Source organism: Thalassotalea eurytherma (genome assembly GCF_030161415.1).
GTDB lineage: Bacteria > Pseudomonadota > Gammaproteobacteria > Enterobacterales > Alteromonadaceae > Thalassotalea_G > Thalassotalea_G eurytherma.
Genome location: NZ_BSSU01000008.1, coordinates 1 through 217950 on the forward strand (window position 1 = coordinate 1; position 217950 = coordinate 217950).

Consider the following 217950-nt stretch of genomic DNA (forward strand, 5'->3'; position numbering starts at 1 on the left):
ATTCAGGCGCGGGATGGAGCAGCCTGGTAGCTCGTCGGGCTCATAACCCGAAGGTCGTCGGTTCACTCTTTACAAACAAGGGCTCCCACAACCAACTTTCTCTGATTACTACATCACGCTTCCCAACGACCTAAGTAATTAGCTAGCCAAACTACCTACCCTACAAGCTAATTGTAATTCCCATAGAATTATTCATGGTTATATATTAGGCACAAAAAAAGGCCGATTAATCAGCCTTTTTCATTAAATAAGTAATTTCTAGAATGCGTAAGTCACATTAAAGTATTGGGCCACACCTGTCGTATCTACAGGTTTACCGTCGAGTATCGTACCATCTTTCCATTGCGTCATGTCATCATAAAACTTGAGGCCATAACCTACCTTGAAGTTATGGTTAGGCATGTTGTACCAAACACCTAAGTAAGTTTGTAAAGAAGAATCTGTACGGTATTCCTGTTCAAAAGCTGTACCTTTGTCTAAATCGCTACCAAATTCATAATCAAAATAGCCTTGGAAGCTCAAAAATGATTTATTTTCAAAATGATAGAATGGTTTATACCAGTTTACATGAAACGCGTAGCCATCCCATTCACCCTCATTAGAGGCGCCATAGTTTTCTCTTATAAAGCGTTTATATAAATTAACACCTGTTTTTCCTAACCAAGGTACGTCGACATCAGCGCCAACACCCAACCAAAATACCTTTAAACCACCGGCAGTTGAAGTTTCTGGCAACGGGTTACCATCTTTATCAAACGTCGCACAACCACTAGCACATTCATTATCTGCATAATACAAATCAGTCGCGATATACCATTCATTTACTGGTCCGACTGATAAATCTTTATCAAATAAATAGTCTAATGAAAATCGTGCTTCAATATCGGCAAAAATATTCGCACCATTATGAACATCACTATTGTCGTTATTGAAAATATCTTTGAAATCTACATAGCCATATAAGTCTAATGCGCCTGAACGACCGCCAAACTCTACTTCAAAATACTGGTCATCGAAACTAAATGGACCACCACGCTGATCTTGACCATGATACAAATTTAAATTCATCCACTGATAATCATTTTCATGCTTATCTTCTGGTACTTCTACCGCCATCGTATTTAACGATACTGCACATACTGATATAGCAAATAATTTTTTTAACATAACATTTACCCGATATTGTTTTTACAAGTCATTTACTGGCAACACGAGTAGATTATCAGGTTTACTCTCACAAGGTTGTAGCTAGTACATAGCGTTACATAGTTTTACTCGGCTTCAACAAAACCATTAAATAAAGTAACATGTAACGACCAATTTCACTGATCAGTTCGGTGAAAATATTGACAACAACATGAGTTTAAGGAAGTGTCGAAATGATAAAGTCGGGAAGATACCAACACTTTAAAGGTAACTTTTATCAAGTGCTACATGTCGCAAAGCACAGTGAAACAGAAGAGTTGCATGTCGTGTATCAACCAGAATATGGCGATCGTGAAATTTGGATAAGACCATTAAGTATGTTTGATGAAGAAATTACCCGAGACGGCAAAACAATGAAACGCTTCGCCTTCGTTAACTAACATCGGTAAGTGGCATAAGCATTCAATAACGACTCGCGCATCGTTGGGTGTTAGTCGCTATCATCAACAAGTAAAACCACTTTACCAACTGTTTGGTTTTTCTCGAGTAGTTGATGGGCTTGGTTCACTTCTGCCCACGAAAACGACTGATAAATATAGGGGACTAACGAACTACCTCGCGCGTAGAGCATTTCGCCAAATTGATTTAGGAACTGTTCAATTAGCTGGTTTTTATAGTCATCACTGCGATTCCGCAATGTCGAGGCATGAATAGAGACACGTTTAAACAACATTTTTGCGATATCGACAGGCTCTGTAAAGCGACCACCTAATATCGCTAAAACCACAATTTGAGCATCTTGATTCGCAATATTTATGTTTTTAGCTAAATATGGCCCTGCAACCACGTCGACAATAACATCAAATCCATAGCCATTAGCTTTACATTCAGCTTCAAAATCTGTTTCTTTATAATTAATAGCGACATCTGCACCTAGAGATAAACAGGCCTGACACTTTTCTGCTGATGAGGTAGTAACAGCAACAAAACAGCCAAGTGATTTTGCTAAGGTTATCGCTGCAGTGCCAACACCGCTTGCACCAGCATGAATAAGTACGTTTTTATTGGCTGTTAAATGACCGTAGGAAAACAATGCTTGATAGGCTGTTACAAAAGTTTCAATAAAGCCCGCTCCCTGCGTTATGTCGAAGTGTTTAGGAAGTTTAATGAGTTGTTTGGCGTGAACATTAACGTACTCGGCATACCCTCCACCAGGCAACAAGGCCATTACGTTGTCGCCAACACTTAACTCAGTTACCTGACTGCCGATGGCATCAACAGTACCACAAACCTCTAATCCAAGTATTGAAGTGAGGCCTTTGGGAGGTGGGTATTTACCCGCTTTTTGAAGCAGGTCAGCACGATTAATACCTATGCCAGCTACCTTAACTAGGCATTCATGGTTCGTATATGCTGGTGCAGCCGTTTCTGAAATAGTGAGTTGCTGATTATCGGTAACTTTAAGGAAGCGCACGTTAACCTATCGAAAAATGATTGAAGTCCTGCCATTCTACCTCTTTCACCTCAACATTTTCTACTTCAGCGTACTCAGAACCTTTCATCAACCACTGGGTTAATTGTTCTACATCATTTTTATCACCACAAGCTAGCACTTCAACTGAGCCATCAGACATATTTTTCACATAGCCACTAAGTGATAAATCTATCGCTTGTTCTTGGGTTGATGCTCTAAAATAAACACCTTGTACTTTCCCTGTGACTTTGGCCTTACAGCATACTCTCATGCAATTTGCTCCTTTTAGCTATCAATCATTGCGCCGCTACCACGCAATACATTAAAATTAACCTATCGTAACTTCACTAAGTATAGGCTGATGTCAGCAAAAATTTATTTAAATAATGGTAGAGAAAAATCATTAAAACGCAAACACCCGTGGGTGTTCTCAAAAGCAGTCAGCAAAATTAAAGGTAAACCGTTATCTGGTGAAACAGTTGATATTCTTGACGCCAAGGGAAATTGGCTTGCCAGTGGCGCCTATTCACCTGAGTCACAAATTCGTGTCCGTGTTTGGAGTTTTAATCAAGAAGAAATGATAGATAGAAATTTTTTCTTACAAAAACTTCAAAATGCTCGGCTTCGTCGCGATTACTTTATTAAGCAAGGTCAACTAACAGGATATCGACTAATTGCTGGTGAATCAGATAGTATGCCCGGCGTTACCATTGATATTTACGACAACATTATCGTTTGTCAGCTGCTTAGCGCTGGAGCAGATCATCAGCGCCATATCATCGTCGACTGTTTAAAAGAGCTTTACCCAGATTTTTATATCTATGAGAGAAGCGATGTAGATGTTCGTAAAAAAGAAGGTTTAGCGCCTTTAGTTGGCTGGTTAACAGATCCTGCGCCTTCACCAGAAGTTACTATCAATGAACATGGCATCAAGATCTTAGTTAATGTTGAAACCGGTCATAAAACGGGCTTCTACCTAGATCAACGCATGGCTAGATTAACCGCTGGTAGCTACGCAAAGGATAAAACAGTCCTGAACTGTTTCTCGTATACGGGTACTTTCGCTGTACATTGTGCGGCAAACGGCGCTAAATCAGTAACCAACGTAGATGTATCAGATACAGCGCTGACCTTGGCTCAACGAAACCTAGAAGTTAATGGGTTAGAAAATGCACCAGTAGAACATGTCAAACAAGATGTATTTAAACTGCTCCGAGAATATAAAAAGGAAGGTAAAACCTTTGATATGATCATCTTAGATCCGCCTAAGTTTGTCGATTCAAAAGCGGCATTAACTCGTGCATGTCGTGGGTATAAAGACATTAATATGATCGCCATGCAGTTATTGAATCCTGGTGGCATTTTAATGACGTTTTCGTGTTCAGGCTTGCTAGATGCTAACTTATTTCAAAAAGTAGTAGCTGATGCGGCATTAGATGCAAACAAGCAAGCGCATATTGTAGAGCGCACGCAACAAGCGCACGACCACCCTATTTCTTCAAACTACCCTGAAGGATTTTACCTCAAAGGTTTAGTCTGCCAAGTCTCTTAAGCAAACGTACGATAACCTAAACTAAAAATAGAAAAGCCACTGCCTATCTCTCGATAGAAAGTGGCTTTTTAACGTTTAGTAGTTAGTTAAGCGAGTTTTTCTGCAAAAAATGCGATGGTACGGTGCCAAGCAAGTTCAGCATTTTCTTTATCATAACGACCAGTAGAATCATTATGAAAACCATGCTTAGCATCTTTGTACATATACATTTTGTAATCGACATTATTGTTTTTTAAATCTTCTTCATACTCTGGCCATGATTTATTCACGCGTGCATCAAGCTCGCCAAGTTGAACCATCAATGGCGCCTTTATATTCTTTCTTAATTCTTTAGCTGCTGGCGTACCGTAAAAAGGCACCCCTGCTGACAACAAGTCAGATTCAACTGCAGCTAAATAATTGACCATATAACCACCAAAACAAAAACCAACCGCACCAAGTTTGCCATTACTCAATGGATGTTTTTTTAGAAAATGAGCGGCAGCTAAAAAATCGTATTGTATTTTACCGCGATCTAAGCCGCGCTGAAGCGTACGTCCTTCATCATCGTTACCCGGATAACCTCCAACAGGAAATAGTGCATCAGGAGCAAAGGCAACAAAGCCAGCTTTTGCGAGTCTTCTTGCGACGTCTTTCACATAGGGGTTAAGCCCTCTATTTTCATGAATCACAAGCACAACGGGAAAATTCGCTTTCTTAATAGTCGGCGTTACAAGGTATCCGCGCCCTTTACCATGACCATCAGGCGACTCAAACTCTTCATATGAGGCAATAATATCTGAGTCGTTAAACGATACTTGCTCAGCTAAAGCGTAATTAGGCAATAAGGCAGACGTTAACACTGCCATTGAATAACCTACGGCCACCAAGGTGCCAAGTTTTTTCATAAAGGTACGTCTATCCATCCCACCATGGGCATATTCGTCATACCAATCAAACGCTTCTTGTGGAATTTGGTTCGCTTTGTTATCCATTATTTTCCCTCTAGCTATTATTGTTATGGCCTGCTGTTCTAGTGAATCACTGTTCACACTAGCGTTAACAAAGCAGGTTGTCAAAGTGATGCTAGAAGCTTACGAAATCAATAAAATAAAAGCTCACCTAAGAGACAAAAAATTGGGAATAGAGCAAAATGTTCAATAAGCTGTTAGGTTAACAAACGACTTAGCGAGCTTGATAACGAGCAAGAAACAAGTCGACAGTTTGTTCTATCAAATAACGTTCTTGTTGAGCAGAGGGAATGTCAAAACCATAGAGTTTTGGATAAAATATATGTGACTTAAGCTGGTAAACAAATTGTTGTACCGCCAGTGTAAAATCATCTATGACAAGCTGTTTATCTTGGCATGCAGCACTAAGAAAATCTTCTAAATAGACATGACAACCTACTTTACTGCCACTTAATTGCTTTGCTAAATCCGGCTGTTGAAGCATTTGAACAAACGCAATTTTTGCGCCTATCAAGAATTTATCAGACGTGAGTAACTGTACTTCTTTTTCTGCAATCCGCATCAACTGTAATTTAATGGATTGGCTAGGATTATATGCAACAGCCTCTGTACCTTCTAATGAGCACTTCATACGTTCAATTATTGCATAAAATAACACCTCTTTTGTTTCAAAGTGGTTATACACAGTACGTTTGGAAACATTAGCGGCTTTAGCAATGTTGTCCATGCTGGTGTGCTCAGCACCATGGACATAAAACAATTGTTCTGCTGCATTTAAAATATCAAGTTGTTTTTGCTCAGATAACTTCATAGAGACCTCGAAAAATTCAGCTTTATTATAAAGTATTCAAGAAAAAGTGCACTAGTGAGTTTACTTTTTATGACCAAACTGAGAAACTACACCGTGTAGTTTACATTTAGAAGCCAACAATATGAAAGCCATACTTTGGATTTGCATAATATTTATCTCATTATTGATAGGAGCATGCACCCTGAATAATAACCTCGCGAGTCAAGGCAACCAAACATCAACCCAAAGCAGCATATACAAACAGGGGAAGTTTCATAATCATGAACCAATCTCGCTGGTTGGCTTTTCTAAACTTGGTGGAATGCTCGTTCGATACTTCACCGACAAAAGCGACGAAGCAACACCTAAACAGGTGATTCCAGTTGAAAAACTATCTCGCCAGTCTCTTGAAGCGTTATCAGACAGCCAACTCCATGTAATCAAATTAGGTCACTCATCGGTTCTATTGAAAGTTTATGGTGAGTATTGGTTACTTGATCCGGTCTTTTCAAATCGTGCTTCACCCTTCTCATTTTTGGGTCCTAAGCGTTTTCATCAAACACCAATTACCATTGACGAACTGCCTACGATTGACCGTGTGCTGATCTCACATAATCATTATGATCATTTAGATAAAAGCAGTGTTGAAAAACTTGCCGACAAAACAATAGAGTTTTTGGTGCCACTTGGTGTTGGAGAAGACTTAAAACGTTGGGGAGTGAGTCACGAAAAGATTACAGAGTTTGATTGGTGGCAGGAACAAAGCATTAAAAATGGCTTAGTTGCTTTTACCCCGACTCAACATTTTTCAGGTAGAGCATTAAGTGATGGCAATAACACGTTGTGGGGTTCTTGGGTGATTAAGTCGCATGGAGACCGCTTGTACTTTGGTGGCGATTCAGGGTACTTCTCTGGTTTTAAAGCCATTGGGGAAAAGTATGGCCCATTTGATTTAACGATGATCGAGACAGGCGCTTATGATAAAGATTGGCCAGATGTTCACATGACACCAGAAGAGAGCGTGCAAGCGCACCTAGATGTTAAAGGGAAAGTGATGATGCCTATTCATAATGGTACATTTGATTTGGCTTTCCATGCCTGGTACGAACCTTTAGAGCGTGTTTATGAGGCTTCAATGACTCAACATGTGCCGTTATTTACGCCAATTGTCGGCCAAGTAAATCAACTAACACAGAGCATGCCGTCAACACGTTGGTGGAGAGATATTGTAGAGATTTCAGGTGATAAACTTGCCTATAATGTTGAGTAATACCAAACCATAAGCACAACAAAGCTGATAAAGTCATCGTTTGGCTTATCAGTTTCAATGTTTTGTTCGCAGTGTCTAAATGCCTAAAACCAAAAAAGGACGGTTATTAGGGGCTGTTGATCTTTTAGTTTGTAACTCTGTTGCCTTGAAAAAGATGAGATTCGCGGCGCTTAAAGTAATGTTTGGTTGTTCCAAATACACTTTAAGCAACAAAGAATATCGCTTTTCAAGTCAACCCAAAGGGCTTTAGCTAAAATGAAAGATTAACAGCTCCTAGTCCATCTCTGTGATTTCAATACCGATGAGATAACAATCAGCACCTTCTTCCGTAATGCGCACAACTTTACCTTTAGCATCGAATGCATGAACCCCATTGGAAGACGCATCTACGCCAACTTTCACTTGGGTTCCCATTTCCATTGGTGTTGGTAATTCTAAGGCCATACCTGTCGCACTTAAGTCACGACATGTGGCTAATACAACTTGGTTAACTTCGTCATCAACCACTGTGACATTAACCATGCTATTTACCATCATTCGATAAAAGCCACGCTTATCATCAAAATTGATCATTGCTACTCCATAAAATATGATTCAAATTTGTCCATTCTTTTATAGCGAGTTGCTAATTAACTGTCAATCAATCATATCATTACAAAATCATAACAAGGTTAGTTTATCGACTTTAGATGGTTAAGAATTCGCTTAACTGAAATGGGATAAGCTGTACGTAAATTTTGAGCAAATAGTGAAACTCTAAGCTCTTCAATCATCCAACGGGTTTCCAGTAACGCTTTAGGTTTAGGAATATCCTTGCGTTGTTTTGCATCTAATTGCTGATACGCAGATTCCGCCTTTTCTACGTCTAACATCTTTAATCTGTCTTGATTAGGATCAATTGGTAGCTTTTCTAACCTGCGGTTAATGGCATTTAAATAACGAATCATATCACCTAAACGCTTAATACCCGATGCAGTGACAAACCCTGTAAAAACAAGTTTGTCTAGTTGGTTTTTTACATCACCATGGGCTTGGATCATGTTTAGTCCAACATTGCCTTTTAGCTTTTTGCGAATATCGTGACTTAACGCCAATACGTTCTCTACTTTTATTGCTGCCTGTAACACAGTGTCTGCTATTTCTGCGCGCACGTAATCTTTGGCTTTAGTAAATTCAGCTTTATTCTCAGGGAGATTAGGTAAATCGAGTAACAAACTTTGGCTAGCCGCTAAAATACAATCATCAAGCAACTGGGCTATTGAACCAAACGGGTTAAAATACAAGCCAAGTTTTGCCTTATTCGGCAGCTTTTCTTGCAAATACTTAACAGGAGACGGCGTATTAAGTAACACCAGTCGACTGATACCTTTGATCATCTCTTGTTCGGCAAGAGACTCTTGTTCCATAAGCTCAATCGATACCGATGTTTTATGATCGACAAGCACGGGAAATGCTTTTATCGACATATTCGATATTTTTTTCTCATAGGATTTAGGTAACGATGTGAAATCCCATGTCGTGATGTCTTTGCGCTCAATGCCTTTATCAGCAACTTTCTTAATTGACGCTTTTACTTTACCTTGCAATTTGGCCTGTAAATGAGAAAGATCTCTCCCTTGCTCTACGAGTTTGCCTTTTTCATTCAATACTTTGAAGTTCATCACTAAGTGTGGCGGCAATTCTATATGGTCGAAACAATCTTCAGGTAAACGAATGCCGCTCATGCGCAATAAATGTTTCGCGACACTGGCTTTTAGTGACAATTCCCCCGGTGCAATTGCATCAAAACATGCTTGGGCATAATTAGGTGCCGGAACAAAGTTTTTGCGCAGTGTTTTGGGTAATGCCTTGATCATCGCTGTGATCAACTCTAAACGAAGTGCCGGTATTAACCAGTCAAACCCTTCCGGCTCAACTTGGTTCAAGATGCCAATAGGAATATTTACGCTAATACCGTCGTCAACATCACCAGGACTGAAGTGATATGACAAGGCTAACGTTAGATTGTGTTGACGCCAAGTATTTGGGTATTGGTCTTTGGTAACGGCACTTTCATCTTCATTTAATAAAAATGCTTTAGTGAAATGTAAAAGTTTTGGCTGATCTTTAGCTGCTTTTTTCCACCAAGATAAGAAACTACGTTGGCAAATGACGTGCTCAGGTAAACGCTCATCAAAAAACTCGGCGAGTTGAAACTCCTCAACTAAAAAGTTTTTTCGCCTAGCTTTCTGTTCAAGCGTTTCAATATCAGCAACCAGCTGCTTGTTATGTTTTACAAATTCAGCATTTATCGTTGAATCTCCATTAACAAGCGCTTCATTGATAAAAATTTCGCGGCAAGTTTCCGGCTCTATTTGGTTAAAAACAACTTTGCGTTTAGGGACAATAATAAGGCCATATAAACTCACTTGTTCATAAGCCATTACGCATCCGCGTTTTTTCTCCCAGTGCGGTTCGCTATAACTTTTCTTCAATAAATGCTTAGCTAATGGTTCAATCCATAATGGATCAATCTTACTGACCATGCGAGCGAACAACCGACTGGTTTCAACAAGCTCTGCAGCCATAATCCACTTGGGCGGCTTTTTCGCTACAGCAGAGCCAGGGAAAATGAAAAACTTTGATCCCCTCGCCCCTTTAAACTCTTTATATTCATCGACTTGACCAATATGACTTAATAAACCTGATAGTATCGCTTGATGGATAAGCGCTAATTTACCTTCATCTTCAATATCAACGAAGGTATATGGTTGATGAATTTCTTTTAAGCTAATTTTAAGCTGAGCAACAATGTCCTGCCATTCGCGTATACGGATATACGATAAAAATTCTTTTTGGCACAGTTTGCGAAATTGATTATTCGATAACGCCTTTTGTTGTTCGCCGATATAACGCCATAAATTTAATAAACTGACAAAATCAGACTGTTTATCTTTAAATCGACTATGTTTTTCATCTGCCGCTTGTTGCTTCTCGTGCGGTCTTTCTCGCGGATCTTGAATGCTAAGCGCACTAACAACAGTAATAACATCACCACTACAACCTAATTCTGTTGAGGTCAGTACCATTTTGGCTAATCTAGGATCAATTGGGAATTTTGATAATAATCGCCCTACCTGAGTGAGATTTGTTTGCTGTTTTTCACTAGAGATCGCAGCCAGCTCTTCAAGTAATCGAATACCGTCATTGATATTTCGGTTATCTGGCGCTTGAACAAATGGAAAATCGCTAATATCACCTAAATCGAGCGCTAGCATCTGTAAGATTACCGTCGCTAAATTTGTTCTTAGGATTTCAGGATCTGTAAACTCCGGGCGTGATAGGTAGTCTTCTTCACTGTACAGACGAATACAAACACCTTCAGATACCCGCCCACAACGACCAGCACGTTGATTTGCACTCGCTTGGGAGATAGGCTCAATAGGTAAACGTTGAACCTTAGTGCGGTAACTATAACGCGATATTCGTGCAGTTCCTGGGTCAATAACATATTTGATACCAGGTACAGTTAAACTGGTTTCCGCAACGTTTGTTGCAAGGACAATATTTCGACCGGTATGTGGTGCAAAAATCCGATTTTGCTCTTGAACCGTTAATCTTGAGTACAACGGTAATACGTGTGTATCACGTAGATTTTCTTTAACCAACGCTGCCGCGGTATCACGGATTTCACGCTCACCATTGAGAAAGACTAAAATATCGCCCTGCCCAAGGTCTGATAATTCGTCAACAGCATTGATAATGCCAGAGATAACATCGCCATCTTCATTGTCAGATAGCGCACGATAATGAATATCTACCGGGAAAGTGCGCCCTGATACTTCAATGATTGGTGCATTATTAAAATGCTTAGAAAAGCGCTCAGGGTCAATCGTCGCCGAAGTAATGATAACTTTTAAATCAGGCCGTTTTGGTAGAATTTGACGTAAATAACCGAGAATAAAATCAATGTTTAAACTACGCTCATGGGCCTCATCAATGATGATGGTGTCATACTGTCGTAATAAACGATCCTTTTGCATTTCCGCCAGCAAAATACCATCAGTCATTAATTTAACATAGGAGTTTTCACTGACTTGATCGTTAAACCTAACTTTATAACCGACTTTATCGCCCACTGTCGTGCCGAGCTCTTCCGCTATTCTGTTGGCAACCGTGCGGGCAGCAATTCTGCGTGGTTGCGTATGACCTATCAGCCCTTCAACACCACGGCCTAACGCTAAACAAATTTTTGGAATTTGCGTTGTTTTACCTGAACCTGTTTCACCCGCAATGATGACTACTTGATTTTCATCAATAGCTTTTGAAATTCGATCAACACTTTGTGATACCGGCAGACCTTCCGGATAATTAACTTTAGGTAGTTGGTTTAATTTATTTTGCTTATTTATTATCGAGCGTTGAATATCGTCAGCGATTTTAGACAGTGTTTTAATTTGCTTATCTGTATTCTTTATTTTTTTAACACCGTTTAAACGGCTTCTCAATAAGCCATAATCGGATTTTTTAACGGTCTTTAATGCTTGAAAAAGTTCTTGAGTAATTTCTACGGGCGATAACATGAAAAAGATAGGTACGGAAAACTAAGTGCTTGAATGTTAGCACTTCACCTAAATTTTTGCAGTAAAAAAGGGCTATAAAGCCCTTAAAAGTATAATAGGTTTGACTTTGCTGTTTAGGCGCCAACTTTAAAACTCGTTCGCATATGCAAATCAATAGCACGTAGTACGTCGTTTCTGGAAATAGTACCTTGTAAATTACCGTCTTCATCTACAACGGGATACACTTTAGGTTTGTTGCCTAGCATGTTTTGACCAAGCTCAACGATACTGTCGTAGGTTTTTACAGCGAGTACATCCGATCGCATAATATCGCTGACATTAGCAATATGAGAATTATGATAAATAGATTTAAGCATTTTTTCTAACACATCACTTTCTGATAGAAAGCCAACCAATCGATAATTATCATCAACAACCGGTCCACCAATTTGCTTAGTTTTTAAAAACCTCAATGAAGCTTCTTCTACACTCATATCAGGTGTAAATGTAACAGGATATTGATTGATATAGTCTCGAACTTGAACTGATTCCATATTCTATCTCTTCTTATGATTAAAATTTCCTCTCTACACTTTTACTGTAGACACAAACTATTCATATTTCACGATATTTTTTATAAATTTCGACAATTAATTTTTTAGGCCTCAACGAGCATGTAAAAAAAGTTACACGCTCGTTGTGTGGTTTCTATTTTTTGTCTTTAAAAATGGCAACATACGGCTTTTGCCCTGCCACTCTGCTTGCTCGGTACATGCCTGCAGAGTTAAATGGCATGCTAATATTGCCTTTAGCATCAATAGCAATGACACCGCCATTACCACCGGCTTCGACAAGTACGTCGTTAACCACCTTATTAGCCGCTTGTTCAAGTGGTATTTGCTGATACTGCATGCGTGCACAGATATCAGCAGCAACATGATAGCGAATAAAATATTCGCCGTGGCCCGTAGCAGAGACTGCACAACTGTCGTTATTTGCATAAGTACCAGCACCAATAATTGGTGCATCGCCAACACGGCCCCAACGTTTTGCCGTCATGCCTCCTGTTGACGTACCTGCTGTAAGATTACCTTGTTTATCAAGTGCAACCGCACCAACCGTGCCGTACTTATAATGATTAGGCAGTGATTCGTGCGCGGCTTGAAAGTCTTTTAATTCTTGTTCTTTCTCAGCTAGTTTCTTTTTAGCACGCTTCAGCGCTTTATAACGTTGCTTAGTGTTGAAGTAACTATTATCAACTAACGTTAAACCTTGTTGCTCAGCAAACAACTCAGCACCGTCACCACTTAACATGACATGAACAGACTCATCCATCACCTTTTGGGCTAACGCAATCGGGCTTTTTACGGTTTTTACGCCAGAAACTGCGCCAGCATTTAGCGTTTTACCATCCATGATTGACGCATCAAGCTCATGGTGACCTTCAAAGGTGTAAACAGCGCCCTTACCGGCGTTAAACAGTGGCGATTCTTCAAGGATCTGAATCGCAGCGATCACGGCTTCTTGGCTGGTTTTACCTTGCTCAAGTAATTGATAACCCGTATTGACAGCCTCTAGTAATGTCGCTTCATATTTCTTTTGTTTCGCCGGCGTCATATTCTTTTTTAAAATAGTGCCAGCACCACCATGGATTGCTATTGCAAAGTCTTGTTGTGCGTAACTTAACGGGCTAACAGTCAGACCTAAAACAACGGCTGCTAGTAAAGATGTTTTTAGCATACTCATTCCTGATTAATCTTGTGCGAAACAAAATGCATTAAATTTATGACCTTCTGGGCTTCTAAAATAGGCCGCATAAAAATTATCGAAACGAAAGCCTGATGGTCCTTCACAGCTCGCACCTAACGATAAAGCTTTTTGATAAAAGGCGTCGACTTGGGCTGGGGTTTCAACGGCAATTGCAATCATACTGCCATTGCCGACAGACATCGGTTGACCATCATGAGGTTTGATCAAACAAACGCCAGGCGCTTCTGGTGAAGGAGCCCAAGCGATAAAATCATCTTCCTCCATGAATCGGTTTGCGCCAATCACGGCAAATAACTCATCATAAAATGGTGCGCTCTTTGTTAAGTCGTCTGTGCCTAATGTTACGTAACCTATCATAGTGATTTCCCCTTTATTAGAATTGTGACAATACCGCTTTATCAAAACTTGTTTGTGTTAGTGTCATTCGGTATTGCTCTGCTTTATCTTTAATTATTTGATGGTTGCTCTCAAGTTCATTCATCGTCAATGTATTGTTATCTAACTGATACACTTGTGCCAAGCTACGGTAATAGAAGTCCATAATCTGGAGTGCAGTAACGTCTCCTTCCATTGCTTTGGGTTTAATTTTAGCGACTTTTCTATAAATCGCATTTTGTAATTGTTTCAGCTGCCAAACATAGTAGATTTCTTTAAAATAAGGATGTTGTCGGCAACGACTCAAAATAAAGGCTGAGATAGCTAAACCAATCGCTACGCCAATGAGGTTAAACGTAAAGTTGCTCTCACCTTCTGTCGCAGAGCCAAATTGGCTAATCAGCAGTTGCCCAATCGCCAGTGATAAAATGGCAAAACCTAGCACGAAACTAACAATTACGACATTTAAATGCTTGCGATAAATGTCTTTATTTATATCGGTGAGTGTCATGTAAAACCTATAATACTAATTGAGAATGTCTAACGACTTGTGCTTTCACGCCTTGTTGCCATGTTTCCATAGAACTTACGATTGAAAGCTGTTTTTTCGCTCGCGTAATTCCTGTGTATAGGAGTTCACGAGTTAATAATTTATGTTGATTGGCATCGGGTAGTGCCATTAACACATGGTTAAATTCACTGCCTTGTGTTTTGTGGATGGTCATCGCGTAAACCACTTCGAAGCTAGGTAGCCTTGAAGGGATCACCGACTTGTATCCTTGGCTTTGTTCAAATAACACCACTAACTGGCCATTTTGTTGCCAAACTAATCCGATATCACCATTGTATAAACCCATTTTATGATGATTTTCTGTGATCATAATCGGCATACCATGATACATAGGTTGCTTCTTAAAGGCTTGACTACCATCAATAAATTGCGCATTGATAAAGTATTCAATAATACGTTGATTTAAGCGTTCTACGCCAAAATCGCCTTTGCGCATCGCGACAAGTATTCTAAACATAGCCAGTTGTTTAAACGCGACCTCAATATCACTTTCAGTTAACAAAGGTCTATAGTACTTTTCAGCCATCGAAGTTAACCAGTTATCTGTAGATGAACGCATTAAAGACACTTGATTAGACGGATCATTCTCTAAACGTTGCCATGCAGCTTTAGCATCGCCTTCAATGACACGCTTAGCGACAACGCCAATACCACCTTGGCCATCAAATCTGCGGCTGTGTTGAAGTATGGTTAAATGATCTGACGTATTCGTCTGATCTTTAGCGCATAAACCAGAGAGGTTTTGATCGAGTACGTGGGTTAAAAATTTAGTATTTTGCTGCGTGTACCCTTGATGTGGTCTAGGCGCAATATCTGCTAACACACTGCCACTGGCAACGGATGGTAGTTGATCGGCGTCACCTAACAAAATGACTTTGGCATGAGCTGGTAATGCTCTAAAAATTCGTGTCATCAAGGCAAGATCAATCATTGACGCTTCATCGACAAGCAACACATCAACAGGTAATAGGTTATCTTGATTGTGCTTGAAGTTAACATCGTTATTTCGAACGCCGAGTAATCGGTGTATCGTTTGTGCATCTGTTGGTATGTCAGACAAAACATCTAAGTCGATGTTACCTTTAAAACCATCAATCGCGTCGACAATAGATTCTGATAGACGTTGTGCCGCCTTACCAGTTGGTGCGCTTAACGCAATGTTTAAACGCTCTGCACTTGACTGTTTTTGATGCAGCATAATCAGCGCAGCCAGTAATTTAGTTACCGTGTAGGTTTTACCTGTACCCGGACCACCAGCGATCACGACAAAATTTTTATTTAACGCATTTGCAACCGCAATTTTTTGCCAATCAATCGTTTCAGTGTCGGTATGATTTTCTTGAAAGAGTTGTCCGATAACCTGTTTTATTAAATTTTGGTCTTCTCCCTGAACAATTGCACGTTTATCACTAAGCGCCTGACTTAATTGTTGCTCAAACAAGTAATAACGTCTTAGGTACAAATGTTGATTGTGAAGCACCATTAAAGATTCCCCTGAAGATAACTCTGGAAATCTAGCTAATGTTTCGTCAATTACATGAGGCTGTGGTATCAAATAACCTTGATGACTAATAGATTGTTCATGTTCATCAAATGCCTGCCCAAGGTAAGTGTTTGCGACTTCATTTATCGGTAAACAGGTATGCCCGTTCTGTAAATGCTGATGACATGCAATAGCTAAATGAAACACTAAAGCGTTATGAGTACCTAAGACCTGACAAACATGCTCAGCAAAATAATAATCAATCGGTTGCAAGTTAGCTAATCGCTCGTTAGCTTGGCTAAAGCTCTGGTATCGCGCTATATCTTGCGTATCGTCAGTTGGAAAATCAAAACTTAAGGGTTCCATTGTTTAACCTCCAACCGTTAACTGTTTAGCAATGTCACTCACTTTGCCAGCAAATACATCATCTAGCGCTTGAAGTTCAGTCGCTTCAATCTTTCGAGTATAAACACCTGTGCCCTGCGCACTTGGACTTGGAACTGCACTTGCACCTGTACTCGCAGTCATACCGCGTAAGTAAAGATAATACACACCACCAAAATGCTCAGCAATGTCATAGTCTGGTAATTGGTTAGACAAATAACGATGCAGTGCCAAACTATAAATTAAATACTGTAAATCATAATGGTGTGTTTCAACATGCTCAGCAATATTGGCGAGCTGATAGTCTTGATAATTATCGCCCAAATGGCTCGACTTATAATCACAGACGTAATACTTACCTTCGTGCTCAAACACTAAGTCGATAAAGCCGTGCATCATGCCTTTTAGCTGTTTGACATAGGGCAAGTACACTTGTTTATTATAGGGCGTTGCGCGATGCGGATTTTGTTTTCGATGGTCAGTTAATATCTGGATCAAACCTGACAATTTAGCTTGCTCCATTGGAAAATAAAACTCACATTCGCGTAATGTTTGTTCATGAGCCAATGCGCCTAAACTAAAATGCTCAGCATTCTGGTGATTAAGTGGTGTACTGACGATATCATCCAGCCACTCAGCCAATTCGCCATGCTGTGTTTCTTGCATGATGTCTTGGAAGCGCTTCTGGTTTTTAGCAAGACTTTCAAGCCACTGTGGCGCGTCAAAGCGATTATATTCAAGCATTTCATGCAATAAATTACCGGCTTGGGCACCTTTAGTTAAGGTAAAACGAATATTCGGCTCTTGGGAAGTGACTTGTTCGTCGATATCAACTTCGTCACGGTCAGGCGCCGAAATGCCTTGATGTCGCATGTTTCGGCTTAACGCGGTGAAAGAGCTTAACCACCAATCACGCTCTATTTTACCGTTAAATTTAGCGACTTGAGCTTCCTGCGTTATGTTACCTTCATTTATCGGTTGATAGTCATCAACGTAATCCAAACCAAACTCAGTAGCATGGTAACCAATAGTAGGTTCCTCATTGGCTAATGCTGCTAGTTTCGAAGATAACGCGTCGTCAGCTGACATGTTCAAGGTTAAACCTAGTGGAGAAGTCGCGGCACTGTCAAAATTAGCCGTAAGTAAATAACAACGTTGCTCGGCGCGCGTAATAGCAACATAAAGTAACCGAACTGCTTCTGCATGGGCTTCAACTAACATGGCTGCTCGTTGGCTTTCATCGCCACCTAAACTGGTTTCTTTACCACCATGTTCGTCGTGGTACTCAATTAAACTGACTTGTCGAGACCCTACACGTAACGGATTTTTATAACGTGTCGCAAACGGGACAAAGACAACGGGATACTCGAGCCCTTTTGAGCCATGTTGCGTAACAATTTTAATTAAATTAGCGTCTGACTCTAATCGTAACTCAGCTTCACCCACAGCTGTATTGCTGATAAGTTGTTGCTCAAACCAAAACAACAGCTCTTGAGGTAGCCTTTGCGCGCTACTTGCTTCTTGAAGCACTTCAAAGAGATGCAAAACATTAGTCAGCGTTCTGTCTCGGTTATCATCAGTAAGTGTAAAATGATCATGCAATAAGGTCAGTGCCATTGGCATAAAGCCTTGGCTTAGCCACAAATCACGCAATGTTTCAAACGCCTGTTTCTGGCTTTGCCAACCAAGCTCGTCATGTTGCAATGCTAAAAAGGCTTGCGGACCATACCCTAAAAACATGGTAGTTAACGCATTGCTATACAAACTTTCATTTTCAAGCTCTATTATGCCCTTCAATAAAGTTAGTAATTGTTGTGCTTCTATAGATTGAAATAAATTATCACGGTTACTTAAGAAAACAGAAGGCAAGCCAATCGCTAACAGCGCTTGTTTAACTTGATTAGCTTCGAGCGAATCTCTAACAAGTACAGCAAAGTCCTTCGCACTTAATTGTGATTGTTCATCAAGTAAACGGCGCATTTCATTGGCACACCAATTTGCCATTTGCCCTCGTACACTTTGTTTAACTTTATCATCACTGACAAAGTCGACGATTTGTAGCGGTTTAAAGGCTTGTTGACAGTGCAATTCGGCTTTGGCTTTAACAGACGGTTTTACCGGCAAATAGTCGATATTAAAGTTGAAAACATCAACGGGCGTGCTGTCGATATCGTTGCCATAAAATAGTCGGTTATAGGCTTGAATCATACCTTTACTAGAGCGCCAGTTTGTATCCATCACCCATTGATACTGACATTGCTCACGAGCATTCAAATAGGCAAAGACATCACCTCCACGAAAACCATATATCGCTTGTTTAGGATCACCAATCATAAACACACAAGCTTGGTCTCGTTGGCGGTAAATTTCATTTACTATCGTGTACTGAGCACTATCGGTGTCTTGAAATTCATCAATAAGAGCAACCGGATAGTCGTGATAAAGCTGGCTAGCTAATGATTCATCGTCTTTCACACAGCTTGCAAGTTTTTCGACCAAGTCATCAAAACCTAAGATGTTTTGCTGTGCTTTCTCTGCGGTCATTAACGCCTTAATAGTCGCAATCCCTTGTTCAACAATAAGATAAGCGTTGGCTTTATCAATGTGTTGGCCAAGTTTCGCTTGCTGCGTTTTAATCTCATTAACATGAGAAAATGCCTCAACCAATTCAGCTTTAACTTTTGAACGAGCGTATCTTCGACCATCGGCAAAAGATCCAGGCATAGTAGTATAAGCCTGTTCAAAATCTGGCAATATAGACGCTAGCCAGGCATTCAGCGCTTCTAACTCTTGAACGCGTGTTTGTCGATCTTTTCCTTTCTTACTGTCAATCAAATGTTCAGTTAACAATGCATGATGTTGTTCAAGATCGTCTATTGCTTGTCTAACTAATGCGACAAACTTGGCTTTGACTGCATCAACGCTAATACGCTTAATCGGCATGTTTTGTAAGATGGCTTTAGCGAAATTATCAACGAACTTTTCAGGTGTCGACCAAAACTGAGCGAGTGCTAAAAATGCCTTTTCATCAGCTTTGGCAAGCTGTCGATACCAATCTTGTGCGCCTTGTAATAAAGGCGTTTGCATATCAGGACTTAACGCTGCATCTAATGAAATTTTTGCATTGAAGGCATATTGATTTAACACGCGCTGACAAAAACCATGAATGGTGAATATCGCGGCTTCATCAATAAATAAAAGCGCCCTCTGTAGTACTAATTTAGCTTCTTGCGGTGCAATATTTACCGATAAACTTTGGAAAAACTCGTCATCTACTATCAAGACATCCCAATTTTGCAGGGCATCTCTTAGCGTGTCATCAATACGACCTTTAAGCTCTTGCGTCGCATCTTTCGTGAATGTCATCACAAGAATTTGTTCAACAGTCAGCTTTCTTTCGAGCAATAATCGCAAATATAAACGGGTGATATTATAGGTTTTACCTGTACCGGCACTGGCTTCAATTAAATGTAAGCCGTGCAGAGGTACCGATGTAGCGTCAAGTAAACGAGCTTCCATTAGCGCTTACTCCTTGCTTTCTTTTGTTTTGTCACCAAGCTTAAGTGACTTGCTACAGTAGCGAGACCTTCGGGTAAAGATTCGATATCAGGCGGTGTTGGCCAAAAGTACTGCATATATTCATCATCACTAAACGATTTAAACAAAGTACTATCATGCCAAAAATCTTCAAATGCGTGTTGATCAAACGACTTAGACTTTTTAACAAGCTCAGCAAGGGGCAAATTGATTAACAATGGTTGTTGTTGCCCCATGACATAAAGCGCCGTTAATTCGCATAATATTTCATAACCATTAGCTTGTTGCTGGCAATCATATTGTTCAATGCTTTGTGTTTTAGTATTAAAGTAAATTCCCCGCGTTTGGTTAACCTTTACGTGCTGGGCTTGTTGATGTTCACTCACATTGCCAGATTGCAACATACATTGAGTTAACAGCAAGCGCAGCATATCTTTAGGTTTAGGCTCACTTGCGCGGTACACAAGCGCCTGATCTTCAAGCAGTTGTGCCTGACCAGTCAGCGTAACTTTGAGCTTTGCGTCGCTATTTATTGATACTTCACTGATAAACTCGATATCAAGCCGTTTACTTTGGGATAGTCCCTGTTCTTGCAGCGCCTGATAAAATGCGTCGACATCTTGCTGCCAACGTTCTACGTCAATGCTAGTCGACGGCAAGTCAGGTAAACGATTACTCAATCTTTGTTTGGTATAGAGCTGTTCAGCAACGCCTTGATCTTCGCCATTACTCTCAACATAGTGTTCAAGTAACGCCTGGCGATATTGGTATGCATCAAGACGACTGACTTCAAAAGGCTCGATATCTTCAGGTAGCTGTTGTTTGCTCCCTAGGTACAAATTAAGGTGATGTCTAGCAAAGTATTTAGCTGGGTGCTCAAAGAAACTAATCAGCTCGTCGAGATCAATTTTGATCTCGGTTAGTTCAATGGGTAATTTAGCAAGTTGATTTGGATTCTCTGCTTGATCATTCGGTTGCTGTGTTGATTGACCTAAAGCAAACCATTTTGTATCAAAACTGGCCATGCTTCCGATATAGTTCTCAGGGGCAAACGGTTGCATCGGTAACTGTCTAATATCTTTAGCCTCATCAAACAGCTGCCAGCCATACCCTTGACTTAAATAGTCCATTAACTCTTTGAGCACTAATGATGGTTGTTTTTCAGCATTATTTTTTAAACTATTGCCTTGATAACTTAAATAAAGATTTTGACGTGCCGACACAATTGCTTCTAAAAATAGGTAGCGATCATCACCTCGCCTTGATCTATCACCGATTTTAAAAGGCGTTTGGGCCATTAAATCGTAGCTGAGCGGTTGTCGTTGGCGCGGAAATTCGCCGTCGTTTAAGCCAAGCACGGCAATAATTTTAAACGGTATACTGCGCATAGGCACCATAGAGCAAAAGGTGACTTGGCCAATCATAAACTGACGACCGGGATCTGGCACACTGAAGTGATTTAACAAGAAGCTTTGGACAACCGCTAATGAAACGGTGTCACTAAATTGAGCATCTTGGGTGTATTGTGCTAATAAATTAATCGCATCTTTTAGGATCAGTAATTTGCTCTGCTCCTGCTCTTGGAAAAAATCATCAACAAATTGATGTAGATAAGTTGACCAGCCTTCGGCATATTTGGGCTTTGCAAGCGCTTGGCTATGGGATTTCATAAGCGACATAACATGCATCAACTTGCCCAATAATACTGCGTCTTGCCCTTCTACTTGGCTTAACAACAATTGATCTTTAAAAACTACGTCTTCGTCTTGATACGCAAAGCCTCGAATGAGCCTAGATAACGCTTGATGCCAAGTAAAATGATCGTTTGTTTGTTGTATACCTAAGATATCGGCTTTGTGATTTTCATCAAGGCCCCAATGTACGCAAGCCCTTTCCAGCCAATTGCTCACTTTATCTATATCGTCGTCATCTAAACCAAATTTTAATTTAACTTGTTCAACGCGTAAAAATGCCAGAATTTGGCTCACGTGAAAACGGCTGTCAGGCAACCTCAGTAATTCAATAAAGGCGGCAACAATAGGTTCTGCATTTTTCGATACCCGATCAGCAATAGAGCATGGAAGTGGCGGTATATCATCTGCTAGCTCTTGCCAGCCTCGACTGAAAACCGCATTGACATACGGTGCATAGTGCTCAACTTCAGGACACATCACGAGCACGTCTTTAGGGGTTAAACTGGGATCATCATTAAATTGATGTAAAAGCCAATCATGAAGCCCTTGAATTTCTCGCATTGCACTATGCGCACGCGTAATCGTAATTGAGTTATCTATAGCAGGGCGTGGCGTTTGTCGAGCATCATCGAGCGTAAGAATATCGCGCTGTACTTGCCTAAGTACCGTTAAATTTTCCGCTTCAATAGCGACCCTTGTATCATCATATGCGTCAATATTTATCGTTGAGTAGTTTTGCAACAAACTTAAAAACTCTTTGCCTTGTTCACCTAAGTTTGCCAGCAATGGATTAGTAACAAGTTGTGCTATTTCATCTTGCGCCAACCAGTTATCCATCTGCTTAAATACTTGTTTCTCACTTTGAATATCACCCCAATAGTCTGCACAAGGGTTTAAATGGAAAAAATGTACTTGAGTATGTTTGCTTAAGGCATTAATAAAATCTAACCACAAAGGTGCCATCGCATTAATGCCAAAAAAAGCGATACGTTTGGGAAGCTTATCGAGATTGTTAGGTAGGTTATCAATCGCCAGTTTTATAAACTTTTGCGGATCATAGCTTTCGTCAATCGTTAAAAGTTGCCAAAGTTTAGCCTGCCAACGCATCAACGATTTTGCCGATGATGTTGTTTGCTCATCAAAAATATTTTGGTCGTTATTATTCCACGCCGATACCCATTGTGGTCGGTAGATTAAATATTGCTCATATAGGTCAGCCAACTGACACGCTAATTGATAACACCTTTGTTGTTGCAATGAAGTCGATTTTTCACCGCGCCAAAACTGAGTGACTTGCTCAAAATCAGGGTCTTGGGTGATGCTGTCACTACTTAACAACGCCAAAATCCGCCAACTCAGCACCTCTCTAGAGAAAAGCGTTTCATCAGGCACGTTTTCTTCACCAGCTACTGTTCTAGCTAACTTCCAAAGGAACTGAGCAGGTAACGCGTAACTAAAATTAAAGCTAATTTTGCGCGATTGCGCTAACGTCATACTTAACCAATGCTGCATACCAGCATTTTGTACAACTAAGGTTTCTTTTTCAAAAATGGGAAGCGGATCGATGTGCTGAATTTTGAGGTAAAGCGCTAACAAATGCTCCATTTTGTTAGCAGGATATAAATAGATCACACAAATACCTTATAGCTTAAATTATCAATAAATTTAATCACACCCGCACTAAGATGACTAGGTATTTTTAGCTATACTGGGTTCGCTTTTTGAAGATAGGTAAAGGCTTGATTAAGATTCAATCAATAAAGTTAAAATAGCGTTGAAAGTTGTCACCAACATATGGCAATGGTGATTTAGACTGATGGTAGGCTTGCCAAATTGCAATACACCAATAGACAAACAGAACGATAGTCGCTAGCCAGCCAACTAAAGGAATAAAGCTAGCAATTGCAAAACATAAGATTAAACCAAGCGATTGGCGCAAGTGAAAACGCAAAAGTGGGCATCGATTTTTGCCATAACAAAACAGGCTGATTAACCACCCAACTATCGTAAAATAACTTAACACAGCCAATAATTTAGCGGTATCTTGGGCAATATCGTCTGTTGATGATTCATAATGTGTCATACTACACTCCTTGATAATGACATAGGTAAAGTATAGCAAGGCACGTTTAGAACGCTAAATTCAGTTTAGTGATAGATAGCCATTCACTTATAAGATTTTCATGACTCAATCGATTAAAATTCATTCAAATGCGACACGTCATAGCCTTTTTATCACGGTGCTAGGCTGTGTTATGTTATTGATTTGCTTGCTCCTGAGTAATTATTTGTGGTCAGAAGCGAAGCTTGTTCTTATTTTTTTAACCTTAGTCTCTGTTGTCGTTTTGGTGACAGGTATCACGAAACATATTGAACCTAAATGTAGCTTTGAGATTTCGCCTCAAGCCGTTGTCTATCAACATAGATGTGGCCAATGGCAACTTGCTTGGTCAGATATAAGATATATAGCACCAGTGACGACTTCACGAGGTATTGAACAGCAGACATTGCCTTATGTTGGGATTAGGTTAGAGGAATTGGACAAATTTGCAGAAGCGATCACTCCTCGACTTGCCAATAAACTCATTCATGAACAAAGACCGTTGCTTATTCTCGCAGTGCAGCATGGCCTATTAAGCGTTGAACAGATAACGTTACGTTTTCAGCCTTATAAATCGGCATATGGTTTGATTAAGGGGCCAATTGCAGAATTTCTTTACCAAAGTGCTAACTTACAACAGGCTTTCGGTTTTCATTTGATGATTCCATCGACGGCATTAGACAGAAGTATCGAAGAGTTCTCCGTGCTGTTGAAGCAATGTAAAGAAAGCGCGCAGGGCTACGTCGATGAAGACGCTTAATCTATTGACGAAATGGCGCCTGGCTTAGCGCATCTTTTAACGGAATATCAGGATAAGCGAGAGCTCTAATCGCATGAATAAACTTTAATGTTTTAAAGGCGTCAAACCAGTCATTTACTTGATTTTTTAACTGCTTATCGTTGCCTTGGTATTGCTTAAGTTGCTTTTCTAAAAAGGCACTAAAACCAATATCATTAAACGCCTGCAGGCAAATTTCACTTAGTCTATGTTGCCAGTCACTAAGTACTATTAATGTGTTTTTACTCGGCTGCTGCGCAATATTTTTTAATAGCTCATCTAACTGCGTTAATGCATATTTTAATTCACTAAAGCATTGGTAGTGGTAATAACTATATGGCCTGTTTTGCTGGTTTAACGCGATGATGTCTTTTACCGCAGGGCCAGTTCCAAAGGGTACACGCGTTGATAGCCTTGGCGTTAAGACAATGTGTTCGTCTTCCAAAAACGCTACATCACCGACTTTTGCTAATTTATTTAAGGTATAAAAATCTTCGCCTGCAGACTTTTTAACAAAGCCTCTAACGTCGACATAAGCAGACGTGCTAATCGCCAAAATACTACCGATGGTAAAGAAATTAAAACGTGATCCAGCATAGCGTAAACCATCTACGTAATAACGTAATGCTGATTCATATTGCTGTGTAGCCGCTAAGGTTGTTTGTTCAAGTGCTGTCGGCACTTTTGCTTGATTGAATTGATGAACAAAGTTAAAACAAACAGCAGATAAGGCATTATTTTTCTGATATGCCGTAGTTAACGCGTTAAAGTAGTTATCTGATAGGTAGGCATCTGCATCACTTGAACCAAACACGCTACCGTTAAATATTTCGTGTTCGGCTAATGCTATCACTAGATCACAGCCAATTTTACGTGCAAGACCTACACCCTGATCACTTGGAATTGGCGAAGTAAAACCGTCAACAACAAAAATAAACGATTGGCTGTTTGGCAACTTGATGACATATACATCGTCTTGCTCGGTGAATAGCTCACCTAACTTTAACAACGCTGAAAATAATGTTTGTTGCGGTAATTTATCGACATCATGTTCAGGTTGATTAATGACGATAACAAAGGCGGCTTGTTGTTCGACTAATGCACTTTGGCTGATGCGGGAAACAAATTCAGCATTTTCTTGGTATGCGGGAATAACAAGCGCGTTTTTTAGAGTAACGTTTTCAAATACTTTACTGACCTTGGCAATAGTATGAACAATAGGCTCGGCATATTGCGCAAGGTACTTTTTTCTTTTCTTTAGTTGCTGTTTAGACGGCATTTAGACGCTTAGTGCAACGCGGCACGATGCGGCAAGCTTGCACAAAGTTCAGCTTCAAAATCAAGAATTTCTTCTAAACGCGCGTCTACTTCAGCTTTATCAAAATACTCATAAGCAAGCTCAACAAAGAGGTTCTTGTGTTTTTCTTCTGACTTAGCAATTGCCACGTAGAAATCTTTTTCTTTTCCTGCGGGAAGCGCTTCGGCGACGAGTGCAAAACGCTCATGTCCACGCGCTTCAATAACACCCGCGACCAATAATCTATCTAAGAAAAACACGTCTTGACCATGACGAAATAACGTACGAATTTTTTTGATGTACATATCTTTTTCGTCATTGGCAAGCATAATATCTTCAGCCTGCATAAGCTTTAGCACTTGTTTGAAGTGAATAAGCTCTTCAATGGCTAAGTCAGCCATAGCGCGTACTAATTTTTTACGATCAGGGTAATGTGACAACATAGAAACAGCCATACCTGAGGCTTTTTTCTCAGCTGCAGCATGGTCTTGAAGGAAACGAGGGAAATCGGCAAGCACCGCTTCAGTCCATGAAAACGGTGTTTGGTACTTCAATTCAAACATAGTGATTAGATCTTTATTACAAACAATTGCGCGCTATTTTACCTAGCTTAATATTGAGGATAAAGCGCTAATCGACTTAATTTAACTTTTAGTAGGTAAAACTATCGTTTCCCCTGCCATCAGCCCTGAAATGATTTCAATGTCACCCAACTCATCCGTTTGACCTAGGCGAACAAAACGTCGACTGAGCGAGTTGTCGGTTTGAACCGTCACAATCGTTAATTGGCCAACACGTTGGATGTAGTTCTCAGGTATTTTAACGATATTTTCTTTATGCGTTGACACAAGCACCTTGGCAAACATACCGGGCATCAACTCAACGCTTGAATCAACGCTGGCTTTAACTAAGAAACTTCGGGCGCCAATATTGGCCGCAGGCACTATCTCAGTAATTTGTGCGCTGGTATTAAGATTGATACTTGGGATAGCCACTTGAAGCTTATCACCAAGCTTAAGACCGATCACCAGTTGCTCACGGATGTATGCCTCTACTTGCAGGCTATTGGGGTTGTAAATGCTGAGCAATGGCGTGCCTGGTTGTGCAGTATTACCAGGTTCAGCCAAGCGCTCAATAACAACGCCAAAAATAGGCGCGCTAAGTTGTGCGAAAGACAAATTAGTTTGTGCTTGATTTAAAGATTCCTGAGCAGCTGATTCATCGGCAGACAAGGCATCAAAATTTGCTTGAGATTTATCTAACTCTTGTGTTGAGAGCAAACTTTTTTCATGCAATTCTACTGCACGTGCAAGCAGCTTTTTCGCTTCAGATAGTCTTGCCGTTACCGCGTTCTTTTGTTGTTTAAGCTGTGCTACACGGGCTTTAAGCTCTGATTGCTCTAGGCTAACTAATAATTGACCTTGCTCTACTCGATCGCCAGCCCTGACGTGGATTTGAGAAATCCGAGCAAGAATCCGAGCTGAAATTACGGTGTCTTGTAGCGGGCTAATAGTCGCTGCGATTTGCTCTGTGCGTGTTACAATTGAAGGTTCCACCAGTAATGGCTGCGCACCAGTTACTTGTGTATGTTTTCGCGAAGATGCTGGCATTTTGTCATTAAAAGCGCCTGCCAACCACGCGATGCTCACCGCTAAAATAATCATAGCGACGAACGGTTTTAAATAGGTAGATGATAAAAACTTATTCATGATAGTTTCCTAGCGGTGTTGTTCGTCTGCAATGGTTGGTTCGGCAATTTGTGGTTGCGTGTTTTCATCATTAAAAACTAAGTGATATACAATCGGAACGACAATTAATGTAAACAGTGTTGATGCGATGATGCCGAAGATAATCGCAATGGCTAAACCACTAAAAACAGGATCTAAGGTAATAACAATATTACCTAGGAGCGTTGTGCCCGCCGTTAGTAATACAGGGCGCATTCTTACAGCGCCAGCTTTTAATACCGACGCTTTAATTGATAACCCAGCCAAGCGAGCCTGACTGATAAACTCAACTAATATCAGTGAATTTCGCACGACGATGCCAGAAAGCGCGATCATGCCGATCATGGCAGTCGCGGTAAATAATACAGGCTCTGGCGCGCCAGCAATCTCTCGCACACCTAACTGATTTAACAACCAAAACCCTGGCATAATGCCGATAATCGTTAACGGAATTGAAGACATAATAATTAGCGATAGTGCGACTGATTTTGTTTGTATGCGCAAGACAAAATAAATACCAACTAACGCAAACATAAAAGCTAAACCCATATCTCTAAATACGCTGATGGTAATGCTCCACTCTCCTTCTCCAGAAAAGACAACATCTATATTATCTGGCACCGACCAATAATCATTACCGCCAGAAGTAAAGAAGGTTCTGCTTTGCCAATGTTCGGATGTTGATGCTAAGTCATCACTCGGTTTGTAATTTTTAACTCTATCGGCACTAAGGTCTGCGACAATTTCTGGTGGAGTCCTACCCGAGATTTCAGCATTAACATAAACAACAGGCTTTAAGTTTTTATGGAAAATAGCGCCCTGCTGAGTAACTGGAATAAACTCGCCTATTTCAGCCATCGAGACAATGGCTTGCGGGCTATCCTCAAAACCTAATTCAGATTGGCTTTCAACAATGCCAGCTCTGCCTTTTAACAAGAATCTTTCAAGATCACTAAGCTGACTGCGTTGCGAGGCATCCATTTTCAAGACAATTGGAATTTCTTTCGCGTCATCTGCTTGCTGATATACACCAATAGGCATACCGGCAGTAGCGACAGCTATTGTTTGATTAACGTCTTGTGTTGAAACACCAGATAGCGCAGCTTTCGATTTATCAACAACAAAACGGTAACTTTGCGTATCGCTGATAATATTGGTATCCACTTCAACAACATGAGGCTCCCTTGCCAAACGTTTCGCTACATTTATCGCAGCTTTTTGAATATCGTTGTATGGCGTGTACTGATCACCATAAACCTCAGCAACAAAGGTACTTAAGACTGGGGGACCTGGTGGTACCTCTACCACTTTAATATGCAGGTTTTCATCTTGTAGTGATGCTAATAACGCGCGTAACCTTAGCAACACATCGTGAGAATAATGAACACGTTTGGTTTTATTCACTAATAAGAGTCTAAGCTCTGCCTGATATGGCTGATTACGCATGTAATATTGTCTCACCATACCGTTAAAGTCGATTGGCGAACTAATACCAACGTAACTTGCAACGGCTTTCACTTCTGGTACCGTTTTAACTATATCGCTCACTTGCTTCGACATTGCATGCGTTTGCTCTAGTGAAGCGCTTTCAGGCATTTCAATTAGAATTTGCAGTTCGTTTTTGTTATCAAATGGCAGTAGTTTTAATGGCACCAATCTGAGCGTTGGTAGTAACGCGGCAACAATAAATAAGCCAAGCACTAACCACAGCAGACGTTTACCTTTTGCTCTATTATCAATAAACGGAGACATAAACCGGTAATAAGCCGTTTCAAATTTACTTTGGCTATTATCAGGAGTATCTAGCGTTTGCTTGGTAAGAAATTTTTGTGCAAGCCAAGGCGTAATTAAAAACGCCACTAACGTTGAAAGAATAACACTAACAGGCACGTTAAACGCCATTGGAGCCATGTATGGTCCCATCATGCCTGTTATAAAAGCCAGCGGAATAAACGCTAAAATAATGGTTAACGTCGATAGAAGTAATGGCGTTTTGATCTCGACAATCGCCGCAATAATATTTTCTTTTAACGGGCGCTCAGGGTGCTTTTTCATGAAGCGTGAAATATTGTCGACGCCGGTAATCGGATCGTCAACCAATAGGCCTAACGATAGTATTAAGGCAAACAGCGTCACACGGTTAATTGTATAACCAAATGCATAATCTAATGTTAGTGTAAATCCGTAACAAACGGGAACCGCTAAACCAACAACAAGCGCTGCGCGCCAGCCAAGAAAGACGCCAATAAAAATAACAACGGTAACAACGGCAAAAATGAGGGAGGTCGTTAAATTATTAACTTTCTCGTTAGCTGTTTGGCCATAATCTCGCAACGTTTCAATATGAACATGTGATGGTAATAATGTCGATTTAAGCTCTGCCACTAATTCGTGAACTTGATTTGCGACATTAACTGCATTGGTACCTGGCTGTTTGGCAACAGAAATTGTCACTAACGGGAAATCTGACTGGTCTTGTGCAAATGCTCGATGGCTTTGCGTAAAGTCAATCGTACTGTAATGATTAACTTCATGTGGACCATCACGTACATCGGCAACATCTTGAAGCTGCACGATAGCACCATTAATAACCTTAATCGGAGAGCGCTTAATCTCTTGAAGACTCCGGTAAACATCGCCGCTTTCAACAATGACTGATTCGTTACCTAAACTTACGATGCCATGATCACGCAATTCATTCGATACCGTAATCGCATCGATAACTTCTTGAACAGACATTTGTCTTGCTGCAAGTTTTTCAGGAAAGAGGGAAATTTCTATATGTCGACTGCGACCACCAACTACATTTACAACACTTGTGTCATCGATAGATTGCAGCTGAGTCGACATTTCTTGCGCTAAACGTTTAAGTTGAAAATCATCCGTTAATTCCGGGCTATCACTCCACAAACCAAGCATAACGATAGCAATATCATCAACCTCATTTGGGCTAACCATCCAGTTTGTAACCACTGATGGAATTTTATCTAAATTTGAATGGAGCTTATTGTAGGTATTAAATAATGATGTTTGCCTTGATTGTCCGACATAAAAGCGCAGAGTGACAATCGTTTGGTTGTTTGATGTTGCTGAATAGACATGTTCAACCCCCTTGATTTGCGACAGTAATTTCTCAAGTGGTGTGGTCACTAAACGTTCTACTTGCCTTGCATCAAGTCCTTGTGCCTGAACAACAACATCGATCATCGGAACAACGATTTGTGGCTCTTCTTCTCGTGGCGTTACGTTTAATGCAACGAAACCAAGTAATAAAGAGGTCACTAGTAAATATAAAGGTAACTTACCTGTTAACACCTTTTGCAATAATGCGTTGATAAAGTTATGGCCAGCCATTATTTACTCTCTACATTCTGCTGACAGTAATTTTCATAAAGAACATTCATCACATTGATCAACTTAGGATCTGACAGTGAATAGTAAATCGTTTGAGAATCTCTTCTTGTATTTACTAAACTAGCCTCCCTTAACTTTGCCAAGTGCTGAGATAGCGCAGACTGTGAGAGGTCTACTCGTTCATTTATTTCTGATACTGATAACTCATCTGCCGAGATAGCGCATAAGATCATTAAACGGTTAACATTAGCCAATTGCTTCAAGATGCTTGCGACATGCTGGGCATTCTCAACGAGTTGGCTTGAATCAAATTTCATCATTGTCTCACTTGATTAATTTTTATAAATTATATTATACTTACCTAAATTAGCAAACACTAATATTTAAATTATTATTAATTTGATGTTATTTGGAAACCATAGACATGACTATTAATGAAGGCTTACGCCTAATTGCCGGCAGTTTTCTTTTATTGTCGCTAGCATTAGCGCACTTTGTATCACCCAACTGGTTATTTTTTACTGCATTTATTGCGCTGAACCTATTACAAAGTGCTTTTACTAAATGGTGTCCTATGATGGTCATCTTAAAAAAACTTGGCTTTAAACAAGGTTAATCATGATGTTAAAAACAGTAGCAGAACTTGTAAAAACTGCACGCAAACAACTACGAGTTGTTGATGCAGTAACGGCAAAACAAGAGCTTGAGAGTAACCAGGGGTTACTTATTGACGTGAGGGAAACCACTGAACACCAAAATTCGCCAGTTAATGGGGCGATTCATATTGCAAGAGGTGTACTTGAGCCAACGATGTTAGCTAAGTTTAATGATGAAAATTTACCAATCTATCTACACTGTGCTTCAGGAGCACGAGCGACTTTTGCAGCCCAACAACTCACCAGCTTAGGTTATCAAAATGTCACGGTAATTAGCTGTAAAAGTGATGACGTTAAGCAAGTATTTGGTTAACGTTCATACTGATTAGCTTATCAGACATCTTCCGTTGATGAAGATGTTTTTTGATGGGCGATTTGGTGTAGATTTTCGTGAATTTTAAAGAGTACGATTAATAATTCACACCAAATTCTCCCACCTATTGCGCCGGCTAATATGATACCTACCCCGGCGAAAAAGCCTTCACCAGAATCACCAAACATTGCTGATAAGCCCGATATCGCAGATCCAAACAATATCAACCAATACACTGCGGTAATGATTTTAGGCGTCAACATTGAATCAAAAAACAAAATAGATTTCATACTTTTCCTTTTTAAAAACTACTGCCAATTTCAAATTTATATACACCAACATCTGTTGTGCTAGCGTTGTCTATATCAAACCATACTTGACTATAACTCGCGCGTAAATAGTATTTATTATCAATGTTATAGCGCGCTCCAAAGGTAGCACTATAGCTAAACTGATTTTCGCTATAGGTATCACTAAAACCTTCGCAAATATACCCCCACCAAGGGTCCCACCAGCAAATATTAATCGGTGGACCAGACACAATATTTGAATCTATATAGCTAAAACCGCCACCACCTTGAACATAAAACGAAAAGTCTTCAGGGCTGAAATAATAAGTACCATGAATTTGTGCATGGGTAATATCCGCTTTATGATTTATTTGTTCGACCACTTCACCGTCATCATCAACTAATGATGATTGATAGTCTTGTGAGCCAAACAGCCAATCAAATTCAATTGCGAATTGATTAGTAAAGTTGTAAGCAAAATTAAAACCGTAGCTGTAATCACTATCAAAATCGACACTAGAACCACGCTGACCATCTATAACAAAACTGTCGTTGTAACCAATCACGAAACCAACTTCTACAGTCTCAGTTTTATCTTTTGCCTGCACGACAGTGGTAAACATAGTGCTTGCTAAACAGCTCATTAGCATTAATTTAAGCATCTTAGTCATCTAAATACTCCTTTATGTTTATGCTTTACAAAGTATAAGACGAAAAAAAAGCTAACGCCTGTGACATTAGCTTTTTTCTATATAATACAGGTTAATACCCGTTAAAATTTTAGCGTTTAACAGCTTCTTTTACTTGCGTTTCAACAACTGCATGGATACGACGGTTTGTTGTATCCGCTGCTGATGTATCACTCGTATCAAGTAAACGCTCTTCACCGTAACCTATAGCAGTTAAACGATCTGCATCAATACTGAAGTTCGTGATAAGCTTTTTACGCACTGCATCAGCACGTTTTTGTGATAGCGCTTTGTTGTATGCTGCACTACCCTTGCTTGAAGTATGACCTTCGATCACTAAATTCACATGTGGATATGTGCTCATAAATTTCGCGGCGCGTGCAAGTTCACCATAGTATTCATCTTTAACAACAGACTTGTTGTTATCAAAATTAATCACTAATTCTAACGTTGCAGTTTTTTCAGTAAAAATAGTACAACCTTCACTGTCTACTTTATCTGACATTGGTGTATTTGCACATAAATCATCAGTATCAACAACCCCGTCTTTGTCTGTATCTTTCACTGCTGGCTTTGGAGCAACTGCAGCAGCCGTTGTAACTGCAGCTGTTTCTTTTACTGGCGCTGCAGCTTTAGCAGGCGATTTACTTTTACCACCAAAGAAATAAATCACACCAAGTTGCGCGGTTAAATCTTTCAAATTAGCGTCAAACTGGTAATGACCTGCACCTTCAAGGTACATGGCAAAACGATCATTGAAGTAATGGCGGTAACCACCACCAAGGTTCAATGATAATTCTTCATTTTCTAAGTCAATCAAACTGAAACCACCAAGACCATAAAAGTTTTGAGCACTTGGGAAATAAAGCATATCAAAAGATGTCATTGAACCATCGTCTGCGCTAAAAGCACTTGATTTAGTGTCAACACTCATTAGGTCAGTATAAGCAAGACGACCTTCCCACTTGGGTGAAAAACGGTAGCCCGCTTCTAAGCCAGCACCGCTCGCATCAGAAATAGTAGAGTTAACATCTGGCGTCGCTTTTCTATCATTATCTGCATCTAAATATAAAGCATGGATACCACCATACATGCGCCCTTCTAGGTCTTCTCCTTTCGGTGTATTAGCTGCCATAACACCTGTTGATAGGGCACCTGTTACCAAAAGTGCTAATACACTTTTTACTAATATTTGTTGTTTCATTGATAAATTCCCTGTGTATAGTTTTATTTAAACTAATAAAAATATAAATTAGTTGCAGATTTTATATAAAAATCATTACAGTAATGTTTATTTTAATAAAGTTTTGATAAAAGTTCGCCTATTTTATAACAAATATTTTACACTTTAATAGTTGTTAACTTTTTATTAACATATAGCTGTCATTTAATAAGGCTCTTTAAGGAAAATAATGAATACAATAAAAATAAGTGGGATTTCGCTCGCTGTAGCAATCGCATTAAACTTAACAGGATGTAACAGCACGGCACAAACGCTAGAATCTCAAGCGCCAACAGTGGTAGAGAATGTAGCCAATCATAAGTTGACTTTCGTTAGAAACGTTGAAGGTATCAACGAATACACCATGGACAATGGTTTAAAAGTATTGCTATTTAAAGATGATGCCCAACCTAAAACACTTGTTAATATCACCTACCGTGTCGGTTCAGTACATGAAAACTACGGTGAAACAGGCATGGCTCACTTATTAGAGCATATGTTATTTAAGGGCTCAGATAACTATCAAGAAATTGATAAAGAGTTTACCAAACGTGGCATGGCAACGAATGCTACCACGTGGCTTGATAGAACTAACTATTTTGAGGTTTTTGAATCAAATGAAGAAAACCTAGACTGGTCTATTGGTATGGAAGCTGATCGAATGCTTCACGCTACTTTCACAGAAGACGAGTTAAAAAGTGAAATGACTGTCGTTAGAAATGAAATGGAACGCGGTGAAAACAACCCGGTTCGTATTTTGATGTCACGTATGTCTTCAATGGCCCATTTATGGCACAACTACGGTAACTCAACAATAGGTGCACGCTCTGACGTTGAGAATTTTCCGTTTTCAAAATTACGTGCTTTTTATAAAAAGCATTACCGTCCTGACAACGCTGTATTAACCATCGCAGGCCGTTTTGATGAAGAAAAAACAATTGAAATGGTTAATAAGCATTTTGGCAAAATTTCTCAACCTCAAACACCAGTAGAAGCATTATATACTCAAGAACCAACCCAAGACGGTGAACGTGTTGTTAACCTTCGTCGTACCGGCGATTTACCATATATTGGCTTAATGTATCATGCACCATCAGGTTTACATCAAGATGCTGCAGCTTTAGAAGTATTAATGGAAATATTATCTGATGACAAACGTGGTCGTTTGCAAAAGCAGTTAGTTGAAACAGGTATTTCAAGTAGCGCATTTGCTTTTTCATTCATGCTTAAAGATAGTTCTCAAATGATTTTCTTGGCACAAGGTGAAAAAGGTAAAGATACAACTGAGTTAGAAAAATCACTATTAAATATTGCTGAAAACATTGAAACAACCCCTATTACCGCTGATGAATTAAAAGCGGCGAAAGCTAAGTTTGCTAAACAAGCAGAACAAGCAATGCGTAACGTTACAGGTATTGGCATGAACTTATCTGAGTATATTGCTAAAGGTGATTACCGACATGCCTTTTTCTTCAGAGATCAAGTTGCAGAAGTAACACTAGAAGACGTGCAACGCGTTGCTCAAACCTACCTTATTTCAAGTAACCGTACGCTGGGTCGTTTTATACCAACAGACAAACCACAGCGCGCTGAAATTCCTGAAGCACCTGATATGGACGAGTTACTTAAAGATTACAAAGGAAAAGAACGTATCGTTGCTGGTGAGAACTACGACAACAATGTACCTAATATCAAGGCACGTTTAGTTGAAAGTACTTGGCCACAAGGTACGAAGTTCATGTTCTACCCGAAACAACTTCGTGGTAATGAAGTACTTATCAATATGACCTTCCCTACCGGTACACCGGAAACATTAAAAGGCAAAGCAGCAGAAATTGAAGTGCTATCGACCATGTTATCGTTAGGCACAACGAGTATGGATAAAGCAGAGATTGCTGGTAAACTCGACGAGTTAAAATCATCAGTACGTTTTTCTGCATCAGCTAGCGGTATTGGCGTAAACATCAAAACCGATACAGCCAATATGAATGCAACCTTAGACCTTGTTAAAGACATGCTATCTAACGCTACATTCTCACAAAGTGAATTAGATATTTTAAAACCTACATTAATTGCAGGTTATGAATCTGAGCGCACCGATCCTTCAGCGATTGCCAACAATAGCTTTAGAGAAACATTAAATAGTTACCCTGAAGGTCACCCTCGCGCGCACCGTGGCATTGATCAAAGCATTGCAGAAATACAAGCATTGCAAGGTGACAGCATTAAGTCAGTATTTGAAAAGCACATGAATATTGCTAACGGCTATATTGCTGTTGTCGGTAATGTTGACCAAGCAGCTATTGAAAGCAAATTGCAAGACACCGTTGGTCACTTAGTTAATGACACGCCATATCAATACATGCCAACGGCATACAAAAATGTCCATGGCTTAACGGTGAGCCATAACACGCCTGATAAAGCGAATGCTCAACTTTATGTCATTAACGCAACCAACCTAACAACTGCTGATGATGACTACCTTGCAACTAAAATCGCAGCAGAAATTTTTGGTGGTGGCCCATTCACATCACGTTTAGGTAAACGAATTCGTGTACAAGAGGGCTATAGCTATTCTGTTGGTGGTAACATTAGTATTAGTGACCGCGATGAATCGGGTATGGTTTGGGGTTATGCGATTTCAGCGCCAGAGAACATGGATAATGTTATTGCAGCATACAAAGAAGAGTTAGCAAAAGTTGTTGCTGATGGCTTTACTGAAGAAGAGTTTGAAACGGCTAAGTCGTCGTTTATTAATTCTCGTAAACGCCGTTGGGCAAATGATAGCGCTATTTTGAATGTGTTAATTGCCAACAAACAAATTGACCGTGATATCGAGTACTACCCTATGCTAGACGAAAAATTAGCAACGCTGACGTTAGATGACGTAAAAGCCGCGTTTATTAAGCATATGGCAACCAATGAAATCAATATCTTCAAAGCAGGTGATTTTGAGAAACCAGCTGAAGAGTAAGATAAAATAGACCATTAAAAAAGGGGCAATGTCATCGACATTGCCCCTTTTAATTTACGTTATACAAACTAAAATCTATAAACTTTTTACAATGTTGCGTACAAGATCTGGACCTTCGTAAATAAAGCCTGTGTAAAGTTGCACAAGTGAAGCGCCTGCAGCGATCTTTGCTTTAGCATCTTCTACACTATGAATGCCGCCGACACCAATAATTGGCATTTTACCATCAAGTGCTTTAGCTAGCTGTTTGATAACTTCGGTACTTTTATCGGTTACCGGTTTACCACTCAAACCGCCCATTTCATTACCATGCTCTAGGTGTTCAACTTTGTCTCGAGCCAATGTTGTATTGGTCGCAATCACACCATCAATATCATTATTAATTAGGCACTGAGCAATAGAGTTAACTTCATCTTCAGTTAAATCAGGAGCAATCTTCACTGCTACAGGCACATACTTACCGTATTGTTCGGCAAGCTTTGCTTGCTCAGCTTTAATTTCAGCTAACAATTCATTTAAGGCATCACCATATTGCAAAGAGCGTAAACCCGGTGTATTCGGTGATGAAATATTAATCGCGATGTAACTAGCTACATCATATACCTTGCGCATACAAAAAACGTAATCGTCTTTTGCATTCTCTTCTGGCGTTACCTTGTTTTTACCGATGTTGATACCAACAACACCATCAAAATTTGCTTTACGCACCTGCTCAACTAAATAATCGACGCCTTTATTATTAAAACCCATGCGGTTAATAATTGCGTTTGCTTGAGGCAATCTAAAAATACGCAGTTTCTCGTTACCAGGTTGAGGCTTTGGCGTTACAGTGCCAACTTCAACAAAACCGAATCCCATACCGGTAAACGCATTAATACACTCACCATTTTTATCCAAACCAGCCGCAAGACCTACTGGATTTGGAAACTTAATCCCCATCACTTCGACTTCTTTATTTGGCACACGCGATTTGTATAACCAACTAAGTGGCGCTTGGCCCATGTGCTTTAAAGAGCCGATAGTAAAATCATGAATTTTTTCAGGATCAAATTGAAACAGAACTTTGCGTATTAATGGATACAAGGTGCAACTCCAGCAGTAAAAATTTAATTTTTAAAAGGATAAAAAAATCCCCGCGTTTAATGGCGGGGATAATAACATTTATTTGCTTGGATCACAGTGCAAACTTAGTAACATTAATTCCCTTAATGCAACAGAGAATTTAGCAAATTCGTGTGTTCGACTTGTTCTAAAGTCAGACAGAATGTGCTGCCAGCGCTCCAATGGTTGACAAGATTGTTCAAACCATAAATCTAACATTGTGTCAGTAGATTGTTCTAACTTGTAATTTTTCAAGACAACTGATGTTAATGAACGTTGTTGCCAATCAAGCTCTTCCCTAAATGATGCACGTGCTAATGCCTGCCAATGGTTCGTTACCGGTTGGCGAGTGATTTGGTCTAAGAACCAATGTAATGACAATCTGTCACCTAAACGGAAGTAAAGTTTCGCAACTTTATCTACTTCACAAGCTTCTGCCTCTGAAATCTCAGCAATATCCATTACTGAGAAGATCGTACTTAGCTGAGAAATGCGTTTCGCTAATTCCTTCGGTGCTCCTGCATTTGATAAATCAGTAGCAACTTTCGTTAAGCCAGCAAGTTCATCACTTGCTAAGTACTTATCTAAGTTTGCAGTCATTACTTCAAACGTGGGCTTAAAGAAGGCAATAGTTTCATCAATCGACAATGACTTATTGCGATGACGCAAGAACCAACGAGTTGCACGACGAACATTACGACGTAACTGGAATAACATTTCTGTTTGGACAGCGGTCGTGATTTGGTTATCAAGTGAAGAAATTGACGCCCATGTTTCTGGCATTTCAAAAATTTCAGAAGCAATCGAGTAACAAATAGCAACTTCAGCGACCGTTGCGCCTGTTTCTTCATTCATACGATGAACAAAGTTAAAGCCCATGTCATTACCAATATTATTCGCTAACTTAGTAGCAATAATTTCTGCTCTAAGTTTATGGTCTTGCATTTGCTCTGCATACTTTTCTTGCAGCAATTTAGGGAATGCTTCAATCAACAGGCTTTGATAGTAAGGATTTTCGGTTACTTCTTCACAAACAAGATCTTCTTTTAACACCATCTTGTTATAAGCAAGTAGAACCGATAGTTCTGGACGTGTTAAGCCTTTATTTTGTGCTAAACGTTCAGCTAGCTCATCATCATTAGGAATAAACTCTAATGCGCGATCTAATTTACCTGTGCGCTCTAATTCGTGAATAAAGCGTGTTTGCTCTTTTAATTGGCTTGCTCCGCGTAATTCAGTAATCGAAATTGAATGTGTTTGGCGGTAACAGTCGTTAAGTACAATTTCAGATACTTCATCAGTCATATCGTAAAGTAGTTTATTACGTTGCTTAACCGTAAGGTCACCACTTTGTACTAGACCATTTAGTAAGATCTTAATGTTAACTTCGTTATCTGAACAGTCTACACCACCAACGTTATCTACAGAGTCAGTGTTCATACGACCGCCATTCGCCGTGTATTCAATACGACCTAATTGCGTTAAACCTAAGTTACCACCCTCACCAACAATCTTAGCGCGTAGCTCACTACCGTCTACACGTAATGAATCATTTGCTCTATCGCCTACTTCTAAATGGCTTTCAGAAGAGCCTTTAACATAGGTACCAATACCACCGTTCCAAATAAGGTCTACTTTAGCTTTCAATAGCGCGTTAATTAAATCATTTGGCGCCATTGATTGCTTTTGTGTACCAATCAATTTCTTAATTTGTGGCGTTAACTTAATTGATTTAGCTGCACGTGAGAAGATGCCGCCGCCTTCTGAAATAAGGTCTTTATTGTAATCTTCCCAAGAACATCCCGGCAGATTGAATAAACGTTCACGCTCTTTCCAAGTAGACGCTGCATCAGGTTCTGGATCAATAAAAATATGTAGGTGGTTAAATGCCGCTTGTAATCGGATATGCTTAGACAACAACATACCATTACCAAATACGTCACCCGCCATGTCGCCTATACCGATAACCGTAAAATCGGTTGTTTGACAATCAATATCTAATTCGCGGAAATGACGTTTAACTGATTCCCAAGCGCCTTTTGCTGTAATACCCATGCCTTTGTGGTCATAACCAACACTGCCACCAGAAGCAAACGCATCACCCATCCAGAAGTTGTACTCTTCTGAAATACCATTAGCAATATCAGAGAACGTAGCCGTTCCTTTATCGGCCGCAACAACAAGATATGGATCATCTTCGTCATGGCGAACAACATTCGTAGGCGGAATTAACTCACCACCAACAATGTTGTCGGTAATATCTAATAAACCACGGATAAAGGTACGGTAACAGTCTTTACCAGCTTCAAAAATTTCTTGGCGAGTTCCTGAAGTTGGTAGTTGTTTACAAACAAAACCACCTTTTGCACCAACAGGTACGATCACAGTGTTTTTAACTTGCTGAGCTTTTACAAGACCAAGTACTTCGGTACGGAAATCTTCTCGACGATCTGACCAACGTAAACCACCACGAGCAACTTTACCGCCACGCAGGTGAACACCTTCAACTTGCGGAGAATAAACAAATATTTCAAATGCAGGAATTGGTTGCGGCATTTCTGTGATAAGTTTTGGCACAATTTTAAAAGAAATGTATGACTTAAAGTCAGTACCATCGCCAGACTGGAAGTAGTTAGTACGAATAGTCGCGTTAATCATTTCGACAAAGCGGCGAATAATACGGTCATCATCTAGGTTAGCAACATTATCTAACGATGATTCAATATCAGCTTCAACTTTGGCAATGGTTTTTTCCGATTGCTTGCCTTTAGGATCAAAACGTAAATTGAAGAGTTTAATGAGCAGCTCAGCAAGGTTTGGATAACGTGAGAATGTGTCCTCAATATAACTTTGGCTAAATGTACCACCTATTTGACGTTCATATTTTGCATAAGCGCGCAAAATTGATACTTCACGGCCTTCTAATCCAGCGCCTAAGATTAATCGGTTAAAGCCGTCATCTTCTAAAACACCGCGCCAAACTTTCGCAAACGCATCTTGGAATAATGTTTGAACCTTAGCTAAATCAAATTTGCTATCGCCGGTAAGTAACATCGAGAAATCTAAAATCCAATACATTTCGCCGTCATTTGAACGAACTGCATAAGGACTTTCACCAATGACACGCAAACCAAAGTTTTCTAACATAGGTAATACGTCTGACAAATGCAGCGGCTCACCGGTATGGAAAAGTTTCAATTTAACAAAGCGGCTACCCGCTTTTTCTTCTTGTGGTTGATAGAACAACATCTCCAACTGATTATCAGCCGTTAATGCTTCTAGTTTAGTAATATCAACAATCGCGGAACCAGGCAGTACCTCATCTTTATATGATTGAGGGAAGCTTGCATATTTATTTGCTAAACGCTTCGCTTTTGATTCACCTTGGTTTGAAGTAAGTGAATCAACAAGTTTGTCATCCCAACTTCTTGCGGCTTGGTTTAGGTTCTTTTCAATTTCTTTCACATTAATATCTGCTTTTGTTGAGTCAACACGAACAATGTAGTGAGTACGCGCTTGCACTGATTCAGAGAAATAAGTATTAAATTCAACTTCTTTATCACTACCGAAGGCTTCTTGTAATAGTTTTTGCGTTTCAATACGCAATTTCGTGTTGTAACGTTCGCGTGGCACATACACCATACAAGAATAGAAACGATCGAAGGCATCACGACGAACAAACAAGCCAGAATAGTCTCGCTCTTGCATGCGTAAAATACCTAACACATTATTAAGCAATTCAGGTGTTGTTGATTGAAGAATTTCGTCACGCGGGTACGTTTCAAGGATATTAATTAACGTTTTGAACGAGTGTGAGCCTTTAGCAAAGCCAGACGCTTCACAAACACTGCTTACTTTTGCAGAAATTAGCGGCAGATCTAACGCACTATTGGTGTAATAAGCTGAACCAAATAAACCGACAAAACGCTCTTCACCGACAACTTTACCGTTTTTATCAAAACGCTTAATACCAATGTAGTCTAAATGGGCAGGACGATGCACACGAGAGCGGGAATTTGTTTTCGTTAAGATTAAGGCGTTTTCGCCCAGCGCGATTTCACGTGCTGTTTCACTTAACGTTGATAATAAACGTTTATCAGTGCCTTTAGAGTTTTTCATTAAACCTAGGCTAGATTTTACATTGGCTGTTAGTGCAAGATCACCTTTAAGGGTTTCTACATCATATGAGCGGTAACCCATTAGTGTGAAATTGTTATTTGAAATCCACTTTAAAAACTTTAACGCTTCATCTTTGTTACTTTTATCACCAGGAACGTTAGAGCCACCAAATTCATCAATCACTTGGTTTAAACGCTTCAGCATTGGTTGCCAATCGTTAACCGTTAGCGAAATGTCACTAACAACAGATTCTAACTCAACAGTTAATTCAGCAAGCTGTTTGGGTTCAGAAATGCGATCAATCTCAATGAAGAAAACGGTTTCAGTTAATGAATCCTTAAGTTTACGTTCACTTGAGTTAGCAATTTTAGTTAAGTTGTTGTCTTTGTCACGAATAACCTGCATTGGGCAGTTAAGCATTAAGTGCGGGCTTAAGCCTTTGCGATTTAAAGCTATACGAACAGAGTCAACTAAAAATGGCATATCGTCTACAATCACTTCAATAACGGTATGGCTTGATTTCCAGCCATGTTTCGATACTTCAGGGTTGAAAACTTTAATCAACGCATTGCCATGCTGAAACTCGTTTAACGAGTTCCACAAACTTAAAGTGGCACCATACATGTCACTTTCGTTTCGATGAGTTAAATCTGATGTTGATATATTGCCGTAAAGAATTTCTGCAAATTTTTCGACTAGTGGAGCTGTTTCTTTTGAAACTTTTTGTTGTATTAATTGTGATACGTTCTTCAGTATTACTGATGGTAAACCGTCTACTAACGCCATGCCGTTTTCCTTTTGTGGATAAAACGAATATTTATTATGGAATTGTCTAATAGCATAGACTATTGCTAGGATTTTATTAGCTATTTTAAGGTATTGCGAGTGTTTTTTTATAGATTAGACCACTAAAAAATAGCCGTTTGAAGGGATTTTGTTTTTCTATTTATAAGTTTTGAATAGAAAATGGCCTTTCGGCCATTTTCTTGATTAATTATGCAGTTATTTTTTTTCTCGCCATAGTATTGAAGCAAGGGCTGGTAGCACGACAATTGCTGCTAACATGTTAACTAAAAACATAAATGTCATTAATATCCCCATATCTACTTGGAACTTAAGATCTGAGAAGAACCACGTTGAAACGCCAATGGCCAAGGTAACACCGGTAATAAGTACCGCACTACCACGTTCTGTTAATGCTGCTAAATAGGCATTATAAACTGTATCGCCGTTGCGCAGTCGCGTTGCCATCGTTGACAGAATGTAAATACCGTAATCGACACCAATACCAACACCTAACGCAATAACAGGTAGTGTTGAAACGGTTAAGCCAATATCGAGTTTAGTCATTAACCATTGCGCTAAGGTAGAAACAACATAAAGTGGTAATACAACTGAAATTGTTGCTCTAACGCTTCTAAAGCTAATCAAACACAAGACGATAACCGCTGCATAAACATATATCATCATCGGTAACTGTGCGGCTTCAACTGCTTCGTTAGTTGCTGCCATAACACCAACAGGGCCAGATGCTAGTTTAAACTGCAGTTGTTCATTGTTTAATTCACTTGCATAAAGTTTAACCTTATCAACAACACGGTTAATGGTTTCTGCTTTATGATCTTCTAGGAATAAAATAACTGGCATGACACTACAGTTACGATCCAATAAGCCACTTGATGTAGGAACACGTGAAATAGATTGCACTAAAGACTGCTGATTACGTGACAAACTACGCCACTTAGGGTTACCTTCGTTGTAACCTGCATTTACGATTTTAGCGACACTTGCCAAACTAATAGCAGAATCTACACCCGGTACGTTTTCCATTTTCCATTGAAACTCATCCATCACAGCTAATGTTTCGTGTGACGTACAAGCATTAGGGTACGCTTCAACAATCACTGAGATATAGTCGACGGTAATCGCATACTTATCCGTTATTAAGAAAGTATCTTGGTTATAGCGTGAATCTTCATGAAGTGCTGGTGCACCTGCATGTAACTCCCCTATTTTCATTTGCTGAGAATAATAAGCACCTGCAACAAATAACATTGCAGTTATCGATAGTATAACCTTGGCTGCCTTCGGCGTTGCAAAAACAGCTAGCTTTTTCCACACTTCTATATTTTTATTCTTTTCTAATTGCTCTTCACTATCTTTTGATAAAGACATGTAAGAGATAAGAACCGGTAATAAGATCAGGTTAGTTAAAATAATCATCGCAACACCAAGCGATGCAGTAATGGCTAATTCGCGAATAACGCCAATATCAATTGATAGTAAGGTTAAAAAACCAACCGTATCAGATAGCAATGCAACCATGCCGGGTACAAGTAGTGTTCTAAAACTAAATTGTGCTGATTCTTTTGCACTGTAGCCTTGATTAACCAGCTTTTTGACTGAGTTGATCATTTGTACGGCATGACTAACACCGATAGCAAAGACTAAGAAAGGTACAAGGATAGACATTGGGTCTAGACCAAAACCTATAACCGTTAACATACCCATTTGCCAAACTACCGTCACTAACGAACAGAAAATCGGTAACAAGGTTAGTTTGAAAGATTTAGAGAAAAAGAACACCATTAAGGCAGTTATAGCAATAGCGATACCGAAGAACGCGACAACACCTTTAGCGCCCAATGCAACATCACCGACCATTTTCGCAAAACCAATAATATGAATACTGATATTGCCTTTTTCATATTGGCTACGAATTTGATCTTCTAATTGATTCGCCAAAGAAATGGTATCAAGTTTTTTACCGGTACTTGGATCAATATCCATTAATGATGATTGCACCATTGCACAGGTGTAATCATCTGAAATTGTACGACCAACAATACCTGCTTTTTCAATATTGCTTTTAACAATAGCTAAACCACGTTCATCTGGCTTAAAATCTGCTGGTATCACTGGGCCACCAGCAAAACCATCTTCAACAACTTCGACAAATCGAGTGCTGGGTGAATATAGGGACTTTACTTGAATACGATCAACACCAGGGATGAAGAATAATTGATCATGAACACCTTTAAGCGAAGTGAAAAATTCTTCGTTGAAAATATCACCATCTTTATTACAGACACTGATAAGAATATTATTAGCACCACCAAAGTTTTCTTGGTGCTTCAAATAAGTTTTCATGTAGCTGTGGTTTAACGGTATGTTTTTTATAAAGGAAGCATCTAGGCGAATTTGACTCGCTTGATATGCAAGAAATATTGTTGTGGCTAAAAAGAGAAATAATACCGTTAAGCGGTGTCTGAAGATGCCAACTTCTATTCGATTAATAACTGATTCTGAATTCATAAGACTACTTAAAGATTGTAATTGTTTTTATGCCAACGTCTGAAACAACAATTAGCTTGCCATGAAAAACGGTACCTGCAATTAACGCCTTACCGTCAGCTTGCGGATGATGTGTAAATGTTTGACCATCGTCTTCACTACTAAGTAAAACACCTGAATTACCCAATATATAGAGTAAGTTGGTGTCAGTTAACACGATGGAATTTAGTAATGCCTGTGTTTCAGTGTCAACAGCTTGCCAAGGTGCACCATTACGTAAACTTCTAAATGCGTTACCTCGCAAACCAACAACTAATAGGTTGCCTTTACGAGTGCGCTCTAGATCGAAAAACGAACCTTGATAAATTTCATCAAAGGGCTGCCACGATTTACCAAAATCATTGCTCTTCGCAATCAAACCAATTTCACCCACCATATATAGGGTGCGACCGTCCATCGTAATACGGTTGAAGTGGGGTAAGATGCTACTTCTTTCGTCTAAATAAGCTTCTTCATCTTCTTGCTTTAGCTCATTTAAATAATCTATATCTTCTTGGAAAAGAAATTCTTCGTGAAATTCTTTAATCCATGTGTTGCCGCCATCTTGGGTGCGATAAAACATGCCATATGCACCGATAGCTAAACCATTTAACTCATCTTTAAAGACAACATCTAGTAACGGCTTTTCAAGATGAGGAAAAAATTGCTGAATTGACCAAGTAGCACCACCATCAGTGGTTTGTAGAATACTCGCGTCGTGCCCTACTGCCCAACCTTTTTGGCTGTTAATAAAATAAACAGCGGTAAGTGTTGATGTTACCGGTACATTCGCTTGTTGCCAATTTTCACCGTCTGTTGATAACAATACATGGCCATATTCGCCAACTGCAACGAGTCGGTCTGCGCCTGCCGTGGTGATATCTAGTAAAAGTGATTTATTTGCAAGAGGTGCTTGCCATGATGGAGAAGGAGTTTGGTCGGCAACAGCAACAAAACTCAAAAAACTAAATACGAAAGCCCAAAATTGCTTCATCGATAATACTCTCAAATTTAAACAAAAAACGGCTGGGTTAGCAGCCGTTTTTACTTAGCGCGATTCACTTAATGGTTTAGCAGTTAAACCCCTAATAGGCAGATGAATACACGCTACTTTCTACGACCGTTCTTAACGACGACCTTCACGACGTAATGCCGCTGGTGTAAATGATTTTTCTTCTAACTTAGAAGAGAAGTCATACATTTTTGCTTGGTTGTCTAAACCAATAGCAATGTAACGTCTAGACTGAAGGTCATGGAACACTTCAAGCGTAGACCATTGTGCCGGTAATTCATAATAGTTTAAGCCATGTGCTACACCAACGCGGTATAACTGATCACGGTTATCATAAATATCGGTTACCGCAATTTGCCAACTATCTTCATCAATAAAGAAAACACGTTTTTTATAGATGTGGCGCGTATCTTCTTTTAAGTTAGCTTCAACAACCCACACACGGTGTTTCTCGTAACGCACGTGCTCAGGATTAATGTGACCTGGCTTAACAATGTCTTTATAACTTAATTCATTGCTGTGTAAACGATAGTCATTGTAAGGAATCAGTAACTCTTGTTTACCTTTCAATGTCCACGTATAACGATCTGGAGCACCATTATACATATCGAAATCATCAGTTGTTCTTAAACCATCTGACGCTGTACCCGGTGCATCATAAGCAACGTTTGGTGCACGACGAACACGACGTTGACCTGTGTTGTATGTCCATGCTTGACGAGGCGTTTTGATTTGGTCCATGGTTTCATGAACAAGTAATGCAGTACCTGCTAAACGCGCAGGCTCAGATACTTTTTGCTTGAACTTAAACAAGATGTTTGATTCTTGCAATTGCTCTGGCTGAGCGCCTTTTACGTTATAAGGTAAAATTAGTTGCTCATCAAAACCAATGTAAGTGAAGTCACCGCCTGCAGTTGGTGCAGCTTGACCACCTTGACGAATAACGCTTTCACCACGATAACGTAAAATATGGTTCCAAATCGCTTCTAAACCTGTTGCTGGAACCGGAAACGGCACACCAACTGCTGCTTGAGTAATACCATTACCACCTTCAATTAACTCAGCACGTGCTGCGTTAGCAACTGATGCATCATAAACATGTTGTGGAAACGACGCACTGCGACGCGTTTGGTAAACATTCATTTTGTAGGTGTCAGGGTAAGTTTCAAATAACTTGATTTGACCCGGTGTTAATAAATCACGGTATTGTGAAAGGTTTTGTGCGGTTACCGTAAATTCAACTTTATCACCTGCAAATGGGTCAATATGATGTTGACCTGGTGTGTAACCCGCTGGTGCAGACGTGATACCACCTGTCCACTCAGGAATTGAACCATCAGCATTAGCTCCTTTCTCAGCACCCATTGGTGTTAAGCTAGTGCCAAGTTTCGCTGCTTCATCAGCAGAAATCTTTGCCATTGCACCAGTTGTCGCTAAAGCACATGATACAGCTAATGACAATAATGTAATTTTTTTCATGTTAAATGCCTTAAATTGAATACTTAATGTTGAAAGATACGTAATCACGATCTTCTAACTTGTTCGTCGTACCTACACCATCAAAGAATGAGTTGTACGTGATATCAGCAGCCCAACGACTTTGGTAATCAAATGATAAACCTAAAGAAACAGACTTACGCTTTTCAATGAACAAGAACAATGGATCTGGTGTAATACCATCAACATCATGCGAGAAAACAACGCGAGGAGACATGTTCACGCCGGCAAATACGTTAGTGTAGTCTAACTTACCAACTAAACGGTAACCCCAAGCAAACTCAGTAGGGAATGGGTTAGTTTCAACACCATCTTGTAGGGCTAACTCTAGACCTTCTTTACCTTCAATGCCGCCATTACGAGCAGTACCAGGACCATTTAAACGTAATACGTCTTCATCTGGCATATCGTTAATGTTGATACCACCAACTTCAAGTAAACCCGTTACTTGGCTAGCACCAAACATTGGACCAAATAGGTGAGTGAACGTCATTTGTGCTTGAACAGTGTCAGATAAGATATAACCAGGAGCGCGTTCGCCTTGGCCAAATACTGGCATTTGTGAAACGCCATCTAAATCTGGACGTAAACCTGCATTTGCTAATTGTTGAGGCATCGCAGCAAATAGAAGCTCTACATCATCAATTTGAAGAGGCTCATCTTGACGGAAAGTAATTTCACCAGCTACCGCTGTTGTGCCAGCAGTTGTGTTGAAACTCATTGCATATAACTGAATGTCTTCTACATAATCAAGCTCAACTTTTGAGAATGAATTTAACATGTAGTAGTTGTCTTCAGTGATTTGACCGCCGGCAATCATACCTAAGTCAGCGCCAATAGCTTCAGCTGAAAAATCAGCTGTCACACCAGAAAATACTGGACGACGACTGTGATAATTCATGTAGTAAAGGCTTAGCTCTGTATCGTTTAATTCAGGTAAGAACCATGATAAACGTAGACCATATTGACCACCATCATCAGGTTCAACTTCCGCAACGCTACCTGGTGCTTTTAACGTTAGTTTTGTCGGATAAGCTAAATACATTTGTGATGCAGTTGCTGTGTCAATAGCGCCAGCACGCATCAGGTCACCCATACCATTAAGACTTGCCATTAAGAAGTCTAAATCCATATCTGGGTTACCAGAGAAACCTAATTGAACATTATTGTAGTGACCACCGTCGCCAGCAAAATCGTTGGTAGAGAAGTAACTGCCTGGCGCAGGAAGAACCGTTTTCTCCCAACGGTATTGGTAGAACGCTTCAACGTTGAAGTTTTCAGTAACACCTAATGACGCCCACACGGCACCAAACGGAATGAATGCTTCTTTTAATTCAGCACCTGGTGCACGTAAACGCGCGATATCAACTGGGTTTAGTTCACTAATACCATGAGAGATCAATGCGCTCTCACCCCAGCTAATTACTTGGTCACCAATTCGCACTGATAACGGCATATCACCTACGTAGAAATCACCGTAAACGAAAGCATCTAATAAACGGATATCTTTACATACCTGCTCTTTCGCTTCTTCGTCTCGACATACTTCATTGTTTTGTTGAGAAGTAGGGTTAACCCAAGGGCGCTCACTATCCATCATTTCAAAATCGTAGAAATACATACCACGAGCAAAGAAACCAAAATCACCGTAACGGATTTCTAATTCGTGTGTGCCTTTGAAAACAGAAGAAAAAGCTTCACCGGCATCGTAATTTAAATTGCCGTTGTCGCCATTATTTGAATAACCACCAGCACCGTTCCAGATGTCAGCGTTAATCGGTGTAGGGTTAGTTGCAGCATTATACTGACTAAAATCAAAACCATTGTGCAAGTTGTTAGACTTACCAATGTTGTCATTCCAGTTTCTATTTTCAACACGCCAACTCTGGCCATAACTAAATGTTGAATCGAAACTAATATCGAAATCCCCTACTTGGAAATTTGCCGCTAAAGCATTATTCGCTGATAAAGCTAACATAGCTGCTGCTATGCCAACCGCTACCGGCTTTTTATAAAACTTTGCGTGAGGGCTATGTTTCATTAATTCTCTCCCCAAATGCGAAACAATTTTTATTTTTTTATTTCCACGAGGTTGTGGATGAAACAATAATTACATCATTTGAACTAACTAGCAAGCCTTAAAAACAACTCTAAAGCCCACTATTTACAAAGACTTTAGCAAGAGATCGAACCAGAAAAGGAAGGCTGTTTAAAACACTTGTTTAAAACGAAGTTTAGTAAATTTTTAGGATTAGCCTGTGATAACCACTATTCGTGCGTTAACACTTTGTCGAAAAGGAATTACAAACCTTTACAATAAGGCGTAAAGATGGTCTGACCACTGTTTAAAGCAAAAGCTCTAACTAACGGATTTTTGTTAAAGAAAGAAATTTACCTTGTTCAGTTTTTAAGCAAAAAAAACCTCTAATGCCTAAGGTATCTATATACTTCCGTAAATGCATCGCAGGAAACTCAACTCGTAGGCCAGTGGTTGTGGTAACGACAAGACTTTGCACCTTACCCTGATAGTAAGGCAAAAAGTCTTGTGTCGTCATGTTCAAAGAAAAGTAAAACGTTTGGCTCATCGTTAACCTAAAGCAGCGTTGATTTTCTCAGTTAAGTCTTTTGATAAATTGTCTAAGTTGCTTAACTTTACGAGTTGCGATTGCATCATCGCTTTACGTTTTTCTTCATATTGTTTGAATGCCAGTAATGGCGTAATTAATCGCGCAGCAACTTGTGGGTTGATGGTATTAAGTGCGATTAATTGAGTTGTTAAAAATTCATATCCTCTGCCCGTAGCGCAATGAAAATGCTTAGGGTTATTCATTGAAAAGCTGCCAATCAATGAACGAGCCCTATTGGGGTTATTTAAACTAAAATCATCACGTTTAGTTAGCGCTTCTAAGTTGGCAAAGATGTCATCACCTTGCTGCATGCCTTGCAAAGAAAACCATTTATCCATGACTAACGTGGTATCTAACCATTTATCTTCAAAATCTTTCATCAGCGCATCGGTATTTTCGAGACTTTGATTGATGGCTGCCGTCAATGCAGCAAGGTTTTCAGTCATGTTTTGGCCGTTATCATAATGATTCTGTACTAACTGCTCATTATTTGTATCAAGCACAAGGTAACTTAAACAAGCACTTGCAAGCGCTCTCGTTTGTGGAGTGCGTGTATTGGTTTGCTGACACGCTTGATAACACCTTGATAAAACGTTTGATAAACCATTGGCTAAGAATAATTTTAACGTTTTTAACGCATGAATAATTTTCTCAGGATCTATTATTTGCTGGTTATCAGCAATTTCACCAAAACTTGGTAGTGTGAGTTGTTCGGCTTTAAGCGCATCGTCTAAGTCGTTACTCGTTAACATCACTTCAAAGGCAGCAATTAACTCGTTTGGTAATATGTAGTCAGGCGTATCAATTAAACGCTCGATATAGCGCATAAACAGTTTTTGGCCAGCATCCCATTGACAAAAGGTGTTTTGAGCGTTCTGCATGACGGTAATGAGCTCTTCATCACTTTGATCAAAGTTAACTTTTACAGGCGCGCTAAAGTCACCCAAGAATGCGGTAACTGGCTTTTCATCAAACATCGAAAAATGCCAAGTTTGCTTCGCTTCGGTTAACTCAAGTAAATGTTCTTGAGAAACGCCACCTGCTAGCAGCTCAACTTTTATCGGAATATGCAAGGCATGCTTTTCCTGTTGCTGTGCCGTTGGCATATTTTTCTGTTCAACCGTTAGCGCATATTCACCTGTTGTCGGATCAAAGCTTTCATTTACTAACAATAAAGGGGTGCCTGATTGTGAATACCAACGCTTAAATATAGAAAGATCTTTGTTTGAAGCATCGGCCATTGCGTTTACAAAGTCATCACAGGTAACCGCCATTCCGTCAAAACGTTCAAAATATAAATCAATACCTTTTCTGAAGTTTTCTTTACCTAATAATGTATACATCATTCGAATAACTTCAGAGCCTTTTTCATAAACCGTCAAGGTGTAGAAATTATTCATTTCCATCACTTTTTCAGGTCGAATCGGATGCGCCATTGGGCTAGCGTCTTCGGCAAATTGATGGGCACGTAGCACACGTACATTTTGAATTCTTGTAACAGCAGCACTATGCATATCTGCGCTAAATTGCTGATCACGAAAAACCGTCAACCCTTCTTTTAAACTCAGTTGGAACCAATCACGACAGGTAACTCGGTTTCCGGTCCAGTTATGGAAATACTCGTGAGCAATGACGGCTTCAATATTGAAATAGTCCGTATCAGTGGCGGTTGCTTCATCGGCTAGCACATATTTTGAATTGAAAACATTAAGACCTTTATTTTCCATCGCCCCCATGTTGAAGAAATCAACGGCTACTATCATATAGATATCTAAGTCGTATGCTAAACCAAAAACCTCTTCATCCCACTTCATCGATTTTTTCAACGACGTCATCGCATGATGTGCTTTTGATAAGTTGCCTTTATCTACAAAGATTTCTAACGCGACATTTCGTCCTTCTAACGTTGTAAAACTATCCGTTAATAAATCAAAATCACCGGCAACTAACGCAAACAAATAACACGGCTTAGGAAACGGGTCCTGCCAAGTTACAAAATGTTGACCGTTTTCCAGATCACCACTGTCAATTTTATTACCATTTGATAAAAGCTGAGGAAAACTCTCTTTAGCGGCGATAACTTTGGTCGTAAATGTTGCCATGACATCTGGGCGATCTAAATAATAGGTAATGCGCCTAAAACCTTCCGCTTCACATTGGGTACAAAAAGCATCACCCGACTTAAATAGACCTTCTAGCGCAGTATTGTTTAATGGGTCTATCTGGGTTTCAATAACCACAGTGTTATGCTGCTGAGTTAACGCAAAAACTAGTTCCGTATCTGACAACTGATAATCGTCTTTTGTTAACGTTGTGCCATTGACCTTGATACTCAATAACGATAAATGCTCACCATTAAGTGTAATGTTTGATTGGTCGCTAACCTTCTCAATCGCCATTTCATTAACAACGCGGGTTTTCGTGTCATCAAGATTAAAACAAAGATTAACTGTATCAATGTGAAAATCTGGCGTTTGGTAGTCAGCTAAATAGCGAGTTGTTGATTGAGTCATAGCAATAGTCCAAAAACTAAATGTAATAGATGTATATAAAGAAAAGCCTGCGATGAACAGGCTTTTGAATAATTATGTTATTAAATAATTTTATACTGGTTTAACTAATTTTTTAATCTTAAACCCAATAAAGCCATAAATCACAGCCAAAATAGGGTTAATAATATTAAAGAAACAGTAGAATAAGTAATCTAGCGGGTTAACCATTAGTACGCTGTACATATAGGCACCACAGGTATTCCAAGGGATAAGTGGTGACGTAATGGTACCTGAATCTTCTAAGGTACGGCTTAATACAACGGGATGTAAACCGCGGCGCTCATATTCTTCTTTATACATGCGACCAGGCATTACAATGGCCATGTATTGATCGGCTGTTATAAGGTTAGTACTGATACAGGTAGCGACCGTTGAAGCGATCAAGCTGCCCGTAGACTTAGCTGTTTTAAGAATCGCATTAACAAAGACCTTTAACATGCCTAAGTGCTCTAGAACGGCGCCAAAACTTAACGCACACATAATTAACCATGTTGTATTAAGCATGCTAGACATGCCACCACCACTCAACAAGTCATTTAATTCGCTATTACCGGTTTCAATCGCAACACCATCAAAAAATGCTGTCCAAACAACGCGAAGGTTTGCTTCTGACTGGCTAAAGCCCTCACCTGCTAATCGAGCAATAAGTTCCGGCTGAAAAATTACCGCCCAAATTGCACCGATAATTGCACCAATAGATACCGCGATAAACGCTGGAGCTTTGCGAATAGCTAAAACGAGTAACACAACTAATGGAATTAAGTTAAAAATACTTAAGTTAAATTGTGAAGCGAGCTGCTCATTTAAAGAGTCAATCGCTTGTGTTGATGCTGTCGTTGATTCACTAAAACCTAAGATAGTAAAAATTACTAGTGCAGTTGCAATAGATGGCACTGTTGTCCAAAGCATGTAACGAATGTGAGCAAATAACTCACTGCCGGCAATCGCTGGTGCTAAGTTGGTTGTTTCTGACAATGGTGACACTTTGTCACCAAAGTATGCGCCTGAGATAACGGCACCAGCTGTTATTGCTGGTGATAAATCAAGGCCTTGAGAAATACCTAACAAGGCAACACCTATGGTCGCTGCCGTTGTCCAAGAGCTACCAATACTCATCGCTACAATGCCACATATAATACATGAGGCAGCATAGAACCAAGATGGGTCTAGTATTTTAAGACCATAATAAATCATGGTTGGTACAGTACCTGAGAGTAACCATGTACCGATTAACGCACCTACAGACAGTAAAATTAAAATTGCGCCTAATGATAATGAAATACCATTAACAATCGCCTTTTCTATCTCTGCCCATGAAAAACCATTTTTGATACCAATGATAACGGCGATGCCCATTGCAACAAGTAGTGCAATTTGGTTAGGACCATATGATGAGTTATCACCAAACAATGTCACGGCTGCGGCAAGCATAATAACTAATGCAATCACTGGGATCGCTGAATCAAACATGCTTGGCGTGCGAGGAGTTGAATCTACTGACATGTGAAATTTAAAACCTGTAATTATTGTAATAATTTTATTTCGAACTACGTAAAATGCCTTGTGTTGCCTAGAAGTGCAAGCGACATTTTCAATCCATTAACATAGTGAAAAAATAAATATTCTATAAAGCTGCATAGATCATATCATTAAACTGTCACTAGGCTGAAACAAAAAAGCCGCCCTAATGGACGGCTTGATGGTATTTTGTACAACCTAGTTTTTAGCGAGTCTATTAAGTTCGATATAATCGAAGGTAATTTTTGCGGTCTCATCTAAAAACACGTCTAACTCTTCTAATTCTTCGGGTAAATCATCGATAGTTGTTATCGCTTCTTTACCTAACTTAGCTAAACGCTCATTAGCTCTCGTTAGTTGTTTTGTCTTGCGCTCTTCACGCTTTTGTTTGCGTTCTTCAAGGTTAAGAGAGATAGATTTATCATCTTTTTCTGCCTTATATTTCGCAATATCTTTTAGCAGGTATTCAAACTCAACATTTTCCTTAATACGTTGCTGATGCAAGCTATCTAAATAGCTGACATCTACAGGTGACGTAGTTACTTGGCGATAGTTGGCTTTAGGTACTTGATCCCATACTAATGCATTCTCTTCTTTACTTTCGCCCCACTCTTCTGGGTCTACTGCCGAAGGAAATGCTATATCAGGCGCTACACCTTTATGCTGAGTGCTACCACCATTGATGCGGTAAAACTTTGCAATGGTATATTGAATTGAACCTAATGGCTTTTCATACAAGTCATACACTCGACCTAAACCGCGATGCTGCTGAACAGTACCTTTACCAAAGGTATTTTCACCAACGATAATGCCACGATTATAATCTTGAATCGCCGCAGAGAAAATTTCTGACGCTGAAGCACTGTAACGGTCGACCATAACAGTTAGTGGGCCATCATAATAGCTAATGCCGTCGCGATCGCTATTTACCGCTATGCGATCTGCGCCGTCTCTTACTTGAACAACAGGGCCTTTATCGATAAATAAACCGGTTAATAATGTTGCTTCAGTTAACGAGCCACCACCGTTACCGCGTAAATCAACAATAATACCTTCTACGTTCTCAGCCTTAAGACTTTCAATCTCTTTCTTAACGTCTTTAGATAAGTTGTTATAGAAGCTTGGGATTTCAATCACGCCTAATTTGCGCGCTTGCCCTTCAATAGATTCATCTATATAAACTTCAGATTTAGCAGCACGCTCTTCTAGCTTAATTTTGTCTCGTATAATTGAAACATTTTTAATGCTATCGAGGCTATCTGATTCGCCCGGTAAAACCTCTAGACGTACTTTTGTACCTTTTGGTCCTTTGATCAAATCGACCACGTCATCAAGACGCCAGCCAATGACATCAACAAACTCTTCGTCATCTTGAGATACACCAACAATACGATCTTTTGGCTTAAGTTGACTCGATTTATCAGCTGGGCCACCTGGCACAATACTTTGAATTACAGTGTAATCATCTTCGGCGCGAAGCACAGCACCAATACCTTCTAATGAAAGATTCATTTCCATTTGGAAACGTTCTGCATTGCGAGGAGATAAATAAGAGGTATGCGGCTCAACTACACGAGCAAAACTGTTCATCACAATTTGGTATACGTCTTCGCTTTCACTTTGCTTTAAACGCTTTATCGTGCTTTTGTAACGCTTACCTAATATTTCTTGGATTTTTTCCCACTCTTTCTCAGCCAATGTTAAGTTAAGGGCATCGTATTTAACTTTTTGACGCCATAACTCATTAAGCTCTTCAACTGATTTAGCATATTCTGCGTCTTCACGGTCAAAGTGATAACGCTCTTCTTTAGTGAAATCGAATGGTTTATCTAGCAACGTAAGCGCATATTCGTAACGTTCAACTCGACGCTGTAAATTTAGGTTATATATGTCATATGCAACTTGCAATTGGCCACGTGCAATAACTGCGTCAAAGTCATCTTTAAACGCACTAAACTGATCAATATCAGAGGCTAAAAATACATTTTTATTGAAGTCGAGTTGCTTAATATATCGGTCAAATATTTGATGAGATAAATCGTTATCAATCTTAAATTTTTTGTAATGACCACGCATAAATTGCGCTGTTATGCGCTTTGTCGAGACCGCGTGTTGACTCTCAGGAGCTAAAACAGGGAGTTCTTCTGGTATTTGAACATCTTTACCAAAACTAACTAATGATACTGCTGACAGAGAAACTGCGATTGCGATGCGACATAATTTATGCATGCTTCGTACTCCAAACTTTTATGAAAAAATATTTTCTACTTGTGTTTTGATTACCATGCCTGATTGAAGCTGAACGTGAACATCGTCGCCATCAACTTCTGTAATAATGGCACTCATAGGCGCGTTACCAAATTTAACTTTAACTGTAGCACCCTCTTTTAAAGTAGACGAGTCAACTGGCGTTAAGTTCACCGGTTCTTGAGGTTTTTTTGCAGGACGTTTGGCAGATTTTACATTTTTGTACTTTTGCTTTTTCTCATCACCGCCTTTATTTTTAGGGGCTTGAGAGCTTTTAGCAAACTTCTTCTGACCTTCAGCTTTATCTTTCGCTTTTTTGTTACCAAACTTTTCTTGGCTTTCTTTTAGCGATTTTGCAGCGTAATCAGCTTGTTCTTGATCGATTTCAGCAACTTGACTACCCGTTAAGTCAACGCGGTGGCTTCCTTGTTTGATAGATTTCAAGTAACGCCAGCTGCTTGTATAGTGTCTCAACGCTTGACGTAAACGTGTTTTACTGACCGCTTCATCGTCAGCTAACTTTTCAGCAAGATCTTGAAAAATGCCTACTTTTAGTGGTTTAGCTGGGCCTTCAGCCGAAAAACACTCTGGGAATTTTTCCACTAATAAAGCAATGATTTCTTTACTGCTATTTTTTTTGGTTTCCATAAATACTACTTACAAAAAATTAATTTAAATCTTCAAGATACTTCGAACGGTTTTCTAATACGTTTCTACACCATTCATAAATATCATCTGTTTCTAGTTCTGGCAAGGCTTGATCGCCTATCCAATGATGCCAAATAAGCTCTAACAATCCGACGAGCTCATCTGGCGAAATATCTTCTTCGGCAAGATCATACAATGTATGATAGAACTCATTGAGCTTTTCTGCGACAAGTTCTTCTTCTCCGTCCCAATCACCAACAACGGCTTCTGAAACGAGAAAGTCATGAATAACTACAAACTCTTTCATTAGCTCGCCATTTGCTTTTCAATGACTTTGACAATGGCTTCCAAACCTTTTTGGTCTGCGTCGTCAAAGCGATTGTATTCAACACTATCAATATCAAGTACAGCGATAACATCACCGTTATAATGTACTGGGATAACTATTTCAGCATTTGATTGTGCATCACATGCTATATGACCTTCGAACGCATGTACATCAGCAATACGTTGGGTCGTGTCCGTTGATGCGGCTGTACCACAAACGCCTTTACCAAGTTCAATTCTAATACAAGCTACCTTTCCTTGAAATGGGCCAAGTATAAGTTGTTCATCTTCTAACCGATAAAAGCCAGCCCAATTCACACCATCTAAGCGTTCAAACAAGAGCGCACTTACATTTGCCATATTGGCAATAAAATCTGACTCATCGCCAATAATTGCTTGCACTTGACCAATCAGTTCTTGATAAAAGCTTTCTTTCGTCATCAATGTTCACATCTGGTTTAAAAAAGGCGCCTAACATACCTTGAAAAGCGCCAATTTAAAAGTTTTTATCGTATTAATCGTGTATTTATTAGTGATCGATTGCAAAGCGCACAATCACTTCAGCAGTTAAGTCTAAACTCCCCGGCTGAGAGCGATGGAAAGCTCTTGATTCTGCAACAGCCATGCGAGGACGCGCTTGATAATGAGACATTTCTTCAACACTTAATACCTTGCCTAATTTAGCGCCAGTTTGTTGCGCTAATAAGTCCGCCTTAGATTTTGCGTTATCTACCGCACTTTGAAGTAACTTATTGTAAGTGTCTTCATTATTATCGACATAGCTCTGCACGGGATCTATTCTTGTCGCGCCAATTTTCACACTACTATCGAGCAGTTTGTCGTAAATGGCGAGTTCAGTTAAAACGACTTCAACCGTTCGACTAACGATAAACTCAACTTCCGTTTCTTTTTCTTTTGAGGAATGCAGCGTGGTTTCTACCAATGCCGATTTTTGAGGCGCATAAACACTCTTTATACGTTCCTCAGGTTTTAAATAGCGAACCGTTACCGTTAATTGGCTAGAGGTAACATTATCGTTTTTAACGCCAAGAGATTTTGCTAATGACGTTAATTGAGATGTCTGGCTATCGACGTATTGTTTCAGTTTAGCTGCACTATGGCCTCTTTGTTGAAAACCAAAACGTACCATAAAAGTATCTGGCACCATGGCCGCACTCGCCTTACCCACGACTTTTATTCCTGCCGGCGCAATATTTTGAGATAAGCTAGGCAAAGCATAGGTAACTGCAGTTAACCCTAACGATAAAGCGACAATAAATGATTTCATAACGTAATCTTATTTGTTAATTGAAGATAAAAATGCCTGTTTCTGTTCTGGCGAAGCTTGCTCCCACCAATAAGTAAGCATAGATAAAGCTCTTGGATCTGCACTATTTTGTTTTTTAGATGATGCGTTAGCTGGGGCTGGCCTAGTTTGAGGTGCAACATTGGTGACAGGTGCTGGAGCTTGCACGCGAACAGGCTCGGCGACAGGCATAGCTTTTGGACTTGGCGCAGTTACCGAAGCGGCCGTTAGCAAATTAACTTTTGCTACTACAACTTCCGCTTGGCTATCCGTTAATATCACGCTTGGCTTTTTAGCAAACTCCTTTCCTGCACTTTCACCATCTAACGCTGGAGTTTTCAATTTATAGTTTTGATTGTCTTGCGCGGTAAATGAAAATAGAAAAGGCTTTGAACGTATCGTAGCGAAATTTTCATCATCGTCTTCGAAAAACTCTTGATACTTAAGCAGTAGTTTTTGCTCTCCGGGGCTAATATCAAACTCAGATGATTTAGCTAAAAAACTGCCTGAGTGCTCAACACCATTTATTTCAAGTACTTTTAATGTTTCGGCAACCATAAGTTTGCCTGCAATCGCTGGGCTAGCAATTAATATAGAGCTCAATATCAGGTGTTTTAGTTTTTTCATGTGAATATCCAATGCCTTGAAAAGTATTAACATCTTATGTAAACAAACGATAAATGAAAAGTTTAATCGTGCGCTTGTGCTTGATAAGCTAGTTGACACAACATCATAACCACTGCCAGATAAAGGTTTTAAAATGAGTAAATGTCGATGCCCATGGCTAGATGAAAGTAAACCCGACTATGTGAAATATCATGATGAAGAATGGGGTGTGCCGGTATATGACGATCAGAAAATGTTTGAATGTTTAGTGTTGGAATCAGCTCAAGCAGGGCTGAGCTGGTATACAATACTGAAAAAGCGCGAAGGTTATAGAGCGGCGTTTGCTGACTTTAACATAAAGAAAGTAGCTACTTTTACTGATAAAGACGTTGAAGAACTCATCCAAAACCCTGCGATCGTTCGTAATAGGAAGAAAATAGAGGCGACGATTAACAACGCAAAACGTTTTATTGAAGTTCAACAAGAGTTTGGCAGTTTTTGTCGCTACATTTGGGGATTTGTTAACAGCAAAATTATCGTCAATGAAATGACTCAATTAGAAGATTATGTTGCGACATCGCCAATAAGTGATGCGCTAGCAAAGGATATGAAGAAGCGTGGATTTAAATTTTTAGGCTCTACTACGCTTTATTCGCATCTTCAAGCAACAGGGTTAATCAATGACCACAGTACAAACTGTTACAGACGTGATGAAATAATTTGTCAATATAGTGATAACATAAATATTAACAAACAAAATTAATTAATAGTTGAATTAAACTTTTTATGTCATAAAATGTCATAGTATTGGGTGATATGATTAAGTAGGCACTTGAAAAATAGCTTATAAGCCCAAAATTATTAGGTAATAACATTCTCAGAGGAATATATATGCAATCAATCAATACGGCGAGTCAAACCTCGTCTATCGAGATTAACAAAGTACTGAAAAATACGTACATGCTACTAGGTATGACATTAGCCTGGAGTGCTATATGTGCTGGTATTTCAATGGCTATGAACCTGCCTCATATGGCAGCGCTAGTGATGACTCTTGTTGCTTTCGTTTTATTGTTTGTTGTTCATAAGCAAGCGGATAAAGCAAGCGGCCTTATTTGGATTTTCGCTTTCACCGGTTTAATGGGTGCTTCTTTAGGACCAATGCTTAACGCTTATGCTGGTTTACCTAATGGTGGTTCATTAATCATGCAAGCGTTAGGCGGCACAGCATTAATCTTTTTTGCATTGTCAGCTTATGCGTTAACAAGTAAGAAAGACTTCTCATTCATGGGCGGCTTCTTAATGGTTGGTTTAATTGTTGTATTGGTAGCAGGTATTGCAAATATCTTCTTCCAAGTTCCTGCAATTTCTCTAGCATTAAATGCAGCAATCATCATGATTATGTCTGGTTTAATCTTGTTTGATACAAGCCGCATTATTCATGGTGGTGAGCGTAACTACATTCGCGCGACAGTATCTTTATACTTAAATATTTACAACATCTTTGTCAGCCTTCTACAATTATTAGGTGTATTTGGCGGCGACGACTAATTACAACAGTTAATTCATGCTGTTATAATAAAAGCCTCGATAATCGAGGCTTTTTTGTTTTTACGGGGAAAATAATTGAAAACTGTTGCTGTGATGATCACATCATCACCCTTATCTAACCTTACGGCGACGAGTATTGCCCTCGTTAAACAAATGTTGATGGACGATAACATCAAGCTAATTGGTGTATTCTTCTATCAAGACGGTGTGTTGAATGCTAGTGCCAGTTTATCGATTCCTGCCGACGAATATCAATCTGTAAAGCAATGGCAATCAATACATTGTGATTATCACCTACCCCTGCATCTTTGTATCACCGCCGCTGAAAAGCGAGGTTTGAGTGATGACTGGCAAGATACAAGCAATATATTGCCTGAATTTACTGTTTCAGGTTTAGGTGAATTTGTGAGTTTGTATAACTCTGCTGATCAATTGATTCAGCTTTAGGGGGAACGATGAACAAATCGATAGCGATTATCAATTCTAAAGCTCCTCTTAATGGCGCACATGCGAAAGAGTCTTTAGATCTTGCGTTAATACTTGGCTCATTTGAACAGGCTCCTAGCCTCTTTTTTATAGGCGATGGCGTTTGGCAACTGACTGAACAAAACATTGCAATGACAGGCGCAAAAGATTTCTTAAAAACGATGCAAGCTTTAAGCTTTTACGACATTGAAAACATTTATGTCTGTGAACATTCGTTGTATCAACGTAACTTACCAAACAACTTTGCCCTTGATGATGTCACCGTGTTAAATCGCACAGCACTACAAAATCAGTTAGCTAAGTTCACTAGCGTATTAAAATTTTAAAGGACGACTTTGCTATGCTTCACCTTATTCGCCAGTCGCCATATCAACAAGATATTAGTAGCGAGCTCTCAACGTTAATTTCAAATGACGATGATGTGCTACTGATAGATGACGGTGTTTACTTTTGCCAAAGCTTACACTTTGCCATTATCCAAGAAAAAGCCAAAAACATTCTTATCGTAGACGAACATCTTCAGGCACGAGGCATAACGTTTGAAAAAGCCGACAGTTTGCTACCGTTTGCTCAAATAGCAGAAATACTTGTGCAGTCTGAAAAAACATTAACATGGCAATTATGATTGAATTTAAACAACAACAAATCGAAACAGATAAGCAAGGTTATTTGCTAGATCATACGCTTTGGTCGCCAGAGCTTGGGGAAATAATCGCAGAACATGATGGTGTAAACCTAACACCGGCTCATTGGGAAGTGATTAATTTTGTTCGTGAGTTTTATTTAACGTATAACACATCGCCCGCTATTAGAGCGTTAACTAAAGCAATGAAAGCAGAATTTGGTGAAGAAAAGGCAAGTTCGCGCTACCTTTATCGGCTATTTAAAGAAGGACCGGCAAAGCAGGCTACAAAATATGCAGGCTTACCTAAGCCTGCACGATGTATCTAATTACACTTTAATATTAATATTATTGCCACTGGTTGCGGTAGGTGCAGGTAAACTCTCTAAACTGCTCGCCGCAGCTTCAATCAACTGAACGGCCATTTGACCTTCTAATTCCTGCTGATTTTGTGCTTTCTTAGCAACAGCAAGCTCTAAGGCGTCGCCTGATGCTGATTGCACAGCACTTGATGAGTGTATCGTTATTGACATATATACCCCTTGAAAAAATACGTCTGCCTTTGTGTTATCGACGGCCAACCTAATAACTTTAGCAAAAAAATAGGGGTTATGTATTTAAACATAACCCCTACCTTATATTTCTTGTTAGCTATTAATTGAATTATTTAATAGGCAACGTTGGTACGTGAACACCAGCCATTTCATGCATAACACGCACAACCTGACAGCTGTAACCAAACTCATTATCATACCAAACATATAGTACTGCGCGATCTTCATCAACGATTGTTGCTTGAGAATCAACAACACCCGCAAAACGAGAACCAACTAAATCTGTAGAAACGATTTCTGTTGAAGCAGTGTAGTCAACTTGATCTTGTAGTTTTGAGTTTAACGAAATCTCACGTAAGTAATTATTTAAATCTTCAGCAGATGTCGCTTTCTTCAAGTTAAGGTTCATAATTGCCATTGAAACATTTGGCGTAGGTACACGAATCGCATTACCCGTTAATAAACCTTTTAGCTCAGGTAGTGCTTTAGCTACAGCTTTCGCAGCACCCGTTGAAGTAATTACCATGTTCAATGGTGCGCTGCGACCACGACGAGGCGCTTTATGGTAGTTATCAATTAGGTTTTGATCGTTTGTATATGAGTGAACTGTTTCAACGTGACCATTCTTAATACCGAACTCATCATTTACTGCTTTTAGTACTGGTGTTATCGCGTTAGTTGTACAGCTAGCTGCTGAAACAATTTTGTCTTCCGCTAAAATCATATCTTCGTTAACACCATAAACGATGTTTTTGATATCACCTTTTGCTGGTGCTGTTAAAAGTACTTTAGCAACACCTGTTGATTGTAAATGTTGACCTAAACCTTCTTCGTCAGACCAAATACCTGTGTTATCAACAACAAGTGCGTTGTTAATACCGTATTCTGTGTAATCAATTTCTGATGGTGATTTAGCATAAATCACTTTAATGAAAGCACCATTTGCTTTGATGACTTTGTTTTCTTCGTCAATTGAAATACTGCCGTTGAATGCGCCATGTACCGAGTCACGACGTAATAAGCTTGCGCGTTTTGCTAGGTCACTGTCTTTACCAGGGCGAATAACAATGGCACGTAAACGTAGTTTTGAGTTAGGACCTTCACGTTCAATCAATAAACGTGCTAATAAACGCCCGATACGGCCGAAACCATATAACACAACATCTTGAGAGTTGTTATCACCAGCACTTTGAATATCAGCTAGTTCTTTTTCTAGGTATTGTTCAATTGACAAGCCATTTGCATCGCCTTTAAACAAGTAGTTGTAAGCAAGCTTACCAACATCAATGCGCGCAGGCGCTAAAGACATTTTGTTTAATGCTTCTACAAATGGGAAACTTTCACGTAAACGCAACTTGCTTTCTTCGTGCAAAGCAACTGATTTGTGCGCTTTAATAATATCGATAGGCGTAGCAGTAACTAACGGACGACCATAAACTGAAATCTCAATGCCCTTGTTGCGGTATAGCTGACCAATAATTGGCTGCATGTTCTCAGCAAATGTTTGACGCTCTTGCCAACTAGCTTGATATTCTTTTTCCGTTTGGAATGTCATTTTTTAAACCTTTATATTTAAGTCAATTGAACAGTAAGCTATTATCAATGTTATTGTTATTATTGGTTTGAAAATAGTCTCAACCTCGTTGCGGCGCATATTGTAATTCAACATGAAATATTTCTCTACCGATTACATAAATTTTTCATCATTTAAGTGAAGGCAAATGAGATCCGTTTTACCCATTATTTGTTCAATGATTTTTCTTACTGGATGTGAGCAAAGTGTTTCCATATCTACGATGTGTGAGGCTGACCCGCAAATCTGCGTAGACATCCACGATGACAACTGGTGTAGAAAGGAGAGAAAGTCTCTTCTGCTCCATAATTACAACGTTAAACAAACTAATCAAGATATTGATAAATATAAAGAGTTAATAGCGTTTGAAGAATATATAGGCTGTATGTCATTAGCCTCTCAAATTGAACACATTAAATTAAAAGAAAAGAAAACTAACCGAGTTAATAGCCTGCTAAATGCGGAAAAACGATTTACACAGCTTGCTGAAAACACCAAACAATCGAATAACGCCCATTTATTATATTTTCATTGGTCGCGTTTCTTAGACAAAGATGCAATGGCAAAATTCACTGCTAAAGAAGGTAGTGCTGAATTGGAAACTGCCGAGCTCCAACAGTTTTTGGCGAGTTATTATATAAAACGAGATCCCGATAAAACACTTGGCATATTGTTTCATTCTTTAGAGTTAACACCTGCCGGTGCCGAATTGAATCATGAAGTATTCGAATCAATTGCAAATATCTTCAACGATAAAGATGAATATAAACAAACCTATATTTGGTTAAAAGTATTGCAACTCCACAAACCCGATGATCAGCACTTAAGTGAAAATTTAATTAACTTATTTATTGAAAAACATGGTTTAAACATTGCCTTTCTTGACACCGTTGCAGAGGCAACGCTTACGAATATTCAAGAAGGTCGATTCAAAGCACCACAATATTAGACAAATTATCAGGTTATTTCTCTTATTTAAAACAAATAAAAAACGCACCGTTAGGTGCGTTTTTTATATTTTTATGGCTTAAACTGTAAGCTTACCGAATTAACACAATAGCGCTTGCCGGTAGGCTCTGGCCCATCATCAAAAACATGCCCGAGATGACTATCACAATTTTGGCATTTAATTTCAGTGCGTTGCATGTGCAGCGAATTATCTTGATGATAACTCACCTGCCCTTTCCTACTTTCCCAAAAGCTCGGCCAACCACAACCAGCATTAAACTTAACAGTAGAGTCAAACAAAGGTTGCTCGCAATACGCGCAATGGTATACACCATCAAGCCAATGATCATTGTACTTACCGGTAAATGGGTGTTCAGTAGCCGCTAACCGACAAACACGGTATGCATCTTCTGATAATTGATTTCGATGATTACGATTTACCATTGTCACACATTATAATTGAATAAGTTTACGATCTTCACTTGACCATTCGACATGGAATTTTTTACCTGCCGGCGCATCTACACGCTCAAAGGTATGGGCGCCAAAAAAGTCACGCTGACCTTGTAAAAGGTTAGCAGGTAATACACCGCAACGCACAGAGTCATAATATGAAAGCGAAGAAGAGATTGCGCCAATTGGTACACCTAGTAATGTGGCATCGGCAATGGCTTGGCGCCAATTCAATTGATGTTTATTTAATTGTTCAACAAAAAACTCATCAACTAATAGGTTCTCAAGTTCACTATCACGATCAAAGGCATCAGTAATAGATTGCAAGAATATTGCACGGATAATGCAGCCAGCTCGCCAAATTTTAGCAATGTTGGCAAAATTTAATGTCCATTTATACTCTTTAGCTGCAAGGCTCATTAGCTGAAAACCTTGGGCATAAGCACAGATTTTTGAACAGTAAATCGCATCATGTAATCGATCTACATAGGCTTGTTTTTCTTGTTCTGATAATTCTGGCAATGTTGGGCCTGCCAAGCGTGTACTTGCTTTAACGCGTAAGGCTTTAAATGATGATATCGAGCGAGCAAATACTGCTTGAGCAATGGTCGGTGCTGGACACCCCACTTCAAGTGCACTGATTGCTGTCCACAAACCAGTACCCTTTTGGCCTGCTTTATCTAAAATCAAATCAACAAGCGGCGTATCATCATTGTTTGGTTTATGGCGTAAAACTTCGACAGAAATTTCCATTAGGTAGCTGTCTAATGGACCAGCATTCCATTTCTCAAAAATATCAGCTACTTGCTCAGGGCTATAGCCAAGTCCTGCACGAAGCACATGATACGCTTCACAAATAATTTGCATATCGGCATATTCAATACCATTGTGAACCATCTTCACAAAGTGGCCTGCACCTGCTGGGCCAATATACGCTGCACACGGATCGCCATTTTCAACAATCTCACCTGGTTTAGTACGCTCTAAAGGTTTACCTGTTGCAGGGTCGACTTTAGCAGCAATCGCTTCCCAGATTGGTTTAATACGTGTCCAAGCATAAGGAGACCCACTTGGCATTAATGCCGGGCCGAAACGCGCGCCAGTTTCACCACCAGAAACAGCCGATGAGAATAAAATAAAGTTGTTTTTATATTTTTTCTCACGCTCAACGGTATCAACCCAAAGACTATTACCGGTATCAATAACGATATCGTCTGGTTGAATACCTGCACCGATTAAGCTTTCACAAACATGATCGACAGGCGCACCAGCCGGAACAGACAATACAATGGTATGAGGTGCTTTAAGACGAGAGAAAAGTTCAGTATAAGAACTACAGCCTACCACACGTGGCGAACCAGATTTATTCTCCAATGCGTCTTGTGCAATTGCATCTTCTACTTTGTCAGTACTAAGATCAAAAGCAGCAACCGTGTAACCGTTGTCAGCTAGGTTTAGCACTAGGTTTTTACCCATAACGCCTAAACCGATAAACCCAATATCACACGTCATATTTTCTGTTGTCATGTAAGTGTCCGAATTAATGTAAACGATAGGAATTTCTTCCTATAAAAAATTGCAGGCATTTTATCACGCACAGCCTAAATTAATACACTAAAATCAACATTTACCGAGCTATATTCAATTACATTTGTGTAAACATTCGTAATACACATAAACAAAATGTAATAAAAACACGTTTAGATAGCTTTTTATGTTGAAATAATATAAATTTGATGTAATTTTACTACAAAAGATAATTTTGCAAATAAATAGCAATTAGGAATGAACATGACAGTAAAGATTGGTATCAACGGTTTTGGACGCATTGGTCGATTTGTATTTAGAGAAGCTTTTTCACGTGACAATGTTGAAGTAGTTGGCGTTAATGATTTAATTGACGTTGAATACATGGCCTATATGCTGAAGTATGACTCTACACATGGTCGTTTTAACGGTGATGTTGACGTTGTCGATGGCAATTTAGTTGTAAATGGCCAAACGATTCGCGTAACAAGCGAACGTGATCCTGCAAACCTAAAGTGGAATGAAGTTGACGCTCAAGTAGTTGTTGAATCAACGGGTCTATTCCTTACGGATGAAACAGCACGTAAACACATTGAAGCTGGAGCTAAGAAAGTCGTGTTATCTGCTCCATCGAAAGACGATACGCCAATGTTTGTTATGGGTGTAAATGAATCAACATACGATGGCCAAGACATTGTATCTAACGCATCTTGTACAACAAACTGTCTTGCACCTGTTGCTAAAGTATTAAACGATCGTTGGGGCATTAAAGACGGCTTAATGACGACAGTACACGCAACAACTGCAACGCAAAAAACGGTAGATGCTCCTTCAGCTAAAGATTGGCGTGGTGGTCGTGGTGCTTCTCAAAACATCATTCCTTCATCGACAGGTGCAGCAAAAGCTGTTGGTAAAGTTATTCCAGCATTAAACGGTAAGCTAACGGGTATGGCATTTCGTGTTCCTACACCAAATGTATCTGTCGTTGACCTAACAATTAACCTATCTAGCCCAGCTAGCTATGAAGAAATTTGCCAAGCAATGAAAGAAGAGGCAAACGGCCCATTAAAAGGTATTTTAGGTTACACAGAAGATGCTGTTGTCTCTAACGACTTTATCGGCGAACGTTGTACATCAGTATTTGATGCAACAGCTGGCATCGCATTGACCGATACATTTGTTAAAGTTGTCACTTGGTACGACAATGAGATTGGCTACTCGAATAAGGTATTAGACTTAGTAAATCACATTACTAAATAAGTTTACTATCCATAAAAAAAACCACCTTTAAGGTGGTTTTTTTTATGCGCATTTTTTATATCTATTCAATCGCTATTAACAATAAATCGCCTGTAAACGGTTTAAGTAAGGTAAATCACCTTTTCCTAACTGACCTAATGTTAACCAATCAAAAAATTGTGCGGTTAAATTTACTTGCCCACCCGATGTCATTTGAGATTGCATCAAGCTAACTTGCACTTCAAGACGACGAGCTTGAAATTCACTTGGCGATTCAACACCAGCAAGTATCTCTATCGTAAGTGTTGCTTCATTGCGATCTGCAATCGTTTGACTATGGGTACTTTCCTGCAACTTACGTTGCCATTTCCCTGGCAAAGAATCAAAGCCTTCGATGTCAGTTACTTCAATACCCTGCTCAATGTATTGAGCAATAATCGCAAATAAGCTGGTCCACTGACGTTGTTGCTTACCTTTACGCAAGTTAGCGGCTTTATCATTAATCTTTTTAACATGATCAGCGATAGATTTGCTCAGCGTTTTTGTTTGTGGGCTTCGAGCAGGTAAGCTTTGTTTAACTTCAGTTAACTGCAACGCAATGGTCTTTAATTCGCTTTCTTGCTCACTTGCATTTGCCTGCTCAACTAATGCCTCAATTCGTTGTTGAGCGTCACCCATTAACTGTTTATTTTGATCTTGCTGCGTTTGTTTAACGGCATCACGCTTTGCAAAAATTTCATCATTAACCTTTCTGAAAGCTTGCCAAAGTTTATTTTCTTGATTCTTACCTGCAAAGCCGATGTCCTTCCAGCTTTTTTGTAAAGTTTTAACTTGGTTTGCCGCCGCAAAAGCATCCTCTAAAGCCAATAACTCTTTAGCATGATTAATTAATTCATTCTTGGCAGACGCTTGTTTATGTTGAAAATGATTAATGGCATCATTAATCGGTTTACAGGCGCCTCTATAGTCATCAAGCAACACCTGATAACGTTTTCTGTCTACGTCACCAGCCGTTTGCCAACGCTTTTTCAGCTGAGCATATTGCTTATCAAGTGCTGCCATATCCATTTCGTCGTTAATTGAGGCTGAAAGCTCTTTTAGTTGATTTATCACTTCTACTCGTTGAGCATAATGATTATCACGTTGCTTTTCTTGCTCTTCAAAAAAGGTACGACAAGGTGCAAATGCTTGCTCACAGGCCTCGTTAAATGCATCATTTAACGCTTGTTCCTGTGTTTCTTCAGCATGACCTAAGCTATTCCATGTTTTGCGGTAACTTTTAACCAAATTAGCCTGGTGCGACAAATCGTTATGCGGGTTACGCGCGATCGCCTTAACCTCTTCAAGCAATTCTTGTTTTCTCGGGGTGGCGACATAATGCTCCCAATCCGACAAGTCGGCGATTTTTTCACTTACTTGTTCATAATCTCGGCTTACTTTGGCTTTCTGTTGTTCTGTTAATTGCTCGTATAGCCCCTTGGCATGTTTATAAACACCAAACGATGCATTGTACTTACCTATCCTGATTAGGCGTTTAACATCAGATAACTTTTTAAACACTTGGTTTAATAATTGCGTTTGCTCTTTTTCAAACGGCGCTAATGCACTGCGCCATTGTTCTTTTATTTCTTGGTGAGCTTGCTTAAGGGATTCAGGTAAAACGCCCGCACTGCGCTTTTCCATTGCGCGCCAATCTGCTGACCATTGCCTATATATTTCTGCACGATCATTGAATTCATTCATCGACGTTGGCACAGCTAGCTGTGCTATACGCGCTACAAGATGCGTTGCATCACTTACTGATTGGGCGATAACAGGAATTTGATCAAGCTTTTTTCGTTCTGCGGATAACTGACGAGCGTAGGTTTGCTTTAGCTTTTCGTCGAGTATTGCGTCATCAATAAGTTTCTGAAGTTCATTACATTGCTTGTTAATCGCTTCTTCATCAAGCACATTCGATTCGAAAATCGCATTAGCAATGCTTTGATCAATGATTTTTATGTGACCTTCTATTGCACCTTGTTGTTCCAGCTTTTGTTCTTCTAGTTGTTTTGCAATTAACGCTTGCTGGTGGGCTTCCGCTTTAACAGCAAATGCTTTATCGAGCTGCTCTACAATGACTTGATGTTTGTCACTAAACGTTTGTTGATCATTTTCTGACAAACATGAAAAATCACTGACAATACGTTGCCATTGGCTATCGAGTTGTTCCCGCTTACTAAGCACTTTTGCATAATCAGCCTGCTCTTTTAACGCTAGCAACATAGACAGCGTTAATTGCGCATCTTTTTTAACTTGTTCTGGTTTTTCTTTTGCTAATTTGATCGCTGATATTTTATCATTGATAACCGATAATACGTTGTCATAAGTAGACTTCTTAGCGCACTTTTCAAGTAAGCTAACATCTGCAACTGGCTCAATGATCTGCAACTGCAGTTCTGCACTGTTAGCATTAATAAACGCTGTATATAAAAAGCTTGGTTTATTGAGTCTATCAAACAAAGCTGTTTGCACAGCTGAATCTTGCTCTAGCTGATACCAACTTTCAACAAGTGAGGTTTTCTTAGTTAAGCCTAAAAACGCAAGCTTTTGTTGAGACGATAATTCAGGCTGCTGTGTTAAAAAGTTTTTTTCAATATTTTGTAGTGCTAGCTGCTTAATTGCATCACGATCACTGTACACCAACTGCCAATAAAGCGTTGCTGAGTTGAGTTTTTTTAATGCAGTGATCCGCACAGCATCACTACTATCATTGAACGCAATATCTTTTAAAATCTTGATATCGTCACTATTGGTTTGATCGAGTTCTTGTTTTACGGCACTAAGACGTGTTGCTTCGTCTTTGCTTTGCCACTTTGCCTTAAAAAACTTTGAGAAAATCATAAATCTGAAAACCTAGCTATATTATTTTTATCAGAAAACTGCGCTTTGAGTTCTCGCTTAGTTTTTTCAACAATATTGCCATCAGGCCCTATTGATAGCATTTCGTCACTGTTAAGTTTTTTTGCTTGATAGGCCATAACAATTTGCATTGCAGAGTCACGCTGCGCTTGATCTACCGCAGTGCCTTCAGGCCACTTACCTGTTTCTGCACAGTGCTTGAGCCTTAAATACATGTCTTCAGATAGGTTTTCTACAAGATCAATTACATTCATAGTTCTTTACTGGTTCTTTTAAAAATAATAAGACGAATTCGTGTGATGATATAGCCGAAGAATCCAACAACACAGATGATCATAGATAACAGGTATTGCCAAGAAGCTTGCATATCATCATACCAAAAGATACCTAAGAAGCCTGCACAAAACAGTAACATCGCAATAAAAGACTGGTTCAAGAGTGTTTGGGCACGTTGAATACGGTTAACTTTTCGAATGTGTGTTAGTCGGTCACCGCTAGCGTTAGCTATTTCGAGACCACAATGAGAACACTCTGCCGCTTTATCGGAGATTTTTTTACTACATGCTGGGCAATTAATAACAGCCATTGTTTACCCTCAAATAAAATTTTAAGTATTCTACACAAAAAAAACGCCCTAGAGGGCGTTTTTTAGAAAATAAAATTAAATGTTAACTTATAATTTATCTTTCCATAAATCAGCGTTTTTAATGCCAAGTTTTTCTGGATCAAAGGTATATTTTTCAACGCCTTCTTTTTGCTGACGTTCATAATCTTTAAGTGCTGTAACCGCAGGTTTAGCAACAAAGAAGATAATTAAAATACCGATGATATTTAACCATGCCATCATTCCAACACCAACATCACCTAAGCCCCATGCGATATCAGCAGCTTTTACCGTACCGTAGAACGTTGCAGACATAATTATCACTTTTAACAAGAAAGTTAAAATAGGGAAATTGAATGTACGCTTAATATACGCCACATTATTTTCTGCGATGAAGTAGTAAGCCAATATCGTAGTAAATGCAAAGAAGAATAACGCTAAAGCAATGAATGGTTTACCTACGCCAGTTAACACGCTATCTACAGCAATTTGAGTAAACGCTGGGCTATTTGCAGCGACATCGGCAGCAAGGTTCTTCACAATAAATGACTCACCAGCCGCGTGAACGTTATATGAATCTGTGATCAGAATAATAAACGCCGTTGCAGAACAAACAAATAAGGTATCAATGTAAACAGAGAATGCTTGCACCAAACCTTGTTGCGCAGGGTGATCTACTTCAGCAGCAGCTGCTGCATGAGGACCTGTACCTTGACCTGCTTCATTTGAATAAACACCTCGTTTAACACCCCAACCAATAGCAGCACCAACACCAGCCATAGGCGAGAATGCATCATTGATGATCATCATGAAAACGCCTGGTAATTTATCAATATGAAGTGCAATAACAACGAATGCGATAATGATATAAGCTAGCGCCATAAATGGTACAACAACTTGAGTAAAGTTAGCGATACGCTTAACACCACCAAAGATAATAAAACCAAGTAACAAGACTATAAACGATGCGGTATAAATTTTTGCTGAGCTAATTTGGCCAATACCAGTATCAATCATGGTACCCGCACCAAACGCCATTTCAACAGCGTTACCAATTGAGTTAGATTGCACTGTTGGTAATAACACACCACATGCTATAACTGTCGCGATAGCAAAAATCCATGCATACCATTTTTGACCTAATGCCTTTTCAATATAGTATGCTGGACCACCACGGTATAAGCCGTCGTGCTCTTCTTTATAGATTTGAGCGTTAGTTGATTCAATATATGCCGTTGCAGCGCCAAAGAATGCTACAACCCACATCCAAAATACAGCACCAGGGCCACCAAAACCTATGGCAGCAGCAACACCAGCGATATTACCAGTACCAACACGTCCAGATAACGAAACCGCTAACGCTTGGAATGATGAAATACCTTGTGCCGAGCTTTTACCAGATAAAAGCAGGCGCCACATTTCTTTAAAATGACGCAATTGAACAAAGCGGGTGATGATCGAGAAAAATATGCCTGCACCTAAGCACAAATAAATGAGCGCAGGACTCCATATGATGTCATTTAATGACTGAACTAGTTCTAACACAGATACTCCTAAGAATGTTTCTTTTTGTTTTTATTATCGTAAATCGTCTACAACATGAAAAATGGCCGTCAACACGTCACGACCAAATATACTGCTTCGCGTGTCTGACCAACCAACGTGCTGATCAGGTAATAAAATATTGTCTTTGAAAGGCATTTCGATGGTGTAAGCTAAACACTTAAATGTTTCACCCACCCAGTTTGAACCAACGGTTAAATTGGCTTGGCCTGCTTCATCTTTGTCATAGCCCTTTTCATCTTGGAATTCAGGCGTAATCGAAAGTAAAATATCTTTGAATTTATCTTCAAGTGCTTTGTGCTTAGCATCGTATGAAGGAATACCTTCACAGCCAGCAACAAAGTTATACGGTAAGGCTTCATCACCATGAATATCAAGGTGCATATCGACACCTGTTTCTTTCATTTTTTCTACCACAAGGAAAACTTCTGGGCTGTTTTCCATTGAAGGCGTTTGCCATTCACGATTAAGGTTGACACCTTTAGCGTTTGTTCTTAAATGACCACGAACACTGCCATCAGGGTTCATATTAGGTACACAGTAAAATACTGCTTTATCTAATACTTTGCGCGCTACACCATCATCTTCATCAAGTAAACGATCAATAAAGCCTTCCATAAACCATTCGGCCATTGTTTCACCAGGATGCTGACGCGCAGTTAACCACACCGTTTTTTTACCTTCACCCTCTTCACCAATTTTTAAAACTGACATGTCACGACCATCAAGTGTTTGACCTAACACTTGTAGCTGACAATCTGGAGAAAGTTGTGCGTTGTGAATTAAATCTTGGTGACGTTCGTAACTGTATGGCGCAAAGTAGGCAAAATAAACACTGTCAAACTCAGGTTCAAATTCAACGGTTAGCTTTTCACCATCAAAACTTGTTGGCACTCGAAACCAATATTCGCGATCATATGATGCTACTGCTTGATAATTATGCCAGCCTTCAACATACGCAGACTTGCCTGCGTTTAAAAAATGCATGGTTAAAGGACTGCGCTCAGTATTATGAACTTTGAAATGAAACCATTGATAAAATTCAGACTGATTATCGTTTTTGATCTCTAATTGAATATTATTAGGTTGTTCGGCATTTCGGACACGAATATTGCCGCTATCGAAATTCGCTGTAATTTGCGTAAAATTATTCTTATAAATTAATCTCGCGACTTAGTGTACACAAAGAATAATAAGATAAGAAGATGTTATTGCTGAGATTACGTTAGAGTGTCCGTAAATAAAGACCAAGCTCAGTACTGTAACCTAAAGACTTGGCAATTACGGCGTTATTTTCATCAATCACGTAGTAGCTAGGATACCCGTCTATTTTGAATTGTGATTTGATTTCGTTGTTTCCCAAGGCAACTGGAAAGGTAAGTTGCTTATCCATAACAAACGTATGAACTTCCTCAACATTTTCGTAATCTAACGCAATAGCAACAACGTCAACATCTTCCCTCTTTAGAAAAAGGTTTTCTAAATTGCCAATACTTGCATGGCAAATTTGGCACCATGGCGCGAAGAAGTATAAAACTTTTGTTTTATTGGTTGCAGTGATAGGAATTGTTTTTTCGTCTAAGCTAGGCAGCACCTGTTCATTGCTGGCTACTTTGGTGTCGTCAGGCAACATAGAAGATGCCTTGAAAATACTTAACACATTAAAAACGGCGACAAAAAATAAGATTTGAATAACTAAACTACGCAACAAAGCCTGACTTCCTAAAAGTTAAAGGTTCACTGATTAGACCTATCACGACATCAATAACTTTCATGTCGCGCAATAAAAAAGGCCAACGCATAATGCCCTGACCTTTTTATTTTAATCTGAAACGTTGGTGTATCGCTTAACCAATATGCGTTTCGTTTCGCATATAAGGCTGTAATACCGTTGGTATTTCAATACGCCCATCAGCAAGCTGATAGTTTTCGAGAATCGCTACCAAGGTGCGACCAACAGCTAAACCAGAACCATTAAGTGTGTGCACTAATTCAGGCTTATTTGTCTCGCTATTTCTGAAACGCGCTTGCATACGACGTGCCTGGAAATCCCCCATGTTTGAACATGAAGAAATTTCGCGGTAAGTGTCTTGTGCAGGTAACCATACTTCAATATCGAAGGTTTTTGTTGCACTAAAGCCGATATCACCGCTACATAACACAACAGTGCGGTATGGTAATTCAAGCTTCTCTAAAATCACTTCAGCATGACGGGTCAATTCATCAAGAGCATTAAATGAGTCTTCAGGCTTAACGACTTGAACCATTTCTACTTTGTCGAATTGATGTTGACGAATTAAACCACGAATATCACGACCAGAAGAGCCTGCTTCAGAGCGGAAACATGGCGTATGAGCAGTCATTTTTATCGGTAATTGTTCTTCAGCAACAATATCATCACGGACAAGGTTCGTTAATGGAACTTCAGCTGTTGGGATCAATGAGAACTGACGATTCGCCAAGTCTGTATGAAATAAGTCTTCACCAAACTTAGGCAACTGACCTGTGCCATAAAGAGAGTTGTGATTGACAAGGTATGGAACATACATTTCCTCGTAACCGTGCTCTTCACTATGGGTGTCTAACATAAACTGTGCTAGTGCACGATGTAATCGTGCAATTTGGCCGCGCATAACGACAAAACGCGTACCTGCGAGTTTAGCACCGGCTTCAAAGTCTAGGCCTTTGCTTAACGCGGTAGCTAAATCAACATGATCTTTAACGTCAAAGTCGAATGATTTAGGCGTACCCCAGCGGCGTACTTCAACATTATCATCTTCACTTTCACCAGCAGGAACATCGTCTGCAAGTAAGTTAGGAATCGCTGATACGAGTTCATCAATTTTAGCCAACACTTGGTTTTGCTCTTCTTTAGCGCTATCTAAAGCACTACCAAGTTCGCTAACTTGTGCCAATAATGGTGCGATATCTTCACCGCGCGCTTTTGCTTGGCCAATTGATTTGGAACGTGTGTTACGCTCACTTTGTAATTCTTGTGTTTTAACCTGAATTGCTTTTCGTTGCTCTTCAAGTTGATTAAATTTTTCTACATCTAGCGTAAAACCGCGCTGAGCAAGGTTTTTGGCAATGTCGTCAATGTTGGTTCTTAGCTGTTTTGAGTCAAGCATGTTTTATCACTTGTCGGTTATTTGTTAATGAGTGTCACAATAAACATTCCTAATGCGGCCGCCATTATACACAAACTGACATTAAGAACTATATTTGTCATCGCTTTTAATAAAAAGCCTTGTTGAAACAATAATATTGTATCAACACTAAAGGTTGAAAATGTTGTAAAGGCGCCGAGAAAACCGATACCGATTAAACTTCGGTAGACACCTGCTTCGATATGGCCTTGTTCAATTAAAGAATATAACAAGCCAAGTAAAAAGGAGCCTAAAAGGTTTACCAGTAATGTCGCATAAGGAAACCCTTTACCTAACAAACTTGCCGTTTGCTGGTAAACAAAAAATCGCAAACTTGCGCCAATACCGCCCCCTAAGGCAACGGTTAAATAAAGCAAATAACTATTTATACCGTTTGTCATTAGCGTCCTTGTTTAATGCGTCTAAGTATTCTCTTTTCTGTTTTAATTGCTTCTCTAAACCTCGTTCGCTTGGGTAATAAAAGCGTGTTTGAGCAAGAGGTTGTGGAAAATAGTTCTCGCCGGCTGCAAATGCGTTATCTTCATTATGAGCATAGCGATACTCTTCACCGTGCCCTAATGCTTTAGTCACTGAAGATGTCGCATTTCTTAAATGAAAAGGGACATCTATATCGGCGGTTTCTGCGGCCAATTGTCTAGCCTGTTTAAAGGCCGTATATACTGCGTTACTTTTAGGTGCCAATGCCATATAAACGGTTGCTTGTGCTATCGCTCTTTCACCCTCTGCTGGACCAACTCGATGATAGGTATCCCAGGCATTAATCGCAAGTTGCATTGCTCTAGGATCTGCATTGCCAATATCTTCAGATGCAATAGCTAATAACCGTCTAGCAACATATAAGGCATCACCACCTGCATTAATTATTCTAGCAAACCAATATAAAGCGGCGTCAGGATCTGAACCGCGAACAGATTTATGAAAGGCACTTATCACATCATAAAACGCGTCACCACCTTTATCATAGAGTGCAATTTTATCGCCGGCTACTTGCGTGATATGGCTTAGACTAACAGTTTTCTTGCCATTTTCTTCAGGCGTCAGTTCAACGGCATTTTCTAACAAATTCAATACACGTCTGGCGTCGCCTGTTGCTAACGCGATAAGTTGCTCTTTAGCTTGTTCATCGATAGAGATATCAAGCTTATCTCTTTTGGTTAAGTAACTTACTGCGTTTGCAATAATGTTCGCTAAGTCTGCACTTTCTAATTTTTTTAAGGTATATACACGTGTTCTGGATAAAATCGCTTTATTAAGCTCAAACGCTGGATTCTCTGTGGTTGCACCGATAAAAACGATGGTGCCATCTTCGATATGCGGTAAAAACGCATCTTGTTGTGACTTGTTGAATCGATGAACTTCATCAACGAATAGCAGCGTCCGTTTGTTCTTGTGAATCGCATTATCTTTCGCTTCATCGATTGCAAGGCGTATCTCCTTGATACCAGATGTTACTGCTGACAGTCGAATAATTTCGGCATTTGCGTGACGTGCGATAAGCTCTGCAAGCGTAGTCTTTCCAGTGCCAGGTGGCCCCCAAAATATAACGCTGTGGCATTGCCCTGCTTCAATCGCCACACGCAGTGGTTTACCTTCACCTAAGATATGTGATTGACCAATGTATTGGGATAATTCCTGAGGTCTTAATATAGCGGCAAGTGGTTGAAATTCACTTGGTATATCCATATCAAAGTCAAATGAGCTATTGGCGTTGATCATCGATATGGGTGCCATCTGGGATAACAAATTCATATTGCGCCTCGTTAAACGAGGCCTTGCTATCCATTGTCAGTGTAATTTCGCTAATTTGGCCCGTTGCATCAAAAATCAACAATTGCTTGAGTTCATCTTTATCGAACTTTAATTGCAAGGCTTTAACATGGCTTTGTTCATTTAAAGATTCGATGACGAATGACGATTCAACCTGTAATACGCGGTAACCTTGCCATAAAGTATCGTCGTTACTGCTTAACAATAAAATGGGTGTATTAGCTAATGCCTGTTCAAAATGATAAAGGCTAACTTGTTCGATAAACGGATCATAAAACCAAAGCGTTTCACCATTAGCAATAATTAAGGTTTCATCTGGGCTCGTTGTATGCCAATGGACCTTATTTGGCTTTGTTACCGACAAGCGCCCTTCACCTTCAGCAATCACTTGCTGCTCGGCGTCAATTACCTGTTGAACAAAGCTCGCCGAAAAGCCATCAATCTTTGATAACTTTTCCTGCAGTGCCGATTTGGCTTGTTGGGACATTGCCTCATTAGGCTCAGAGACAAGGGCATTAGTTGGAGCCTGGGCACAAACATGTGCTGAAAATACAGTCCATGCAGTAACAAGTGATAAAACAACTTTTTTCATATAACTCTCTAATATCGCAGCATTTATGCTTTTACAGGTGGTGGTGCTAGCACTTCTCTTGCACCGTTATGACCTGGTGCACTTACGACACCTTGCAATTCCATTTGTTCAATAATTCGTGCTGCGCGATTGTAACCAATTCTAAATTTACGTTGAACACCTGAAATAGATGCACGGCGGCTTTCGGTAACAAAGGCTAAGGCTTCATCATATAATGTATCTAGCTCTTCTTCTGCGCTACCTTCTGCTTGCTCACCTGGCAATAATACTTCTTGGTCGCTTTCACCCGACAGTATTTCTTCTAAGTAGTTTGGTTCTCCACGTTGTTTCCAGTCACTGACAACCGCATGGACTTCATGGTCGTCAACAAAAGCACCGTGAACACGTGTTGGCACGCCGGTACCCGGTGGTAAGTACAACATATCACCCTGCCCCAACAATTGTTCTGCGCCTTGCTGATCAAGGATTGTTCTAGAGTCAATTCGTGAAGAAACTTGGAAGGCCATTCTCGTTGGGATATTGGCTTTAATCAAACCAGTTATCACATCTACTGAAGGGCGTTGTGTTGCTAATACAAGGTGTATACCTGCGGCACGCGCTTTTTGAGCAATACGTGCAATTAGCTCTTCTACTTTTTTACCAACGATCATCATCATGTCAGCAAATTCGTCAACGACAACAACAATACTTGGCAGCTTCTCTAATTCTGGTGCCGACTCATCCATTGAATCACCGGGTTTCCACAATGGGTCGGTTAACGGTGTACCTTCTGCTTTTGCATTGGCAACTTTTTGGTTAAAGCCTTTTAGATTTCGAACGCCCATCGCCGACATTAATTTGTAACGACGTTCCATCTCACCTACACACCAACGTAATGCATTAGCCGCTTCTTTCATATCGGTAACAACTTCAGCTAATAGGTGTGGAATGCCTTCATATACCGAAAGTTCTAACATTTTTGGATCTATCATGATCAAGCGCACGTCTTCAGGTGTTGCCTTATAAAGTAAGCTTAAAATCATGGTGTTAACACCTACCGATTTACCAGAGCCTGTTGTACCGGCTACCAGTAAATGTGGCATTTTGGCTAAATCTACCACAACGGGATCACCAGCAATATCTTTACCCAACACCATGGTTAGTGGTGAAGGGTTCTCAACAAATTTGGTACAAGCAATAACTTCGCTCAACCGAACAATTTCGCGGTGTTTATTCGGAAGTTCAAGGCCAATAACAGACTTACCGGGAATAACTTCAACAACACGAACACTTATTGCAGATAGTGCGCGAGCTAGGTCTTTTGATAAGTTTGATATTTTACTTACTTTAACACCCGGCGCTAAATCAAGCTCAAATCGTGTAATAACAGGGCCAGGAAAAACAGAAACAACAGTAGCTTGAATATTAAAATCAAGGAGCTTTGCTTCAACTAAACGGCTGACATGATCAAGATCATCTTGGCTTATTGGGTTTTCAGCTTTATCGGGGCGATCAAGTAACTCAATAGATGGCATTCCTTGATATTTTTCAATAGGTTGAGCCCCTTCAATAGTGGCTATTTCAGTATTATCTTCCAGCTTTTCAGGCACTTCAATCACAGGTGTTTTTTCAAACGCTGCAGCTATTTCTTCGTCACTGACATGCTCTTGAACCGTTGCCATAACAGGGCCTTCAATAAGTTCATCTATCTCGACAAACTCATCCTTAACAGAGCTAAGTACAGGCTCTTTCCTATTGATTGCTTCAAAAGCTTCTTTAATGTCAACCTGTGGCTCTGTCGGGTCGTCTTGCTTTTCAATCTCTGGAAAATCTTCGAAGCTAACATCTGCAGTTGTATCTAGCGCTTCACTTTTTGCGACACTATCATCAACATTTGGCGCAAATTTTTCTTTTAAAATTGCCGGAATCTGCACTAGGTACATTGCAGCTTGAATCGTATATTTGCCAATAGCATCGATAATATTGAGCCACGAATAGCCAGTTAACAGCACAAAACCAACAGCAATAAAAAGTAAAAAGAATAAAGTTGTGCCAACAAAGGATAAATATGGCAACAAGCTAGAGCTAACAACATCACCTATAATACCGCCAGCAGAAAAGTAGTAAACATCATCAAAATTCATACTTGCAATAGCAGTAACGCCAATAAACAGCATGATAAAGCCTACGATTTTTAAGCCAAGCGTTAGATAGTCTAATTCCATTAATCGATGATAGCGTTGAAAGAGTAGCCAACCTGTTATAGCAATGACAAATGGTAATGAATAAGCAACCAAGCCAAAGGTGTTCAGCAACACATCCGAAAGATAAGCGCCGACTGCGCCCCCCATATTTCTAATTGGTGATTGATACCCCGTTTGCGACCAACCAGGATCAGCAGGATTAAAGCTAAATAACACGAGCGTTAAGTATAGTGCAAAAATGCAAGAAACAAGCATACCGGCTTCAAGTAATCGCTGAACGCCAGTAAGTTTTGGAGATTGTTGTGGAGATAGTTCTGACAAAGGCTTAACCATTGCTATTATTATTCATTATGCTGTATAAATTACCATGAAAATCCTGATGAGCAAATGATTTAACGCAATATAGGCAATTGATTGCTTGATTTTACCTCTTCCATCACTACGTATGTTCTACTTTCACTTACCGCAGGTAACCTGAGTAATGTATCTCCAAGTAATTTTCGATAAGCAGCCATGTCAGCTACACGGGTTTTTAACAAGAAATCAAAATTACCTGATACCAGGTGACATTCCTGAATGACATCAATATTATGAACAGCCTTTGAAAACTCATCAAACACGTCAGGGCTAGTCTTTGTTAACGTTATTTCAACAATAACCAATAAGGCGGCCTCTAAAAGCTCGGGGTTAAGCATTGCCGTGTATCCGGTGATATACCCTTCATTTTCCAAGCGTTTAACGCGCTCAAGACACGGTGTTGGGCTTAATCCAACACGTTTGGATAATTCGACATTAGAAAGTCGTCCATTTTTTTGTAACTCAACTAAAATGTTTTTATCAATACGATCAATTTTCTTATTTTGCTTAAGCTCAGGCATATACAAAAATCTAACAAATAGGGATTAGGCAGAATTATATGCTTTATAAACAAAATATTCGAGAGAATATTCTATTTAAATACCACTATACTAGTCACAAATATTAACTACGAGATTTAACAAATGATTATTGGTGTTCCTAAAGAAATCAAAAACCACGAGTACCGCGTAGGTATGGTTCCAGCAAGTGTACGTGAAGTAATTAATCACGGGCATAGTGTCTTCGTTGAACAAAATGCTGGTACAGGCATTGGTTTTACCGATCAAGATTACATTGATGCAGGCGCAACAATCTTAAATACAGCCGAAGAAGTTTTTGCTCAATCTGAAATGATTGTCAAAGTTAAAGAGCCACAGGCTGTTGAGCGTGCAATGCTTCGTGAAGGTCAAATCTTATTCACTTATTTACACCTAGCACCTGATTTAGCGCAAACACAAGACTTAGTTAAAAGTAATGCTATTTGTATCGCGTACGAAACGGTTACTGATAGTCATGGTGGTTTACCATTATTAGCGCCTATGTCTGAAGTTGCAGGCCGCATGTCAATTCAAGCAGGTGCTCAAGCATTAGAAAAATCTAACGCTGGTCGCGGTATGCTATTGGGCGGCGTTCCAGGTGTTGAACCAGCAAAAGTTGTCGTCATTGGTGGTGGTATGGTTGGTAACAATGCTGCACAAATGGCTGTGGGTATGGGTGCGAATGTTGTAATTCTTGATCGTAATATTAACGTATTACGTAAGCTAGACGCACAGTTTGGTAACAAAGTACAAGCGATTTACTCAACTGCAGACGCGTTAGAAAAACATGTTTTAGAAGCTGACCTAGTGATTGGCGGAGTATTAATTCCAGGTGCAGCGGCACCGAAATTAGTTACCAAAGAACATATTGCTAACATGAAGCCAGGTTCTGCGATTGTTGACGTTGCAATTGACCAAGGTGGTTGTATTGAAACTTCAACACCAACAACCCACGCTGAACCAACGTACATTGTAGATGACGTTGTTCATTACTGTGTTGCAAACATGCCAGGCGCAGTGCCTCGCACATCAACGTTTGCATTAAACAATGCAACATTGCCTTATATTATTCAGTTAGCAAATAAAGGCTATCAACAAGCATTACTTGACGATAAGCACCTGTTAAACGGTCTTAACGTAATTAATGGTCAAGTCACTGTGAAAGAAGTTGCGGAAAACCTTGGTTTTGAATACACAGATCCTGCAGTAGCGTTACTTAACTAATCAAGTTTAGTCGAAAACTGTACAGAAAAACGTGCACTTTGTAAGGTGCACGTTTTTTTTTCCTTAAAAAGTTATTTTACCCACTTGAACAAATCACTTACGATCCCAATAGTTAACTTAGTTTAGAATTTTTCCTTTGGAGTATCACATGAGTGAAGCAAGACATTGCCCGCTATTAATTTTAGGTTCAGGCCCTGCTGGTTATACTGCAGCGGTTTATGCCGCTCGCGCTAACTTAAACCCTGTAATGATCACAGGTATGCAGCAAGGCGGTCAATTAACCACGACAACTGAAGTGGAAAACTGGCCTGGCGATGCAAACGATTTAACGGGTCCAGATTTAATGGTTCGCATGCAGCAACATGCTGAAAAATTTGATACCGAAATCATTTTTGACCACATTGAAGAAGTAGATCTTGAATCGCGCCCGTTCAAATTAAAAGGCAGCGAAGAATATACCTGTGATGCACTCATTATTTGTACTGGTGCTTCAGCACAATATTTAGGTTTACCTTCAGAAGAAGCATTCATGGGTAAAGGTGTTTCTGCATGTGCTACGTGTGACGGTTTCTTCTACCGTAACCAAAAGGTTGCTGTTGTTGGTGGTGGTAATACGGCGGTTGAAGAAGCACTGTACTTATCAAACATTGCTTCAGAAGTTCACCTTGTTCACCGTCGTGATACGTTCCGCTCTGAAAAGATTTTAACACAACGTTTAATGGATAAAGTTGAAAACGGTAATATCGTACTTCACCTTGATCGCACATTAGATGAAGTATTAGGTGACGACATGGGTGTTACCGGGGTTAGATTGAAAGACACTAATTCTGACGCAACAGAAGAAATTGATGTATCAGGCACCTTTATCGCCATTGGTCATAAACCAAATACCGATATCTTTAAAGGTCAATTGGACATGAAAGATGGTTACCTAACAATTAACAGCGGCACTAACGGCAATGCAACACAAACAAGTGTTGAAGGTGTATTTGCTGCAGGTGATGTTGCTGACCATATTTACCGTCAAGCAATTACTTCTGCTGGTGCAGGCTGTATGGCTGCACTAGACGCTGAGCGTTACTTAGACGCTAAGGCGTAAAGAGTACATGAGCCAGACGCTTCATTTTTTAAATGACAGCAGTCTGGCTTTTCCTGATCTTTCTCATGCCCTGAGTGAACCAAACGGTTTACTTGCCTTAGGTGGCGATTTAAGTGTCCCACGACTTCAATCTGCCTATCAACACGGTATTTTCCCTTGGTATAGCGATAGTGAACCCATTATGTGGTGGTCACCTGATCCTCGCGCGATTATTCCAACTAGCAACGTTCGTATTAATAAAACATTACGTAAATTTTTGCGCAAGTCTCCCTACACTGTCACGATCAATCAAGCGTTTAAAGACGTTATAAATTTATGTGCAGACGCGCCATTTAGGCAAGAAGATACATGGATCGTTAATGATATGATTCAAGCATATATTGCGCTTAATAAATCAGGAATCGCCCATAGTATTGAGGTTTGGCAAGATAACCTGTTAGTTGGCGGATTATATGGTGTTGCAATCAATGGCTTTTTCTCAGGTGAATCTATGTTTTACCGCGCCTCTAATGCCTCCAAACTCGCGTTAATCGCACTTGCTGAATTATTAAAAGAGTCAGGCATTAAGTTTATCGATTGCCAAATAACTAACCCATTTTTAGAAGATATGGGAGCGATTGAGATCTCAAGAGCAGAATTCTTAACATTCAAAGACAGCGCACTAAAAATACAGCTACCAGATAACTTTTGGCGCCCTCGTCAGCTATACTTACCTTATGACTAGTTCAAACCTTACCTTTGGTGTTACTCGTGACTTTCCCTGTAGCTATCTAACTGATCAGCATGAGAAGTTATTGATTGCTGTTGATGACAGGCTTCATACTCCCAAAAATTATGGTTGGCTAATGGCAAACGGTTTCCGTCGCAGTGGTGATCAGATATATCGTCCCAATTGCCCTACCTGCACTGCTTGTCAGTCAGTAAGAGTGATTGCAGATGAATTTTCACCATCGAAAAGCCAGAAGCGTTTACTGAAAAAAAATAAAGAATTTGCCATTGAGGTGAGTAATGATTTTTCATCAAACTATTACCCTTTATTTGAAACTTACATCAACACACTTCACACCGATGGCTCAATGTATCCGGCATCAATTGAGCAATTCCATTCATTTTTAAAATGTAACTTATCGCCGCAGTTATTTCTTGAGATTTGGCATCAGGGCGAATTGGTGAGCGTTGCAATTACTGATGTATTGCCAGACTCACTTTCAGCAGTGTATACCTTCTACCAACCAAGTTATCGAAAACAGTCAATGGGTATGTTTTCAATCTTACAACAAATTGAATTATGTAAGACATTAGCTAAGCCTTATTTATACCTCGGATATCAAATTGACGACTGCCAAAAGATGAATTACAAAACCAAATTTAATCCATATCAGCGGTTTATCAATAATAACTGGCAAACCGTTAAATAATTAGCCACTTTGACTTTACTTTAGTCAACTTATTCGGCATGATCTGCGCAGCTTTTTATTTAATGCAAACTTTTAGAGGTCACGCGCCCAATGGCGAAAGAAGAAAATATTGAAATGCAAGGTACGGTATTAGACACCTTACCAAATACTATGTTCCGTGTTGAATTAGAAAATGGACACGTTGTTACTGCTCATATCTCAGGTAAAATGCGTAAAAACTACATCCGTATTTTAACTGGCGATAAAGTAACGGTTGAATTAACACCTTATGATTTATCAAAAGGTCGCATTATTTTCCGTGCTCGCTAAATAATTCTTTAAATAAAAAAGCTCGCTATAAGCGAGCTTTTTTATTGCCTGGAAATAACAAAACCAATATTTAAGAAGGCCACAAGCTAAGTGCTTGCAGCCATTAAATGATTAATTTTCAACGAGCTCTTTTTTCGGCTCAACTTTAATCACTAATTCACTCTTAGCAACGTTCACCTTAACAACGCCACCTTGCGTTAAATCACCAAACAGCAATTCATTGGCTAATGGCTTCTTGAGTTTTTCTGAAATAAGCCTTGCCATTGGTCGAGCTCCCATCGCTTTGTCATAACCATGTTGCGCTAACCACTGTTTAGCATCTCTGGTTAATTCAAGTGATACCCCCTTCTGATCTAACTGGGCTTGCAACTCAACAATAAACTTATCGATAACCTGAGAAATCACTTCAGGCGATAAATGATTGAACCAAACAATATTATCTAAGCGGTTTCTAAATTCTGGTGAAAATACTTTATTAATTTCATCCATTGCATCGTAACTATGATCTTGCTGCTTAAAGCCAATACTTTGTTTCGTTGTTTCTGTAACACCAGCATTGGTTGTTAACACTAAAATCACATTCCTAAAGTCAGCCTTACGACCGTTATTATCAGTTAACGTGCCATGGTCCATAACTTGAAGCAAAATATTAAAAACGTCACTGTGGGCTTTCTCTATTTCATCTAGCAAGACAACTGAATGTGGGTGTTTAATCACTGAATCAGTCAATAGTCCACCTTGTTCATATCCAACATAACCAGGAGGCGCACCAATTAAACGACTTACCGCGTGTTTTTCCATGTACTCAGACATATCAAAACGCAAGAATTCAACACCTAACAAGGTTGCAAGCTGCTTGGTGACTTCAGTTTTACCGACACCTGTAGGGCCAGCAAATAAGAACGAGCCAACAGGCTTTTCTTCATTTCCTAAGCCAGAACGAGATAAACGAATAACAGAGGTTAAATCATCAATCGCATGATCTTGACCAAACACCAACATCTTTAGATTTCTATCGATTGACTTCAGATTGTCTTTCTCAGTTGATGAGACACTTTTCTCAGGAATACGCGCCATTTTTGCAACAATCGTTTCAATATCGTTGTCTTTAATCACTTTTTTACGTTTGCTCGCAACAACAAGTTGCTGTTTGGCTCCTGCTTCATCAATGATGTCTATCGCCTTATCAGGTAAAAAGCGCTCATTAATATACTTATCGGCAAGAGAAGCTGCTGCTTTCAACGCTTTATTTGTATAGCGAATACCATGATGGCTTTCATACTTCTCTTTCAAGCCTTGAAGAATTTTTGTCGTATCTTCAACACTAGGCTCGGTAACATCAATTTTTTGGAAACGACGTGCTAACGCTCGATCTTTTTCAAAAATACTTTGATATTCTTGATAAGTCGTAGAGCCGATACAGCGTAATTTACCTGACGACAGCATAGGCTTAAGTAAGTTAGATGCGTCCATCATACCGCCAGATGCTGCACCTGCACCGATAATCGTATGAATTTCGTCTATGAATAAAATGGCATTATCGTCGTGCTCTAAGTCTTTTAATAACGCTTTAAAACGCTTTTCAAAATCACCTCGATATTTGGTACCGGCTAAAAGCGCTCCCATATCAAGAGAGTAAATTGTCGCACCGGTTAAAAATTCTGGCGCATCGTCGGAAATCACAAGATTTGCCAACCCTTCCGCAATCGCAGTTTTACCCACACCGGCTTCACCAACATACAAAGGGTTATTTTTACGACGTCGACTCAACACTTGAAGCGTGCGTTCTAATTCATTTTCGCGACCAATAAGCGGGTCAATGTTACCCTTAGTGGCTTCTTCATTGAGGTTTACTGAGAAATTCTCAACAGTTCTAGGCTCTTCCTCGCCCTGCACTGCCGGCTCTTCATGATTTGGTGATTCATGTTGACCATGCTTTGCAATCCCATGCGAAATGAAATTAACAATATCTAAACGCGAGATCTCTAACTTTTTAAGGAAATATACAGCTTGTGACTCTTGTTCGCTAAAAATAGCAATCAGTACATTTGAGCCGTTTACCTCAGATTTACCTGAAGATTGCACATGAAAAACTGCACGTTGTAAAACGCGTTGAAAACCAAGTGTAGGTTGGGTTTCACGCTCATCCTCTTCATCGGGAATAACGGGTGTCGTTTCACTGATAAACGTTTTGAGTTCCGTTTTAAGCGCAGGCATGTCCGCGCCGCAAGCACTCAATGTCTCTATTGCTGACGGATTATCGAGTAAAGCAAGTAATAGGTGCTCTACCGTCATATATTCATGACGATGCTCTTTTGCATCTCTAAACGCTAAATTTAATGATATTTCTAAATCTTTATTTAACATAAGTTACTCCAATAAACCTTATGAATTTATGCCTTTTCCATACCACATTTAAGTGGGTGTTGATTTTCAAGGGCATAATTGCACACTTGGCTAACTTTGGTTTCAGCGACTTCGGCAGTAAATGTTCCGCAACTTGCCTTACCTTTATAATGCACATTTAACATGATGTCAGTGGCTTGCTCTAAATTCATGTTAAAAAACTTCTTTAATACTTCGACCACAAAATCCATTGGCGTGTAGTCATCATTGCACAAAATCACGTTATACATTGACGGTGGTTGAAGCTTATTTTTTACTTGCTCTTCAAGAGCTTCGCCATGTTGGGGTGATGAATTCCAAATGCTCATACTTATATAATAGTCTTAAAATTAGTGTTTGTGCCATCTAGAATGCAAAGATATTCGCAAAAAATTAATAAGTTTTTAACAAAAAGTCTTGACTAATTTTTAATATTATCTACGATTTCTAATATGGCTAAAATTTAGCCATAGGCTGTGTATTGGATGCCGATATACACAGCATAACTAATTACCGAAGGATTTAGAAGGAAGTTGAAGTATGGCTCACGGTACAGTTAAATGGTTTAACAACGCAAAAGGGTTTGGTTTCATTCGTCCTGATGATGGGGGCGAGGATATTTTTGCTCATTACTCGACAATTGAAATGGATGGTTACCGTACCCTCAAAGCTGGTCAAGACGTTAATTACGAGTTAAATGAAGGTCCTAAGGGGCATCATGCGGCGAGTATCAAACCACTTGAGACGCCAAGTGAAGAATAATCACTTTACGACATAAAAAAAACACAGCATAGACTGTGTTTTTTTTATGTCTGAATTATCATCAAGTTACATATGTTCGATAATACAATCGCCAAACTCACTACATGTTACTAATGTCGCATTGGCCATTAAACGTTCAAAGTCATAGGTCACTGTTTTAGCACCAATAGCACCCGACATACCTTTAAGTAATAAATCGGCTGCCTCAATCCAACCCATATGCCTTAGCATCATTTCAGCAGATAGAATAACAGAACCAGGATTTACTTTGTTTTGACCTGCATATTTTGGTGCTGTTCCATGGGTAGCTTCAAAAATAGCAACGCCGTCGCCAATGTTCGCGCCTGGCGCAATGCCAATACCACCAACCTGTGCTGCTAAAGCGTCAGACAAATAATCACCATTTAAGTTTAACGTAGCAATAACGCTATATTCTTCAGGTCTTAAAAGTACTTGTTGTAACATCGCATCAGCAATAACGTCTTTAATGACGATTTCTTTGCCTGTATTAGGGTTAGTAATAACCACCCATGGACCACCGTCAAGCAACTCTCCACCAAACTCTTCTCTAGCAAGTTCGTAGCCCCAATCCTTAAATGCACCTTCGGTAAACTTCATAATATTACCTTTATGCACTAATGTGACGGATTCGCGGTTATTGTCGATTGCATATTGAATCGCTTGTCGAACCAAACGCTGGGTACCTTCTTTTGATACCGGCTTAATACCAATACCACAATCTTCTTCAAAACGAATTTTACTGGCACCCATTTCATTTTTTAGGAAATCGATTACCCGTTTTGCTTGCTCAGTTCCTGCTTGATACTCAATACCTGCATAAATATCTTCTGAGTTTTCTCGAAAGATCACCATATCGACAGATTCTGGATGCTTTACCGGGCTTGGTACACCGGTAAACCACTGAACTGGACGTTGGCAAACATACAAATCAAGTACTTGCCGTAATGCGACATTAAGTGAACGAATACCGCCGCCTACTGGCGTAGTTAACGGCCCCTTAATACCTACTTTATATTCGCGAAATAATGCTAATGTTTCTTCAGGTAACCATGTTTCAGAGTCATAGAGTGCTGTAGCTTTTTCACCTGCATACACCTCCATCCACTGAATTTCTCTTTCACTTTGATAAGCTTTCGCTACCGCTGCGTTTACCGCTTTAATCATAGGTGGAGTGACATCTACACCAATGCCGTCGCCTTCGATATAAGGAATGATAGGGTTATTTGGAACAATTAAACGGCCATCTTCTAATTGAATTGGTTGGCCTTTTGCTGGAATCGTTACTTGAGAAGTCATAACAACTCTCCCATTGATTGACTAGTTGAATGTGCAGGATGTTTCATACACCTGTATGAATAACCTAAACGATTAAGAGTAAATACACTAATCATTAACAAATAATAGTGAATATAAGTTGAGTGAATGAGGTAAATTTTGAAAATTAGTATATGTAACTAACTCAATGAGTTGCATCACTTCCCTTAAAAGCAGTAGTTTTAATAACTTCTATTTATAATAAAAATTAAATTTCCTACTAAACTTAAGAGGTTGTCACATTCTTTGGAGGTATTATGGCTTCAGTATGGACTAATCACGCGGGAAACATAGCGGAACTAGTTAATAGTAACAAGGATACACAAGCACATTTGTATTTAGAGCAAATGATGTTATTCCCCGTTGACGTACAAGATCAAATTATTGATAAAATAAGTCGGCTTGAGCATTGTACAAACGAAGCCGTTGCAGAAATCATTCAGCAACACTCGACAATGCCCCTTCGCTAAACCATTATTACGTTTCAATCAAGCCATTTAGAACTAATGCATTCCCTTCGCTGATAGGCATGCATTGGTGAGCCTTTATTGGTGAGTGTTTAATGTGTCAGTTGTATTTTTCTTAATTCGTCTATTTCGTCGCGCACAGAAGCAGCTTGTTCGAATTCTAGGTTTTTAGCATGCTCAAACATAGCTTGCTCTAGTTTCTTAACCTTCGCGTCTATCTCGCTAACGCTCATCGTGTCATAACTTGCTTTTGGTGACGCAACTTTCGCTGCGCGTTTTTGAAGTTCTTCATTTGATGTTCCGAGATCCATAACATCGCTGATTTTTCTGATGACACCTTTTGGCGTAATGCCGTTTTGTTCATTGAAAGCATGCTGCTTCTCTCTGCGACGCTCCGTTTCATCAATCGCTTTTCGCATAGAGCGAGTTATTGAATTAGCGTACAGAATCGCCCTACCTTCTATATTACGCGCTGCACGTCCAATAGTTTGAATTAACGAACGTTCAGATCGTAAGAAGCCTTCTTTATCAGCATCTAATATTGCGACTAGCGACACTTCTGGCATATCTAAACCTTCTCGTAGCAAGTTGATGCCAACTAACACATCAAACTTACCTAATCGCAGATCTCGAATGATTTCCATACGTTCAACGGTATCGACATCTGAATGTAAATAACGCGACTTAATACCATGTTCGTCAAGATATTCGGTAAAATCCTCTGCCATTCGCTTAGTTAAGGTCGTAGCCAAAACACGTTCATGTTTAGCGACTCTAATACGAATTTCAGATAACAAATCGTCAACTTGAGTATCGACAGGACGCACCTCAATAACGGGATCGAGCAACCCTGTAGGCCTAACGACTTGCTCTGCAACTTCACCATTAGATTTATCTAATTCGTATTGACTAGGTGTGGCAGACACATAAATTGTTTGCGGCGCTAGTGCTTCAAATTCGTCAAACTTTAACGGACGGTTATCTAGTGCTGATGGTAGCCTAAAGCCATATTGTACGAGGTTTTCTTTCCGTGAACGGTCGCCTTTATACATGGCCCCAATTTGTGGCACCGTTACATGAGACTCATCGATAACCAACAAGCCGTCTGGTGGTAAGTAATCAAACAAGGTTGGTGGTGGCTCACCTTGAGTGCGGCCAGATAAATATCGAGAATAGTTTTCAATTCCTGAGCAATAGCCAAGCTCTTTCATCATTTCAATATCGAATTGTGTACGCTGTACGATACGTTGCTCTTCAATTAACAGGTTATTGTCTTTTAATTGCTGTGCTCTATCTTTCAATTCAACTTTGATATTTTCAATGGCCGCAAGGATTTTATCACGTGGAGTTGCATAGTGAGTTTTGGGGTAAACTGTAACTCGTGCTAATGTTCTTTCCATTTCGCCGGTAAGCGGATCAAATTCTCTAATGTTCTCGATTTCTTCATCAAAAAGCTCGACACGCAAGGCTAAACGATCTGATTCTGCAGGAAAGATATCAATAACATCACCTCTTACACGGTATGTCGCTCTTGAAAACGCAACATCATTTCGCGTGTACTGCAGTTCAGCTAGACGCCTTAAAATATCACGTTGATTAATGATGTCCCCCTGGCGCAAATGCAACATCATTTTCAAGTAAGAGTCAGGATCACCTAAACCATAAATCGCAGAAACAGACGCAACGATAACCACATCACGTCGCTCTAATAACGCTTTGGTTGCCGATAACCGCATTTGCTCGATATGCTCATTTACAGAAGAGTCCTTTTCTATAAAGGTATCGGTTGTCGGTACATAGGCTTCCGGTTGGTAATAATCATAATAAGAAACAAAATACTCAACAGCATTATTAGGAAAGAATTCTTTCATCTCACCATATAATTGCGCCGCTAGTGTTTTATTAGGCGCTAAAATCATTGTTGGACGGTCTAAAGATTGGATAACATTAGCAACAGTAAACGTTTTACCCGACCCCGTAACCCCGAGTAAGGTTTGATGAGCAAGCCCAGACTCAATGCCTTCAAGTAATTGCTTTATCGCTGCAGGCTGATCGCCTGCAGGTTTGTATTCTGATTCAATTGTTAACTTTTTCATGCCAGATTAACCGAAGGAGATTTTTTAAATTGCTTTGTAAAAGAAGTGTACGAAACAAATGCCATTAAAAGATTACCTAATAAGCCGCCTACAAAGAAGCCAATTAAGCCATACAATTCGCTACCTGCATATGCCAATGGCACGTAAAAGACAAACAACCTTAATAAGCTAAGTACCAATGCTGTCATTGGTTTATGAAGAGCGTTAAATGATGAATTGGTTAATATGATGACACCTTGGAGTCCATAACCTAGGGGTAAGATCCATATGTAGAGTTTTATTAAATCTGCCACTTCTTTTTCAGTTGAGAATACATCTGCAATAAAAGAGGCTGAAATAGCCAATACGATATAAATGCCTAGCTGCCAAATTAACGAAAACTTGATTGCCGTTTTGTAACCTTCTTCAACACGCGCCATATTGCCTGCGCCTAAGTTTTGACTAATAAAAGGTGGTAAAGTCATCGACATCGCCAACACTACAAGGCAGGCTATAGACTCAATTCTTGAGCCTACACCAAAAGCGGCAACGGCTGATTCGCCATAACTAGCCACAATAGCGGTTAATACGGCGGCGGCAATAGGCGTCAACATATTAGCCCCTGCAGCTGGTAAACCTATCCGTAATACTTCCCTGCTACTTTGTATAAATAGTGAAAGACTGACAATCTTTTTATGGATTAAATCTCGTTTAACGGCTAGCAAATACAATACTAAGAACAAACCAAATACCCAAGAGATTAACGTGGCAATTGCTGCTCCTTTTATTCCCATTGCGGGAATTGGGCCGAAACCAAATATCAGCATAGGATCGAGTATGGCATTAATTAACCCTGCACTGCCCATGATGATACTCGGTGTTTTGGTATCACCTGAGGCTCGCAAGATAGCATTACCTATCATAGGGCCAATTAAACAAATACAACCTAAAAACCAGTAATCCATATAATCGTGAATGAGTGGCAATAAGTTTGGTTCAGCGCCAAGTAAAATAAATATATCGTCAGTGTAGTAAAAACCTAGAAGTGCAATAAAGGCAACTAGAATTCCGGTTAATAAGATAGATGAGGTTGCAACATTCTTTGCTGAAACCTCATCATTGCTGCCTAGGTATTTGGCAATAACTGCTGACGTACCAATGCCTAAGCCAATAGTTAAGCTGATAATCGTAAAGGTAATAGGAAATGTAAAACTGATCGCAGCAAGGGGCTGAGTACCTAATAAACCAACAAAAAACGTATCAATAAGGTTAAACGTCATTAACAAAATCATGCCGTAAGTCATAGGAATGGTCATGCGTTTTAGCGTTAACCCTACCGGACTTTTGAGCAAGTCTATTTGATTCTTATTTTTAGTTGTGGACATTCAGCTTCTGCGATTATTTTTAAAGGACAGACTATTGTAATAAAACCAATAAAAACCTGCTACGTATATTCAATAAATTAAGCTGTAAATTTTGTTTTCGTTTAAAGAAATCCACATTTATCCTACTTTTTTATAGATTATCCTAATAATTAACAAGGGATTAACCTATCAAACAGACTAAACACTAAAGAACTGATAAATAAGGACATTTCAAAACTGCTAGAAAAACATACAATTAGGCAAAAGCCAGTAAAACCAAGGGGGTTACAACTAATTACACTTTCACTCACAAACTTATCCACTGTTTCAGAGTATATAGTAAAAACCATGCCTATACGAGAGTGAGTGAGTGACAGGGTGCTATTTCATTGGCAGTAATGAACACCATTAACCATACACACCCTGTATATAGGTATGTATGTATACATTGTAATAGCAGCATATATTTCATCTACAATAAGTGTTAGTAAATTATCACATATCCTGTGGATAATTTCCTGAAACTCAATATTTTTATGTGTTTCAGCCAATGTAGGAAAAACAACCAAAGATGAATTGCACCGAGTCCATCGGCGGTAATCATTCATCCGTGAATTTTTGCTCAGTGTAAATTGTACCTTTTGAGTGCGACTTGTTCCAACAAGTCGTAATAGATCGGAGTTTAACTCATTGGTTTAGCAGGACGGGGAAAGATGTTAGCTGCAAGCATAGAGTTGTCGCCGCATCCATGCGGCTATGAAGAGCCGATTAGTGCCATAAGCGGTCATTTGTAAAATCCGCATAAATAGCGGGTTCAAGTGACCAAAATCAACGTAGAGAAAAACTTTATCAATATTTGTGGCTGGTATAGACCTGAGCCATACTAGCGCTAGCTTTCCTCTAAGTTGATGTGTATTTCCACCTAATTATTAAAATTTCTTGGGGCATTAATTGGTACATTATTTTGCGTCAATACCCATTTAGCGATGTCATCTTTACGCATAAATTTAACAGCTTTGTGTTGCTTAGCGTAAGTAATGAAATCATCTAACGCTTTGACACGAGCTGGTGAACCAGCTAATCTATCATGTGCACTAATTGACATCATACGACGACGTTTTTTTCCTTCTTGATAAAGTACGTCAAATTCATCTTTCAGCTCTTGTAAATAAGCTTTTCCTGTCATTGCAGTACTACCTGTGTAGCGCACAATATCATTGTTTCTAAACGTATAAGGCACCACAACAATTGAGCTATCACCTACTGGGGTATAAGATGGCTCATCTCTTGATAAATCATCAATGTGGTAAATAAAGCCAAGCTCTTTCAAAATGGCTAATGTGTTTGGTGAATGACGCATCCAAAACGCGTTAAATCCCACAGGACGTTGTCCTGTCACTTTTTCTATTATATCGGCGCTTTTAATGTAAGAAGCACGCTCTTCCTCAGGTGTCATCGAATATTGTGGCGTCCACGTTTGTCCATGACCTGAAGCTTCATGTCCTCTGCGAACAACTTCTTTAGCAAGCTCAGGATTAAGTTCAACGGCACGACCCACCATGTGTGACGTCACCTTTATATTGTGTTTATCCCATAAGTTTAATAGCCGTGGGATCCCCTCATTCATACCATATTGATACCATGAAGGTGCAATAGTATCTGGGAACCCCGCTTCTTGTACCGGGAATGGTCCCGGATCTTGCTTATCTTGGGCCGTCGCTTCAAATTGCATAGAAATTGAAATAACTAATTGTGCATCATCAGGCCAAAAAGATTCTTTTTCATTTGATGTGACAGCACTGGCCGTAAAAGCGGTTATTGCTAATAGAAAGCCTAGCCAAATTTTTTTTAAGAATTTCATATAAGTCTCAATAATATAGTTAGATTCGTTTATACCCATCAATCAAAGCGACACTACCTATGTTCAATGTTGATAACCACCCCGCTATCTTTTGGATTTGTTAACATACTGTACGATAATATTTTAACTGCATCGATGAATAACATTTCACCACCTTTTCTTTTACTAATAGGTAGCGTTATTTGGGATATTCAGGAAATAATTACTCTAGCGCTCCGAGTTGCTTCATCAAAGTTAGGTTATCTTCTAAATGCCAATTGCTGATAATTTTTCCATCTTTAATGGTATAAATGTCTACAGCAGTGAAACTGATTTTTTGTCCTTTGCCTTTCTTATCACCCAAAGTCCCGGTGAAGTGCCCAGTTATTAATAACTGCCCAATAACCTTGTTGCCTACAATGTAGACTTGTTGAACGTCTACGGATAAGTCAGGTAAGGCTAAACGGAACTGTTTGGATGCAGCTAATACGCCTCTCAAGCCTTGCGCACGGCTTTCTGGAAGGTTCAAATCAGTAAAATCATTAGCCAATGCCGTTTTCGCATACTCTTCTTTGCCCGTATCCCAAAAACTATAGTATAGGGCTGCAACATCAAGCATCTCTTTAGTTTCTTGATTCCAGTTGTCGGAATAAAATTTATCAATATCTACAGTAACATCCATAGCGTTTCCTAATGCCGAATAAAATAAGGCTGTTAAGAGTAAAATAAGTTGATTGATATTTTTCATAAAAACTCCTCGTATAGTGTATTTATCACTTGTTAGAAACGGTAATTTTTCCAATGGTATTACCTTGTTCGATAAGGGTATGAGCTTTCCGTATGTTTTCAGCATTAATCGTCGAAAATTGTTTTTGAATCGTCGATTTGATTAGCCCTTGCTCAACTAGTGCAGATAACTCGTTTAATAACTGCCCTTGTTTAGCAATATCTGCTGTTTGATACATTGAACGGGTAAACATAAACTCCCAGATAAAACCTGCACTTTTACTTTTTAACGGCTCCATATCTAGCGGCTGATCGCTTTCAACAATGCTACAAATCAAACCTTGCGGCGCAACTAGCCGAGTCATGGCCTGCCAGTGACCTTGGGTATCATTTAAACAAAGAATGTAGTTAATGCTATTTTCATCGAGTTGCTCAACTAAACCTTCACGATGATTAACAATCTTGTCCGCCCCTAATGTTTGACACCATGTAATGGTTTCAGGTCTTGAAGCGGTTGCGATAACAGTTAAGTTGGTCAGTTTTTTCGCCAGTTGAATAGCAATGGAACCAACCCCACCTGCGCCGCCAATTATCAACAGATTCCCTGTTGATTGTGAGCTAATACCTAATCGTTCAAATAAAGCTTCCCACGCCGTAATACTAGTAAGTGGCAATGCGGCAGCTTCAGAGAAGGTCAAATTTTTAGGTTTAATACCGACAATTCTTGAGTCAACCGCTTGATATTCAGCGTTACTGCCTAAGCGGGTAATATCACCTGCGTAGAACACCTCATCACCGACAGAAAAATCGGTCACTTGCTCGCCAATCGCTTCCACCGTGCCAGCAGCATCCCAACCTAAGACCCTAGGTGATGTTTCAAGCTTTTCTTTTGGCGCACGTACTTTAGTATCAACCGGATTCACCGAAACAGCGTTAACTTTCACCAATAAATCGTAACCAGCAACCGACGGTTTAGCGATTTCTACATCTTGCAGTGCTTGCTCATTTTCTATAGGTAAATACCGATATAGACCAATGGCTTTCATAGTAATCTCCTTAAATTTGCTCACCATAAACGGGATAATCGGTATAACCTCGTTCATCACCACCAAATAAGGTGGTTGGATCTGAAATGTCATTTAGCGGTAGGTTATTTTCTAAGCGATAAGGTAAATCAGGATTTGCTAGAAATTTACGCCCAAAGGCAACGTAATCAACTAAATTGTTATTAATTAACTCATCTGCTTTATCTAATGTGTAGTTACCCGCAACAACAATGGCGCCAGAGAAGTTTTCACGTAATTGCTGACGAAACGCTTCAGTTACAACAGGCGCGTCGTCCCAGTCTGCTTCGGCAAGGTGAATATAGGCAATACCCAATTCATCAAAGTGTTTTGCTAACACCAAAATGGCATCGATGGCTTCTGGGTCATTCATGCCTCTTTGAGTAATAAATGGCGCTAATCTTATTGCGGTGCGCTCTGCGCCAATTTCATCACTAATGGCTTTAATAATTTCTAAGGCAAAGCGAATGCGATTTTCTAAACTACCGCCATATTCATCGTTGCGTTTGTTAGATGTTGCGCGTAAAAATTGGTCAATTAAATAACCATTTCCTGCATGTACTTCTACACCGTCAAATCCTGCTTCAATCGCATTTACAGCCGCTTGACGATAGTCTTCAACAATACCTTTGATTTCTTGCGTAGATAATGCTCGTGGAACAGGACAATCAAGCATACGGCCAACGCCATCATCACCCACTACCCACACTTGTGCATCTGGAGCCAAGGCGCTCGGTGCAACAGGTAGTCCATCAGGATGAAACACAGGGTGTGACATTCGACCAACATGCCAAAGCTGGGAAAAAATAATGCCGTCATTATCATGAACAGCATTGGTGACTTTTTTCCAACCATCAATTTGCGCTTGTGTATAAATGCCCGGTGTAAAGGAGTAGCCTTTGCCCTGTGCTGAAATTTGAGTCGCTTCTGAAACAATAAAGCCTGCACTTGCCCGTTGCGCGTAGTAAGTCGCCATTAACTCAGTAGGGATATCACCCGGTTGCGCGGTACGAGAACGCGTCATAGGTGCCATCACGACTTTATTGTTGGTATTTAGATTGCCAAGTTTGCCTGTGTTAAATAATCCGTTTTTCATATGCTTAACCTCATTAATGAATGTCGTTTTTCGAAAATAAAATTTCGATTTTTAGGCCATCTGGGCCTGTGATAAATACTTGATGTTCGTTTGCTTCGGGTATCTCTCGTTCAACAAAAGGCACGTTATACGTTAACAAACGACCTTTAAGTCCTTGGTAGTCACTTGAACTAAACGCTAAATGATCAACCGTTGGCAAGCTCGGTGTTGAACTGTGCTTTTCATCATGTCCTAAATAAAAAGATTGCTCAGGGTTAATGTCATTTCTTCCCGCAATGTGGATACAAGGCACATTGAGTTCGTCATACAACCAAACACCAGCAAAACCAAATGGTGGGCGTTGACCCTCTTTCAAACCAAGTGTTTGTATTAAAAACTGCGACATCTCATCTAAATCAGATACCAGCAGTAATGCGTGATTTAATTGCATATCTACCTCCTTAAAGCGATGACATCAGTTTAACTGTTTTGACTAAATTGATAATTACTCGTAGAGTTAAATCACTATTCAGAAAAACTAAAGAATCATGACAAAAATAGATGATATGACGTTGTTCGTTCACGTAGTAAAAGCGGGAGGACTAGCGGCAGCAGGACGAAAATTAGGGCTTTCACCCGCAAGTATGACGGCACGCATTAACCAAATTGAAAAGCGTTACGGCACAAGGTTGCTGACTCGAAATACACGAAGCATCTCGTTAACCTATGCTGGAGAGCGTTTTTATAGCGGTTGTTTACGTGTCGTTGAAGAAGTAGAAAATACTGAAAACATGATACAAGAGTCGCAAGAAACATTGCAAGGAAGCCTAAGAATTTCGGCTACATCTGATTTTGGCCGACAATATGTCGCACCAGCACTTGCCGAATTTACCAGTAACCATCCTGATGTTTCTCCTCATTTGATGTTATCTGACGGCTTAATCAACATCGTCGATGAAGGGGTAGATATTGCCTTTAGATTCGGCAATTTACCAGACAGTAATCTTATCAGTAAACCTTTAGCTCAAAATCGACGTGTGTTATGCGCATCTCCCAACTATATAAAGCACAACGGATTACCGCGACATCCAGAAGAGCTAGCCAAGCACCGTTGTCTGATCCTAGAGCGCTCAGGCCAACCATTAAACGATTGGTATTTTGAAATAGATAACAAACGACAGCTAATCAAAGTAGCGCCGCACTTATCATGTTCAGACGGTGAAGTAATCAGACGTTGGGCAGTTCAAGGTTATGGTATTGCTTTTAAGTCATTAATTGACATAAGAAAAGATTTATCTAACAACAAGCTAGAATTACTATTAGATGAATATGTACGTGGATTTAGTCATAGTGATACCGAAGTTGTCGGCGTACAAGCCATTTATGCCAGCAGGCAATATCTGCCAATGCAGGTAAAAGCATTTTTAACTTTTTTCGAACATTGGCTAAATAAAGAAATTAGCAACCCATAAAACTGAGAACACTCAAATGGGTTCAGGCCTCGTATTTCACATGGTGATATTACAATTTTAAACGGCCGTTATTCGCTCTTTAGAGACATTCGCACTATTTTGATAATAATTCAACTAAATAACTACTTCGCTTATGAGAGTTGCTGTGGGCTTCTATGATAACCCTCAAATCATCCAAACTACCAACGATATGAATTTCAGCCTCGGCTCTGGTAATTGCAGTATACAGCCACGCTCTGTCAACGATTTTGCCTTTTTTAATGCGATTATGATTCTAGGGAGTTGCGAACCTTGAGCGTTGTGTAGCGTTATCGCATAACCCAATTCCATGCAATCGAGCACAGATTGCGTGACTTCAAGTTTATCCCCCGTATCCAGTGTGACTTCACCATAACTTTCACCGGATGACTTAACGCTGGTTAGAGTACCCAGAGAGCCGTTTTGAATGCCTTTGTCATAGTGATTTTGCGTAAATAGAATTGCATCATTTAATCTGAGGTTTTGAAAGAATCTCTCATCGTGCATTTCGAACTCAAGTCTATTTCCATTAGGGTTGACGGCTTCTTGAGTTAGTTTATTAATGTCGGCAACAAGCGCTTTGGTCGGTGCCATAACACGACTGTTTTCAGGTGATTGCTGATACAAGTCACAGCAGACTTGAGCAATGTCGCTCTTTGTCGTTTCGTGGAAGTGAATAGCGCCCGTACTAAGCTTCTCAGGCACGATGCCTTGATTAATGAGCTTGGAGTATTCAGGAATACCTGTTGAGCCTTCCTGACGCTTCACGATATCTAGCATGGTGTTAGCAATGGCTTTAGACAGAACAATATCTGCAAGTACCTTACCGCAACCGATGGGTGGCAGTTGGTCGGGATCGCCAGTAAAGATTATGCGAACCGATGGATGAATATGGTTGACCAAGCGATACATGGTTGGCAAATCAATCATACTGGATTCATCTATTATCAGAAGATGTTTTTGTTGGTCTGAGGTTGGCTCTATAGGTTCTTCACGCAGTAACTTAGCGATAGTTGAGGTGATAAAACCAATTGACTCATGCAAGCGCATAGCGGCTCTACCACTCAACGCTACCGCATGTATTTCAAATCCCATTTGATGATAGGCTCGAAGTGCGGTTCTAAGCACCGTTGTTTTACCTGTGCCAGCTCCGCCAGTGATACAACTCACTGTGTTGTCTAAACAGGTTGTTACTGCTTCAACCTGTTTCTTGGTCAACTCGTATGGCAATTCATCAACCGCTGACATATATGCAAAATTTGCATATTCGTCATAAAGATTGTTTTGGCTAGCTAATGCTTTAAGTCGTTTGGCAACGACATTTTCCATCAGCAACTGTGCCGTTGGATGGTAGGTGCCAGTGTAAGGGTTTAAAATGTATTGTGCTTTGTCGTGACCAGCTTTAAAGGCTTCCGCAACCAACTCTTTATCCTGAAGTAATTTGGTTAGATGTGGTCGCAAACTTGCTTGTGTTGTGTAGGTGTGACCTTTTTCGATTTCTTTTCGAATAGCGGTTTCAAGTGCAGCACTAAGTCTCTTGCTATTACAATCTGTGATCTCAAGTTTGAGGTCGCAAATTGCGACCACAAGATCTACTTGTTCAAACGACATCCCAAAACCAATCAGCACATACGGGTTTTGCTTAATAGCCTCAATGGATTCTTCGCCATGATGCTTCAATAAACGCTGCTGTATACTTGCTGGTATTTTGTGATCGGTCATCCAGTTGCAGTAGGCCAGATTCTTATATTTGGCGTAACCTTCAAATAACGAATTGATAGAATCTTCACTCAGGACGCTTCTAAGCCGTTCTCTTGATTCTGGAGTGTCTTTTCTAACCGTTGAATGGAAATTCTTACCTAGCAGCTCCCAACGTGCTCTTGCTTTGCTTTCACCAATGCCTTTGAAGTCACTTTCTCTGGCAATAAAGCGAATAAGCTGCTCACCCGTTTCTGGCAGGCTGCATTCGATGTGCTCTGGTGATTCATAGGTATGCTGCTGCATCACGAAATCACCCGTTTCCATTTCTTCTATTGAACGATGGCCTTTAACCGACCAGTGCTGGCCGAGGGCTGGTTGAACGGGGATGGCATCTGGATCAGCTTTGATAGTGACGTAATACTTGCCACTGTTGGTTTTGTATGAGTTTTTTGCCAGTGGCACGCCACTGAATATCACCATATTGGTGGAGCTGTAAGGGATGTTTGTGACACGCATTTGGTCTTGATGCAATTGTCCAATTGGAGCTTGAGCATTCATCGTGGCATGAACCCCATTTCTGACAAGGTTTCATTCAGTTCGCCAAACCGCTCTAGTTTACCTTCCAGCTCTTTAACTTTGGCTTTTAATTCAATGTTTTCAGCTTCTAATGCAGACACTCGCTTAGAGTCGAGCAGCTTACGATTCACAGTGTTGTCGTATTCCTTTGGCTTGTCGGCATCTTTCTTTGCTGATTCGGTCAGTGGCGGCAGAACACCTTTATCACGCAGCTTGTCTTCTAACGCCTTGAGCGCCTTTCTAAGCGCAGGATTCTGGCTAAGGGCAGACTTGCCGCAGCCAACACCTTTTGCTACCTCGATGCGGTTGAGCTTGCCTTTAAAGACTATTTGTTTAAAGTCATCATCAGACTGAGTGGCTTGCCACACTTCAAATGCTTCGAGGTTCTGCTGCGCTCTTTGCTGACCGTTTGCCATTATTCATCTACCTCGCCTAACAACTTGCGTAGACCAGTTGCAAAGCCTCTAGGGAAGATTTCTATGTTGTATTCCATGTCTTTTACTTGACCTGCTTGAGTGGTTTGCCAGTCATGTTTTTCCATACATTCGTCCGAGATAGCGTAGGTTAACGCTTTCTTCTCAGATTCAGTCAAGATGCCAGATAGTGAAGGCAAGACTTCAACGCTAGGCTCTGCGCTTGCATCGAACTGGCGAACAGGGCGTTTATCAATGGTGATGTTCGCATGTTGTTTAAGTAGGTTAACCTCTTTGCGATAGCGGTTGCGCTCTGCAATGATTTGACCAAATAACGCTCGTACCGCAGGGTCAGGGATGCGCTCTAGCAGCTTATTATCCTGTGGGACAGACTTAGAGCGAGAGGTTGGCGATAATGGCTTTTTGGTGGTTGTTTTGCACTTTGCCGCCCACGCTTCAATCAAGGTGCGGTAGTGTTTGTTTTTAGTAGCTCGTAACGCTTCGTAACCTGGGCCACCTTCTGCTGCTGATACTCGCCCCATTTGTGTAATAGAAAAATCACGTTGCCCCGATTCCACATAGGTTTTCAGGATATCGTTGAGCTTATCTAAATTCTTTTGGGTTCTTGGTACTTTGCCGTCTTTTAAGTCAGCCAGTATCACATCGATATTAATATCCATTAGCCCTCCAATAGCGCAGGTTGAGTAAGGTTTTCTAGGTGCAGTGCCTTATCAGTGAGCGCACTCATACCTGCACTGAACAGTTTGTTTTCTTCAAGGTATTCTCCTGCCTCAATGTAATTAGCGACTTTGCGATAGCCTTCCAATTTATCATTAGGGTCAGCGATTTTTGCCATTTGACGCAGCATGGCATTGGCAGCGATAAGTTGTTGTTTATCGTCCATTTCCATAAAGATTGGCTCAAAGCCTTTTTTCATTAGAACGCGACTGAGCTGGCGTGAGCGCTTTTCTATTGCAGGTGTTTTGCGTAGTTCGTCCTGCAAGTCAGGGTAGAATTCAGCATCGTCACACAATAAGGACAAATGAAGTAATTCCGATTCAGTTTCCACGAACTTTAAGGCGTAACTGACATCTTGCTCAGCACCCACAGCTATCAGTTTATCTGTGGTGTCATCATCAGTACGTGACTCTTCAACACGAATGATTTTTTGAATCAGCTCAAAGCAGGCTATCCAGTCTTTGGTGTACTCATCCGCTTCAACTTGCTGTTTCTCATATCGTCTCTGTAAGGCTTGCAGTGCACTATGTTTAGTAAAGTGCTTTCCTTGTTCTTCATAGAAAAATTGCTCGTCTTTAAGGGCTTCTAGCTCACCTTCAATTTCAACCGACAGGTTAGCCGCTTGATGTGCTTTGTAGCTAAGTTGGTTGAAGTGCGCATTGAGCGCAGGCAGGTAACGAGCTTCGGTAATAAACCAGCGGCAACGAATACAGTTTTCAGGACCATGCGGTACGCTGCCATAAATACGGCTTGCTGCTGCTTTTGCATATTTAATCAACTCACCGCCGTTCCAACACCCACCAAGCGTGCTAATTTCATCCGATTTCACGGTATTACCACCCACTAAACAAATACCTGTAGCCCGCTCCTCCCAACCTATTGGGTTTCGATTCACCAAAGCTGCCTGAATACTGTCTTCTTTGTGATACACCATCTTGCAATGGATTTGTTCCATTGAGGCATCTTTGAGGAAGTTACGCACCGACTGTTTAGATTTATCTTTCAGTTGAATTTCGGCTTCATCCATCTTTTCAGCCATCACTGATGAGGTGATTTTGTTATAGTAGATGGTCATCAATAGGCGAGTATGGCCTGCTAATAGCTTTGATATAACAGGTAGTGGTAATTGCGTATCCATTGTGTACGCAGTGATTAATGATACACGCAAGCTGTGTAATGGAAACAAAGTGGATGTTCTGTCAGATTTTGCTGTGGTTTCTGGATAATCATTCACCAGCTTCAGTCGCTCTCTGTTATCCAAAGAGACACCTTTTTCTGCAAGTTGTTCTTCGAGATATAGCAAAAGTTCGTACCACATCCTCCCTAATAGCGGGGCAGAAATGGGTTTATCACGATCTTCCTCCTTAGCTGAAGGGTTACGAAATAAAAATGAAATTTCCCCCATAGATTTAAGCTGCTCTTTCGATTTCTTGTGACCTATATGCTTTACATTCAAATTAGCGCAGTTTGTCGGTATCTTGATTGGGTTATATTTTTCCTGCCAGTTGCGCAGTTTTTCCAACCAGTAAAGTACCTCGTTATTTTCCCAAGGAATGATGTAGCCACGGTCAAGTTCGTCTTTATTCAGGTCAGCAGTTTTGTTGGTGTTGATGTAAAGCCCCGTTGATGTCTGCCCTGTCATGGTGTCTTGAATCCTGCGAAATACGCCTTTTCCGAACGGGCGTTTTGCGCTACCAAGTGCGAAATCATGTTGATTGTTTAGCATCCATCGACCATTCTCATAACGCCACGTATCCGCTTCGCCACTGTCTAACATACGTACCTGATAGGTACGCAATGGCAAATGGAGTTTCATGAAAATCACCATAGCTCTAACAGGCGACCAGATTTGGTAACTAATGGCTTTCTTGTTAAGTCGTATAACTTCTTTGGTGCGCCACACACAGTCAGGGTCGGATTTATCAACCAGCGCTTCCTCAACATCGAACCAGTCAGCATCTGCCTGACTTGCGTATTGCTGCGCCCATTTCCAGTGTTTAAAGTGGCGATATTGGTATGCTGGCAGCAAGGTTTCGCCAGTAGCAAGGTTTTGCTCAATGGCCGTTAATTCTGCTTTATCTGGCAATGGTTGCAAGATGCGTCGTAAATCCTCAATATAGCGATATGGCAAGGGTTGGCGAACCGTTTCGCTGTGTGTCACAGGGAATTTCAATTTGGTAAGGGGATTTTGAAACATTGGCATAGAGGTTCCATCATCTCCCTCTTGGGACAATATGTTTTCAAGGACAAAGTCCAGAAATTCAATAGTTATTGTAACAGCCCTGTATATTTCAGGTGGTGAAACACGTCCTTCAAGAATTTTTTCAAACTCTTCGCTAGAGCATATATGACCAGACTCCCCTTTAAAAAAAAGTGTAACGTCACTTGCATATGGAGCATGGGTATACAGATACTTTTCAATAAACTGTTTTATAGCCCATAAGAAAGGAGAAGGTGAAGATTTTTTACAGCGTTCTTTAACGAAGCAAGAAGCTAGATATCGCCATACTTCCCAATCAGCTCCAAACTTACTTGTAATCCAACTAAATTCAACATCTTGTGAGCTACCATCGTTTGAACCTCTTTGTTTTTTCATTATTATTTACCTCTCAATTTAGGGTATCTACCAGTGAAGTATCCTTGCGGGTCGATGTCATCAAAACCATGCTCAGCTAGCTCTTTCCAATCAAGTGCTTTGATTTTCGATTCAGGGTTTGCCAGTTGTAATGTTGCTTGAGTGAGTTCGTCAGATATTTCCTGTTGCCCTTTTCCAGTGTAGGCAATTTGAGATTCTAAGGATTTGTGGTGCATACAGCGGCGTATCACCAACGGATTCAGTCCTGCACGCTCTAATCGTCTGCCATAGCTATGACGATGACCGTGAGGGTCTAGTCCTTCAGCTTTGTTTGGTTCTAAGCCAATGCGCTTTAGTCCTGCCGCATAGCTTTGATGAAAAGCGTTGAGCGTGTAAGGGTTTCCAAGGGCGCTGTGCTGGAATGAAATGAACGAATACGGGTGATGGCAATCTACTCTGGCACGGTACTTCTGATAGTTTTTCCACAGAGACATAAATACTTTGCCGTAGTCCGTTGGAAACCACTGAACCTGAATGAAATTATCACGATGGTCAACGACCTTAGTCTTCCAGCCAATATGTGCTGTACTTTTCATTCGTTTGCGTGGTATACGAGCATATTCTTCTTTTAGATAGGCTTCTCTGGTCTTTGTACCTGAGCGACTGCGCCAACCATCAGGTGCTTTGCCATCGACTTCGTTGTAAATTCGAACTACCGCTTTTTCAGGTTCATACGGATCTTCAAATACATCAGTCTCCCAAAGCAATGCTGCTTCACTTTCACGTAACCCGCCACCGTGCATCAAAAGCAGTATGAGCTTATCTCTTAGCGCCACTCGTGGGTCTTTTGCTCCGCCAATACCATCTTTATAGAATGACTCCCAGTGCCTATCAGGGAATGCTATGGCATCGTCCTCGGTTTTCGTTAATGGAGTGCGCCCCTTCATTATGCGAGCTTTACGAATGGTTTTATTAACGGTTTTATCTTCAATATGACCAAGGAAGTCATTTTGGTTTTTGCGATACCAAGCAGCGTAATTAAGGCGTTGCTCGTGAGGCGTGGCATCACGCAAAGGGTTCATTGGAGTGGTACCTTGCTTGTTAGCTAGCCAATCTGTAAATGCCGTTAATCGATGTATATGTTTATTGACGTTCTCGGTTGAGCTTGGCACCCAATACAAACCAGAAGGATCTAGTCCATCTTCACCTATAGTGCCTGTATACAAGCGTTTAGCAAACGTCTGGAACAGTATTTTAGGGTCTTCAAACAATCCCTTGTTAGCTTCCATGTAATCTAAAAGCAGAGAAGTGGCTTGTATAAAACCATTCATTGAAGAATTGCTGGCATCATCAGATTCCATCTTTAGCAAGTAATCGGTAACCGAACCAACTTCACCTTGTTCGGTGATCAAGATGGGGAGCTGACTTTTAATGCCAGTATTATCTTCTACGATAGTTGCTTTGACTTTAACCGATGACAAGTTGCATTCCTCTAAACACATTAAACACTATAAAGCTAGCTAATGTTTTGTCAAATAAAAGGCAGATCTCTCTGCCTTGGTACATATTATACATAGTTTAATGTACTATATATAAAGTATTAGTGGATAAGTTATGGCACGCCACGACTGGTATATTCTATGAACAAATCAACATCATTTTTTGATAATTTTTCAACCGTGTTGGTGACAAAACAAGCAAACAAACAAATATTTAAAGATTTTCCTAATTTTGTGTTGACACGTTGCCATACGCCCTTTAACATTCCGCTCCGTTAACGACAACTGAATAGCTTTTGGTTGCCAATAACAATTAAAATATCCCCCTGTAGCTTAATTTTTTAAAGCTTTAGGTTGGAGCACTGTTAATCCATGTGACTCCGTAAAAACAATTAGATTATTCCCCTGTAGCTCAGTTGGTTAGAGCCTTAGGTTGGAGTACTGTTAATCCATGTGACTCCGTAAAAAAAATCAGATTATTCCCCTGTAGCTCAGTTGGTTAGAGCGGTGGACTGTTAATCCATGTGTCGTCTGTTCAAATCAGACCAGGGGAGCCACTTTATAGAAGTATGGCATTTTGCGGTATTTGAAAAATTAGATGTATCCTTGAGCTCAGTAATTTAGAGCATAAGTTGAATCACTGTTAATCCATGTGACTTCGTAAAAAACAATTAGATTATTCCCCTGTAGCTCAGTTGGTTAGAGCTTTAGGTTGAAGCACTGTTAATCCATGTGTCTTTGTAAAACCGTTAGATTATTCCCCTGTAGCTCAGTTGGTTAGAGCGGTGGACTGTTAATCCATGTGTCGTCTGTTCAAATCAGACCAGGGGAGCCACTTTATAGAAGTATGGCGTTATGCGGTATTTCAAAAATTAGATTATTCCCATGAGCTCAGTTTGTTAGAGCCTTAGGTTGGAGCACTGTTAATCCATGTGACTTCGTAAAAACAATTAGATTATTCCCCTGTAGCTCAGTTGGTTAGAGCGGTGGACTGTTAATCCATGTGTCGTCTGTTCAAATCAGACCAGGGGAGCCACTTTTAAAGACTGCTTTATGCGGTCTTTTTTCTTTTCTACGAATCTAAAAAAGCCATTTCCTATTACTCTGCCCTGCCACCATAAAGATAGCGGCGGACTGTACTGTTATTAATTTGTCATGTGTCGCCTGTTCAAATCAGACCAGGGGAGCCACTTTTAAAAGACTGCTTTATGCGGTCTTTTTTCTTTTCTACGAATCTAAAAAAGCCATTTCCTAATACTCTGCCCTGCCACCATAAAGATAGCGGCGGACTGTACTGTTTTTAATTTTAATCGGACGGTTCTCGAATACCAAATTCCAAAAAAAGCCTGCCATATAGCAAGCTTCTTTGTTAACAATGAACGAACATCATGGTTATTTTGCTTTGAGGTTTTGCCTGCAGTCCCTAGTTAAAGTCTTTTTCGCTCTATCAATAGAAACCACAAATTTATCGCCTTGAGACCGATAAACACAAACTTTCTTACCTTGTTTAAAGTCTGCACGTACTAGCTTTAGTATTTCGCCTTTCTTAGCGCTAGGTATATGAATTTCTTTAATGACTGTTGCTTGAGCTGTCGCTGTGCACAGCATTAGTCCTGCGAGAAAATATTTCATCTGTATCCCTTAAAGTTTCATCGACGCCACAATAGGCTCTATATAATCAGAAGCGACTGGAACATGAAAATAGCGAGCGTTAGACTCTTTAGTTTCTTGAATCCGGACTTTCATAATTTTATCAGCCCAAACCTTTAATTTGCTTGCTTTGGCATGTGATTGAGCTAAACAAATCGTCGTTTGGTTATCCCAATAACAAAGGTAAATACCGTTTGCTATCGGTTCATAACGATAGCCAGGTTTTGCTTTTTTCATCGTCAAATACTTCCTTTGAACAATTGTTAAAAACTAACAGTATTATGAAGCAATGATCATTAATGCATACATCGTAAACGTAATGTTTTGTACTTAGTTGTAACTGAGAAACTAATAGCAAGCTAGCTAGCAGCTATCATGTAGACATAAAATGTATTTTAGAGCGTTAGCCAATAGCTAACCATATACCAACACCTATCATCAGCGTGCCGGAAATTTGATTCATTAACTTTACGTTGTTACCTGTCGATAAAAATATGCGAAGCGTTTTACCACCAGTAGCATAAAGCGTCATACAGATGAACTCAGAAAGGAGAATGACCGACAGTAAGATAAGCATTTGCGGGGCCATTGGATAGTCAGTATTTATAAAGGGGGGTAATAATGCGATCATAAACCCCCAACCTTTAGGGTTTGAGATTGCAGTAATCAAACCCTGAGCAAATAATTGAAACTTACCAGTTTCTACTTCGCTATCAAGCTCTATCGCCATTTTCCCTTTCGACAGCGACATTTGAACGCCCAAATAACCTAAATAGCCTCCCCCGATATATTTTAGAACGGCAAATATATCTGGATATTTCAACATAACTGACGCAACACCAATAACGGCCGCGACGGCAACAATAGCAACACCTAATAGTTCTCCTACCATCATATACATTGTCCGTCTTACACCAACCGACATGCCAAGTGTCATAGCTAGTGTCATGCACATACCTGGTGTAATAGAAACGAAAAAGAATGTAGGAATAAAAATTGCAAGTACGGCTAAATCCATCGTGAAATCGTTAGAACTGTAAATACACTAGCCTAGCAAATTCAATACGCTAGATATACGTCTTTGACTTAATTAATCTAGTTAAAATTAAGTAAAAGCATCACTAACGTTGGCTGTAAAAGTTATCTACAAACTGAATTGTACTGACCTGGCCTGCCTCATCAACATATTGAACATCAATAACAATACGCCAATGCATAGTGGGATCGCTGCAACTACCAACAAATGCATTCGAAAAATACATCTCATTATTTTTGTCTGGTTCAAACAATAAAGGAATTTTTCCCATATACATGGATACCCCCTCTAAATACCCAGTCACATTTTGGACTTGATCTATATCAGAAAACGACAGTAAAACTGTGAATGGATTTTCAGGAACAACTTGTTCGACGCTCGCGCGAATTTCAAGCGAATGTGATTCTTTAATTTGTTGGCAGGTGACCTTAGCATTTAAGCAATAGGACTTGCCATTATCTAGCGTACTGTATGATTTTTCACCACAGCCAGTGACTAAAAAACATACAGCGATAATCAGTGTTTTAAGCTTATTCATGGCACTGATTTTATTGAAATTCCATCGAATTGTATATTTTCTTTACTGAAATGTAACAAATCTTGATTTTTTTTTGATTTAGAACAGGTTTTAGGCTTCATCTTAATGACTTTTGCTATTGAGTTGCTTAATATTCACAACCGATTTAATCAATCTGTGCGCCTTGCATGAAATTAGACTATAACTTAATCACATAGCTTAATTTTTGCTCGGCTAACAAACCCATTTTTTTAATAATTATAAATGTGGAAACCTTAACATGAACCAAAGTAATACGTCGGCAGTTGACTACAACATGAGTGTTGTTCGTCAGTTTACTGTCATGACTGTGATCTGGGGATTCGTTGGCACGCTTGTTGGTGTTCTTATCGCTGCTCAACTTATTTGGCCAGCGCTAAACTTCGACACACCGTGGTTAACGTATTCTCGTCTTCGTCCTCTCCATACCAATGCGGTAATTTTTGCATTCGGTACTAGTGCGCTTTTTGCTACTTCTTATTATGTAGTACAAAGAACCTGTAAAACGGCATTGTTCTCTCCGGGCTTAGCCTCGTTTACTTTTTGGGGTTGGCAAGCAATTATCGTTGCCGCTGCAATCACTTTACCTTTAGGTTATACAACCAGTAAAGAGTATGCGGAATTAGAATGGCCAATTGATATTGCAATTGCTGTCGTTTGGGTCTCTTATGCCATTGTCTTCTTTGGTACTATCATCAAGCGTACGTCTTCTCACATCTACGTAGCTAACTGGTTCTTCGGTGGCTTTATTATTACAGTTGCTGTGTTACACATTGGTAACTCAATGGCTATTCCTGTTTCAATGATGAAATCTTATTCATTATATTCGGGCGCTATCGATGCAATGATGCAGTGGTGGTATGGCCATAACGCCGTAGGTTTCCTATTAACAGCTGGTTTCTTGGGTATGATGTATTACTTCGTTCCTAAGCAAGCAGAGCGTCCAGTTTATTCTTACCGTTTATCAATCGTTCACTTTTGGGCGTTAGTATCATTATACATTTGGGCTGGTCCTCACCACTTACACTACACTGCATTACCTGATTGGGCTCAATCATTAGGTATGGTGATGTCAGTTGTATTATTCCTACCTTCATGGGGTGGTATGATCAACGGTATCATGACGTTATCTGGCGCATGGCACAAATTACGTAGCGATCCTATCTTACGTTTCTTAATCGTTTCATTGTCTTTCTACGGTATGTCTACCTTCGAAGGCCCTATGATGGCGATTAAATCAGTTAACGCATTATCACACTACACAGATTGGACAATCGGTCACGTTCACTCTGGTGCCTTGGGTTGGGTTGCAATGGTTTCAATTGGTGCAATGTACCACTTAATTCCAATTCTATTTAACCAAGAACGTATGTACAGCATCCGTTTAATCAACATTCACTTCTGGATGCACACTGCAGGTATTATTTTATACATTGTAGCTATGTGGATTTCAGGTGTTATGCAAGGTTTAATGTGGCGTGCTGTAAATGCTGACGGTACATTAACCTACAGCTTCGTTGAAAGTTTAACTGCTTCTTACCCGTTTTACTTCATGCGCTTCTTAGGTGGTGTATTAGTAGTAGCAGGCTTTGTAATCATGGCTTACAACATGTTCAAAACGATAGGCGCTCAAGATGGTAGCCTTAAAAAAGTTGAAGCAGCTTAAGGAGATTGAACATGCAAAACAAACATGAAAAATTAGAAAAACACATTGGCTGGTTCTTCGTTGCGACAATCTTCGCTATTAGTATTGGTGGTTTAGTGGAAATCACTCCGCTTTTCTTCCAAAAAGAAACAACTCAGCCAGTTGAAAACTTGCGCCCATATACAGCACTAGAATTAGAAGGTCGTGATATATACATCCGTGAAGGTTGTAACACATGTCACAGCCAAATGATTCGTCCGTTCCGTGCAGAAACTGAGCGCTACGGTCACTATAGTGTTGCAGGTGAGCACGTTTGGGAACACCCATTCTTATGGGGTTCAAAACGTACAGGTCCTGATTTAGCTCGTGTTGGTGGTCGTTATTCAGACGATTGGCACCGTGCTCACTTAATCGATCCTCGTTCTGTTGTGCCAGAGTCGAACATGCCGTCGTTTAAGTGGTTAGATGTAAACACGTTAGATGGTCAGTTAACAGCTAAGAAAATGGCAACATTTAACATGTTAACGCGCAATCGTTCACACAAAGACGAAAATGGTAACCCGATTCCGTTATATACAGCTGAAGAAATTGCTGAAGCTAAAACAACGGTTTCCGGTAAAACTGAAATGGAAGCCTTGATTGCTTACTTGCAATCACTTGGCCACGCATTGAAGTAGCACCATGGATTACGGAACGTTAAGAGGGCTAATTGCCCTCCTTATATTGACACTATTTATCATCATTGTGGTCTGGGCATACAGCAGGAAACGAAACAACTCGTTTGATAAAGCTGCAAACTCAATTTTTGAAGAAGACCGCAAAGAAGAAACTAACAAACAGGAGACTAATAATAATGTCTAGCTTCTGGAGTATATGGATTGCAGTTCTAACATTAGGAACGTTAGTAGGTTGTTACTTATTGCTACGTTTGTGTTTAAAGAACTTCGCTGGTGTTGAAGAAGGTGAGTCAATGGGACACACATTCGACGGCATTGAAGAACTAAATAACCCACTACCAAAATGGTGGAGCACGTTCTTCTTATTAACAATCGTTTGGGGCTTCTTATACTTAGCAATGTACCCTGGTGTTTTTGGCTCTAACTGGAACGGCCTACTTGGTTGGAAATCATCAAACCAAAATGTTGTAACACTTGAAGACTCAAAATCACAGGCACAAGCAAATTTGCAAGAAGGCTCAGGTACATTAGTAGAGTATGATCGTGAAGTTGCTCGTGCAAACGAAACTTACGGAAAAATATTTGCTAAGTATGCAACGTATTCAATTGAAGATATTGCTGCGGCAAAAGATGCTGAAATTGACTTCAACACTCGTGATTATGATGCGCTAACTGCAGTTCAAAAAGCACTGGTTGATCGCAGTGAAGCATTAAGAGTTGGTCAGCGTTTATTTATTCAAAACTGTTCACAGTGTCATGGTTCAGACGCTCGTGGTACAACAGGTTTCCCTAACCTTACTGATGATGATTGGTTGTATGGCCACTCTCCTGCTGACATTAAGTACACATTAATTGAAGGCCGTAAAGCACAGGGTATGATCGCTTGGGGAACCATGGTAGGTGGTGATGAAGGCGTGAAAGATGTTGCAGCTTACGTATTAAGCTTAAGCGGACGTGAAGCCAAAGAAGGTAACGCTGAAGCTGGAAAAGCCAAGTTTGCGATGTGTCAAGCATGTCACGGTGCAAATGGTGAAGGTAGCGCTGCGATGGGTATTGACCTTGGCGCTCCACGCTTAAACGATAACGTTTGGTTATACGGTGGTTCTGAGCGTGCTGTTCAAGCCTCTATCAAAAACGGTCGTGCTGGTGTAATGCCTGCTTGGAAAGACATTTTAGGCGAAGAAAAAATACACGTAATTAGTGCTTATGTTCATAGCTTATCTGAAAAATAATCACTGAAACTTCAGTGTAAAAAGCCCTATCCTTTGATAGGGCTTTTTTTTGATTTAAATCTTGTTATTTCAGTGACTTTTTCTTGGTGCAAACCACTAAAACAAGTACAATATTTAAAACTTTTTAGGTGACTAATTTTTATGAAAACTTCTTGGTACAAAGAGCCTTGGGCATGGTTAGTATTCATTTTACCATTTTCGGCTGTTGTTGCTGGTATCGCGACATTATTTATTGCATTAGATGAACCAGATCCTCTTGTAGCAGGAGATTATTACAAGAAAGGTAAAGCCATTAACATGCAAGTATCAAAAGTAAAAATGGCTCAAAAGTTAGGTATGCGCTTTGAGTTACAAATGATTAACAACGAACTTGTGATTAAACCTACCGGCATCGAAAAAGAATTTCCTGTGTTAAATGCGAACTTTTTTCACCCTACCTTAGCAGCTAATGACTTTTATTTAGCGCTTACGCCAGATGGTAACGGCCATTTCCGCCATATATTCGATGAGCCGGTTAAAGGCAAATGGAAATTGACGCTAAGCTCTTTTGAAAATAATTGGAAAATTCAACAAGAGGTTTATTTACCACAAGCAAACTTTATTGAACTTAAGCCAGACCCTGCACAAGCAAACTAATGACAAAAAGCTGTTTCCATTGCAATGAGCCCATTCCTCATGGGCTCGAATTATCTGTCAACATCAACGAATCCTCGCAGCCAATGTGCTGCATTGGTTGTCAGGCTGTTGCCCAAACTATCGTAGATAACGGCTTAGTTGATTACTATAAATTCAGAACTGAGCCGGCTAACAAAGGTGAAATACTAGTCCCCGACCAGCTATCAAAGCATAAACTGCTTGATGATGATGCCTTACAAAATGAATTCATACACCAAGACGGTGATACCAAAGAATCCATTCTAACTGTTGATAACATTAGTTGCGCTGCCTGTGCCTGGCTTATTGAGATGAAAATATCTCAACTTACTGGTGTCAAACAAATCACCGTGAATGCAACAACACAACGAGCAACTGTCAAATGGTTAGACGAAGAAATAAAGCTCAGCGAAATTTTGGCAGCAATCGATGCGATTGGCTACCATGCCCTTCCTTTTAAAGCCAGTATTGCAGAAGAGCTTAACCAACAGCAAAGTAAATCTTTTATAAAACGCCTTGGTATTTCAGGCATCTTAATGATGCAAGTTATGATGATCGCCATCGGTTTATATTTCGGTGCGTTTTCCGATATGTCTTCCCACAACGAGAACTATCTGCGTTGGGCAAGCATGATTTTATCATTCCCGATCATTAGTTATGGCGCCTACCCTTTTTATACAGGTGCTATTAATGCTCTTAAAGTGCGTCGTTTATCGATGGACGTCCCAGTATCAATTGCAATAACGCTTGCTTATACCGCTAGTGCTTGGGCAACAGTAACACGCCAAGGAGAAGTGTATTTTGAATCGGTTTCAATGTTCACGTTCTTGCTACTTATCGGTAAGTTTCTAGAGTTTAGAGCGCGTAATCGAGCAGCTCAAGTATCAGCAAACTTATTAAAACTTATGCCGCTATCGGCAACCATCATTGAAGATGGCCACCCTAAGTTAATTGCCGCTAAAAAATTACAACTACAAGATAGTGTGCTTATCAAGCCCGGTGAAACAATTCCAGCTGACGGTTTAATTAGTCATGGCCAAAGCCAAGTTAACGAAGCTATGCTTTCAGGTGAACAAAAGCCAGTATCGAAAATTCAAGGTGATAAAGTGTTTGCCGGTACGATTAATGGCGACGGCAACATAACCATTAGCGTCACGAGTTTAATGAGTGATTCTTTCTTAAGCCAGTTGATCCGTTTAAGTGAATCGGCACAAAGTCATAAACCTCAGTTAGCAAAATTTTCAGATAGAATTGCCCAGTACTTTGTTGCTTTAATTCTTGTTATGGCAAGCATTACAGCACTCTATTGGAGCCAGCACATGCCTGAAGAGGCGTTTTGGATCACCCTTTCAGTGCTAGTAGCAACCTGTCCATGTGCTTTATCATTGGCAACGCCTACTGCATTAACGTGTGCAACCACCAAGCTTAATCGCTCCGGTATCATGATCAAATCGGCACACGTGATGGAAACCATGCCGCAAATTGATTTGTACGCGTTTGATAAAACAGGCACCTTAACGACAGGTCAATTCACGATTGACCATGTTGAACTTTATGATGCACCGTTTACAAAAAAAGAGTTACTGACCTATATTGCAAGTGCCGAAGCCTATTCAGAACATCCCATAGCGCAAGCTTTTCACCCTTATTTTGACAGTAATACCAGAATAAATGATGTCGAAATTATTGCAGGCTGTGGCGTTAAGGCGATCATTAACAATCAAACGCTAGTTGTTGGTAAATCGAAATGGATACTTGATCAAATAGCGAGTAGTGAAGGCATTTCAACATTTGTAAAAAATGCAGCATGTGTCGTGTTGTTAGATAATAAATTGATTGCGGCTATTCAGCTAAAAGATACCATCCGCGAAGACGCTCAGCCACTATTGGCGCGCATCAAAAAACAAGGTGCTAAAACCTTATTGCTTTCAGGCGATAACCAAGAAGGTTGTCGACAAGTAATAGACAAGCTGTCTATCGATGAAGCACATAGCCAACTAAGCGCAAAAGATAAAATGTCAAAGCTTAAAGCTGCACAACAAAACCATAATGTTGTTATGGTGGGTGATGGTATTAATGACACACCAGTGTTTAGTGCTGCTCATTTATCTATTGCTATGGGCAGCGGTGCTGATATCGCAAAAAATGGCGCCGATGTTATTTTGTTAAATAACAAGTTAGACTCAATGACAACCTTGTTAAATGTTGCTGTAAAAACAAAGCGTATTATTCGCCAAAATTACGCTTGGGCGTTTGGCTATAATGCGATTGTGCTACCTTTAGCTATGTCGGGCTATATTACACCGTACTTTGCAGTTATCGGCATGTCGGCAAGCTCAATCCTTGTCGTAACTAATTCATTGAGGCTATTAAAATGACGGTTATTTATGTGTTGATACCAATTGCCGTTTTGCTGACTATTATCGGTATATACCTGTTTTTTTGGGCAGTAAAATCAGAGCAATTTGAAGACCTCGAAAAAGAAGGCATGAGTATCCTCTATGATGAAGAAAATAAAACGGATACTGTAAAACAAGAAGAAAAACCTAAAGACGAAGATAAAACTCAAACCAATGAACTTTGATTACTTCTCTGCGTTTTTAGTTGGTTTACTTGGTGCCGGACATTGCCTAGGGATGTGCGGCGGAATTACTGGCATGTTAACAAATGCCATTGGAAAAAATGCAACATACAAAAAATTTCAACTTGTTTTTGGCTATAATGTAGGCCGTTTAGCCTCATATACGCTTATTGGTTCAATAGTCGGTTTTTCTAGCTCTCTTGCAGTAAAAAGCACTGGTTTTAATCCTATTTACCTGCATGTTATCTCTTCTATCTTTATTATTTTACTGGGTTTTTACATCGCACAATGGTGGTTAATCATCGGTAAAATTGAGATTATCGGTAAGCGTTTATGGCAACTAATATCACCACTAACTAAACATTTCATTCCGGTTAATAGACCGTTTCAAGCTGTTGGCCTTGGGGCTTTGTGGGGGTGGTTGCCGTGCGGTTTAGTTTATTCAATGTTGACTTGGGCTTTAGCAAGCGGCAGTGCCGTCAACGGAGCTTTTATATTATTTTGCTTTGGCTTAGGTACCCTCCCCGCCTTGTTATCAATGTCTTATGGCATTCATTACGTTCAGTCACTTATGCGTAACACCGTGTTACGTAAATGTACTGGTTTGTTGATGATTGTTTACGGCCTTTACACCTTATTAATTGCATCTAGTAATGTCATTAATTAGAATATACTAATTAAAGGAATTAGTATCAGGTCATACATGTCAGCTAAAAATTGTGCAGCTCAGCAACACATTCATTGTCAAAACTGTAGTATCAGTGAACTTTGTTTACCATTTTCTCTCAATGATCAAGAACTTGATTTACTCGATAAAATCATTGATCGAAAAAAACCTGTACACAAAGGTGACAAACTTTTCCAAAATGGTGAAGCATTAAACTCACTATTTGCTGTGCGAACAGGTACGTTTAAAACCTATATCATTGATAGCCAAGGTGAAGAGCAAATTACAGGCTTTCATTTAGCAGGTGATTTATTAGGCTTTGACGCAATCGCAAACAAAACCCACCCGAGCTTTGCTCAAGCGTTAGAAACATCAATGGTCTGTGAGATTCCTTTTACTACGTTAGATTTGCTCTCTAACAATATGCCTAAATTAAGAACACAAATATTCCGTTTGATGAGTGATGAAATAAAGACAGATCAAGAAATGCTATCTTTACTTAATCGTAAAAATGCAGAGCAACGTTTAGCCACCTTTGTCGTTATGTTAAGTAACCGTCAAAAAGCACGTGGCTTATCCCCTTTCGAGTTTAGATTATCTATGACTCGTGGTGATATAGGTAATTACTTAGGGTTAACCGTTGAAACAATTTCTCGTTTATTAAACCGTTTTGACAAGCAAGATTTACTTACGGTTAATGGTAAATTCATTACCATCAATAATATTGAAGAGTTAGCTGAAATTGCGGGTATGTAGTTGGTTATAGAGAATATATCTAATAAACCACATTTTTTAGTTGCACTAAAACCTTGTTTTTCAAACTTTAATTTTGATTTATAACAAGGTTTTAAACTATATTATTTGACATAGTAACAACATTACTTTGTTTATATAGGCGACTAGCATGGAAAAATATCAAAACCTACTTGTGGTAATAGACCCTACCCAAGAAAGCCAAAAAGCATTAGCTCGAGCAATTGAATTAGCACGCAAAAACCAAGCAAAAATTACCGCCTTTCTTTCTATCTTTGATTTTTCTTACGAGATGACAACCATGTTATCGAGTGAAGAGCGTGAATCAATGCGTGGCTCTGTTATTGAAAGCAGAACACAATGGATCAACGAAATTATCAGCGATTTGAATACAGCAGATTTAGCCATTGATGTAAAAGTCGTTTGGCATAACCGCCCTTTTGAGGCCATTATTGATCAAGTTGAATCTCAACAATTTGATTTAGTGATCAAAGGCACACACGAGCACGATAAATTTAAAGCTGTTATTTTCACGCCAACCGACTGGCATATCTTACGCAAATGCCCTTGCCCTGTTTTACTCGTTAAAGAGCACTTATGGCCTGAAAATGGCAACATCCTTGCTGCAATTAATGTAGGAAGTGATGAAGCGGAGCATGTTGCACTTAATGATAAAATTACCGAAGAAGCTAAAAACCTAGCGAATATCATAAATGCCAATGCAAATTTAGTGAATTCTTTTCCTGGTACTCCAGTTAATATCGCCATAGAAATACCTGAGTTTAATGCCATGGAGTATAACGATAATGTGAAAAGTCATCATCAAGAAGCCATGGTTGAACATGCCAACAAATTTGGTATCGATGAAGCGCATACCTTTGTAAGAGAAGGTTTACCCGAAGATGTCATTGAGAATATGGCAAATGAACTCGATGCTGAACTGGTTATTTTAGGTACTGTAGGTCGAACAGGTATTTCAGCAGCCCTCATTGGAAATACTGCCGAACACGTTATCGATCGTTTAAACTGCGATGTTTTAGCCCTTAAGCCGGACGGTTTTTAGTTAATAAATCCCATAAATGAAAAGCAGTTATGTGTCGATTACACTCTACTGCTTTTTTTCGTTTTTGATCAGCTAGATCATCAGGTATAATGCCCGCGATTTTTCTAGGGTATTTATTCAATGACTGAGCTTACTGCAACACAACAAACGCAATTATCAAAACTTGAAAAGAAACTGCGCCGAAATGTAGGCCAGGCAATTGCACAATACAACATGATTGAAGATGGCGATCGAATCATGGTGTGTTTATCTGGTGGTAAAGACAGTTACGCTCTGCTTGCCATTTTAATGTTGCTACAAAAGTCAGCGCCGATTAACTTTTCACTGGTCGCGGTCAACTTAGATCAAAAACAACCGGGATTTCCCGAGCATATTTTACCTGAGTATTTATCGTCTCTAGGCGTTGAATATAAAATCGTAGAAGAAGACACCTACGCCATCGTTAAAGAAAAAATTCCTGAAGGTAAAACCACCTGTAGCCTTTGCTCTCGTTTGAGACGCGCAGTTTTGTATAAGGCAGCTAAATCGTTAAATGCAACGAAAATAGCATTAGGGCATCACCGTGACGACATGATTGAGACCATGATGCTTAACATGTTCTACGGTGGAAAATTAAAAAGTATGCCACCTAAATTGGTCTCAGATAATGGTGAACATGTTGTGATCAGGCCTTTAGCATTCTGTAAAGAAAGTGAGCTCATTCAATACAGTGAGTTAAAAAAATTCCCAATAATTCCTTGTAATTTATGTGGTTCTCAACCTAACTTACAACGTCAAAACATTAAACAAATGCTCAATGATTGGCATGATAAATTTCCTGGGCGTATTGAGTCTATGTTCACCGCGATGCAAAACGTCGTGCCTTCACACTTATGTGACGATGAGCTATTTGATTTCAAAACCATTAACCAAGATTCTAATGTTGTTGATGGTGATATTGTTTTCGATGAGCCCGAATTAACAGCAAAACCTATAAAACAACAACCAGAAAACACCTTACAACAAGTCAATATTATTAACGTAAGTTAGCAAGTTCACCTATTCGGTGAACTCGAGATACTTTTTACATTTACTTTGTTTATCAAAAGGCAAACACCATGCTTGAAAAATGGTTTCAATTAACCGAGCACAATACCACCATTAAAAAAGAGGTCATTGCGGGAATAACGACATTCCTAACAATGGCCTATATTATTTTTATTAACCCAGCAATGCTATCTGATGCAGGCATGGATAGAGACGCAGTTTTTGTCGCAACCTGTTTAGCAGCTGCTATTGGTTGTTTCATTATGGGCTTTGTTGCTAATTACCCAATAGCACTTGCACCTGGGATGGGATTGAACGCTTTTTTCACCTATACCGTGGTATTAGACATGGGTTATAGCTGGGAAGTAGCGCTTGGTGGTGTATTCTTCTCAGGTATTATTTTTACCGTGTTAAGTTTATTTAATATCAGAGAATGGATAATCAATTCTATTCCGCAATCATTGCGCTTTGGTATTGCAGCAGGTATCGGCTTATTCCTAGCATTTATTTCATTGAAAAATGCGGGTTTTGTCGTTGATAATCCAGCAACATTCGTAACTTTGGGCGATGTTACCGCTCCTGAGCCTATTTTAGCGGCCATCGGTTTATTCTTAATCGTTGGTTTAGCAAAGCGCGGCATAAATGGTGCAGTAATGATTTCTATTTTGGCAATTACTGCGTTAGGCCTGCTCATAGGTAAAGTGCAATATGGCGGTATAATGTCAATGCCACCAAGTTTAGCACCAACCTTTATGGCTTTAGATATCTCTGGTGCGCTTGAAATTGGCATGATAAGTGTTGTCTTTGCCTTCTTATTTGTTGATTTGTTTGATACATCAGGTACGTTAATCGCGGTTGCACAGCGCGGTAACTTACTTGCCAAAGACGGTACATTACCCCGATTAGGCAAAGCACTGCTTGCTGACTCTAGCGCAACGGTAGCTGGTTCAATGTTAGGTACCTCTACCACGACAAGTTATGTTGAAAGTACAGCAGGTGTAGCTGCTGGTGGCCGAACGGGCTTAACTGCAGTAGTCGTGGGTGGTTTATTCTTACTCTCATTATTTTTCTCACCGCTTGCCGGCATGATTCCAGCATTTGCAACATCTGGCCCGCTGTTTTATGTCGCCGTTCTGATGTTGGCTGGTTTAGTTCATATCGATTGGGATGATCTATCCGAAGCCGTGCCTGTAGCCGTGATATGCATCACAATGCCATTAACGTTTTCTATTGCCCATGGTATTGCCTTTGGTTTTATTTCATACGCTCTCGTTCGCATTTTCAGCGGCGAGTTCAAGTCGCTAAATATCAGTGTGCTATTTTTAGCATTATTGTTTGTATTAAAATTTGCTTTCTTTGGATAAACACATGAAAAATGCACAACTTTCGTCTCTAATCGCTGCCCTGCCGCTTGCGCTTTCTGGTAACGTAACTGCAGAGACTCTATGGAGTAGCAATAGCTTTAGTTACTTAAAGAATACTTCAGACTTTGAAGTGTTAACCAATGATTCTATTGATGTGTTTACTTTTGAACATGTCTCTGGTCATAACTGGGGTGATTTATTTCTATTTGCCGACCGCACTTTAGCCGATGCTGACAATGAAACCCCTGAATTTAAAGGCACATACGGTGAAATATCACCACGTTTAAGCTTATCTTACGCATTCGGTAAAGACATGTCTTTCGGCATTATCAAAGACACCTACCTCGCAACTACCTTTGAGATGTCATCAGATACTTTCGGTAGTTTTGATAATGTTTTGGTTGGCATAGGTACAGACTTAGCGATTCCGCACTTCACATTTGTTAAAGCAAATGTTTATTATGCCAACAATGACAATATTGACGACGATTACCAACTGACGATGTCATGGGGTTATAACTTCCCATCGGCTAATCACAAAGTAAGTTTTAATGGTTTCTTCGATTGGTCTAGTGCTGCCGACGATCACGAATCGGAATTTCACTTCAACCCACAGTTACTAGTTGATGTGGGTCATTACTTTGAAAAGCCAGGTCATTTTGAAGCGGGTATTGAATATTCGTATTGGAACAATAAATACGGAATTAGTGGTTTAGATGATGAGAGTGTTGTTAGTGCGATGATTAAAGTAACACTTTAATAAATGCTAAATAACCTTACGGCGCTGTTTCGGCGCCGTTAAAAAACGCCTGGTTATGTCTGAGCATATTCGTTAACTCTAAAACATAGTCACTACCACGTTCAGAATACGGTAATAGTCCGGTTGCTAATATCTCTGCAGTTAATGGCTGCTCTGACGCTCTTAGCTGCTCTCTAATACTCCGAAACACCAAATACGCATTGTTGGTGTTTAAGTTACGCAAATACGCCGCTACGGTTTCCTCAAGCGTTTCATAGGAAGCCACTTCATGGGTTAGCCCTTCAGTACGAGAATTCGGCACCATGCCACAACCTTTTTGATAGCACCACATACCAAACAGATTTAAACCTTCACGAGCAAATCGAGAAGTTCCCCAAGCTGATTCATTAGCACCTTGAACAAGAACAAGCTCTACCGGCACTACATCAACACGTTTTTGTAGGTGTTGAATTTGCAACATAGGCGAGTCGATATTCCTTACTCGGTATTGTTTAGCTAAATCATCAAGCCATTGAATTTCTTGATCGGTTAAGATCTCTTCCAAACCGAGCTTTTCAGCTAGCGTTAATAGCTGAGTGCGTTGAGCTAAAATTTGTTGGTTTTGATTTTCAACAACAGGTCTTAAGTAGTTAAAGAATGCCGTCTTTTTCTGCTTAACATCTTTGTATTGAGCAAAGTTAGGTACTTTTCCGGTATATGGTTGCTCTTTTTCATGTTCTTTTTTCTGGTTGATTTTTATCGCCTGCTTATCTTCTTTTTCCATAGCATCAGGCGATGGTGCAACCTCACTTTGCGGTGCGGTTGTTGGCTTAGTAAAAGGGTAAGCTAAAACCACTGCAAATACGGCAATAGCTAAAGCTTTAACACTAAACTTTTTCATTTATGCGTCAAACGTTCCTGAATCAGATACCGTAGTCGTTGCTTGTCCATTCACGGTAATTCCAAAAATTTCACGATATAATATCCCTTTTGCATGAAAGTACATAGGTGCGAGATAACTCATAGCAAAAAGAAAGAATACAAAGCCAAACATTGCAGAGCCAGCCGATGATGTTTGAGCAAAAGGCAAAATAATCAGCACTAAGGCTAAAGCGAGCGGTAAATAAACCGCAAAAATATTAAACCACTGGAAACGCAATGCTTTGATTGACAGCACAATTGCTTGTAGTGGTGATAGTTTCTTATCGATAACTAATGGCACAATCAAGGAGAAACAAACAGCGAGAAAAATACCCGGTACAATAAAGAGTTGTAAACCTAAGCCAACTAAAACTGAGCTTAGAAGTGCGGCAACGGCAACCCAACTACCACGTTTTAGAAAGGAGAACACTTGTTTTGCTCTGGTATTTAATCCAATAACTTGAAAAATACCCATCATTTCAACACCTGCAAGAAACGGCCAAATGATAATAGTGACAGCAAGATTTAAGATAGATAAGCGCTGAGGATCAGCATTGACAACCTCTAAACCACCAAGAAATTCTGCCAGCACCATTGTCGCAAACATACCAATAACTAAAACAATCAACAATGCGCCATTAATAGATGCCCTACTTTTAATGGTATTTCGCCAAGCCTCTAACAATACTTCTTTAGGCTTAATACGGTATTCGCCTTTTAATGCTTGTTCAACACTACCGCCAACATGAACAACTGAGATTTTATCCACTAACAACACCTACTAAGATAAATTAAGAAAATCATAACAAAAAAACTATGTTAACTAAATGCTAACCGATATCACTTACCACTAATTCAATGGCAAGAATTAATAACACTAAGCCCATTATTCGATCCAACCAGTAGCCTTTGCTCATGATTTTGTTTCGAATTTTATGATGACTTAACACCAGTGATAGTCCACTAAACCAAAGACCCGTTGCTATGGCCATATAAAGCCCATAAGTAGCTTTAATTGACGTTGGCGTATCAATAGAAATAACCATTGAGAACAAACTAACAAAGAAAAGGGTCGCCTTTACATTTAGCGCATTGATCAGAAAGCCTGTGGTAAATGCTTTTCTATTGCTAGGCGCTTTCCTATCAACGGCTAATCGTTCAACTTCATTATCTTGCTGAGTATTGGTTGCTGGCGCTTTAGCACGAAGACCATGCCACGCAATATATAAAAAATAAGCTGCTGCAATATACTTTAACCCACTGAGTAAACTTGGCGTTGTCGCAATGATTAATCCAATACCGACAAGTGAATAAATCACGTGCACTAATATCCCACACCCAATGCCAGCACTAGTATATAGCGCTGTTTTTCGCCCATGTTGAATACTTTGTTTCAAAATAATCGCAAAATCAGGACCTGGACTTGCAACGGCCAACAAATGGACAAGTGCAATAACAAGAAACTCTTGAATATACTGCTCCATCCGTTAGTCGTCCTTGTTGAGAAGGTACTGTTGAAAAAACGCAGTGCCTTTATCTTTTGCAATCACCATATTATCTTCTGGTATTTGTTCTGGATTCTTATAAACGCTGAGCACTTTCGCCATACTCTCTTCTCGAATGATATGGAGCATTGGATAAGGAGAACGATTGGTATAGTTTTCTACATCATCATCAGTTAAGCCATCAAAACAATAATGAGGATGAAAACTCGCTAATTGAAACACGCCTTCAAAGCCAGCATTAATTAAATACTGTTGAGCGAGGTCTAACAAATCAAGATATTCATCAAAGTCACTAAAGCCTTTCGAGTATATCATCAAGCTTGTTTCAATTTGATTATTGCTCGCCATGTTATCGCATTGCGTTAATAAATGATCGATTGCCGGCGTTATTGCAGCGGCATCGTCTACACAATAACCAATGGTATTATTAAGCCACTCTTTTTTTGCGAACGGGCAAAAATTTAAGCCAATAACAATATCGAATAGCCAATGTTTCGTGACATCAATAACCGGTTGATGTGAGGGTAAAAATTTTAATGACATAAGGTACTACGATGTTTGTTGAAGTTGCCACATATTAAAATAACGTTCTTGCAGCGCTAGAAGTTCATGATGACTGCCCTGCTCTACAATTTTACCATCAGACATCACCAAAATGATATCGGCATCGGTAACCGTTGATAATCGGTGAGCAATAACTAAAGTGGTTTTATCGCGGGCAACGGAACGAATAGCCTTCAAAATTTCTTGTTCAGCATAACTGTCAAGTGCACTTGTTGCTTCATCAAAAACCCAAATCTCTGGATTTTTTAACAACGTTCGGGCGATTGCAACGCGCTGTTTTTCACCACCAGAAAGTTTCAATCCACGCTCGCCTACCATGGTATGTTCACCATCAGGTAATTTAGAGATTAAATCATCAAGATATGCCATTTTCAATGCCATACGAACATCTGCATCAGACGCATCTGGCTTGCCATATCGCACATTTTCAAAAATAGAATCGTTAAATAAAACGGTATCTTGCGGCACAATTCCAATATGCTGACGCAATGAATTCTGCGTTACGTCATCAACCGCCTGATCATCAATTGCGATCCGCCCTTTTGCTGTATCGTAAAACCGAAACAGTAACTTAACAATCGTCGATTTCCCCGAACCACTATCACCAACAATCGCGACTTTCTGCCCAGCAAGTACATCAAAGCTGATACCTTTTAATACGTCACGATCTTTATGATAGCCAAATGTAACGTCCTCAAAAGAAATCGCACTTGTGTCTACTGTTAATGCTTTTGCATTAGCTTTATCGGTAACTGCTGGCTGCTTTTGTAGCAAGCTAAACATGCCCTCGATATTGGCAAGTGATCCTTTAATTTCCCGATAAACAAAGCCAAGAAAGTTAAGTGGCATAAAAAGTTGCATCATAAAGGCATTGATTAAGACAAAATCACCCAACGTCATATGATTATGGACAACTTGATGAGCAGCCAACGCTAACATAGAGGTCATCGCAACAGCGACTATTGTTGCTTGCCCGCCATTTAAGGCAAATAGTGACAATCTGTTTTGCGTTTTGGCTTTTTCCCATTGAGCAAGCTGCGCGTCGTAGCGATTTGCTTCATAGTCTTCGTTGTTAAAATATTTAACTGTTTCGTAGTTAAGCAAACTATCTATAGCCCGTGTATTAGAGGACGAATCGGCTTTGTTTGCTGCACGAATAAACCCTGTACGCCACTCAGTTGCATAGATGGTGTAACTAATATAAAACGTGATAGACGTAGCCGTGATAGCGGCAAAACCCCAGTGGTATTTAAAAAACAGTACGCCAATAACCATGGCAATCTCTAATAACGTTGGCACGATATTAAACACCATGAAGCGCATTAAAAAGCTAATACCTGAGTTTCCGCGATCAATATCTCTCGAAATCCCGCCTGTTTGACGGTTTAAATGGAAGGCAAGCTCTAAGCTATGAAGGTGTTTAAATACCTTTAAGCCAATGCGACGTATTGCTCGCTCTGTTACTCGGCCAAACAAGGTATCTCTGATTTCACCAAAAAGTACAACAGATAAACGTGCCAGTCCGTAGGCTGCTACTAAGCCAAAAGGCACCAGCATGAGGTTGTTTTCAACACTACTGTCTAGCGTATCTACAACGTCTTTAAGTACAAACGGCAAATAAACACTGGCGACCTTTGCTAAAATTAAGCAAATAACAGCAATCGATATACGCCACTTAAACTCAAGCAAATAAGGATATACGAGTTTTAATACTCGCCAGTTTAATTGGTCTACTTCATGATCTGGATAGTTTGTGCGTCTCATGATTCTTTCTAATTATTTTTCGGGCATAAAAAAGACCGCCATAGCGGTCTTTTGTTTCACTTAACCAAACGCTTTCGAAGCTAAAAGAATTACTTGTTACCGTCTTCTACGCGACTTTTTAGCTTTTGACCTGGCCTAAACGTTACTACCTTACGAGCAGAGATTGGAATATCTTCACCAGTTTTAGGGTTACGGCCTGGGCGTTCAGCTTTCTCTCGTAAATCAAAATTGCCGAAACCTGAAAGCTTTACTTGCTCACCGTTTTCTAGTGATTCACGAATCTCTTCGAAAAACACTTCAACGATATCTTTTGCGTCGCGTTTACTTAATCCGACTTTATTACACAGGTGTTCTGCCACTTCAGCTTTGGTTAGCGCCATGGATCAATCCCTCAATGATGCATTTAATTCAGTTTTTAAGGTATCTACCACTCGATCTACAACATCGTTGATATCTTTTTCTTCAAGAGTTTTCTCTACATCTTGCAATGTCATCGCAATTGCTAAGCTCTTGAAGCCAGGCTCAATACCTTGACCTTGGTATACATCGAACAAGTTTAGATCAACTAAATAATTTCCGCCAACATTTTCAATGAGTTGTAACACTTTTTTTGCTTCCACTTGTTCTTCAACAATTACAGCGATGTCACGACGGTTAGCTGGGAATTTAGAAATTTCACTCGCCCATGGCAATTTTCTGTTTAAAACTGGCGCTAAATTAATTTCGAAAACCAGTGTACGACCATTTAACCCAAGCTTACGCTCAAGCTCAGGATGCACAGTACCTATATGGCCTACAAGCTCATTACCTTTGAAAATAGCTGCAGTTTGACCTGGGTGTAACGCATCAATTTCAGCTTTTTCAAAGCGATATGCACTTGCTTCACCAGTTAAGGAAAGTATTGCTTCTACGTCACCTTTTAGGTCGTAAAAATCAATTGCTGCCTTTTCCATGTTCCAGTGCTCTTCATTTTGGGTACCACAAATAACACCTGCTAACATGTTATCTTGACGAACACCATTTTCAGCAGATGCATCTGGCACAAAACGTAAACCTGTTTCAAATAGACGTACACGAGACTGCTGGCGATTCTGGTTATAAGCAACCGATTGAAGTAAACCTGTCCATAAGCTTAAACGCATCACTGACATTTCAGAAGAAATTGGATGTGGTAATGTCATCACCTCTGCACCAGGATGCAATAGCTGTTGAACCTTAGGGTCAACAAAACTATACGTGATAGCTTCTTGGAAACCACGATTAACCAATGTTTGACGCACTCGAGTAAGTGGCAAAGCTGCTTCATTATGGTTACGCATCGTTAAGTTAGCACTTGGTGATACGTTTGGAATATTGTTGTAACCAAAGATACGAACAACTTCTTCAATTAAATCAACTTCAATTGAAATATCGAAACGATATGCTGGTACCGATACGTCCCAAGTATTATTTTCAAAGCTAACGGTAAAGCCTAATCGCTCTAAAATTTCGGTTACTTTCGCTGTTTCAATATGCAAACCAATACGTTGGTCTAATTTTTCACGACGAAGAGTTACATTTTTAACGGCTGGAATATGTTCTTGCGCTACAGCTTCCACAACAGGACCTGCTTCACCACCAACAATATCAAGTAATAGTGCCGTAGCGCGTTCCATTGCATCTCGTTGTAATTGTGGATCAACACCGCGCTCGTAACGGTGTGAAGCATCAGTATGCAAACCGTATTGACGAGCTTTACCTAAAATAGCTAACGGAGCAAAGAACGCGCTTTCTAAAAAGATATCTTTCGACTCGGCATTAACACCTGAGTGCAAGCCACCAAAGATACCCGCCATTGCTAATGCTTTGTTGTCATCTGCAATCACTAACGTTTCTTCTTTAAGCGTCACTTCGTTTTCGTCTAATAACGTTAACTTTTCTTCTTTGCTTGCAAAACGAACATCAATAGCGCCGTCGATAGCGTTTAAATCAAAAGCATGCATTGGATGACCAAGCTCTAACAACACGTAGTTTGTTACATCAACGACAGGGTCAATTGAACGAACACCACAGCGACGAAGCTTCTCTACCATCCATAATGGTGTTATAGAGTTAACATTAATACCCTTGATAACACGGCCTAAGTATCGAGGACACGCTTGCGGTGCTGACAGTTTAATTTCTCGCGTATCATCAATCGTTGGTGTTACAGGGCTAATTTCTACGTCATTAACAGGTAGAGAATTAAGTACGCCTACTTCACGCGCTAGGCCTTTAATACCTAAACAATCTCCACGGTTAGCTGTTAAATCAACGTCGATCGTATTGTCGTTTAGATCTAAATAATCACGAATATCAGTACCGATTGGCGCATCAGCTGGTAATTCAATAATACCATCTGAGCTATCTGCTAAACCCATTTCAGATTCAGAACAAAGCATACCAAAAGATGGTTGACCACGAAGTTTGGCTTTTTTGATTTTAAAGTTGCCAGGAAGCACTGCGCCTACCATAGCTACTGCCACTTTCAAGCCTTGACGACAGTTGCTAGCTCCACAAACGATATCAATCAATTCGCCATCTGTTGACGCATCGCCAACATTAATTTTTGTTACTTGAAGTTTATCGGCATCAGGATGCTGACCACATTCAACAACTTCACCAACAACAATACCTGTAAATTCACCAGCAACTGGGTCAACACCGTCAACCTCTAAACCTGCCATGGTGATCTGATGCGCTAATTCGGAAGAGCTGTTCGCAGGGTTTACCCACTCACGTAACCAAGATTCACTAAATTTCATTATTGCAGGTCCTACTTAAACTGTTTTAAGAAACGAAGATCGTTTTCAAAGAAAGCACGTAAATCATTTACGCCGTAACGAAGCATTGTTAAACGTTCAACACCCATACCAAAAGCAAAGCCGGTATATTCTTCAGGGTCGATACCTACCGAACGAAGAACATTTGGGTGGACCATGCCACAACCTAATACCTCTAACCATTTACCATTTTTACCCATAACATCTACTTCTGCTGAAGGCTCTGTAAACGGGAAGTAAGATGGACGGAAGCGGATTTCTAAATCTTCTTCAAAGAAATTATGTAAGAAATCGTGCAAAATACCTTTTAGGTGAGTAAAGCTTACATTTTTATCAACGAGCAAACCTTCAACCTGATGGAACATTGGTGTGTGCGTTTGGTCGTAATCGTTACGGTATACTTTGCCTGGAGAGATAATACGTAATGGTGGCTTTTCAGCTTCCATCGTACGAATTTGAACACCTGATGTTTGCGTACGCAACACTAACTTTGGGTTGAAATAAAACGTATCATGATCTTGGCGTGCTGGGTGATGCTCAGGAATATTTAACGCATCAAAGTTATGAAAATCGTCTTCTACTTCTGGACCAGCTTTAATTTCAAAACCTAATTCAGTGAAGAAACTTTCAATACGTTCAATCGTGCGAGTCACTGGGTGTAAACCACCTAGCTCATTCGTATTACCAGGTAACGTTACGTCGATTGACTCTGCCGCTAATTTTGCTTTGATTTCTTCAGCACGCAATAATTCACCACGTTCTGTAATAAGCTTTTGCACTTGTTGCTTAGCTTGGTTAATTGCTTGACCAGCTTTTGGCTTTTCTTCTTTAGGTAATTTACCTAAGTTTTTCATTTGTTCTGTTAACTGGCCTTTTTTGCCTAAAAAGTTAACGCGAACTGCATCGAGCTCAACAGGCGTTGTGGCTTGCGCAACCGCTTGCTCAGCTTGCAATATAATGTCGTCTAAATTCATGAGTTCCTCAATGCAACAAGGCGTGGCTAAAATCTAAATTTATTAGCACGTTTGTATCGACAATTAGGTTAATAAAAATGGCTAACGATTCTACACAAAAATTCATGTAAAATGTAGGGGAAATGCGGTTTTTATCAAAAGATTAAGCAATTAAATCCACTTAAAAAAAATATTTGTTAGAACCATTGCATCAAGCACAGTAAAAGCATGTTAAAATAACCTGCAATTAAGCAGTACTTGCTTTGTTTTAGCTATTTTAAAGAGACAACTTATTCGTGAATAATAACGATATTTTTAGACGCTTGCGTTTCATTTTAAATTATACAGATCAACAAATGGTTGATACGTTTGCACAGGCCGAAGAGCTTGTTACTAAACAGCAAGTAACTGAATGGCTAAAACGTGAAGAAGACGATGATTTTGCTAACTTAACTGATGTGAGATTTGCGACATTTCTTAATGGTTTGATAAACCAGAAACGTGGAAAACGTGAAGGCAAACAAATGCCTGCTGAAAAGAAGTTAAACAACAACTTAATTCTCATTAAGTTAAAGATTGCTTATAACTTAAAAGCAGAAGACATTATTGACCTGCTAAAAAGCGCTGGCTTTAATTTGAGTAAAGGTGAGCTAAGTGCGTTTAGCCGTAAGCCAGATCATAAGCATTATCGAGAATGTAAAGATCAAGTGTTGCGTAACTTGCTAAAAGGCTTGGAGCTAAAATTTCGTAGTGACGTCACACGAGAAGATAACGTGTCGTTAGATAAGAAGGTTTATCATAGTAAAGCTGAACCTGCTAAGAAACATAAAGCGACACGCTCGCCAAAAGCACCACGCGAAAAAACCTTGTATGTAAACCCTAATGCATCAGCGTCGAAACCGAAAACTTCACGTAAAACATTGAAGTTAAAATCAGAAGATATTTGGAAAGACGTGGAATAGTTAGATACCTGCCTTCGCAGGTATGACAATTGAGTATTAGATACCTGTCTTCACAGGTATGACTGTGGGAGATCTAGATACCTGCCTGCGCAGGTATGACGAAAATTTCCATCATTGTGGTATTTCACTGTCATTGCGGCATTTCACTGTCATTGTGGCGAAGGCCGCAATCTCATGACTTACATAGATACCTGCCTTCGCAGGCATGACAATTGAGTATTAGATACCTGCCTTCGCAGGTATGACAGCAAATATAATAGATACCCACTTACGCAGGTATCTATTAAATGTTAATCAACTAGCTGATATTGCTCTTGTAAAATCGTAACAATTTCTGCTTTAGGATTTGCTGACAACTCAATCTTTTGACCAGTAATCTTTTCTGCAATACCAGTATAGGTTTTTGATACCGCCATTAACACATCAACGGGTAATGGATTATCATTCGCTAATGCTTCTCTTTCATCCATACGTTCTTTGTTTAATAGGATGTCCGGTTCAGGGAAATGATTAAGCAATAATTGTCTAAAGCCTTCTTTAGAGTTTTCAATGACATTACCTTGGCGATACGCTTCACCATCCCATATACGAGATGAATCAGGTGTACCTACTTCATCCATATAGATTAATTTGTCGTTACCATTTGTATCTTTGACGTAGCCAAATTCAAATTTTGTATCAACAAAAATTTGGTCAATTTTTTCTAATGACGCAGAGATGAGATCAAAACCTTGAGTTAATAACTTTTCATATAAGGCAATATCTTCTAACGATTTGAAGTTAAAAGCGGCAAAGTTATCCTCAATGTTCTTACGTGTAATATTAACGTCATCGGCTTCAGGAACACCGTCGATACCTTTTAATACACCTTTGGTTGACGGGGTTTGTAGAAGTTCAGTCAACTTACTATCACGCGTTAACCCTTCAGGTAACTCAATGCCACAAAAGTCTCGTTCACCTTTTTCATAGGCACGCCACATAGAGCCAGTGATATATTGACGACATATCGCTTCAATCATCACTGGCTGAGCTTTTTGAACAATCCATACAAATGGGTGTGGAATATCTAGAATATGACTATCTGCTAAACCATTTTCTTTGAATAGCTTAAACCAATGATTTGAAATCGCATTTAGCGCAGCACCTTTGCCAGGTACACCTTTCAAACCACCCTCGCCTTGCCAAATACAATCAAAAGCAGAAATACGGTCACTGATCACCATAATAGCTAATGGCGTATCAGCTGGTACATCATAACCTTTTTCTTCAATTAAACGACGGCTATCAGTTTCAGTTAACCAGTAAACACTGCGCACCTTACCGCTATGCACAGGTTTGTCGGTACGAATAGGTAAATCGTTATTAACAGCTAGAACTTGATCTGCAAGACTCATACTCAACCTTTATTTGATATTTTTAAAATGTATTGGCTTAATTTCAGTATTTAAAATTAAAACAATAAATTTTATTCCTAACTTACTTAGCTGACTAGTTTGCAGGTAATTAGTACTAGTTCAAGGAAAAAGCGCGGAACATATAAGTATATGTGAGCACTTTTGACACCGAAATAGTGCTAATTAGCACTAAACTAATCGTTAAGAAAGAAAAAAGGACGCTAATAGCGTCCTTTTTAATATTCAAAGCTGATTATAAAGCAGCTTGTGCTTTTTCAACTAAAACAGCAAATGCTGCTTTGTCGTATACAGCGATATCAGCTAAGATCTTACGATCGATCTCGATAGATGCTTTCTTAAGGCCGTTGATGAAACGACTGTAAGATAAACCATTTTGACGAGATGCTGCGTTGATACGAGCAATCCATAGTTGACGGAATTGACGCTTACGTTGACGACGGTCACGGTATGCGTATTGACCAGCTTTAGTAACTGCCTGAAAAGCAACGCGATATACGCGACTACGAGCACCGTAGTAACCTTTAGCTTGCTTTAAAACTTTCTTGTGAGAACGACGTGCAACTACACCGCGTTTTACTCTTGCCATGTGCTAATCTCCTCTAATTAAGCGTTACGTAGTAATTTATCAACTGCTTTCACATCTGAAGCAGCAACCATGCTTTTAGCACGAAGATGACGTTTTACTTTTGTACGACGCTTAGTCAAAATATGACGAAGACCAGCTTGTTTGCACTTGTAACCACCAGAGGCAGTCTTTTTAAAGCGCTTTGCAGCGCCTTTGTTAGTTTTCATTTTAGGCATGAAATATTACTCCATTTATGCCGTTAAAATTTGGTAATTAGGGGCGAGAGCTTCATATAAAGATAAGCTCTACTTGTCGGCCTCAATTACCGGTTAATCGATAAAGTTGGTGAAACACTTTCGTGTTTGCTTTTATAAGACCAAGTATTATCGTTTGATTGGGGCGAGTACCATCACCATCTGACGACCTTCCACTCTACGAGGGAAGAATTCACATGATGCGATATCTTCTAGATCTTTCTTAACGCGAGTTAATAAGTCTATTCCCAATTCTTGGTGGGCCATTTCACGACCACGGAAACGTAACGTTACCTTAGCCTTGTCACCACCTTCTAAAAAGCGTCTCAAGTTACGTAATTTAACTTGATAATCGCCTTCATCTGTACCAGGACGGAATTTAATTTCCTTAACCTGAATTTGTTTCTGCTTTTTACGCTGTTCTTTCTGTTCCTTTGCTTTTTCGTAAAGGAACTTGCCGTAGTCCATGACTCGACATACTGGAGGTTTGGCAGTTGGGCTAATTTCTACTAAATCAACACCTGCCTTTTCTGCTTCATCCATTGCTTCGTTTAACGAAACAATACCAATAGCTTCACCTTCTAAACCAATCAAACGTATTTCTGACGCTGTAATTAATTCATTTAAACGATGTGCCGGTTCTTTTTGACCGCCTCTTTGACCTTTAATAGCCTGTTCCTCCAAAGAACTTTATAAAAATCAAACGTGCCACGTAGCCACGTTTGGATTGTAAAAATTTGATTATACTAATGTTCGGTTACCGACTTCTTGGCCTAGTTGTTCGATAAACGCATCTACCGACATCTTACCAAGGTCTTCACCACTGCGTGTTCTGATGGCAATTTCATCATTTTCCATCTCTTTGCCACCAACAACAAGTAAGTATGGTACACGTTTTAAAGTATGCTCGCGAATTTTAAAGCCTATTTTCTCATTTCTCAAGTCTACTTTTGCTCTAAAGCCGTTTTCTTTTAACTTTTTAACAACTTTATTACAATATTCACTCTGTTTGTCGGTAATATTCATAACAACAGCTTGAGTTGGCGATAACCAAGTTGGTAATTTACCCGCATACTCTTCAATAATAATACCGATGAAACGTTCTAATGAACCTAAAATCGCGCGGTGAATCATGACAGGAACATGTTTTTCGCCATCTTCGCCGACATAACTTGCATCTAAGCGGCCTGGTAAAGCAAAATCTAATTGCACTGTACCACATTGCCAGTTACGACCTAAACAATCGAGCAGTGTGAATTCAATTTTAGGACCGTAGAATGCACCTTCACCAGGTAGGTATTCAAACTTAATACCTAACTCATTCATTGCACTTGCTAAGCCTTCTTCAGCTTTATCCCAAACTTCATCACTGCCAATACGTTTTTCAGGGCGCGTTGAAAGTTTTACTAAAATATCTTCAAAACCAAAGGCTTTATATACGTCGTAAACCATTTCAATACACTTTTTCACTTCATCTTGTACTTGTTCTTCAGTACAGAAAATATGTGCATCATCTTGTGTGAAACCACGTACACGCATTAAACCGTGTAAAGCACCTGATGGTTCGTTACGGTGACAACAACCAAATTCAGCCATACGTAATGGTAGATCACGGTATGATTTCAAACCTTGGTTGAAAATTTGTACGTGACCTGGGCAGTTCATTGGCTTGATTGCATATTCACGTTTCTCTGACTCAGTAGTGAACATGTTTTCAGCGTATTTGTCCCAGTGACCAGAACGTTCCCACAATACGCGGTCCATCATTAATGGGCCTTTTACTTCATCGTAATCGTACTCATGAAGCTTTTCACGAACGAATTTTTCTAGTTCTGTGTAAATCGTCCAGCCATCATTATGCCAAAACACCATACCCGGTGCTTCAGTTTGCCAATGAAATAAGTCTAATGTTTTACCAATTTTACGGTGATCACGCTTTTCTGCTTCTGCTAAACGTTGTAAATAAGCTTTTAACTGCTTTTTATCAGCCCATGCTGTACCGTAAATACGTTGCAACATTTTGTTGTCTGAATCACCACGCCAGTATGCACCTGCAACATTCATCAATTTAAAATGATGACAATGCTTCATACTTGGTACGTGTGGGCCACGACACATGTCAATATATTCTTCGTGATGATATAAACCCGGACGGTCATCTTTTTCAATGTTCTGATCTAAGATTTCCATCTTGTATGGTTCTCCGCGTGATTCAAACGTATCACGCGCTTCTTGCCAAGAAACAGTTTTCTTAACAACTTGATAATTGGTTTTAGCTAATTCAAGCATGCGCTTTTCAATTTTAGCTAAGTCGTCATCGTTTAATGGTTGGTCTAAATCAACGTCATAGTAGAAACCATTGTCGATTGTTGGGCCAATCGCCATTTTTACGTCTGGGAAAAGTTGCTTAATAGCATGACCTAATAAATGAGCGCATGAGTGACGAATAATCTCTAGACCGTCTTCGTCTTTTGCTGTGATTAACTGTAGGTCACAATCGTCGGTGATCATTTCACACGCATCAACGCGTTCACCGTTAATGCGGCCAGCTAATGTTGCTTTAGCTAAACCAGGACCAATATCAGCTGCAACATCCATTACAGATACTGCGTTTTCAAAAGTACGTTGACTACCGTCAGGGAGAGTAATTACAGGCATGAAGATTCCTTTACAGTGGTGACACATACGTAATGCCACATGTTTATATTTTATTGCAGTTGCAATATGTTAAATAAAATCGAATAATCGGCTGACTATTCGTTATAAACGGGCAATATAGGTGAATTCATCTAGCATTGCAATGGTATAAGACAATATGTTTTTAAATCGTGTAAACAGTCACTTCATATTATGTCTTTTCAGCATCTTATCTGCTTGTTTAACTAGCGTTGAAACCCAAGCCTACGACCAAAAAAATAGCTGGCAGGAATACAAAAACAAGGACAATATTCACATACGCTTTAATCAAGCGACACACACTAAGCTACTTGAGGTAAATGCTTGTTTAAAAACTGAAGGTTCACCGCATCAAGCACTACAGTTTTTAACCTCTCCAGACAAAATTCAGCAGTGGCTAGATAATGTAGAACATGTAACCCCAATAGAGTTAATCACGCCTTCTCGGTCTATCATGAGCACCACAATAAAGGGAATGTGGCCAGTAAAACCACGACAAGCGTTCGTATATTCAGATATTTACGTAGAAAATAGCGGCACTATTATTATCACCCAAACAGATGCAGGCAAGCGCTTTACCGCCGACAAAGGCTATATTCGCATTATATTGCAACATGCGACTTGGACAATAAAGCCAATAGAAAATAACGCTATTACAATCTGTTACAACGTTTCGGCTGATCCTCAAGGAAAAATTCCGTCTTGGCTTGCAAACCGTGTTGCACTGAGTTCAATGCACAAAACGTTGAAAAATGTTCAGCGGCAATTCCCTGCGAGTAACGCTCAGTAAATTCTAACAACACACCGCCAAGTTATTCACTATACTTATTTTTAGTTAATCTATACGGATGCTATAGGCTATGTGGAAAATCATTGCTGACATGATCACCGAGAATACCGGCAAGGAAATGACAAATGCTAGCCATGAATTATTATCATTGGGTGGTGAAAACCGCTTGGCTTATAAGTTATCGACCAATCTAGATAGTTACTTCGTAAAAATTGCGCCAAAACACAAACTTGAGCAGTTAGAAGCCGAAGTAGATAGCTTAAATCATTTACGAGTATTTGCACCACACACCATACCTGGCGTTATTGGTATTGATGTTAGCCTAGATAAATCTTTTGTTGTTTTACAATGGTTGCCTTTTTCGCAACCAACTGCAGAGCATTGGCATCAGCTCGGCATTGAATTGGCAACTCTACACAATGAAACAGCCCACGGACAATTTGGTTGGCATCAAGATAACTTCATCGGAGATACACCTCAGTTAAATCAATGGAGTAGTAATTGGAGTACATTTTTTGCTGAAAAACGTATTAGTTGGCAGCTACAGTTACTTAACGAGAAGTCGATTCATTTGGGCGACATCGATTATTTAAGCCAAGTTTGTCATGATTTACTCTGCCACCATAAAATACAGCCTAGCTTAGTTCATGGTGATTTATGGCATGGCAACGTTGGTTTTATTGGCGAACAGCCTCAAATTTTTGACCCTGCTTGTTATTATGGTGATCGTGAAGTTGACGTCGCAATGACAGAGCTATTTGGCAGTTTTCCTAGCGAGTTTTATCAAGGCTACAAATCTATAAGCCCATTGAGCCCACATTATGAGCAAAATAAACACATTTATAACCTTTACCACGTGTTGAATCATGCCAATATGTTTGGCGGTATTTATATCAAGCAAGCACAAGCATTATTCCACCGTGTCATTGCTTTCCACGAACAACGAAGTTTGTAGTTGCTAAATTCAAACTCAATTTAGTTATAATTGAAGTGCTTAGCAATTAATCAGTTTTTGTTACTAGCAGATTACTTAAAACCGTTCATACTTAAGGTTAACAGGCCTTTGTGAAGCAATTAAGGAGGCTGCATGTCTCTATCTGTGAAAGAAAAACGCGTGGAATGCCCTCATTGTGGACATCATTTATTTTTGTCTTTAGATCCAACAGCAGGTGATCAAGATTACTATGACGACTGCCCTGCTTGTTGCTGTGAAATCCACCTCAATATGCATGTTGATGAGTACAACCAAAAAATTCAGCTCGCCATCGACGCTGACGACGAACAAGTATTCTAGCTAAACCTTATAGTTTAAGCTTTTTAACGGTTTCAACAATGGTCATTGTTTGCTGGTCACATTCAATATTAACCTTATCGCCCAACGTTAATAAGCCAATATTTGTCCGTGAAAGGGTTTCTGGAATTAAATGCACGGTAAATTGATTATCCGTCACCTTACCAAGCGTTAAGCTACAGCCATTTATTGCGACAAACCCTTTACTAAATAAATACGGTTGCCAATTTTCATTTACTTCGAACGTAATCGCGCAATTTTCAAGTGTTTTAGCTATATGAATAACAGGTGCTTGGCAATGAATATGGCCGCTTACCATGTGTCCGCCAATCTCATCACCTGCTTTTAATGAACGCTCTAAGTTTACAAAGCTACCTAACGCTAGCAAATCTAAATTTGTCACCGCTAATGTTTCATCAATAACATCAAACTTAATATATGCTTGCCCTGTTTCCAACATACCAAAGCCGACGGCAGTTAAACAAACACCGTTGATGGCAACACTTGCACCTATTGCTAATCCGTCGATATATATAGGATCACAACTTATAGTTAACGCCATAAGATTATTTTGTGTATTAAGTGCAAAAACTTGGGCTTTCGATTGTACTATACCGGTAAACATCGCTATCATCGTGTTGTCTTTAAGTCTCCCTATTGTAACCCATTATTTAGCCAATGAAATCACCTCATTTTCTCCAAAATACCAAAAGCTTATTAAAATTGGCTTACCCTATTTTAATCGCCCAGTTAATTCAGAACTTAATGGGTTTTGCCGATACTGTGATGGCGGGCCGAGTCAGTTCAACTGATATGGCAGCTGTAGCGGTAGCAAGTTCTATTTGGCTACCATTAATCTTAACAATTTACGGTGTGATCATGGCGTTAGCGGCTATCGTGTCGCAGTACGCTGGAAGCAAATCATATAAAAAAATTGTAAACGCAACCTATCAAACCTTGTGGATTGCATTGGTTTTAGGTGTTGGGGTAATAGCCTTGTATTACCTGATAGCACCAACGATTGAAAATAACATTGAACTAGACGCAAAGCTTAGCGCTTTAATGTTTGAATACCTTGGTTATATTGTATGGGGCGCGCCTGGGTTCTGTCTGTATTTAGCACTACGAAATTATGCAGAGGGAATGTCGTTCACCCGCCCTACCATGATCATTTCAATCATTGGCTTAATTGTTAACATACCTGCTAATTATATTTTCATTTATGGTGAATTTGGTATGCCAGCATTAGGTGGCGCAGGTTGCGGTATAGCCACAGCGATCGTTTACTGGGCGATGTTTGTAGGCATGCTAATTTATGTTTACCTATCGAAACACCTAGAAAATGTTTCATTGTTCAAACGTGCTTACGGCATAGACACCAAAGAAATAAAACACATCTTAAAAGTCGGTGTTCCGATTGCGCTATCACTGCTGTTTGAAGTGAGTTTGTTTTCGGTCGTTGCAATATTATTGGCGCCACTTGGGGCCGATATCGTTGCTAGCCATCAAATAGCGATAAACTTTTCTGGCTTGGTGTTTATGGTACCACTAAGTTTTGCGATGGCGTTGACAATAAAAGTAGGCTATTGCGTTGGTCAAGAGCAATACCAAGACGCAAAAGACATCTGTAAAGACGCCGTTATTTTTGGCTTAATGATCGCTGTTGTAACAGCTTTGGGTACTATTATTTTCAGAGAGCAAATTGCCGCTATCTATACCAATGAAGCACCTGTCATTGAACTCGCCGCAAGCTTAATGTTTTTAGCCGCATTGTTTCAGTTTTCAGATGCGATACAAGTTATTTCCGCAGGGGCGTTAAGAGGTTATAAAGATACAACATCAATCTTAGTGATCACCTTTATTTCATATTGGTTTATTGGTTTAAGCTTTGGTGTAGTGCTTGCGATGACAGACATTATTGTCCCTAAAATGGGCGCAGCAGGTTTTTGGATTGGCTTTATATCCGGATTAACCGTGGCAGCTATTTTGTTAGCATGGCGATTAAAAATAGTGCAATCGCGTTTTGATAACTCATTGAAAGTTACTAATTGATTAATCAATAACCACTTGGTTAGGAAAATAGTGTTTTTCCATCAAAACTGCTTGCAACAAGTAAATCGCAAAGCTAATATATCGGCCGTTGCTTGTTGTAACTCTGTACGACCGTAGCTCAGTTGGTTAGAGCGCGTCCTTGACATGGACGAGGTCGGTGATTCGAATTCACTCGGTCGTACCATTAAAACCAACCCTTAGCGGTTGGTTTTTTTATACCTGATGTTTAAGAAAGAACTCACCTATAATTTTGATCTTTATGCAATTCGCTTTCCATCATAAAATGCTTTGCTTTTCGGTTGCCTGATTACACCGATATGCCCAACGCAATTAACTCCAAACTTATCGATTAGTTAATTGCTTCCTTAAATGATCTAGGAGCGACACCTTTACCATGATAGTAGAGTAAAACATATAACTTAGACAAGGTTGCTGTTTCTGCTAAGTGTTTTTCTATAATAAATAGGCCGACAGGTTCTTCATACACTAGTGCTACAAAGACTAAAAAAGTAAACCGAAGCAATAAAATGTTTAAACTGTTACCACCTTATTTTCCCTTCCTAAAAAATAAATTATCAACCTAGTTTTTGAAGGCTATTTTCTAATGCTATCGCAATTTATTGATACCAAGTTCAGACCACATTTGCCATGTACCTATAGCGCAGAGTACGCTAATGGTCAGGCATATACTTGAACTAACTAACTAACTAACTAACTAACTAACTAACTAACTAACTAACTAACCCAAATACGAGGCTATTATCAGGAAACATAGGCATCAAAAAGACAAAGCTAAGCCCTCTCAATAACACGATTGCCAAAATGAGGGGTGAATCTAATCGAATAAAAGGAAGTTTTCGAATTATTTTTTCACCAGACAGGCCATATAAAGCCCATACCAATAGTATCAGAACAATCACAGAGGTAACTACTGAAGGTTACCAATGCCCTTGCTCTGCAAGTCGTGCCATTTATTCACCAGCACCAAAAAATCGATACCAGTCTTCGCCAAAGATAATACAGCCCAAATGAGCAAGTGCAGCGACAATACAACAAGCAGCAATGATAAACGCGATACATCTAACGTCTTTGTTAGCCACTTCGATAGCAGCTTACGGCCATCTTCAGCACTGATTAATTATCTACTACGTTTTGCTTACACTTATTAGATAACTCTATAAAAGCCATCGCAAAGTCTTTCCCCATATCAATAAAGCCTTCACTTAAATAGTGCCAAGCATCTTTCTCGTTATATGGGTAGTTGTCTGTCTTAGCCATATAACTTGCACAAATATCTTGCTCAACAAATTGTTGCTGAGCCAAATGAACACGTTTGATGTAAGGCATAATATCTTCTTCACCGAGACCAGAGTCGGTAATTTTACCAATCACTACAGGAATGTCGTCTTGTCTTAAAGCAGCTCGAAATAAGGACATCATGCGAGTTAAGTTAGTAAAATAGGCATTTGCAGACGCTTCACTAGCATGTGCATCGGCCTCGCCTTGCATCCAGATGATACCAACAGGGGTTAACGTATCTATTTCCCCATCACCATCAATATCTTTATTGGCATAGGCATTTCGAATGGTATTCAGAGCAAAGTCATATTGGTTTTGAGCATCACCGTCTCGAAAATCAGGAGACCAATTGCTATAACCCGTATTTAGGTGTAACCCCGTTCCACCAACTGCATATTTAATTAACGCAATGTTCTTACCTGGCAATTGCTTGGTAAGCGTTGAAGCAAAACTTAGTTCAGCGCCAAAACGCTTGGAGTAGGTATTATTGATGCCGTCAGAATTGAACCCAGTGCCGTGGCCTGATCTTAATGTTGCCCACTTTCCTACCCCGCCATTTGCTTGGTTATCAAAAACACCGTTGCCATGAAAAATCATTACGTTTTGCTGTTTTTTTAATGATGCAGGTAAATCAGATACATAACCATAACCATAACCATCCATATTAGATTGACCCGCTAAAAAGAACGTTAAATATTCAGCCGCATAACTTGCACTTATCGGAAATAGCAACAATAGTGTGATTTTTAGGCTGTTTTTAATAATAGAGTTAATCATTGATGTTTTGAGATATGCCTTAGGGTATTTGAATAAACTATAGGAGTAATTTAATGTAGAGGAAAGTACCTAATTACTTAAATACGTTTGCAAGTTATCAATATGTTAACCGTAGAAATGAAAAAGCCCAACGATATCATCCTTGGACTTTTTAAAATTAAAGAAGAACTAAGCAAAGCTATAACGTAATTGAATTTTTCTACACAATAATACTGTTAACGCTATGCCTGTCATTACAACACCATAAACAATGGCTGTTGCTGCGTATACTGGATTTTCTAAAACTGTTAGCGAAATGATTATGGCTAAACCTGAGTTTTGAATACCAGCTTCGATACCAAGAGTAAAAGCATCTTTTCTCGATAGGCCCATAAATATAGCCAATCCAACACCAACGGAAATTGCGACAACATTTAACGTGATGTTAGCCATAAGAAGTTGTGAGAAGTTTGCGATTTCAAGACCATAGTTTTCTTTAACTACACTAATAATTGCTAAAGCTAATAAAACTTTAGAAAGTTTTTCGAATTTTGGCAATAACGTTTTTGTTTTTTCAGGGTAATTTCGTGAAAAACAATACCTAAAGCCACTGGTACAACTGAAATAACTAACATGTTTAAACGTACTTTTAACATTGATAACGGCTGCTCGTTCCCTGCCGAAAAATAGCCAGATGCACAGCTGATAACTAACTATTCTCAAAAGTGAGAACTAATCTACTCAGTAAATAGAATATATAGAAAATGTAACCAGTCAAAACCTTAGTGATTGGTTAAAAAGATATTATCAACTAGCTTATGTATGGTTGAAAATAATATAAAGGTGCTTGTGCGTTACCAAAAAACCTTTAAATTGCTTCCTTTGAAACTAGGTAAACATGTTGTAACAATAATTACCACACGCCCTCTTCGGTTTTACCTTGAACGGTTACCTGATCTTTACTAAAAACGGGTTCTCGGTTGTTATCTCGTTGCTTTTGATAATCTTTAGTTAGGTTTACGATGGTCGGCGTTAATAATACAATGGCATATACATTGACTAAGGTCATTAAACCTAAAGCTACGTCGGCCATACTCCAAACTTGTTTTAAGCTAGCGCTTGCCCCCCAATAAACCATTAACAAATACAAACAAGTATAAATTGAGCGACCTATTTTATTGTCTAGCTTAAACATATGTAGATTACTTTCAGCGTACGCGTAATTAGCAACTACCGAGGTGAACGCAAAAAGTGTTATAACCGCTGCAACAAAGTAATTTCCGCCACTGCCAAAATGACTTGTCATGGCATTTTGGGTCATGCTGATCCCTTCCATTTCACCACTGATATTAATATCAGAAAGCAAAATAACCATGGCAGTACAAGTACACAGCACGATGGTATCAAGAAATACCCCAAGCATTTGCACGTAACCTTGGGCAACAGGATGGTTTGGCACTGGAGAGGCTCCAGCCGCTGCATGAGGAACACTACCAGCGCCTGCTTCATTTGAATATAAGCCGCGTTGAATACCATTTTTCATGGCAGCACCTAATGCGCCAGCGCCAGCCTCAGTTAAACCAAAAGCAGATGCAAATATATCCATAAAAACAGCAGGCAACAGCTCAATATTCATAGCAGTAACAACAACGGCAACTAAGATAAATGCGAGTCCCATGAAAGGTACAATAAGCTCTGCAAAACGGGCAATTGCCCGTAAGCCGCCAATGACAATACTGCCTGCCAAAATGGCTATTACTAATCCGGCATATTGAGTCGGAATTTCAAAGGTATTGTTTAATGCTTCAGCAATTGTATTTGCTTGCATGGCACTAAAACTAATGCCATAGCCAAGAAATAAGCAAAGGGAGAAAAGAATGGCCAACCATGGTTTCCCTAATCCTGAACGAATATAATATGCTGGGCCGCCACGAAACTCTTTATGATCATCTCTTACTTTATATAACTGGCCTAATACACTTTCCGCAAAACCTGTTGCCATGCCTAGAATTGCAATAACCCACATCCAAAACACTGCGCCACTGCCACCAAGTGATATTGCCATAGCAACACCGGCTAAGTTGCCCGTTCCTACACGTGCAGAAAGCCCAGTACATAAGGCTTGAAAGGAGCTAATACCTGACTTATCCGATTGCGTACTTTTCTTCATCACCTCAAACATGTGCTTAAAGTGACGTAGCTGAATTACGCCTAATTTGTAGGAAAACCAAAAACCAGCAAACAACAACAAGTAAATGAGAACTTGTCCTTCACCCCATAAAATGGCGTTGATTGGGTCAACGATACTTTCGAACATTATTGGTTTCCTTACTGTTTAGTGCGTTAAGCACCCATAATATTTAAGCCACAAACTCGGATAAGATTTGCCGTTACACCTTGTGATTGCGGCGCGGCTAAAAATGCAACCGTTTCAGCAACATCGATTGGCAACCCGCCTTGCGATAATGCTGCGATTCTTCGACCAGCAAAACGAGTAAAAATTGGAATAGCACTGGTCATTTGGGTTTCAATAAAACCAGGTGCAACAGCGTTTATGGTGATATTTTTTCTTGAAGAGCCGAAGACATTGAATCAACTAGACCAATAACACTTGCTTTTGACATCGCATAATTAGTTTGTCCTAAATTACCGGCTATTCCGCTAATAGAAGAGACACAGATAATGCGACCACTTTGATTGATTAACTCGCGTTTCAAAATCTCTTCATTAATACGCACGATCGCTTCCAAGTTCACCGACATCACTTGTTGCCAATGTGATTTATGCATAGAGGAAAGCATTTTATCTTTTGTGATACCTGCGTTGTGAACAAGAATATCAATACTGCCTACGAGACGTTCTAATTCATTGGAAATCAATTCAGGTGCGTTAGTATCTGTAATATTAGCAACCATAGCCTGACCACCAATATTTACCATCTCTTGTTCAAGCAATGTTTTTGCTGACTCAATATCCAACCCTATCACTTTAGCGCCATCGCGAGCTAACAATTGAGCTATTGATAAACCAATGCCTCGTGACGCTCCGGTAACAAGTGCAACCTTACCTGATAATGGCTTTATCCATGGTTCAAGTACTAAAGAGCGTTCATTAATCAGATTTACAACTTGCCCATTAACGTATGCACTGCGATAAGATAAAAAGAAACGTAACGAAGATACAATAGATTGGCTTAGCGACTTTTCGTTATAAAGCAAATTTGCCGTAATACCTTTTCGTCCAACCTCTTTTGCTAAAGACTTTACAAAGCCAACGAGGCCACGTTGAATACTTGCTTGTTCGGGGTGTTCACACAAACTTGGCGATAATCCGATGAGCACGATTTTGCCACTTGGCGCGATATAACGCATATGCTCGTGAAAAAAAGCATACAAATTTTCAGCTTGTTTGATCGTTTTTATGGCGCGAGCGTCAAAAACTACACCATCAACCGTCATCGCAATAGCAGGCGGCTCTAGAATAAGGTGATTACCTAATGCTGACGATATAACTGGATCGGTATTTTGCTGCTCAATACCGGTAACGTAAATACGCGCTACAAGCTCCGAAGGCTGTCCCCCTGCTCGCTTTAATAGGGGCGGTATAGGTAAGCCCAGCAAACGACACAATTTATTTCCAATAGTCGACTGGCTAAATGATATATATCGATCCGTCACAAGATACTCCACATGTGCTTATTTTTATTCGTTATTTAGCAATTATTAACCGCATTTTCTTGCGGAAATATAGAAAATAGCAAGAGAGAAAAAGCTAGCTTAACAAACAATTATCTAAAATACCTTCCAGCCTGGGTGTGCCAACTTAAATATCGTTAGCTCTCATTTGTATTTGTAGTAGTGATAGTTAATCTAATTAGCTATAATTGCTAAGATAATTAATAAGTTAATTTGTTTTACGTAACAAGTATTCAGTAAGTACCCTACAAATTAAACCTAACTACTTTGAGAAACCGTTAATGGAATTTATTTGGATTTTATTTGCCTTTGTCTGTGGCCTGCTAACAAAATTAGCGCATTTACCACCGTCTATTGGTTATTTATTGGCTGGTTTTGTCCTTCATTTTATAGGCTATAGCGCTGACGATCTCATTACCAATTTAGCAGATCTTGGTATTACGCTAATGCTCTTCACCATTGGCCTAAAACTTAATATTAAAGATTTGGTCAAGCGTGAAGTATGGTTTGCAAGTTTAACCCACACTAGCATTTGGATTGCACTAGGTGTTATTGCCTTTAAAGCACTCGCTATTCTAACAATCCCTTATGTTTCAACGCTTGATTTGGTGACCAGTGCGCTCGTTGTGTTCGCGCTATCATTTAGCAGTACCGTGTGCGTTGTTAAGCTGATGGAAGATCATGGTGAAATGCGTACTCGACATGGTAAATTAGCCGTAGGTATCTTAGTCATGCAGGATATCGTTGCCGTAGCCTTTCTTGTTATTGCAACGGGTAAAACACCAAGTATTTGGGCATTGTCACTCCTACTGTTTATTCCATTTAAATCGCTTTTCTACAAGATGATAGAAAAAGTTGGTCACGGCGAGCTAATCCCGTTAACCGGATTTTTTGTTGCCTTTGGCGCTTATGAATTATTTGAATTAGTCAAAATGAAAGGTGACTTAGGTGCCCTGCTTGCTGGTATGTATTTAGCCAGTCATTACAAGGCGAGTGAAATCACCAAATCGCTACTAGCATTTAAAGATATATTCCTGATTGGTTTCTTTTTATCTATTGGCTTTACAGCGCTACCAACTTGGGAAATGTTAGGTATAGCAATGACCATAACCTTGCTATTGCCCATTAAGTTTGCCCTATTCTTTTTCTTATTCACTTCACTCAAGTTAAGAGCCCGAACGGCCTTTTTAAGTGCATTAGCATTAACAAACTTTAGTGAATTTGGTTTGATTGTCGCGACATTAAGTCAACGCCTTGGCTGGTTGGATAAAGAATGGTTAGTCATTTTAGCGTTAGCTGTTTCGATTTCGTTTGTATTAACCAACATACTGTATAACTTCGCTCATGAGTTTTTTGCACGTCACAAAGATATCCTTAAACGCTATCAAAGCGACTCACGTTTAGCAGAAGATCACTTTCAACAACCCTGCCAAGCACCTGTGGTTATTATAGGCATGGGCCGAGTAGGTATGGGTGCATATAACGCGCTAGAACAACAAATCCCCGGCCAGGTATGGGGATTAGATACTGATCAAAGCAAGATAGCTTGGTTAAACGAAAACAAGGTACAGGCCTTTACTGGCGACGCTGAGGATGCGGATTTTTGGGAAAATATTCAACTCGACAAAATTGAATTAGCCTTGTTGGCGATCCCATCTGTTCAAGATATCAAAAACATTACGATTCAATTAAAAATAGCCAATTTCCAAGGTAAAATTGCCGCGATTGCTCGCTATGATGATGAAAGAAACGTACTTGAAGATATTGGTGTAGATAAAGTATTTAACTTTTATAATGAAGCGGGTGTTGGTTTTGCTGAAGAAAGTATTCAGCTTTTTAAAGCCTCAAAGTAACGCAAAAGAAAGCTTCATTAGGACATATTGAAGCTTTCTTTTCTTTTACTTAAAACTACTTTCGCAGTTCGAATATTCCCCATAAGCCTTTATCTGGGCTAGTATCTCCCTCATATACAAATATATTTGCAGTAATTGGCAGTATCTCGCCTGATTTATGAATATATTCTTTTTCATAACTTGCTTCGCCAGTAACAAAGGCCTCTTTGATCACTTTGCTGTTTTCAAATACTAGGGGCTGTTAATGATTCATAAGTACGATTAACTTCAACAAACTGCCCTGCAGCATACGTTCTAGCTACTCACATTATTATTTTTAATGTGCCGTTTTAAAACACTTCATACGTCTTATCCTTAAGCAGTGCCCAAGTTGTAGACTTGTTGATGATAATCAGCACTTTCTGCATACGCGATGTTAAATACTTTGATTAGCCACTAGCATGACAAGCCACCTAAACACAAATACTTGATATGCAAGTAGTCATCAAGGCCATACTTTGAACCTTCTCGACCATACCCTGATTGCTTAATTCCACCAAAAGGCGCTGCAGCATTTGAGATTATGCCTTCATTAATACCAATCATACCAAATTCAAGGCATTCTGAAACTCGCCAAACACGCCCAATGTCACGACTATAAAAGTATGCCGCTAAACCATACTCTGTTTGATTAGCAAGTGCTATCACCTCGTCTTCGCTGTCAAAGCCAATAACAGCCGATACCGGTGCAAAAATCTCTTGTTGAGCAATAGGCATATCGTTTCTAACGTTGGTCATAATGGTTGGTAGAAAAAAGTTTGAGCCAAGTTCGGAGCACTGGCCACCCAACCTAAGCTGAGCACCTTGTTCAACCGATTGCTGGATGAGTGACTCAATTTTAGTTACCGCTTGCTGGTTAATTAAAGGGCCAACCGACACCTCTTTATCAAAGCCACTACCAATCACTAACTGTGAAACGCGCTCTGAAAACTTATCTAAAAACCTTTCTTTAATTTTATTATCAATAAAAATCCGATTGGTGCATACACATGTTTGCCCTGCATTTCGATATTTAGATGTAATTGCCCCTTCTACTGCAGCGTCAATATCGGCATCATCGAACACGATAAATGGCGCGTTACCGCCAAGCTCCATTGATATTCTTTTGACGGTAAGTGCCGATTGTTGGGCAAGTAACTTACCCACACCAGTTGATCCAGTGAAACTAAACTTTGCGATATCATTATGCTCGGTTAGCACTTTACCAATCGCTTTTGCATCAGTACCTACAAGAACGTTAAAAACACCTTTGGGAATGCCAGCTCTATCGGCTAGTTCCGCCATAGCTAATGCTGACAATGGCGTTAATTCGGAAGGTTTAACAATAAAAGTACACCCTGCTGCCAATGCCGCTGCTGCTTTTCTTGCGATCATCGCACTAGGAAAATTCCACGGTGTTATTGCTGCGACAACACCTACCGGCTGTTTGATTACTATGATACGTTTGTCATTGCTTCCAGCGGGTATTGTATCACCATAAATACGCTTGCCTTCTTCGGCAAACCATTCTAGATATGATGCACTATAAGCAATTTCGCCTTTGGCTTCTGCAAGGGGCTTGCCTTGCTCTGCAGTTAAGATAGTCGCTAAGTCATCAATATGTTCAAGCATCAGACTCTGCCAACGCTTAATAAAAGACGCGCGTTCATTCGCAGGCATTTGTTGCCAGTCTTTTCCTGCTGTTTTGGCATTTAGTACCGTTTGTTCAACAAGCGCTAAATGGCAATTAGCTACCTGAGCGATTACTTGATGGTTAGCCGGGTTCATCACATCAAAACAATCATTTCCTTCATGCCACTGCCCATGACTGTAGGAGCCTAATTTTAGCAGTTGATTATCTGATAATTTAAATGATGCATTGGGTGGCATTAATTGTCTCCATGTAAAACTTAAAATAAATCATACCTAAAGAATGCAAAAAGAGATATCTACGAGCCCATTTATTACCGTGAGACAGCAAGGGTTTCATTTAACTTCATCAAAACCGTCTTCGCTATGGCTGACAATGAGAATCAGGAAAAACACTTTAGTTTACACGGCATTTACATTAGCCTGAGTAGTTACAATTTATTATAAATATTAACTTATTAGCTTAACCGTGCTAAGTCACTCACAATATGACCCAAAAAATATCGGTGCGCTGCTTACTGATTCTTTTAATGATTTCAACCGCTAGCGCACATTGTAGTACCGCTGTCACTACTTATATGATGCTAAAAGCATCTGAACAAAAAGAACCTTACAAAGCATTTCTTTGGACTGGGGAGAATAACGGTCCGGTTAGTTTAGCCACACGAAATTGGAATAGGCCTTTATTTGAACTGTGGGGGGTTAGTGATCGTTATCCCGGGACCAGAGGCATGCCTATTCCAAATGTTCGGCCATATAGTGAAACTGATCCTGGTTTTGTAGGACCCGACGGTGAAGAATTTGGAGTTGAAATTGAATTTAATGATAAAACAATTTCACCCAGACAAACTGATTCAAAAAACGTAAGGTTTTATACCGACTTTGGCCAAACTAATGCCAATGAAATAGGTATGACAAGAGCAGAAATTCAAATTAGGACAACACTTCAAAAACTCAATGTAGAAGAAGGTTCTACATTATGGTTAGGCTGGTCAGAAAAATACACCTACCTAGATAAAGAAAAAATAACCACAGTTTTTCAATTTAGAAATCAACCTAGCGATACCGTGTTAGCTGAAAAAGGTTTTGATGCTAAAACCATCAGTGAAATAAGCCAGAATGGTTATACCTCTGGCGGTCCAGCAGCCGGCATTATTACGACCCCCATTAATGGCGAGTTGCATTATAAATTCTCTGCTCGCGTTGGAACGCCATTCAATTGGTCTGTACCCAATGAGAATACCTATACAATTGCAGAGCCTATCAAATTAAACACATGGTATGACTTCATCATAGAAATGAAGTATTCACAACAAAACGACGGTGTTTGGCGTATTTGGGTGTTTGAACATAATGACGACGCACCTCAAACTTACAAGGTTACACAGCCTCCTGTTTGGCAATTTCAGGGGCCAACTATGTACACTTATCCGAGTAACTATGCGTTTGCTATACCGTCACCAGAAATTAGAACCGGCGTATATCGCCACGGTAGAGTGAACCAAACAACACCAATTTCTGACGAGCACAGATACATGACCAAGTATTTAGGTCCACTGCGACTTTGGCGTGGCGACTCAGATATAGGGTTTGAAAAAGTAACACCAAGATCAGAATAAAAAGAGAAAAAAAATGAAATTACATTATATCGTTACCCTAGTGATACTGTTAACAGTATCTCCACTAAGTTTTGCTGAAAACAACTCAGGCAAGGCGAACATTTCCTATTACAAAATAGATGTGAGTCGTATCGTTATTTATGCCCTAGCACCAACCAAATTTTTAGACAACGCAGAATGTAATGGCACCACAGAAGCTAATGCCGTAGCAATTTCAACCGAACGAGAAAACTTTAGTGACTTATATGCTTCAGTGATGCTTGCCCACGCCCATAATAAACAAATCGCTTTTTGGTTAGATGGTGCGTGTACGCCGGCGATTGTCGGAGGCCCATTTCCTTCAGCTACAATGGTATATGTACATTAAGCAATATCCGATTGAGGAGACAACATGCCGATGCCCGTTGAGCAGAGAAAATCAATAAAACAATACGTCAGCTATTTGCTGTTAGTGACGACCATTTTGTTGTTGTTCCCTTTGATTGCGATGCAATTTACAACACAAGTTCAATGGGCCCTAAATGACTTTATCGTGATGGCTGTAATGATTTTTTGTTTGGGCTCTGGCTATATTGGTTTAGCTTATTATTTACCTAAGAAAAAATGGTTATTCCTCTGCTTAACCGTATTGCTATTTTTATGGATTTGGGCTGAACTTGCGGTTGGTGTGTTTACCGATTTAGGCACCTGAAGACGCATCTTAAATTTCTTTTTTTATTCACTAGAAATAAAAATGTAGCTAGCCGATACTAGCAATTAACTCGACAACAAACCTGTTGCTTAACATTAAGGAAAAAAGCATGATTTCTCAGCTTGTAGCGCCTATGATTGCACTTATCATATTAACGTTTTTTGTATGGTGCTTAATGTATTACCGACGACTAAGTTATGTGATTCAACATAAAATACATGCCAATAAGCTTGAAACACCTGAGCAGTGTCAGTCAGTATTACCTGAATATGTCAACAAACCATCAAATAACTTTAAAAACCTTTTTGAAGTACCCGTTGTATTTTATGTGTTAAGTAGTATAGCAATCATCACCAATAGCGCCGACAACACTGTTACTTATTTAGCCTGGGCTTTTGTTGTTGCTAGAATAATACATAGTATTTTTCACTGCTATTCCAAGTCAGTAATGGCCCGGTTCTATATGTACCTGTTATCAAGCATTATCTTATGGCTGATGTTAGCTAAAGTGATAATGACATTGTTTTTATAAAGCTTATCAATAAGAGAAGGATTTCCTACAATATGATATTTCAAAAATATGCGGTGGTATTTTGGCTTGCTGTGTTAGTAACATCTAATGCTCAAGCGCAAAACCTTGAAAAATTTGCTCAAGACTATTTCGATAAAATGGTTGCTACTCAGGCACCTAACGCAACAGAAAAATCACTCGAAGAATACTTAGTCCTACTTACCGACGATGTCGGGCATTCGCATTTACCCTATGTGAGTGATGACTCGAGATTGCCAGATGGCAAAGCATCGATGCGTAAAGGCATGACTTTTTATTTAGGCAGTCACACCTATTATGACGCGAAGCTACTTAACGTATTTACTTTTAATGATTCAGCTATTGCCATTCGCTATTCCAATCACGCCAAAGGCATTCACCCACAAAGTAAACAAGCGATTGAATATCAGCAAATTATGATGGAAGTGTTAGAGATTGAAAATGGCAAAGTTGCGGTTATTCGAAAGTATCATGAATAACACCGTTACATTAACCAAAGAGGCATGTCATGTTTGTCGTTATCTTTAGAGCGAAAGCTGCGAAACAAGATAGTCAATATAGCGAAACAGTAACGCAACTCAGGCGTTTAGCGTTTGAGCAATATGGCTGTATTGAATTTGTTGCGATGAACGATGGCGACGATGAACTAACGCTTTCTTATTGGCAAGATGAACAAGCAATAAAAAGGTGGAAACAAGACACTAGTCACCTGCTCGCACAAAAACAGGGCCGTAACAAATGGTACCTAGATTACCGCGTTGAAGTGGCTCATATTACGCGTAGTTATCAATTTACCGCAGCAGATCGACCTAAATGGCTAACACGATAAATATAGAGAATATTTGGCAAGAATATCGTACGAGCTTAAAAAGCTTTTTGCAGTCAAAATTAAACAATAAAGATGACGTTGAAGATATTTTACAAGAAGTACTCATTAAATTTTACAGTAAAATTCATATTCTCAACGATCTGTAAAGCATTAAACCTTTGGCTATTTCAAATAGCCAATAATGCGGTTATAGATTGTTATCGTCAGCAAAGCAAACAATCAGCACTGCAGCAAGAAACGTTATTGTTTGAACAAAGTGAAACCAATATAAAAGCCGAGCTTTCTCATTGCATATCACCGTTTCTCACTATGCTAAACGAACACCAAGCGCAGCTGCTAACAACAATAGACATCAATGGATAGCCACAAAAAGCTTACGCTAAGCGCATGGGTTTAAGCTATTCAACATTAAAATCACAAGTTCAATCGGCTAGAGCCCGCCTAAAATCAACATTTGAATCCTGTTGCAACGACGAGATAGATAACAGTGGAAACCTGATGACATTTGATAAAAAATCAAGCGACTGCAAAAAGAGCTAAATAATTTTCGTCTTTTTATATCCTCCTTCGTCTTAGATATATAGACTGTAAAGAGTAAAAAATGAAAATAGTAAGTTTTAAAATTTGGCTCTTTGTTTAACGTGTTACCGCTTTGCTTGACGCTAAAAACATTGGTTATGAAATTGAATACATTAGCTTATCAAATAGACCTCAATGGTTTTTAGAGGTATCGCCTCACGGCCAAGTGCCTGTATTAATCACAGATAATGGCGATGCACTGTTTGAATCAGATGCAATTGTAGAATATATCGAAGAAGTGACACCTCCCCTCGAAAGCCACATAACACCAGAGCAACGTGCACTTGATAGAGCATGGAGTTATATGGCAACAAAACATTATTTAAGTCAATGCTCAAGTATGCGAAGTCACGATGCTTCTACCTTCCAAGCAAGAGCGGAAAAACTGAATAGCATTTATCACAAGGCAAACGATAAAGTTGCAGGGCTTTTTTCAAAGGCGAACAACTTAGTAATGTAGATATTGCTTGGCTTCCTGTCTTACATAGAGCTGATATTGCTGCAAAACACAGCCATATAGATCCACTCGCTGATTTCCCAAACGTTAAAGGTTGACAACAACACTTGTTAAACACTGGATTGTTTGCTCAATCTGTTGCCGATGATTTTGAAGACAACGTTATTGCCTTTTACCTTAATGATGAAACCTACCTAGGCAAAGAGATAACATTATTTAAAACATGTGATAGCACCTGCAATTTAAGCACTACAACTCGAGAACGTGCTGCTTGTTGCTAAAGTACTTAAGATAATATTTAAAGACGTGTACAAAGTGATAATTCTACTTGTAGCGTCGTGATATTTGCGAAACAATGCGGTTTACTATTTCTATCGTTAAACAACTCAATGATTTTAAGCCGCTTTGTTGATTTCATCCGTTGCTACTGGTGGCAACTAACCCTCTTTATTATGCTATTGATCGCCGGTGGGTCGTTATTTCCTGCTGCGCAATTGCCATCTATGCCAGGGACAGATAAAACCCATCACTTTATCGGTTATGGCATCTTAATGTTCCCTGTTGCGCTTGCCAAGCCTAAGCACTTTTACATCATTGCGCTCGGTTTGATAGGTTTTGGCGGTTTAATAGAACTCATTCAACCTTACGTCAACCGATATGGAGAGTGGCTAGATTTCTATGCCAATACTGGCGGGTTATTGTGTGGCTACCTTTTGGCTCGGTTGATTAACAAGTGGCAAGGCCGTAGATAATCTAAAAAAACCTTTGTAAGTTGTTGTAAATCATTGACAATAGTCTAGTGTTATATAATAGGAATAGATAACAAGTGCTCAAAGGAAGTGATGATGTTTACTGTATTTTTAATATTTTTAGCGGTATGCGCTCCTATGTTAATTGGCATATGGATTAGTCGTTATCTAAAATATAAAGCACATGTAAATCGAGAGCTGCAGGTGTTGCAACAACAAATACAAGACAACTCATTGCCCGAATTAAGGCAAGAAGTTAGTGCGTTGAAAAAACGTGTTGTTACGTTAGAAGCGATTGTTACCAGTCATGGCTATGAGCTAAACGAAAAAATATCTAACCTCTGATAGATAATATAAGCCATTTGGATTAAACAATTGCAATCATATCGACATAAACAAACCGGCACTGCGTTGCTGATTATTATGCTAAGTTCAGCTTGCATATTAATCATAGCAACATATGACATGGTGCAAGTGATGAACATTTCATTAGCTATTCTTGCCGTTGTCTCGATATTATTCTCCTCACTTACCGTTTACTTAGATGAAGATGCAATCAGCTGGCATTTTGGTATAAAGTTCTGGCATCGCTCTATTAAGTTAAACCAAATAGCTTCAGCTAAGATAATTACCACTAAATGGTATTACGGTTTAGGCATTCGTTTAACACCTGTTGGCTGGCTTTATACTGTATCGGGTAATCAAGCAATTGAATTGACTAAAGTGAATGGCGAAAGAGTTGCTATAGGCACTAACGATGCAAGCGGATTAATTGCTCAATTGAACAAACGTCATATTGACTTTAATACTTAAATGTGTAAAAAATTGGTGATAATATGATAAAAAACACAGTCATTCTATTAGTTGCAATAATACTTGGTTCTGCAGCTAATATGCTGTTTATCATGCTTAGTGCTCAAGTGATCCCACCACCTGCTGGTGTCGATGTAAAAGATATTGAAAGCATTCGACAGTCAATGCACTTATATGAAACAAAACACTTTATTCCACCACTTTTGGCACACGCCATTGGTAGCTTTGTTGGCGCATTTATTGTCGCCAAATTTGCTTCAAATCACCAATTCACATTTGCTATGTTTATCGGCGCATTATTTTTAGCTGGTGGTATATCAATGGCTTTTCAACTACCCGCACCGACCTGGTTTACAATAGTAGATATTATTTGTGCCTATATTCCGATGGCTTGGTTTGGCTATCGATTAGCCACAAAAGAAGATTAAAGACTAACAAGGTCTTTTCACATTAAAATTATTGACCAACGCCTATTTTGATGGGCGTTCGGTCATGTTCAATGACAAACTCACCTTTTAATTTCTCTTTGAATAAATCACAAAATATTTAAGCAAGACTCAATCTATCAACTACAATTTAAATAAACGATATTCATTGTTATTTGCGCTGCCTTTTTTAATAAAAACTAACGGGGAATGGAAATGATAGCTACTAGGAAAGAGCTTTTTCTTATTATTGCCACTATAGTTTTGTCTGCATTTCCTGCGCAGGCAGAAAACTGGGATTTTCAAATCAACCCATATATACAGGCAACAACCATAGAAGGTGATGCGGGTATTGGTGTCATTAACGCAGAAGATGTAACCGTTGATTTTGATAAAATTTTAGAAACATTAGATACTGGCGCAATGGTAAGCTTTAAAGGGGTTCATCGATCGGGTTGGGGCTTTATTGTTGACTATGCATTTATGGATCTTAAAGACGATATCGCCACACCAAGAGATGGTATTGCGAGCAGTAGAGTACGTCAGGGTGTTTTACATGTAGAAGGCCTCTACACTCAAAAAATTAATCAAGGCAATTTTGACTACCTGTTTGGCCTTAGATGGTGGGACAACGACTTCGATTTAGATGTCACGCTGCCTCAAGTTGAACAAGACATCGCTATCAGAAAAGATGAGGACTGGGTTGATTACTTTATTGGGGCGCGATGGACAGCACCGATTAATCGTAGTTGGAGCTATTCATTACGAGGTGATTTAGGCATGGGCGGTGCCGATTTCACGTCAAGTTTTGAAGGTGGTGTTTTATATCACTTCAATAAAAAACATGCGTTAGATATAAAATATAAGGCAACGTTTGTTGATGTTGAAGATGGCGATCAAGGGCGGGTAGGATATTTTAAATACGATACGGTGAGTCATGGCCCTGTAATTGGCTACATGTATCAATTTTAAAGGCTACTTGTTACATGTTAGGTTTAAGGGAAAGATAATGTAATGGCATAGTTATTTATGCCCGAAGGGTGCACCTAAATAAGATAAGGCTCGCTAGATAAATCCTCTACCGTCACTAAATAGCGATCAAAACTTGCTGATAACAGCATAGCATTTTTCACATCATTAACTTTTCCTTTCATTTCAGTACCCTGCCCCTTGATGTCAACAACACACACATCAACTTAATCAACAATAAACGCTACCTTGTCATAGTTTGATTTCGAAATTTGGTTGCCAAATATTTTAACATGCAGGCCAGCTTTGTTTGAATAGTCCTGCATTAGGAGTCACATTTCAAATTTCAGTATTCTTCAAGCCAGAGTGTTAGCTGGCTCGACAACGTTCTGAGCACCTACAAGACTTGTAGAGCAGACAATATAGTACCCAGATTGATTATAACTAACCGAGTTTCAGTTGAATTGTTTAGCAAAGTGGATTCAACTTTTGCTACGTCATCTGGTTTACGTTCCTAGTTCAGTAATTCACCAGATAATACTGCAGAAGCTGTTTGTGTATACTCTTTCGAAACCAACATTACCTTCCCGTGAGTCTGTATCTGAATTTTTTAAGGACCCATTTAAGTAAATGAAATGGTTATCTAGATTAGCAAGTAAAAATAACAGTAGACCTTTGTATTAATTATCAACATTTGTAAATGATTTGGCGCTAAGAATTAAAAAAATGAATCAATAAAAGTATTTTAAGGAAATCAAAAAAACTAATCATATGAAGTAGTTATAAAAAACATAAAAAAAGACTGCTTCACCTGACATGAAACAGTCTGAATAAAATTGTAGTGACAATCTACCAATAACAACTAAAATGACAAGTTGTTTAAAATATCATCGTCTACATTGTTAGATAACGTGACTTTTAACTTAGGTGTGCGCGCCATTTCACGTGTAATCGCAAAGTTAGCTTCTTCGTTACGTGCCCAGCTACGACGCGCAATACCGTTATTTACATCAAATAATAACATCGACTGCAAACGTCGCTCTGCATCCGCTGAGCCGTCTAGCACCATACCAAAACCACCGTTGGTTACTTCACCCCAACCTACACCACCACCGTTATGAATTGACACCCACGTTGCTCCGCGGAAGCTATCGCCAATAACATTGTGAATCGCCATATCAGCAGTAAATCGACTACCGTCGTATATGTTCGACGTTTCTCTAAACGGTGAATCTGTGCCACTCACATCATGGTGATCGCGACCTAATACGACAGGACCAATGTCACCACGATTAATCGCATCGTTAAACGCTTTCGCGATTTCCATACGTCCTTGAGCATCGGCATAAAGAATACGCGCTTGAGAGCCTACTACCAGCTTGTTTTGCTTAGCATCTTTTATCCACGTGATGTTGTCTTGCATCTGCTGTTGGATCTCTTCTGGCGATTCCGCCATAATTTTGTTCAATACCTCAGCAGCAATTACATCTGTCTTATCCAAATCTTCAGGCTTGCCAGAAGCACACACCCAACGAAATGGTCCAAAACCATAGTCAAAACACATAGGACCTAAAATATCTTGAACATATGATGGGTATTTAAAGTCGATACCGTTTTCTGCCATGACATCGCCACCTGCGCGTGATGCTTCAAGTAAAAATGCATTACCATAGTCAAAGAAGTAGGTACCACGTGACGTATGCTTATTAACAGCATCAGCATGACGCTTTAATGTTGACTGTACTTTCTCTTTAAAAACTTCAGGCTCTTCACGAATTAAGCGATTCGACTCTTCAAAACTAATATCAACTGGGTAATACCCACCTGACCAAGGGTTATGCAGTGAGGTTTGATCTGAGCCCAAATGAACAAAAATCTCTTTCTCATAGAATGTTTCCCAAACATCAACGATATTACCGATATAGGCAATCGAAACCACCTCTTCGTTGGCTTGTGCTTGCTTAACACGACTTACTAACGCATCCATATTATCGATGAGCTCGTCTACCCAACCTTGTTGGTGACGTTTAGTCGCTGCTGCTGCGTTAACTTCAGCACATACCGTAATACAGTTAGCAATATTACCTGCTTTTGGCTGAGCACCGCTCATACCACCTAAACCAGCCGTAAGGAAAATTTTGCCTTGTGGGCTTTCATGTTTCTCTAACACTTTACGAAATGCGTTCATTACTGTGATAGTTGTACCATGCACGATGCCTTGCGGCCCAATATACATAAATGAACCCGCAGTCATTTGACCGTATTGAGTCACACCTAAGGCGTTAAACTTTTCCCAATCATCAGGTTTTGAATAATTAGGGATCATCATACCGTTTGTGACAACGACACGCGGCGCATCGACAGAAGATGGAAATAAACCCATTGGATGACCCGAGTAGATATGTAACGTCTGGTCACTTTCCATTTCGCTTAAATACTTCATGACAAGTAAGTACTGTGCCCAGTTTTGGAATACTGCACCATTACCACCATAGGTGATTAACTCTTCTGGGTGCTGAGCAACAGCAGGATCAAGGTTGTTGTCTACCATCAACATGATAGCTGCCGCTTGTTCGCATTTTGCTGGGTAATCAGCGATTGAACGCGCTTTAAGATCATAATTTGGCTTAAAGCGGTACATGTAAATACGGCCAAAGTCTTTTAGCTCTTGAGCAAACTCAACGGCAAGCTCTTGATGCCAAGCTTTTGGAAAATAACGTAGTGCATTTCTAACCGCTAATTGCTTTTCATCGTTTGATAAAATGTCTTTGCGCTTAGGCGCTTGATTGGCGTTTGCAGGATATGGTTTTGCTACTGGCAATTCGCTAGGAATACCTTGCTTAATTTGCTCTTGAAAATTCATCATCTGCTCCTTAGTTATTTGCCGGATTGACGTTAAATGCTTGTGATTTAACTAACGCGATCATTGCATCAATGTCAGGCTTTAATAATCTATCTTCTTCTAACTTGTCGACTTTTGCTCTGATAATCGCAAAATTTCCTTCGATAAGGTCCGAACAAGTATTGGGGCGTCTAAACTCCATCGCTTGGGCGGCATACATAAGCTCAATCGCAAAAATCTTTTCTAAATTACCGAGAATTTGATTGAGCTTTCGACCTGAGATACTCCCCATTGAGACGTGATCTTCTTGTCCCATTGATGTTGGTACGCTATCTGCCGACGGCGGGAAACATAACGATTTATTTTCGGTAACAAGAGCCGCAGTTGCGTACTGAGGGATCATCATGCCAGAGTTCAAACCACCCGATGTTGTTAATAAACGCGGTAAACCATGCATACCTTCAAGCAGCAAGTAACAACGACGATCAGAAATATTACCCAATTCAGCAGCTGCAATGGATGCATAGTCCAATACCATGGCTAAAGGTTGGCCATGGAAGCTACCACCTGAAATGGCTTCTTCACTACTAATAACAATTGGGTTATCAGTAACTGAATTCATTTCAATTTCTGCTAGTTCTTTTAAATGATAAAAAGCATTGCGAGACGCACCATGCACTTGTGGAATACAACGCAATGAGTATGGGTCTTGTACGCGATCACACTCTTCATGATCTGACATATTTTGCGAATCTTTGAAGAAACGTCGCATACGGCTAGCAACTTCTAAATTACCAACGAAGGCGCGAGTTTGATGAAGCTCGTCTCTAAATGGCGATGCACTGCCCTGCATACCTTCAATACTCATAGCACCGGCTAAATCCGCTAAATTGAGCAAGTAACGCATTTTTGTCAGCGCAGTAATCGCATGAGACAAAATAAACTGAGTACCGTTGATTAACGCTAAGCCTTCTTTAGCATGCAATTCAATCGGTGCTAAGCCATTTTCCGCTAATGCTTGTGCCGCAGGAATCGTTCCATTACCTTGCCAAAACTCACCTTCACCAAGCAATGGTAAAAATAAGTGAGACAGTGGTGCCAAATCTCCAGAGGCACCAACAGAGCCCTGCTCTGGTACAACAGGAATTAAGTCTAAATCAATGAACGTTAGCATGCGCTCAACAACTTCAAGACGTATGCCTGAAAACCCTTGGCTTAATGCGTGAACCTTTGTAATCAGCATTAATTTAGAGATATCTTTTGCGATAGCCTCACCAACACCTACTGCATGGGTAATCAGAAGGTTTCTTTGTAAAAGGTGAGTTTCTTCAGGAGAAATTTGTGTATCACACAAAGGGCCAAAACCGGTATTAATACCGTAAACCGGCTCATCTGAAGCAGCCATTTTTTCGACATTTTGTCGACTTGTGTTAATTTTATCTAAGGCTTCTTGGCAAAGCGTTGCCTTGATACTACCATCGGCGATGCCGTTCACAATATCTAGATCAAGACGATCTACACCATATTTAAACGTCATTTTGTTCTCCAAAAATTACTTTAAAATGTTAAATGACCGCCCAAGCGATATTTATCACCTGGCGATGTCAAAATAGCAAAGCTCACCACACCTTGTGTTGACCAGGTGCGACGCTTTACCTGTAAGCAAGGTTGTTGATCATTAATGGTCAACAACTGATTAATCTGTGATGAAGCAATAATAGCTTCTATTTCATGAGTTGCTTCGGTTAGCGGTGCAACTTTTGATAAATATTCATGTGGCGTTATCAGGCTAAAATCTTGTGTTAAATAATCAGGCACTAAAACAGCATTGACGAAACGCTGTTCAAGCTGAATAGGTTTGTTATTTTCAAAGTGCAGAATCTCACTGTAATAAATATTACTAGCGGCTTTTAAACCAAATAATGGACTTAACGAATCCGGCAACGGCTGCGCTTGCAATTTAATTTGCTTTGCATGGTAACGATGTCCGCGTTCGTTAATTTCATCGGCAATATTCTTAATTTCAAGTAGCGATGATTGTGCCTTGAAACTAGCAACGAAAGTACCACTGCCTTTTGTGCGAAACAGTACATTTTCATCCGTTAACTCTTGCAAGGCTCTGCGCGCCGTCATTCGGCTAACATTGAATAATTCAGCAAGCTCGTTTTCAGACGGAACCCGTTCATTTTCTGGCCATACGCCAGTTTCTATGTGTTGAAAAATATGCTGTTTAATCGCAATAAATTTAGGCACTGTCACAATAATCCCTAACCTTTGACAACTTGTATATACAAATATAGGACGAAAGTGTGTCACAAAAAGGTTGTATATACAAGTGTACCCGTGTGCTATTTATTTAATTAGAATCATCGAATTTTGGAAGGAAACAAAAGAGCCAATCAACAGAGCTGATTGGCTTTTTAATCTTAGTATGTCCCGTCCTGAAATGTGTGTTGCATCTTTGAGCGTTCACCGCAAGGCATCTATCAAGCGATTAATCGACTAAAATGTCGTACTGATACACTAGGCCCAGTAAAGGAGCATGTAATGTACTGGCGTAACTTTATGCCAAGAGTAGGTGGGAGAAAGTTATATAAACTCATTAAACCCCAGCTAGCCAGAGACCAAATAAAGCTTGGCCGTGATGGCCTGTTTGATTACTTACGTCAACAGGGGCTACTGGTTCAATCGATAAAATCCTTTATCAAAACAACACACAGTAAGTATTGGATGAAGTCATCACCAAACTTACTTAAAGCGCGCAAAGCTACTGCCTCTGAGCAAGTGTTTGTCAGCGACATCACTTACTTAAAATCAAACAGTGGCATTCATTATTTATCACTCGTTACTGATGCATATAGTCGAAAGATTATGGAATATGAGTTAAGTGATGAGATGAAAAAAAGTGACGTTAAAAAAGCGCTAACTAAGGCGATAGACAACCGTTGTTACCAAAACCTGGCGATACATCATTCCGACAAAGGGCTTCAGTACTGTGCTTATGATTACAAAGCGACACTGGCTAACAACGGCATATTCTCATCAATGACTGACGGCTACGACTGTTACCAAAACGCGCTAGTAGAAAAAGTTAAGGGTATTCTAAAGCAAAAGCTCCTGTTATATAACTGCAACGACATTAATGAACTAAGATTACTCGTAGATGAGTCGAACCAGATATAAAATAGGAAGAGACCGCACTTAAGTTTAGGTATGAGAACACCTGAACAGGTGCATAAAAAAACCAAGAGCACGAGTCCTTGGATTTACATTAAAAACCGTCAACTTATTTTAGGACGGGACACTCAAACAGAGTTAGTTACTGGTTTACTCTTTTTTAATGTCGGCGTAGAAATCGGACAATTGCTTTTCATCGCTACTTTTTTATTGCTATTAAAAGTGTTTATGTTAGCTAAACTAAACGTTTATCAGGCGTTAATGCCAAAGCCAGCCGCCTACCTTGTTGGAGCGCTAGCGTCATATTGGTTAATCGAACGTAGCTTGGGCTTTTTAATTTATAAGCAAAAGTACGTAGATCATACGACACTGCAAATAAAAAAGTTTATTAATGAAAACACAATCAACCTGATGGCCAATTGTTGTATGCCCATCAGGTGACTTGTTTTACAAACAACTCCTCCTTGGGAACGTTGGCTTAGTGAGTGGGGTTTTTGTTGTCACGTCGTAAAAACTTTAATAATTCAATCTATTGTGCACGTAAATGTGCCTTAAATTTAGGAAATATTATGAATATTAAAAATGTAACCGTTGCGGGTGGTGGTCTTCTTGGCTCTCAAGTAGCATGGCAAGTTGCCTTTAGTGGTTTTAACGTCACGGTGTTTGATCCGTTTGAGAAGGGCCTTGAAGCAAGTCAAAACTTTCATCAACAATATGCAGAGCTGTTCAAATCGACTCGTGGCGCTTCTCAGCAAGACGTTGATGAGGCCATGGCTCGCTTAAGCTACACCAAAGATTTGGCCGACGCGGTGAAAGATGCAGACTTAGTCAGTGAATCAATTCCTGAGTCACTTGAAATCAAAAAAGCATTTTATAGCGATTTGTCAAAAGTAGCGCCTGAACAAACCATTTTCACCACCAATTCTTCAACGTTATTACCCAGTGATATTGTCGGCAATACAGACCGTCCAGAGAAGTTTCTAGCCCTACACTTTGGCAACACCGTATGGGATAGCCGCGTAGGTGAAGTCATGGGTCATCCAAACACTAGCCCTGATATCTACCAACAAGTATGCCAATTTAGTCAAGCGATGGGGATGGTGACTATCCCTCTTCATAAAGAGCAAAATGGCTACATCCTTAACGCCGTAATGGTGCCTTGGCTCAATGCATCTCTCGATTTAGTGGTCAACGGTGTTGCGGACTTTGAAAGTGTAGATAAAACCTGGATGCTGGCTCATGAAGTCAAAGTAGGGCCATTTGCTGTTTTTGACAAAGTAGGCTTATCATTGGCTGCGGATATTAATAAGTTATGGGGAGAGCAACTCAATGACCCTGCGGCACTTGCTCGAGCGAAATACCTTGTTGACAATTTTGTCAGTAAAAACAAGCTAGGTATGACAACCAATGAAGGATTCTATAGCTACCCTAACCCAGCTTTTGAAGATCCTAGCTATATAAAATAGCAGTCTTGGGGCATTAACCCGAATAATTAGAATAATAGACCTACTTTACGTGTAGGTCTATGTTATTAGCAGCTAAACAGCTTCCCACCATGCCGATTACCTAAACGTAATTCACCTAATAAAAGCCACAAGAAAGCATTACAAAATGCAGTAAACCAAACTGTATCATTTAAAGAATTTTCGCGTAAATAGCGATTTTATTCGGAAAAAATATTCGGAAAGTATTAGGAAGGGCTTAAAACGAGAAAGGGCTGCACATTGTGCAGCCCTTTAAATATGGCGGTGAGATAGGGATTTGAACCCTAGATGGGCTACAAACCCATGCCGGTTTTCAAGACCGGTGCTTTCGACCACTCAGCCATCTCACCAAATGTTCTAGGTTGCCCTAAAACGGTGAGCATAGTAATTAGAGCTAAGCACTTTGTAAAGCAATATTTTATATAAAACCCTATTTTCAGGTTCGAATGTCGATAAAGTAAACAATTCAGTATAAAAATTGCCAAAACATACACACTAAAAACAGTCCATTAACAATTTTCAAACTATACTAAGCGGTAATTAAATTTTGCCAAGGAACTAAAATGCTTAAAGTTTTTAAGGAATCGAAGGTTAAGTACATATTAGGTATGGCGCTTGCAACATTGAGTTTGACCACCTTCGCACAACAACCCAAGTTAATTGTGCAAATTACCGTCGATCAACTTCGAGCAGATATCCCTAATCGTTACATGAAAAATATGGGTAATGATGGGTTTAAGTATTTATACAAAAATGGGGCTGTCTACCATAATGCCTTTCACGAGCACGCAAATACTGAAACAATTGTAGGTCACGCAACCCTTGCCACAGGTGCTCACCCTTCAGAACATGGCATGATCGGTAATTCATGGTTTGACCGAAATCAGCAACGAGTTGTTTATAACATTGAAGATCCACAATACACCTTGTTGTCTGCCGATGCCGATGTAAATAAGAATACAGAAATCGATCCTACCCAACGACAAGCACGAAGCTCCGGCCGGTCGCCAAGAAATATGCTGGTTTCTACCTTTAGTGACGAATTACTCGCCTTTACCAGCAACAAGGCTAAGGTATTTGGAGTTTCGGTTAAAGACAGAGGCGCAGTCTCTATGGCAGGTCACAAGGGTAAAGCATTTTGGTTCTCTAAAAAATCAGGCCAGTTTGTTACGAGTAATTATTACTATGAACAATACCCTAAATGGGTAGAAGCGTGGAACGAGCAAAATAAATATCTGGATTATGCAGATCAACAATGGTCATTGATGTATGACGAAGCTAAATACCTTTTTAATGGAAAAGATGATCAGCAAGGCGAAATTAACTTTCCAGGATACGGTAACGTTTTCCCCCACGCTTATGGCAATAAAGAAAACAAGTACTTTACAACCTTCTTAACGTTAAGCCCTGCAGGTGATGAATTAACCACTGACTTTGCTAAAGAGCTGATTGTTAAAGAAGAGCTTGGTCAAGATGAGATTACCGACTACCTCTCAGTGAGTTTATCGTCTACCGATTATGTCGGTCATATATTTGGTGCATCTAGTTTAGAGATGGAAGATAACCTATTACGTTTAGATAAGACCATCGCAGACTTATTAGGCTTCATTGATAGTAAAGTTGGCTTGGAAAATACGTTAGTTGTTTTATCTTCAGATCATGGTGGGCCAGATTCCGTGCACTATAGTCAAGAACAAGGGTTAGATGCGCACAGTGTAAACCCAGACAACTGGCAACTTGATAAGCTTGATGAGCAATTACAAACAAAATTTCGAACGCAAGAGGCATTAGTTCAAAGCTTCCATGCCCCTTATATTTACTTAGATCATCAAGTGATTAATAAATATAAATTGAATAAAGGCGAGGTAGAGCAATATATCGTTAAGTATTTTGATCAGTTTCCTGAGATATCAAGTGCCATCAGTAGTGTCGCCATAGAACAAGGTCTTGTGCAAAATACCCAGTCGAATAACGCGGTGATCTATAATCATAATATCGCACGCTCTGGCGACGTTTATTTAGTCTTTCAATCACATTCATTTATCGATGATATGGAAGGCTTGAAAGTCGCAGCTCATCACGGCTCGCCTTGGCGTTACGATCAACATGTACCCATCATATTTGTAGCACCTCAAATCAAACCAAAACATGTTTATAAAAAGGTCTCAACAGCCGACATCGCGACAACATTATCAGCCTACATTGGTGCATTATCGCCATCTGGGGCTAGCGGAAATGTATTAAATGAGGTTGTTAAATAGTTTCAGATATAAGCCAGCTTATTTACGAAGTAAAAGGCTCCTTTTTAGGAACCTTTTGTGTTTTACAATCGTCTTTTAGCGGGGCATGTCTGAAGCATCCAAGTACAATTGGCGAATAAAACTTGAATAGATTCGCCCCTGCCCCAAGTATATGAATATTAAATTTAAAATAGTTTTTGCGATAAGTGAGCGTTTTCGTTTCAATACTAAGTTTTAAGGTCGCTTCGAGATCTTTATCTAGCAGTATCACGTAAATAAACGACAAGAAAAGTTGCTTAGCCTACCGCTAGCAATTAAACCAATAAAAAGGAACAGCTATGTTTAGTCACGTAATGATCGGTGCAAACGACATCGAAGAATCTAAAAAGTTTTACGACGCCACCTTAGGTGCTATGGGCCACAAGCCTGGTGTAATTGATGAAAAAGGACGTTGTTTTTACTTTACCAAAACCGGTGTATTTGCATTAACGAAGCCAATTGATGGCGAGCCTGCTTGTCACGGTAACGGCACTACCATTGGCTTTGCTGCTGAATCTCCTGAAATGGCAGATGCTTGGCATGTTGCTGGTTTAGAAAGTGGCGGTACTGACTGTGAAGACGCGCCAGGTATTCGTGAAGGTGCTGCAGGTAAACTGTATTTAGCATATTTGCGTGACCCTTCGGGTAACAAAATTTGCGCTCTGCACCGTGTTGAGTAATTTAATATAGATAAGACCTTACAAATATTTAATGAAATAGATGTAAGGTCTGCGGTTAACAAAAAGGTCGCTAAAGCGACCTTTTTGTTATTTAGGGTTCATCGATAAATCAATATCATTGGCTTTAGTATGCTGCTTTTTCTTTTTACGCATCAAGAAACTAAACACAGACGTTAACTTTCCTTGTTTTTCTTTGTTGCCAAAGACATGTTCGAAACTATCATCTAATTGCTGATCGCTTTGTTCTCCTTCAGGACGCAGCAAATTAACGTCTTTAGGGTTAACAAACCAATCAAGATAAATATAAGCCCACTTAATGAATCGTCGACTGTTATTTTCATGACTAGCAATCGCTAATTGCCCTTTAACTTGTTTAGACTGAAAACGCGGCTTCACCTGTTTAATCGTCAGTTTTTTCCACAAAAAATAACCTGCAATAAAAATGACCATTGATAGTAAAATCTCTAACCAATACTCAGACGATTGTTTGAGTAATTTAAGCATTTTTTCCTGAGGAGAAAGCTGACCAATAACAATTTTTTGCGCATCAAGTTTTGCGACTTCAACACGTTGCTCTTTCGTATTAAACCACGTGAGTTCAACCGCGGGTATAGTAACCTCGCCGCTTTCTTCAACAACATAGTCGATATCCTGAACACGCGTACCAAGCTTGTTACCTCGTGTATTATCGTCTTTTAATCTTGGCGTTTTTACATAGTGAGCTAAGCTTTTTATTGGCGGGTGATTGATTTCTGGTAACATCATTGCCAGTAAGCCGTCAGCTTTTATGGTAATCGTACGTTTTATTGAAAAACCCGGTTTTAAGCCTTCAAAATTCTTGTCCCAAGATTCGTCAATAGTTAGCGACGATGCCGCCCACCATTGGTCAACATGTATAAGCTCAGCTGGCTCTCTAACGTTAAACGTAATTGGTTTAGTATAAAGCTCGCCCTCAACATCACCTTCACTTGAATGTACTTTCATCGTGACTTTTATTGGTGGTAACGAATACTCACCAGGATTTTGAGGAAATACCGAAAAACGCTTTTCCTGCATGACCCAACTGATGCCACCTTTACGGCGTGTTTCGTTAGTACCAAAGGTATCTCGTTGTGTAACCACAGCATGTTGTACCTCAGGTAGCACAAAACGATTTGAGCCCTTGAACCAAGTTTGTGTAGCAAATTTAATGCTTACCGTTAACTCTTGACCAACAACAGTATTGCCTTCATCGTCAATACGAATCTCAACCTTAACCTCGCCAGATTTAGCCAACTCTTCAAGCGTTATCGCCTGAGCCTGCTCGACTGAAGAAGCATAAATTAAGAGGCTAAGTAAGAAAATAAATAGTCTCATTTTTGCCCCTTGTTTACTTGAATTTGAAATTTATTCGCTAAGAATTCTGCTGGGTCTTTCTGGACGTTTTTCATCCACATTTCATTCAAACTAGGGTCATTTAAAATTTCATCAGCGCTGTATTGCTCAACCACTTGTTTACGTCGATTGACCTGCTCTTTTCGGCCTTTAGACTTTTTAAATTTCTCATTTTGCTCTTCATCAGCATCTTTAGAGGTTTCTCCATCTTCTTGTTGCTGCGATTGACTCATACGATCTTTAGCTTCAATGATAATTTGTACTAACTTATGATTATTTTTTGCTTCAGCCCAGCCAGGATCTTCCTCTAACAAAGCTAAATAAATCTCCTCTGCTTCCCAGTAACTTTCGCTATGGGCGTAAGTATTAGCTAGCGCGAATCTTGCCTCTTTGGTCTTTAAGCGAGAAAAATACTGCGCCGCAAGATCCCATTCTTCATTCATATAATATGACGTTGCCTTCCAATAAGTATCTTCAAAAGAACGCGCAGCTTTTGCATAGTCTTTGGTAAAAAAGTACCACTGACCTTGTTGATTAGGTGTAAACCAATAACTAACAAAGTCACCTTGTGCGGCATAACTTGGCGTTGAAGGCATGATTAAAACAAAAGCAAGCACAAAGCTCGACCACCTTATAGTCCAGCCTTTTCTAAACCAGAGTAAATAGAATAGCATTGCAGGAAATACTAACCAGTAGCCGCCATCAATCCATGGTGCATGTTTTTCATCGGCAACAACAAAATAGTTCTTGGTTTTGTTCACTAAGGTTTCAACATCAGATTTATTCACGGTTATCTTCTGATAATAACCGCCGGTTTCATCTACAAGGTTTTGCAAAGATGTTTCTGCTAAGGTTGCATAACTAAGGCCTTGCGCATCTTGCTCTTCTTGCGTCAAACCAACACCATAAACCAGCAACTGATATGGATGTTGTTCGAAAAACTTAGCATACGCTATTTGATCTTCGCTGGTGATACCGTCGGTAATCAACAAAACTGTGGCGGGTGTTTGCTCATCAACAGGCACTTGCTCTATCAACCTCAACGCATTGTCAGCAAACTTGCCTGTTACTGGCATTATTTCTGTAGAAACCCCTGATAGATAGTTGATTAATATACCTTTATCATTGGTTAATGGCAGCACGGTATGCGCAGTTCCAGCATAAACAATCAAACTAGCAAAACCTGTATCACGCGTGTTCAATAAATCTTCAACTTTATGTTTTGCACGCTCAATTCGTGATGGCTGCACATCTTCAGTCGCCATAGAATCACTCGTATCCAAAACAACAAATAGTACTGACGCATCTTCTAAAAACGGTGACGGTTGACGTTGCCAACTCGGCCCCATTAATGCAATCGTCATTAAGCCTAGAATAAACCATGCTAGTGCTTTAGGTGTAATTTTTTTCTGTGCTTCTTTGGTAGCAATAAGCTCATCATAAATATGCGGTGCAAATGCTTTGTTATCCTTAGCACTGCTATTTTTAGATTGCTTGTTTTGCCAAATCAAAAAAGCCAAGACGAAAAACAACATGCCCCACCATGGACGCAAAAAATGAAACTGTTGAAAAAATTGCTCACTAAATAGGGTACTTAGCATATTAAACACCCACCTGTGTTTTTCGAGAAACACTTAAATAAAAAATCATCATCAAATTAATGAAAATACCAGCGCCGATCAGCACATAATGCAAACTCTTTTTCGGTCTAAAACTAATTGATGAGAACTCTTGTTTTTCAATCTCTGCAATGGCTTTATAAGCTTGCGCTAACTGCTCGGTATCAAGTGCTTGGAAGTAGCCACCACCAGTTAACTCAGCCATGCGCTCTAGTGTTTCAACATCTAACTTTTGCTCGCCTACTGTTTCAGGATCTCCAATGGCAATTGTATATATTTTCACGCCATAGGCTTGAGCAATTTTAGCGGCATCTACAGGCGGTACTTTACTCCCTGAGTCGTTACCATCAGTTAAAATAATTAATACTCGATTATCGGTTTCACTTTCTTCAAAATGTTTAATAGCTAAGCCAACGGCGTCTCCAATGACTGTGCTTGGTCCTGCCATAGCAATTTGCAATTCGTTAAGCAGTGTTAACCAGGTTTTATGATCTTCACTAAATGGCATTTGTAAATAAGCTGAGCTACCAAAAATGATTAAGCCTAAGCGGTCTTTTTCACGCTGAATGGCAAGCTCTTGTAGAACCGATTTCACGGTTGTTAAGCGATCAACTTTCTCACCAGGTACTAGCTCAAAATCTTGTGCACTCATTGAGCCTGACGAGTCAACAGCAACCATTAAGTCCCTGCCCGTCTTTGTTTGCTCTATTGGCTCACCTAACCATTGAGGTTTTGCCGCAGCACCTACCATTAATATCCAGGTTGTTACTAAGACAAATTTTTGCAATTTAGTCGGCTTTACTACTTCGGCACCGCTTTGTGGCTTTTCACCAGAAACACCAAGCAAATACTTAAAAAATGGCACAGTGACCATATTGGTTTGCTGTTTATACTCAGGCAGAAAACGGATTAACCAGGGCAATGGTAGTAGCAATAACAAGTAAGGATAAACTAACTCAAGCATCTTTCTGACCTCTTGCTAGAAAAGGGTTCGCTAATTTTATTGGGTTAACGAGCGGTTTAACTCCAGTATAAGGATGCGTCTTTATCCAATTTGTTGTTTGTTCAATTAACGCTTGCCACTGGCTTGTTGAAATAGCCTGCTGATCACGCATATATAAGCTAGCACCGAGCAATGTTTGGCTACTTTCATCAAACACTGGAGTTTGCGCTTGCGTATTAAGTTGTTCAAACCAAGCTTTACCTGTAAGCGACGCGATTTGTTCACGCGTAAACACATACAAAGAAGTACCTTTAAGTAATTGTCCAACAGCACTGACTGATTGGATACTTGGCTCTTGTTGCGTTATTGCCTCAAGCTTCAAAAGTGCCTGTTTTCTATAGCGATTATTTAGCCAATAAACAGTTTTTTTAACGGCAACATAAAATAGCCACAACGCCAATACGATAAAGACATACTTCCATGCTGGTGCTAAAGGTAATATTGGTAAAGGATCAGGCAAGTTGATTTCAGAAATACCTTCTAAGGCATAATTACCAAAAGGCATTTCAATAGGTACTGTTTCCTTGGTCATCATGCTGCTCCTAAATGATGACGTATTTGAGAGGCAACCTCTTCTTCCGTCGAGAAAAATAGCATGGGAATATTATGCTTATTAAATGTTTGCTTAATGTTGGTAAGCGCCTCTTGGGTAAATGCATTGTAGCCATCAACAATATCGTCTTTTTGCTGAGCAACTTGCATTTGGTACTCGCCATCACCAACAACCATACCTGCTAAGTTACTGATGTCGTGTTCTATAGAATCAAACACGTAATAGACAATAATATCGTTATGTTGGGAAATCTTAGACAAACTGCCTAATACATTGTCTTGCCTATCAATAAAATCTGAGATAACGATGACTAGATAGTCATGCGTAATGAGCTTCTCAACCTTAGTAAGTAACTCAGGCATAGAAAGGTTTTGCTTTAATTGCTTATTACTCGAATGTAACTTTTGATTAAACTTGGCAATCAATGCCATATATTGCTGAATTTTTGCCCGGCTTCGCGTTGGTGGGCATTCAACATAACGCTCGTCACCTAATAAAATAAAGCCAATCCGATCACCATCATCTAACGCCTTCCACGCTGTTAAAGCTGCTAGTTCTGCGGCAATTACCGACTTCATTTTCCATTGGCTACCAAAAAACATCCCGCGACGCTGATCGACAACGATCATCACAGGTCGGTCTTTTTCTTCTGCATAAATACGAACATAGGGCTTACGCATTCTATTCGTCACTCGCCAGTCCATTGAACGAATATCATCACCTGGGCGATAATCTCTTAACTCAAAAAAATCTAAACCACGACCACGAATAGTTGAGCGCTTTCGCCCCATCAATACACTTTTAATAGGTTGTTTTGGCAAAAAACTAAAACCATGGGCATGATGCTTTAAACGCATCAGGTGTTTAAGCGATGTATGTATTCTTTCATCTAACACTTGTTCGGCCATAATAACCTCGTGTTAAATAACGGCGACTTGTTTAATGATTTCAGTAATCACATCATCAGTTGTTATACCATCAGCTTGCGCTTCATAGCTCAATGCTATTCGATGGCGTAACACGTCAGCGACAATTGATCGCACATCATCTGGATCAACATAATCTTTGCCATTTAACCACGCTTGCGCGCGTGCACACTTATCTAATGTAATGGTTGCACGAGGGCTGGCACCAACTGAAATCCAATTTTTTAACGGGCTATCAGCATAACGTTCAGGTTTACGCGTAGCCATAACAATAGCAACGATGTATTTCTCCACATCTTCACTAATGTGCATGTTAGTAACAATTTCACGCGCCTGAAAAATAACGTCTTGATCAATTTTTACTGACTCTTTACTGCTGTGACTTTCTTCACCTCGAACTAAACGAATAATCGAAAGTTCTGCCTCATCGTCTGGATAATCCAAAGTGATCTTAATAGCAAAACGGTCCATTTGGGCTTCAGGTAATGGATAAGTACCCTCTTGCTCAATTGGGTTTTGTGTTGCGAGTACCATGAATAGCGGTGGCAATTTATAACTTTTACCCATTACCGTTACTTGGCGCTCTTCCATCGCCTCTAATAAAGCGGCTTGTACTTTTGCAGGTGCACGGTTAATTTCATCAGCAAGTACTAAGTTATTGAAAATAGGACCTTCCTTGAAGGTTAATGTCGGCTTACCTTCAACCTCTTGGTAAACTTCTGTACCGGTAACATCTGAAGGTAGTAAATCGGGAGTAAACTGAATTCGACCTAGCTCAGCTTTTAATACTTTAGACAAAGTACGAATTGAACGAGTTTTTGCCGTTCCTGGCAGGCCTTCTAACAACACATTACCATTGGTTAATAGCGCAATTGTTAATGCATTGACGAGCTTCTCCTGCCCTAAAACTGAATGATTAACTTCGACTTGCAGCGCTTTTACTTGTTCTAATAAGTCAGTCATAGAATTTCTTCTTCAATATTTTAAAATTTTGTTAGTAATATAAGAGTTTGATTTTTGGTTAATCATTTAACTTAATTTGGTTTGACTACATTGATTACTATAGTAAAAATTCCAGCGTAAATTGTTACCTTTACATTGTTTTGCAAAAGAATATCGCTGCACCGCCAAACCAATAGCTGAAAACTAAATGTAGATATAAAAAAGCAAGAGTGGGATTTCACTCTTGCTTTATAAGGTCAACAATTACTTGTTAGTAGGGTTTTCCCAGATACCTAGTTGATCAACAACCGAATCGAATGTCCAATCACCTGGTACTTGTGAAGGTGGGTATTCCTTAAATGTACTTAAGAATTTTATCACTTCAGTCGCAGCTGGCGCCATCATATACATACGGTTTGCCCACCAAACATCGTAAGTGCCTGACTCATGATGCGCAATTTCATAAGGGTCTTGACGTAAGTTCGTGATCATAGGTGCACGACGCTTAACCAATGGACAAACCCACACGTTTAATGCCTCACATTCTTGCTCTAGGTACATAAACTTCCAGTCGCCCATGCGGATTGCCGCTACATCACCACTATCTGTGGCATAGACAAACTGTTTACGTGGCCAATCAGTATTGTCGTCAGCTACTGTGTTTTTACCTATTTTCAATGCGGGTAATAAATTATGGCCGTCTAACAAGTTTTTATATTGACGCCCATTAACCGATGTACCTTTGGCCAAGCGTTCTTTCACGCCTTCATCACCTGCCGCCGCTAAGAAAGTTGGCATCCAATCAGCGTGTGCCGCCATTTCATTAACCACTTGACCGGCAGGAATTTTACCTGGCCAGCGAACCATTGCTGGTACACGGAAACCTCCTTCCCATGTTGTATTTTTTTCGCCTTTATAACGGTTTGTACCGCCATCAGGCCATGTGAATTTTTCTGCGCCGTTATCCGTTGAATATAAAACGATTGTGTTGTCGCTAATACCTAAATCGTCTAATTTATCCAATAAAATACCAACATGACCGTCATGCTCGACTAAACCATCACCATATAAACCGCCACGCTTCGAAATACCTTTAGACTCTTCTTTTAAGTGAGTCCATACGTGCATACGTGACGCGTTCCACCATACAAAAAATGGCTTTTTCTCTTTATGTGCTTTGTCGATAAATTTTAACGCATGCGATAAAAACTCTTCATCAGCAGTTTCCATACGTTTTTTCGTTAATGGGCCTGTATCTTCTAAACGGCCATCAGCAAACGAGTGAATTACACCACGTGGTGAGAATTGCTTGACTTGCTCTGGCGTCATGAAACGATGATAATCTTCGTTTTCAGGCTCTTCTTCAGCATTTAAGTGGTATAAGTTGCCGTAAAACTCATCAAAACCATGGTTAGTAGGCAAATGAGTGTCTTGATCACCAAAGTGATTTTTACCAAATTGACCTGTTACATAACCACGATCTTTTAATAAACTTGCAATGGTAACATCATCTTCCATCGCACCTTCTTTAGCACCAGGCAAACCAACTTTTGTTAAACCAGTGCGCATTGGGTGTTGACCGAACATAAAGGCAGCACGGCCTGCTGTACAAGAGTTTTCGCCATAGTAGTCAGTGAATAGTGCACCTTCTTTGGCGATGCGATCGATATTCGGCGTGAAGTGACCCATTTGCCCCATCGTGTATGCACTTAAGTTATCCTGACCAATGTCATCACCCCATAAGGCTAATATATTTGGCTTAGATGTATCAGTAGTTGCTAACGCAGGTGCCGCTATTGTTGCTAACGTAAGCGATACTGCGATACTTCTTACTAATGTTTTTACTTCCATAAAAAAACTCCGTTTAGGATGTTATAAAATAATTTTTAACTCATTAAAATCACGTTCAGTTGTGCAAATGCACAAACAAAATGCTGTTATTAAAAGTTATTATTTAGTGACATGTATATTAGCTAAATTGAAACGTAACAATCAATTCATTCCGTTAAAGCAATGGTTCCACTATGCAACATCGGACAAGCCAATAAAAACTAAGGCTCTAGCGATGTTAATAAACAGTTTGGTACTGTTTGATGAGATAACAACTTGTTTACAATAAAATTTAATAAAACGAATATAAGAATATTTTTGTAAAGGATAAAGAATCACAAAATTGGTAAACGATTAAATCAACTTCTAGCAGGGTCACACATGATGTATATTTCAACGTTTATTTTTTTATGACACATACATTCTCGATGATGAAATAACACAAATAACTGACTAACCAATCGCAATAAAGCGCATCGTTTATTAATTTCACGCAATAAAAAAGCTGCTTTATTAGCAGCTTTTTTGTCATCCTCTAAAATGAAAACGTCGCCTTTACTTCATCGCGTTAATTTGCTCAATTAATTGGTTAACCTGAGGGTTATTTGGCATTAATTGACCTAGCTTTTGAGCATGATAAATCGCTGAGTCATATTCTTTGAGCTCAACAAGCAAGATAATCAACCTATACAAATAATCTGGATTACGCTGATGTAGTTTGTAGGCAGCGGCGTAATCTTGTTTAGCCGCCAATAAGTTTTTATTTTCTTGGTGCAAGACGGCACGGGTATAAAATAAACGAGGGCTTTGATCATTGGCTGCAATTGCTAAGTCAAAATACTCAATCGCTTTACCTCTATCTTTTTGGCGAACTTTAGCTAAGGCAAGTTGATAATAAATATCTGACGACTTAGGGTTAACAGCGATAGCATCAAGTAACACTTGCTCTGCCTCATGCTCTTTTTGCTGCTGACGATACTTATCGGCTAAATAAATATAGGCCGGCATAAATATCGGCTCAACTTGAATAGACTGTTTAAAGGCAGCTTCGGCTTTGTCGAATGCCCCCATCATTGCGTAAATCTGGCCAACATTCGTTTGCGCGGTGCCTCTATCTGCTTGATAGTCTTGCGCTGCGATATACTCATCAACAGCACGCTGAACTTTTTCACGACGTTCTCCCTTAAAGGTTGGATCAGCCAAATTAGCTGCAAGCGCCCTACCTACTGACATGCGTACAGCGACATTTTTATGATTTAACACAGGTAACAGCTTTAAGGTTCGATTAATTGGCGTCAATTGCTGTGTCGCTCTCACCGCAGCAATAACTACTAACGGATCGTCGCTTTTCAATTGATTTCCAATAAAGGTAATTAACTTTTCATTATTTCTCGCACCATTTACACGTGAAATAGCCGATGCTTTAACCATGCTGACTGTGTCAGGGTTTTCAGCAATTTCCACTAACTTAGGCGTTGCTTGTATATCGCCACCATCCATTTGTGCGAACGTATAAGCAAAGTTTTCATTCGGATTTTGTCGATACTTCGACAGCGGGAACCAAGCACTGACTTGTTTAGCGTGCTTTATATTGCTGACATCTTCATGACAGTTTTGACATGCATTAGGTACACCTAAATTCACACTTAAGTCAGGACGAGGGACTTTAAATGAATGATCTCGTCTGTCATCAACACCCATATAGCGAGTTGATGGTAGATGACAATTTACACATTGTGCCCCTTCTGAACCCACGGCATGGTTTGTGTGCTTAGGCGCATCGTATTTTGGTGCGCTATGACACTGCGTACAGGTGACATTACCTGGTAGCTTTAATTGAGTAGAATGTGGGTCATGACAGTTGGTACAGGTTACCCCTTCTTTGTACATTTTAGATTGAGTAAATGAACCATAAACATATACTTCATCATAAATTTGGCCGTCAGGATAATAAAGGTGCGCATCTAACAATGCAGGCAAATAATGATCAAAGTATTCGCCTTCTTCTTTATGGTCGCTGAGTTGTGCACGACGGCTATGACATTGTGCACATGTTTCAACTTGATGTGAGCCTTTTGCGCGATCAACAGGTACTAAACGGCCTTCGGCATTTTCAGTAAAAATTGGGTGTTTAGCAGCGATAGAGCGACTAAAACCAAAGTGCTTAGCTTCTGTTACTGGGTTTTTAGTCCATTTAAGGTGCTCTTCCGTGCCTTGGTGACATGCAGTACAACTGACATTAATTGCATCGTAAGTTGACTCATAAGACATTGTCTCTAACTCAAAGCCTTTTTTGAAATTGGTACTATGGCAATCAGCACAGTTTTGATTCCAATTTTGTCCCATCTGTGTCCAATGAAATTCTTGGCTTGGATCTGAGTTTGGGTATAAATTGTGCCAACGTTGGCCGCCATCTTTTGCAGGTCGTGAATCCCATGCATAAGGAATAAATTGGTATTTACCCTTGCCTGCATCAAACATAAACTGTTGCAATGGCTCGTAGCCGAAGGTATGAGTTAATTCTATCTTGATAGGCTTGCTATCAACATTAGGCATGTTAACGAAATATTTATTACCTTCTTTATAAAAGTGTACTTCGCCACCTTCTAAATTTATAGAACCTTGAGTAAAGTCACCTAAATTGGTTGGTGTATCAATGGTCGCCATCGCATGAAAATGATGAGAATCTTTCCAAGCGTTTGCTTGATTTTCATGGCAATCTATACACGTTAGATCTTTGTTTTTCTCAGTCGCATCAGCACTAAAGCTAAAACAAGCCAAGGTAAGTAGTGTGGTAACGATCAGTAATTTAATGTGAGTAACTAGGTTCAACTCGGCTTTCCTTATATCGCAGAACTTTAAGGCAAGCTTGGTTTTGCTTGCTCAAAATTTACATCTAGTATAAGTATAGTTAGCTAGAACCTATCATATTGCAATCAAATGATTGAAATGAAATGAAATGAAATGAAATGAAATGAAATGAAATGAAATGTACAGGTTGTTAAATTTTTTCAGTTTCCAACAGATGATAAAATTTCAGCCAAATCAGAGGCTTTGATAATAAGTAGCCTTGGTAAAAGTCACAGTTTAGTGCCGACAAATAAGACAGTTGTTGGTGGGTTTCTACGCCTTCGGCAACAATCTTTAGTTGATATATTTCGGCAAGCGATAAGATAACGTCAACTAAGTTTTTCTGCTTACCAGGTGTGTCTTGGTTAATCGCATTAACAAAGCTTCGATCTATTTTCAGGGTATCAACTGGAAAGTTTAATAGTTGGTTGAACGCTGTATAGCCAGTGCCAAAATCATCTAGGGCGAGCTTAAAACCCATCGCTTTGAGTTCGTTTAACACTTCGACGTTATCTTGCGTACAATTAATAAAACAGGTTTCAGTTATTTCCAATTCAATCATCTCACTTGGTACTTGGTACTTATCAAGCAGACGCTTAACTTGAGATGGGAATTTACTGTTGGTCAGTTCAAGACCTGAAATATTGATGGCAATAACAAACTTTCTGTCGGGAAAGTCTTTAATAATACATGTTAAGTATTTAAATGATTCTTCAATTACCCATAAATCAATTGGCGTAATTAGGTTATTCTCTTCGGCCAGCGGAATATATTTATCGGGACCTACCGACTGTAGCAACTTATTTTTGGTTCTGATTAAGACTTCTGCACCAGCAATTCGTGTCGCTTTTTTATCCCAGATAGGCATGAAATGTAACGTAAACTCGTTATTACTAATCGCGCCTTTTAGCGCATTAATAATTGCGCTACGTTGGTTGAAATGTTTTGCCAGCTCATCATTAAACAAAACAATTTGATTTTTACCACGCTTTTTAGCTTCAAACATCGCGTGATCAGCTTCATTGACCAAAGCATTTACGTCTCGACAACGCTCGCTCAATATAGATACGCCAATGCTAGCCTGGGGTGTGATTTTAATATTATCTATTAACATAGGTTTGTTAATTTCAGCCAGTAATATATCCGTAAGTACTTCGATGCTTTTTGTCGAACACACACCATCAATAGCAATAACAAACTCATCACCTGCAATCCTTGCTGATTCGTATTGGTTAAACGGTAAATCAACATAAGCAGAACGAGATACTTTATTGATTCTCGATGCTATCTCGATAAGGTATTGGTCACCAACAACATGGCTATGGTTATCATTGATATGCTTAAAGTCATCCATATCAATAAAAATGAGTGCAAGTGCGTTCTGTTGACGAGCCTGAGTAAACTGTTGACTCAGCCAACGGTTGAAGTGACGGCGATTATGCAGCCCAGTTAAATAATCGTGATTTGCTTCCGATTCAAAGGCGCGTTTATGTTGCTCTAAATGATTAGCATACATATAGGCAATAATAATGGTGATTATAATTGGAATCAGAACTCTGACAAGACTTGCGCTGTCAGAAACATAAGTGGCTGCAAGTAGCCCACAAACAACAAGAATTAAGCTATAGAACGCTGCCTGTTTGAGCTTGAAATTAAAAAAGTAGCTGATAGTTAGTGGGAAAATATATGCAACACCGCGCAAACCAATAAAGTAGCATATCGCAATAACAGACGCGCTAATGAAAAATAAGATAGCGTTAGATTGCCATCTTGCTATCGGTTCATCTTTAAAACGGTTGGCATAGATAATACAGCTAGCTACTAATAACAAACTAGCGTTAATAATCGAGATATATCCAATCACTTTATTATCATAGTAGTAATGATAAAAAGCATAAAAGAAGAACGGGAAAAACCCGATCAAAGAGTAAATAAATGTTCGATTATATAGCATCAATAAGACAGAGCCCAAAAGCCTAGTTGTTTATAAAAGCGCCATATTAACGGGCGTTTTGGTCAATTGCTATAAAATCAAAGCGCATTTACAAAGGTTCTACCTTCGATTAACAATCTAATTAAAAATGAGGTTTTTTCGATGAGTATCTGACTATTTGACAATGAGTTCCAAGGTTTTAACGTCAAGGCTCAAACGATAATATTTTCGGTTTGATTCCTTTAGTAGCTCTATATACTTACCTTTGTTAATGGCGCTATCTATCGCTATCAACTTGCCTTTAAAACGTACTTTAATTGCTTTGTGGGGCGTGTGACTTACAATAATTCTTTTGGCTTGATAGAACGCTAAAACATTAGCGAATTGAGTAACAGGAATAATTGGCCAATAACAATAGCCACGATACTAAACCGTTTAGTGACACAGACCTTGCTTCACAGCCTTGAAACTCTACTGTTGGAAGCACTTTAAGGTTTACTAACGCTTTAGGCACCCTGTTTTGACAAACATGGCGCACATCAAAAAGTATTAGGTTCGTTTGTGTAAAAAAATAAGGACCGTCATTAACGATAAGTGCTTTTTCTTTGCGTTAGCATTGGGTGTTGCAAACAAAACAAGGTTGTCACGATTTATTTCACTGCTCTAGAAGTTAGGTTCAACTCTGAACGTTAATACGTCTTTATTTATTGGATGTACAAAGCTTAACGTTTTCGCATGTAAACATAAACGATTTGCTTTCGTCCCATATAAATCATCACCGACGATTGGCATATTCAAACCTAACCTATGGGCACAATGCATTCTTAGCTGATGCGTACGGCCAGTTTTAGGCTCGAGTAATAGACGGGAAAACTTGCTTTCATGCTTAATAAGTTGCCACTTGGTTAAGCTTGATTTGCCATGTTCAAAGCATACCCTTTGACGAGGCCTATCATCTAAGTCTTGTCGTAAAGGCAAGGTAATTTCACCTTGCTCTTCATTTACATGACCTTCAATTAGCGCGACGTAATGCTTGGTCACTTCTCGCGAAATAAATTGTTGCTGTAAGCCTTTATTCGCTCTTGGTGTTAGGGCTATCACCATCAAACCTGACGTTGACATATCTAAGCGATGAACAATCAAAGGCCCTGTCGCTTCAGGGTATTGGGTTTTCATGCGAGACAGGACACTATCATTAACAAGTTTTCCAGGGACAGACAGTAAACCTTCTGGCTTATTAATTACGGCAAGGTGTTCATCTTCATACAAGACATCAATCGTTTTGTTTTCACCGGTGTTAATTAACAAAGGGTTGTCATCAAGCTGCAAACCAGTGAGCATATGACCAAGCAATGGCCCACATTTGCTTTGACAGGCAGGGTAATACTTTTGGTGTTGTCTAATTTGTGATTTTGGCGATTGCCCCCACCAGAACTCAGCCATGGTGATAGGCGTCAAATCGTGCTTGTAGGCAAATTGCAGTAATTTAGGCGCAGCGCAATCACCGGTGCCAGCAGGCGGAAACTCACCAACACCCGAAAAAATCTCGTTTAAATTACGAATCTCGCCTTTTGCATTGAAAAATTGATATTCGTTAAACAGCTGTTTTTGCAATCTATTTGATAGTTTTTTACGTTGTTTTTTTAGTTTAGTAATTTTCGCTTCGTAGAGTGTTAGTGCGCTATCAGCCTTTTCAATACCTTGTTTTAAGCGTGATTTTAACGCAAGCAATTGCTTTTTTTGTTCAATGCTTTGCCCACTTAAACGCTTATCTAGTGCTAGATACTCTTCATTAGAAAGCGTTTGCAAAGCTTTGTTTCTCTCACTTTTCCGATGTTTTTTTAGCAACACCATCGCCGCTTGCTTTTCGCTAACTTGTTGTTGATAAGCATGCTGTGCGTTGGTTAAATCAGCAGATAACTCACGGTAAAGCGCAGCTGACTCGAGTGCTTTTACTTGTTCATTAATATCATTAACTACCTTAGATTCTGCAAGGTAAAAGTTTTTATGATCATCAAGATCAAAAGCTTGAGGGACAAATTTAAGTGATGAAGACTGGGTTTGCTCTTTACCTGAATAAGCAGCAAGAAAGCCAAGTTTCCCGTGCTGATTTTTAACCACTAATACACCGTACATTTTCCCTTCAGGCATTTCACCCAAGTTACCCATCATCGGTGCATTTTTTCGTAAATAGCTTTGCAATTGCGACGATGCTACTTCAGCAAGTTGATGTGGCTCATAACAGAACGGGTAAGTGAAACGTTTAGGTAATGTAATGGTTGTTACATCTTGAGAAAATTTTATAAAGTAGTCGCTAATAGGCATGGGACAAAAGGCAATTAATTGCTAACAACGGTACATAGGGTTGAATTAACAATAATAGTACCATTAACGCCATAATTTAGCGGTGTTATTTTAGGAACAAACACCGTTAATTCATGACGTAACTAAAGCTGTTTTATTATTGTAACAGAATGAACGTAATACTTAATACCCTATCATTACAAAATACATGAGTAAGATTGGTATATAAAAAAGGCGCTAAGCGCCCTTTCTTATTTGAAAAGATGAAGAATATTCTTCAAATCAGACTTGCCGTTGGCAATTTCATCCTGCGTTAAGCCAGACAGCTCGTGAGGAAACACTAACCATTCTTCTGATTCGTGAACATAATAATCTGGTGCAAAGTCTACTTTAGAGTTTTTAGGTTTATACCAAGGACAAGCAGTTCGCACATCTTTTGGCATATTGTTGCGCATTAGCGTTTTAAGTTGCTTAATTAGCGCATCAATTGAACGACCTGAGTCAAAAACATCATCAACAATAAGTAAACCATCGTCTGCATTAGCATTTTCAACAATATAATGAAGGCCATGAACCTTAATTTCTTTACTTTGCTGGTTAATACCGTAATACGAAGAAGTGCGCACAGCGATGTGATCTGTTTCTACTTCTTTAAAGTCGAAATACTCTTGTACTGAAATACCAATAGGTGCACCACCGCGCCAAATACCGACAATAAATTGTGGTCTGAAACCATCTTCATAAACTTGTGCCGCAACTTTAAAAGAATCTTCTAATAATTCCTGTGCAGTAATATATTTTTTTTCCATTAACCCGTTCACCATTGGAGACTAGAATATAACCTGTAATTATAAACCTAGAACGTGCCGATTTGTTAGTCAATTCACTGTATTTGTTGATCTAAGTTGTACAACTGGTCAAAAATTGTATGAACTGTCCCAATATAGAAGTTGTGATTGGTATTTTCAAAGGTATCTTCAGGGGTATGATAGTTTTGATGAACGCCTACACCAAAATATAAGAATGGAATTTTATAACGATAAAATACGCCATGATCACTGGCTTTACGCCAGTTAGTTTTCTTTTTTTGCCCTTTAAAACTATGATATGCCCTAGGGCCTTTACGGATAGATATATCATGGGTTTTAGCATAATAACCAAGCGCTGATTGCCAGTCATCAACGCCTAAATCGTCAAGTTTATAAGGCAAATAATATAACCGTTTGGTATATTGCGCACCGGCTAACATATCCATATTTACATTGAGTATGATATTAGCTAAATCACCTTCAAAATCCTGTGCAAACGCGTTGGCCCCCACTAAGTTTTCTTCTTCCGCGTCAGTAAACAAATAAATATAACTATGCCTGGTTTGCATCGTCTGCAATGCTTTTGCAATGTGAAGCAAGGCTGCTGTGCCCGAAGCGTTATCATCGGCGCCATAATAAATTTTGCTTCCTCGCTTACCTAAATGATCAAAATGTGCAGTTAGCACAATGACCTTATCGGTTTCTCCTGCCTTAAATCCTATAACGTTGGTGCCTGCGTAAGTTGTTAATCCACGTTTATACTCAAAGGCATGTAAGAATTCACCTTTAAAAGCACTAATATCACCATTGGCTAGCTCATTAGCAATAAACTGTTGCGCCTTTAAATTACCTTCAGTGCCGTATTTTCGACCTGCAAATGCTTCACTGCTAAGCATTTCAAAATCAGACAGTAACGCGCTGGCATCAATCTTAGATTTAGCTTGGCTGGCGACACTGGCTTGTGAGCTTGCCAAAAATACGGGACTTGTTGTCGAGCAACCAGTTAAGAGTGCAGTTAAAAGAGAAATAAAGATACAGTATTTAAACATCTAGTAACGTAAGCTCGCCGTGTTCAAAAACTCTATTTTTGCATTATATCGCTGTTCGTCATCATCAAAATTAGCATTCATTTTTGCCCGTTTTAGTGAACGCTTCACTTGCTCTACATCGCCTAACTCAGCATATGCTTTTGCGATACCAAAATAGAATTCATGTTGTTTGTTATCTAATCGAATAGCTTTTTTATAGTGTTTTATAGCAGCTAAATGTTCACCATTATAATACGCTTCGTTTGCCAGTAAGGCATGGTAGTATGGGTTACTCAATCGCTTTTGATGCACATAGTCACGCAACGCTAAGGCTTTTTCAGACTCGCCAGTGGTATCGTGCAAAATAGCTAAATTATCAAGAACTGTTAAATTATTTGAATTGATATCAATCGCATTTTGATAACTTCTTTGGGCATAAACCGGTAAGTCATTCTGTCTATACAACACACCTAAATTCCCCCACGCCGAGTCGTAAAAGGGATCAATTTCCGTAGCAGCTTTTAGGTATGCGTAGGCTTTATTCGTATCGCCAATTATCAAGGCATCAGCGCCCTTGTTGGTATAAAACATTGCTACGATGGTATTTTTATCAACAAATTGACTTGGAAAAGCTTTCTTTCTCACCGTCGGATCAAAATCGATAGTATATATATTACGACCATAAACTGTTTGTTGTAATGGCGAGTCAGGTTCGAAAACGACCAGATTTACATGCCCGGTTAACATGTTATAGCTGCCATTTCTTACCCAATACTCTGGTACTTCAACCCGCTGAAAAGCGACAGGTAGATTACTTGCTTGAGCAAGTGCATAGGAAAGCACAGTTAAAGACATGCAGTTAGCATTTTGGCTATAAAATGTTTGGCTAGCGGTTAAATTAGCTGAGCTGTTGTAATTTATTCCCACTTGATCACTTTCAAAAAGAAAGCTCACTAGATGTTTGACTTTATCTTTAGAGGATTTTTCTTTCGATAAGGCTTTTACAAATGCCGCCATATCTTCAGATAGCGCAAAGATTTCTTCTTCGCTTTCAACGCGCACATTATGGTGATAAGGAAATGCATCATCTGCATACGTGGGATCTACAACAACTTGCGCCTGTTGTTGAGTGCTCTGACAGCCCAACAAAGCTAACATGCTCAGCACAATGAGCAACTGACATTTATAAAACATAGTCACCGCCTTTTTTACCTACCTACTTTAAAGTGTAGGCAAATTTTTAACGGGCTGCATTTATGACGTTCAGTTATTCATAAATGTTTACACTTTAACTAATGGCAACATAAACTATTAGCTGCTTTGAATTATACTTTATTTCGACCGTTTGCTTTCACTTCATACAACTGTTCACCGCCGCGTTTAGCGCATCGTCTATTGATTCATTCATTGCTTATAACGTGATACCTAACGAAATAATCTAGCCTTTAAACTGCCCGAAACAAGCCGTTTGAAACATATTTTCCAAAGTAAATTAACAAACAATCGCAAGCATAAACTAGAGCTAACAACACCTTATTACGGCAAAGCGTTAAACTGTTTACAAAAACAAAAAAAACACCTTAATGAAATCACTAAGGTGTTATAAATGCCTCTAAATAAGTATTACACTAGATGAGGCGAGGGTTACCCAAAAGGTTAGGATTATAAAACGTATTTCGCTGAGAATTGGCCGTAAACAGAATCAGCATCACTGTCTTGCATATCATACTGACCAATTTCAAAACCTAGCGATAATTTCGGTGTAAAGTTTTTAAAAATATTGACACCAATTTGCGAACGTTCACGATCTGACGCGTCCGTCTCTATGTAGCCATAAAATAATGAACTTCTGATACTTTCATTCCAGAAATGACGGTAAGCGACCATGTATGACAAAGTATCTTCAGCTTCACCGTTGAATACGTCAGGAGCAGCAGTTACACCAACATAGCGACCTGTTTGACCTAAATGTAATTGAAAGCGAATATCATCTTTGCCAACGGTTTTAAAGCGACCTGCAATAGAGCCACCGAATGTTGTTTCATCGCTACCATCAGTGAAGTTTAGCTGACGCACAAGACCGGCAACAGAAACATTACCCCAGTCACCTTTAAAGGTGTATTTACCAATAATATCGGGCATTTTATCATTAGCTGGATCAGCATCAGGGCTTGAATCGATGCCATCATTCCCCCAAGACTCAGGGTTTTCTAGTGCAATTTCAAAGCCGCCATTGCTGTAGCGCACCATGGTGTTACGAACAAACGCTTCACCTACCATAGCACCAGCAAAGTCAGCGGTTTCAGCTAGCGCACTGGTGTTCATGAACGTTGTCCATGTTTGACCAAAAGTAAAACCGTTATATTTGATGAATGCATGGCGTAAACGAGGATGTGATGAATTTGAAATAACTTCGTTACCGCCACCGCCATAGAAATCCATTTCAATAAAACCAGTGACATCGCCATGCACATACTTCATGTTGAAACGGGTTTCATTAGCAAACAGTTTTAGCTTTGAAGCATCTTCTGCAAGCACTTTACCGCCACCAGTCCAGAAGTCTTGATAAGCGACATTACCATCTACATAACGTGCATCAACTTTAATAAAGCCACCAAACGTAATGGTATCTTCGTCTGTTAATTTAATTTCGTAAGCTGCATTTGCGCCTTGACTAAACGCTAGCATGCCACCGACTAATAGCATTTTCTTTGTTGTTTTCATTGTTCACTCCCAGATTAACTCTTGAAGATAGAATCAACCACTCATTCCATCGACACCTATGTTGTAATATTTGTTGTCTTGTTTTTGTTTTTATATTTTTAAAAATAAGGCGCTAGCGCGCCTTTATCGTTATTCTTCTAATGTGCTTAAATCACCCACATCTTGGCCAAGCGCTTGTGCTTTTAAAACACGGCGCATGATTTTGCCCGAACGAGTTTTTGGTAATGAGTCAACAAACTCAACACTTTCTGGCGTCGCAATTTTGCCCATTTCATTACCTACATGGTTTTTAAGCTCAAACATCAATTCTTTAGTAGGCTCTACACCGGCATTAAGAATCACGTAGGTGTGAATCGCATTACCTTTTAATTCATGAGGTAAGCCGATAGCGGCTGCTTCCGTCACTTTAGGGTGACTCACCAAGGCGCTTTCAACTTCAGACGTACCTAAGCGATAACCTGATACTTTTAATACTTCATCCATACGCCCAATGACCCAGATGTAACCATCATCGTCTTTCTTCGCACTATCGCCTGCTAAGTAAATCCACTTACCCTGCTCATCTTGGCTCCAGTACAAATCCTTATAACGCTCAGGATCTTTAAATACTGTTCGTGCCATACCTGGCCAAGGGTTTTTGATGATTAACTTACCTTCTTCGTTTGCTGGTACTTCAGCGCCTTCGTCATTAACGATTGAAATTTCATTACCGAAGAATGGCTTGGTTGCAGAACCTGGTTTTAATGGTGTCACAGGTAATGGACACACCATGAAGCCACCTGTTTCTGTTTGCCACCACGTATCAATAATTGGACATTTACCATTACCAATAACACTGTGGTACCAACGCCATGCTTCTGGGTTAATTGGTTCACCCACACTGCCGAGTAAACGTAAGCTAGACAGGTCATGTTTTTTCGGCCAACGCTCACCAAATCTCATCAAGCCGCGAATAGCCGTTGGTGATGTATAAAGAATGTTGATGCCGTATTTTTCAACAATTTGCCACCAACGGTTCGGGTATGGATAATTTGGAGCACCTTCATATAACATAATGGTTGCGCCATTAATTAATGGACCATAAACAATATAACTATGACCGGTAATCCAACCTGGATCGGCTGCACACCACCAGCGATCTTCTGGTTTAATGTCAAACGCCATACGGTGCGTTGTTGAGGTATATACCGAATAACCACCATGGGTATGTACCATGCCTTTGGGTTTACCGGTTGTACCTGACGTATAAAGTATGAATAGCGGATCTTCCGCATCAAGCTCTTCCGTTTCACATTTCGGGCTAGCAATTGGTAAAGCAGTTAAGTCGTGTAACCAAAAATCACGTGAAGGCTCCATTTCTACGTCAAGTTCATTGTTCTTAACACAAATACAAACTTCGATAGACGGCGATCGTTCCATTGCTTCGTTAGCGATTGATTTCAAGTCAACTTGCTTACCACGACGCCAGCCACCATCCGCTGTAATCAATACACGCGAATGCGCATCATCAATACGAGAAGCTAAAGCGTCCGTGCTAAAGCCACCGTAGACCACAGAGTGGATTGCGCCAATTTTGGCGCATGCGAGCATTGCAAATACGAGTTCTGGGATTTGAGGCATGTAAATAGTAACGATGTCACCTTTTTCAACACCCATGCTTTTTAAGACGTTAGCAAACTGACAAACTTCGCGGTTTAACCCGTTATATGAAAAGTTACGAACCTGACCATTCTCACCTTCCCAAATAATCGCCATTTTGTTGCGATTTGCACTTTGAACATGACGATCAATAGCATTGTGAACGATATTGGTAGAGCCGCCTTTGAACCATTGATAAAACGGCGCATTAGACTCGTCTAAAACCTTATCCCATTTTTTATACCAACCTAACGTTTCAGCTTGCTCAGCCCAAAACGCTTCTCTGTTCTCAACTGAGTAATCATATAATTTTTGATACTCTGCAACGTTTGCTTGCTCAAGAACGTCATTACTTGGATAAAAAATATCTTGTTGATTGACAGCAGTCATGGATAACCTCGGTAACCTAATAATTAATTATTTTGATGTAACTTAAGGTAGAGGTTCACTTGCTGCTTGGGTATTAGACCTAAGTCTAAAACGGTAGTTTTTGGCCTTAGACTTTAGTCGTAGATGCTGATTAATTTTATGGCAATTACCAGCTTAAGAAATTTTTTAAAGGTTTGTTTTCCAAGTTATTTTGGTAAAGGTAGGATTGTAATAGCTCGGCTGTGGCAATGGCATCACTTAAGGCATTGTGAGCATAGTAATCTGGCAGTTCATAACGTGCTCGCAACTCACTTAACCGAAGCTCAGAGGGATCATAGGGAATGGTCTGTTGATCAAAGCGCTGTTTATGTAATGCCAGCGTATCAATAAACAAAAAGATAGGCGATATGCCATAAAGTTCGAGACAGGCCTGTTGCAGAAAGGTACGTTCAATTTTAGCGTAATGCACTAAGATCACTTTACCGGCAATAGCCTCAAGTAATAACGCTATTTCATCGGCAAGTTGTTCGCCCCGAGATTTTTCTTGATCAGTAATATGGTGAATACCAACATTGTCGGCCGTTAACAACTGCTGACAGTTGATAATTTGATGATGGGCCGTCGACAAGCAAATTTTCAACTGATTTACCTGGCTATAGCCGACGCTAAGCAGTTTATCTTGCTTAGCGTCGAGGCCTGTTGTTTCAAAATCTAGTGTGATTAGAGGCACATCTTTAATAGGCGTATTTTTATCAGGTAAAGGTAAAGACAAATAATGTTTAACGGCTTCGTGAGTAGCTTGCTTGAGCTGCCTGCAGCGTAATGCTTGAAAACCAAAGAGTTGTCGATAAATCATCTTAATAAACCGTTTGACGACTGTCTTGTAGTGTTTTTATCACTTTAAAAGCGTCTTTTAAGTGTGCACGTTCCAGGCGTGAAATTTCTTTTGGGGAAATATCATTGTCTGGACTTTCGCCTTGTTTTTGTTGCATCACTTGATGCTTAAGCTTTAATTGATGGAGTAGCTGAAATGCATCAATTAAGTTAGCCGCAGAAGCCTGTGTTAATACCTTTGTACCAGCGCATTGCTCTAGTCGTTCAATGGTTGATACAGCGGTGATACCTAATGACAGCGCATAAATTCGCGCAAGATCGACGATAGGTGCAATACCGTTATGTTTAATATCGAAGGTTTTTTTGTTTTTGCCGTTTTGTTTTAAAACGAAATCTCTAAACATGCCAAGAGGTGGCTTAAGTTGCAGCGCATTTTTTGTTAAGTGAGCGATAAACAAGGTATTAGTTTTTGTACGCTCAAGCATTCTTTGTCTGACTTCACCAAGTAGGCTTTCATCGCCATAAACTGTCGTTAAATCGAAAAATATACTGCAATGCATTAATGCTTGTGGCTCTGGTGTTTCAACCCATTGAGAAAAGTATTGATGCCAAGCAGATTGTTTTTGCCGCCACTTAGCGTTCATCGCCATGACATCACCCGGACAATAAATAAAACCACATTGCGCCAAACCATGACATACGAAATCAGCTAAGTCACTAAACCACTGCATATCATGCTCTGTTGCCGTGTCGCAAATAATAAGCGCATTGTCTTGGTCTGAACAAGCATACTGCTCTTTTCTAGCTTGAGAGCCCGCGGCAAGCCATGCAAATTTAACAGGTGGCTGCCCTAACCTTTCAATAGCAAGTTCAATCATACGTTGGGTTAATGACTGACAAATCGCGCTAATGCTTTTACTAACATTTAATGCAGTAGTGCCTATTTTTGTCATTCGCATTTGTAATTTCGGAATCAACAAAGCAATTTCTTCTAACGCTGCAACCGATTTTGCCTTGCGAATCATATGGGTAATATTAACGGCGTTTTGCCCTTCAAAATGCATTAAATCAGTAATAGTTACCATGCCATCAAGTTCGCCATTTTTAGTGACGGGGAAATGATGAATTTTCGATGAGTTCATCAGTAACAGTGCGTCATAAGCATTTGACGTAGCATCAATGGTTTTTAGTGACTTGGTCATGATGTCAGCGATTGGTGATGTGATATCAACCCCTTTTGCTATACACCGAGACCGTAAATCTTTATCGGTAATAATACCAACCGCTTTTTTATCATCTTCCACCACTAAGCAGGAATAACGTTTTTCTGTCATTTTAATGGCTGCTTGTTGAATTGATTGTTGGGCGTCAATCGTTTCAACACCGCTGTGATAAAACTGCTCTAGGCGAGCATTGCCAAGTGAAGCGTTAATGACATCGTCTTGGGCTAATTGATGAACTTTAACCTGCAAGCGTTGGGCTGCTGAATGCTGTAAAAAATCAATTACCTGCTGATTTTTCTCAATGACAGGTAAAATGTCCGCGACACCTAAGCTATATAAAATGCAATCTTCTTCTGCTTTAACGTTAATCGCTAACTCGTCATTGGCAAATGCAAAAATAGTACATAAATCTTGTTCGCCATATTTATCAATTAACGTACTGTCTTGTTCAAAATAAGCCAGTAAACCTTTACGAATTATAAACAGACTAGGCTTTGTTATCGTATCAGGAGGCAATGGCTCACCCGAGCGTAAATACAAAATCTCAATATGCTTTACCAATAGTTCAATGGCATGTTCTGGCAATAAATCAAAGGGAGGTATCTTTGCAATAAAAGACTCTATTTCCGTTAACCCACTTGTCATGATTATCTCTGCATAGCTGTTTTAAATATCAGTTAATACTAGTAATACTGCGCCAAACACCATGGCGCAAGTGTTTCACTCAAAACCTAGACTAAAGTTTAATACCTACCCAGAAGTTATCTTGCTAATTTAGATACTGTGATGTTTTATCAAGCGCTAAAAATAAGCGTAACTATAAAGCAAACATAAGCTATGTGATTGATTAACTACATAACAAAACAACAGGTGTGAATTCAATTTCATAACGTCATCACATATAACGATAAAAACAGTCAGGAGATAAGTTGTGGAAAATACAAAAAGCTATTGGCAGGAAAACCTGCGCTTGATCTTTATCTGCCTCATCATATGGTTTGTCGTCTCATTTGGTTTTGGCTTATTACTGGTTGAGCCGTTAAATGAGTTCAGATTAGGTGGATATAAGTTAGGCTTTTGGTTCGCTCAGCAAGGTTCAATTTATACCTTTGTCGGCTTAATTTTTTGGTATACAAAAAAAATGAATGAGCTAGACAAAAAACATAATGTGGAGGAGTCGTAATGGATGAGTTAAGACTCTATACATGGATCGCCGTAGGCGGTACCTTCGGATTATATTTCTTTATTGCTTGGTGGGCTCGTGCGGGTTCAACGAGTGAATTCTATGCTGCTGGTGGCGGTATTACACCGCTTCAAAACGGTATGGCAATTGGCGCTGACTGGATGAGTGCCGCATCATTTATCTCAATGGCAGGTTTAATTGCTTTCTTAGGTTATGGTGGTTCAGTTTTCTTAATGGGTTGGACAGGTGGCTATGTATTGCTTGCCTTATGTTTAGCACCTTACATGAGAAAACATGGTAAGTTTACCGTGCCTGAATTTATCGGCGACCGCTTCTATTCTAAAACAGCCCGTATTGTTGCGGTTGTTTGTTTGATTATTGCTTCTATCACTTACATCATCGGTCAAATGAAAGGTGTTGGTGTAGCATTCTCTCGTTTCCTAGAAGTACCTTATGATACTGGCCTATACATTGGTATGGCGGTTGTATTTGTTTACGCTACTTTAGGTGGCATGAAAGGTATTACTTACACGCAAATCGCACAATATGTTGTGTTAATTACAGCATATACCATTCCTGCAATTTTCATTTCACTTCAGTTAACGGGTAACCCAATTCCACAACTTGGTTTAGGCTCTACGCTCGCCGATGGTAGTGGCGTTTATCTACTTGATAAACTTGATATGGTTGTCTCCGATCTCGGTTTTAAAGAGTACACGACCTCCTCGCTTGGTTCCGTTGAAATGTTCGCCTATACCATGTCATTAATGATTGGTACGGCAGGTTTACCACACGTAATTATGCGCTTCTTCACTGTTCCTTCAGTTAAGGCAGCACGTCAATCTGCAGGTTATGCTTTAGTATTTATCGCATTGCTATACACAGTAGCGCCGGCAGTTGGTGCAATGGCTCGCTTTAACTTAATGAATACGATTGAACCCGCAGCAGGTCAAAACCTTGATTATGCTGAACGTCCGCAATGGTTTAAAGATTGGGAACGTACAGGTTTATTAGCCTTTGAAGACAAAAATGGCGACGGCAAAATCCAATACACGGCAGACAATGAAACCAATGAAATGGTTAAAGTTGACCGTGACATCATGGTACTTGCTAACCCATCAATTGCGAACTTACCAAACTGGGTAATTGCGTTAGTAGCCGCAGGTGGATTAGCCGCTGCGCTGTCAACCGCTGCAGGTCTATTGCTTGCCATATCCTCCGCCATATCCCATGACTTGATGAAAGGTGTCTTAATGCCTGACATGAGTGAGAAAAATGAGCTAGCGGCGAGCCGAATTGTCATGACCATATCCATTTTGTTTGCCGGTTACCTCGGTCTCAATCCACCTGGATTTGCCGCCGGTACTGTTGCCCTAGCCTTTGGTTTAGCTGCATCGAGTATCTTCCCAGCATTAATGATGGGTATCTTCTCTAAGAAGATGAGCAGTAAAGCAGCTATTGCAGGTATGTGTGCAGGTTTAGGTTGTACAATGCTTTATGTATTCCAACATAAAGGTATTATGTTCATTCCTGGTACATCGTTCCTAGGCGGTATGGAGCCAAACTGGTTCTTGGGTATTTCTCCTAACGCCTTTGGCTCTGTAGGCGCTGTGATAAACTTCGCTGTAGCATTCTTGGTATTAAAAGCGACAGGTCCAGCACCTGTGAACATTCAAAACATGGTGGACAACTTCCGTTCTCCGCACGGTAAAATTGCCGCAGCACATGATCACTAAACGAGCATTGTGATATAAAAACCTAAAGGCGTTAAGCCTTTAGGTTTTCTTATTTAAAGGGATAATAAATGAACAAACATACTAAAATCGCTATTTTTGTAGCCCCTTTTCTTTTGCTTGGCGGTTATATCGCAAGCGACTATTACCTAGAATCTCTAGCAAAAACAGACAAAGTATTTAAACTTGAGCCTGAAGGCCATTGTGATGTTTTTAATAAAAAATGTGTTTTAACAACAGGCGAGATGAAGGTAAGCATTGAACAGAACCAACAAAATACCGTCATCAATACAACCTACCCAATTGATGAGGCGATTCTATTTGTCGTAAACTCAGAACAAGACGTGACGCCTTATCCAATGACCATGAAACAAACACCCTATTACTGGCAATCTGAAACTCAACTTGCTGAAAAACTCGCTAACAAAAGCGACAATGTGAAACTACGAATTATTGTTAAATACCAAGGTGATCAATATATTGCGCAATTTTATAGCCAAACTATTCGCTAACACGTAAAGTATTTAAAGGCGTTTATCGGATGACTTAATTATGTTCGCAAATTGGCAGCTTGTATCACTGTGCTTTTTCTATATCGGCATTTTATTTTTTATTGCTCATTGGGGTGATAAAAACCGACATTTAATTTCTGATAAGTTCCAACCTGTTATTTATGCTTTAACCCTTGGCGTTTACTGTACCTCATGGAGCTTTTTAGGAACGACGGGTCAAGCGTCTACAAATTTTCTCTCTCATATCCCCATTTATCTTGGCCCAATTCTGCTTTTTGTTTTTGCGTGGTCACTGCTGCAACGTATTATCGATGTCAGCATAAAGCTAAATTTAACCTCTATTGCTGATTTACTTGCAGCGCGGTTTGGTAAATCACATCGACTAGCGATTGTTGTTACCTTAGTTGCTCTCATTGGCACATTGCCCTACTTAGCGCTGCAACTCAAAGCCATTATTCACTCATTCCAACAACTTCAAATACAGCCCTACTCAAGTAACGGCTGGTTTGGCTTAATTGTCGCGTTAGTGTTAGCAGCGTTTACTATGGTGTTTGGTATTAGGCAAATTGATGTTACTGAACGACATCCCGGCGCAATGCTTGCTATTGCATTTGAATCATTAGTTAAAGTTGCCGCTTTTGCTATTTTAGGTATTTTTGCACTGTTCTTTTTATTCGACTCACCAATGGATTTGTGGCTGCAGACAAAAGCGAATGAACAGTTAGATAGACAGCTTAACTTTCCAAATTTAACGAGCCTCGTTGCCATGCTAGTTATCGTTAGCGCGGCATTTTTATCCCTGCCAAGACAATTCCAAGTCATGGTTGTTGAGTTGAAAGATAAACAGCATACTCAGCTTAGCCGCAAGGTTTTCCCGCTTTATTTAGCTATTTTTGCCTTATTCGCGATACCACTTGGCTTAGCTGGTAATCACTTATTAGGCAGCAGCATACCCAGTGATGCTTATGTGTTATTCCTACCCGGTGTTAGCGATCAATATTGGTTAACCTTACTTGCCTTTTTAGGCGCTATTTCAGCGGCAAGCTCGATGGTGATTATCTCAACTATCGCGTTATCAACCATGATCAGTAATGAAATCGTGTTTCCAAGGCTATTTAAGAATCAAACAAGTCACGAACATGAATTTGAGAGTTTTCAGCAAAAACTCCTGAACATCAGAAAAACTATTGTGCTGATCATTATTATGCTTGGTTACAGTGTGTTTTTATTAACAACGCCTGAAACCCTGTCTTCGCTTGGTGAAATTGCCTTTGGTGCCTTTGCGCAAATCACGCCGGCATTGCTAGCTGCCTTTTATTGGCGTAGTGCCAACTTAATTGGCGTTTATGCCGGTATTATCGTTGGTTTTATGCTGTGGCTTATTCTCAATTTCTTGCCGCAAATGGGCTTCTACCCTCAGCCGTTTAGCGAATCATTTTTACCTGCAACAACCGACGCAACGCTGATCAGCTTAGGTGCCAACGTACTATTGATGTGGCTAGTTTCACAAATTAGCCGACAAAGTGTACAAGAGCGGGTTCAGGCATCTTTGTTTATTAAATGGCATGACCAAACCGAATACGAAGACTACCAAAATAAGTCAATTAATATTAAAGAGTTAGAGGTTCTTGTTTCACGTTTTGTTGGTGAAAACAAAGCAAAAGCATCCTTTGCTCAGTTTATTGAACAACATAGCGAGCGTTCTCCTAAGTCTGCACAATATCAACAACGCTTGTTACAGCACACAGAGCAAACCTTAGCCAGTGTTATGGGTACAGCGTCAGCCCAACTTGTGCTTGCTTCTGCCATTGAAGGCAGAGATATCGCTTTAGATGAGCTTGCTCAACTTGTTGAAGATGCCTCTAGTCAGCGCCTTAAATTTAGTCAAAACTTGCTACAAAGCGCGATTGAGCATGCAAGTGAAGGTATTTCGATTATCGATAACGAGCTTAAACTCGTTGCCTGGAATAAAAAGTATTTAACCTTGTTTAATTACCCTGCTGAACTCGTTTATATTGGCTGCGATATTGCCGAGCTGATAAGACACAACGTTAAGCGTGGCCTTTGTGGTCCTGGTGAAGTAGAAGAGCACGTGAGAAAACGTATTCATCACTTAAAACAAGGTACACAACACAGCTCTGAGCGCACCTACGCTGACGGCCAAGTAATTCGTATAGAAGGTAACCCTTTACCAAATGGCGGCTTTGTTATGATGTTTTCTGACATTACCGCTTACCGTCAAGCAGAGCGCGTATTAAAAGATGCTAATACTGATTTGGAAGTATTGGTCACTGAGCGCACCGTTAAACTTGCCCAAACCAATGATGAATTGGCACTAGCCCGTGAAAAAGCTGAACAAGCCCACCAAAAGAAAAGTCTATATTTAAAGGCCTGTAGCCACGACCTAATGCAACCATTAGAAGCTGCGCGATTATTTACCGAAGCGCTTGCCCATCAAAATAATTTAACGGCGGCCCAATACAGGCAGGTAAAAAATATTGATGCATCGTTGCGCACAGCAAGCGACTTAATCTCTGATTTGGCTGAAATAGCACGTATTGAAAGTGGCAACATCAAACCGAATTTTCAAGCATTTGCCTTAAGTGAACTGTTCGATGAACTTCAAAAAGAGTTTTCGATGTTGGCACAACAACATTATGTCGCCATTGATATCCAAACCACTAAACTCTGGGTATATAGTGATAAATTCTTATTGCGCAGAATGGTACAAAACCTCTTAGGTAATGCACTACGTTATGCCAGCCCTGGTCGGGTATTACTTGGCACCAAGCGCCAAGGCCAACATATCTCAATTCATGTTATCGATAATGGTCCGGGTATTGCAAAACCCCAACAAGAGCAAGTATTTGAGCAGTTTACCCAACTCCATGATACCCAAGGAGAATCGGCTAAAGGCCTTGGTTTAGGGTTAAACATTACCCAAGGTATTGGTGAAATTATCAAGGCACCTATTGCCTTGCAATCTATTGAAGGAAAAGGTTCAAATTTTTCAATATTGGTTGAACGAGCGACACCAAGAATTCAAGTAGCGGCGAAGCCATTATTACCAAAACAAAATAACTTTAACGGCGTTACGGTACTTTGCGTTGATGATGACCACGCCGTTTTAAGTGGTATGGTTGAATTATTAACGGCATGGCAATGCACTGTTATTGCGTGTAATACGAAAGAGCAAGCACTTGCCGCGTTTGATAAAGATAAAGACAGAATCGACATTGTGTTAGCTGACTATCAACTATCCCCTACAGATAATGGTCTTGCGGTTATTGCTCAGTTAAGAGAAAACTATCAACATTACCTGCCCGCTATCTTATTAACGGCTGCCACTGAAGATGGTATTGAAGATAAAGCTGATGAAGTCGATGTCGGTTTTTTACGAAAAGTGGTTAAACCTGCGTCACTGCGCGCAATGATGAGTGCAATGCTAGCGAAAAAGCTTTCTTCAAATTATGGTAATTAACATTAGGCAACATTGATATCTTGGTTTAGGTGTTCAGTCAAGTCGTCTTTAATGTCTATCAGGGGGACCGGTTTAGCAATGGCATACCCTTGCGCATAGTTAATACCAATATCCGCCAGTAGCGTTTTCGTGGCTTGATCACCAACAAACTCGGCGACGGTTTTCTTACCTAGCGCTTTTGCAATGTCATTAATCGCCCTGACAATCGCTTTATTTTCACTGTCGTGACAGATGTTTTTAACAAAACTACCATCAATCTTAATAATGTCTACTGGCAGGTTTTTCAGGTAGGCAAATGAACACATCCCCACACCAAAGTCATCTAACGCGAAATTACAGCCAAAGTTTCGCAGCTTTTCAATAAAGACATTGGCATGACTAAGCTTTGTGATGACGGCAGTTTCTGTTAATTCGAAACAAATTTTATCAGCAGGAATGTTCAAGAATGTTAGTTGTTCAATAATTTCTTCGGCAAAGCCTTCATCGATAATTGACGTACCTGATAGGTTTATTGCACATTTGTTTGTTGTCTCTAACAGTTCAGGAGAGTGCTTTAATTGCCACAACACATGCTTAACAACCCATTTGTCGATTGCCGTCATCAAGCTGAATCGCTCTGCCGCAGGAATAAATTGTGCGGGACTGACTAATTCACCATCATGATCAAGCATTCGCAATAGCACCTCGTAGTGCAATCCTTCACGAGCATGTTGACCTATCGCCTCGATTTTCTGCACGTAAAGTGCAAAGCGATTCTCGTCTAACGCCTGCTGAATTCGAGAGACCCAGCCAATGCCTGCTTCAAGGTGATTTAATTCAGCGTCTTGAACGCTATATAAGTTAATACGGTTTCTACCCGCATCTTTGGCAGCGTAGCAAGCTACATCAGCTTGTTTCATTAACTCTTGCGCACTGGTTGAGGCGTTAACTACTGTGACACCGACACTGGCTGATATTTGAAAAACTTGATCTTGCCAGACAAAACGAAAATCATTCATTTTTTTGAGTAGCAGTTTTAACGCCTGCTGAGTTTGTTCTATGTTGCAGTCAATGAAAATAATGCCAAATTCATCACCACCTAACCGAGCAACAAGATGCTGCTCATCAATATTGTCTGTGATCAACTGGCCAAGCTGTTTTAGCAACTCATCGCCAGCAATATGCCCACAGGTATCATTAACCACCTTAAACTGGTCTAGATCGATATAGCTTAATGTCACATCTGTTTGATGTCGTTCTATCTGGTTTACTGCATCTTTTAGCAAGTCATCGAACGCGTACCGATTATAAAGGCCAGTCAGAAAGTCGTGCTCAGCTTGAAACGTTACTTTATCAACTAATGCTTTATCTTCGGTTACGTCTTTAGCAATGCCTTCAATTTTTGTTAGCTTATTATCAATCATCACCGGTGACTCAGTGAACTCAAGTAATCTAATATCACCATCGACATTTTTACATTCGAGCAAATAAGGCTCTGGAATGAGCCCTTTTTGTAACTCTTTTAGCACTTCGTTGCGTTGACTATTAAGTATCGTAGGCGGAAATATTTGTCGATACTGCTCAATAAATTCAGAAGCTTGGTATCCCAAAATTGCGGTTATTGCGGCACTGACAAAATCAGGTTCTCCTTTCGCATTAGTACTGTAAAGGAAGTAACCGTGTAGACCTTCAACCAATCTGCGATATTTAGCTTCACGATCTTTTAAATCATATTCAGCTTGCTTTCTTAACGAAATGTCACGCACGGTGACCGCAATGCCATTATGGGTTTTAACCACCTGTAATTTAATATAGGTAAGCGCTGGATTATGTGTTTTAACGGCTATACTGCGATCAAAACATAACCCTTGAGCTAACTGCACTAGCGCAGTTGATGCGAGTTCTTGATGAATAACGCCGAGTAAAGCTAATAGCTGATTAAAGTTATGGCAGGGATACTGTTCAAGCATCAACATATCTTTAGCTACCGCATTAAGTTCTTTAAGCTGATATTCATCATCTACTTTGGTAAAGATTAATAGCCCGTCTAAGGAAGCATCAGAAGCTGCCTTAAACTGTCGATGACTATAAAGCGCTTTAAACCAGTTTGACAGAGCCATTCGACACAGCAACATCAGAAAAAACACGGTAAATATACCGATAATGACATAATTGCTTTGTACTTTGCTCGTTGATTTAAGCCCAAGTTCAATACTTAAACTCCGATCAACAAATTGTATCTGGTGCGCGACAATATGCTTAGCGTTTTCTAACGTACCGTGCTGATACAAAGAATTCTCGCCATCAACCATGGTAAAACCATAAGAGTGACTTAAGTTTTCACTCACCAGTTTTGATAGGCTTGCTTCGATATTAATGACGCCAAGCACCCAACCATAAATTTTGTCTTGCTTAAGAACCGGCTTGACTATGGCAATAGCTTGCGCGCCATCGGTTAACAAGAATGGCTTGGATAACGACACTTGGTCGGAGGATAATTCACTGATGTCTAAATCAATCGTATTGATTGATTCCATTGCCATCGCAGGTACATGCCATTGCAGTTGAAACTGATGGTTGATAAACCATACGCGCTCAAATTCAGGCAATATACTTAAAATACTTAAACTAAGTTTGGTAAACCACTGCTCTAAGTTAGGGTGATTTTCTGGCCAATTTCTTACAATTTCTTCAAGTGCTAACTCGCCCGATTGGGCAAAATAAGCTAAACGAGAAGATATTTGTCTGGCAACTACTTGGCTTTTTTCAGCGTCAATGCTTCGTTGAATCGTCATTTGATGGTTAATAAACAAACCAATAATGAGTGACAATACGATTGCGATGACAACGGAAGCAGCAGTAATTTTCTGACTAAGGGAAAATGACATTAACACGCCATATATGAGATAACTATGACGGTTATTTTAAAGTGAATTTATGACAACTATGTGACTGACAGCCTTAATTTTAGGCGATTAGCCACCAGTTCGACTAACTAACTTTATGCTTTTACGATTGCTCAAATTGGTTGTCGAGTTCAAGCGCATTCATGGCAATGACCGCCTGTGTGCGGTTTCTTACATTAAGCTTTTTAAATATTGCCGTTGCGTGAGCCTTAATTGTTGCTTCAGATACGTTAAGATCATAGGCAATTTGTTTGTTTAACATGCCCTGCGCAAACATCAGCAAAATTTTATATTGTTGGTTAGTGAGGCTTGCAATGCGCTGAGCAATATCTTGCGTGTTTGCTTCTTCTGGTGCTTTAAAATGCTCAGGCATCCATACATCGCCGGCAAGCACAGTCATAATTGCCTGGCAAATGGTATCAACAGGTGTTGATTTTGGAATAAAGCCAGATGCACCATATTCAATGGCTTTCGCCATGGTTTCATCATCTTCATGAGCTGAAATAATCACTACAGGGATTTGGCTAAAGTGACTGCGAATGTTAATGAGATTAGTAAAACCATGTGCACCGGGTATATGCAAATCTAGCAGGAGTAAATCGGCATCAGCGGTTGCTTTAAGTTGTTGCTCCAGCTCTTCAACATTTTGCGCTTCCAACCATTGCGTTTGTGCAAATTTTGGTTTTAAGGTTTCAAGTAGTGCATGGCGAAACAAAGGATGGTCATCAGCAATAATGATTTTTTCCGGCTGAAACATAACATTCTCTTAATGATATAACTTATCTAAGTATAACCATTTTTTAACACAACTTTATTAGACTAAAGTCTAATTAGATCAATTTTTATTAAACTACCGCAGAGTTTTAGAGTTTTATATATCAATCGCCAAGCTTAAAAACCATTGCGCTGTATAGGCAATAGGCTTTGTCTACATTATTTTATAGAAAATGCCTTTCTCTAGGCCATTAACTCATCAACCTGTAAATACTTTACTAAAACAACTATTAGCAAAGAGTTAATTAACTAGCGACGAATACTCATCTATACTCATTGATAAGATACTTAAAAAGAATCGTTTTCATTATGCGCCATTTGTATTGGCTTTATTATTTATTGTGCAGTTTTAGTTCCTGTGGAGCATTTAGTAATGAAAATATAGTCGTATACACAGAACAGTTCCCACCATATAACTTTTATCAAGACGGTGAGATTAAAGGGCTAAACATTGATTTAGTGAAAGCCGCGTGCCGCCTAAGCAAAATTGATTGTTCTTTTGAGTTATACCCATGGAAAAGGGCGTTTACCATGTCGCAAACCACACCTAATGGTGGGTTGCTATCAACGGCAAGAATCCCAAGCAGAGAAGATTTATTTCATTGGATTGGTCCGCTAGTTTCAAGCCCTACTTGCTTTTACAAGTTACGTTCACGAGACGATATCGTTGTCGAAACAAAAGAAGATCTATTAAATTATACCGTAGGCTTGCCATGGGCTGATATCTATGAACAGGTACTTACTCAATGGGGGTATGAGGAAGGTAAAAATTATATTACTTTTTCTGAGAAATATGCTTACTCGCGAGCATTTAAATCCAATAAGCTTGATTTGTTTCTTGCTTCATCAAATACCTTAAATGAACACTTAACTAAACTTAATCTAAATATTGAAGATGTTGAACCCATTTATTTGCTAGTAGACCCTATATTTGGCGGCAATTATTTAGCGCTGAACCTTCAAGTAAAGCCACAGCTAGTTAATAAATTACAGCAACAAGTAACCATGCTAATGAACTCTGACGAACTTGATACGTTTAAAGAAAAATACATCACTCATCTAGGTTACAAAACAAAAAACACATCAACGAGAGTAAAGCAATGTGAGTTATAGCCGATTATTTCCTCACCCTAAAGTCATTCCCGCCTAATTAATTTAGAGAATTATTCGAACATATTCACATTCACTACTATCTTTATAATTAACACAGCTCATCAGCATGTTAGCTGAAAACAGCCTGTTAAATTTTAGCGAGGCTTTTCTATATGGATTGTAGGTGATTTTATGCTTATTCAATTTGACTCTTTTAATATCAATATCGTTGATGAAGACATTGCAGAATTAATTGTAAATGATGGTGTTAAGGTTACCATTGAGACTTTCGAAGAACTCGAATCATGTTTTAATAAGCAGTTCAACGCTACTTTTGGTTTGCTCGTCAACAGAATTAATAATTACGATATCTCCTTTGCAGCGAAGTCTTTGCTGGGCTCTAACGAAAATATTAGTGCCATTGCGGTTGTTACCTATAACAAGCGCAGTAGCAATAAAACCAAAGAATTCATGGAGTTTCGAAAAGCAGACAAATTGATTATGAAAGAGTTTTCGGGTTTTTTACATGGCCGAAGCCAGGCATTAGATTGGCTAAAAGTACAATGCACTAAAAGTCATTCATAGCATTAAAAACCTTTTAACTGAGTGAAGTCACCTAAGTCACTCCTGCAAAAACAAAAACCACAAATCGCTGTTGCTATCAACGCGACCAAATTTATGAGCAATCATTATACGCTGTGTAATTTGAGTCATTCTTTCAGCCATTTTTAAGAGAGTGTCTTCTCCTTCTTGGTTTGGCGTATGATCAGGAAAATTTCGGCGTGTTCGATGAATCCAATAGTTGTCTGAAACACTGGTTAACTCAAAGGTTTTAATAATATGATGATAACCATATAAAAACCCCAAAAGCCCCCCCCCAAGTTGCCGTTGGATTGTCTGAATCCCAGCCTGTTAACGTGCCAATTTGAATCGTTCGCTTTATGTCCCCTTCACCATAAAACAAACTCACTAAACTCGCTGCAAAGTTTATACCCGCCTCAAAGGGATCATGATATTGATAACCATCATGACTATTCAACTGATAGCGATGATAAATATAGTCTCTTGTTGATTCCCAATTGTTTTTATCGGTGTTGTGACGATAATGGCGCCATATTTCATCAAACATTTTGGCAGGGTATTTATCATTTGATAGATACTTTCTTGCTTTTAAAGCGAGCTGTTGTGTTTGTTCTTTTCTGGTTAGCGATTTATCTACAGAGATAGCTAACGAGTGCATCACTACATAAAACCGAGCGATTTCCGCTGCTTCATCGCTCGCCGAAACCGCAATAGGTAATTCACTAAGTTTAAGGGCAATACTAGGATTGGCAGGCGCTAGCAAGCCAAAAAATTCAGTCGTTAATTGCGCGTCTATCATTTGCGATTTTGTATTGTTTTTTGGATTTGAAGTCGCTGGAGGTAAAACCCCATCGAGCATTAACTCATGGGCTCGTTGATTAGATTCCCACAAAAAATTTTCCTTTTGAGCTTCACTGTCAGGAAACTTACGAAAAAGTGGTGCTTCATCTTCTGGGTAAATATGAGTAAGCCAACCTTGCTGAATTTGTTTGGCCGAAAGGACGGGGGTTTTATGCTGCGATAGTAAATGCAGGTAAATGTACTCAATATCAGTGTCATCATCTGCCCCCCAAACGCCACCTATTGGCTCAATATAGAAGTCGATAACGCTGCTATGAGGCACGTACTCTCCCCAAATAGCCTTAAGATCAGGGGTTTTCCAGTCTTCATCAGTATAAAACGGCATGGTCTCTTTTGTGCCGACTTTATCCATTTCCGTAATTAACCCCGTCCAATTTGCAATGTTTTGACCCAGCCAAAAACCATGCAACTGCTCTACATATTGTGACTTACTGATCACCAAAACAGGCTCACTTTCATTTTTCGCGTAACTGATACTAGGTAACAAAACGAATAGCGCTGCACACCAAGTTATCGCCAAACGGCACCTACTAGTTAAGTTCAAACGACTGAGATAATCGTATATCATTTAGCGATGCTCCTATCCTCACGTAAAATATACCCGGCTCAGCAAGCCAATCATTAGTGTTAATATCCCAAAACGACATATCTCTTGGTTTTATAATGATGTCTACCGATTTGCTTTCACCAGGTTCTAAATACACTTTACCAAACCCTTTTAACTCATTTTCTGGGCGCTCAACACTTGATTTAACATCATGCAAATAGAGCTGGATAACTTCTGCTCCAGCTCGTTTGCCAGTATTAGTAACCGTTACACTAGCAATTTGCGACTGCCCTTGTTTTACTGACTTATGTTTTAATGTCAGGTCTGAATAGGCAAAGTTGGTATACGACAAGCCATGGCCAAAGGAAAACTCAGGGGTGATTTTTTGCTGTTCAAACCAACGATAACCAATGAACACGCCCTCTTTATAAAGTGACTCTTGAGCATTGTAGTCGTTTAACGCAATTGGCGCAGTATCTTCAAGACGCTTTGGTAAGGTAATTGGCAGTTTGCCGGAAGGGTTTGTTTTACCTAATAACATATCAGCAAATGCATTTCCTGCTTCCATACCTCCATACCAGCCCCATACAATAGCGTTGGCCTGCTCGGCCCATGGCATTTCTACCGCTGAGCCCGCAACCAGAAATACAACCGTATTGGGATTGGCTTCAACAAGCTTTGCGATCACTTCATCTTGTGAGCCTGGTAACTTCATGTGCGCGCGATCGATTGCCTCTCTATCATCACCATGAGATAAACCGCCAAAATAGATAACAGCATCGGCTTTTTTCGCGGCGGCTAAATAGACAGATTCATCGGTAAATAAGTCATTTGGCGCATCCCAACCTAAAGTAAACTGACCTTTACCTGAATAAACAATATCAAAGTTGTAGGTTTGCCCTGCCTTTAAATGGATACCCTGGCTCAATTGCGTTAGCGAAGATGTATCACCAGCTAGAACGGCGTCACCATTAACCAGCAATTTAAAACTGCCATCTACATTCGCTTTAAGTAAATGCTCGCCCGACTCCATCGGTTTAATTTGCGCCGACATTTTGATATGGCTAACATCACCTTGTTTTGATTCAAATTGACCATTGACAATCCAGTTTTCTTCAAGCGTTGTAGTCATTGCTGAATCTTGGTAACGAACCAACGTCCACGCGGGGGTACCTGTCCAATGTTTACTCGCAATGTAATCAGCGGCTATTGGCATTAACTTGCTCGAAGCTGCTCTCATGACTTGGATGTTGGCTTGTCCCTTGAGCGCGTTTTCAAGCCCTTGTAATGGGGTAATTTCATATGGCGTTTTTACTTCTGAAGAACCGCCTCCTAGGCCATGCACTTTGTCTGCATTTGGACCCAACACTAAGACATTTTTCAGCTTCTTGTTATCCAGTGGCAAGACACTGCCTTCATTTTTTAATAGCACAACACCTTCGCTAGCGATTTGTCGGGCAGCTAGCTGATGTTTTTTCGTGTTTCGCTCGCCAGTTAAGCGTTTATCATCAAGCAGCCCTACGCGAAGCATTAAACGTAAAACACGTTTCACTTTATCATCTAGCACTTCAACGGGTATTTCACCGTCGTTAATCATCTTTAATAATGGCTTGGCAAAAAAGTAGTCATCATAACTACCGACATTCGTGCCCATTTCTAAATCTAAGCCATTCATCGCAGCATCATAGGTATTAATGTCTACATTCCAGTCGGTTAACAAAACTCCATCAAAGCCCCATTGCGTTTTTAATATTTCTTTTACTAAATGCTTAGATTGGTTTGCATTGGTGCCGTAATATTCGTTGTATGCCCCCATAATGGAATATATACCACCTTGCTTAACGGCAGCTTCAAAGGCAGGTAAATAAACTTCTCGCAAGGTTCTTTCATCGGGTTTAGCGTTAACACCAATACGATTGAGCTCTTGGGTATTGAGAGCATAATGTTTTGCATTGGCGGCAACATCTTGTGATTGAATACCTTTAACGGCTGGTACAACTAAACTTGCTGCTAAAAACGGATCTTCCCCCATATATTCAAAGTTTCGACCATAAAGTGGCAGTCGGGCTAAATTAACACCGGGACCTAGAATAATATCCTTGCCACGATGTCGAGCTTCAGCGCCTAATACCTTGCCATGCAAACTAGCCATGTCGATATTCCAACTTGCGGCAACAGATGTTAAATGAGGAAGGTAGGTAGCGTAATCATCATCCCAACCAGCTGGCGACCAACTATCTCTCTCTATTTGATAACGCACACCATGAGGCCCGTCAGAAAGCCATAGCTCAGGCAAACCTAGTCGCTCAATAGCATTAACGTGAAACTTACCACTAGCGTGTACTAGGGATATTTTTTCTTCTAACGTGAGTTGTTTAAAAATGTCTTCGACAGTTTTTTCAACACCCAAAAGTCGTGCTTGTTGATGCTCCGACAAGTAACTCAAATCAATTTCTGCATGGCCGCTAGTCACTAATGAACAGCACACCAGTGTCATGGCAATTTTTGTTAAAGACGTCATTGACAACCTACTTTTTTGACTTAATAAGTTTGATATCACCAAACACATCTGCCGTGATATAGCCTAGATTTTTATCACCGTTTACAGGTGTGATTTTATGAGAGCCCATAAAGTGTTCTCGCGTTTCAGAACCATCGTTATCACAATAAGCGAGCATAAAGCCAAGCGTTTTACCTTCATTAAGTGGTACGCGAGTTCTCATTTTGCTGTTAGGTACAAACCTATCGTTATGCACTTCAATAGCGACTTCCCAAATAACCTTATAAGGTGGCGTAGATTGGCGTTTCCACTGACTGTTGATGTGTCGATTAAGCAATAAGAATGGACCATTAGGCGCGTCTTCAAAGCCAATATCTACCGCTTGGTTATCCAGTGCTATGTGATAGGCAAAAGCATTAAAATTAAACTGATGATTACCGCCCGAATGGTCTTCATCGATGAAAATTTCAAGACAGTCATCATCCCAATACTTTTCTAATGGGTTGGCATGCGCGTCAAATAAAACATCATCTTGAATTTCAGCGAGTAAATAGAGGTAGTTCTCATCCCATAACAATTTATATTGCCCACTAAAATCTTCCGCTGTTGGTATCTCACCAACGATATGATGCTCTAACGATCGCCAAGATGCTTGTTGCCAAACAGACTCACTCGCCTGACCATCAATAACAATTAGTTGTGACGTATATGGCACATCGTCAGCAGCAATAGCTTGAGGAAAAGAAGCGGATAGTAGCAATGCTGATGACGTTAAAACGGAATTAATTAGTTGCTTCATGAGTAAGTATGCCTTGTGTTTTCATATAGTTAATTGCTAACGCTAGTTGTTGTTCGGTGGCGTCTTCAACAGCTAATGTAAAAATTAAGTTTTCATCTGGTGTTAACGGTTCAAACAGCGCTAATTGACTCGTTAACATATTGGGTGATGCAAAATGAGATTTTCGTGCATTCATTCGTTCGGCGATAACACTAGGCTCTCCCGTGAGTAACAAGCCTATTGCACGATTACTGGCAGCCATGAGTTGTTTTCTTTGTGCGGCTATTAACCCTGAATACGCAAGAACAGTGATGCCACTCGCCTCATGTTGCAGATAATCAGATAAACGAGTGATCCAATGAGCCCTCATGACTTGGTCAATACTCTCACCGTCTTGCATAACCTGTTTTGCGGCTTCACTATGAAAGTCGTCAGCATCAACATAACTACCGCTAACACGTTCTGCCAGCGCTTTAGCAAGGGTACTTTTTCCTGTTGCGCTGATCCCCATCACTAAAATAGTACAATCGTTATTCACTTGGCCTCCTTGGCAAATCAACACGCAATTGGTAGGTTTTCCCTGCTTCAATTGAATCAATTCGAGGATGTTTTAGCTGTTGTTCGTTAAGCCAGATTTTCGTTTCATCAATCTCTATTTGTTGATAAGAAAATTCAATCGTTGCACCTCTAAAGTTGCGCGTACCTGTCAACGTAGGCAAAGAGCGAGGAAGTTTTGGCTGAATAAGCAAACCTTCTTTGTTACCTTTTAATCCACAAAGCTCTTCGACAACACAACGATAAACCCAGGCTACCGTTCCAGTATTAAATAGGTGACTAGATTTTCCAGCATAGTCAGGGAACTGATGATAAGCACCACGATAGTAATTAGGGATAAAGCTTGGCAATTGACCTCGAATAAGTTGATCCGCCTCGCTCGGCAACATTTTAGATAGCACCGAGAAAGCCATGTCATATTCACCAATTTGGTATAAAGCGTAGGCATAAAACACACTTGCGTGATTGTATACAGAGCCATTTTCAGCAACACCTGGAGATTTTTGTGTAATACGGCCAATCCCCTCATCCATTGCCGTATAACTTGGTGACAACATCATGACGCCATAAGGTGTTAACAACTGACTTTGCACGGCGTTTAGCATACTGTACTGTTTAGCTGGTGAAACGGCTTGGCTTAACAGTGCCCAGCTTTGTGGATTAAGGTAGATTCGTCCTTCTTCATCAGCTTTTGTACCAAATACTCGGCCATGATCATTGATACCACGTGCATACCAATCACCGTCCCAACAATGCTGATTGACTGCATGATTAAGTGCCTCTTTTGCTTGGGTAAATCGCAAAACGTTAGCTTGGCAGCTATTCTGCTGTGTTGAAGACACATAGTTTTTAACGATAGTTACAAAGCAATCAATACTGTAGGCACAAGCTAACGAAAGCCAACTTGAGACACCTTTTCCTAAATGCCCTACCATATTCATCGGATCGCACCAATCGCCTTGGCTAATATAACAAAGCCCGCGTTCGTCTCTTTGTAAGAGCAAGTAATCAATCGCTTTTTCTAAATGCGTTAATACCGAATCTTGCTGTTCACTATCTAGATAGCCACACCTATGATGTAAAATATCGACATCATTCGTCTCATCTAAATAACACAACAAGCAGATCGCTAACCAAGCGCTATGATCGCTATGAGGCACTTGATTAATGTATTTCAACTCGGCGTCTGGATTAAGCAAAATGCCATCTGGCATTTCACCAGTGATGTGTTGTTGTGAAATAGCGGTTAAAAAAGCCTGTTTGGCCCTTAATGGCGCTAAAAAACTCATCCCCATGTTGTCTTGCAAATAATTACGGGTTTGCGGATCTGTCGTGAGGCGGTTGGTTACGCCATGCATATTTATTTGTCGTGGTAACCAATGATTGATGTAATGAAACAACCTATCATCGCCAGAAAGACTAACACTCGTTGAACTGAATTCTTCTTTTCCATTGCTGTCGATGGTGCTAAGAAAGTTTGCTGATATTTCTTTGATGGCATTTTCATCTTTTGCCGGCCCAAAAAGCCATGTATTTTGAAAGCGTTCATTCGGTGCTAAAGCAAGGTTATACTGCAGACAACCACAGGCTACTTGATATTGTGTGCCCTGATTAGGTAGTTCACTTTGCACGATAGCATCAGGCAGTGTGAGACCGCCCTCGCCTTCAAACAATTGCTGATTGGCTAACCATGCATCAGCTTTGCCTTGAGACCATAAGAATGTTGTATCTTGCAATGACTGGTGTTCGTAATATTGCTCAACCTTTTGATACGGCGTAATTGATTTGGCGACAATCGCGTTTAGTTGTGGGCAAAAATCAGCTTGTTGATTCATCCATGACTGATAGCCAATCGTGAAATAAGGATATAACGCTAAGTTTTTGTTGACCTTACTTTGATTAACAACATGAATCTGCCAACATTCTACGACCGCATCATTGACAAGTTGAGCGGTAATTTCAAACGACACTTCTTGATGGATTATGTGCCAACAAATTTCATTGTTACGTTGTGAGAACTTAAAACTATCGAGGGTTTTACGCATCGGCTCGTGAGGTAACGAAAATACCTCTTGCGTATCAAGGTCCTTTACATAGAAAAATCGACCGGGATGATGAGCATAATAATGATGTTCAGGTTGAATAAACGTTTTAGCTTCTAAGCTAGGGCCATGACTATATTTAGCAGGCTCTGGTTGCATAAACTGACTGATAGCAAAGCCGCGGCAATTTAATTGCAACAACATATCTTTGTTATAAAGGTAACCATTAGCATGAGGCATTTTTTTGGCACAATGTAAGCTGACATCATCAGCTGAAACACTCACTAATGGTGTTATTGCCCTGTGGATGTTGTCATGTTTAGCCATTCACTTTACCCTCAGGCAATGCTTCATCATCGACTTGATCTTGTGAAAATATTTCAGCCTGTAATTCACTGACTTTTTCGTCAGACAACGGATAAAGCTTAATGATTATTACAGCAAACACCGCAAATACACCGGGAATAATCGTCATCAGTAAAATGATACCTTCGTTTGACTGAGCCGATTGCGCTTGGTTAGCAACATATCCCATTGAAGCAAGTAAATAGCCAATAAGTGCGCCAGCTAGCGCTCCACCTAATTTTTGAGAAAAAGCGGCGGCAGAAAACACCATCGCAGTGGCTCTGCGTCCTGTTTTCCATTGCGAGTAGTCAGCGGTATCTGCGTACATTGAAAAAACTAAAGGTGACTTAGGTCCAAGAAAAAATCCGATTAAGGCTTGAGTAACAAACATCAAAGGAATTTGATCTTTATCGATAAAGTAAAAAGCTGCCGACAACACCGAGACCAAACTCATCAAAATTAATAACAGGGTTTTCTTATCAAAAAAACGCATCATGATCGGTGTACTGGCCGCACCAAGCGCTAGTGCAATTAGGTAGGTCATAGAAAAGCTACCAATTAAATCAGGCCGTTCAACCACATACTTAAAGTAAAACGTTCCCGTAGAAGCGCGTAAGGATATTGTCAGCATAATGACGAGTGCTAGAACAAATAACACGAGCCAAGGTTTATTATTTCCAAGATCCTTTATGTCTTGTATCACACTACTTTGTTGATGCTTTGGCGGAGAGATACGCTCTTTAGTTGAAGCAAAAGTAATAAAAAATAATGCTGCGGCAATCACACCGTAAACCGCCATTGTTAATTGCCAACCTAATTGTTCATTACCATTACCTAAATAAGCGACCAATTCGGGTGTCATGTAGGCAACTAAACTTCCCCCCGAAAATGCACCAATAAAACGAAAGCTCGTTAGTGATGTGCGCTCTTTGGCATCTGCAGTCACTACGCCTAATAATGCGCCATAAGGCACATTAATAAAGGTATAGGTCAGCATCATAAAAATATAAGTGGCGTAAGCCCAAATAATCTTACCTTCTTCGTTTAAATCAGGCACTGTAAAGGTAAGCACACCAGCCGCAGCAATAGGAATAATGCCCCAAATAAGATAAGGCCTGAATTTTCCAAATCGCGTTTTAGTTCGGTCAGCAATCGCCCCCATGATAGGATCAGAAAACGCATCGATAATTCGGGTGACCAACATCATGGTACCAACAACCGCTGGATGTAAGCCAAAGACATCGGTGTAGAAAATAAAGAGAAACACATCGAAAACACGCCAATAGAAATTTGACGCGACATCGCCACAGGCGTAGCCAACCTTTTCTTTTAAAGAAAGGTGATGGGAACTTGTATTCAAGGACATAAAACTTCCTTTTTCAATTTTTATTATCAGTTTTATTTAACGACGTATGTTTAGTTCCCCACCTAAACGAAACATTCGCGTTGATATTTTTATTGCGCTCATCTATTCATCAATATAAAAATGTAAGCGCTTTCATCTCGACATTTAAAAGAGTAACTGCTGTCTAAAAAAAAGACAAGAAAATTAGCAAAATGTTTTACGAGCAATAAAAAAGCCGCGAACAATGTCGCGGCTTTAATAAGATTATTACTAGATATTAGCTATTTGCGATTCTTTCTGCCACAACAGCTAAAGCCATATCAATACGAGCCAATACTTTATCTTGAGGTAATAAAGCTAAGGTAATATCTAATGAAGGTGAGTTACCAGCGCCAGTTGCTGCCACACGCAATGGCATACCTACTTTACCCATACCTACTTCTAATTCACTCGCAGTCGCATTAATTGCTTCATGAATAGCTTCAGGCTGCCAGGTATCAAGTGCAGCTAACTTTTCTTTTACTAACATTAGTGGCTGTTGAGCAACACCACGTAAATGCTTTTTAGCTGCAGCAGCGTCAAATTCAGTAAAGTCTTGGTAGAAGTAACTTGATATTTGCGCCATTTCTTTTAACGTTTTAACGCGATCAGCTTGTACGTTAACAATGTCTTCCAAAGCTGGACCATTGTCAGTTGAAATACCTTGGTCAGCCATATGCCATGCTAAATGTTTAGCAACATAGCTTGGAGCCATTGTTTTCATGTAATGTTGGTTTACCCAAATCAGCTTATCAGTGTTAAATGCTGAAGGAGCGCGGTTACAGCCAGTTAAGTCGAATAACTCAATCATTTCGTCAATCGAGAAAATTTCTTGGTCGCCATGTGACCAACCTAAACGTACTAAGTAGTTTAATAACGCTTCAGGTAAGTAACCATCATCACGGTATTGCATTACGCTAACCGCACCATGACGTTTCGATAAACGCTTACCGTCATCACCTAAAATCATAGGAATATGAGCATAATGAGGTACTTCAGCACCTAAAGCTTTTAAAATATTAATTTGCTTAGGTGTATTACTAATATGATCGTCACCACGCACAACATGCGATACTTTCATATCCCAGTCATCAACAACAACCGTTAAGTTATACGTTGGAGAACCGTCAGAGCGTGCAATGATAAGATCGTCAAGCTGACTATTACTAATTGTAATATCACCCTTAACGATATCGTTAATCACAACGTCACCATCTAATGGGTTTTTGAAACGAATAACATAAGGCTTGTCTTCAGGATAGTCAGTGCGATCACGCCACATACCATTGTATTTTTCAATTTCACCTTTGGCTTTTGCTTCTTCGCGCATTGCTTCAACTTCTTCAGCGGTGCAGTAACAGCGATATGCGTTGCCTGATTCAATTAACTGAGTGATAACTTCTTTATAACGATCAAAGCGCTCTGTTTGAAAATATGGGCCTTTATTCCACTCTAGATTTAGCCAGTTCATCCCTTCAAAGATTGCATCAACAGATTCTTGAGTTGAACGTTCTAGGTCGGTGTCTTCAATACGTAAAATAAAGTCGCCGCCATTTTTCTTCGCATATAGCCAACTGTATAAGGCTGTGCGAGCACCACCAACGTGAAGATAGCCTGTAGGGCTAGGTGCAAATCGTGTTGTTAAAGTCATATTTTGCTCACAAAGTATGTTTAATAAGCGAGTTGCTTATTAATAAATAGGGATAAAATTGCGCGCTATTTTAACAAGCTATTTGGTTTAATACATCTTTATCTTGGCTTTGTTGAAAATACGTTGAGAAAACAACCAAAATGTTGAAATTTAAAGCGAACGAACAGTTTTTGAAAAAAAATTATCTTAAGTTGTTGACAGTCTATCGTGACCCCCTATAATACGCCCCCACAGAGACGGACGATTAGCTCAGTTGGGAGAGCACCGCCCTTACAAGGCGGGGGTCACTGGTTCAAGCCCAGTATCGTCCACCACTTCTCTGTGACGTTTATTTTCTTATCGGACGATTAGCTCAGTTGGGAGAGCACCGCCCTTACAAGGCGGGGGTCACTGGTTCAAGCCCAGTATCGTCCACCACTATTCTTGAAATGGTGGTGAAAATGGATAGACGAAATAGCTGGATAAGGGTGAGCAGCTTCTGCTCTTTACAATGCCCCAACCAATCACTGGTATAAAGCCAGTATCGTCGACCATAAAAGAAAGTAAACAATATTTTGATATGGACGATTAGCTCAGTTGGGAGAGCACCGCCCTTACAAGGCGGGGGTCACTGGTTCAAGCCCAGTATCGTCCACCACTATTCTTGAATAGTGCAAAGTTGATAGACGAATTAATCGGATACGGGTGAGCATCTTCTGCTCTTTACAATACCCGAACCAATCACTGGTATAAAGCCAGTATCGTCGACCACTTCAAAATATAAATCTTCTATCATCTAATGATATGGACGATTAGCTCAGTTGGGAGAGCACCGCCCTTACAAGGCGGGGGTCACTGGTTCAAGCCCAGTATCGTCCACCACATACTTTTCAAAAACTTCTAAATATCTACATTAAAACATTAAAACATTAAAACATTAAAACA

General features: G+C 39.7%; 189 protein-coding genes, 9 tRNA genes and 2 pseudogenes. 75 read left to right on the forward strand and 125 right to left on the reverse strand.

Translation table 11 applies throughout. The annotated features are described in order from the left end of the window. Positions 1-258: 258 nt before the first annotated feature. Positions 259-1167, reverse strand: coding sequence for a nucleoside-specific channel-forming Tsx family protein (locus QQK02_RS08445; RefSeq protein ID WP_284207563.1), 909 nt, complete (start codon positions 1165-1167; stop codon positions 259-261). Between the two features lie 212 nt (positions 1168-1379). On the opposite strand from QQK02_RS08445, the gene QQK02_RS08450 reads away from it, so the two are divergent. Beyond that, positions 1380-1586 (forward strand): DUF1653 domain-containing protein, encoded by a 207-nt coding sequence (locus tag QQK02_RS08450; RefSeq protein ID WP_284207564.1) that lies wholly within the window; start codon positions 1380-1382, stop codon positions 1584-1586. A gap of 50 nt (positions 1587-1636) precedes the next feature. Here QQK02_RS08450 and QQK02_RS08455 read toward each other — a convergent pair whose 3' ends face one another. Both QQK02_RS08455 and QQK02_RS08460 read right to left on the reverse strand, forming a co-directional pair. After that, the gene (locus QQK02_RS08455; RefSeq protein ID WP_284207565.1) at positions 1637-2620 is read right to left on the reverse strand and encodes an NAD(P)H-quinone oxidoreductase; all 984 of its coding nucleotides are present in this window, start codon (positions 2618-2620) and stop codon (positions 1637-1639) included. Between the two features lies 1 nt (position 2621). Next, positions 2622-2891, reverse strand: coding sequence for an acylphosphatase (locus QQK02_RS08460; RefSeq protein ID WP_284207566.1), 270 nt, complete (start codon positions 2889-2891; stop codon positions 2622-2624). 90 nt (positions 2892-2981) lie between these two features. On the opposite strand from QQK02_RS08460, the gene QQK02_RS08465 reads away from it, so the two are divergent. After that, positions 2982-4172 carry a class I SAM-dependent methyltransferase gene (locus QQK02_RS08465; RefSeq protein ID WP_284207567.1) on the forward strand — a complete coding sequence of 397 codons (1191 nt, stop codon included), beginning with the start codon at positions 2982-2984 and terminating at the stop codon, positions 4170-4172. Positions 4173-4258: 86 nt separating this feature from the next. Here the strand turns inward: QQK02_RS08465 and QQK02_RS08470 are convergent, their stop codons facing one another. Both QQK02_RS08470 and QQK02_RS08475 read right to left on the reverse strand, forming a co-directional pair. After that, positions 4259-5146, reverse strand: coding sequence for a dienelactone hydrolase family protein (locus QQK02_RS08470; protein ID WP_407705032.1), 888 nt, complete (start codon positions 5144-5146; stop codon positions 4259-4261). 190 nt (positions 5147-5336) lie between these two features. Further along, positions 5337-5933, reverse strand: coding sequence for a TetR/AcrR family transcriptional regulator (locus QQK02_RS08475; RefSeq protein ID WP_284207568.1), 597 nt, complete (start codon positions 5931-5933; stop codon positions 5337-5339). A 121-nt stretch (positions 5934-6054) separates the two neighbouring features. Here QQK02_RS08475 and QQK02_RS08480 point away from each other — a divergent pair, with 121 nt between their 5' ends. Beyond that, positions 6055-7182 carry an MBL fold metallo-hydrolase gene (locus tag QQK02_RS08480; protein WP_284207569.1) on the forward strand — a complete coding sequence of 376 codons (1128 nt, stop codon included), beginning with the start codon at positions 6055-6057 and terminating at the stop codon, positions 7180-7182. Between the two features lie 273 nt (positions 7183-7455). Here the strand turns inward: QQK02_RS08480 and QQK02_RS08485 are convergent, their stop codons facing one another. From QQK02_RS08485 to QQK02_RS08530, 10 genes are all read right to left on the reverse strand, one after another. Further along, positions 7456-7755 carry a PilZ domain-containing protein gene (locus QQK02_RS08485; protein ID WP_284207570.1) on the reverse strand — a complete coding sequence of 100 codons (300 nt, stop codon included), beginning with the start codon at positions 7753-7755 and terminating at the stop codon, positions 7456-7458. 98 nt (positions 7756-7853) lie between these two features. Next, positions 7854-11744, reverse strand: a complete 3891-nt coding sequence (gene hrpA / locus QQK02_RS08490) for an ATP-dependent RNA helicase HrpA (protein WP_284207571.1) — start codon at positions 11742-11744, stop codon at positions 7854-7856. A gap of 113 nt (positions 11745-11857) precedes the next feature. Beyond that, positions 11858-12277, reverse strand: coding sequence for a CBS domain-containing protein (locus tag QQK02_RS08495; protein ID WP_284207572.1), 420 nt, complete (start codon positions 12275-12277; stop codon positions 11858-11860). Between the two features lie 154 nt (positions 12278-12431). Then, positions 12432-13463 (reverse strand): isoaspartyl peptidase/L-asparaginase family protein, encoded by a 1032-nt coding sequence (locus QQK02_RS08500; RefSeq protein ID WP_284207573.1) that lies wholly within the window; start codon positions 13461-13463, stop codon positions 12432-12434. A gap of 12 nt (positions 13464-13475) precedes the next feature. Further along, entirely contained in the window at positions 13476-13850 is a 375-nt protein-coding gene (locus QQK02_RS08505; RefSeq protein ID WP_284207574.1) for a VOC family protein, read from the reverse strand. Positions 13851-13866: 16 nt separating this feature from the next. Then, positions 13867-14379 carry a DUF3087 family protein gene (locus QQK02_RS08510; protein WP_284207575.1) on the reverse strand — a complete coding sequence of 171 codons (513 nt, stop codon included), beginning with the start codon at positions 14377-14379 and terminating at the stop codon, positions 13867-13869. Between the two features lie 7 nt (positions 14380-14386). Then, entirely contained in the window at positions 14387-16288 is a 1902-nt protein-coding gene (gene recD / locus QQK02_RS08515) for an exodeoxyribonuclease V subunit alpha (protein WP_284207576.1), read from the reverse strand. A 3-nt stretch (positions 16289-16291) separates the two neighbouring features. Further along, positions 16292-19825 (reverse strand): exodeoxyribonuclease V subunit beta, encoded by a 3534-nt coding sequence (gene recB, locus QQK02_RS08520; RefSeq protein WP_284207577.1) that lies wholly within the window; start codon positions 19823-19825, stop codon positions 16292-16294. Continuing rightward, the gene (gene recC, locus QQK02_RS08525; RefSeq protein ID WP_284207578.1) at positions 19825-23169 is read right to left on the reverse strand and encodes an exodeoxyribonuclease V subunit gamma; all 3345 of its coding nucleotides are present in this window, start codon (positions 23167-23169) and stop codon (positions 19825-19827) included. The genes recB and recC overlap by 1 nt, the downstream gene beginning before the upstream one ends. A 118-nt stretch (positions 23170-23287) precedes the next feature. Beyond that, a complete protein-coding gene (locus QQK02_RS08530) occupies positions 23288-23620 on the reverse strand; it encodes a DUF4870 domain-containing protein (protein ID WP_284207579.1) in 333 nt (110 codons plus the stop codon). 100 nt (positions 23621-23720) lie between these two features. On the opposite strand from QQK02_RS08530, the gene QQK02_RS08535 reads away from it, so the two are divergent. After that, entirely contained in the window at positions 23721-24398 is a 678-nt protein-coding gene (locus tag QQK02_RS08535) for a DUF2982 domain-containing protein (RefSeq protein ID WP_284207580.1), read from the forward strand. Position 24399: 1 nt separating this feature from the next. Here QQK02_RS08535 and QQK02_RS08540 read toward each other — a convergent pair whose 3' ends face one another. The 5 genes from QQK02_RS08540 to QQK02_RS08560 form a co-directional block, all read right to left on the reverse strand. Next, positions 24400-25695: a glycosyltransferase family protein gene (locus QQK02_RS08540; protein WP_284207581.1), complete on the reverse strand. Its 1296-nt coding sequence runs from the start codon at positions 25693-25695 to the stop codon at positions 24400-24402. Between the two features lie 8 nt (positions 25696-25703). Then, on the reverse strand, positions 25704-26276 hold the full coding sequence (miaE, locus tag QQK02_RS08545; protein ID WP_284207582.1) for a tRNA-(ms[2]io[6]A)-hydroxylase: 573 nt from the start codon (positions 26274-26276) through the stop codon (positions 25704-25706). A gap of 81 nt (positions 26277-26357) precedes the next feature. Next, positions 26358-27422, reverse strand: coding sequence for an efflux RND transporter periplasmic adaptor subunit (locus QQK02_RS08550; RefSeq protein WP_284207583.1), 1065 nt, complete (start codon positions 27420-27422; stop codon positions 26358-26360). A 9-nt stretch (positions 27423-27431) separates the two neighbouring features. Beyond that, on the reverse strand, positions 27432-30794 hold the full coding sequence (locus tag QQK02_RS08555) for an efflux RND transporter permease subunit (RefSeq protein ID WP_284207584.1): 3363 nt from the start codon (positions 30792-30794) through the stop codon (positions 27432-27434). Beyond that, positions 30794-31114, reverse strand: coding sequence for an ArsR/SmtB family transcription factor (locus QQK02_RS08560; protein WP_322790602.1), 321 nt, complete (start codon positions 31112-31114; stop codon positions 30794-30796). Before QQK02_RS08560 ends, QQK02_RS08555 begins: the two co-directional genes overlap by 1 nt. A 104-nt stretch (positions 31115-31218) precedes the next feature. Between QQK02_RS08560 and QQK02_RS08565 the strand changes: the two genes are divergently transcribed. After that, positions 31219-31410 (forward strand): YgaP family membrane protein, encoded by a 192-nt coding sequence (locus QQK02_RS08565; protein WP_284207585.1) that lies wholly within the window; start codon positions 31219-31221, stop codon positions 31408-31410. A 5-nt stretch (positions 31411-31415) separates the two neighbouring features. Further along, complete coding sequence (locus QQK02_RS08570; RefSeq protein WP_284207753.1) at positions 31416-31763, forward strand: rhodanese-like domain-containing protein; 348 nt, start codon at positions 31416-31418, stop codon at positions 31761-31763. Positions 31764-31783: 20 nt separating this feature from the next. Here QQK02_RS08570 and QQK02_RS08575 read toward each other — a convergent pair whose 3' ends face one another. The 3 genes from QQK02_RS08575 to QQK02_RS08585 form a co-directional block, all read right to left on the reverse strand. Then, a complete protein-coding gene (locus QQK02_RS08575) occupies positions 31784-32053 on the reverse strand; it encodes a DUF4282 domain-containing protein (protein ID WP_284207586.1) in 270 nt (89 codons plus the stop codon). 11 nt (positions 32054-32064) lie between these two features. Next, complete coding sequence (locus QQK02_RS08580) at positions 32065-32724, reverse strand: outer membrane beta-barrel protein (RefSeq protein WP_284207587.1); 660 nt, start codon at positions 32722-32724, stop codon at positions 32065-32067. A 109-nt stretch (positions 32725-32833) separates the two neighbouring features. Beyond that, positions 32834-33946: an OmpA family protein gene (locus QQK02_RS08585; protein WP_284207588.1), complete on the reverse strand. Its 1113-nt coding sequence runs from the start codon at positions 33944-33946 to the stop codon at positions 32834-32836. Between the two features lie 208 nt (positions 33947-34154). On the opposite strand from QQK02_RS08585, the gene QQK02_RS08590 reads away from it, so the two are divergent. Then, entirely contained in the window at positions 34155-36938 is a 2784-nt protein-coding gene (locus QQK02_RS08590) for a M16 family metallopeptidase (RefSeq protein ID WP_284207589.1), read from the forward strand. Between the two features lie 75 nt (positions 36939-37013). On the opposite strand, the gene pyrD is transcribed toward QQK02_RS08590, so the two are convergent. From pyrD to QQK02_RS08665, 15 genes are all read right to left on the reverse strand, one after another. Next, positions 37014-38021: a quinone-dependent dihydroorotate dehydrogenase gene (gene pyrD / locus QQK02_RS08595; protein WP_284207590.1), complete on the reverse strand. Its 1008-nt coding sequence runs from the start codon at positions 38019-38021 to the stop codon at positions 37014-37016. A gap of 78 nt (positions 38022-38099) precedes the next feature. Next, complete coding sequence (locus QQK02_RS08600) at positions 38100-42944, reverse strand: NAD-glutamate dehydrogenase (protein WP_284207591.1); 4845 nt, start codon at positions 42942-42944, stop codon at positions 38100-38102. 216 nt (positions 42945-43160) lie between these two features. Further along, positions 43161-45473 carry an efflux RND transporter permease subunit gene (locus QQK02_RS08605; RefSeq protein WP_284207592.1) on the reverse strand — a complete coding sequence of 771 codons (2313 nt, stop codon included), beginning with the start codon at positions 45471-45473 and terminating at the stop codon, positions 43161-43163. Between the two features lie 4 nt (positions 45474-45477). Next, positions 45478-46485: a WD40/YVTN/BNR-like repeat-containing protein gene (locus QQK02_RS08610; protein ID WP_284207593.1), complete on the reverse strand. Its 1008-nt coding sequence runs from the start codon at positions 46483-46485 to the stop codon at positions 45478-45480. Between the two features lie 132 nt (positions 46486-46617). Further along, complete coding sequence (locus tag QQK02_RS08615) at positions 46618-47982, reverse strand: DUF1329 domain-containing protein (RefSeq protein ID WP_284207594.1); 1365 nt, start codon at positions 47980-47982, stop codon at positions 46618-46620. A 10-nt stretch (positions 47983-47992) separates the two neighbouring features. After that, complete coding sequence (locus QQK02_RS08620; RefSeq protein ID WP_284207595.1) at positions 47993-50041, reverse strand: DUF1302 domain-containing protein; 2049 nt, start codon at positions 50039-50041, stop codon at positions 47993-47995. A 322-nt stretch (positions 50042-50363) separates the two neighbouring features. Continuing rightward, entirely contained in the window at positions 50364-50585 is a 222-nt protein-coding gene (locus QQK02_RS08625) for a DUF2835 domain-containing protein (protein ID WP_284207596.1), read from the reverse strand. Positions 50586-50587: 2 nt separating this feature from the next. Continuing rightward, positions 50588-53140, reverse strand: a complete 2553-nt coding sequence (pepN, locus tag QQK02_RS08630) for an aminopeptidase N (RefSeq protein ID WP_284207597.1) — start codon at positions 53138-53140, stop codon at positions 50588-50590. A gap of 90 nt (positions 53141-53230) precedes the next feature. Further along, a complete protein-coding gene (gene nhaC, locus QQK02_RS08635) occupies positions 53231-54682 on the reverse strand; it encodes a Na+/H+ antiporter NhaC (RefSeq protein ID WP_284207598.1) in 1452 nt (483 codons plus the stop codon). Positions 54683-54895: 213 nt separating this feature from the next. Further along, positions 54896-56926 (reverse strand): carboxy terminal-processing peptidase, encoded by a 2031-nt coding sequence (prc, locus tag QQK02_RS08640; RefSeq protein ID WP_284207599.1) that lies wholly within the window; start codon positions 56924-56926, stop codon positions 54896-54898. 18 nt (positions 56927-56944) lie between these two features. Next, positions 56945-57592, reverse strand: coding sequence for an RNA chaperone ProQ (gene proQ, locus QQK02_RS08645; RefSeq protein WP_284207601.1), 648 nt, complete (start codon positions 57590-57592; stop codon positions 56945-56947). Positions 57593-57611: 19 nt separating this feature from the next. Further along, positions 57612-57899, reverse strand: a complete 288-nt coding sequence (locus QQK02_RS08650; RefSeq protein WP_284207603.1) for a hypothetical protein — start codon at positions 57897-57899, stop codon at positions 57612-57614. Continuing rightward, positions 57899-58360 (reverse strand): GAF domain-containing protein, encoded by a 462-nt coding sequence (locus QQK02_RS08655; RefSeq protein WP_284207604.1) that lies wholly within the window; start codon positions 58358-58360, stop codon positions 57899-57901. The genes QQK02_RS08650 and QQK02_RS08655 overlap by 1 nt, the downstream gene beginning before the upstream one ends. An 88-nt stretch (positions 58361-58448) precedes the next feature. Then, the gene (locus tag QQK02_RS08660; protein WP_284207605.1) at positions 58449-59207 is read right to left on the reverse strand and encodes an SIMPL domain-containing protein; all 759 of its coding nucleotides are present in this window, start codon (positions 59205-59207) and stop codon (positions 58449-58451) included. 9 nt (positions 59208-59216) lie between these two features. After that, entirely contained in the window at positions 59217-59852 is a 636-nt protein-coding gene (locus QQK02_RS08665) for a DUF2057 domain-containing protein (protein ID WP_284207607.1), read from the reverse strand. A 133-nt stretch (positions 59853-59985) separates the two neighbouring features. On the opposite strand from QQK02_RS08665, the gene QQK02_RS08670 reads away from it, so the two are divergent. The 6 genes from QQK02_RS08670 to QQK02_RS08695 all read left to right on the forward strand — a co-directional run bounded on the left by QQK02_RS08670 (position 59986) and on the right by QQK02_RS08695 (position 62819). Continuing rightward, positions 59986-60594 carry a DNA-3-methyladenine glycosylase I gene (locus QQK02_RS08670; protein ID WP_284207608.1) on the forward strand — a complete coding sequence of 203 codons (609 nt, stop codon included), beginning with the start codon at positions 59986-59988 and terminating at the stop codon, positions 60592-60594. 128 nt (positions 60595-60722) lie between these two features. Beyond that, on the forward strand, positions 60723-61382 hold the full coding sequence (locus tag QQK02_RS08675) for a Bax inhibitor-1/YccA family protein (protein WP_284207610.1): 660 nt from the start codon (positions 60723-60725) through the stop codon (positions 61380-61382). A gap of 75 nt (positions 61383-61457) precedes the next feature. Then, positions 61458-61829, forward strand: coding sequence for a sulfurtransferase complex subunit TusD (gene tusD, locus QQK02_RS08680; RefSeq protein ID WP_284207611.1), 372 nt, complete (start codon positions 61458-61460; stop codon positions 61827-61829). An 8-nt stretch (positions 61830-61837) separates the two neighbouring features. Beyond that, the gene (gene tusC / locus QQK02_RS08685; protein ID WP_284207612.1) at positions 61838-62194 is read left to right on the forward strand and encodes a sulfurtransferase complex subunit TusC; all 357 of its coding nucleotides are present in this window, start codon (positions 61838-61840) and stop codon (positions 62192-62194) included. 14 nt (positions 62195-62208) lie between these two features. Further along, positions 62209-62493 carry a sulfurtransferase complex subunit TusB gene (gene tusB, locus QQK02_RS08690; RefSeq protein WP_284207613.1) on the forward strand — a complete coding sequence of 95 codons (285 nt, stop codon included), beginning with the start codon at positions 62209-62211 and terminating at the stop codon, positions 62491-62493. Beyond that, a complete protein-coding gene (locus tag QQK02_RS08695) occupies positions 62490-62819 on the forward strand; it encodes a TusE/DsrC/DsvC family sulfur relay protein (protein WP_284207614.1) in 330 nt (109 codons plus the stop codon). The genes tusB and QQK02_RS08695 overlap by 4 nt, the downstream gene beginning before the upstream one ends. Here QQK02_RS08695 and QQK02_RS08700 read toward each other — a convergent pair whose 3' ends face one another. Further along, positions 62820-63023, reverse strand: a complete 204-nt coding sequence (locus QQK02_RS08700; protein WP_284207616.1) for a hypothetical protein — start codon at positions 63021-63023, stop codon at positions 62820-62822. 130 nt (positions 63024-63153) lie between these two features. Continuing rightward, positions 63154-64599 (reverse strand): glyceraldehyde-3-phosphate dehydrogenase, encoded by a 1446-nt coding sequence (locus tag QQK02_RS08705; protein ID WP_284207617.1) that lies wholly within the window; start codon positions 64597-64599, stop codon positions 63154-63156. A gap of 196 nt (positions 64600-64795) precedes the next feature. Between QQK02_RS08705 and QQK02_RS08710 the strand changes: the two genes are divergently transcribed. Then, positions 64796-65566: a DUF2989 domain-containing protein gene (locus tag QQK02_RS08710; protein ID WP_284207754.1), complete on the forward strand. Its 771-nt coding sequence runs from the start codon at positions 64796-64798 to the stop codon at positions 65564-65566. Positions 65567-65637: 71 nt separating this feature from the next. Here the strand turns inward: QQK02_RS08710 and msrB are convergent, their stop codons facing one another. Both msrB and gndA read right to left on the reverse strand, forming a co-directional pair. After that, the gene (msrB, locus tag QQK02_RS08715; protein ID WP_284207618.1) at positions 65638-66009 is read right to left on the reverse strand and encodes a peptide-methionine (R)-S-oxide reductase MsrB; all 372 of its coding nucleotides are present in this window, start codon (positions 66007-66009) and stop codon (positions 65638-65640) included. 9 nt (positions 66010-66018) lie between these two features. Continuing rightward, positions 66019-67545, reverse strand: a complete 1527-nt coding sequence (gndA, locus tag QQK02_RS08720; RefSeq protein WP_284207619.1) for an NADP-dependent phosphogluconate dehydrogenase — start codon at positions 67543-67545, stop codon at positions 66019-66021. Between the two features lie 264 nt (positions 67546-67809). Here gndA and gap point away from each other — a divergent pair, with 264 nt between their 5' ends. Then, positions 67810-68805 carry a type I glyceraldehyde-3-phosphate dehydrogenase gene (gap, locus tag QQK02_RS08725; protein WP_284207620.1) on the forward strand — a complete coding sequence of 332 codons (996 nt, stop codon included), beginning with the start codon at positions 67810-67812 and terminating at the stop codon, positions 68803-68805. Positions 68806-68880: 75 nt separating this feature from the next. On the opposite strand, the gene QQK02_RS08730 is transcribed toward gap, so the two are convergent. The 12 genes from QQK02_RS08730 to lrp all read right to left on the reverse strand — a co-directional run bounded on the left by QQK02_RS08730 (position 68881) and on the right by lrp (position 82439). Continuing rightward, positions 68881-71667 (reverse strand): DUF349 domain-containing protein, encoded by a 2787-nt coding sequence (locus tag QQK02_RS08730; protein ID WP_284207621.1) that lies wholly within the window; start codon positions 71665-71667, stop codon positions 68881-68883. Next, positions 71664-71939, reverse strand: coding sequence for a YeaC family protein (locus QQK02_RS08735; RefSeq protein WP_284207622.1), 276 nt, complete (start codon positions 71937-71939; stop codon positions 71664-71666). The genes QQK02_RS08730 and QQK02_RS08735 overlap by 4 nt, the downstream gene beginning before the upstream one ends. Further along, complete coding sequence (locus tag QQK02_RS08740; RefSeq protein WP_284207623.1) at positions 71936-72271, reverse strand: hypothetical protein; 336 nt, start codon at positions 72269-72271, stop codon at positions 71936-71938. Before QQK02_RS08740 ends, QQK02_RS08735 begins: the two co-directional genes overlap by 4 nt. A gap of 87 nt (positions 72272-72358) precedes the next feature. After that, positions 72359-73834: an alanine/glycine:cation symporter family protein gene (locus tag QQK02_RS08745; RefSeq protein ID WP_284207624.1), complete on the reverse strand. Its 1476-nt coding sequence runs from the start codon at positions 73832-73834 to the stop codon at positions 72359-72361. Positions 73835-73867: 33 nt separating this feature from the next. Next, positions 73868-75013, reverse strand: a complete 1146-nt coding sequence (locus QQK02_RS08750) for a M14 family metallopeptidase (RefSeq protein ID WP_284207755.1) — start codon at positions 75011-75013, stop codon at positions 73868-73870. A gap of 64 nt (positions 75014-75077) precedes the next feature. Continuing rightward, positions 75078-75563: a TlpA family protein disulfide reductase gene (locus QQK02_RS08755; RefSeq protein WP_284207625.1), complete on the reverse strand. Its 486-nt coding sequence runs from the start codon at positions 75561-75563 to the stop codon at positions 75078-75080. A 136-nt stretch (positions 75564-75699) separates the two neighbouring features. Continuing rightward, positions 75700-76980, reverse strand: a complete 1281-nt coding sequence (serS, locus tag QQK02_RS08760) for a serine--tRNA ligase (RefSeq protein ID WP_284207626.1) — start codon at positions 76978-76980, stop codon at positions 75700-75702. Positions 76981-76997: 17 nt separating this feature from the next. Then, positions 76998-77399 (reverse strand): fluoride efflux transporter CrcB, encoded by a 402-nt coding sequence (crcB, locus tag QQK02_RS08765; protein WP_284207627.1) that lies wholly within the window; start codon positions 77397-77399, stop codon positions 76998-77000. Beyond that, positions 77380-78735: a replication-associated recombination protein A gene (locus QQK02_RS08770; RefSeq protein ID WP_407705037.1), complete on the reverse strand. Its 1356-nt coding sequence runs from the start codon at positions 78733-78735 to the stop codon at positions 77380-77382. The genes crcB and QQK02_RS08770 overlap by 20 nt, the downstream gene beginning before the upstream one ends. Further along, the gene (gene lolA, locus QQK02_RS08775; protein ID WP_284207628.1) at positions 78719-79378 is read right to left on the reverse strand and encodes an outer membrane lipoprotein chaperone LolA; all 660 of its coding nucleotides are present in this window, start codon (positions 79376-79378) and stop codon (positions 78719-78721) included. The genes QQK02_RS08770 and lolA overlap by 17 nt, the downstream gene beginning before the upstream one ends. 23 nt (positions 79379-79401) lie before the next feature. After that, entirely contained in the window at positions 79402-81894 is a 2493-nt protein-coding gene (locus tag QQK02_RS08780; protein WP_284207629.1) for a DNA translocase FtsK, read from the reverse strand. 59 nt (positions 81895-81953) lie between these two features. Then, positions 81954-82439 carry a leucine-responsive transcriptional regulator Lrp gene (gene lrp, locus QQK02_RS08785; RefSeq protein WP_284207630.1) on the reverse strand — a complete coding sequence of 162 codons (486 nt, stop codon included), beginning with the start codon at positions 82437-82439 and terminating at the stop codon, positions 81954-81956. Between the two features lie 123 nt (positions 82440-82562). Here lrp and ald point away from each other — a divergent pair, with 123 nt between their 5' ends. The 5 genes from ald (at position 82563) to infA (ending at position 86507) form a co-directional block, all read left to right on the forward strand. Beyond that, on the forward strand, positions 82563-83681 hold the full coding sequence (gene ald / locus QQK02_RS08790) for an alanine dehydrogenase (protein WP_284207631.1): 1119 nt from the start codon (positions 82563-82565) through the stop codon (positions 83679-83681). A 148-nt stretch (positions 83682-83829) separates the two neighbouring features. Next, positions 83830-84780 (forward strand): thioredoxin-disulfide reductase, encoded by a 951-nt coding sequence (trxB, locus tag QQK02_RS08795; protein WP_284207632.1) that lies wholly within the window; start codon positions 83830-83832, stop codon positions 84778-84780. A gap of 7 nt (positions 84781-84787) precedes the next feature. Continuing rightward, a complete protein-coding gene (gene aat, locus QQK02_RS08800) occupies positions 84788-85504 on the forward strand; it encodes a leucyl/phenylalanyl-tRNA--protein transferase (RefSeq protein ID WP_284207633.1) in 717 nt (238 codons plus the stop codon). Continuing rightward, positions 85497-86198, forward strand: a complete 702-nt coding sequence (locus tag QQK02_RS08805) for an arginyltransferase (RefSeq protein ID WP_284207634.1) — start codon at positions 85497-85499, stop codon at positions 86196-86198. Before aat ends, QQK02_RS08805 begins: the two co-directional genes overlap by 8 nt. 90 nt (positions 86199-86288) lie before the next feature. Then, complete coding sequence (gene infA / locus QQK02_RS08810) at positions 86289-86507, forward strand: translation initiation factor IF-1 (protein WP_011043571.1); 219 nt, start codon at positions 86289-86291, stop codon at positions 86505-86507. A gap of 111 nt (positions 86508-86618) precedes the next feature. On the opposite strand, the gene clpA is transcribed toward infA, so the two are convergent. After that, complete coding sequence (gene clpA, locus QQK02_RS08815; RefSeq protein ID WP_284207635.1) at positions 86619-88874, reverse strand: ATP-dependent Clp protease ATP-binding subunit ClpA; 2256 nt, start codon at positions 88872-88874, stop codon at positions 86619-86621. A 26-nt stretch (positions 88875-88900) separates the two neighbouring features. Further along, entirely contained in the window at positions 88901-89221 is a 321-nt protein-coding gene (gene clpS / locus QQK02_RS08820) for an ATP-dependent Clp protease adapter ClpS (RefSeq protein ID WP_284207636.1), read from the reverse strand. Between the two features lie 211 nt (positions 89222-89432). On the opposite strand from clpS, the gene cspD reads away from it, so the two are divergent. Further along, positions 89433-89654: a cold shock domain-containing protein CspD gene (cspD, locus tag QQK02_RS08825; protein ID WP_284207637.1), complete on the forward strand. Its 222-nt coding sequence runs from the start codon at positions 89433-89435 to the stop codon at positions 89652-89654. 66 nt (positions 89655-89720) lie between these two features. Here the strand turns inward: cspD and icd are convergent, their stop codons facing one another. Further along, the gene (icd, locus tag QQK02_RS08830) at positions 89721-90971 is read right to left on the reverse strand and encodes an NADP-dependent isocitrate dehydrogenase (RefSeq protein ID WP_284207638.1); all 1251 of its coding nucleotides are present in this window, start codon (positions 90969-90971) and stop codon (positions 89721-89723) included. Between the two features lie 275 nt (positions 90972-91246). On the opposite strand from icd, the gene QQK02_RS08835 reads away from it, so the two are divergent. Next, on the forward strand, positions 91247-91459 hold the full coding sequence (locus QQK02_RS08835) for a hypothetical protein (protein ID WP_284207639.1): 213 nt from the start codon (positions 91247-91249) through the stop codon (positions 91457-91459). 89 nt (positions 91460-91548) lie between these two features. Here the strand turns inward: QQK02_RS08835 and uvrB are convergent, their stop codons facing one another. The 7 genes from uvrB to QQK02_RS08870 form a co-directional block, all read right to left on the reverse strand. Beyond that, positions 91549-93552 carry an excinuclease ABC subunit UvrB gene (gene uvrB, locus QQK02_RS08840; protein ID WP_284207640.1) on the reverse strand — a complete coding sequence of 668 codons (2004 nt, stop codon included), beginning with the start codon at positions 93550-93552 and terminating at the stop codon, positions 91549-91551. Next, complete coding sequence (locus QQK02_RS08845; protein WP_284207641.1) at positions 93549-94916, reverse strand: MATE family efflux transporter; 1368 nt, start codon at positions 94914-94916, stop codon at positions 93549-93551. The genes uvrB and QQK02_RS08845 overlap by 4 nt, the downstream gene beginning before the upstream one ends. 901 nt (positions 94917-95817) lie before the next feature. After that, the gene (locus QQK02_RS08850; RefSeq protein WP_284207642.1) at positions 95818-96756 is read right to left on the reverse strand and encodes a polysaccharide deacetylase family protein; all 939 of its coding nucleotides are present in this window, start codon (positions 96754-96756) and stop codon (positions 95818-95820) included. Positions 96757-96958: 202 nt separating this feature from the next. After that, positions 96959-97483, reverse strand: a complete 525-nt coding sequence (locus QQK02_RS08855; protein ID WP_284207643.1) for an ester cyclase — start codon at positions 97481-97483, stop codon at positions 96959-96961. A gap of 25 nt (positions 97484-97508) precedes the next feature. Next, positions 97509-98507, reverse strand: a complete 999-nt coding sequence (locus QQK02_RS08860; RefSeq protein ID WP_284207644.1) for a zinc-binding alcohol dehydrogenase family protein — start codon at positions 98505-98507, stop codon at positions 97509-97511. A 10-nt stretch (positions 98508-98517) separates the two neighbouring features. Then, positions 98518-99621: an alkene reductase gene (locus tag QQK02_RS08865; RefSeq protein ID WP_284207645.1), complete on the reverse strand. Its 1104-nt coding sequence runs from the start codon at positions 99619-99621 to the stop codon at positions 98518-98520. 13 nt (positions 99622-99634) lie between these two features. Continuing rightward, positions 99635-100051 carry a VOC family protein gene (locus QQK02_RS08870; protein ID WP_284207646.1) on the reverse strand — a complete coding sequence of 139 codons (417 nt, stop codon included), beginning with the start codon at positions 100049-100051 and terminating at the stop codon, positions 99635-99637. Between the two features lie 97 nt (positions 100052-100148). Here QQK02_RS08870 and QQK02_RS08875 point away from each other — a divergent pair, with 97 nt between their 5' ends. Further along, positions 100149-101072 (forward strand): LysR family transcriptional regulator, encoded by a 924-nt coding sequence (locus QQK02_RS08875; RefSeq protein WP_284207647.1) that lies wholly within the window; start codon positions 100149-100151, stop codon positions 101070-101072. A 165-nt stretch (positions 101073-101237) separates the two neighbouring features. Here QQK02_RS08875 and QQK02_RS08880 read toward each other — a convergent pair whose 3' ends face one another. The 5 genes from QQK02_RS08880 to gmtY are packed head-to-tail and all read right to left on the reverse strand — an operon-like array spanning position 101238 to position 108574. Next, entirely contained in the window at positions 101238-103349 is a 2112-nt protein-coding gene (locus QQK02_RS08880; RefSeq protein ID WP_284207649.1) for an AAA family ATPase, read from the reverse strand. After that, a complete protein-coding gene (locus tag QQK02_RS08885; protein WP_284207650.1) occupies positions 103346-103783 on the reverse strand; it encodes a VPA1267 family protein in 438 nt (145 codons plus the stop codon). Before QQK02_RS08885 ends, QQK02_RS08880 begins: the two co-directional genes overlap by 4 nt. Continuing rightward, positions 103783-104460: a gamma-mobile-trio protein GmtX gene (gene gmtX, locus QQK02_RS08890; protein WP_284207651.1), complete on the reverse strand. Its 678-nt coding sequence runs from the start codon at positions 104458-104460 to the stop codon at positions 103783-103785. Before gmtX ends, QQK02_RS08885 begins: the two co-directional genes overlap by 1 nt. Beyond that, on the reverse strand, positions 104460-107114 hold the full coding sequence (gene gmtZ / locus QQK02_RS08895; protein ID WP_284207652.1) for a gamma-mobile-trio integrase GmtZ: 2655 nt from the start codon (positions 107112-107114) through the stop codon (positions 104460-104462). The genes gmtX and gmtZ overlap by 1 nt, the downstream gene beginning before the upstream one ends. A gap of 2 nt (positions 107115-107116) precedes the next feature. Then, positions 107117-108574, reverse strand: a complete 1458-nt coding sequence (gene gmtY / locus QQK02_RS08900) for a gamma-mobile-trio recombinase GmtY (RefSeq protein ID WP_284207653.1) — start codon at positions 108572-108574, stop codon at positions 107117-107119. Positions 108575-109072: 498 nt separating this feature from the next. Between gmtY and QQK02_RS08905 the strand changes: the two genes are divergently transcribed. From QQK02_RS08905 to QQK02_RS08915, 3 genes are all read left to right on the forward strand, one after another. After that, a tRNA-Asn gene (locus tag QQK02_RS08905) sits at positions 109073-109149 on the forward strand. A gap of 201 nt (positions 109150-109350) precedes the next feature. Next, positions 109351-109427: transfer RNA gene (locus QQK02_RS08910), tRNA-Asn, on the forward strand. 124 nt (positions 109428-109551) lie between these two features. Then, a tRNA-Asn gene (locus QQK02_RS08915) sits at positions 109552-109628 on the forward strand. A gap of 356 nt (positions 109629-109984) precedes the next feature. Here QQK02_RS08915 and QQK02_RS08920 read toward each other — a convergent pair. The 4 genes from QQK02_RS08920 to QQK02_RS08935 form a co-directional block, all read right to left on the reverse strand. Then, positions 109985-110224 (reverse strand): hypothetical protein, encoded by a 240-nt coding sequence (locus tag QQK02_RS08920; protein ID WP_284207654.1) that lies wholly within the window; start codon positions 110222-110224, stop codon positions 109985-109987. A gap of 9 nt (positions 110225-110233) precedes the next feature. Then, a complete protein-coding gene (locus QQK02_RS08925; protein ID WP_284207655.1) occupies positions 110234-110479 on the reverse strand; it encodes a hypothetical protein in 246 nt (81 codons plus the stop codon). Between the two features lie 166 nt (positions 110480-110645). After that, on the reverse strand, positions 110646-111260 hold the full coding sequence (locus tag QQK02_RS08930; protein ID WP_284207656.1) for a LysE family translocator: 615 nt from the start codon (positions 111258-111260) through the stop codon (positions 110646-110648). A 103-nt stretch (positions 111261-111363) separates the two neighbouring features. Next, positions 111364-111816 (reverse strand): hypothetical protein, encoded by a 453-nt coding sequence (locus QQK02_RS08935; protein ID WP_284207657.1) that lies wholly within the window; start codon positions 111814-111816, stop codon positions 111364-111366. 259 nt (positions 111817-112075) lie between these two features. Here QQK02_RS08935 and ccoN point away from each other — a divergent pair, with 259 nt between their 5' ends. From ccoN to QQK02_RS09000, 13 genes are all read left to right on the forward strand, one after another. Next, positions 112076-113500, forward strand: coding sequence for a cytochrome-c oxidase, cbb3-type subunit I (ccoN, locus tag QQK02_RS08940; RefSeq protein ID WP_284207658.1), 1425 nt, complete (start codon positions 112076-112078; stop codon positions 113498-113500). 11 nt (positions 113501-113511) lie between these two features. Continuing rightward, complete coding sequence (ccoO, locus tag QQK02_RS08945; protein ID WP_284207659.1) at positions 113512-114156, forward strand: cytochrome-c oxidase, cbb3-type subunit II; 645 nt, start codon at positions 113512-113514, stop codon at positions 114154-114156. Between the two features lie 4 nt (positions 114157-114160). Next, the gene (locus tag QQK02_RS08950) at positions 114161-114340 is read left to right on the forward strand and encodes a cbb3-type cytochrome oxidase subunit 3 (protein WP_284207660.1); all 180 of its coding nucleotides are present in this window, start codon (positions 114161-114163) and stop codon (positions 114338-114340) included. Further along, positions 114333-115388, forward strand: a complete 1056-nt coding sequence (locus QQK02_RS08955; RefSeq protein ID WP_284207661.1) for a c-type cytochrome — start codon at positions 114333-114335, stop codon at positions 115386-115388. Before QQK02_RS08950 ends, QQK02_RS08955 begins: the two co-directional genes overlap by 8 nt. A gap of 141 nt (positions 115389-115529) precedes the next feature. Next, complete coding sequence (locus QQK02_RS08960; RefSeq protein ID WP_284207662.1) at positions 115530-116024, forward strand: FixH family protein; 495 nt, start codon at positions 115530-115532, stop codon at positions 116022-116024. Further along, positions 116024-118420, forward strand: a complete 2397-nt coding sequence (locus tag QQK02_RS08965) for a heavy metal translocating P-type ATPase (protein WP_284207664.1) — start codon at positions 116024-116026, stop codon at positions 118418-118420. Before QQK02_RS08960 ends, QQK02_RS08965 begins: the two co-directional genes overlap by 1 nt. Then, complete coding sequence (gene ccoS / locus QQK02_RS08970) at positions 118417-118626, forward strand: cbb3-type cytochrome oxidase assembly protein CcoS (protein ID WP_284207665.1); 210 nt, start codon at positions 118417-118419, stop codon at positions 118624-118626. The genes QQK02_RS08965 and ccoS overlap by 4 nt, the downstream gene beginning before the upstream one ends. Continuing rightward, positions 118616-119290 (forward strand): sulfite exporter TauE/SafE family protein, encoded by a 675-nt coding sequence (locus tag QQK02_RS08975; protein WP_284207667.1) that lies wholly within the window; start codon positions 118616-118618, stop codon positions 119288-119290. Before ccoS ends, QQK02_RS08975 begins: the two co-directional genes overlap by 11 nt. A gap of 36 nt (positions 119291-119326) precedes the next feature. Further along, a complete protein-coding gene (gene fnr, locus QQK02_RS08980) occupies positions 119327-120046 on the forward strand; it encodes a fumarate/nitrate reduction transcriptional regulator Fnr (RefSeq protein WP_284207668.1) in 720 nt (239 codons plus the stop codon). Between the two features lie 148 nt (positions 120047-120194). Further along, entirely contained in the window at positions 120195-121106 is a 912-nt protein-coding gene (gene uspE / locus QQK02_RS08985) for a universal stress protein UspE (protein WP_284207669.1), read from the forward strand. 120 nt (positions 121107-121226) lie between these two features. Then, positions 121227-122135 (forward strand): tRNA 2-thiocytidine(32) synthetase TtcA, encoded by a 909-nt coding sequence (gene ttcA, locus QQK02_RS08990; RefSeq protein WP_284207670.1) that lies wholly within the window; start codon positions 121227-121229, stop codon positions 122133-122135. Positions 122136-122203: 68 nt separating this feature from the next. Further along, entirely contained in the window at positions 122204-123496 is a 1293-nt protein-coding gene (locus tag QQK02_RS08995) for an NCS2 family permease (RefSeq protein WP_284207671.1), read from the forward strand. 4 nt (positions 123497-123500) lie between these two features. After that, positions 123501-124256 (forward strand): outer membrane protein OmpK, encoded by a 756-nt coding sequence (locus tag QQK02_RS09000; protein ID WP_284207672.1) that lies wholly within the window; start codon positions 123501-123503, stop codon positions 124254-124256. 16 nt (positions 124257-124272) lie between these two features. Here QQK02_RS09000 and QQK02_RS09005 read toward each other — a convergent pair whose 3' ends face one another. The 8 genes from QQK02_RS09005 to pheS form a co-directional block, all read right to left on the reverse strand. Beyond that, the gene (locus QQK02_RS09005; protein WP_284207673.1) at positions 124273-125136 is read right to left on the reverse strand and encodes a glucosaminidase domain-containing protein; all 864 of its coding nucleotides are present in this window, start codon (positions 125134-125136) and stop codon (positions 124273-124275) included. Continuing rightward, entirely contained in the window at positions 125137-125925 is a 789-nt protein-coding gene (locus QQK02_RS09010; protein WP_284207674.1) for a hypothetical protein, read from the reverse strand. Positions 125926-125986: 61 nt separating this feature from the next. Continuing rightward, positions 125987-126640, reverse strand: a complete 654-nt coding sequence (locus QQK02_RS09015; RefSeq protein WP_284207675.1) for a LysE family translocator — start codon at positions 126638-126640, stop codon at positions 125987-125989. Between the two features lie 3 nt (positions 126641-126643). Continuing rightward, positions 126644-127204 carry a DUF1415 domain-containing protein gene (locus QQK02_RS09020; protein WP_284207676.1) on the reverse strand — a complete coding sequence of 187 codons (561 nt, stop codon included), beginning with the start codon at positions 127202-127204 and terminating at the stop codon, positions 126644-126646. 6 nt (positions 127205-127210) lie between these two features. Beyond that, positions 127211-128989, reverse strand: a complete 1779-nt coding sequence (locus QQK02_RS09025) for an ABCB family ABC transporter ATP-binding protein/permease (RefSeq protein ID WP_284207677.1) — start codon at positions 128987-128989, stop codon at positions 127211-127213. An 89-nt stretch (positions 128990-129078) separates the two neighbouring features. Beyond that, on the reverse strand, positions 129079-129369 hold the full coding sequence (locus tag QQK02_RS09030) for an integration host factor subunit alpha (protein WP_284207678.1): 291 nt from the start codon (positions 129367-129369) through the stop codon (positions 129079-129081). Positions 129370-129372: 3 nt separating this feature from the next. Next, a complete protein-coding gene (pheT, locus tag QQK02_RS09035) occupies positions 129373-131772 on the reverse strand; it encodes a phenylalanine--tRNA ligase subunit beta (protein ID WP_284207679.1) in 2400 nt (799 codons plus the stop codon). An 11-nt stretch (positions 131773-131783) separates the two neighbouring features. After that, a complete protein-coding gene (gene pheS / locus QQK02_RS09040; RefSeq protein ID WP_284207680.1) occupies positions 131784-132764 on the reverse strand; it encodes a phenylalanine--tRNA ligase subunit alpha in 981 nt (326 codons plus the stop codon). A gap of 275 nt (positions 132765-133039) precedes the next feature. Between pheS and QQK02_RS09045 the strand changes: the two genes are divergently transcribed. Then, on the forward strand, positions 133040-133705 hold the full coding sequence (locus tag QQK02_RS09045) for a YehS family protein (protein ID WP_322790604.1): 666 nt from the start codon (positions 133040-133042) through the stop codon (positions 133703-133705). Positions 133706-133995: 290 nt separating this feature from the next. Here the strand turns inward: QQK02_RS09045 and QQK02_RS09050 are convergent, their stop codons facing one another. The 5 genes from QQK02_RS09050 to thrS form a co-directional block, all read right to left on the reverse strand. Continuing rightward, positions 133996-135099: a phosphoribosylaminoimidazolesuccinocarboxamide synthase gene (locus QQK02_RS09050; protein WP_284207681.1), complete on the reverse strand. Its 1104-nt coding sequence runs from the start codon at positions 135097-135099 to the stop codon at positions 133996-133998. A gap of 253 nt (positions 135100-135352) precedes the next feature. Continuing rightward, the gene (rplT, locus tag QQK02_RS09055; protein ID WP_284207682.1) at positions 135353-135706 is read right to left on the reverse strand and encodes a 50S ribosomal protein L20; all 354 of its coding nucleotides are present in this window, start codon (positions 135704-135706) and stop codon (positions 135353-135355) included. A gap of 17 nt (positions 135707-135723) precedes the next feature. Continuing rightward, positions 135724-135921: a 50S ribosomal protein L35 gene (gene rpmI / locus QQK02_RS09060; protein WP_193021437.1), complete on the reverse strand. Its 198-nt coding sequence runs from the start codon at positions 135919-135921 to the stop codon at positions 135724-135726. Between the two features lie 147 nt (positions 135922-136068). Further along, positions 136069-136623: a translation initiation factor IF-3 gene (gene infC / locus QQK02_RS09065; protein WP_284207683.1), complete on the reverse strand. Its 555-nt coding sequence runs from the start codon at positions 136621-136623 to the stop codon at positions 136069-136071. 57 nt (positions 136624-136680) lie between these two features. Further along, entirely contained in the window at positions 136681-138597 is a 1917-nt protein-coding gene (gene thrS, locus QQK02_RS09070) for a threonine--tRNA ligase (RefSeq protein ID WP_284207684.1), read from the reverse strand. A 157-nt stretch (positions 138598-138754) separates the two neighbouring features. On the opposite strand from thrS, the gene QQK02_RS09075 reads away from it, so the two are divergent. From QQK02_RS09075 to QQK02_RS09085, 3 genes are all read left to right on the forward strand, one after another. Next, complete coding sequence (locus tag QQK02_RS09075) at positions 138755-139405, forward strand: START domain-containing protein (protein ID WP_284207685.1); 651 nt, start codon at positions 138755-138757, stop codon at positions 139403-139405. A gap of 70 nt (positions 139406-139475) precedes the next feature. Next, positions 139476-140360, forward strand: coding sequence for a fructosamine kinase family protein (locus QQK02_RS09080; RefSeq protein WP_284207686.1), 885 nt, complete (start codon positions 139476-139478; stop codon positions 140358-140360). Positions 140361-140492: 132 nt separating this feature from the next. After that, a complete protein-coding gene (locus tag QQK02_RS09085) occupies positions 140493-140699 on the forward strand; it encodes a CPXCG motif-containing cysteine-rich protein (RefSeq protein WP_407705033.1) in 207 nt (68 codons plus the stop codon). A gap of 7 nt (positions 140700-140706) precedes the next feature. Here the strand turns inward: QQK02_RS09085 and QQK02_RS09090 are convergent, their stop codons facing one another. Then, the gene (locus QQK02_RS09090) at positions 140707-141330 is read right to left on the reverse strand and encodes a riboflavin synthase subunit alpha (RefSeq protein WP_407705034.1); all 624 of its coding nucleotides are present in this window, start codon (positions 141328-141330) and stop codon (positions 140707-140709) included. Between the two features lie 89 nt (positions 141331-141419). Here QQK02_RS09090 and QQK02_RS09095 point away from each other — a divergent pair, with 89 nt between their 5' ends. Both QQK02_RS09095 and QQK02_RS09100 read left to right on the forward strand, forming a co-directional pair. After that, positions 141420-142748, forward strand: a complete 1329-nt coding sequence (locus QQK02_RS09095; RefSeq protein ID WP_322790605.1) for an MATE family efflux transporter — start codon at positions 141420-141422, stop codon at positions 142746-142748. Positions 142749-142855: 107 nt separating this feature from the next. After that, positions 142856-142932, forward strand: a tRNA-Val gene (locus QQK02_RS09100). 787 nt (positions 142933-143719) lie between these two features. Here QQK02_RS09100 and QQK02_RS09105 read toward each other — a convergent pair. The 5 genes and pseudogenes from QQK02_RS09105 to QQK02_RS09130 form a co-directional block, all read right to left on the reverse strand. Continuing rightward, positions 143720-143848 (reverse strand): hypothetical protein, encoded by a 129-nt coding sequence (locus tag QQK02_RS09105; protein ID WP_284207688.1) that lies wholly within the window; start codon positions 143846-143848, stop codon positions 143720-143722. A gap of 34 nt (positions 143849-143882) precedes the next feature. After that, complete coding sequence (locus tag QQK02_RS09110) at positions 143883-144824, reverse strand: sialate O-acetylesterase (RefSeq protein ID WP_284207689.1); 942 nt, start codon at positions 144822-144824, stop codon at positions 143883-143885. A gap of 168 nt (positions 144825-144992) precedes the next feature. Continuing rightward, entirely contained in the window at positions 144993-145361 is a 369-nt protein-coding gene (locus QQK02_RS09115; RefSeq protein WP_284207691.1) for a hypothetical protein, read from the reverse strand. 355 nt (positions 145362-145716) lie between these two features. Further along, complete coding sequence (locus QQK02_RS09120) at positions 145717-147120, reverse strand: alanine/glycine:cation symporter family protein (RefSeq protein WP_284207692.1); 1404 nt, start codon at positions 147118-147120, stop codon at positions 145717-145719. A 26-nt stretch (positions 147121-147146) separates the two neighbouring features. Then, a pseudogene (locus tag QQK02_RS09130) lies at positions 147147-148261 on the reverse strand (3-oxoacyl-ACP reductase). A 518-nt stretch (positions 148262-148779) separates the two neighbouring features. Between QQK02_RS09130 and QQK02_RS09135 the strand changes: the two are divergent. Continuing rightward, on the forward strand, positions 148780-150351 hold the full coding sequence (locus QQK02_RS09135; RefSeq protein ID WP_284207695.1) for a cation:proton antiporter family protein: 1572 nt from the start codon (positions 148780-148782) through the stop codon (positions 150349-150351). A 55-nt stretch (positions 150352-150406) separates the two neighbouring features. Here QQK02_RS09135 and QQK02_RS09140 read toward each other — a convergent pair whose 3' ends face one another. Together QQK02_RS09140 and QQK02_RS09145 are read right to left on the reverse strand one after the other, a co-directional pair. Beyond that, on the reverse strand, positions 150407-150565 hold the full coding sequence (locus QQK02_RS09140) for a hypothetical protein (protein WP_284207696.1): 159 nt from the start codon (positions 150563-150565) through the stop codon (positions 150407-150409). A gap of 221 nt (positions 150566-150786) precedes the next feature. Further along, complete coding sequence (locus QQK02_RS09145) at positions 150787-152259, reverse strand: NAD-dependent succinate-semialdehyde dehydrogenase (protein WP_284207697.1); 1473 nt, start codon at positions 152257-152259, stop codon at positions 150787-150789. Positions 152260-152549: 290 nt separating this feature from the next. Between QQK02_RS09145 and QQK02_RS09150 the strand changes: the two genes are divergently transcribed. From QQK02_RS09150 to QQK02_RS09210, 14 genes are all read left to right on the forward strand, one after another. Next, entirely contained in the window at positions 152550-153638 is a 1089-nt protein-coding gene (locus QQK02_RS09150; protein ID WP_284207698.1) for a heparin lyase I family protein, read from the forward strand. Between the two features lie 13 nt (positions 153639-153651). Then, positions 153652-154005, forward strand: coding sequence for a hypothetical protein (locus QQK02_RS09155; protein ID WP_284207699.1), 354 nt, complete (start codon positions 153652-153654; stop codon positions 154003-154005). 24 nt (positions 154006-154029) lie between these two features. Then, positions 154030-154329: a hypothetical protein gene (locus tag QQK02_RS09160; protein ID WP_284207700.1), complete on the forward strand. Its 300-nt coding sequence runs from the start codon at positions 154030-154032 to the stop codon at positions 154327-154329. 109 nt (positions 154330-154438) lie between these two features. Then, a complete protein-coding gene (locus QQK02_RS09165; protein ID WP_284207701.1) occupies positions 154439-154861 on the forward strand; it encodes an MAPEG family protein in 423 nt (140 codons plus the stop codon). 32 nt (positions 154862-154893) lie between these two features. Beyond that, positions 154894-155358 (forward strand): nuclear transport factor 2 family protein, encoded by a 465-nt coding sequence (locus tag QQK02_RS09170; RefSeq protein ID WP_284207702.1) that lies wholly within the window; start codon positions 154894-154896, stop codon positions 155356-155358. Between the two features lie 29 nt (positions 155359-155387). Beyond that, on the forward strand, positions 155388-155708 hold the full coding sequence (locus QQK02_RS09175; RefSeq protein WP_284207703.1) for an antibiotic biosynthesis monooxygenase family protein: 321 nt from the start codon (positions 155388-155390) through the stop codon (positions 155706-155708). Continuing rightward, entirely contained in the window at positions 155693-155854 is a 162-nt protein-coding gene (locus tag QQK02_RS16425; RefSeq protein WP_407705035.1) for a sigma factor, read from the forward strand. Before QQK02_RS09175 ends, QQK02_RS16425 begins: the two co-directional genes overlap by 16 nt. Then, positions 155781-156071, forward strand: coding sequence for a hypothetical protein (locus QQK02_RS09180; protein ID WP_284207704.1), 291 nt, complete (start codon positions 155781-155783; stop codon positions 156069-156071). Before QQK02_RS16425 ends, QQK02_RS09180 begins: the two co-directional genes overlap by 74 nt. Before the next feature lie 289 nt (positions 156072-156360). Next, positions 156361-156747: a glutathione S-transferase family protein gene (locus QQK02_RS09185; protein ID WP_284207705.1), complete on the forward strand. Its 387-nt coding sequence runs from the start codon at positions 156361-156363 to the stop codon at positions 156745-156747. A gap of 386 nt (positions 156748-157133) precedes the next feature. Further along, positions 157134-157496 (forward strand): VanZ family protein, encoded by a 363-nt coding sequence (locus QQK02_RS09190; RefSeq protein ID WP_284207706.1) that lies wholly within the window; start codon positions 157134-157136, stop codon positions 157494-157496. A gap of 90 nt (positions 157497-157586) precedes the next feature. Beyond that, entirely contained in the window at positions 157587-157838 is a 252-nt protein-coding gene (locus QQK02_RS09195) for a hypothetical protein (RefSeq protein WP_284207707.1), read from the forward strand. A 132-nt stretch (positions 157839-157970) separates the two neighbouring features. Further along, positions 157971-158306, forward strand: coding sequence for a hypothetical protein (locus QQK02_RS09200; protein WP_284207708.1), 336 nt, complete (start codon positions 157971-157973; stop codon positions 158304-158306). A 23-nt stretch (positions 158307-158329) separates the two neighbouring features. Further along, complete coding sequence (locus QQK02_RS09205) at positions 158330-158734, forward strand: hypothetical protein (RefSeq protein ID WP_284207709.1); 405 nt, start codon at positions 158330-158332, stop codon at positions 158732-158734. A 213-nt stretch (positions 158735-158947) separates the two neighbouring features. Continuing rightward, entirely contained in the window at positions 158948-159703 is a 756-nt protein-coding gene (locus QQK02_RS09210) for a hypothetical protein (protein ID WP_284207710.1), read from the forward strand. Positions 159704-160562: 859 nt separating this feature from the next. Here QQK02_RS09210 and QQK02_RS09215 read toward each other — a convergent pair. The 3 genes from QQK02_RS09215 to hutC are packed head-to-tail and all read right to left on the reverse strand — an operon-like array spanning position 160563 to position 164801. Beyond that, positions 160563-162563 (reverse strand): urocanate hydratase, encoded by a 2001-nt coding sequence (locus tag QQK02_RS09215; RefSeq protein WP_284207759.1) that lies wholly within the window; start codon positions 162561-162563, stop codon positions 160563-160565. A 10-nt stretch (positions 162564-162573) separates the two neighbouring features. Next, entirely contained in the window at positions 162574-164079 is a 1506-nt protein-coding gene (hutH, locus tag QQK02_RS09220) for a histidine ammonia-lyase (protein WP_284207711.1), read from the reverse strand. Between the two features lie 20 nt (positions 164080-164099). After that, positions 164100-164801, reverse strand: a complete 702-nt coding sequence (gene hutC, locus QQK02_RS09225) for a histidine utilization repressor (protein WP_284207712.1) — start codon at positions 164799-164801, stop codon at positions 164100-164102. 201 nt (positions 164802-165002) lie between these two features. On the opposite strand from hutC, the pseudogene QQK02_RS09230 reads away from it, so the two are divergent. The 3 genes and pseudogenes from QQK02_RS09230 to QQK02_RS09240 form a co-directional block, all read left to right on the forward strand. Next, a pseudogene (locus tag QQK02_RS09230) lies at positions 165003-165785 on the forward strand (IS3 family transposase); the annotation flags it as partial. Beyond that, positions 165774-166160 (forward strand): HupE/UreJ family protein, encoded by a 387-nt coding sequence (locus tag QQK02_RS09235; protein ID WP_284207760.1) that lies wholly within the window; start codon positions 165774-165776, stop codon positions 166158-166160. The pseudogene QQK02_RS09230 and the gene QQK02_RS09235, both read left to right, overlap by 12 nt. Positions 166161-166288: 128 nt before the next feature. Then, positions 166289-167185 carry a 3-hydroxyacyl-CoA dehydrogenase gene (locus tag QQK02_RS09240; protein ID WP_284207713.1) on the forward strand — a complete coding sequence of 299 codons (897 nt, stop codon included), beginning with the start codon at positions 166289-166291 and terminating at the stop codon, positions 167183-167185. A gap of 277 nt (positions 167186-167462) precedes the next feature. Here the strand turns inward: QQK02_RS09240 and QQK02_RS09245 are convergent. Next, positions 167463-167553: transfer RNA gene (locus tag QQK02_RS09245), tRNA-Ser, on the reverse strand. A gap of 213 nt (positions 167554-167766) precedes the next feature. Between QQK02_RS09245 and QQK02_RS09250 the strand changes: the two genes are divergently transcribed. Next, positions 167767-169464, forward strand: a complete 1698-nt coding sequence (locus QQK02_RS09250) for an alkaline phosphatase family protein (protein WP_284207714.1) — start codon at positions 167767-167769, stop codon at positions 169462-169464. A 317-nt stretch (positions 169465-169781) separates the two neighbouring features. Beyond that, entirely contained in the window at positions 169782-170162 is a 381-nt protein-coding gene (locus QQK02_RS09255; protein WP_284207715.1) for a VOC family protein, read from the forward strand. Positions 170163-170249: 87 nt separating this feature from the next. On the opposite strand, the gene QQK02_RS09260 is transcribed toward QQK02_RS09255, so the two are convergent. The 17 genes from QQK02_RS09260 to QQK02_RS09340 form a co-directional block, all read right to left on the reverse strand. Next, on the reverse strand, positions 170250-171518 hold the full coding sequence (locus QQK02_RS09260) for a hypothetical protein (RefSeq protein ID WP_284207716.1): 1269 nt from the start codon (positions 171516-171518) through the stop codon (positions 170250-170252). Continuing rightward, positions 171515-173137 (reverse strand): vWA domain-containing protein, encoded by a 1623-nt coding sequence (locus QQK02_RS09265; RefSeq protein WP_284207717.1) that lies wholly within the window; start codon positions 173135-173137, stop codon positions 171515-171517. The genes QQK02_RS09260 and QQK02_RS09265 overlap by 4 nt, the downstream gene beginning before the upstream one ends. Before the next feature lies 1 nt (position 173138). After that, positions 173139-174119 carry a vWA domain-containing protein gene (locus tag QQK02_RS09270; RefSeq protein WP_284207718.1) on the reverse strand — a complete coding sequence of 327 codons (981 nt, stop codon included), beginning with the start codon at positions 174117-174119 and terminating at the stop codon, positions 173139-173141. After that, the gene (locus tag QQK02_RS09275; protein ID WP_284207719.1) at positions 174112-174693 is read right to left on the reverse strand and encodes a DUF4381 domain-containing protein; all 582 of its coding nucleotides are present in this window, start codon (positions 174691-174693) and stop codon (positions 174112-174114) included. The genes QQK02_RS09270 and QQK02_RS09275 overlap by 8 nt, the downstream gene beginning before the upstream one ends. Then, complete coding sequence (locus QQK02_RS09280) at positions 174690-175619, reverse strand: DUF58 domain-containing protein (RefSeq protein ID WP_284207720.1); 930 nt, start codon at positions 175617-175619, stop codon at positions 174690-174692. Before QQK02_RS09280 ends, QQK02_RS09275 begins: the two co-directional genes overlap by 4 nt. A 12-nt stretch (positions 175620-175631) precedes the next feature. Beyond that, positions 175632-176600, reverse strand: coding sequence for an AAA family ATPase (locus QQK02_RS09285; protein ID WP_284207721.1), 969 nt, complete (start codon positions 176598-176600; stop codon positions 175632-175634). A gap of 243 nt (positions 176601-176843) precedes the next feature. Next, positions 176844-178430: an arylsulfatase gene (locus QQK02_RS09290; protein ID WP_284207722.1), complete on the reverse strand. Its 1587-nt coding sequence runs from the start codon at positions 178428-178430 to the stop codon at positions 176844-176846. Between the two features lie 534 nt (positions 178431-178964). Further along, positions 178965-181241, reverse strand: coding sequence for a tetratricopeptide repeat protein (locus QQK02_RS09295; RefSeq protein ID WP_284207723.1), 2277 nt, complete (start codon positions 181239-181241; stop codon positions 178965-178967). A 169-nt stretch (positions 181242-181410) separates the two neighbouring features. Then, the gene (locus tag QQK02_RS09300; protein ID WP_284207726.1) at positions 181411-183123 is read right to left on the reverse strand and encodes a putative bifunctional diguanylate cyclase/phosphodiesterase; all 1713 of its coding nucleotides are present in this window, start codon (positions 183121-183123) and stop codon (positions 181411-181413) included. A 732-nt stretch (positions 183124-183855) separates the two neighbouring features. Next, positions 183856-185517 (reverse strand): RluA family pseudouridine synthase, encoded by a 1662-nt coding sequence (locus QQK02_RS09305; protein ID WP_284207727.1) that lies wholly within the window; start codon positions 185515-185517, stop codon positions 183856-183858. A 230-nt stretch (positions 185518-185747) separates the two neighbouring features. Beyond that, positions 185748-186305, reverse strand: coding sequence for a phosphoribosyltransferase (locus QQK02_RS09310; RefSeq protein WP_284207728.1), 558 nt, complete (start codon positions 186303-186305; stop codon positions 185748-185750). A gap of 74 nt (positions 186306-186379) precedes the next feature. Continuing rightward, a complete protein-coding gene (locus tag QQK02_RS09315) occupies positions 186380-187279 on the reverse strand; it encodes a M28 family peptidase (protein ID WP_284207729.1) in 900 nt (299 codons plus the stop codon). A gap of 75 nt (positions 187280-187354) precedes the next feature. Then, complete coding sequence (locus tag QQK02_RS09320; protein WP_284207730.1) at positions 187355-188527, reverse strand: tetratricopeptide repeat protein; 1173 nt, start codon at positions 188525-188527, stop codon at positions 187355-187357. 468 nt (positions 188528-188995) lie between these two features. After that, a complete protein-coding gene (locus QQK02_RS09325) occupies positions 188996-190057 on the reverse strand; it encodes a DcaP family trimeric outer membrane transporter (RefSeq protein ID WP_284207731.1) in 1062 nt (353 codons plus the stop codon). Positions 190058-190186: 129 nt separating this feature from the next. Next, a complete protein-coding gene (gene acs, locus QQK02_RS09330) occupies positions 190187-192085 on the reverse strand; it encodes an acetate--CoA ligase (RefSeq protein WP_284207732.1) in 1899 nt (632 codons plus the stop codon). Positions 192086-192230: 145 nt separating this feature from the next. Then, a complete protein-coding gene (locus QQK02_RS09335) occupies positions 192231-192920 on the reverse strand; it encodes an exonuclease domain-containing protein (RefSeq protein ID WP_284207733.1) in 690 nt (229 codons plus the stop codon). 1 nt (position 192921) lies between these two features. After that, positions 192922-194766 (reverse strand): putative nucleotidyltransferase substrate binding domain-containing protein, encoded by a 1845-nt coding sequence (locus QQK02_RS09340; RefSeq protein ID WP_284207734.1) that lies wholly within the window; start codon positions 194764-194766, stop codon positions 192922-192924. Between the two features lie 286 nt (positions 194767-195052). Between QQK02_RS09340 and QQK02_RS09345 the strand changes: the two genes are divergently transcribed. The 4 genes from QQK02_RS09345 to QQK02_RS09360 all read left to right on the forward strand — a co-directional run bounded on the left by QQK02_RS09345 (position 195053) and on the right by QQK02_RS09360 (position 201030). Then, a complete protein-coding gene (locus QQK02_RS09345) occupies positions 195053-195304 on the forward strand; it encodes a DUF4212 domain-containing protein (protein WP_284207735.1) in 252 nt (83 codons plus the stop codon). After that, complete coding sequence (locus QQK02_RS09350; RefSeq protein WP_284207736.1) at positions 195304-197040, forward strand: sodium:solute symporter family protein; 1737 nt, start codon at positions 195304-195306, stop codon at positions 197038-197040. The genes QQK02_RS09345 and QQK02_RS09350 overlap by 1 nt, the downstream gene beginning before the upstream one ends. A 68-nt stretch (positions 197041-197108) precedes the next feature. Continuing rightward, on the forward strand, positions 197109-197549 hold the full coding sequence (locus QQK02_RS09355; RefSeq protein ID WP_284207737.1) for a hypothetical protein: 441 nt from the start codon (positions 197109-197111) through the stop codon (positions 197547-197549). A gap of 40 nt (positions 197550-197589) precedes the next feature. Next, complete coding sequence (locus QQK02_RS09360; protein WP_284207738.1) at positions 197590-201030, forward strand: hybrid sensor histidine kinase/response regulator; 3441 nt, start codon at positions 197590-197592, stop codon at positions 201028-201030. 2 nt (positions 201031-201032) lie between these two features. Here QQK02_RS09360 and QQK02_RS09365 read toward each other — a convergent pair whose 3' ends face one another. After that, positions 201033-203897: a putative bifunctional diguanylate cyclase/phosphodiesterase gene (locus tag QQK02_RS09365; RefSeq protein WP_284207739.1), complete on the reverse strand. Its 2865-nt coding sequence runs from the start codon at positions 203895-203897 to the stop codon at positions 201033-201035. Positions 203898-204018: 121 nt separating this feature from the next. Continuing rightward, a complete protein-coding gene (locus tag QQK02_RS09370; protein ID WP_284207740.1) occupies positions 204019-204672 on the reverse strand; it encodes a response regulator in 654 nt (217 codons plus the stop codon). A gap of 326 nt (positions 204673-204998) precedes the next feature. Between QQK02_RS09370 and QQK02_RS09375 the strand changes: the two genes are divergently transcribed. Continuing rightward, the gene (locus QQK02_RS09375; protein ID WP_284207741.1) at positions 204999-205802 is read left to right on the forward strand and encodes a substrate-binding periplasmic protein; all 804 of its coding nucleotides are present in this window, start codon (positions 204999-205001) and stop codon (positions 205800-205802) included. A gap of 171 nt (positions 205803-205973) precedes the next feature. Then, positions 205974-206366 (forward strand): hypothetical protein, encoded by a 393-nt coding sequence (locus QQK02_RS09380; RefSeq protein ID WP_284207742.1) that lies wholly within the window; start codon positions 205974-205976, stop codon positions 206364-206366. 36 nt (positions 206367-206402) lie between these two features. On the opposite strand, the gene QQK02_RS09385 is transcribed toward QQK02_RS09380, so the two are convergent. From QQK02_RS09385 to gltX, 8 genes are all read right to left on the reverse strand, one after another. Beyond that, the gene (locus QQK02_RS09385; RefSeq protein WP_284207743.1) at positions 206403-206648 is read right to left on the reverse strand and encodes a hypothetical protein; all 246 of its coding nucleotides are present in this window, start codon (positions 206646-206648) and stop codon (positions 206403-206405) included. Beyond that, complete coding sequence (locus QQK02_RS09390; RefSeq protein ID WP_284207744.1) at positions 206614-207744, reverse strand: ADP-ribosylglycohydrolase family protein; 1131 nt, start codon at positions 207742-207744, stop codon at positions 206614-206616. The genes QQK02_RS09385 and QQK02_RS09390 overlap by 35 nt, the downstream gene beginning before the upstream one ends. Positions 207745-207754: 10 nt before the next feature. Beyond that, the gene (locus tag QQK02_RS09395; RefSeq protein WP_284207745.1) at positions 207755-210292 is read right to left on the reverse strand and encodes a beta-glucosidase; all 2538 of its coding nucleotides are present in this window, start codon (positions 210290-210292) and stop codon (positions 207755-207757) included. A 7-nt stretch (positions 210293-210299) separates the two neighbouring features. Continuing rightward, positions 210300-211070 (reverse strand): CBM9 family sugar-binding protein, encoded by a 771-nt coding sequence (locus tag QQK02_RS09400; protein WP_284207746.1) that lies wholly within the window; start codon positions 211068-211070, stop codon positions 210300-210302. Beyond that, on the reverse strand, positions 211054-211587 hold the full coding sequence (locus QQK02_RS09405) for a gluconokinase (protein WP_284207747.1): 534 nt from the start codon (positions 211585-211587) through the stop codon (positions 211054-211056). Before QQK02_RS09405 ends, QQK02_RS09400 begins: the two co-directional genes overlap by 17 nt. Further along, positions 211580-213973: a GH36-type glycosyl hydrolase domain-containing protein gene (locus QQK02_RS09410; RefSeq protein WP_284207748.1), complete on the reverse strand. Its 2394-nt coding sequence runs from the start codon at positions 213971-213973 to the stop codon at positions 211580-211582. Before QQK02_RS09410 ends, QQK02_RS09405 begins: the two co-directional genes overlap by 8 nt. Continuing rightward, a complete protein-coding gene (locus QQK02_RS09415) occupies positions 213966-215357 on the reverse strand; it encodes an MFS transporter (RefSeq protein WP_284207749.1) in 1392 nt (463 codons plus the stop codon). Before QQK02_RS09415 ends, QQK02_RS09410 begins: the two co-directional genes overlap by 8 nt. A 256-nt stretch (positions 215358-215613) precedes the next feature. Continuing rightward, a complete protein-coding gene (gene gltX / locus QQK02_RS09420; RefSeq protein WP_284207750.1) occupies positions 215614-217026 on the reverse strand; it encodes a glutamate--tRNA ligase in 1413 nt (470 codons plus the stop codon). 238 nt (positions 217027-217264) lie between these two features. Here gltX and QQK02_RS09425 point away from each other — a divergent pair. From QQK02_RS09425 to QQK02_RS09440, 4 genes are all read left to right on the forward strand, one after another. After that, a tRNA-Val gene (locus QQK02_RS09425) sits at positions 217265-217340 on the forward strand. A 27-nt stretch (positions 217341-217367) separates the two neighbouring features. Next, positions 217368-217443: transfer RNA gene (locus QQK02_RS09430), tRNA-Val, on the forward strand. A gap of 144 nt (positions 217444-217587) precedes the next feature. Beyond that, positions 217588-217663: transfer RNA gene (locus QQK02_RS09435), tRNA-Val, on the forward strand. 148 nt (positions 217664-217811) lie between these two features. Further along, positions 217812-217887: transfer RNA gene (locus QQK02_RS09440), tRNA-Val, on the forward strand. Positions 217888-217950 lie beyond the last annotated feature (63 nt).

What these genes read in the sequence shown, in the direction of transcription:
- infA (WP_011043571.1), top strand. Translation starts at nt 86,289, where the DNA reads ATGGCGAAAGAAGAAAATATTGAAATGCAAGGTACGGTATTAGACACC.
- QQK02_RS08710 (WP_284207754.1), top strand. Translation starts at nt 64,796, where the DNA reads ATGATTTTTCTTACTGGATGTGAGCAAAGTGTTTCCATATCTACGATG.
- ccoO (WP_284207659.1), top strand. Translation starts at nt 113,512, where the DNA reads ATGCAAAACAAACATGAAAAATTAGAAAAACACATTGGCTGGTTCTTC.
- QQK02_RS09165 (WP_284207701.1), top strand. Translation starts at nt 154,439, where the DNA reads ATGATTTCTCAGCTTGTAGCGCCTATGATTGCACTTATCATATTAACG.
- QQK02_RS08845 (WP_284207641.1), bottom strand. Translation starts at nt 94,916, where the DNA reads ATGTCCACAACTAAAAATAAGAATCAAATAGACTTGCTCAAAAGTCCG.
- cspD (WP_284207637.1), top strand. Translation starts at nt 89,433, where the DNA reads ATGGCTCACGGTACAGTTAAATGGTTTAACAACGCAAAAGGGTTTGGT.
- QQK02_RS09255 (WP_284207715.1), top strand. Translation starts at nt 169,782, where the DNA reads ATGTTTAGTCACGTAATGATCGGTGCAAACGACATCGAAGAATCTAAA.
- QQK02_RS09290 (WP_284207722.1), bottom strand. Translation starts at nt 178,430, where the DNA reads ATGGAAGTAAAAACATTAGTAAGAAGTATCGCAGTATCGCTTACGTTA.
- uvrB (WP_284207640.1), bottom strand. Translation starts at nt 93,552, where the DNA reads ATGAAAAAGTTAACAATTGAATCAGAATACAAACCTGCAGGCGATCAG.
- lrp (WP_284207630.1), bottom strand. Translation starts at nt 82,439, where the DNA reads ATGCCTGAGCTTAAGCAAAATAAGAAAATTGATCGTATTGATAAAAAC.
- QQK02_RS08605 (WP_284207592.1), bottom strand. Translation starts at nt 45,473, where the DNA reads ATGAATTCAGAATCAGTTATTAATCGAATAGAAGTTGGCATCTTCAGA.
- QQK02_RS09195 (WP_284207707.1), top strand. Translation starts at nt 157,587, where the DNA reads ATGATGTTTACTGTATTTTTAATATTTTTAGCGGTATGCGCTCCTATG.
- QQK02_RS08575 (WP_284207586.1), bottom strand. Translation starts at nt 32,053, where the DNA reads ATGAAATCTATTTTGTTTTTTGATTCAATGTTGACGCCTAAAATCATT.
- QQK02_RS08540 (WP_284207581.1), bottom strand. Translation starts at nt 25,695, where the DNA reads ATGCCGTCTAAACAGCAACTAAAGAAAAGAAAAAAGTACCTTGCGCAA.
- QQK02_RS09335 (WP_284207733.1), bottom strand. Translation starts at nt 192,920, where the DNA reads ATGATTTATCGACAACTCTTTGGTTTTCAAGCATTACGCTGCAGGCAG.
- QQK02_RS09110 (WP_284207689.1), bottom strand. Translation starts at nt 144,824, where the DNA reads ATGATTAACTCTATTATTAAAAACAGCCTAAAAATCACACTATTGTTG.
- QQK02_RS09145 (WP_284207697.1), bottom strand. Translation starts at nt 152,259, where the DNA reads ATGCCACCCAATGCATCATTTAAATTATCAGATAATCAACTGCTAAAA.
- QQK02_RS09285 (WP_284207721.1), bottom strand. Translation starts at nt 176,600, where the DNA reads ATGACTGACTTATTAGAACAAGTAAAAGCGCTGCAAGTCGAAGTTAAT.
- QQK02_RS08585 (WP_284207588.1), bottom strand. Translation starts at nt 33,946, where the DNA reads ATGAAACAACAAATATTAGTAAAAAGTGTATTAGCACTTTTGGTAACA.
- aat (WP_284207633.1), top strand. Translation starts at nt 84,788, where the DNA reads ATGAGCCAGACGCTTCATTTTTTAAATGACAGCAGTCTGGCTTTTCCT.
- QQK02_RS08965 (WP_284207664.1), top strand. Translation starts at nt 116,024, where the DNA reads ATGACAAAAAGCTGTTTCCATTGCAATGAGCCCATTCCTCATGGGCTC.
- QQK02_RS09275 (WP_284207719.1), bottom strand. Translation starts at nt 174,693, where the DNA reads ATGATGACCAAGGAAACAGTACCTATTGAAATGCCTTTTGGTAATTAT.
- hutH (WP_284207711.1), bottom strand. Translation starts at nt 164,079, where the DNA reads ATGACGTTTAAATATGGTGTAGATCGTCTTGATCTAGATATTGTGAAC.
- QQK02_RS08650 (WP_284207603.1), bottom strand. Translation starts at nt 57,899, where the DNA reads ATGAAAGAGTTTGTAGTTATTCATGACTTTCTCGTTTCAGAAGCCGTT.
- QQK02_RS08475 (WP_284207568.1), bottom strand. Translation starts at nt 5,933, where the DNA reads ATGAAGTTATCTGAGCAAAAACAACTTGATATTTTAAATGCAGCAGAA.
- QQK02_RS08975 (WP_284207667.1), top strand. Translation starts at nt 118,616, where the DNA reads ATGAACTTTGATTACTTCTCTGCGTTTTTAGTTGGTTTACTTGGTGCC.
- QQK02_RS09250 (WP_284207714.1), top strand. Translation starts at nt 167,767, where the DNA reads ATGCTTAAAGTTTTTAAGGAATCGAAGGTTAAGTACATATTAGGTATG.
- QQK02_RS08555 (WP_284207584.1), bottom strand. Translation starts at nt 30,794, where the DNA reads ATGGCTGGCCATAACTTTATCAACGCATTATTGCAAAAGGTGTTAACA.
- QQK02_RS09170 (WP_284207702.1), top strand. Translation starts at nt 154,894, where the DNA reads ATGATATTTCAAAAATATGCGGTGGTATTTTGGCTTGCTGTGTTAGTA.
- QQK02_RS08570 (WP_284207753.1), top strand. Translation starts at nt 31,416, where the DNA reads ATGTTAAAAACAGTAGCAGAACTTGTAAAAACTGCACGCAAACAACTA.
- QQK02_RS08870 (WP_284207646.1), bottom strand. Translation starts at nt 100,051, where the DNA reads ATGCAATTAAATCACGCATTACTGCTGGTATCTGATTTAGATGAGATG.
- QQK02_RS09395 (WP_284207745.1), bottom strand. Translation starts at nt 210,292, where the DNA reads ATGACGTCTTTAACAAAAATTGCCATGACACTGGTGTGCTGTTCATTA.
- QQK02_RS09205 (WP_284207709.1), top strand. Translation starts at nt 158,330, where the DNA reads ATGATAAAAAACACAGTCATTCTATTAGTTGCAATAATACTTGGTTCT.
- QQK02_RS08610 (WP_284207593.1), bottom strand. Translation starts at nt 46,485, where the DNA reads ATGAAGCAATTTTGGGCTTTCGTATTTAGTTTTTTGAGTTTTGTTGCT.
- QQK02_RS08620 (WP_284207595.1), bottom strand. Translation starts at nt 50,041, where the DNA reads ATGAAACATAGCCCTCACGCAAAGTTTTATAAAAAGCCGGTAGCGGTT.
- QQK02_RS08480 (WP_284207569.1), top strand. Translation starts at nt 6,055, where the DNA reads ATGAAAGCCATACTTTGGATTTGCATAATATTTATCTCATTATTGATA.
- QQK02_RS08615 (WP_284207594.1), bottom strand. Translation starts at nt 47,982, where the DNA reads ATGAAAAAAATTACATTATTGTCATTAGCTGTATCATGTGCTTTAGCG.
- QQK02_RS09160 (WP_284207700.1), top strand. Translation starts at nt 154,030, where the DNA reads ATGCCGATGCCCGTTGAGCAGAGAAAATCAATAAAACAATACGTCAGC.
- QQK02_RS08850 (WP_284207642.1), bottom strand. Translation starts at nt 96,756, where the DNA reads ATGAAATTCTTAAAAAAAATTTGGCTAGGCTTTCTATTAGCAATAACC.
- QQK02_RS08565 (WP_284207585.1), top strand. Translation starts at nt 31,219, where the DNA reads ATGACTATTAATGAAGGCTTACGCCTAATTGCCGGCAGTTTTCTTTTA.
- serS (WP_284207626.1), bottom strand. Translation starts at nt 76,980, where the DNA reads ATGCTTGACTCAAAACAGCTAAGAACCAACATTGACGACATTGCCAAA.
- QQK02_RS08925 (WP_284207655.1), bottom strand. Translation starts at nt 110,479, where the DNA reads ATGAAAAAAGCAAAACCTGGCTATCGTTATGAACCGATAGCAAACGGT.
- QQK02_RS08700 (WP_284207616.1), bottom strand. Translation starts at nt 63,023, where the DNA reads ATGTCAATAACGATACACTCATCAAGTGCTGTGCAATCAGCATCAGGC.
- QQK02_RS09320 (WP_284207730.1), bottom strand. Translation starts at nt 188,527, where the DNA reads ATGTTTTATAAATGTCAGTTGCTCATTGTGCTGAGCATGTTAGCTTTG.
- QQK02_RS08920 (WP_284207654.1), bottom strand. Translation starts at nt 110,224, where the DNA reads ATGAAATATTTTCTCGCAGGACTAATGCTGTGCACAGCGACAGCTCAA.
- tusB (WP_284207613.1), top strand. Translation starts at nt 62,209, where the DNA reads ATGCTTCACCTTATTCGCCAGTCGCCATATCAACAAGATATTAGTAGC.
- QQK02_RS09260 (WP_284207716.1), bottom strand. Translation starts at nt 171,518, where the DNA reads ATGAGACTATTTATTTTCTTACTTAGCCTCTTAATTTATGCTTCTTCA.
- QQK02_RS08875 (WP_284207647.1), top strand. Translation starts at nt 100,149, where the DNA reads ATGACAAAAATAGATGATATGACGTTGTTCGTTCACGTAGTAAAAGCG.
- clpA (WP_284207635.1), bottom strand. Translation starts at nt 88,874, where the DNA reads ATGTTAAATAAAGATTTAGAAATATCATTAAATTTAGCGTTTAGAGAT.
- QQK02_RS08735 (WP_284207622.1), bottom strand. Translation starts at nt 71,939, where the DNA reads ATGAATGTAATTGATCTTGTAGAAAACCTATCTGAAGACATGTATTTA.
- gndA (WP_284207619.1), bottom strand. Translation starts at nt 67,545, where the DNA reads ATGACAACAGAAAATATGACGTGTGATATTGGGTTTATCGGTTTAGGC.
- QQK02_RS09365 (WP_284207739.1), bottom strand. Translation starts at nt 203,897, where the DNA reads ATGTCATTTTCCCTTAGTCAGAAAATTACTGCTGCTTCCGTTGTCATC.
- trxB (WP_284207632.1), top strand. Translation starts at nt 83,830, where the DNA reads ATGAGTGAAGCAAGACATTGCCCGCTATTAATTTTAGGTTCAGGCCCT.
- QQK02_RS08655 (WP_284207604.1), bottom strand. Translation starts at nt 58,360, where the DNA reads ATGACGAAAGAAAGCTTTTATCAAGAACTGATTGGTCAAGTGCAAGCA.
- QQK02_RS09210 (WP_284207710.1), top strand. Translation starts at nt 158,948, where the DNA reads ATGATAGCTACTAGGAAAGAGCTTTTTCTTATTATTGCCACTATAGTT.
- pheS (WP_284207680.1), bottom strand. Translation starts at nt 132,764, where the DNA reads ATGAATTTAGACGACATTATATTGCAAGCTGAGCAAGCGGTTGCGCAA.
- QQK02_RS08580 (WP_284207587.1), bottom strand. Translation starts at nt 32,724, where the DNA reads ATGACTAAGATGCTTAAATTAATGCTAATGAGCTGTTTAGCAAGCACT.
- lolA (WP_284207628.1), bottom strand. Translation starts at nt 79,378, where the DNA reads ATGAAAAAAGTTGTTTTATCACTTGTTACTGCATGGACTGTATTTTCA.
- QQK02_RS09215 (WP_284207759.1), bottom strand. Translation starts at nt 162,563, where the DNA reads ATGAATTTTCAAGAGCAAATTAAGCAAGGTATTCCTAGCGAATTGCCA.
- QQK02_RS08550 (WP_284207583.1), bottom strand. Translation starts at nt 27,422, where the DNA reads ATGAATAAGTTTTTATCATCTACCTATTTAAAACCGTTCGTCGCTATG.
- QQK02_RS09005 (WP_284207673.1), bottom strand. Translation starts at nt 125,136, where the DNA reads ATGAAAAAGTTTAGTGTTAAAGCTTTAGCTATTGCCGTATTTGCAGTG.
- QQK02_RS08995 (WP_284207671.1), top strand. Translation starts at nt 122,204, where the DNA reads ATGCTTGAAAAATGGTTTCAATTAACCGAGCACAATACCACCATTAAA.
- QQK02_RS09350 (WP_284207736.1), top strand. Translation starts at nt 195,304, where the DNA reads ATGGATGAGTTAAGACTCTATACATGGATCGCCGTAGGCGGTACCTTC.
- QQK02_RS08885 (WP_284207650.1), bottom strand. Translation starts at nt 103,783, where the DNA reads ATGGCAAACGGTCAGCAAAGAGCGCAGCAGAACCTCGAAGCATTTGAA.
- QQK02_RS08805 (WP_284207634.1), top strand. Translation starts at nt 85,497, where the DNA reads ATGACTAGTTCAAACCTTACCTTTGGTGTTACTCGTGACTTTCCCTGT.
- QQK02_RS08505 (WP_284207574.1), bottom strand. Translation starts at nt 13,850, where the DNA reads ATGATAGGTTACGTAACATTAGGCACAGACGACTTAACAAAGAGCGCA.
- QQK02_RS09270 (WP_284207718.1), bottom strand. Translation starts at nt 174,119, where the DNA reads ATGCTTGAGTTAGTTTATCCTTACTTGTTATTGCTACTACCATTGCCC.
- QQK02_RS08865 (WP_284207645.1), bottom strand. Translation starts at nt 99,621, where the DNA reads ATGAAAAACGGATTATTTAACACAGGCAAACTTGGCAATCTAAATACC.
- QQK02_RS08930 (WP_284207656.1), bottom strand. Translation starts at nt 111,260, where the DNA reads ATGGATTTAGCCGTACTTGCAATTTTTATTCCTACATTCTTTTTCGTT.
- msrB (WP_284207618.1), bottom strand. Translation starts at nt 66,009, where the DNA reads ATGGTAAATCGTAATCATCGAAATCAATTATCAGAAGATGCATACCGT.
- QQK02_RS09090 (WP_407705034.1), bottom strand. Translation starts at nt 141,330, where the DNA reads ATGATAGCGATGTTTACCGGTATAGTACAATCGAAAGCCCAAGTTTTT.
- QQK02_RS09280 (WP_284207720.1), bottom strand. Translation starts at nt 175,619, where the DNA reads ATGGCCGAACAAGTGTTAGATGAAAGAATACATACATCGCTTAAACAC.
- QQK02_RS08500 (WP_284207573.1), bottom strand. Translation starts at nt 13,463, where the DNA reads ATGCTAAAAACATCTTTACTAGCAGCCGTTGTTTTAGGTCTGACTGTT.
- rpmI (WP_193021437.1), bottom strand. Translation starts at nt 135,921, where the DNA reads ATGCCTAAAATGAAAACTAACAAAGGCGCTGCAAAGCGCTTTAAAAAG.
- QQK02_RS09370 (WP_284207740.1), bottom strand. Translation starts at nt 204,672, where the DNA reads ATGTTTCAGCCGGAAAAAATCATTATTGCTGATGACCATCCTTTGTTT.
- QQK02_RS09025 (WP_284207677.1), bottom strand. Translation starts at nt 128,989, where the DNA reads ATGAGACGCACAAACTATCCAGATCATGAAGTAGACCAATTAAACTGG.
- QQK02_RS08510 (WP_284207575.1), bottom strand. Translation starts at nt 14,379, where the DNA reads ATGACACTCACCGATATAAATAAAGACATTTATCGCAAGCATTTAAAT.
- fnr (WP_284207668.1), top strand. Translation starts at nt 119,327, where the DNA reads ATGTCAGCTAAAAATTGTGCAGCTCAGCAACACATTCATTGTCAAAAC.
- QQK02_RS08465 (WP_284207567.1), top strand. Translation starts at nt 2,982, where the DNA reads ATGTCAGCAAAAATTTATTTAAATAATGGTAGAGAAAAATCATTAAAA.
- crcB (WP_284207627.1), bottom strand. Translation starts at nt 77,399, where the DNA reads ATGACAAACGGTATAAATAGTTATTTGCTTTATTTAACCGTTGCCTTA.
- proQ (WP_284207601.1), bottom strand. Translation starts at nt 57,592, where the DNA reads ATGGAAACCAAAAAAAATAGCAGTAAAGAAATCATTGCTTTATTAGTG.
- ald (WP_284207631.1), top strand. Translation starts at nt 82,563, where the DNA reads ATGATTATTGGTGTTCCTAAAGAAATCAAAAACCACGAGTACCGCGTA.
- QQK02_RS08485 (WP_284207570.1), bottom strand. Translation starts at nt 7,755, where the DNA reads ATGATCAATTTTGATGATAAGCGTGGCTTTTATCGAATGATGGTAAAT.
- QQK02_RS08535 (WP_284207580.1), top strand. Translation starts at nt 23,721, where the DNA reads ATGACTCAATCGATTAAAATTCATTCAAATGCGACACGTCATAGCCTT.
- QQK02_RS16425 (WP_407705035.1), top strand. Translation starts at nt 155,693, where the DNA reads ATGGCTAACACGATAAATATAGAGAATATTTGGCAAGAATATCGTACG.
- gmtZ (WP_284207652.1), bottom strand. Translation starts at nt 107,114, where the DNA reads ATGAAAAAACAAAGAGGTTCAAACGATGGTAGCTCACAAGATGTTGAA.
- QQK02_RS09380 (WP_284207742.1), top strand. Translation starts at nt 205,974, where the DNA reads ATGCTTATTCAATTTGACTCTTTTAATATCAATATCGTTGATGAAGAC.
- QQK02_RS08935 (WP_284207657.1), bottom strand. Translation starts at nt 111,816, where the DNA reads ATGAATAAGCTTAAAACACTGATTATCGCTGTATGTTTTTTAGTCACT.
- QQK02_RS09020 (WP_284207676.1), bottom strand. Translation starts at nt 127,204, where the DNA reads ATGTCATTAAAATTTTTACCCTCACATCAACCGGTTATTGATGTCACG.
- QQK02_RS09150 (WP_284207698.1), top strand. Translation starts at nt 152,550, where the DNA reads ATGATTTCAACCGCTAGCGCACATTGTAGTACCGCTGTCACTACTTAT.
- QQK02_RS09305 (WP_284207727.1), bottom strand. Translation starts at nt 185,517, where the DNA reads ATGCCTATTAGCGACTACTTTATAAAATTTTCTCAAGATGTAACAACC.
- QQK02_RS09190 (WP_284207706.1), top strand. Translation starts at nt 157,134, where the DNA reads ATGATTTTAAGCCGCTTTGTTGATTTCATCCGTTGCTACTGGTGGCAA.
- QQK02_RS09080 (WP_284207686.1), top strand. Translation starts at nt 139,476, where the DNA reads ATGTGGAAAATCATTGCTGACATGATCACCGAGAATACCGGCAAGGAA.
- prc (WP_284207599.1), bottom strand. Translation starts at nt 56,926, where the DNA reads ATGCATAAATTATGTCGCATCGCAATCGCAGTTTCTCTGTCAGCAGTA.
- QQK02_RS08835 (WP_284207639.1), top strand. Translation starts at nt 91,247, where the DNA reads ATGGCTTCAGTATGGACTAATCACGCGGGAAACATAGCGGAACTAGTT.
- QQK02_RS09135 (WP_284207695.1), top strand. Translation starts at nt 148,780, where the DNA reads ATGGAATTTATTTGGATTTTATTTGCCTTTGTCTGTGGCCTGCTAACA.
- QQK02_RS08445 (WP_284207563.1), bottom strand. Translation starts at nt 1,167, where the DNA reads ATGTTAAAAAAATTATTTGCTATATCAGTATGTGCAGTATCGTTAAAT.
- QQK02_RS09000 (WP_284207672.1), top strand. Translation starts at nt 123,501, where the DNA reads ATGAAAAATGCACAACTTTCGTCTCTAATCGCTGCCCTGCCGCTTGCG.
- nhaC (WP_284207598.1), bottom strand. Translation starts at nt 54,682, where the DNA reads ATGTCAGTAGATTCAACTCCTCGCACGCCAAGCATGTTTGATTCAGCG.
- QQK02_RS09355 (WP_284207737.1), top strand. Translation starts at nt 197,109, where the DNA reads ATGAACAAACATACTAAAATCGCTATTTTTGTAGCCCCTTTTCTTTTG.
- QQK02_RS09400 (WP_284207746.1), bottom strand. Translation starts at nt 211,070, where the DNA reads ATGAAGCAACTAATTAATTCCGTTTTAACGTCATCAGCATTGCTACTA.
- QQK02_RS08530 (WP_284207579.1), bottom strand. Translation starts at nt 23,620, where the DNA reads ATGACACATTATGAATCATCAACAGACGATATTGCCCAAGATACCGCT.
- QQK02_RS09375 (WP_284207741.1), top strand. Translation starts at nt 204,999, where the DNA reads ATGCGCCATTTGTATTGGCTTTATTATTTATTGTGCAGTTTTAGTTCC.
- QQK02_RS08950 (WP_284207660.1), top strand. Translation starts at nt 114,161, where the DNA reads ATGGATTACGGAACGTTAAGAGGGCTAATTGCCCTCCTTATATTGACA.
- QQK02_RS08855 (WP_284207643.1), bottom strand. Translation starts at nt 97,483, where the DNA reads ATGAAAAATATCAATCAACTTATTTTACTCTTAACAGCCTTATTTTAT.
- icd (WP_284207638.1), bottom strand. Translation starts at nt 90,971, where the DNA reads ATGACTTCTCAAGTAACGATTCCAGCAAAAGGCCAACCAATTCAATTA.
- QQK02_RS09410 (WP_284207748.1), bottom strand. Translation starts at nt 213,973, where the DNA reads ATGGCTAAACATGACAACATCCACAGGGCAATAACACCATTAGTGAGT.
- QQK02_RS09175 (WP_284207703.1), top strand. Translation starts at nt 155,388, where the DNA reads ATGTTTGTCGTTATCTTTAGAGCGAAAGCTGCGAAACAAGATAGTCAA.
- QQK02_RS08560 (WP_322790602.1), bottom strand. Translation starts at nt 31,114, where the DNA reads ATGATGAAATTTGATTCAAGCCAACTCGTTGAGAATGCCCAGCATGTC.
- rplT (WP_284207682.1), bottom strand. Translation starts at nt 135,706, where the DNA reads ATGGCAAGAGTAAAACGCGGTGTAGTTGCACGTCGTTCTCACAAGAAA.
- hrpA (WP_284207571.1), bottom strand. Translation starts at nt 11,744, where the DNA reads ATGTTATCGCCCGTAGAAATTACTCAAGAACTTTTTCAAGCATTAAAG.
- QQK02_RS09050 (WP_284207681.1), bottom strand. Translation starts at nt 135,099, where the DNA reads ATGAGTCTTGCAGATCAAGTTCTAGCTGTTAATAACGATTTACCTATT.
- QQK02_RS09310 (WP_284207728.1), bottom strand. Translation starts at nt 186,305, where the DNA reads ATGGAAAAAAAATATATTACTGCACAGGAATTATTAGAAGATTCTTTT.
- QQK02_RS08660 (WP_284207605.1), bottom strand. Translation starts at nt 59,207, where the DNA reads ATGAAATCATTTATTGTCGCTTTATCGTTAGGGTTAACTGCAGTTACC.
- QQK02_RS08675 (WP_284207610.1), top strand. Translation starts at nt 60,723, where the DNA reads ATGCAATCAATCAATACGGCGAGTCAAACCTCGTCTATCGAGATTAAC.
- QQK02_RS09120 (WP_284207692.1), bottom strand. Translation starts at nt 147,120, where the DNA reads ATGTTCGAAAGTATCGTTGACCCAATCAACGCCATTTTATGGGGTGAA.
- QQK02_RS08670 (WP_284207608.1), top strand. Translation starts at nt 59,986, where the DNA reads ATGAGTAAATGTCGATGCCCATGGCTAGATGAAAGTAAACCCGACTAT.
- QQK02_RS08780 (WP_284207629.1), bottom strand. Translation starts at nt 81,894, where the DNA reads ATGGTTAAGCCTTTGTCAGAACTATCTCCACAACAATCTCCAAAACTT.
- recB (WP_284207577.1), bottom strand. Translation starts at nt 19,825, where the DNA reads ATGGAAGCTCGTTTACTTGACGCTACATCGGTACCTCTGCACGGCTTA.
- QQK02_RS09180 (WP_284207704.1), top strand. Translation starts at nt 155,781, where the DNA reads ATGACGTTGAAGATATTTTACAAGAAGTACTCATTAAATTTTACAGTA.
- QQK02_RS08495 (WP_284207572.1), bottom strand. Translation starts at nt 12,277, where the DNA reads ATGGAATCAGTTCAAGTTCGAGACTATATCAATCAATATCCTGTTACA.
- QQK02_RS08880 (WP_284207649.1), bottom strand. Translation starts at nt 103,349, where the DNA reads ATGAATGCTCAAGCTCCAATTGGACAATTGCATCAAGACCAAATGCGT.
- QQK02_RS09340 (WP_284207734.1), bottom strand. Translation starts at nt 194,766, where the DNA reads ATGACAAGTGGGTTAACGGAAATAGAGTCTTTTATTGCAAAGATACCT.
- QQK02_RS08770 (WP_407705037.1), bottom strand. Translation starts at nt 78,735, where the DNA reads ATGATCAACGCCAATAGCTCATTTGACTTTGATATGGATATACCAAGT.
- QQK02_RS09200 (WP_284207708.1), top strand. Translation starts at nt 157,971, where the DNA reads ATGAACATTTCATTAGCTATTCTTGCCGTTGTCTCGATATTATTCTCC.
- QQK02_RS08625 (WP_284207596.1), bottom strand. Translation starts at nt 50,585, where the DNA reads ATGAGCCAAACGTTTTACTTTTCTTTGAACATGACGACACAAGACTTT.
- QQK02_RS09085 (WP_407705033.1), top strand. Translation starts at nt 140,493, where the DNA reads ATGTCTCTATCTGTGAAAGAAAAACGCGTGGAATGCCCTCATTGTGGA.
- QQK02_RS08460 (WP_284207566.1), bottom strand. Translation starts at nt 2,891, where the DNA reads ATGAGAGTATGCTGTAAGGCCAAAGTCACAGGGAAAGTACAAGGTGTT.
- QQK02_RS09030 (WP_284207678.1), bottom strand. Translation starts at nt 129,369, where the DNA reads ATGGCGCTAACCAAAGCTGAAGTGGCAGAACACCTGTGTAATAAAGTC.
- ccoS (WP_284207665.1), top strand. Translation starts at nt 118,417, where the DNA reads ATGACGGTTATTTATGTGTTGATACCAATTGCCGTTTTGCTGACTATT.
- QQK02_RS09240 (WP_284207713.1), top strand. Translation starts at nt 166,289, where the DNA reads ATGAATATTAAAAATGTAACCGTTGCGGGTGGTGGTCTTCTTGGCTCT.
- QQK02_RS08740 (WP_284207623.1), bottom strand. Translation starts at nt 72,271, where the DNA reads ATGGCTGTTATTAATTGCCCAGCATGTAGTAAAAAAATCTCCGATAAA.
- QQK02_RS08470 (WP_407705032.1), bottom strand. Translation starts at nt 5,146, where the DNA reads ATGGATAACAAAGCGAACCAAATTCCACAAGAAGCGTTTGATTGGTAT.
- QQK02_RS08600 (WP_284207591.1), bottom strand. Translation starts at nt 42,944, where the DNA reads ATGGCGTTAGTAGACGGTTTACCATCAGTAATACTGAAGAACGTATCA.
- QQK02_RS09360 (WP_284207738.1), top strand. Translation starts at nt 197,590, where the DNA reads ATGTTCGCAAATTGGCAGCTTGTATCACTGTGCTTTTTCTATATCGGC.
- gmtX (WP_284207651.1), bottom strand. Translation starts at nt 104,460, where the DNA reads ATGGATATTAATATCGATGTGATACTGGCTGACTTAAAAGACGGCAAA.
- QQK02_RS08960 (WP_284207662.1), top strand. Translation starts at nt 115,530, where the DNA reads ATGAAAACTTCTTGGTACAAAGAGCCTTGGGCATGGTTAGTATTCATT.
- QQK02_RS08590 (WP_284207589.1), top strand. Translation starts at nt 34,155, where the DNA reads ATGAATACAATAAAAATAAGTGGGATTTCGCTCGCTGTAGCAATCGCA.
- ccoN (WP_284207658.1), top strand. Translation starts at nt 112,076, where the DNA reads ATGAACCAAAGTAATACGTCGGCAGTTGACTACAACATGAGTGTTGTT.
- QQK02_RS08705 (WP_284207617.1), bottom strand. Translation starts at nt 64,599, where the DNA reads ATGACATTCCAAACGGAAAAAGAATATCAAGCTAGTTGGCAAGAGCGT.
- pheT (WP_284207679.1), bottom strand. Translation starts at nt 131,772, where the DNA reads ATGAAATTTAGTGAATCTTGGTTACGTGAGTGGGTAAACCCTGCGAAC.
- pepN (WP_284207597.1), bottom strand. Translation starts at nt 53,140, where the DNA reads ATGACTCAATCAACAACTCGCTATTTAGCTGACTACCAAACGCCAGAT.
- QQK02_RS09325 (WP_284207731.1), bottom strand. Translation starts at nt 190,057, where the DNA reads ATGAAAACAACAAAGAAAATGCTATTAGTCGGTGGCATGCTAGCGTTT.
- thrS (WP_284207684.1), bottom strand. Translation starts at nt 138,597, where the DNA reads ATGCCTGTAATTACTCTCCCTGACGGTAGTCAACGTACTTTTGAAAAC.
- gltX (WP_284207750.1), bottom strand. Translation starts at nt 217,026, where the DNA reads ATGACTTTAACAACACGATTTGCACCTAGCCCTACAGGCTATCTTCAC.
- QQK02_RS08730 (WP_284207621.1), bottom strand. Translation starts at nt 71,667, where the DNA reads ATGATTTTCTCAAAGTTTTTTAAGGCAAAGTGGCAAAGCAAAGACGAA.
- miaE (WP_284207582.1), bottom strand. Translation starts at nt 26,276, where the DNA reads ATGTTTGAATTGAAGTACCAAACACCGTTTTCATGGACTGAAGCGGTG.
- QQK02_RS08450 (WP_284207564.1), top strand. Translation starts at nt 1,380, where the DNA reads ATGATAAAGTCGGGAAGATACCAACACTTTAAAGGTAACTTTTATCAA.
- QQK02_RS08860 (WP_284207644.1), bottom strand. Translation starts at nt 98,507, where the DNA reads ATGAAAGCCATTGGTCTATATCGGTATTTACCTATAGAAAATGAGCAA.
- QQK02_RS09415 (WP_284207749.1), bottom strand. Translation starts at nt 215,357, where the DNA reads ATGTCCTTGAATACAAGTTCCCATCACCTTTCTTTAAAAGAAAAGGTT.
- QQK02_RS08695 (WP_284207614.1), top strand. Translation starts at nt 62,490, where the DNA reads ATGATTGAATTTAAACAACAACAAATCGAAACAGATAAGCAAGGTTAT.
- QQK02_RS08665 (WP_284207607.1), bottom strand. Translation starts at nt 59,852, where the DNA reads ATGAAAAAACTAAAACACCTGATATTGAGCTCTATATTAATTGCTAGC.
- QQK02_RS09155 (WP_284207699.1), top strand. Translation starts at nt 153,652, where the DNA reads ATGAAATTACATTATATCGTTACCCTAGTGATACTGTTAACAGTATCT.
- QQK02_RS09015 (WP_284207675.1), bottom strand. Translation starts at nt 126,640, where the DNA reads ATGGAGCAGTATATTCAAGAGTTTCTTGTTATTGCACTTGTCCATTTG.
- QQK02_RS09075 (WP_284207685.1), top strand. Translation starts at nt 138,755, where the DNA reads ATGTTTTTAAATCGTGTAAACAGTCACTTCATATTATGTCTTTTCAGC.
- acs (WP_284207732.1), bottom strand. Translation starts at nt 192,085, where the DNA reads ATGACTGCTGTCAATCAACAAGATATTTTTTATCCAAGTAATGACGTT.
- recD (WP_284207576.1), bottom strand. Translation starts at nt 16,288, where the DNA reads ATGGAACCCTTAAGTTTTGATTTTCCAACTGACGATACGCAAGATATA.
- tusC (WP_284207612.1), top strand. Translation starts at nt 61,838, where the DNA reads ATGAACAAATCGATAGCGATTATCAATTCTAAAGCTCCTCTTAATGGC.
- ttcA (WP_284207670.1), top strand. Translation starts at nt 121,227, where the DNA reads ATGACTGAGCTTACTGCAACACAACAAACGCAATTATCAAAACTTGAA.
- clpS (WP_284207636.1), bottom strand. Translation starts at nt 89,221, where the DNA reads ATGAGCATTTGGAATTCATCACCCCAACATGGCGAAGCTCTTGAAGAG.
- gap (WP_284207620.1), top strand. Translation starts at nt 67,810, where the DNA reads ATGACAGTAAAGATTGGTATCAACGGTTTTGGACGCATTGGTCGATTT.
- QQK02_RS08955 (WP_284207661.1), top strand. Translation starts at nt 114,333, where the DNA reads ATGTCTAGCTTCTGGAGTATATGGATTGCAGTTCTAACATTAGGAACG.
- uspE (WP_284207669.1), top strand. Translation starts at nt 120,195, where the DNA reads ATGGAAAAATATCAAAACCTACTTGTGGTAATAGACCCTACCCAAGAA.
- QQK02_RS09265 (WP_284207717.1), bottom strand. Translation starts at nt 173,137, where the DNA reads ATGCTAAGTACCCTATTTAGTGAGCAATTTTTTCAACAGTTTCATTTT.